Annotated in this window: 202 protein-coding genes, 1 pseudogene, 2 riboswitches and 1 other annotated feature (2 of these 206 cut by a window edge); of the genes and pseudogenes, 157 read left to right on the top strand and 46 right to left on the bottom strand. The window is 55.5% G+C overall.

From position 1 onward, the window contains the following. The 17 genes from KI379_RS20620 to KI379_RS20540 form a co-directional block, all read left to right on the top strand. Positions 1-555: the 3' portion of a DUF5044 domain-containing protein gene (locus KI379_RS20620; protein WP_212984552.1), read on the top strand. Its footprint begins 30 nt before the window's first position; the window shows 555 of its 585 coding nt (coding positions 31-585); the start codon falls outside the window, past its left edge; the stop codon is at positions 553-555. A 210-nt stretch (positions 556-765) separates the two neighbouring features. Beyond that, the gene (locus KI379_RS20615; RefSeq protein ID WP_212984551.1) at positions 766-2,931 is read left to right on the top strand and encodes a HelD family protein; all 2,166 of its coding nucleotides are present in this window, start codon (positions 766-768) and stop codon (positions 2,929-2,931) included. A 169-nt stretch (positions 2,932-3,100) separates the two neighbouring features. After that, complete coding sequence (locus KI379_RS20610) at positions 3,101-4,036, top strand: SDR family oxidoreductase (protein ID WP_212984550.1); 936 nt, start codon at positions 3,101-3,103, stop codon at positions 4,034-4,036. Positions 4,037-4,074: 38 nt separating this feature from the next. Continuing rightward, positions 4,075-4,668, top strand: coding sequence for a TetR/AcrR family transcriptional regulator (locus KI379_RS20605; RefSeq protein ID WP_076177007.1), 594 nt, complete (start codon positions 4,075-4,077; stop codon positions 4,666-4,668). Between the two features lie 357 nt (positions 4,669-5,025). Then, on the top strand, positions 5,026-5,340 hold the full coding sequence (locus KI379_RS20600) for a CD3324 family protein (RefSeq protein WP_089548337.1): 315 nt from the start codon (positions 5,026-5,028) through the stop codon (positions 5,338-5,340). Positions 5,341-6,074: 734 nt separating this feature from the next. Continuing rightward, positions 6,075-7,613 carry a PucR family transcriptional regulator gene (locus tag KI379_RS20595; RefSeq protein ID WP_212984549.1) on the top strand — a complete coding sequence of 513 codons (1,539 nt, stop codon included), beginning with the start codon at positions 6,075-6,077 and terminating at the stop codon, positions 7,611-7,613. Positions 7,614-7,762: 149 nt separating this feature from the next. After that, the gene (locus tag KI379_RS20590; protein WP_076169626.1) at positions 7,763-8,413 is read left to right on the top strand and encodes an aspartate/glutamate racemase family protein; all 651 of its coding nucleotides are present in this window, start codon (positions 7,763-7,765) and stop codon (positions 8,411-8,413) included. 236 nt (positions 8,414-8,649) lie between these two features. Continuing rightward, positions 8,650-10,260, top strand: a complete 1,611-nt coding sequence (locus tag KI379_RS20585) for an OPT/YSL family transporter (protein WP_076169627.1) — start codon at positions 8,650-8,652, stop codon at positions 10,258-10,260. Positions 10,261-10,272: 12 nt separating this feature from the next. Next, positions 10,273-11,331 carry a DUF917 domain-containing protein gene (locus KI379_RS20580; protein WP_212984548.1) on the top strand — a complete coding sequence of 353 codons (1,059 nt, stop codon included), beginning with the start codon at positions 10,273-10,275 and terminating at the stop codon, positions 11,329-11,331. Positions 11,332-11,403: 72 nt separating this feature from the next. After that, positions 11,404-12,339, top strand: a complete 936-nt coding sequence (locus KI379_RS20575) for a DUF1177 domain-containing protein (protein WP_212984547.1) — start codon at positions 11,404-11,406, stop codon at positions 12,337-12,339. Between the two features lie 163 nt (positions 12,340-12,502). Continuing rightward, positions 12,503-13,174, top strand: a complete 672-nt coding sequence (locus KI379_RS20570) for an AroM family protein (protein ID WP_212984546.1) — start codon at positions 12,503-12,505, stop codon at positions 13,172-13,174. A gap of 44 nt (positions 13,175-13,218) precedes the next feature. After that, positions 13,219-14,169: an aminopeptidase gene (locus KI379_RS20565; RefSeq protein ID WP_212984545.1), complete on the top strand. Its 951-nt coding sequence runs from the start codon at positions 13,219-13,221 to the stop codon at positions 14,167-14,169. A 47-nt stretch (positions 14,170-14,216) separates the two neighbouring features. Further along, a complete protein-coding gene (locus KI379_RS20560) occupies positions 14,217-15,077 on the top strand; it encodes an NADPH-dependent oxidoreductase (protein WP_212984544.1) in 861 nt (286 codons plus the stop codon). 19 nt (positions 15,078-15,096) lie between these two features. Further along, positions 15,097-15,618 carry a nitroreductase family protein gene (locus KI379_RS20555; RefSeq protein WP_212984543.1) on the top strand — a complete coding sequence of 174 codons (522 nt, stop codon included), beginning with the start codon at positions 15,097-15,099 and terminating at the stop codon, positions 15,616-15,618. Beyond that, on the top strand, positions 15,608-15,922 hold the full coding sequence (locus KI379_RS20550) for a DUF6092 family protein (protein ID WP_212984806.1): 315 nt from the start codon (positions 15,608-15,610) through the stop codon (positions 15,920-15,922). Before KI379_RS20555 ends, KI379_RS20550 begins: the two co-directional genes overlap by 11 nt. A gap of 140 nt (positions 15,923-16,062) precedes the next feature. Continuing rightward, positions 16,063-16,626 carry a GNAT family N-acetyltransferase gene (locus KI379_RS20545; RefSeq protein ID WP_212984542.1) on the top strand — a complete coding sequence of 188 codons (564 nt, stop codon included), beginning with the start codon at positions 16,063-16,065 and terminating at the stop codon, positions 16,624-16,626. Positions 16,627-16,748: 122 nt separating this feature from the next. Then, a complete protein-coding gene (locus tag KI379_RS20540) occupies positions 16,749-18,053 on the top strand; it encodes a replication-associated recombination protein A (RefSeq protein ID WP_212984541.1) in 1,305 nt (434 codons plus the stop codon). Between the two features lie 156 nt (positions 18,054-18,209). On the opposite strand, the gene mnmA is transcribed toward KI379_RS20540, so the two are convergent. Next, complete coding sequence (gene mnmA, locus KI379_RS20535; protein WP_326104071.1) at positions 18,210-19,334, bottom strand: tRNA 2-thiouridine(34) synthase MnmA; 1,125 nt, start codon at positions 19,332-19,334, stop codon at positions 18,210-18,212. Between the two features lie 404 nt (positions 19,335-19,738). Here mnmA and cymR point away from each other — a divergent pair, with 404 nt between their 5' ends. After that, positions 19,739-20,158, top strand: coding sequence for a cysteine metabolism transcriptional regulator CymR (cymR, locus tag KI379_RS20530; RefSeq protein WP_076169637.1), 420 nt, complete (start codon positions 19,739-19,741; stop codon positions 20,156-20,158). Positions 20,159-20,321: 163 nt separating this feature from the next. Here cymR and KI379_RS20525 read toward each other — a convergent pair whose 3' ends face one another. Continuing rightward, positions 20,322-20,657, bottom strand: coding sequence for an AMP-dependent synthetase and ligase (locus KI379_RS20525; RefSeq protein ID WP_212984540.1), 336 nt, complete (start codon positions 20,655-20,657; stop codon positions 20,322-20,324). 168 nt (positions 20,658-20,825) lie between these two features. Here KI379_RS20525 and KI379_RS20520 point away from each other — a divergent pair, with 168 nt between their 5' ends. The 11 genes from KI379_RS20520 to KI379_RS20470 all read left to right on the top strand — a co-directional run bounded on the left by KI379_RS20520 (position 20,826) and on the right by KI379_RS20470 (position 30,808). Beyond that, positions 20,826-21,968: a cysteine desulfurase family protein gene (locus tag KI379_RS20520; protein WP_212984539.1), complete on the top strand. Its 1,143-nt coding sequence runs from the start codon at positions 20,826-20,828 to the stop codon at positions 21,966-21,968. Positions 21,969-22,128: 160 nt separating this feature from the next. Further along, complete coding sequence (locus KI379_RS20515; protein WP_076169640.1) at positions 22,129-22,650, top strand: PRC-barrel domain-containing protein; 522 nt, start codon at positions 22,129-22,131, stop codon at positions 22,648-22,650. A 13-nt stretch (positions 22,651-22,663) separates the two neighbouring features. Then, complete coding sequence (locus KI379_RS20510) at positions 22,664-22,870, top strand: hypothetical protein (protein WP_076169641.1); 207 nt, start codon at positions 22,664-22,666, stop codon at positions 22,868-22,870. A 414-nt stretch (positions 22,871-23,284) separates the two neighbouring features. After that, positions 23,285-24,316: an AI-2E family transporter gene (locus KI379_RS20505; RefSeq protein WP_373309599.1), complete on the top strand. Its 1,032-nt coding sequence runs from the start codon at positions 23,285-23,287 to the stop codon at positions 24,314-24,316. A gap of 395 nt (positions 24,317-24,711) precedes the next feature. After that, on the top strand, positions 24,712-27,336 hold the full coding sequence (gene alaS, locus KI379_RS20500; protein WP_076169643.1) for an alanine--tRNA ligase: 2,625 nt from the start codon (positions 24,712-24,714) through the stop codon (positions 27,334-27,336). Positions 27,337-27,539: 203 nt separating this feature from the next. After that, the gene (locus KI379_RS20495; RefSeq protein ID WP_076169644.1) at positions 27,540-27,800 is read left to right on the top strand and encodes an IreB family regulatory phosphoprotein; all 261 of its coding nucleotides are present in this window, start codon (positions 27,540-27,542) and stop codon (positions 27,798-27,800) included. A gap of 9 nt (positions 27,801-27,809) precedes the next feature. Next, positions 27,810-28,226 (top strand): Holliday junction resolvase RuvX, encoded by a 417-nt coding sequence (gene ruvX, locus KI379_RS20490; RefSeq protein ID WP_076169645.1) that lies wholly within the window; start codon positions 27,810-27,812, stop codon positions 28,224-28,226. A gap of 11 nt (positions 28,227-28,237) precedes the next feature. Continuing rightward, positions 28,238-28,549 carry a DUF1292 domain-containing protein gene (locus KI379_RS20485; RefSeq protein ID WP_076169646.1) on the top strand — a complete coding sequence of 104 codons (312 nt, stop codon included), beginning with the start codon at positions 28,238-28,240 and terminating at the stop codon, positions 28,547-28,549. After that, complete coding sequence (locus KI379_RS20480; protein WP_076169647.1) at positions 28,542-28,853, top strand: DUF1292 domain-containing protein; 312 nt, start codon at positions 28,542-28,544, stop codon at positions 28,851-28,853. Before KI379_RS20485 ends, KI379_RS20480 begins: the two co-directional genes overlap by 8 nt. A gap of 111 nt (positions 28,854-28,964) precedes the next feature. After that, positions 28,965-30,032, top strand: coding sequence for an endolytic transglycosylase MltG (gene mltG / locus KI379_RS20475; protein ID WP_212984538.1), 1,068 nt, complete (start codon positions 28,965-28,967; stop codon positions 30,030-30,032). Positions 30,033-30,205: 173 nt separating this feature from the next. Continuing rightward, the gene (locus tag KI379_RS20470) at positions 30,206-30,808 is read left to right on the top strand and encodes a DUF1349 domain-containing protein (RefSeq protein WP_212984537.1); all 603 of its coding nucleotides are present in this window, start codon (positions 30,206-30,208) and stop codon (positions 30,806-30,808) included. A gap of 170 nt (positions 30,809-30,978) precedes the next feature. On the opposite strand, the gene KI379_RS20465 is transcribed toward KI379_RS20470, so the two are convergent. From KI379_RS20465 to KI379_RS20450, 4 genes are all read right to left on the bottom strand, one after another. Further along, complete coding sequence (locus tag KI379_RS20465) at positions 30,979-31,704, bottom strand: HAD family hydrolase (protein ID WP_212984536.1); 726 nt, start codon at positions 31,702-31,704, stop codon at positions 30,979-30,981. 43 nt (positions 31,705-31,747) lie between these two features. Beyond that, entirely contained in the window at positions 31,748-32,785 is a 1,038-nt protein-coding gene (locus tag KI379_RS20460) for a zinc-dependent alcohol dehydrogenase (protein WP_212984535.1), read from the bottom strand. A gap of 56 nt (positions 32,786-32,841) precedes the next feature. Beyond that, complete coding sequence (locus tag KI379_RS20455; protein ID WP_152398548.1) at positions 32,842-34,080, bottom strand: aspartate aminotransferase family protein; 1,239 nt, start codon at positions 34,078-34,080, stop codon at positions 32,842-32,844. Positions 34,081-34,178: 98 nt separating this feature from the next. Next, complete coding sequence (locus KI379_RS20450) at positions 34,179-35,378, bottom strand: MFS transporter (RefSeq protein ID WP_212984534.1); 1,200 nt, start codon at positions 35,376-35,378, stop codon at positions 34,179-34,181. A gap of 456 nt (positions 35,379-35,834) precedes the next feature. Here KI379_RS20450 and KI379_RS20445 point away from each other — a divergent pair, with 456 nt between their 5' ends. After that, positions 35,835-38,009, top strand: coding sequence for a methyl-accepting chemotaxis protein (locus KI379_RS20445; RefSeq protein WP_089548314.1), 2,175 nt, complete (start codon positions 35,835-35,837; stop codon positions 38,007-38,009). 242 nt (positions 38,010-38,251) lie between these two features. Next, complete coding sequence (locus KI379_RS20440; protein ID WP_306433684.1) at positions 38,252-40,030, top strand: peptidoglycan D,D-transpeptidase FtsI family protein; 1,779 nt, start codon at positions 38,252-38,254, stop codon at positions 40,028-40,030. Here KI379_RS20440 and KI379_RS20435 read toward each other — a convergent pair. Beyond that, on the bottom strand, positions 39,996-41,153 hold the full coding sequence (locus KI379_RS20435; protein WP_076169654.1) for an AI-2E family transporter: 1,158 nt from the start codon (positions 41,151-41,153) through the stop codon (positions 39,996-39,998). The genes KI379_RS20440 and KI379_RS20435 overlap by 35 nt on opposite strands. 196 nt (positions 41,154-41,349) lie before the next feature. On the opposite strand from KI379_RS20435, the gene KI379_RS20430 reads away from it, so the two are divergent. Continuing rightward, the gene (locus tag KI379_RS20430) at positions 41,350-42,762 is read left to right on the top strand and encodes a polysaccharide deacetylase family protein (RefSeq protein WP_076169655.1); all 1,413 of its coding nucleotides are present in this window, start codon (positions 41,350-41,352) and stop codon (positions 42,760-42,762) included. Between the two features lie 210 nt (positions 42,763-42,972). Here KI379_RS20430 and ilvD read toward each other — a convergent pair whose 3' ends face one another. Next, positions 42,973-44,658: a dihydroxy-acid dehydratase gene (gene ilvD, locus KI379_RS20425; protein ID WP_212984532.1), complete on the bottom strand. Its 1,686-nt coding sequence runs from the start codon at positions 44,656-44,658 to the stop codon at positions 42,973-42,975. 260 nt (positions 44,659-44,918) lie between these two features. Then, a pseudogene (locus tag KI379_RS20420) lies at positions 44,919-45,164 on the bottom strand (KGG domain-containing protein); the annotation flags it as partial. 372 nt (positions 45,165-45,536) lie between these two features. On the opposite strand from KI379_RS20420, the gene KI379_RS20415 reads away from it, so the two are divergent. The 4 genes from KI379_RS20415 to mgrA all read left to right on the top strand — a co-directional run bounded on the left by KI379_RS20415 (position 45,537) and on the right by mgrA (position 49,377). Beyond that, a complete protein-coding gene (locus tag KI379_RS20415; protein WP_212984531.1) occupies positions 45,537-46,505 on the top strand; it encodes a sugar kinase in 969 nt (322 codons plus the stop codon). A gap of 78 nt (positions 46,506-46,583) precedes the next feature. Next, on the top strand, positions 46,584-47,252 hold the full coding sequence (locus tag KI379_RS20410) for a bifunctional 2-keto-4-hydroxyglutarate aldolase/2-keto-3-deoxy-6-phosphogluconate aldolase (RefSeq protein ID WP_089550331.1): 669 nt from the start codon (positions 46,584-46,586) through the stop codon (positions 47,250-47,252). Between the two features lie 199 nt (positions 47,253-47,451). Continuing rightward, complete coding sequence (locus KI379_RS20405; RefSeq protein ID WP_076169657.1) at positions 47,452-48,195, top strand: NAD-dependent protein deacylase; 744 nt, start codon at positions 47,452-47,454, stop codon at positions 48,193-48,195. A 177-nt stretch (positions 48,196-48,372) separates the two neighbouring features. Further along, positions 48,373-49,377 carry an L-glyceraldehyde 3-phosphate reductase gene (gene mgrA, locus KI379_RS20400; RefSeq protein ID WP_212984530.1) on the top strand — a complete coding sequence of 335 codons (1,005 nt, stop codon included), beginning with the start codon at positions 48,373-48,375 and terminating at the stop codon, positions 49,375-49,377. Between the two features lie 290 nt (positions 49,378-49,667). On the opposite strand, the gene KI379_RS20395 is transcribed toward mgrA, so the two are convergent. Continuing rightward, positions 49,668-50,564, bottom strand: a complete 897-nt coding sequence (locus KI379_RS20395) for an AraC family transcriptional regulator (protein WP_076169659.1) — start codon at positions 50,562-50,564, stop codon at positions 49,668-49,670. 173 nt (positions 50,565-50,737) lie between these two features. Here KI379_RS20395 and KI379_RS20390 point away from each other — a divergent pair, with 173 nt between their 5' ends. The 4 genes from KI379_RS20390 to KI379_RS20375 all read left to right on the top strand — a co-directional run bounded on the left by KI379_RS20390 (position 50,738) and on the right by KI379_RS20375 (position 55,810). Then, on the top strand, positions 50,738-51,916 hold the full coding sequence (locus tag KI379_RS20390) for a galactokinase (protein ID WP_212984529.1): 1,179 nt from the start codon (positions 50,738-50,740) through the stop codon (positions 51,914-51,916). A 1-nt stretch (position 51,917) separates the two neighbouring features. Further along, the gene (gene galE / locus KI379_RS20385; protein WP_089548310.1) at positions 51,918-52,907 is read left to right on the top strand and encodes a UDP-glucose 4-epimerase GalE; all 990 of its coding nucleotides are present in this window, start codon (positions 51,918-51,920) and stop codon (positions 52,905-52,907) included. 12 nt (positions 52,908-52,919) lie between these two features. Next, positions 52,920-54,509, top strand: a complete 1,590-nt coding sequence (locus KI379_RS20380; RefSeq protein WP_212984528.1) for a UDP-glucose--hexose-1-phosphate uridylyltransferase — start codon at positions 52,920-52,922, stop codon at positions 54,507-54,509. 137 nt (positions 54,510-54,646) lie between these two features. After that, positions 54,647-55,810, top strand: coding sequence for an iron-containing alcohol dehydrogenase (locus tag KI379_RS20375; protein WP_212984527.1), 1,164 nt, complete (start codon positions 54,647-54,649; stop codon positions 55,808-55,810). 183 nt (positions 55,811-55,993) lie between these two features. Here KI379_RS20375 and KI379_RS20370 read toward each other — a convergent pair whose 3' ends face one another. The 4 genes from KI379_RS20370 to KI379_RS20355 all read right to left on the bottom strand — a co-directional run bounded on the left by KI379_RS20370 (position 55,994) and on the right by KI379_RS20355 (position 59,683). Next, on the bottom strand, positions 55,994-57,229 hold the full coding sequence (locus KI379_RS20370; RefSeq protein WP_212984526.1) for an MFS transporter: 1,236 nt from the start codon (positions 57,227-57,229) through the stop codon (positions 55,994-55,996). A gap of 100 nt (positions 57,230-57,329) precedes the next feature. After that, positions 57,330-58,085: a helix-turn-helix transcriptional regulator gene (locus KI379_RS20365; RefSeq protein ID WP_244879334.1), complete on the bottom strand. Its 756-nt coding sequence runs from the start codon at positions 58,083-58,085 to the stop codon at positions 57,330-57,332. A gap of 296 nt (positions 58,086-58,381) precedes the next feature. After that, the gene (locus KI379_RS20360; protein ID WP_089548306.1) at positions 58,382-58,573 is read right to left on the bottom strand and encodes a hypothetical protein; all 192 of its coding nucleotides are present in this window, start codon (positions 58,571-58,573) and stop codon (positions 58,382-58,384) included. Between the two features lie 264 nt (positions 58,574-58,837). Next, the gene (locus KI379_RS20355) at positions 58,838-59,683 is read right to left on the bottom strand and encodes an SDR family NAD(P)-dependent oxidoreductase (protein WP_212984525.1); all 846 of its coding nucleotides are present in this window, start codon (positions 59,681-59,683) and stop codon (positions 58,838-58,840) included. A 172-nt stretch (positions 59,684-59,855) separates the two neighbouring features. Here KI379_RS20355 and KI379_RS20350 point away from each other — a divergent pair, with 172 nt between their 5' ends. From KI379_RS20350 to KI379_RS20340, 3 genes are all read left to right on the top strand, one after another. Beyond that, the gene (locus KI379_RS20350; RefSeq protein WP_076170132.1) at positions 59,856-60,275 is read left to right on the top strand and encodes a MerR family transcriptional regulator; all 420 of its coding nucleotides are present in this window, start codon (positions 59,856-59,858) and stop codon (positions 60,273-60,275) included. A gap of 140 nt (positions 60,276-60,415) precedes the next feature. Then, positions 60,416-60,952, top strand: coding sequence for a protease (locus KI379_RS20345; RefSeq protein ID WP_212984524.1), 537 nt, complete (start codon positions 60,416-60,418; stop codon positions 60,950-60,952). Then, positions 60,952-62,487, top strand: coding sequence for a flotillin family protein (locus KI379_RS20340; protein WP_212984523.1), 1,536 nt, complete (start codon positions 60,952-60,954; stop codon positions 62,485-62,487). The genes KI379_RS20345 and KI379_RS20340 overlap by 1 nt, the downstream gene beginning before the upstream one ends. A 187-nt stretch (positions 62,488-62,674) precedes the next feature. Here KI379_RS20340 and KI379_RS20335 read toward each other — a convergent pair whose 3' ends face one another. Together KI379_RS20335 and KI379_RS20330 are read right to left on the bottom strand one after the other, a co-directional pair. Next, positions 62,675-63,442, bottom strand: coding sequence for a sulfite exporter TauE/SafE family protein (locus tag KI379_RS20335; RefSeq protein WP_212984522.1), 768 nt, complete (start codon positions 63,440-63,442; stop codon positions 62,675-62,677). After that, positions 63,439-64,911: a carboxylesterase/lipase family protein gene (locus KI379_RS20330; RefSeq protein ID WP_212984521.1), complete on the bottom strand. Its 1,473-nt coding sequence runs from the start codon at positions 64,909-64,911 to the stop codon at positions 63,439-63,441. The genes KI379_RS20335 and KI379_RS20330 overlap by 4 nt, the downstream gene beginning before the upstream one ends. A gap of 129 nt (positions 64,912-65,040) precedes the next feature. On the opposite strand from KI379_RS20330, the gene KI379_RS20325 reads away from it, so the two are divergent. The 4 genes from KI379_RS20325 to ptsP all read left to right on the top strand — a co-directional run bounded on the left by KI379_RS20325 (position 65,041) and on the right by ptsP (position 69,206). Then, positions 65,041-65,943 (top strand): LysR family transcriptional regulator, encoded by a 903-nt coding sequence (locus tag KI379_RS20325; RefSeq protein WP_212984520.1) that lies wholly within the window; start codon positions 65,041-65,043, stop codon positions 65,941-65,943. Positions 65,944-66,060: 117 nt separating this feature from the next. Continuing rightward, on the top strand, positions 66,061-66,915 hold the full coding sequence (gene glcT, locus KI379_RS20320; protein ID WP_212984519.1) for a glucose PTS transporter transcription antiterminator GlcT: 855 nt from the start codon (positions 66,061-66,063) through the stop codon (positions 66,913-66,915). 313 nt (positions 66,916-67,228) lie between these two features. Beyond that, positions 67,229-67,504, top strand: a complete 276-nt coding sequence (locus tag KI379_RS20315; RefSeq protein ID WP_076169674.1) for an HPr family phosphocarrier protein — start codon at positions 67,229-67,231, stop codon at positions 67,502-67,504. Continuing rightward, the gene (gene ptsP, locus KI379_RS20310) at positions 67,497-69,206 is read left to right on the top strand and encodes a phosphoenolpyruvate--protein phosphotransferase (protein WP_212984518.1); all 1,710 of its coding nucleotides are present in this window, start codon (positions 67,497-67,499) and stop codon (positions 69,204-69,206) included. Before KI379_RS20315 ends, ptsP begins: the two co-directional genes overlap by 8 nt. Positions 69,207-69,489: 283 nt before the next feature. On the opposite strand, the gene gcvPB is transcribed toward ptsP, so the two are convergent. From gcvPB to gcvT, 3 genes are read right to left on the bottom strand one after another with little or no spacing between them, the layout of a single operon-like run. Beyond that, a complete protein-coding gene (gcvPB, locus tag KI379_RS20305) occupies positions 69,490-70,947 on the bottom strand; it encodes an aminomethyl-transferring glycine dehydrogenase subunit GcvPB (protein ID WP_212984517.1) in 1,458 nt (485 codons plus the stop codon). Beyond that, positions 70,944-72,296 (bottom strand): aminomethyl-transferring glycine dehydrogenase subunit GcvPA, encoded by a 1,353-nt coding sequence (gcvPA, locus tag KI379_RS20300; protein ID WP_212984516.1) that lies wholly within the window; start codon positions 72,294-72,296, stop codon positions 70,944-70,946. Before gcvPA ends, gcvPB begins: the two co-directional genes overlap by 4 nt. Positions 72,297-72,353: 57 nt before the next feature. Beyond that, a complete protein-coding gene (gcvT, locus tag KI379_RS20295) occupies positions 72,354-73,460 on the bottom strand; it encodes a glycine cleavage system aminomethyltransferase GcvT (protein WP_212984515.1) in 1,107 nt (368 codons plus the stop codon). A gap of 280 nt (positions 73,461-73,740) precedes the next feature. After that, positions 73,741-73,837, bottom strand: a riboswitch (glycine riboswitch). A gap of 260 nt (positions 73,838-74,097) precedes the next feature. On the opposite strand from gcvT, the gene KI379_RS20290 reads away from it, so the two are divergent. The 7 genes from KI379_RS20290 to KI379_RS20260 all read left to right on the top strand — a co-directional run bounded on the left by KI379_RS20290 (position 74,098) and on the right by KI379_RS20260 (position 81,825). Beyond that, on the top strand, positions 74,098-74,937 hold the full coding sequence (locus KI379_RS20290) for an ROK family protein (RefSeq protein WP_212984514.1): 840 nt from the start codon (positions 74,098-74,100) through the stop codon (positions 74,935-74,937). Between the two features lie 110 nt (positions 74,938-75,047). Continuing rightward, positions 75,048-75,160, top strand: a riboswitch (glycine riboswitch). Between the two features lie 173 nt (positions 75,161-75,333). After that, positions 75,334-76,008 (top strand): L-serine ammonia-lyase, iron-sulfur-dependent subunit beta, encoded by a 675-nt coding sequence (gene sdaAB, locus KI379_RS20285; RefSeq protein ID WP_076169679.1) that lies wholly within the window; start codon positions 75,334-75,336, stop codon positions 76,006-76,008. A 7-nt stretch (positions 76,009-76,015) separates the two neighbouring features. Beyond that, positions 76,016-76,936: an L-serine ammonia-lyase, iron-sulfur-dependent, subunit alpha gene (gene sdaAA / locus KI379_RS20280; protein WP_212984513.1), complete on the top strand. Its 921-nt coding sequence runs from the start codon at positions 76,016-76,018 to the stop codon at positions 76,934-76,936. A gap of 48 nt (positions 76,937-76,984) precedes the next feature. After that, positions 76,985-77,377: a glycine cleavage system protein GcvH gene (gene gcvH, locus KI379_RS20275; RefSeq protein ID WP_076169681.1), complete on the top strand. Its 393-nt coding sequence runs from the start codon at positions 76,985-76,987 to the stop codon at positions 77,375-77,377. 411 nt (positions 77,378-77,788) lie between these two features. Further along, on the top strand, positions 77,789-80,125 hold the full coding sequence (pulA, locus tag KI379_RS20270) for a type I pullulanase (protein ID WP_306433683.1): 2,337 nt from the start codon (positions 77,789-77,791) through the stop codon (positions 80,123-80,125). Positions 80,126-80,442: 317 nt separating this feature from the next. Then, positions 80,443-80,901 carry a cupin domain-containing protein gene (locus tag KI379_RS20265; RefSeq protein WP_145131506.1) on the top strand — a complete coding sequence of 153 codons (459 nt, stop codon included), beginning with the start codon at positions 80,443-80,445 and terminating at the stop codon, positions 80,899-80,901. A gap of 291 nt (positions 80,902-81,192) precedes the next feature. Then, on the top strand, positions 81,193-81,825 hold the full coding sequence (locus KI379_RS20260; protein ID WP_089548292.1) for a 50S ribosomal protein L25: 633 nt from the start codon (positions 81,193-81,195) through the stop codon (positions 81,823-81,825). A gap of 181 nt (positions 81,826-82,006) precedes the next feature. On the opposite strand, the gene abc-f is transcribed toward KI379_RS20260, so the two are convergent. Together abc-f and KI379_RS34245 are read right to left on the bottom strand one after the other, a co-directional pair. Next, on the bottom strand, positions 82,007-83,980 hold the full coding sequence (gene abc-f, locus KI379_RS20255) for a ribosomal protection-like ABC-F family protein (RefSeq protein ID WP_212984512.1): 1,974 nt from the start codon (positions 83,978-83,980) through the stop codon (positions 82,007-82,009). Between the two features lie 90 nt (positions 83,981-84,070). Beyond that, positions 84,071-84,220: an RAxF-45 family protein gene (locus KI379_RS34245; RefSeq protein WP_279628456.1), complete on the bottom strand. Its 150-nt coding sequence runs from the start codon at positions 84,218-84,220 to the stop codon at positions 84,071-84,073. Between the two features lie 271 nt (positions 84,221-84,491). Here KI379_RS34245 and KI379_RS20250 point away from each other — a divergent pair, with 271 nt between their 5' ends. The 4 genes from KI379_RS20250 (at position 84,492) to KI379_RS20235 (ending at position 92,650) form a co-directional block, all read left to right on the top strand. Then, the gene (locus KI379_RS20250; RefSeq protein WP_212984511.1) at positions 84,492-85,565 is read left to right on the top strand and encodes an undecaprenyldiphospho-muramoylpentapeptide beta-N-acetylglucosaminyltransferase; all 1,074 of its coding nucleotides are present in this window, start codon (positions 84,492-84,494) and stop codon (positions 85,563-85,565) included. 144 nt (positions 85,566-85,709) lie between these two features. Then, positions 85,710-89,030 carry a DEAD/DEAH box helicase gene (locus KI379_RS20245; protein ID WP_212984510.1) on the top strand — a complete coding sequence of 1,107 codons (3,321 nt, stop codon included), beginning with the start codon at positions 85,710-85,712 and terminating at the stop codon, positions 89,028-89,030. Between the two features lie 226 nt (positions 89,031-89,256). After that, positions 89,257-90,339: a hypothetical protein gene (locus KI379_RS20240; protein WP_212984509.1), complete on the top strand. Its 1,083-nt coding sequence runs from the start codon at positions 89,257-89,259 to the stop codon at positions 90,337-90,339. A 370-nt stretch (positions 90,340-90,709) separates the two neighbouring features. Then, positions 90,710-92,650: a DUF2207 domain-containing protein gene (locus KI379_RS20235; RefSeq protein WP_212984508.1), complete on the top strand. Its 1,941-nt coding sequence runs from the start codon at positions 90,710-90,712 to the stop codon at positions 92,648-92,650. A gap of 220 nt (positions 92,651-92,870) precedes the next feature. On the opposite strand, the gene trhO is transcribed toward KI379_RS20235, so the two are convergent. After that, positions 92,871-93,773, bottom strand: a complete 903-nt coding sequence (gene trhO / locus KI379_RS20230) for an oxygen-dependent tRNA uridine(34) hydroxylase TrhO (RefSeq protein WP_076169690.1) — start codon at positions 93,771-93,773, stop codon at positions 92,871-92,873. A gap of 472 nt (positions 93,774-94,245) precedes the next feature. Here trhO and KI379_RS20225 point away from each other — a divergent pair, with 472 nt between their 5' ends. After that, positions 94,246-95,946 (top strand): DUF4127 family protein, encoded by a 1,701-nt coding sequence (locus tag KI379_RS20225; RefSeq protein ID WP_212984507.1) that lies wholly within the window; start codon positions 94,246-94,248, stop codon positions 95,944-95,946. 162 nt (positions 95,947-96,108) lie between these two features. Here the strand turns inward: KI379_RS20225 and KI379_RS20220 are convergent, their stop codons facing one another. From KI379_RS20220 to KI379_RS20190, 7 genes are all read right to left on the bottom strand, one after another. Continuing rightward, complete coding sequence (locus KI379_RS20220; RefSeq protein ID WP_212984506.1) at positions 96,109-96,954, bottom strand: carbohydrate ABC transporter permease; 846 nt, start codon at positions 96,952-96,954, stop codon at positions 96,109-96,111. 27 nt (positions 96,955-96,981) lie between these two features. Beyond that, positions 96,982-97,884, bottom strand: a complete 903-nt coding sequence (locus tag KI379_RS20215; protein WP_076169693.1) for a carbohydrate ABC transporter permease — start codon at positions 97,882-97,884, stop codon at positions 96,982-96,984. Positions 97,885-97,977: 93 nt separating this feature from the next. Then, the gene (locus tag KI379_RS20210; protein WP_089548283.1) at positions 97,978-99,360 is read right to left on the bottom strand and encodes an ABC transporter substrate-binding protein; all 1,383 of its coding nucleotides are present in this window, start codon (positions 99,358-99,360) and stop codon (positions 97,978-97,980) included. 243 nt (positions 99,361-99,603) lie between these two features. Beyond that, a complete protein-coding gene (locus KI379_RS20205; protein WP_212984505.1) occupies positions 99,604-100,899 on the bottom strand; it encodes an ABC transporter substrate-binding protein in 1,296 nt (431 codons plus the stop codon). A 29-nt stretch (positions 100,900-100,928) separates the two neighbouring features. After that, a complete protein-coding gene (locus tag KI379_RS20200; RefSeq protein WP_076169695.1) occupies positions 100,929-101,912 on the bottom strand; it encodes a substrate-binding domain-containing protein in 984 nt (327 codons plus the stop codon). A 5-nt stretch (positions 101,913-101,917) separates the two neighbouring features. Beyond that, the gene (locus tag KI379_RS20195) at positions 101,918-103,717 is read right to left on the bottom strand and encodes a cache domain-containing sensor histidine kinase (RefSeq protein WP_212984504.1); all 1,800 of its coding nucleotides are present in this window, start codon (positions 103,715-103,717) and stop codon (positions 101,918-101,920) included. Continuing rightward, positions 103,714-105,330, bottom strand: a complete 1,617-nt coding sequence (locus tag KI379_RS20190; protein WP_212984503.1) for a helix-turn-helix domain-containing protein — start codon at positions 105,328-105,330, stop codon at positions 103,714-103,716. Before KI379_RS20190 ends, KI379_RS20195 begins: the two co-directional genes overlap by 4 nt. A 268-nt stretch (positions 105,331-105,598) precedes the next feature. On the opposite strand from KI379_RS20190, the gene KI379_RS20185 reads away from it, so the two are divergent. Further along, positions 105,599-106,204, top strand: a complete 606-nt coding sequence (locus KI379_RS20185; RefSeq protein WP_076169703.1) for a pentapeptide repeat-containing protein — start codon at positions 105,599-105,601, stop codon at positions 106,202-106,204. A gap of 37 nt (positions 106,205-106,241) precedes the next feature. Here the strand turns inward: KI379_RS20185 and KI379_RS20180 are convergent, their stop codons facing one another. Together KI379_RS20180 and KI379_RS20175 are read right to left on the bottom strand one after the other, a co-directional pair. Beyond that, positions 106,242-106,655 carry a GNAT family N-acetyltransferase gene (locus tag KI379_RS20180; protein ID WP_306433682.1) on the bottom strand — a complete coding sequence of 138 codons (414 nt, stop codon included), beginning with the start codon at positions 106,653-106,655 and terminating at the stop codon, positions 106,242-106,244. Between the two features lie 139 nt (positions 106,656-106,794). After that, positions 106,795-107,544 (bottom strand): SDR family NAD(P)-dependent oxidoreductase, encoded by a 750-nt coding sequence (locus KI379_RS20175; protein ID WP_163879691.1) that lies wholly within the window; start codon positions 107,542-107,544, stop codon positions 106,795-106,797. Positions 107,545-107,914: 370 nt separating this feature from the next. Between KI379_RS20175 and KI379_RS20170 the strand changes: the two genes are divergently transcribed. The 8 genes from KI379_RS20170 (at position 107,915) to KI379_RS20135 (ending at position 116,451) form a co-directional block, all read left to right on the top strand. Continuing rightward, positions 107,915-108,988: a lactonase family protein gene (locus tag KI379_RS20170; RefSeq protein ID WP_212984502.1), complete on the top strand. Its 1,074-nt coding sequence runs from the start codon at positions 107,915-107,917 to the stop codon at positions 108,986-108,988. A gap of 162 nt (positions 108,989-109,150) precedes the next feature. Continuing rightward, positions 109,151-109,468, top strand: coding sequence for a metal-sensitive transcriptional regulator (locus KI379_RS20165; protein WP_089550326.1), 318 nt, complete (start codon positions 109,151-109,153; stop codon positions 109,466-109,468). Between the two features lie 200 nt (positions 109,469-109,668). Further along, positions 109,669-109,869 carry a cation transporter gene (locus tag KI379_RS20160; RefSeq protein WP_076169707.1) on the top strand — a complete coding sequence of 67 codons (201 nt, stop codon included), beginning with the start codon at positions 109,669-109,671 and terminating at the stop codon, positions 109,867-109,869. 28 nt (positions 109,870-109,897) lie between these two features. Next, the gene (locus KI379_RS20155; protein WP_280518766.1) at positions 109,898-112,378 is read left to right on the top strand and encodes a heavy metal translocating P-type ATPase; all 2,481 of its coding nucleotides are present in this window, start codon (positions 109,898-109,900) and stop codon (positions 112,376-112,378) included. Then, on the top strand, positions 112,375-113,268 hold the full coding sequence (locus KI379_RS20150; RefSeq protein ID WP_212984501.1) for a hypothetical protein: 894 nt from the start codon (positions 112,375-112,377) through the stop codon (positions 113,266-113,268). Before KI379_RS20155 ends, KI379_RS20150 begins: the two co-directional genes overlap by 4 nt. A gap of 62 nt (positions 113,269-113,330) precedes the next feature. Further along, on the top strand, positions 113,331-113,987 hold the full coding sequence (locus KI379_RS20145) for a nitrite reductase (protein WP_212984500.1): 657 nt from the start codon (positions 113,331-113,333) through the stop codon (positions 113,985-113,987). Between the two features lie 136 nt (positions 113,988-114,123). Then, entirely contained in the window at positions 114,124-114,825 is a 702-nt protein-coding gene (sigK, locus tag KI379_RS20140; protein ID WP_076169711.1) for an RNA polymerase sporulation sigma factor SigK, read from the top strand. A 393-nt stretch (positions 114,826-115,218) separates the two neighbouring features. Then, positions 115,219-116,451 carry an MFS transporter gene (locus KI379_RS20135; RefSeq protein ID WP_212984499.1) on the top strand — a complete coding sequence of 411 codons (1,233 nt, stop codon included), beginning with the start codon at positions 115,219-115,221 and terminating at the stop codon, positions 116,449-116,451. Between the two features lie 54 nt (positions 116,452-116,505). Here KI379_RS20135 and KI379_RS20130 read toward each other — a convergent pair whose 3' ends face one another. Then, positions 116,506-116,868 carry a winged helix-turn-helix transcriptional regulator gene (locus tag KI379_RS20130; protein WP_076169713.1) on the bottom strand — a complete coding sequence of 121 codons (363 nt, stop codon included), beginning with the start codon at positions 116,866-116,868 and terminating at the stop codon, positions 116,506-116,508. Positions 116,869-117,095: 227 nt separating this feature from the next. Further along, a complete protein-coding gene (locus KI379_RS20125) occupies positions 117,096-118,112 on the bottom strand; it encodes a LacI family DNA-binding transcriptional regulator (protein WP_089548270.1) in 1,017 nt (338 codons plus the stop codon). A gap of 405 nt (positions 118,113-118,517) precedes the next feature. Between KI379_RS20125 and KI379_RS20120 the strand changes: the two genes are divergently transcribed. The 8 genes from KI379_RS20120 (at position 118,518) to KI379_RS20085 (ending at position 127,890) form a co-directional block, all read left to right on the top strand. Next, positions 118,518-119,654: an ABC transporter substrate-binding protein gene (locus KI379_RS20120; RefSeq protein WP_212984498.1), complete on the top strand. Its 1,137-nt coding sequence runs from the start codon at positions 118,518-118,520 to the stop codon at positions 119,652-119,654. 16 nt (positions 119,655-119,670) lie between these two features. Continuing rightward, positions 119,671-120,612, top strand: coding sequence for a carbohydrate ABC transporter permease (locus tag KI379_RS20115; protein WP_076169716.1), 942 nt, complete (start codon positions 119,671-119,673; stop codon positions 120,610-120,612). A 15-nt stretch (positions 120,613-120,627) separates the two neighbouring features. Further along, entirely contained in the window at positions 120,628-121,452 is an 825-nt protein-coding gene (locus tag KI379_RS20110; protein ID WP_212984497.1) for a carbohydrate ABC transporter permease, read from the top strand. 32 nt (positions 121,453-121,484) lie between these two features. Next, positions 121,485-122,786, top strand: a complete 1,302-nt coding sequence (gene melA, locus KI379_RS20105; protein ID WP_212984496.1) for an alpha-galactosidase — start codon at positions 121,485-121,487, stop codon at positions 122,784-122,786. After that, entirely contained in the window at positions 122,783-123,739 is a 957-nt protein-coding gene (locus tag KI379_RS20100) for a carbohydrate kinase family protein (protein WP_076169719.1), read from the top strand. Before melA ends, KI379_RS20100 begins: the two co-directional genes overlap by 4 nt. A 134-nt stretch (positions 123,740-123,873) precedes the next feature. Continuing rightward, positions 123,874-125,412: a right-handed parallel beta-helix repeat-containing protein gene (locus tag KI379_RS20095; protein ID WP_076169720.1), complete on the top strand. Its 1,539-nt coding sequence runs from the start codon at positions 123,874-123,876 to the stop codon at positions 125,410-125,412. A 256-nt stretch (positions 125,413-125,668) separates the two neighbouring features. Further along, entirely contained in the window at positions 125,669-126,640 is a 972-nt protein-coding gene (locus KI379_RS20090) for a D-2-hydroxyacid dehydrogenase (RefSeq protein ID WP_212984495.1), read from the top strand. Positions 126,641-126,753: 113 nt separating this feature from the next. Beyond that, complete coding sequence (locus tag KI379_RS20085; protein ID WP_212984494.1) at positions 126,754-127,890, top strand: glycerate kinase; 1,137 nt, start codon at positions 126,754-126,756, stop codon at positions 127,888-127,890. Positions 127,891-128,109: 219 nt separating this feature from the next. Here KI379_RS20085 and KI379_RS20080 read toward each other — a convergent pair whose 3' ends face one another. Further along, entirely contained in the window at positions 128,110-128,463 is a 354-nt protein-coding gene (locus KI379_RS20080) for a LytTR family transcriptional regulator DNA-binding domain-containing protein (protein ID WP_076169723.1), read from the bottom strand. Positions 128,464-128,685: 222 nt separating this feature from the next. Here KI379_RS20080 and KI379_RS20075 point away from each other — a divergent pair, with 222 nt between their 5' ends. Then, positions 128,686-129,267, top strand: a complete 582-nt coding sequence (locus KI379_RS20075) for an NADPH-dependent FMN reductase (RefSeq protein ID WP_212984493.1) — start codon at positions 128,686-128,688, stop codon at positions 129,265-129,267. Between the two features lie 157 nt (positions 129,268-129,424). Here the strand turns inward: KI379_RS20075 and KI379_RS20070 are convergent, their stop codons facing one another. Beyond that, the gene (locus KI379_RS20070; protein WP_089548262.1) at positions 129,425-130,498 is read right to left on the bottom strand and encodes a M42 family metallopeptidase; all 1,074 of its coding nucleotides are present in this window, start codon (positions 130,496-130,498) and stop codon (positions 129,425-129,427) included. 510 nt (positions 130,499-131,008) lie between these two features. Here KI379_RS20070 and spoVAC point away from each other — a divergent pair. The 30 genes from spoVAC to KI379_RS19920 all read left to right on the top strand — a co-directional run bounded on the left by spoVAC (position 131,009) and on the right by KI379_RS19920 (position 157,107). Then, complete coding sequence (gene spoVAC, locus KI379_RS20065) at positions 131,009-131,512, top strand: stage V sporulation protein AC (protein WP_212984492.1); 504 nt, start codon at positions 131,009-131,011, stop codon at positions 131,510-131,512. Beyond that, the gene (gene spoVAD, locus KI379_RS20060) at positions 131,509-132,531 is read left to right on the top strand and encodes a stage V sporulation protein AD (RefSeq protein ID WP_089548260.1); all 1,023 of its coding nucleotides are present in this window, start codon (positions 131,509-131,511) and stop codon (positions 132,529-132,531) included. Before spoVAC ends, spoVAD begins: the two co-directional genes overlap by 4 nt. 3 nt (positions 132,532-132,534) lie before the next feature. Next, the gene (spoVAE, locus tag KI379_RS20055; protein WP_076169729.1) at positions 132,535-132,885 is read left to right on the top strand and encodes a stage V sporulation protein AE; all 351 of its coding nucleotides are present in this window, start codon (positions 132,535-132,537) and stop codon (positions 132,883-132,885) included. A 285-nt stretch (positions 132,886-133,170) separates the two neighbouring features. Further along, positions 133,171-134,127, top strand: coding sequence for an AAA family ATPase (locus KI379_RS20050; protein WP_076169730.1), 957 nt, complete (start codon positions 133,171-133,173; stop codon positions 134,125-134,127). A gap of 3 nt (positions 134,128-134,130) precedes the next feature. Continuing rightward, positions 134,131-135,375 carry a DUF58 domain-containing protein gene (locus KI379_RS20045; RefSeq protein WP_212984802.1) on the top strand — a complete coding sequence of 415 codons (1,245 nt, stop codon included), beginning with the start codon at positions 134,131-134,133 and terminating at the stop codon, positions 135,373-135,375. Continuing rightward, positions 135,372-137,603: a transglutaminase TgpA family protein gene (locus KI379_RS20040; protein WP_212984491.1), complete on the top strand. Its 2,232-nt coding sequence runs from the start codon at positions 135,372-135,374 to the stop codon at positions 137,601-137,603. The genes KI379_RS20045 and KI379_RS20040 overlap by 4 nt, the downstream gene beginning before the upstream one ends. A 119-nt stretch (positions 137,604-137,722) precedes the next feature. Next, positions 137,723-138,250, top strand: a complete 528-nt coding sequence (locus tag KI379_RS20035; RefSeq protein WP_076169732.1) for a YqeG family HAD IIIA-type phosphatase — start codon at positions 137,723-137,725, stop codon at positions 138,248-138,250. Further along, positions 138,247-139,374 (top strand): ribosome biogenesis GTPase YqeH, encoded by a 1,128-nt coding sequence (gene yqeH / locus KI379_RS20030; protein ID WP_212984490.1) that lies wholly within the window; start codon positions 138,247-138,249, stop codon positions 139,372-139,374. Before KI379_RS20035 ends, yqeH begins: the two co-directional genes overlap by 4 nt. Positions 139,375-139,429: 55 nt before the next feature. Continuing rightward, a complete protein-coding gene (locus tag KI379_RS20025) occupies positions 139,430-140,302 on the top strand; it encodes a shikimate dehydrogenase (RefSeq protein ID WP_212984489.1) in 873 nt (290 codons plus the stop codon). A 42-nt stretch (positions 140,303-140,344) separates the two neighbouring features. After that, complete coding sequence (gene yhbY, locus KI379_RS20020) at positions 140,345-140,635, top strand: ribosome assembly RNA-binding protein YhbY (RefSeq protein ID WP_076169735.1); 291 nt, start codon at positions 140,345-140,347, stop codon at positions 140,633-140,635. Between the two features lie 15 nt (positions 140,636-140,650). Continuing rightward, entirely contained in the window at positions 140,651-141,253 is a 603-nt protein-coding gene (gene nadD, locus KI379_RS20015; RefSeq protein WP_089548256.1) for a nicotinate-nucleotide adenylyltransferase, read from the top strand. Then, on the top strand, positions 141,225-141,803 hold the full coding sequence (gene yqeK, locus KI379_RS20010; RefSeq protein ID WP_076169737.1) for a bis(5'-nucleosyl)-tetraphosphatase (symmetrical) YqeK: 579 nt from the start codon (positions 141,225-141,227) through the stop codon (positions 141,801-141,803). The genes nadD and yqeK overlap by 29 nt, the downstream gene beginning before the upstream one ends. Next, on the top strand, positions 141,800-142,147 hold the full coding sequence (rsfS, locus tag KI379_RS20005; RefSeq protein WP_076169738.1) for a ribosome silencing factor: 348 nt from the start codon (positions 141,800-141,802) through the stop codon (positions 142,145-142,147). Before yqeK ends, rsfS begins: the two co-directional genes overlap by 4 nt. Continuing rightward, on the top strand, positions 142,144-143,064 hold the full coding sequence (locus tag KI379_RS20000; RefSeq protein ID WP_076169739.1) for a CvfB family protein: 921 nt from the start codon (positions 142,144-142,146) through the stop codon (positions 143,062-143,064). The genes rsfS and KI379_RS20000 overlap by 4 nt, the downstream gene beginning before the upstream one ends. 48 nt (positions 143,065-143,112) lie before the next feature. Then, positions 143,113-143,880 (top strand): class I SAM-dependent DNA methyltransferase, encoded by a 768-nt coding sequence (locus tag KI379_RS19995; RefSeq protein ID WP_089548254.1) that lies wholly within the window; start codon positions 143,113-143,115, stop codon positions 143,878-143,880. 181 nt (positions 143,881-144,061) lie between these two features. Continuing rightward, positions 144,062-144,781: a 3-ketoacyl-ACP reductase gene (locus tag KI379_RS19990; protein ID WP_089550323.1), complete on the top strand. Its 720-nt coding sequence runs from the start codon at positions 144,062-144,064 to the stop codon at positions 144,779-144,781. 347 nt (positions 144,782-145,128) lie between these two features. Then, complete coding sequence (locus KI379_RS19985) at positions 145,129-145,977, top strand: PHP domain-containing protein (RefSeq protein WP_089548253.1); 849 nt, start codon at positions 145,129-145,131, stop codon at positions 145,975-145,977. 13 nt (positions 145,978-145,990) lie between these two features. Next, the gene (locus KI379_RS19980; protein ID WP_212984488.1) at positions 145,991-146,632 is read left to right on the top strand and encodes a DapH/DapD/GlmU-related protein; all 642 of its coding nucleotides are present in this window, start codon (positions 145,991-145,993) and stop codon (positions 146,630-146,632) included. 22 nt (positions 146,633-146,654) lie between these two features. Next, positions 146,655-147,356 (top strand): GntR family transcriptional regulator, encoded by a 702-nt coding sequence (locus tag KI379_RS19975; protein WP_145947435.1) that lies wholly within the window; start codon positions 146,655-146,657, stop codon positions 147,354-147,356. Positions 147,357-147,420: 64 nt separating this feature from the next. Continuing rightward, positions 147,421-147,846, top strand: coding sequence for a phosphonate C-P lyase system protein PhnG (gene phnG / locus KI379_RS19970; protein WP_212984487.1), 426 nt, complete (start codon positions 147,421-147,423; stop codon positions 147,844-147,846). Between the two features lie 12 nt (positions 147,847-147,858). Continuing rightward, entirely contained in the window at positions 147,859-148,467 is a 609-nt protein-coding gene (gene phnH / locus KI379_RS19965) for a phosphonate C-P lyase system protein PhnH (RefSeq protein WP_212984486.1), read from the top strand. Continuing rightward, positions 148,455-149,603 carry a carbon-phosphorus lyase complex subunit PhnI gene (locus KI379_RS19960; protein WP_089548250.1) on the top strand — a complete coding sequence of 383 codons (1,149 nt, stop codon included), beginning with the start codon at positions 148,455-148,457 and terminating at the stop codon, positions 149,601-149,603. The genes phnH and KI379_RS19960 overlap by 13 nt, the downstream gene beginning before the upstream one ends. Further along, positions 149,594-150,457: an alpha-D-ribose 1-methylphosphonate 5-phosphate C-P-lyase PhnJ gene (locus tag KI379_RS19955; RefSeq protein WP_212984485.1), complete on the top strand. Its 864-nt coding sequence runs from the start codon at positions 149,594-149,596 to the stop codon at positions 150,455-150,457. Before KI379_RS19960 ends, KI379_RS19955 begins: the two co-directional genes overlap by 10 nt. Then, positions 150,454-151,299 (top strand): ATP-binding cassette domain-containing protein, encoded by an 846-nt coding sequence (locus KI379_RS19950; protein WP_212984484.1) that lies wholly within the window; start codon positions 150,454-150,456, stop codon positions 151,297-151,299. The genes KI379_RS19955 and KI379_RS19950 overlap by 4 nt, the downstream gene beginning before the upstream one ends. Next, positions 151,286-152,572, top strand: coding sequence for a phosphonate metabolism protein PhnM (gene phnM / locus KI379_RS19945; RefSeq protein WP_280518778.1), 1,287 nt, complete (start codon positions 151,286-151,288; stop codon positions 152,570-152,572). Before KI379_RS19950 ends, phnM begins: the two co-directional genes overlap by 14 nt. Continuing rightward, entirely contained in the window at positions 152,520-153,266 is a 747-nt protein-coding gene (locus KI379_RS19940; RefSeq protein ID WP_212984483.1) for a phosphonate C-P lyase system protein PhnL, read from the top strand. The genes phnM and KI379_RS19940 overlap by 53 nt, the downstream gene beginning before the upstream one ends. 298 nt (positions 153,267-153,564) lie before the next feature. Beyond that, positions 153,565-154,623 carry a phosphate/phosphite/phosphonate ABC transporter substrate-binding protein gene (locus KI379_RS19935; RefSeq protein WP_089548245.1) on the top strand — a complete coding sequence of 353 codons (1,059 nt, stop codon included), beginning with the start codon at positions 153,565-153,567 and terminating at the stop codon, positions 154,621-154,623. Between the two features lie 48 nt (positions 154,624-154,671). Next, positions 154,672-155,460 (top strand): phosphonate ABC transporter ATP-binding protein, encoded by a 789-nt coding sequence (gene phnC, locus KI379_RS19930; protein ID WP_212984482.1) that lies wholly within the window; start codon positions 154,672-154,674, stop codon positions 155,458-155,460. Further along, on the top strand, positions 155,432-156,238 hold the full coding sequence (locus KI379_RS19925; RefSeq protein WP_244879388.1) for a PhnE/PtxC family ABC transporter permease: 807 nt from the start codon (positions 155,432-155,434) through the stop codon (positions 156,236-156,238). The genes phnC and KI379_RS19925 overlap by 29 nt, the downstream gene beginning before the upstream one ends. Beyond that, positions 156,235-157,107, top strand: coding sequence for a PhnE/PtxC family ABC transporter permease (locus tag KI379_RS19920; protein ID WP_373309569.1), 873 nt, complete (start codon positions 156,235-156,237; stop codon positions 157,105-157,107). The genes KI379_RS19925 and KI379_RS19920 overlap by 4 nt, the downstream gene beginning before the upstream one ends. Positions 157,108-157,232: 125 nt before the next feature. On the opposite strand, the gene KI379_RS19915 is transcribed toward KI379_RS19920, so the two are convergent. Then, positions 157,233-157,391, bottom strand: a complete 159-nt coding sequence (locus KI379_RS19915; RefSeq protein ID WP_076169753.1) for an asparagine synthase — start codon at positions 157,389-157,391, stop codon at positions 157,233-157,235. A 424-nt stretch (positions 157,392-157,815) separates the two neighbouring features. Between KI379_RS19915 and KI379_RS19910 the strand changes: the two genes are divergently transcribed. Next, complete coding sequence (locus tag KI379_RS19910) at positions 157,816-159,429, top strand: extracellular solute-binding protein (protein ID WP_212984481.1); 1,614 nt, start codon at positions 157,816-157,818, stop codon at positions 159,427-159,429. Between the two features lie 79 nt (positions 159,430-159,508). Here the strand turns inward: KI379_RS19910 and KI379_RS19905 are convergent, their stop codons facing one another. Continuing rightward, on the bottom strand, positions 159,509-160,351 hold the full coding sequence (locus tag KI379_RS19905; protein ID WP_212984480.1) for an NAD-dependent epimerase/dehydratase family protein: 843 nt from the start codon (positions 160,349-160,351) through the stop codon (positions 159,509-159,511). Positions 160,352-160,468: 117 nt separating this feature from the next. Here KI379_RS19905 and KI379_RS19900 point away from each other — a divergent pair, with 117 nt between their 5' ends. Next, positions 160,469-161,305 carry a helix-turn-helix transcriptional regulator gene (locus tag KI379_RS19900; protein WP_212984479.1) on the top strand — a complete coding sequence of 279 codons (837 nt, stop codon included), beginning with the start codon at positions 160,469-160,471 and terminating at the stop codon, positions 161,303-161,305. A 13-nt stretch (positions 161,306-161,318) separates the two neighbouring features. Here KI379_RS19900 and KI379_RS19895 read toward each other — a convergent pair whose 3' ends face one another. From KI379_RS19895 to KI379_RS19885, 3 genes are all read right to left on the bottom strand, one after another. Continuing rightward, on the bottom strand, positions 161,319-162,293 hold the full coding sequence (locus KI379_RS19895; protein ID WP_212984478.1) for a phosphotransferase enzyme family protein: 975 nt from the start codon (positions 162,291-162,293) through the stop codon (positions 161,319-161,321). Between the two features lie 73 nt (positions 162,294-162,366). Continuing rightward, positions 162,367-163,230 (bottom strand): AraC family transcriptional regulator, encoded by an 864-nt coding sequence (locus tag KI379_RS19890; RefSeq protein WP_212984477.1) that lies wholly within the window; start codon positions 163,228-163,230, stop codon positions 162,367-162,369. Between the two features lie 153 nt (positions 163,231-163,383). Beyond that, positions 163,384-165,684 (bottom strand): helix-turn-helix domain-containing protein, encoded by a 2,301-nt coding sequence (locus tag KI379_RS19885; protein WP_212984476.1) that lies wholly within the window; start codon positions 165,682-165,684, stop codon positions 163,384-163,386. 178 nt (positions 165,685-165,862) lie between these two features. Further along, positions 165,863-166,099: a binding site (T-box leader), on the top strand. Positions 166,100-166,209: 110 nt separating this feature from the next. On the opposite strand from KI379_RS19885, the gene leuS reads away from it, so the two are divergent. Continuing rightward, complete coding sequence (gene leuS / locus KI379_RS19880; RefSeq protein ID WP_212984475.1) at positions 166,210-168,654, top strand: leucine--tRNA ligase; 2,445 nt, start codon at positions 166,210-166,212, stop codon at positions 168,652-168,654. On the opposite strand, the gene comER is transcribed toward leuS, so the two are convergent. After that, positions 168,651-169,484, bottom strand: coding sequence for a late competence protein ComER (gene comER, locus KI379_RS19875; RefSeq protein ID WP_212984474.1), 834 nt, complete (start codon positions 169,482-169,484; stop codon positions 168,651-168,653). The genes leuS and comER overlap by 4 nt on opposite strands. A gap of 194 nt (positions 169,485-169,678) precedes the next feature. Between comER and KI379_RS19870 the strand changes: the two genes are divergently transcribed. The 7 genes from KI379_RS19870 to murA all read left to right on the top strand — a co-directional run bounded on the left by KI379_RS19870 (position 169,679) and on the right by murA (position 178,974). Next, complete coding sequence (locus KI379_RS19870; protein WP_244879333.1) at positions 169,679-170,356, top strand: ComEA family DNA-binding protein; 678 nt, start codon at positions 169,679-169,681, stop codon at positions 170,354-170,356. Between the two features lie 107 nt (positions 170,357-170,463). Next, positions 170,464-170,982 (top strand): deoxycytidylate deaminase, encoded by a 519-nt coding sequence (locus tag KI379_RS19865; protein WP_076169763.1) that lies wholly within the window; start codon positions 170,464-170,466, stop codon positions 170,980-170,982. A 198-nt stretch (positions 170,983-171,180) separates the two neighbouring features. Next, the gene (locus KI379_RS19860; protein ID WP_212984473.1) at positions 171,181-173,880 is read left to right on the top strand and encodes a ComEC/Rec2 family competence protein; all 2,700 of its coding nucleotides are present in this window, start codon (positions 171,181-171,183) and stop codon (positions 173,878-173,880) included. Positions 173,881-174,242: 362 nt separating this feature from the next. Then, positions 174,243-174,791, top strand: a complete 549-nt coding sequence (locus KI379_RS19855; protein ID WP_076169765.1) for an RNA polymerase sigma factor — start codon at positions 174,243-174,245, stop codon at positions 174,789-174,791. After that, positions 174,788-176,041, top strand: coding sequence for a zf-HC2 domain-containing protein (locus KI379_RS19850; protein ID WP_212984472.1), 1,254 nt, complete (start codon positions 174,788-174,790; stop codon positions 176,039-176,041). The genes KI379_RS19855 and KI379_RS19850 overlap by 4 nt, the downstream gene beginning before the upstream one ends. A 381-nt stretch (positions 176,042-176,422) precedes the next feature. Continuing rightward, positions 176,423-177,442, top strand: a complete 1,020-nt coding sequence (gene holA / locus KI379_RS19845; protein WP_212984471.1) for a DNA polymerase III subunit delta — start codon at positions 176,423-176,425, stop codon at positions 177,440-177,442. A 236-nt stretch (positions 177,443-177,678) separates the two neighbouring features. Beyond that, positions 177,679-178,974, top strand: a complete 1,296-nt coding sequence (murA, locus tag KI379_RS19840; protein WP_212984470.1) for a UDP-N-acetylglucosamine 1-carboxyvinyltransferase — start codon at positions 177,679-177,681, stop codon at positions 178,972-178,974. 138 nt (positions 178,975-179,112) lie between these two features. Here the strand turns inward: murA and KI379_RS19835 are convergent, their stop codons facing one another. Both KI379_RS19835 and rpsT read right to left on the bottom strand, forming a co-directional pair. After that, positions 179,113-180,327, bottom strand: a complete 1,215-nt coding sequence (locus KI379_RS19835; protein ID WP_212984469.1) for an MFS transporter — start codon at positions 180,325-180,327, stop codon at positions 179,113-179,115. 219 nt (positions 180,328-180,546) lie between these two features. Next, on the bottom strand, positions 180,547-180,819 hold the full coding sequence (gene rpsT / locus KI379_RS19830) for a 30S ribosomal protein S20 (RefSeq protein WP_076169770.1): 273 nt from the start codon (positions 180,817-180,819) through the stop codon (positions 180,547-180,549). A gap of 230 nt (positions 180,820-181,049) precedes the next feature. On the opposite strand from rpsT, the gene gpr reads away from it, so the two are divergent. The 18 genes from gpr to KI379_RS19740 all read left to right on the top strand — a co-directional run bounded on the left by gpr (position 181,050) and on the right by KI379_RS19740 (position 199,725). Continuing rightward, positions 181,050-182,045, top strand: a complete 996-nt coding sequence (gene gpr, locus KI379_RS19825) for a GPR endopeptidase (RefSeq protein WP_076169771.1) — start codon at positions 181,050-181,052, stop codon at positions 182,043-182,045. Positions 182,046-182,177: 132 nt separating this feature from the next. Continuing rightward, positions 182,178-183,560, top strand: a complete 1,383-nt coding sequence (locus KI379_RS19820; RefSeq protein WP_212984468.1) for a stage II sporulation protein P — start codon at positions 182,178-182,180, stop codon at positions 183,558-183,560. Between the two features lie 29 nt (positions 183,561-183,589). After that, positions 183,590-184,000, top strand: a complete 411-nt coding sequence (locus KI379_RS19815; RefSeq protein WP_212984467.1) for a hypothetical protein — start codon at positions 183,590-183,592, stop codon at positions 183,998-184,000. Between the two features lie 81 nt (positions 184,001-184,081). Beyond that, a complete protein-coding gene (gene lepA / locus KI379_RS19810; protein WP_076169773.1) occupies positions 184,082-185,899 on the top strand; it encodes a translation elongation factor 4 in 1,818 nt (605 codons plus the stop codon). A gap of 98 nt (positions 185,900-185,997) precedes the next feature. Then, on the top strand, positions 185,998-187,194 hold the full coding sequence (hemW, locus tag KI379_RS19805) for a radical SAM family heme chaperone HemW (RefSeq protein WP_212984798.1): 1,197 nt from the start codon (positions 185,998-186,000) through the stop codon (positions 187,192-187,194). A gap of 72 nt (positions 187,195-187,266) precedes the next feature. Then, complete coding sequence (locus KI379_RS19800) at positions 187,267-187,734, top strand: N-acetyltransferase (protein ID WP_089548229.1); 468 nt, start codon at positions 187,267-187,269, stop codon at positions 187,732-187,734. Positions 187,735-187,840: 106 nt separating this feature from the next. Next, positions 187,841-188,875, top strand: coding sequence for a heat-inducible transcriptional repressor HrcA (gene hrcA, locus KI379_RS19795; RefSeq protein ID WP_076169775.1), 1,035 nt, complete (start codon positions 187,841-187,843; stop codon positions 188,873-188,875). Positions 188,876-188,889: 14 nt separating this feature from the next. After that, positions 188,890-190,443, top strand: a complete 1,554-nt coding sequence (locus tag KI379_RS19790) for a TCP-1/cpn60 chaperonin family protein (RefSeq protein WP_212984466.1) — start codon at positions 188,890-188,892, stop codon at positions 190,441-190,443. Between the two features lie 65 nt (positions 190,444-190,508). Next, the gene (grpE, locus tag KI379_RS19785; RefSeq protein WP_212984465.1) at positions 190,509-191,132 is read left to right on the top strand and encodes a nucleotide exchange factor GrpE; all 624 of its coding nucleotides are present in this window, start codon (positions 190,509-190,511) and stop codon (positions 191,130-191,132) included. A gap of 66 nt (positions 191,133-191,198) precedes the next feature. Further along, complete coding sequence (gene dnaK / locus KI379_RS19780) at positions 191,199-193,052, top strand: molecular chaperone DnaK (protein WP_076169778.1); 1,854 nt, start codon at positions 191,199-191,201, stop codon at positions 193,050-193,052. A 112-nt stretch (positions 193,053-193,164) separates the two neighbouring features. Then, positions 193,165-194,283 carry a molecular chaperone DnaJ gene (gene dnaJ / locus KI379_RS19775; RefSeq protein ID WP_076169779.1) on the top strand — a complete coding sequence of 373 codons (1,119 nt, stop codon included), beginning with the start codon at positions 193,165-193,167 and terminating at the stop codon, positions 194,281-194,283. Between the two features lie 231 nt (positions 194,284-194,514). Next, positions 194,515-194,883 carry a hypothetical protein gene (locus tag KI379_RS19770; protein ID WP_212984464.1) on the top strand — a complete coding sequence of 123 codons (369 nt, stop codon included), beginning with the start codon at positions 194,515-194,517 and terminating at the stop codon, positions 194,881-194,883. A 67-nt stretch (positions 194,884-194,950) separates the two neighbouring features. After that, the gene (locus tag KI379_RS19765; RefSeq protein ID WP_076169781.1) at positions 194,951-195,148 is read left to right on the top strand and encodes a YfhD family protein; all 198 of its coding nucleotides are present in this window, start codon (positions 194,951-194,953) and stop codon (positions 195,146-195,148) included. A gap of 137 nt (positions 195,149-195,285) precedes the next feature. Next, the gene (gene prmA, locus KI379_RS19760) at positions 195,286-196,260 is read left to right on the top strand and encodes a 50S ribosomal protein L11 methyltransferase (RefSeq protein WP_076169782.1); all 975 of its coding nucleotides are present in this window, start codon (positions 195,286-195,288) and stop codon (positions 196,258-196,260) included. Beyond that, the gene (locus tag KI379_RS19755) at positions 196,260-196,949 is read left to right on the top strand and encodes a site-2 protease family protein (RefSeq protein WP_076169783.1); all 690 of its coding nucleotides are present in this window, start codon (positions 196,260-196,262) and stop codon (positions 196,947-196,949) included. The genes prmA and KI379_RS19755 overlap by 1 nt, the downstream gene beginning before the upstream one ends. A gap of 117 nt (positions 196,950-197,066) precedes the next feature. Next, positions 197,067-197,831, top strand: a complete 765-nt coding sequence (locus KI379_RS19750; protein WP_089548225.1) for a 16S rRNA (uracil(1498)-N(3))-methyltransferase — start codon at positions 197,067-197,069, stop codon at positions 197,829-197,831. A 2-nt stretch (positions 197,832-197,833) separates the two neighbouring features. Then, positions 197,834-199,174 (top strand): tRNA (N(6)-L-threonylcarbamoyladenosine(37)-C(2))-methylthiotransferase MtaB, encoded by a 1,341-nt coding sequence (gene mtaB / locus KI379_RS19745; RefSeq protein ID WP_212984463.1) that lies wholly within the window; start codon positions 197,834-197,836, stop codon positions 199,172-199,174. Between the two features lie 122 nt (positions 199,175-199,296). After that, on the top strand, positions 199,297-199,725 hold the full coding sequence (locus KI379_RS19740) for an NUDIX hydrolase (RefSeq protein ID WP_076169786.1): 429 nt from the start codon (positions 199,297-199,299) through the stop codon (positions 199,723-199,725). 64 nt (positions 199,726-199,789) lie between these two features. Here the strand turns inward: KI379_RS19740 and KI379_RS19735 are convergent, their stop codons facing one another. Beyond that, on the bottom strand, positions 199,790-200,761 hold the full coding sequence (locus KI379_RS19735; RefSeq protein WP_212984462.1) for a Na/Pi cotransporter family protein: 972 nt from the start codon (positions 200,759-200,761) through the stop codon (positions 199,790-199,792). 148 nt (positions 200,762-200,909) lie between these two features. On the opposite strand from KI379_RS19735, the gene KI379_RS19730 reads away from it, so the two are divergent. Together KI379_RS19730 and KI379_RS19725 are read left to right on the top strand one after the other, a co-directional pair. Next, positions 200,910-202,280: a class I SAM-dependent rRNA methyltransferase gene (locus tag KI379_RS19730; protein ID WP_212984461.1), complete on the top strand. Its 1,371-nt coding sequence runs from the start codon at positions 200,910-200,912 to the stop codon at positions 202,278-202,280. A gap of 167 nt (positions 202,281-202,447) precedes the next feature. Beyond that, a complete protein-coding gene (locus KI379_RS19725; RefSeq protein ID WP_212984460.1) occupies positions 202,448-203,572 on the top strand; it encodes a hypothetical protein in 1,125 nt (374 codons plus the stop codon). A 192-nt stretch (positions 203,573-203,764) separates the two neighbouring features. Here the strand turns inward: KI379_RS19725 and KI379_RS19720 are convergent, their stop codons facing one another. Together KI379_RS19720 and KI379_RS19715 are read right to left on the bottom strand one after the other, a co-directional pair. Beyond that, the gene (locus KI379_RS19720) at positions 203,765-204,085 is read right to left on the bottom strand and encodes a MazG nucleotide pyrophosphohydrolase domain-containing protein (RefSeq protein ID WP_116229490.1); all 321 of its coding nucleotides are present in this window, start codon (positions 204,083-204,085) and stop codon (positions 203,765-203,767) included. A 192-nt stretch (positions 204,086-204,277) separates the two neighbouring features. Then, on the bottom strand, positions 204,278-205,369 hold the full coding sequence (locus KI379_RS19715; RefSeq protein ID WP_306433680.1) for a hypothetical protein: 1,092 nt from the start codon (positions 205,367-205,369) through the stop codon (positions 204,278-204,280). A gap of 271 nt (positions 205,370-205,640) precedes the next feature. On the opposite strand from KI379_RS19715, the gene KI379_RS19710 reads away from it, so the two are divergent. The 20 genes from KI379_RS19710 to KI379_RS19615 all read left to right on the top strand — a co-directional run. After that, the gene (locus KI379_RS19710) at positions 205,641-206,066 is read left to right on the top strand and encodes an SRPBCC family protein (protein ID WP_145131668.1); all 426 of its coding nucleotides are present in this window, start codon (positions 205,641-205,643) and stop codon (positions 206,064-206,066) included. A gap of 2 nt (positions 206,067-206,068) precedes the next feature. Next, complete coding sequence (locus tag KI379_RS19705; protein WP_163879577.1) at positions 206,069-206,446, top strand: ArsR/SmtB family transcription factor; 378 nt, start codon at positions 206,069-206,071, stop codon at positions 206,444-206,446. 302 nt (positions 206,447-206,748) lie between these two features. Continuing rightward, positions 206,749-210,279 carry a helicase-exonuclease AddAB subunit AddB gene (gene addB, locus KI379_RS19700; protein WP_212984459.1) on the top strand — a complete coding sequence of 1,177 codons (3,531 nt, stop codon included), beginning with the start codon at positions 206,749-206,751 and terminating at the stop codon, positions 210,277-210,279. Further along, positions 210,260-214,330 carry a helicase-exonuclease AddAB subunit AddA gene (gene addA, locus KI379_RS19695; RefSeq protein ID WP_212984458.1) on the top strand — a complete coding sequence of 1,357 codons (4,071 nt, stop codon included), beginning with the start codon at positions 210,260-210,262 and terminating at the stop codon, positions 214,328-214,330. The genes addB and addA overlap by 20 nt, the downstream gene beginning before the upstream one ends. Positions 214,331-214,636: 306 nt before the next feature. Further along, positions 214,637-215,809, top strand: a complete 1,173-nt coding sequence (locus KI379_RS19690) for an exonuclease SbcCD subunit D (RefSeq protein ID WP_076169795.1) — start codon at positions 214,637-214,639, stop codon at positions 215,807-215,809. A 1-nt stretch (position 215,810) separates the two neighbouring features. Further along, entirely contained in the window at positions 215,811-219,263 is a 3,453-nt protein-coding gene (locus KI379_RS19685) for an AAA family ATPase (protein ID WP_212984457.1), read from the top strand. A 100-nt stretch (positions 219,264-219,363) separates the two neighbouring features. Then, the gene (locus KI379_RS19680) at positions 219,364-219,891 is read left to right on the top strand and encodes a hypothetical protein (protein ID WP_212984811.1); all 528 of its coding nucleotides are present in this window, start codon (positions 219,364-219,366) and stop codon (positions 219,889-219,891) included. Positions 219,892-220,078: 187 nt separating this feature from the next. Continuing rightward, positions 220,079-220,438 (top strand): histidine triad nucleotide-binding protein, encoded by a 360-nt coding sequence (locus KI379_RS19675; protein ID WP_076169798.1) that lies wholly within the window; start codon positions 220,079-220,081, stop codon positions 220,436-220,438. Positions 220,439-220,576: 138 nt separating this feature from the next. Continuing rightward, positions 220,577-220,750, top strand: coding sequence for a 30S ribosomal protein S21 (gene rpsU, locus KI379_RS19670; RefSeq protein ID WP_005547957.1), 174 nt, complete (start codon positions 220,577-220,579; stop codon positions 220,748-220,750). Positions 220,751-220,766: 16 nt separating this feature from the next. Next, on the top strand, positions 220,767-221,210 hold the full coding sequence (locus KI379_RS19665; protein ID WP_076169799.1) for a GatB/YqeY domain-containing protein: 444 nt from the start codon (positions 220,767-220,769) through the stop codon (positions 221,208-221,210). Between the two features lie 163 nt (positions 221,211-221,373). Further along, a complete protein-coding gene (locus tag KI379_RS19660; RefSeq protein WP_444544276.1) occupies positions 221,374-222,687 on the top strand; it encodes an NfeD family protein in 1,314 nt (437 codons plus the stop codon). Positions 222,688-222,783: 96 nt separating this feature from the next. Continuing rightward, entirely contained in the window at positions 222,784-223,791 is a 1,008-nt protein-coding gene (floA, locus tag KI379_RS19655) for a flotillin-like protein FloA (protein ID WP_076169800.1), read from the top strand. A 13-nt stretch (positions 223,792-223,804) separates the two neighbouring features. Then, entirely contained in the window at positions 223,805-224,437 is a 633-nt protein-coding gene (locus KI379_RS19650; RefSeq protein ID WP_212984456.1) for a hypothetical protein, read from the top strand. A 239-nt stretch (positions 224,438-224,676) separates the two neighbouring features. After that, positions 224,677-224,970, top strand: coding sequence for a sporulation protein YqfC (yqfC, locus tag KI379_RS19645; protein ID WP_076169802.1), 294 nt, complete (start codon positions 224,677-224,679; stop codon positions 224,968-224,970). Beyond that, a complete protein-coding gene (yqfD, locus tag KI379_RS19640) occupies positions 224,967-226,163 on the top strand; it encodes a sporulation protein YqfD (RefSeq protein WP_076169803.1) in 1,197 nt (398 codons plus the stop codon). Before yqfC ends, yqfD begins: the two co-directional genes overlap by 4 nt. 60 nt (positions 226,164-226,223) lie before the next feature. After that, positions 226,224-227,141 (top strand): PhoH family protein, encoded by a 918-nt coding sequence (locus tag KI379_RS19635; protein WP_373309598.1) that lies wholly within the window; start codon positions 226,224-226,226, stop codon positions 227,139-227,141. A gap of 14 nt (positions 227,142-227,155) precedes the next feature. Next, positions 227,156-229,411: an HD family phosphohydrolase gene (locus KI379_RS19630; RefSeq protein WP_076169805.1), complete on the top strand. Its 2,256-nt coding sequence runs from the start codon at positions 227,156-227,158 to the stop codon at positions 229,409-229,411. A 3-nt stretch (positions 229,412-229,414) separates the two neighbouring features. Next, the gene (gene ybeY, locus KI379_RS19625) at positions 229,415-229,912 is read left to right on the top strand and encodes an rRNA maturation RNase YbeY (RefSeq protein ID WP_076169806.1); all 498 of its coding nucleotides are present in this window, start codon (positions 229,415-229,417) and stop codon (positions 229,910-229,912) included. After that, complete coding sequence (locus tag KI379_RS19620) at positions 229,912-230,286, top strand: diacylglycerol kinase family protein (protein ID WP_076169807.1); 375 nt, start codon at positions 229,912-229,914, stop codon at positions 230,284-230,286. The genes ybeY and KI379_RS19620 overlap by 1 nt, the downstream gene beginning before the upstream one ends. After that, positions 230,282-230,686: the 5' portion of a cytidine deaminase gene (locus tag KI379_RS19615; protein ID WP_373309597.1), read on the top strand. The gene runs 39 nt beyond the window's last position; 405 of the gene's 444 nt are visible here — the first part of the coding sequence; it begins with the start codon at positions 230,282-230,284; its stop codon lies beyond the right edge, outside the window. Before KI379_RS19620 ends, KI379_RS19615 begins: the two co-directional genes overlap by 5 nt.

The raw sequence follows: 230,686 nt of genomic DNA, 5'->3' as shown, positions 1-230,686 counted from the left end.
GAATGGTGCGCGGTCCTGATTTTGTTCATCATCCTGCTGTGGGTATCCGGATTGGATCGCGGCAGCTTTTCGGCGCAGGGCGCCCATGAGCTTTCCGAGCGAAGCTATCATTACGGGCCGTCCAAGGTCATGAGGAAGGTTCAAGTGGATCAGGATACGGTGGTGTTCCTGGGCACCTACAAGCAGTGGTTTTCTGCCGATACGGTTACCTGGAGCCATTTTAAATGGCATCCCAGCGGAGGTGTCGCCGGTGTGCCCAAAAATCCGGAAAAACCGCTGGCCTACAGCTGGGATATGAAGAGCACCGGATCGGATGGCGGGCTGGCCAAATTTTACGGTTATGTCAACGATCCCGACATCGTTACCGTGGAACTGGATGTGGTGATAGAGGACCGCGGCAGCAATACGACGACGTCGGGATCGGAGCGGCAGCGCATATCGGATGACCGCATGTTCCTGTTCGTGTGGAAAACGGAGGGACGGGATTTCTCATGGCAATCCATCAAAGGACTGGACCGGGAGGGAAAGGTCAGGTACGAGCATAAGCTGCAGTAACGCCGCAAAAGTCGCAGCACGGGGAACATAGGCCGTCTTTATTCCTTTCTCCGGTCCCCGGGAATCTGAAATCCCTATGGTAAAATGCCTCCGGGTTGTGATATACTGAATATCCTTTTTAAGCGCGGCTTATGGATAAACCTTAAGCATTGGCTTACAAGAGCAGGAGCGGTTAACCCGCTCCTTAATACTTTTAGGAGGTAACTGAAAGTGGAGACCGATTTTCAAAGTGCCTATCAAGAGGAAGAGAGTAGGCTGAATGCGACGATCGCTGAGATCGACCGCCAGCTTGAGAGGCTGGGCGGCATTCCGGTATACACCGGGCATGATTTTACGGAGCAGGTGCTGGAAGCGGGTCGGGAAGAGAAGCGCCAGGCCCTGGCCAAAAGCTTGCAGGAGCCTTATTTCGGCAGGCTGGACTTCCAGGAAGGAAGCGGGGAGCGCAAGCCGCTCTACATTGGTAAAATCGGCGTAGACCAAGCGGAGGTCGGCGACCACCCGATGGTCATTGACTGGCGGGCGCCGGTGGCCAGCCTGTTCTATTCGTTTACGGGCGGGGAAGAAACGGCTTCGTACGAAGCGCCTGAGGGTATCATCGAAGGGCTGGTGTATTTGAAGCGGAACGTGGTGATCCGCAAGCAGATTTTGGAGAGGGTGGCCGATACATACAACCGCGAGAGCGACCAGCCCGCCGTGTCCGACGAGTTTCTCGTATACCGGCTGGGCGAGAACAAGGACAATCGCCTGCGGGACATCGTGTCGACGATCCAGGCGGAGCAGGACCGGATCATCCGGGCCGCGCGGAACACGGCGCTCATCATCCAGGGGGTGGCGGGAAGCGGTAAAACAACCGTGGCGCTGCACCGCCTGGCTTTTCTGCTGTACCAGTACAAGGACCAGGTGTCGGCGGACAAAATGATCATTTTTGCCCCGAACCACATGTTCCTGGATTACATCTCCGACGTGCTGCCTGAGCTCGGGGTCGGGGATATTCAGCAGAGTACGTTTGCGGACTGGGCACTCCAGCTGCTGGGACTTGACCTTCCGCTGGCCGATAACGAAGAAACGCTGCGGTATTGGTTCGAGACGCCGGGGGGCATGCCGGAAATCACCGATAACGTGCCGGGACGGTTCAAGGGGTCGATTGGATTCATGCAGATGATCCGTGACTGCTTGTCGTCTATGGAATCGAGTTCAGTGCCTCCCGGCGATTTTATGCCGTGGGAAGGGGCAACCTTGACTAGAGAGACGATTCTGCATTGGTTCAATGAGGAATATAAGCCGTACCCGCTGGCGAAGCGAAAAGAAAGGGTCATGGCCAGAATCCACCGCTGGATCGAAATGGAGCTGAAAAAGTCGCCTTCGGCGGCAGCGCTCAAGGACCGGAAGAAGAAGGCGGCGCAGCGTGAAAAGTCGTATGCGAACAAATGGCCGAAATACGAGCCGCTGCTGCTGTACAAGCAGATGTTCAAAGCCGTCAAAACGGCCGGCGGCTGGCCGGAGGAAGCGCTGAGCGGCATCCCTGCCGCGGTGCTGAAATCTACCCAGTCCGACTTGAAAAAGGACATCATCCGGGAAGAGGATCTTCCGGCTCTCCTTTATATGCACTACCTGCTGAACGACATTACGGGGGAACAGCGTTTTGACCATATCGTCATCGACGAAGCGCAGGATTTCTCCCCGTTTCAGGTGGCGGTGCTGGACTTGTTCGTGCGGGGACACTCCTTCACGATTCTGGGCGACTTGTCGCAAGGGATCCACGCCTACCGCGGCGTCCACCGCTGGGAGGAGATGAGCTCGCTGTTTGCTCCGGAGAACACCGCCTACTTTGCCCTGACGCGAAGCTACCGCTCGACGATGGAGATTATCGAATTCGCCAACGGCATCCTGGAAAATGGCGTAAAGAGCGATCTGCTCGCCGTACCCGTTTTCCGCAGCGGCAATCCGGTGCGCATTCTTCCGTATCATACGGGAGAAGCGGGGAGGGTCCGCTCCCTTCAGGAAGGGCTGCAGCAGCTGGCCGGCGGCGATTACCGGACCGTAGCCATTCTAACGCGGACGCTGGCCGACGCCGCCCGGCTGCATGAGCAGCTGGCCCCAGGGATACCCGACCTGCATTTGATAGACGGCGGCAAAAAGGCGTATGAAGGCGGTTTATCGGTTCTGCCCGTGTATTTGTCCAAAGGTTTGGAATTCGACGCCGTCATCGTGGCCGATGCGGATCTTGCCCATTACGGCGATCAGGCTTGGGATGCCAAGCTGATGTACGTCGGCTGTACGCGCGCGCTGCACGAGCTCTGGATCATGCATGAGGATGCGGTGCCGCAATATTTGAACAACCCGCAGGAGGATATCGTCACAAGCGGGTGGAAATAGCATCGAACTTAAGACCGTTCCTTTCACAAGGGACGGTCCTTTTTTTTGTGATAACCGTTGCAGCCCAGTTTTTCAAAATACGATTGACAGTTCCTGGGAGGGGAGATATACTGAAGACAAATGAATGAATGGTTCATTCATGAAAATAAGCAAAGGCGGTCGATCGAATATGAACAATACAGTACGGTTCAACAATAGCCGGACGCTTGAAGGTAAATATATCGTGATCACGGGAGCGACCAGCGGCATTGGTTACGCGGCGGCAAAGGCATTGGTACTGAAAGGGGCGAAGCTGGGCATCGTGGCCCGCAGCCGCAGTAAAGCTGCGGAATTGTCGGCAGAGCTGGGTAAGATGACAAACGGGGAAGCCCAGGTAGACTGCTTCATTGCGGATATGTCATCCCAGCAGGATATCCGCCGCGCAGCGGCAGAAATATTGAACCGCGTTCCCCGGATCGACCGCCTGATCAACAACGCGGGAACGATGTTTGTTAAGAAGAAGCTGTCCGAGGACGGCCTGGAAATGACCTGGGCGGTGAACCATCTGGGCCCGTTTCTCCTGACCAGCCTGCTGCTGGATCGGCTGAAAGCGAGCGGCGATGCCCGGATTATTACGACCTCCTCCCACGGCCACAAAATGGCGAAAAGAGGCATAGATTTCACCGATATGAACGGTGACCGCCTGTACAGCGGACCAAAGGCGCTTCTCGGAGGCGCGAATCTCCGCTATGGCCAGAGCAAGCTGGCGAACATTTTGTTCACCGCCGAGCTGGCCAGACGGCTCAAAGGTACGGGAGTTACGGCTCACTGTTTTGATCCCGGTCTGGTGGCGACCAACTTCAACCAGGATAACGGAGGGCTGGCCCGGCTGACGATGGCCTGCATGAAGCCTTTTTCCCGAACGCCTGAACAAGGGGCGCAGACGCTCGTATGGCTCGCAGAATCACCGGAGCTTCTGCTGAAGAGCGGCGGTTATTACGCGGACATGAAGCTGCAGACGCCTTCCGATGCTGCGCGGGATGAAGCCGGCGCGAGCCGTCTATGGCAGGTGAGTGAAGAGCAGACCGGACTCCTTGCCGGACCGGGCTTACGACGGATACAATAAAAGCAGGGATGACGACTGATAAAAAGGAGGTCGCCGACGTGGCACCGCTGAACGAGCAGCAGTTGGAACAAATTCATGATGAACGCAGGGAACAGATCAAGAAGGCGGCGCTGAAGGTGTTCGCCCGGCACGGAATCAACGGAACGAAAATGAGCATGATTGCCGCCGAAGCTGGAATCAGCCAAGGGCTGTCTTACCGCTACTTCAGCTCCAAGGAAGAGCTGTTTACCGAACTCGTGCAGGAGGCGATGGAGGAGGCGCAGCACTCGATGAAGGAGCTGGGGCGTATGCCGGGAAGCCCTGCCGAGCAAATCCGCGTCCTGACGGAGGCTATGCTGGAGGGTGATAATAAGGATGCCTTTCTGCTGATCCACCAGGCTCAAACCTCGAGCGATGTTCCGGAGCGGGCGAAGGAAATGATCGGGCGGTATTCGCCGGAGGATACGATTGAGCAGCTGGTCCCGATTCTGGTCAAAGGCCAGGAAGCAGGCGAATTTCGCGAAGGAGACCCCCGCCGGCTGCTGTTTCTCTATCTGTCTGCGCTGACGGGCTTAATGCTGCAGGAGGTACCGGGACAGCCGGATTATTGGCGGAATGAGAGCGGCCTTCTGATGGGAATTCTCCTCCGGTAGCCCGGTACAGCAGCAGTGGTGAGGAATATCCTATCATCATTGAAGAGGTAAAGAATATTTATATCCGTTCTTTCACTTGCTGGAATTCCCAAAATATGAGTTAATAAAGGTGTCGGACGGCCGACGATTCTGTACGAAAGGAGGCTGATGCAATTTGATCACACAATACGAGGTGGTCTTCGCGTAAGCGAAGCCCCGCAGTATCGGGGGGCCGATCGGCTCCCCTTATACCGTTTTATTAAAATATATGGGTACATAATTCGAAAGGAGGCGAAAACAGCATGATCCAAGCATTTAGCGGGTTTGAAACAACCGTCGGAACTGGACATCTGTTGAAGTTTAAGGAGGACGTTTATCGTGAATTACAAAAACGGGAGGGATGTGCTTCCCCCTAGTTTGCTGAAGGAACTTCAGAAACATATTGAGGGCGAGCTGATTTACATCCCGAAGAGAAGCAACGAACGCGTCGGATGGGGTGTAAACAGCGGGACACGGCAAATGATCGAACGCAGAAACGAGGAGATCTTTGCTCTTCATTGCCAAGGTCATTCAATCGAATACTTGAAACAGGCTTTCCACCTGTCTCAGGAGAGCATCCGTAAGGTGATTTTTAAAAAACGGTCGGAACACGCCGAGGATGCCTCGAAACAAAAAGTGTCGGCACGCCAGTAGGCGAACACCTCCCCATCTATGCGTAATATAGATCGGAGGAGAAAAAATATGATGGAACACCACTATGTACAAGAGAAATTGATGGAATACAAGCACGCGGATCTGCACAGACGAAGGAGCCGGTTGCTGCGTGCTACGGAAAAACCTGTGGAAAGCACAGTACAGCTGTATGCCGGTTGGAACAGTCCATGGCCAGGTATGCTCTCGCGTTTGTTCCGCTCCAAAATACGGCAGCAGTAAAGAGTGCGCGCAGCGTTAAACCTCTTTTTCATATGCTCGAAATGGCTCAGCAGGCGGGCCGTTTCTAAAGAAACCGTTCGGATGCTGAACGGTTTTTTGCTGTTTAAGATTATAGAATTTATAAAATTCAGCGAAGCTGAACCATTCTATAATCGCAAGAAAAACTTCAGCTAAACGCGGTCTGTCTTCTTTGGAAGTACGTCGATAGACGTTTTTCTTAAGATTATAGAATTTTATAAATTTCAGCGAAGCTGAACCATTCTATAATCGCAAGAAAAACTTCAGCTAAACGCGGTCTGTCTTCTTTGAAAGTACTTCGATAGACGGTTTTCTTATGCCCGGAAGTCCGCCTCCTTCCTTCTTTTGGCTGCGGTTACAAAGCAATAGCATCGGGGCTAAGCAGTAAGGTACAATGAAGAGGGGGCATATTCAAGCGGTTACGAAAGCAAAAGGACATGCTGCACCCAGATATCCGTGAACCGCGAGGTGATGCAATGAGTCCGAAAGGTTTGACGGTCAGGGAAATGCTGAAGCTGCCGGTGATGGAGCATGCGCAGCTGATCAGCGGGGAACGTGGTCTTGACCGTATCGTACAATATATAGATATTTGGGAGGTTCCCGATATCGGAAATTGGCTGCGGGAAGGCGAGATGGTGCTGACGACAGGCTATTCGACCCGGAACGACCCGTCGCTGCTGGTCGAAATGATCGAACAGCTCGCCAAAGTGAACGGGGCGGGGGTGGCCATTAAGCCGGAACGCTTTATTCCCCATATCCCGCAGGAAATGATCGATAAAAGCAACCAATACGATATTCCGATCATTCAGCTTCCTATCGGGATGGCTTACATCGACATAACATATCATGTTATGGATCAAATTTTAAACCGACAGGCCGTGCTGCTGAGGCGGGCCGAAGAGGTCAATAAGGCGCTGACCCGGCTGGTATTGAACAATAAAGGCATTCAAGTCGTCGCTGACAACGTCTCGGAGTTGATTGATTCGCCGATATGGATCATCGGTAAGGCCGGAGAGGTGCTGGCGTCGTCGCCGGAAGGGTACCCTTACCGGTCTTCGGGGAAGCATCATCAGTGGGAGGTTAGCGTCGACAACAAAATGCTGGGTAAATTTGTGGTGGAGAAGCGGGAGCTGAATGAGCTGGATCTCATGCTGATTGAGCAGGCAAGGCTCGTTTTCTCGCTTGAGCTGATGAGGAACAAAATCGCCAAGGACACGGAAAACCGGCTGCGGGGCACGTTTTTCGAGGAGCTGATTTTGAACACGGTGTCCGATGAGCGGGTGACGGCCTCCAGGGGACGGCAGCTCGGTCTTTCGCCCGAATGGCTGTGGGAAGTGGCTGTCGTCGAGGCGGACGAGCCTTTTTACAATGAGGACAGTACGGTCGTCACGAATATTCAGGCGTTCATACGTAAGGAGTCTGCCGCGCGGAAAGTCCGGTCCCAGCTCCAAATCCATGGGGGAAGGATCGTGCTGTTTCTGCCCTCCGCCAAGCCTGCGGGACAGGACCGACGGATCGTGGACAAGGATGTGACGCTTCCATGGTGCGATGCCCTTTCCGGGCAGCTGAGCTCTTGGGAAGGAGTGCGGATGGGCATCGGCCGTCCGGGCTCCCTGGTCGAGGCACACCGAAGCTATGGCGAAGCCCGAACGGCGGTGTCAATCGGATACCGGCTGAACCAGGAGCGCCGGATGTTCACCTACACGGAAGTGGAGATGATCCATCTGCTGCAAGAATCGACCGACCCTGCCCGCCTGAACCGGTTCGTTGAGGAAAAGGTAGGCGTGCTCGCTGAACATGACAGGACCCACGGCACAAATTACGTCAGGACGTTATATCATTATATGGCGACAGGCGGCAGCCTGAACGAAACGTCGTTGCGGATGTTTATTCACCGCAATTCGGTAAATTACCGGATGGACCGGATTAAATCGATTCTTGATCTGGATTTGAACAATCCAAGGTGCCGTTTCGAATTGTACTTATGTACGACATTTTATTTATTAAATCATTAGCGGATCAAAGCGACCCTTTGTGCCATGAGCACAAAGGGTCGCTTTCAGTTTTGGTGGATGAGTACATTGTTCCATCGGGGTGAAAGGCATAAAATCTAATGTAATATATTTTAACATCAATAGTTTAAAGGAACGAAGGGGTGATCGACTTGATAGGATTAATTCGTGTATTTACGGCGAAAGATAATGAAGTGCTGCAGGCGCACGGAAACATGATTCAAGAGCAATTTGAAGTCCCTGTCATGAGCAGAAGCATACCTGATCAACCGCTGGGCATTTACGATGATGCGTCGGAGGAAGCAGCCCTTCCGAAAATCGTAGAGCTTGGCATCCAGATGGAGCAGGAAGGCTGCCGCCTGCTGATTGTCAGCTGCGCCGCCGATCCGGGTGTCCGGGAATTGCGCAGCCGTGTGTCGATCCCCGTCATCGGGGCCGGAAGCTCGGCTGCTTTGGTCGCTCTCTCGCTCGGCGAGCCCGTCGGATTAATGGGGATCACCGAAGGGATTCCGCCGGTCATGAAAGTATTGCTGGATGAGCTGATCGTAGGATACTCCCGGCCTGAAGGCGTGACCAATACGACGGATCTGATGACGGAAGCGGGACGGCAGAAGGCGCTGGAAGGAGCACGGTCCCTGGTGGAGAAGGGAGCAAAAGCGATTGTATTCGCTTGCACCGGTTTCTCTACTATTCATTTTGCCGATGTGATCCGGAAAGAGCTGCAGGTTCCCGTCGTTGATATCGTCGAAGCGGAAGGCTTGATGGCCGCCAACTATTATAAGCAGATTATTTCCGCTTCCTGATCGCTCGAATTTGCCAGTACTGTATTACCCTGATGCGAGGCGGTGAAATCTCCCTTCTCATAAGGATTGGGAAGAAGATACTTTTCCTTAACCTCTGAGTGGGCATCCAGGCCCAGCAACACCGCTTGTGGCATGGCATAAAACATATCCTTCAAATGCGGCCTGCAATATAGATTGAACTATAGAAATGAATATTAAAGTGCCAAGTGAAATTCATATATATTGGAGGCGTTATCATGAGCGAAGTAAAACACGAAGCAGAACAAGCAGGCGGCAAAGAGAAGCACCCCAGCATTTTTGAGCCCTTTGGCTTGATACTCAACATCGTTACCGCCATCCTGGGTGCCATCGTCGGGATACAAATCGTTACCACGCTTGGTGTTACGCCGAATACGGCTATTATCGGAGCGCTCGTGGCGATGCTGATCGCGAGGATTCCGATTGCGGTCTTTAAAAAATACAAGTCGGTACACCGGCAAAATATGGTGCAGACTTCGATATCCTCGGCCACGTTCGGGGCGGCCAACAGTTTGTTTATTCCGATCGGCATTCCGTTCGTGATGGGGGAAACGAAGCTGATCGTTCCGATGCTGATCGGTGCAGCGCTGGCCATGTTCGTGGATGCGGCGCTGCTGTACAAGCTGTTCGACTCGAAGCTGTTCCCCGCGTCAGGGACATGGGCTCCGGGCGTAGCGACAGCCGAATCGATCATAGCCGGCGATAAGGGCGGCAAGCGCGCCGGACTGCTCGGCGTCGGTACGGTACTCGGACTCATCGGTTCCTATTTCCACATTTCGATGTCGGCCTTCGGCGTCGCCTTTATCGGCAACATCTGGGCGCTCAGCATGTTCGGCATCGGCCTTCTGATCCGGCAGTATTCCATTCCGTGGTTCAACATTAACGTGGAGGCTCTCTATATCGCCCATGGCGTCATGATCGGCGCAGGGATCGTCGCCCTCGTTCAAGCCGCGATTCTGATTTTCAAGCGGCCGAAAAAATCGGAACGGGAAGCTGACGATTCGAAGTATACCCGTACGGAGGGTGAAGCGAGACGCTCCCTGGGACTGGGCTTTGTCGCTTACCTGATCATCGCACTTATTATCGCCATCATCGGCGGCCTGATGACGAAGATGTCGCTCGGCATGCTGATCGGCTTCCTGTTCTTTGCGGCCTTTGCCGCGTTTGTGCACGAAATTATCGTCGGCATCGCGGCGATGCATTCCGGCTGGTTCCCGGCCTTTGCCGTCGCGTTCATTACGCTTTTGTTCGGCATGCTGATCGGCTTTCCACCGGTGGCGCTGGCCCTTTTGGCCGGATTCAGTGCCGCTACCGGCCCAGCGTTTGCGGACATGGGATACGACCTGAAGACAGGCTACATTCTGCGCGGCAACGGGGAAGACCCCGAATTTGAAAAGCGGGGCAGAAAGCAGCAGTACATGACAGGCATGATCGCCTTCGGCGTAGCCGTTATCGTTGTTGCCCTGACGTATAATTCGTACTTCTCGCAAAAGCTCGTTCCGCCGATCGATACGGTTTACGTATCGACGATTCAAGCGGGAACCTCGGGCGACGTGGCAATGAAGCTGCTGCTTTGGGCCATTCCTGGCGCCATTCTGCAGCTCATCGGCGGCGCCAAGCGCCAGATCGGCGTCATGTTCGCGACAGGCCTCCTTATTGCGACACCGAACGCCTGCTGGGCGGTCCTTGCGGGTCTCTTGATCCGGATCGTTGTCCTGAAAGTGAAGGGGAAGGAAGCCGAAACGCCAATGAGTATCCTGGCGGCCGGTTTTATCGCAGGGGACGCGCTGTACAGCTTCTTTAACTCGATATTCAAAATCAGAAAGTAGGTGCATACACCAATGGCACGTATACCTTTGGATGAAAGCATGATGGAGAGCGCCGTTTATGGCGGCGCAGTATTGGGCGGCGGCGGTGGCGGCTGGATCGAGGAAGGCCTGCAAATCGGCCGGCTCGCACTCGAACTGGGACAGCCGGAGCTGCGTACCATCGACGAATTCGCCGACAACGACACGCTCGTGACCGTATCGCTGGTCGGTGCACCGGGGGCAAAGGATAAGTACCTGAAGCCCATTCACTACTCCAAAGCGCTGGACATGCTGGCCGGCTTGCTCGGCAAGCCGATCTCGGCCATTCACACCAACGAGAACGGGGCTGGCACAACGGTCAACGGATGGCTGCAGTCGGTCATTACCGGAATTCCGCTGGTCGACTTCGCCTGCAACGGCAGAGCGCATCCGACAGGCACGATGGGTGCCCTGAATCTGACGGAGGTGGAAGATTACGTGTCCCACCAAACGGCCATCGGCGGTAAAGGTGACAACTATCTGGAGTTCAGCGTCTCCGGCTCCCTTGGCAAAGCGGCGTCGATGATCCGCAAGGCGTCGGTTGAAGCGGGCGGCCTGGTCGCAGTGGCGAGAAATCCGGTGACCGCAGCTTATGCGAAGCAGAACGGCGCTCCGGGAGCCATCTCGCAGGCGATCGAAGTCGGCCGGGCGCTGCTCGGCGCCAAAGGCGAAGCAGCTATCGAAGCAGTTGTCGCCAAGCTCGGCGGCCGGATCGTGGCGGCCGGAGAAGTGACGGATTTTCAGATCGAGACGACCGGCGGATTCGATGTCGGGACCGTGCAGATCGACGGGCTCGAAATGACGTTCTGGAATGAATACATGACGCTGGAAAAGGACGGGGAACGCTTCGCGACATTCCCGGACCTGATCATGACCCTGGACGCCAAGACGGCCAGACCGGTCGTGACCGCCGCTTTGGAGAAGGGGCAGCAGCTCGCCGTGATCGTCGTGCCGAAGGAGAAGCTGCTCCTCAGCACCACGATGCGCAACAAGAAGCTGATGCTGCCGGTGGAAGACATTATCAAGAAGCCGGTTCTGGATTATTTGTTCTAAATCGTTACGGATGGTTCGAAAGTTACAGAGAGAACACCCGCACAACAGACAGAAGATGGAGGTATCGGTCATATGACACTCAAGCAAACGATGATTTCGCTGGATGCGATGGATGATGGCTATGTAACGGGAGAGAAGGTTAAAGCGCTGTTCGCCGGCTATGCGGAGATCTCCGTCGAAGTACAGACAGTAACCGGCGAAAAGGGAAGCACCGATTTTATTAAAATCGTCATCCCGGGAACCGAGGGCAAGTCCAAGGGCGGTTCTGTTCCGACCCTCGGCATCGTTGGACGCCTTGGCGGCATCGGCGCCCGTCCAAGCCGGATCGGACTCGTCTCCGACGCTGACGGGGCAGTAGCGGCGGTTGCTTCCGCGCTTAAGCTCGCGGATATGCAGGTCAAGGGTGACCGCCTCAAAGGCGACGTCATCGTGACGACGCATATTTGTCCGGACGCCCCGACCCGTCCGCATGAGCCGGTAGATTTTATGGATTCGCCGGTTGATATCGGTGCGATGAACGCTCACGAGGTGCTGCCGGAAATGGACGCGGTCCTCTCAATCGACACGACGAAGGGCAACCGGGTCATCAACCATAAAGGCTTCGCCATTTCGCCGACCGTCAAGGAAGGTTACATTTTGCGGGTGAGCGAGGACCTGCTGCGCATTATGGAAATGACGACGGGACTGCTGCCGGTGACGTTCCCGATCACGATGCAGGACATTACACCTTATGGCAACGACTTGTACCACATCAACTCGATCCTGCAGCCTGCCGTGGCCACCTCGGCACCGGTCGTCGGGGTAGCCGTAACGGCCCAGTCGGTCGTGCCGGGATGCGGCACGGGGGCGAGCCACGAGATCGACATCGCCGCCGCGGTCCGCTTTGCGGTGGAAGTCGCCAAAGAGGTCACGAACGGAACCTGCGCGTTTTATAATCCGGATGAATATGACCGGATCGTCAAGCTGTACGGTTCGATGAAGGTGCTGCAGACGGCGGGGAATGCCTGAGACAGCACGGAAGAGGGAAGAGGCCAAACGGCCGTCTTCCCTTTTTCAGCAGGGAGATCCCCGTTTGGGTACGATTTAATCATGACGTAACCAGGGGATCACGAACAATGTGTAGTGGGGAAGCTTCATTCGATATCGATCATGGTGAAGGAGGATCAGCGGTATGACGAAACTGGGGGTAATTACGATCGGGCAGGCGCCGCGGAAGGACGTTACGCCGATTCTGGAGGAGCATTTACCAAGCCGGGTGGACATCGTTCAGGCCGGCGTGCTGGACGGAATGACCAGGGAAGAAATCGACGCAAAGCTGAAGCCGGAGGAAGGCGACCATACGCTCACCTCGCGGTTAACGACAGGGCAGTCGGTCGTCATGGGAAGAAGCAAGATGCAGCCGCTGCTTCAGCAGAAAATTTATGCGATGGAAGAGCAGGGCATCCGGCAGATTTTGCTGCTGTGCACAGGCGTATTTCCGGGACTCGCCACCCAATCTTCCTATTTGATCGAACCGGATCATATCATTCCCCCGGCGGTGAAGGCGATGGTCGGCCCAAGACGTTTGGGCGTCATCGTTCCGCTGGAGGAGCAGAAGGACAGCATGAACTCGAAGTTTGAGCTTCATGGACTGCATCCGGTGTTTGCCGTTGCTTCGCCGTACATTGTTGAGGAAGGGAATTTCGAAGCCGCCGCACGCGCGCTGAAGGATCAGACGGATCTGATCCTGCTGGACTGCATGGGATATACGGAGGAAGCGCGCCGTATCGTGGCCGAAGCCTCCGGCTTGCCGGTCATTCTGTCGAATGCTATTATGGCTAAAATCGTATCGGAAATGATTTGAGCCGGTCGAGCCCTATTTTTTATAAGGAAGGAAGCTGTTTCGCAATGAATGAAAAGATCGTTGAAATCAGTATGAACACGTTGGCCGATTGCCTTGGCTTGAAATCCGGAGAGACTTTTCTGGTCGTTACCGATGAGAGCCGGAAGGAGCTTGCCGAAGCGCTGCATGAAGCCGGAAAGCGTCTCGGAGCCGAGTCGATGCTGGCTGTCATGACAGAACGTGCGAAGTCGGGGGAGGAGCCGCCTGAGGCGATTGCGGCCGCAATGACCAAAGCGCAGGTCGTGGTATGCATTACGAAGCACTCGCTGACGCATACGCAGGCCCGCAAGCAGGCGGCAGCCGCCGGAGCGCGTCTGGCTACCATGCCGGGCATCACCGAGGACATGTTCCTGGAAGGAGCTATTGCCGCCGATTATACGCAGGTCAAAGCGCTGACCGAAAAAGTGACGGATATGCTGACAGGCGCCCAAACGGTGCGCATCGAGAAGGACGGCCGTTCGCTGGAGTTTTCCATCCAGGGGCGGGACGGGGTGCCCAGCACGGGCATGTATCTGGAGCCGGGGCAATCCGGAAACCTGCCTTCGGGTGAAGCCTATATTGCACCGGTCGAAGGAACGGCCGAAGGTCAAATCGTCGTAGACGGCTCCATTGCCGGCATCGGCAAGCTGTCGGGCCCGATCGTGCTGACCGTGGAAAAGGGACGCCTGACCGCGGCCGAAGGCGGACCGGAGGGAGAGAAGCTGCTGCAGATGCTCGGCGATGGGGACGGCCGTCTGCTTGGCGAGTTCGGCATCGGCACAAACGAGAAGGCCCGGATCACCGGCGTCGTGCTGGAAGACGAGAAGGTGTATGGCACGATCCACGTAGCCTTCGGCAGCAACAACACGTTCGGCGGCGTCGTCGCCGCAGGCGTGCATATCGATTGCGTCGTCGGCAAGCCGGATGTGTATCTGGACGGCCGTCAAATTATGAACAATGGGGAATTGAACGGCTGAACGCTATGATGTTCTAGTTGAATGCCTATTGCTTGAGGGGGAGAGACATGGGACGGAACATGATACGAAACCGCTTCGAGCTGGAGGGAAGCGTGACGGACGAAACGCACCTGAACGGGACGATCCAGGTTCTGACCAGCCATGAGTCCGTCCGGGGCTTTACGCCGGAGGAGGTGCCGCCGGCCGCGCTCGAAGCGATCCTGACGTCCGCCAGAAGCGCACCTACTTCCTCCAACCTGCAGGCTTACAGCATCATCGTTGTCCGGGACGCGGACCGGAAATCGCGAATTTCGGCACTGTCCGGCCACCAGGGTTTTATCCAGGAAGCGCCGGTGATGCTGGTTTTCTGCGCGGACATTCATCGACTGAAATATGTAACGCAGCGGCAGGGCTACGACTTTAAGGCGGACACGCTTGAAATGTTCCTGCTGTCTTCCGTCGATGCCGCACTGGCGATGCAGAACGCCCTGGTCGCTGCCGAAGCGCTCGGTTATGGCGCCGTCCCGGTCGGGTCTGTCCGCAACCATCCGGAGGAGCTGGCGCTTGAGCTTGGCCTTCCCGAGGGGATGTTTGCCGTCGTCGGCCTTGCGGTCGGTCGGGAGCGTGAAGGGGTGCGCAGAGGGGTGAAGCCCCGTCTGCCGCGGAGCGTTACGGTTCATGAAGAACGGTATTCGGCCGCCGCATTGGACAAAGGGCTGAAGGCGTACGATGAGCAAATGATATCACGCCGATCGTATGACGGCCGCCGGGTCTCGATTGCCGGCGAACCGGAGAAGGAAGGATCGGATTATGGCTGGTGTGAGCACACGGCCAGACGCTGCACGCGACCGGAGACGATCGCGGCATCGGCAAGCTTAAGAGAGAATTTACGGGAAGTTTTGATGCGGAGAGGATTTTCCTTGCGTTAGGCGAGAGGGGGATAACACCATGGATGTACTGGAAACCATCAAGGCAAGGCGCAGCGCGCGTTCTTTTACCGACCAGCAGCTTGAGCCGCATATCGTGGAGGCGATCGAGGAAGCCATTCTTCACAGCCCGTCGGCAAGCAATGCGCAGGAATCGCATTTTGTGATCGTTCAGGACGAGGTGCGGATCCGGCATATCAAGCGGTTTGCGCAGGGGCTGTCGGGGCAGCCGGCAGCGGTGGTCGTCCTCTGCAGCAATCATCAGGAGGCGCTGGCACGGGGCGGAGCAGACAGTGCCGACACGCTGCGGTTCATTAATTTGGGGGTCGCCGCTTCCGCGATCATGCTCACCGCTCAATCGCTCGGCGCGTCCAGCTGTCCGGTCCGGTCGTTTCACGCACCGTCCATTGCGGCCATTACCGGTTTGCCGGAGGAAGTGAAGCCCGAGCTGCTGATCAGCCTCGGCTACGCCGACAAGCCGCCGCGTCCGAAAACGTCCAAGCCGCCGAAGGAGATGATTTCATTTGAACGCTATGGAAACTAACCTGGGCGCAGGGGATATGCGGGAGCGAATGCTGGATTTTGCGGCCTATGTGCTGACCAGCGCCCGCGCCCTCTACCGTGAGCCCCAGTCCTACGGCCCGATGCGGCTCGCGGATACGCTGGAGAAGGGGCTGGAGCTGCTGCAAGCCGCCGGAATCCGGGACGAGACGGTGGAGCAAGCCATGGCTGCTGTCCGCGAATCCCGGCCGGTGGCGATGACGGACCCTGAAGGCTTTGCCGAAGCCTTGGACCGGGCGATCGCCGTGTTGGTTCAAGCGACGCTTGAAGTGGAGCCCGAAGCTTAGCAGCTCGCCGCAATGACGAGAGCCATTGTTAATATTACACCGCAGTCCGGCTGGCCGGCTCTGCGGTGTTTTTCGTCATGCGGGCCATTATAATAAAGGCATAACCATCCATTTTCTACAAAGAAGGAGAACAACGAACGATGCAGCATCAGGTGACGGAACATTGGGACGAAGCGATGTGGCAGCAGGCGGAGCCGATTTATGAGGAGGCTTTTCCGGAGCATGGGCGGAAAACGATAGCGATCATCATGCGCATGTTTGAAAGGGGACTGTGTGCACTGCATGTCTGGAGCGAAGGCCAAACCGCAGCGGCCATGGCCCTGACGGGAACGGATGCCAAGGAAAACCTGCTGGTCATCGATTATATTGCGGTACGGGGAAGTTTAAGGGGACAAGGGGCCGGACTTGCCTGCCTACGGGATTTGCGTGAATGGGCCGGCAGAAGAGGCTTCAGAGGCATCGTCATCGAAGCGGAAGCCGATCCGTCGGAAGAAAACACCGGCAGAATCGCCTTTTGGAAAAAGGCCGGTTTTACGCCGACGGCCTACGTGCATTCGTACATTTGGGTGCCTGAAACGTACCGGGCGATGTACCTCAGCCTTGATCCCGAGCATCCCGTCGAATCGCATGACGGCGGCGAGGAGCTGTTTCAGTCGATCCTGCGCTTTCACGAAAAGGCCTACCGCCGTCCGAGCAAATCATGAGCGCACCTCCTGTTCGCCCGGAAACAGATGGGAATGAACTCTCCCGGCCGGGTATGGTATGATAGAAGAACAGCTTTGGTCCGCAGGGACAAGCATTTTAGACTTTCAAGGACGTGAATCGAATGGACTTATTCTCTTTCCAGCAGGACGCGAATCCGGGCGCACGGCTCTTGGCCGACCGGATGCGGCCGACCACGCTGGATGAATATATCGGGCAGGAGCATATCGTGGGTCCAGGCAAGCTGCTTCGCCGGGCGATCGAAGCCGACCAGGTATCCTCCATCCTCCTGTACGGGCCTCCGGGATGCGGCAAGACGACGCTCGCCCATATTATTTCGCAGCATACGCAGGCGGACTTCGTCCGGCTGAACGCGGTAGACGCTTCCGTCAAGGATGTCCGCGAGGTGATTGACCAGGCCCAGACCAATAAATCGATGTACGGAACGAAAACGATCCTCTTTCTGGACGAGGTGCACCGTTTTAACAGCTCGCGCCAGGACGCGCTGCTGCCTGCGGTGGAGAAGGGGACGATTATTTTTATCGGAGCGACGACGGAGAACCCGTTCCATTATGTGAACGGCGCCTTGATGAGCCGCTCGACGCTGTTCCAGCTTCATCCGCTTACTAAGGAGCATTCCATGCTGGCGATGAAGCGGGCGCTGCAGGATCCGGACAAAGGGCTCGGCTTTATGAAGTTGAAGGTCGATGAGGAAGCTCTCGATCATATTGCGACGATGGCGAACGGGGATATCCGGCGCGCGCTGAATGCGCTGGAATTGGCGGCATTGACGACGCCTCCTGAGGCGGACGGATCCGTCCATATCACGCTCGAAGTGGCGGAGGAGTCCATCCGCCGGCCGATCGTGCGTGCGGACGAGTCGACCCAGTATGACGTGCTTTCGGCGTTTCATAAGAGCATCCGCGGCTCAAGCGATGCCGCGCTGTTCTGGTTCCTCTACGCGGTGGAGAAGCTGGGCATGGACCCGATGGTGTTCATCCGCCGGCTGATTGCCGCCAGCAGCGAGGATATCGGACTGGCCAACCCACAGGCGATGGTTCAGGCCGTCAGCGCGCTGGACGCTTACCGGAACAACGGCTGGCCGGAGGCGAAGCTGAACATTGCGCAGGCGATCCTGTTTGCAGTGGAGAGCCCGAAATCCAACAGGGTCTATACGGCGATTTCGAATGCGATGTCCGCTATGGACGAGATCAAATCCGCGGAAGTGCCGCTTCACTTGCGGGATACGCACTATAAGGGCGCCGTCAAGCTGGGCCATGAAGGGTACAAGTACCCGCATAATTATCCCGGCCATTATGTGAAGCAGGACTACCTGCCGAAGGAAATCGCCGGCCGGGTATTCTATGAAGCGTCGGAGCAGGGCAACGAGGCAAAAATCCGGCATAACCAGCAGCTTCGGAAGGATTAGTCTTAGACTGCAGGTGCCTGGGAACATCCTTCGATTGGGGATTAGTTTTGCAATGACAGCAGGATAATAATGCTGGCGGGGAGAATCTTTAAGGACGGCATGCAAAAAAAACGCCGGCCCTCGAAAGAGCCGGCGGTTTGCACATATGCTTTGCGTTTAGATGGCAGCTTCGTATTGAACTTTTTCCACCTTGTCGATCGTTCCACCGCCCAGGCACACATCGTCCTGGTAGAACACGACGGCTTGGCCGGGTGTAATGGCCTTTTGCTTCTCGGCAAACGCAACGTGGACGCTGCCGTCCGGCAGCCATTCCAGTGTAACCTTCTGGTCGGGCTGACGGTAGCGGAACTTGGCGGTACATTGGAAGGGCTCTTTGGGCACGGCCCCTTGTCCCGCGATCCAGTTCACGCCTGAAGCGATGAGTCCGGTAGAGTACAGGCTGGGATGCTGATCCCCCTGCACGACGTACAAAATGTTCTTCTCCAAATCCTTGTCGGCGACGAACCATGGTTCACCAGAGCCGGAACCGCCGATACCAAGGCCTTGGCGCTGTCCGAGCGTGTAGTACATGAGGCCGTCATGGCGGCCTTTGACTTCGCCGGTGGCGATATCGACCATTTGGCCGGATTGGGCAGGCAGGTATTGGCTCAGGAACTCTTTGAAATTGCGTTCTCCGATAAAGCATACCCCGGTGCTGTCCTTTTTCTTGGCGGTGTAGAGCCCGGCTTCCTCCGCAATTCGGCGGACCTCAGGCTTAGGCAGATGTCCGATCGGGAACATCGCCTTCGACAGCTGCTGCTGATTGAGCGCGTTCAGGAAGTAGGTCTGATCCTTGTTGCTGTCCACGCCGCGCAGCAGCGTATAGACGCCGTCCTGCTCGACAACGCGGGCATAATGGCCGGTGGCTACATATTGGGCGCCCAGATTCAGCGCTTTCGTCAGAAATTCGCCGAATTTAATCTCGCGGTTGCACATGACATCGGGATTTGGTGTGCGGCCCAACTTATATTCATCGAGAAAATAGGAAAATACTTTATCGTAATATTCCTTTTCGAAGTTCACCGTGTAATAAGGAATGCCGATCTGCTCGCAGACGCGGCGGACGTCCTCGGCGTCGTCTTCCGCGGTGCAGTTGCCGAATTCATCGGTGTCATCCCAGTTTTTCATAAAAATGCCGATGACGTCGTAGCCCTGCTGCTTCAGAAGCAGCGCGGTGACGGATGAGTCGACACCGCCGGACATTCCGACGACGACACGTATATTTTGATTATCTGTAGACAAAAGTCATCACCATTTTCATATGAGATTGTGCCCATAGCCTCTATTTTAACACATTTGTCCACAGATCACACCACATAGGTTGTCCACCGGACGCGAACATTTCTTTGTTTTGTCATTGTTTTTTAAACCAAAACGGAGCCGAATATGTTAACATAGGCTAGGGAAATGATCGGAATACGCAGATATGGAAAAGCTTACATAAGCTGTATTCTCTTGGATTAACTCACCGACATGCTGAACCAAAGCCATTGATAACGATACATGAGGAAGAGCTAAATAGATGCAACTCAAGTTTCGAAATTTGAACCCCCTGTTGTCATAGGCTTATCCAAGCCCATCAACATGAAGATTTTGAGTTCATTCTATATAGATACCATGAATTTTACTTGAGAGAGGTGCCACCTTTGAAAATATCGACAAAAGGCCGTTACGGCTTGACAATCATGATGGAGCTTGCCGCCAAATACGGCGAAGGGCCGACATCCCTGAAGAGCATTGCCGAGAAAAACCAACTTTCCGAGCACTATCTGGAGCAGCTGATCGCTCCGCTCCGGAACGCCGGACTCGTTAAGAGCATCCGCGGGGCTTACGGCGGTTACATCTTATCGCGTGAAGCTTCCGAGATTACAGCCGGTGATGTCATTCGCGTGCTCGAGGGGCCGATTTCGCCGGTCGATTTTACAGAAGAGGATGATCCGGCCAAACGTAATCTTTGGCTGCGGATCCGTGACGGAATCGCCAACGTGCTGGATTCGACGACGCTTGCCGACCTGATTTCCTACCAGGAGAAAGAGACGTCCGAGAACTATATGTTCTACATCTAGACTACAAGCTGCAGCCACTCGCCCCTTGCGAGTGGCATTCGGCTTTGCAAACGGCGTACCTTCCAGGTGTACCTTCTGTTGGGATAGTCAACTTCCAAAGTTTTGTAAGTAAATGTTTTCCAAATTAAAAACAGACCCGCTTCGGCGAGTCTGTTTCCGGTTGTTACTGTTGACGGAACTGGTTGTTGAACCCCGTTTGGAAGCCTTGCGGCTGCTGCGTTTCCATATATCCCGATACCGGCTGGGAAACGGAGCTCACCATTTGCTGGGCCAGGCTGGAGATTTGCTGCAGCTGTTGAATGGCGCGCTGGTGGCCTTGAAGGGCGGATTGAATCATTTGCGACGTTTGCTGCTCACGCTGAGCGAGCTGCTCCAGCTGCATCGCATTTTGCTGCTCCTGCTTCAGCATTTGCTGGTAAGTCATAGAAGCTTGTTGGGTTTGCTGCGTCAGCTGATGAATGATTTGGTTGATTTGCTGGGATTGGGAATACGGGTTCATGTCATGACCTCCATATCGGGATTGGATTACCGACATATTATGACTACCCGGAAACCGTTCTATCCGAGCCAAACCCTGTATGAACAGGCTCCAAATTCCTGACTTGAATACAACAATTTCACTGGACATCATAAGCGAAATACTACACAAGACCAAGGTGGTGTAATCATGAAATCAATCTATTTGGACCATGCGGCTTCCACTCCGGTACATCCGGAAGTGGCGGAAGAAATGATGCGCGTCATGACCGGACAATACGGTAACGCCTCCAGCGTTCACGCATTCGGCCGTGCGGCCAAGCGCACCGTCAGCGGGGCAAGGGACCGGATCGCCAAGTTTCTCGGCTGCCTGCCCGATGAGATCGTCTTTACCGCCGGGGGAACGGAAAGCGACAACCTCGCTTTATTCGGCGCAGCCTCCATGCGCAGGTCTAAGGGGAACCACATCATTACGTCGTCCATCGAGCATCATGCTGTGCTTCACGCCTGCGAAGAGCTGGAAAAGGAAGGATTCCGTGTCACTTACCTGCCGGTAGACCACACCGGACGGGTTCGGCCCGAGGATCTGGAGGCGGCATTGTCGGAGGATACGATTCTGATCAGCATCATGTATGCGAACAACGAGGTAGGAACGATTCAGCCGATTGAAGAAATCGGGAGAATCGCCCGAAGCAGAGACATTCTTTTTCATGTGGACGCCGTTCAGGCTCTTGGAGCGCTGCCCATCAACTGCCATGAGCTTCCGGTCGACATGATGAGCTTTTCCGCGCACAAAATCAACGGACCTCAAGGTGTAGGAGCGCTGTACGTCCGCAAAGGACTGGTCATCGCACCGCGCCTTCACGGCGGACTCCAAGAGAAAAAGCGGCGCGCCGGAACAGAAAATATGGCCGGAATCGCCGGCTTCGGCAAAGCCGTGGAGATTGCTTCCCGCCAGATGGAGCAGCGAAGAAAGCATGATCTTCGTTTGCGCCGGGCCTTGATCAGCACGCTGGAGCAGAAGATCGGCAGGGACGCTTTTGTAATCAACGGCCACCAAGAGGAATGCCTTCCCCACATCGTGAACATCAGCTTCCCGCAGACAGATACGGAGACGCTTCTGATGAATCTCGACATGGAGGGCATCGCCGCGGCCAGCGGTTCGGCATGCACTTCAGGCTCGCTGGAGCTGTCCCATGTGCTGGAGGCCATGCAGTTGCCTCAAAATGTTTTGCGTTCGGCGATTCGATTCAGCTTTGGTTTGGGTAATACTACTGAAGATATGGAGTACACAGCCCAAAAAATTGAAACCATTCTGCGTCGTCTTACGTAAGAAAGGTAGGGATTCTCCATGGATGGAGAGGGAGGGATGAGTGCTCCATACCGTTCGCGAGACAAATCGACCTGAGCGTGCCGCATTGGATTGACTGACTTCGGTGGTAACGTGAAGGGGTTCGTTTCAATTTTGAAGAGGGTAAGGTGGGATCCTGGCCATGAAATTCCAAGAGATGATCGGACTTGCCGTATTTGATGTGGAAGAAGGCAAGGAGATCGGCAAAATATACGATATTATCATCACCGAAGATTGGAAAATTCAAGGCCTTGAGCTGGAAGGCAAAGGGTTGTTCTCCAACACAGCGAAGACGGTGTCCTGGGAGGACGTCGTTGCTTATGGCGAAGATGCTGTGATGATTCGTAATAAACAGGCTGTTCGCAAGACGGATGCCGACGACATACAATACACCTATCTTTTGGGTAAAAATAAATTAAAGGATCTGGACGTACTTACTGAGGACGGTACGATGCTCGGTAAAGTGACGGACGTTTATTTTGACCAGGAAATGGGAAATACAATATTAGGTCTCGAAATAAGCGACGGATTTGTTTCGGATTTGATTGAAGGGCGGAAATGGCTGCCTTGCACCACGGAAATGTCCATAGGGGAGAATGCGGTCATGGTTCCGCCTATGAGCGAACAGCGTTTGGAAAAAGCCATTAATTCTGTTAACGGATAGGTGATCAATGAATATGAGATGTCCTAACTGCAATTCCAAAGATATAGGAAAAATCGGTTCCCACCAATTTTACTGCTGGGGCTGCTTTATCGAACTGACGGTGAACGGGGAGAAAATGTCCGTATACCAGGTAGAAGAGGACGGTACGCTCAGCTCGCTGGACGATTTGTTCTTTGAGGAGATTCCTCAGGATTTTCCTCATCTGCACGCTTCCTCTTAAACAATATGCATGTACCGGTCAGAACATTTCCGCAGACCTTCGGGTCCTAACGAATATTTTTCTGATTTATGCTGCGTAATGGAGCCGCCCCTTCCGCTAATTGTGGTTTGTCTTCACTTGGCTACGGCCCGCAAGGGGGATTCACCCGGCAGCTTCAATCCTATTATTGGTTACATAGCACCCACAGCGGAAGTACCATACACGGTCTTATTGCCGTCATCTTGGAAACCCGTACCCGTTTTTGCCTGCACGGCAGAATCAGGTATCCGGGTTTCTTTGCGTTTTACTCATAGTTCTCCTCCCGTGGCCGCCAATAGGTTAAATTCGAATTTCGGGACATATACTAACTTGACAGCACGTCCGGAAGGAGGAGACAAGGTGGATAAACTGACGGCCAATAAATGGTTCCGGGGGATGATTTGGGTCCTGCTTGGTCTGATTATTCTGTATTTCGTTTGGCTGCTGCGGCCGATGTTCATGAATATCTATCAATTTCTGAAAGCGATCCTAGCCCCCTTTGTCGTGGCGATGATCATTTCCTATGTGCTCAATCCGGTCGTATGCATGCTGGCCGCGCGGAAAATGCCGAGGGGAATCGCCGTGCTGCTCATTTACGCCGTCTTTCTGACCTGCCTTGCGGTGATTCTGATCAATCTGATCCCGATGCTGATCGAGCAGATGGAGGAACTGAATGAGCATTTGCCGGAGATGACGATGCATGCCCAGAACATCATGAACAACCTGGATAATCGGGGGGTTCCGGTGGGAATCAAGGAGGGGGTGGATCAGTGGCTGCTGCAGTGGGAGGACCGGCTGGCCAAAGGCATCTCCAATTTCATGGACCATATCGGCAGTACCATTAACATCGTGCTGAACATTTTCATCATCCCGTTTTTGATTTTCTACATATTAAAGGACTTCGACGTTTTTGAGCGGGCGGTCGTATCGCTGCTGCCGCGCACCCGGCGCAAGGCTTCCGTCAGATTGCTGAAGGAGATCGATGAGGCGCTCGGGAATTATGTCCGCGGGCAGTTCCTGGTGTGTCTCATCGTCGGCATTCTGGCCTATATCGGATATATGATCGTCGGCATGCCGTATGCCCTGCTGATGGCGAGCATCGTTGCGGTATTCAACATCGTGCCCTACCTGGGCCCGTTCCTGGGCGCGGCGCCTGCGGTGGTCATGGCTTCGACGATATCTTGGAAAATGGTGCTGATGGTCATCATCGTGAACTGGCTGTGCCAGCTCCTGGAGAGCAATATCGTATCGCCCCAGGTCGTGGGGAAGAAGCTGCATCTTCACCCGATGCTGATTATTTTTGCCCTTCTGGTCGGCGGGGAGATCGCAGGGATCGTCGGACTCATTTTGGCAGTGCCTTTATTCGCGGTGCTCAAGGTCATCATCCAGCACTTCTTTGCCTATTACGTCAAGCGGAAGACGACGTAGAGCGGTTTGACAAGCGTCCGCGCTATCGGATATAATTCAGACAATACTACGCAAAAATGGACAAAACGGCGATGAAATGAAGTACGGCAGTTCCTCCTTGTTCAGAGAAGGGCTCCTTCACGGTAAGCGTGACGGCTGCAAGAGCCCCCAAGCGATACTGTCCGGAAAGCTGATTTCGGAGTGTGACAAATTCACCGGCTGGCCCCGTTAACGGCCTTAACAAGGCGATCGCCTGATCATTCAAGCTGGCAGCCGGCGTATGGCGCCCGGCAGTCGTTCAGGCGGTAACCAGGGTGGTACCGCGAATTCATTCGTCCCTGATCTGATCAGGGGCGTTTTTTACGTTTATCCGTCCATTTGCATGCAATTTACGAGAGAGCTGGAGGCTGTTTACTATGAAAGCAAGTGAAATTCGTTCCAAATGGCTTGAATTTTTCGCAAGCAAGGGACACCAGATCGAGCCGAGCGCTTCGCTCGTGCCGCATAACGATCCTTCCCTGCTGTGGATCAATGCGGGTATGGCCCCGCTGAAGCCGTATTTTGACGGACGCATCAGTCCCGAAAATCCCCGGCTCACGAACTCGCAGAAGTGTATTCGTACCAACGATATCGAAAATGTAGGCAAGACCCGCCGGCACCACACCTTCTTTGAAATGCTCGGCAACTTCTCCATCGGCGACTATTTCAAGGAAGAGGCCATTACATGGGCATGGGAATTTCTGACCAGCAAGGAATGGATCGGATTCGATCCGGAGCGTCTGTCGGTCACGGTATATCCGGAGGACGAAGAAGCCTTTAAGCTCTGGAACGAAAAGATTGGCCTGCCGGCCGAGCGGATCGTGAAGCTGGAGGATAACTTCTGGGACATCGGCGAAGGCCCTTGCGGTCCTTGTACGGAAATTTTCTATGACCGCGGCGAAGCCTATGGCGACCTGTCCGATCCGGAAATGTACCCGGGCGGGGAGAACGAACGCTTCCTGGAAGTGTGGAACCTCGTTTTCTCGCAGTTCAACCACAACAAGGACGGCTCCTACACGCCTCTTCCCAACAAGAACATCGATACCGGAGCGGGCCTGGAACGCTTTGCATCCATTTTGCAAAACGTCGACTCCAACTTCGATACCGACCTGTTCCAGCCGATCATTCAAAAAACGGCAGAGCTGGCCGGCGTTAAATACAATGCCAGCGTAGAGGGCGACGTCGCGCTGAAGGTCATTGCCGACCATGTGCGTACCGTTACGTTTGCGGTGGCCGACGGCGTGCTTCCGTCAAATGAAGGACGCGGCTACATCATCCGCCGTTTGCTGCGCCGCGCCGTACGTTACGGCAAAGTGCTGGGTCTTGACCGTCCGTTCCTGTACAGCCTGGTGGAAACCGTCGGCGACATTATGGGCGTATATTACCCGAACGTGGTGGAGAAACGCGAATTCATCGAGAAGGTGATCTCCACGGAGGAAGAACGTTTCCATGAGACGCTGTCCGACGGCCTGGCGATCCTCGAGGAAATCAGCAAGCAGGCGCTGGAGCAGGGCACGAAGCAGATTGGCGGCAGCGACGCATTCAAGCTGTACGATACGTACGGTTTCCCGTTCGACCTGACGGAAGACTATGCGGCTGAGCATGGGCTGACCGTTGACCGCGAAGGATTTGACGCAGCGATGCAGGAGCAGCGCGACCGCGCGCGTGCAGCCCGTCAGGAGAGCGGCGGCATGAAGGTTCAGGGCGGCGTCCTGTCCGATTATACGGTTAAAAGTGAATTTGTTGGATATAATGACACCGTAACCGAGTCGAAAATTGTGGCAATCATTGTCGATGACGCCATGGTGGACATCGCCGGGGAAGGACAGAGCGCCCAGGTGGTGCTTGACGTCACTCCGTTCTATGCGGAGAGCGGCGGCCAGGTCAGCGACCAGGGTCTGCTGCGCGGCGGATCGGTGACGGCCAGAGTGGAAGGCCTCTTCAAGGCGCCGCACGGACAGCATGTGCACCAGGTGACGGTGGAAGCCGGGGAGCTCAAGGTCGGCGAGACCGTCAAGGCAGAGGTCGATCATGACAAACGCAGAGACATCGAGAAGAACCATACGGCGACCCACCTCCTTCATAAAGCGCTGAAGGAAGTACTCGGCACCCACGTCAATCAGGCCGGATCGCTCGTTGAGCCGCAGCGCCTGCGCTTCGACTTCTCGCATTTCGGCAGCATTACGCCGGAAGAACTGGCGGATATCGAACGCCGCGTGAATGAACAAATTTGGAAGGGCACTAATGTAACAATTGAATATAAATCGCTCGACGAAGCCAAAGCAATGGGCGCCATGGCGCTGTTTGGCGAGAAGTACGGCAGCATCGTCCGCGTCGTGCAGGTCGGCGATTACAGCTTGGAGCTGTGCGGCGGATGCCACGTGAACAACACGTCCGAGATCGGAATCTTCAAGCTGGTCAGCGAAAGCGGCATCGGCTCGGGGGTACGCCGGATCGAGGCGGTAACCGGCCGCTTGGCATACGAATTCCTGGAAGGCCAGCTGTCGCTGCTGAAGCAGTCCGCAGAGCTTCTTAAATCGAATCTGCACGACGTGCCGAGACGGATTGAAGCGCTGCACGGCCAACTGAAAGAGCTGGGACGCGAGAACGAGTCGCTTCAGAGCAAGCTGAGCACGATCGAGGCCGGCCAGCTCACCGAACAGGTGAAGCAGGTGAACGGAAGAGAGCTGCTCGCTGTCCGCGTCAATGCGGGAAGCATGGACGCCCTGCGCTCGATTGCCGACGAACTGAAGGGCAAGCTCCCGAATGCCGTGCTGGTTCTCGGCGCAGCGATGGACGAGAAGGTGAACTTCGTCGTTTCCGTTCCGCAGGAGCTCGTGAAGTCAGGGCTTCATGCAGGCAAGCTGGTGAAGGAGATCGCGGCAGTCTGCGGCGGCGGTGGCGGCGGACGTCCCGATATGGCCCAGGCTGGCGGCAAGGACGCCAGCAAGCTGGAAGACGCTTTGAAGCTGGCAGAGCAATTGGTTGGATCTGGAATTTAGGCATATCATCTTTGCCTTCTGCATCCAATACATTGTAAAGACTCCGGCGGCTACCCGGAACTTTGTAAAATTTTTGTTTTTTATTTCCGTGGAATTTCCTTCGGCGCGGCCCGGTATGGTATGATAGAAAAAGTAGGAAACCTTAAAGATTCAATTCGTCAAAACATGCATGGACATGTTTTTGAAGAAGCGAGGTGTCACAAATGGATTCCATGGATAAGACAGTCAAGTTTAACGTGAAGGGTGATGAGAAGGAGGCCTCCGCGAAGGATATCCTTCTGACGGTATACGACGCGCTGGTGGAGAAGGATTATAACCCGATCAACCAGATCGTCGGCTACCTGATATCCGGAGACCCCGCTTATATACCGCGCCAGAACAACGCGAGAAGCCTGGTTCGAAAAAAAGAGCGTGATGAGTTGATTGAAGAGCTGGTCCGGTTCTATCTAGCCAATCACCGATAGGAGAGCTTTATGAGAATTATGGGACTCGATTACGGGGACCGCAAAATCGGGGTGGCCGTGAGCGATATGTTCGGCTGGACCGCCCAGGGGCTTGAAGTGGTCGAACGCCGCCGCGACGGGGCGGAAATGCAGCGAATTGCGGATCTGGTCCGCGAGCAGGAAGTGGAAGAAATCGTGGTTGGCCTCCCGAAGAACATGAACGGCAGCATTGGTCCGCGCGGCGAAATCTGCATTGCGTTTGCAGATCAGCTGAGAGACATGCTGAACTTGCCGGTTCATCTGTGGGATGAGCGGTTGACGACGGTATCCGCCGAAAGGACGCTGCTTGAAGCGGATGTCAGCCGGAAGAAACGCAGGCAGGTCGTGGATAAAATGGCTGCCAGCTTGATTTTGCAAAACTATTTGGACTCTAAGAGTAAAAGGTGAGGGTGATACAAATGGCTAATGACCGTAATCGTATGGAAGAAGAAGAACCGGAAATTATTTATATTCCCGATGACGAAGGCAATGAAGAGGAGTTTGAAGTCATCATGAAATTCGAGGTCGACGGCTCGGACTCCAAGTATATGATGGTCGTTCCGCTTGACTCCGAGGATGATGACTCCGACGAGGTCTATGCCTTCCGCTATGAGGAGGACGGAGACGATCTGAAGCTGTATATGATCGAGGACGACGAAGAGTGGGAAATCGTCGAGGAAACGTTCAATACGCTGGTTGCCGAACTTGATGGAGGGAATGAACATGAATGATTTCTCTGCAGATCAGGCCGTATGGACTTCCAAGCTGAAGGAAGCCTTTGGTCCAACTGTGGAACTGGAAGATGAGAACGGAGCGACTTCCGTCTATGATCTTACAGCTGAGTTTGAAATCAACGGTCAGAGCTATGCTGTGCTCCAAAAGCCAGGAGATCAAAGCGGAGAATTCGATATCCTGAAAGTGGTCTCCTCGCCTGAAGGAACTCTTGGGCTTGTCACCATAGATGATGACGATGAATGGGAAAATATCAGCGAGCTGTACGATGAAATGACCTTTCCTGAGGACAGCGAAGATTAATCGGGCACAAGGTTTGATCAAGTACCAAAATTGATAACTCCGGAGTCCCCGCAAAGACAGCGGAATGCGTGAAACGGAGCATTGCGCTGCTTTGTGGGGATTTTTTTGGTTATGGAGGGTTGGATCGGTTTGAAAGCTGCCAAAAAGGCTCTGGTAGTGCTGGTGATCGTCTTGGTGATCATTGCCGGCGGGGCCTATTACGTCTGGAACGGCATGCAGCCGGTGAAGGCTTCGCAGAATGCCGTCAAGTTCACCATTGAGCAGGGGATGGGAACTTCGCGAATTGCCGGGGTTCTTAAGCAAAGTGGACTCATTAAAAACGATATGTTCTTTAAAATCTACTTGAAATGGAAAAACCAGGGCTCCCGTTTTCAGGCGGGAACCTATGAGGCGAAGCCGGGGGTAACCTACGACCAGCTGATTGCCAAGCTGAACAGCGGCGAAGTGGTAAAGGCGGAGATGATCCGCATTACGATTCCGGAAGGCTATACGCTGGAGCAGATCGCAAAGACGGTGGGAGAAGCAAGCCAGAGTGATCCGGCCGCGTTCGTAAAGCTGGCGGATACCGGCGGTCAGACGGACGTACCGGCCTTTAAGGAGATCCCCGCGGATACTTCGTTAAAGCATAAGGCGGAGGGGTACCTATTCCCGGACACGTACGAATTTAAAAAAGGAACCGGGCAGGAAGAGATCCTGACCCGAATGCTGGAGCAAATGCAGAGCAAGCTGGATCAGATCCCTGATCTGGATCAGAAGCTGAAAGCTCATGGCCTTACATTGCACGAGATGCTGACGGTGGCTTCGCTCGTCGAACGGGAGGTCGTCGTCGACAAGGAGCGTCCGCTTGTTGCGGGTGTCATCTACAACCGTCTGCACAAGGAGATGAAGCTGGAAATCGATGCTACGGTGCAGTACGCTTTGAAGGAGCCGAAGGAACGGCTGCTGTATAAGGACCTGAAGGTGGACAGTCCATATAACACGTATTTGCATCCGGGGCTCCCGCCAGGACCGATCTGCAGTCCGAGCATCGCTTCGATCGAAGCCGCATTATCACCGGAAGCCTCCGATTACTTGTATTACGTGACCAAGAAGGACGGCTCGCATGAGCATTTATTTGCGAAGACGTACCAGGAGCATTTGAACAATATCAAGAAAAGCAACAGCAATGCAAAGCAGTAGCTGCAGGGCAATGATCGACTAAAGTCCGTTTGCCGCTGCGAGCACCAAAGCACCTCAGACTCTGCCGGAGACACGCGCTTCCGCCGGGTCCGGGGTGCTTTTTAAGTACTGTGGATTCGTCATGGAAATCGTTCAAAATGATAAAATTCGTTTGGGGAGAGGGTGGCATGAAGATGACTAGACAAGTGATACCGTGGGCTAGCGGCCGCTGGTCGACGGAACCGGCTGCTTATGAAGAGAAGGACGGGGAGCTGATCGTTGAAGCGTGCCAGGGCAGTGACTATTGGCAAACGACCATGTACGGTTTTGAACGGGACAACGGCCACTCGCTTCTGCTGCCATGGGATCGGGAAGAGGCGGTAGAGGTAACCTTTCGTTTGACCGCCTTCGATCATTTGTATGATCAGGCAGGGCTGATGTTATGGAGCCATGGGCAGCAGTGGATCAAAGCTGGAATCGAGATGAATGACGGCGTCCCTCATCTCGGAGCGGTTGTGACCCACGGCTATTCGGATTGGTCGCTTGCGCCCGTCCCGGAGTGGATGGAGAAGATCGTGACGATCCGGGCGTCCCGTCTGAAAGATGCGGTTATTATCAGAGCCCGGACGGAAGGGGAAGACTGGAGAACCGTCCGCGTATGCCGGCTTACTCCGGATGAATGGCAAGCGGGACCGTATTTGTGCGCGCCGACGAGTGCTGGGCTCAAAGTTGCTTTTACCCGATGGGCAACGGCCCAGCCGGATGCGGATGTGCATGAACAGCCGCCGGAGTTGTAAGGACGGCCATGCCTGACGGCTGAGCATGCCCTTCGATGGAACAGGTCGACTTCATGGACGAAAAAGGCTGCAGACTCTTGTCCGAACCCGGACGGAGGCTGCAGCCTTTTGATGGTTGATTTCAAATCGGTTGTATCTTGAATCCGGGCCGTATCAAACAGCCGCCAGCGTTATGCCTGCAAATCCAAAGGGACTGGAGCGAGCGGTTCGATGGACAGCATGTCCTTGATCGCTTCCATTTCAAGGTAGCTGGTGATGACATGGTCCGCCTGTGACAAATCCTGCCGGCCGGATCCGGGGTTAAAGTATCCGATGCAGCGCATGCCTGCGCTCTTTGCAGCCTTGACCCCATTGCGAGAGTCCTCGATGACCAGGCATGATGAGGGCTCGGCTCCCAGCAGCTTGGCCGCCTGCAGAAAAATATCGGGTGCCGGTTTGCCGGAGTTCACTTCTTCCCCGGAAAGACGCACGCTGAAAAAGGCTCCAAGTCCGGTACGTTCCATGATGAGCCGGATCAGGGACGGAGGCGAGGAAGAAGCTACCGCAAGCGGCACCTGACGGCTGCGCAGCCAATCCAGCCAAGGCGTTACGTGGGGAATCGGCTGCAGTTCGGGGTGTGCAGCCATGATGTCCAGCACGTTGTTCTGATGATAGGCGAGCACTTCTTCCAGCGGGAAGGAGAGCTTATGCTTCTCCAGCACCTGCCTCCACATGGACTCCAGCGTTACTCCCACGTAGCCGTGATGCTCCTCCTCCGTTACGGGAGCGCCGAAGTGGGCGAAAGAGCTGCGCTCAATCTCAAAATAGATCGGTTCGCTGTTTACGAGCACGCCGTCCATATCAAAAATAACGGCCTTTACCGGCGGGGCCTGCCATTCCAGATTCTGCAATGTCATAAGCTTAACGCTCCTTTGTCGTTATTTTTCGGGATCAACGGCTTCAGACCGATTGCAGAATGACCTTGATCGCCTGGGACGAAGGGCTCAGCGAACGCCCGTCCAGATCACAGCCCAGGGCTTGGAAGGCTTCCCGGTATCGGGCCAAGGGATAGGTGTGGGTTATGATTTTTTGCGCGGGAATAATTTGGCGCTCGATCATGTAATGGGCGGTGGAAAAGGTGCCCAGGGAATCGATCGAGCCGATGATTTTGAGGCTCCGGTCGACGACCTCTTTGGGATTAAAGGTGCTGACGCCGTCTCTTAAGCCGACAAGCATGAGGTAACCGCCGTTTGCCAGGCTTGGAAGCACCTGCGTTCCGACCACGCCGGTCGTATCGACGATAAGATCCACTTGGCCGCCGCCGGATGAAGCCTCTGCTGCGGCCGTTTCGAACGAATCGTAAGTTCTCCAGCGTTCCGGGGCGATACTCCCGGCGATGGCGAGCCTTTCTTTGGAGATGTCCACAATGCTTCCCGTTACGCCTTTGGAGGCCAGGGCATAGCTGTACAGAATGCCGATGGGCCCGGCGCCGAGAACGACCGTACGAAAATTCGGCAGGAGCCGGATTTGGTTGATTCCTGTCAGGATGCAGCTTAGCGGCTCCGTTAGGGTGGCCTCCTCGTAGCTGACATGATCTTTTAATGGATATAAAAAGCGGTCTTCGGTGACGTAATAATCGGTAAAGGTTCCGTTGGCGCTGACCCCGGTTTCCGTCACAGACTTATGGATGCAGTGATTTTGCCGGCCGGTTCGGCACATCTCACAGTGCCCGCAGTAATAAGTCGGGTCGATTACGACCCGGTCGCCTGGCTTCAGCGTGGTGACTCCCCTGCCGACGCTAACGACATCTCCTGCCGATTCGTGGCCCAGGATGACGGAAGATACCGCATGATATTTGCCGCTCACAATGCCCAGATCGGTTCCGCACACGCCGGTGGCGCGAATGCGGACGAGAACCTGATGTTCCTCAGTAATGGACGGCTCCGGCCGTTCCTCAAGCGTTACGTCCCATGCCGATTTGTATACCAATGCCTGCATCACGTATTACCTCCTTGGATATGGATATTTGACTTTTGCGAACATTAGCAGACCTGTTAACCGACGCTGGCCAGAACCGCGTCCAGTCTTTCCACGATCGTTACGATCTCATCCGTCGTTACGGTCAGGGACGGTCTGACCTTGACCACGTTTCCGAATCCGTATCTGGATCCGCGGAGGATCAGATGCTGATCGGCAAAGGCGCGATCGATGACCGCGTTGGTCTTGGCGACATCCGGTGCCCCGTCCTCGTCCACGATTTCCAAACCCCACATCAGCCCGACTCCGCGTGCTTCGCCGATGCAGTCGTATTTGGTCTCAAGCTCATGCAGCAGGTCGCCGAGTATTTCGCCTTTCAGTTTGACTTCATCCAAAAATCCAGGCTCGGATACGACCTCCAGGGTGGACTTGGCCGCTGTAACGGATATCAGATTGCTGCCCGAGGTGAAGGAATGCTCGTGCTTCTCCAGCACGTCCAGGCGGGATTGCATCAGTACGGCCGCCACCGGAACGCCGATACCGCCCAAGCCTTTGGCAAGGGTGATCATGTCCGGCTGAATGTCGAACCGTTCGCTGGCGAACATGTAACCGGTCCGCCCGATTCCGGTCTGAACCTCGTCGGCGATCAGAAGCAGCCCGTGTTCGTCGCAAAGCTTGCGCAGCAGCTTGAAATATCCTTCAGGTGGGACGATATTCCCTCCGTTGCCGAGGATCGGCTCGATGATGATGCAGGCCACCGACCCGGAGCTTGCGTATTCGAGGTGGTCATGGATCGATTCGATGCATTGAAAACCGCAGTTCGGGCGGGAGGCGTTAAAGGGACAGCGGTAGCAGTAAGGAGCGGGAACGTGTACGCTGTTCGCGGCGGTCGAGTTGGGGAAGTGCTTGCGCCGGAAGGCGTTGCCGGAGATGGCGGTGGCAAACTGGGTTTGGCCGTGATGGGACAGAAACAAGCTGACGATGTCGGTGGCCTGCGTATATTTTTGCGCAATCTTGGTCGCGCATTCGTTGGCCGTGGAGCCGGTAATATCCCGCATCCAGCCGGTATCGATCCCATTCGGGGCGTGCTCGGTCAATTGGTCCAGCACTTCGTTCACATACGGCTCGGTAAAAGTGGAGGACATGTGAGTCAGGCGTCCCACCTGCTCCTGAACCTTTTCGACGACATGCGGATGGTTGTAGCCGAGCGATAGATTGAACGTTCCGGACACGCCGTCCAAATACTCCGTGCCTGCATCATCGACCAACGTAATCCCTTTTCCAAACTTGAAACGGTTTGTGGTTAAGGTTTGCATCCGTCTTCCCTCCAAAGGTTAATTTTAATTTCGGTAATACGTTGTTATAAGAATATTACTTTTCCTTATGGACATCGGATTTCCCAAAAAGGGGGCCATCATCCTTCATTGCCGTGCCCCAGAAGGCTGCCTCCCAGCTTATGTTTCCTGGACTGCTGCTGCTTGGTCAGGATCAGGGACGCCAGCAGGATCAAGCTGAATCCGGCAAGGATCCAGACAGCCATTCCGGCCGACCATTGATCCATCGACCAGCCGATCAGATACTGCAGCACCGCGCCGCCGATCCCGCCGGATGCGATCAGGATGCTGGTGGTAGTCTCCGTCATTCCCGGAATGAGCACGTTGGCATACACGAGGGCGATGGAAAACAGCCCGGACATCGAGACGCCGATTCCAAAGACGAGCAGGTAGGCCGTCCATTCGTTTGCCCATAGAGCGAACCCGATCGTAAAGGCGAAGGTAGCCGCCGTGCTCCAGACCAAAAACGGGATATACCTTACCGTTTCCGCGATTCTACCCACGAACAGCCGCCCGATGACCATAGCAATCCACAGGATAGTGACGCCAAGGGAAGCGAGTGAATCTTTAACGTGCACCTTCTCGATCAGAATGGATGGCAGAAAATTCATCAGCCCCAGCTCAAGACCCATATATACAAAGAAAAAGATGATGAATATACCCAGCAGCCCGGCGTATCTACCCCGGTAGCGGCTTTTCTCCGGAGAACCAGCGGTTACCGCCTTGTCCAGCCGTGCGGAGCTCTCTGCCGGCATGGCCAGCCACAGGATCAACAGCATCAGCGATACCAGGGCAACCGTAAAAAAGGTGAGGAACCAGGCGTCCATCGTAAGAAACAGGCTGACCGCCGCGGGAATAAGGAGCGCGCCCAGACCGAAGTAAACATCGAGCTTGGTCATGGCGACCGCTTTCTGTTCTTCGGCAAATTCAATCGTAAACGCTCCGATCGAAGACTCAATGATGCCGGAACCGAAACCGACGAGCAGGGTCATCAGAATGATCCAGGTCCAGGACGGAAGGCTTCCCATGACAATGCAGGCTGCGGTGATGCAGGCCAAGGAAACAGCAAGCATCCGCTTTCGGCCGAGCTGGGCCGCCATGAAAGGCGAAGCCGTAACTCCGGCGAGAAAACCGAGAAACTGCAGGAAGAGCAGCGTTCCGCCGTCACCGTAATCCTTATGGTAATGGTCCAGGAGGACAGGAAGCATAGCGCCGAGCACCACGCTGGTGATTCCGATCAGCAGGTAAAATCCGCAGCTTAAGGCAAACAACCTCCGCAAGAATTCACGCTCCTTTGTCGATATTTTGGGAGATCTCCAAATCTATCAGCTGATGTAATACAATTTATACCATATTAGCCATAAAATAAATATGTTATTTTGTAAAATAATATTTTAAATGTAAAAAATATGTAATTAGAAGGAGAACGCAGCATCCGCATGGTTCCTTTCTCATACGAAAGAGAAAGAAGAGGCTTGACTGTTTTCGTCGAATAATAAGGTCTTCCGCCTCTGGCAGCCTCTGTTTCATCATCTTTAATGGGCATTCCAATGCATAGTTCAATAGAATTATAAGGTTTAGGAAAAAAGTTATAAAAAAATTGCCAAAAAAGCAAAGGTTCGAGATGGAAAATGTCGAAGAATAAAGTAGGCATTCGTTTTTTAAACTTACATACGACGTAATGCAAGAAATTGAAACGGCGGTGAGTGAGAGTGGGATGGATTCGAAAGAAAGATATGGGGGAAGAAAAACAGAAACAGAATAGCTCCAGCTCAAAGGAGCGAAGCGGCAGCAAGCGGAAGGCTTCAGCAGCATCAGGAGGGCCGGGAGATCCGAAAAAGCCGTCACGGTTCGCCAGCCTGCCGGGCATCAGCGGGGCACAGCTGCAAAATTTAAACCCGTTCAAGTCGGTGGGCGTGAAGCTGTTCCTGATTTTTTTCGTGGCGATAGCGGCGATCGTGCTGACCCTGGGTCTAACATCCTATAGCAAAGCCAAAAGCACCATCAAGAACAATACGGCGCTGGCGAACAGCCAGACGATCCAGCAAACTCAGGAAAAATTGGATATCATTCTGAAGCAGTATGAAGATATGGCGATGCAGATGTTTTTTGATCCGGAAATGCAGAGCGTCATCGACGAGCTGGCACGGAACCGGCAGGATGAATACCAGAATTTCGTGCTTACGGATCAGATCAATAAAAAATTGTCAAACCAGCTGAACAGCAACTCTTCGATCAAAGCGATTTATCTGGTTCCGCCCGAAGAGTCGCAGCGGATCATCTCTTCCGGTTCAGGCGGCCTGGACATCAATACGATCCGCGAAGTCGACTGGTTTAAAAATGCGAAGAAAACAAATCAGACATCATGGGTTCCTTCTTCAAAGGGTAAGGATGGAAGCGTTTCCTTCGAGCTGGTCCGCTCGCTGCAGAGCTTGTCCCGCGGCGGAGCCTACGTCATTATCGTGGAGCTTAAGACCGACGTCATCGAAAACCAGCTCAACGGAATCAGCCTGGGTGACGGAAGCAAGCTGCAGGTTGGCGACGCGAACGGTCAAGTCGTTGCCTCTACCGTGAACAGTGAAGCAGGAACCAAAGCCACACTTTCGTTCATGCAGGGACAGACAGAACCGGCCAAGACCCTGGAAACGCAGGATAACGAAGGGAATGAAATCCTTGCCGTATACAACACCCTCGAGACGACAGGTTGGAGGCTGGTCGGAACCGTTCCGGTCGAAATGCTGGTCAAGGACGCTAAGGGAATTCTGGTTTTGACCATGGGAATGGCCGTTGGAGCGATCGTGGTCGCCATCCTGATCGGGTTCTGGATGGCCCGCATGATCGCAACTCCGCTCAGCAAGCTGAAGGATCTGATGTTGGAGGGAGCCAAGGGCAACCTGAACGTGCGGACGCAGCATAAGTCCAAGGATGAAATCGGTCAGCTGGGACAGGCTTTCAATCTGATGGTGGATCAAATTACGAAGCTTGTTCAGCAGACAAATACGACGGCCCAGCTCGTGCTTGAAACGGCGGGCGAGCTGACCGATGCTTCCAAGAAGACGGCGATCTCGGCCAAAGAAATTGCCATTGCGACCGAGGAAATCGCCAACGGGGCAAGCAGTCTGGCTACCGAGGCGGAGCGCGGAAACGAGATGACCGAGCATATGGCCAAGCAGATGGGATTGGTGATCACGGCCAATGAGGAAATGGGCAGCGCCGCGCGGCATGTTGAACAATCCAGCCAGTACGGAACCAAACAGCTGAACGAGCTGCTGGACAAGACGCATCAAACGGAAGAAATGACGCGTGAGCTGATGCACAAGGTGGATGCCTTGAAGCAGACGGCAAGCTCTGTCAACAAAGTGCTGGTCGTGCTGCAAAATATTACGAAGCAGACGAATATTCTGTCCCTGAACGCAACGATCGAAGCGGCGCGTGCCGGGGCGGCCGGACGAGGCTTCATGGTCGTGGCAGACGAAATTCGCCAGCTTGCGGACCAGTCCAGACAATCGATTGACATGGTAGGGCAGATCACCGGTCAAATTATGTCCGAGATGAATGAAACGGTCGAAGCGCTGTCGGACGCTTATCCGCTGTTCCAGCACCAAATGACTGCGGTGAAGGAAACGAACGAAATTTTCGTATCGGTTCAGGAACAGATGGGCGATTTCACGCAGCGGCTGCAATCCGTAACCGAGTCGATATCGGCGCTGCATGATTCGCACAGCGTTCTTTCGGAAGGCATGAGCAACGTCAGCGCGGTCGCAGAGGAATCCTCGGCGACCTCCGAAGAAGTCGCCTCGCTCAGCAATGAGCAGCAAAGCGTGGGCGATCATCTCGTTGAGCTCTCCGCCAAGCTGGAAAATGTATCGATACAGCTGAAGGAATCGCTGTCCCGGTTTACGCTGAACTAAAGGAAGCTTAAGGAAGCATAATAAGGAACATGTTCAAAACTAAGCTTTATTCACAATGCAGCAACCTTGGCAGTGTAGTGCCAACCCAATAAACAGTTTTCACAGTGAGCCAACGTGTCCTCCGCTCGGGGATGCGTTGGCTTTCTGATTCTCTCCGGGAAATGGGCTGGTCTAAGCTTGGCGGGTTGGACATGCCTGCTGAAGGATATACTGAGTGGAAAAGGCATAAAGAGGGGTTCTTCTTGAGCGTAAAACATAAGCAGCGCATTTTCTATGTGCTGGTCATCCTTTCGTTTATGATGACGGTACTCATATTGAGGTTAGCCTACATCCAGCTCGTTATGAGGGTGTCGGAGCTGCCTGGAAGCCGGTTTACGATGCAGGAAATGTCGGTGCTGCAGCGGGAGCGCGGCGTGGTTTTGGACTCCGGGCGGGGCAAGTTTTATGACAGAAACGGCGAGCCCTTAACAGGGAAGACGGTTTCCGCCGCCGTGCTGTTCCCGGTTTCCGGTTCCATCCGGCAAGAGGCGAAGGACAAACTGAATGCAGTCACCCGGGTCCTGAAGACGGATCAGGCCGCCTTCCTGAAGGTATGGGATCACTTGAGCGTCCCTCTCGTGTGGCCGGACTCCCGCAAGAGCGATCCGCTGGCGTTGAAGGACAGCGAAGCGAAACAGGTAAGGACGGCCGGAATCAGCGGCATCGAAGTGCTGCCGTATACTAAGCGGTATGAGGATGCTTCCAGCGGGATGCAGTGGATCGGCTATTTAACGGAGCAGCCCGGACAGAAGCATCTGATCCACACGGGGTATGCCTTCCAGGAAGGGGCGGCCGGGCTGGAAAAGACGCTGGAGCCGCTCCTGCGCGGGATGGGTCCGACGACCGCCTATTATACCGTCGATGGAAGCGATCAGCCCATTCCGGGTACGGGCATCCGGATTAAAGGACCAGGTAACGCCTATTATCCGCTCAAATTCCGCACCACGGTGGATCTGGAGCTGCAGCGGCAGATCGAGCAGCTGGCCAAGGAATCGGGGATGAAGGAGGGAGCCGTTGTCCTCCTTGATGCACAGACGGCCGATGTGGTGGCCATGGTATCGCTGCCGTTCTACAATCCCTTGGACGTCCATCCGCAGCAAAGGGCATGGAATAACCGCGCTTTGCAGGCAGCCGTGCCTGGTTCCATATTCAAAACGGTCATCGCGGCAGCGGCGCTGGAGGCAGGCGTCACTACTCCGGGTGAAACCTTTACGTGCACCGGCGCATACGGTAAATATGGACTTTCCTGCCCCAAAGAGCATGGCGTGATTACCCTCGCTGAGGCTTATGCCGAATCGTGCAACGCCGTGTTTGCCGAACTGGCGGAGCGGCTGACAGCGGGCGAAATCGAAGCGGCCGCTCATAAGCTGGGCCTGGCCAGAACGGTGGGCTGGGAGGAAAAGGACATCCTTGGCCTGCCTCTTCTGCGCCCGTTCGATCATGAGGACAGCGGAAAAATCTTTGCCGATCCGGATAAGGCCGACAGGGACGGGGGGATCCGCGCACAGACCGGCATCGGTCAGCGCGATGTACAGGTGACCCCGCTGCAGGCCGCCAACATGATCGTGACGCTTCTTCAGCAGGGACAAGTCCACGCGCCACGAATTCTGGAGAGCGTCTCGTATGCGAACGGCCAGCTGATGAAAGAGCTGAAGCCCCATTTGGCCCCATCGTCCCTTGGTACCGTCCAGCCGGCAACTGCGGATTTGATTACCGGTTGGATGGAGAAGGTGGTCACCGAAGGAACGGGTCAGTCGATCCGCGGCGCGGCATGGCCGCTTGCCGGCAAATCGGGAACGGCCCAGGTGACCATAAACGGGCAGCCGCGTAATCATCAGTGGTTCATCGGGTACGGACCCGTGAACCAACCGAAATACGCGGCTGCAGTACTGTATCAAAATATGTCGACGTCCTCCTGGAACCAGGCGACGGTGCTGTTCGGACGCATTATGAACCTGCTTGCGGCTCATCCGGCGGCGTAGCATCCGGCGTGCGGGTGGTCATATCAAACGGCGACACGTCGAACTCTTCCTTCGGAAGGCGGATCCAGCTCTGCAAATATCCCTGCTGGAGCAGTTCCTTGATCAGGATCAGCAGCACGGGAGAGAGGATCAGTCCGGCGATGCCAAAGATCGACAGGGAGATGATCATGAACGAGAGCATCAGGAATGCCGACGACACGCCGATCGAATTGCCTGTAATCCGCGGTTCGAGCAGCTGGCGGGTGAGAAGCACCACGACGAGCAGGACGGAAAGGCCGATCGCCAGACTGAGATTGCCGACAATAAACAAATAAATGATCCATGGGATCAGGATAACCGGAACCCCGACGAGCGGCAGAATATCAAATACGGCACAAACCAAGGCTAGTGCAAGCTCGTTGCCTGTGCGCAGAATCAACAGCCCGGCATATACGAGCACGAGGGTGATGAGCACCATGATCAGCTGGGCCTTGATGTAGGAGCCGATGGCTTTCAGGACATATGTCTTTAGAAATGTATAGGCGTTCTTCAGCGTCTTCGGCGACTTGTCCCGCATCACTTTTCTCCAGCTGCCGATTTCGGTGCTGAGGAAAAACGCCAGGATGATCGCGATGCCGAAGTTGCCCATAAAGGACGAGAACGAACTGAACAGTCCGACCATATATTTAAAGAAAGCGGTTGCCCACCCGCTGGCATAATCCGTTAACGTTGTAAAATACTCGTTCATTTTTGCAGTGACATTTGGCGGCAGGGCTGCGATTTTTTCCTGAAGAAATTGCGTCAGCTTGGTAAATTCCGTTTGAATCATATGCGTGTATTTGGGCAAATTATCTTGGACCTGGGCGAACTGGGAAACGACGATCAGTCCGACTCCGAACAAGATCCCCAGAATCACCAGAATAAACACCAGTACGGAAATGGCGGAAGCGAACGGTTTGGGCATGCCCCTCTTGTGTAAAAACTTGGCCAGCGGTTCGATCATAAAGAAAACGACGAAGGATAAAAATACGGGCGCGGCGATTTGGTACAGCTTGCTGAATATGTACATGACGAGGAAAACGGTAAGTACGATGAACCCGATATCCACAAAGGTTCGCCAGTATTTTTTGTACAGTGGAAGCATCGCGGGCGGATCTCTCCTTTTCACAACAGATTATTTTTCATTGTACACGATTTATAAAAAAACGCCTATTTCTTCAGTCACTGTGATAAAATAAGAGGTAGCGATTTTTATAGGGTGCCTATGAAAATTAAAGTTATCAAATAACACATGCCTTTCGGCAAGTCAAAGTCAATACAGAGAAAAGTGGGGATATGACATGCAGACTTTGCTGCTTTGGTTATTTTACATCTCATCGTTTTACGCGTTTATTCCCGGCTTGATCACCCGGATATTCGGTTTCCGCGTATTTCGCAGAGGGATCACGGAGCATGAATACGCGCTGACCTTCGATGACGGTCCCGATTCGGTGTACACTCCGAAATTGCTGGACCTGCTGAAAAGATACAACGCCAAGGCCACCTTCTTCGTCGTCGGCTCGCACGCGGAGCAGCATCCCGAAATCGTCAAGCGAATCTATGACGAAGGCCATCTGATCGGCATTCATAATTATGTCCATAAATCGAACTGGCTCATGCGGCCGGGAACGGTCAAGAAACAGATTATGAAGACCGACAAGGTTATTCATACGATTACCGGGGAGCGCAGTTCTTATTACCGTCCGCCTTGGGGAATCGTGAACCTGTTCGATTTTGCCAAGCGGAGCCAGTTCAAGATCGTCCTGTGGTCGTCCATGTTCGGCGACTGGCGGGAACGCATCGGCGCGGACCGGCTGACCGAGCGGATGCTGAACAAGCTTCAGCCCGGAGAAGTGATGCTGCTGCATGATTGCGGCCTCACGGCCGGAGCTAACCCGGACGCGCCGCAGCAGATGCTGATCGCTTTGGAGCGGGTGCTGGAGGAAGCGGAGCGCCGCGGAATGAAAGCCATCCGGATCGACGAGATGATCGAAGCGAAGGAGAAAGCGCCGGAGCGAAAGCTGCCGCGGCTGAAACGGGCTTCGGTCAAAGTTTGGCTGCTGTGGGAAACGCTGTTTCATGCGATGTTCCGGTTGAAATCAATCCGGCCTTATGATCCGTTCATCCATTACCGGCTGCGCACCTATAAGGGACAAACGGTGGAGATGAATGACGGCGCAACGCTGTCCAAGGGAGATAAAGTGATCGAGCTGCACTTCGATAACGAGAAGCTGTTCCGGCTCGGTGTCCGGTCCAGATCGATGGTGCACCTGGCCATCCAGATGATCCGCGCCACCGAAGATCAGTTCCCGGAACTTGCCCGGATCATCCTGAGCGACCCTGAACTGCAGCAGGCGAAGGCCATATACGGAATCACGATGATTAACCGGGGGCCAAAGAACTTCGGCTTCAAAATCGTCGATTTGAAAGACGGCTTATTCGCTAGATCGACGACGATGTATTTGAAGTTCCTGCTGCGGATCATTAATCCGTCCGGACAGGAACGGCTGAAGGACCATGCGGAACAGATGGTTCCGAAACTGCTGGTCATGTCTGTTGCTCAGCTAATCGAGCGGTTTTCCGAGAGCGGATCTCACCGCCGGCAGCAAGTGAAGGAGCCGTCCGATCCGCAAGAGGAGAAGAAGGGCGAGCTGCTTGACCTGAATCTGGTTGCTTCGTCGCAGGGTATCGGCAGCACGCCGCCTGCTATGTAAATCAAACAGCACTTATACGAAAATATGGATCGGGGCTGTCCCGGCTGTGGTAAAGACCGCAGCTGGAGACAGCCCTTTTGATGTTGAACCGGAAACCGAATGAAGCAGCCTTACTATTTAAAGTCTTATGCTTTATATAAAAAAGGTGCTTCATAAGTCGGAGTGACTTATGAAGCACCTCGGATGCATCTCACTTCGATGCAGAGTAGATTAGATTTTCATGACGCCGCCTTGGCTGGCGTTGGTGACGAGCTTGGAGTAACGGGCGAGATAGCCTGTTTTCACCTTCGGCTCGAAGCCTTTCCAATGGGTGCGGCGCTCGGCCAGCATTTCGTCGCTGACAAGAAGCTCGATTTTACGGTTGTTCAGGTCGAGCTCGATGATGTCTCCGTCTTCGACGAAGGCGATCGGACCGCCCTCAGCTGCTTCCGGAGAGATGTGGCCGATACTGATCCCGCGGGATGCGCCGGAGAAGCGTCCGTCCGTGATCAGGCCGACTTTGGCTCCAAGGCCCATGCCGACGATTTGGGACGTAGGCGCCAGCATTTCCGGCATGCCTGGGCCGCCTTTAGGTCCTTCGTAACGAATAACGACGACGTGGCCTTCTTTAACCTTGCCGTTTGCGATGCCTTCCAGCGCCTCTTCCTGGGAGTCGAAGCAGATGGCAGGACCTTTATGATAGCCGCCGACGGATGGATCCACGGCGCCGACTTTGATGATGGATCCTTCCGGAGCCAGGTTGCCGTAGAGGACCGCCAGGCCTCCACGCTCGGAGTATGGCTGGTCGATCGGATGGATGACGTTCTTGTCCTGGATTTCGCAGCCGGTTACGTTCTCGGCCAGCGTCTTGCCGGTAACCGTCATGCAGTCGCCGTACAATGCGCCCGGCTTCTTGAGCAGCTCGTTCAGCACGGCGCTTACGCCGCCTGCGGTATGAACGTCTTCGATGAAGTAATCCGAAGCCGGTGCGAGCTTGGAGATATGCGGCACGCGGTTGGCGACTTCATTGATCCGCTCCAGCGGATAATCGATGCCGGCTTCCTGAGCGAGAGCCAGGGTGTGAAGCACGGTGTTTGTGGAGCCGCCCATGGCCATGTCGAGCGCAAAGGCGTTGTCGATGGATTCCCTGGTCACGATGTCACGCGGCTTCAGGTCCATCTTCACGAGTTCCATCAGCTGGCGTGCAGATTGCTTGACGAACTCTCTGCGTTCTTCGGCTACCGCCAGAATCGTGCCGTTGCCCGGCATTGCCAGTCCAAGGGCTTCCGCCAGACAGTTCATGGAGTTCGCGGTGAACATGCCCGAACAGGAACCGCAGGTAGGACAGCCGTATTGTTCAAGCTCCAGCAGATCGTCGTCGCTGATTTTTCCGACTTGGTGGGCACCGACGCCTTCGAATACGGATGTCAGGGACAGGCGGCGTCCTTTGCTGTCTACGCCGGCCTTCATCGGACCGCCGCTGACGAAGATCGTAGGGATGTTGACGCGCAGCGCGCCCATCAGCATACCCGGCGTAATTTTGTCACAGTTCGGAATGCAGACCATGCCGTCGAACCAGTGTGCAGAGACGACGGTTTCGAGCGAGTCGGCGATGATTTCGCGGCTCGGCAGGGAATAACGCATGCCGATGTGCCCCATGGCGATGCCGTCATCGACGCCGATCGTGTTGAATTCAAACGGAACGCCTCCGGCTTCGCGGATGGCCTCCTTGACCAATTTGCCGAATTCCTGAAGGTGGACGTGGCCGGGAACGATGTCGATGTATGAGTTGCACACGGCGATAAACGGCTTGCCGAAATCCTCCTCTTTCACGCCCGCCGCGCGGAGCAAGCTGCGGTGAGGCGCGCGGTCAAAGCCCTTCTTGATCATGTCAGAGCGCATTTTATTAGCTGCCATGATGTCTTTTTCCCCCTAACTGTAAGTATCGCGCTTTAGCGCGGTTAACTATGAAAGTGCCCGTATAAAACGAAACGGTTTTAAATGAGTCTATCACAAAATGAAAGCTTTTTCTAGCAATGGTTCGAAAGATTCGGGGAACTTTAGGCCCAGGCAGGTGAACAGGAAAAGGCACCTTCCATTCGCTGGGAATGAAGGTGCCTTTTGGCTTATGTCAATCCATCACTCGTTGTTGGCTGATGGTCAGGCAGGGATTAGTTTTTGCCGCCCTTGCGGCCGATTTCTTTGTAGAACTCCTTGTCATGAGACTCGGAAGTGGCTTCGCCGCCTTTTTGGCCGATCTCCTGATAGAATTCACGGTCGTGGTTTTTGGAAGTGGCTTCGCCGCCTTTGCGACCGATTTCCTGATAAAATTCCTTGTCATGATTTTTGGCCGTTGCTTCCCCGCCCATACGACCTGCTTCTTCTCTGCTCATTTTACCGTTATTATCGTTGTTACGTGCCATTTCAAATCACTCCTTGGAAAGTATTTTTGATGGATATAGATTGAACTAAAGTGTACCTCCGGACCCGAAGTCCGTGCCCGCCTTCCGAAGAAAGCGCGGATGACGTTAGCCTTAGTTCACTCTATATTAGTTGCGCGCATCCTTTACTTACCACAGCCCTACTGGAGTGAAACAATTAAATTATGAAATAATTGGTAAATAACTTGCTTGGATACAGCCACGTCGGAAGGAGGCATATCAGATCAGCCCTAGCGGATAAGCCCGTGGAGAGGAGGAGAGAAATACGGCTCCGCTTCTATTGTTACATATTGACAACCCTTCTTCCTCCGCTGACAATAGGGACAGACCAAGTAACGGAAAGGGGAAGAAAACATGCAGGATAGTAACCTACCTGGATCACCCGAGCTTGTCACGTTCGGAGAAAGCATGGGGCTGTTCACGGCGCAGGATTCCCGCGGCCTGGAGTATGCTTCCACCTTACATAAATCCTTTGGCGGAGCGGAGAGCAATGTGGCCATCGGCGTCGCCCGTCTGGGTCTCACGTCAGGCTGGTTCGGGGCGATCGGAAAGGATCCTCTCGGGGATATGATTTACAAGTCGATCCGCGGCGAAGGCGTAGACGTGTCGCAAACGGTCCGCGGTATTGACGCGCCAACAGGCATGATGATCCGTGAAAATACGGCGGGCCGCACATCGGTGTACTATTACCGGAAAGGCTCCGCGGCAAGCCGGATGCAGCCGGATCAGCTGAATGTTTCCTATATTGCCGGGGCCAAAATGCTGCACGTGACCGGCATTACGGCGGGGATCAGCCCGTCCGGACTGGCCTGCGTCGAAGCGGCTATAGACATCGCCGCGGCAGCCGGCGTCAAAATCAGCTTTGACCCCAATCTCCGCCTGAAGCTGTGGAGCCTGGAAGAGGCGCGGGGCGTGCTGCTGCGTCTGGCCGAAAAGGCGGATTACTTTTTACCGGGCCTCGACGAGCTGAAGCTGCTGTACGATACGGACGATGACGCGGCGATTTTTGCAAGCCTTTCCAAACTGAAAGCCGTATCGATCGTCAAAGGCGGTCCCGACCTGACTTATGTGCTCGAGCAGGGGAACGTAACGGAGGTTCCGTACTTCAAGGCCGATAATGTACTGGATACCGTCGGAGCGGGTGACGGCTTCTGTGCCGGCTTTATCGCCGGGCTATTGAAGGGCGAAAGCGCCGTGGAAGCGACCCGTCTGGGGAATCTAACCGGATCTATGGTTATTCAGGCCGTGGGTGATTGGGAAGCGCTTCCGACTTGGGAGCAGGTCGAGGCGAAGCTCGGCAACAAGGCTCATATTGAGAGATAAAGCGAATGTTTGCAGGGTACTTTGGAAATAGACATCTTTCAGGCTTTTCCATATAATGAACACAAAGGAGCGGTCATTGTGAAAAAAATCCAGCTTTTGCAAAAAATTATCGATAACGGCGTCGTTGCCGTTCTGCGCGGAGATTCGGCCGATCAGGTGTTTGACATGGCTGAGGCGGCGATTGCCGGCGGAATCAAGGTCATCGAGGTTACGCTGACCGTGCCGGGAGCGCTGCATGCGATCGAGAAGCTCAGCCGGATGTACAGCTGGGAGACGAGCGACCCGGACAAATTCGCCATTATCGGAGCGGGAACGGTGCTGGAGCCTCAGACGGCGCGCGCTTCCATCATGGCCGGAGCCCAGTTTGTCGTCGGTCCTTCGCTGAATCCCGACACGGTTAAGCTGTGCAATTTGTACCGGGTGCCGATTCTGCCGGGCGTCATGACGATCGCCGAAGTGCAGCAGGCACTCGAGCTCGGGGTCGACATCGTGAAGCTGTTCCCTGGCAGCCTGTACGATCCGTCCATCATCAAGACGATGAAGGGGCCTCTGCCTCAAGCAGACTTTATGCCGACAGGCGGCGTATCGCTGTCCAATCTCGGCGACTGGATCAAAGGCGGAGCGGTGGCTGTGGGCATCGGCTCGGACCTGACCAACGAAGCTGTGAAGACTGGGGATTTAAGCCATGTCCGCACGAAAGCGGAGCAGTACATGGAGGCTTACCGCAAGGCAAAGTCGGAGCTGTAAGCCGGCCGGAATGTTATGAGCGGAATCATTGTATCATAAGTAAAACCCAAGTATTTTGAATCAAACCCGATCGTAACGGGTACTACACCATACAGCCTGCCGTCCCGCATGTGGAGGCGGGCTGGTCCCTTATTCCATATGAAGCGAGAAGCCGCGGATCGGATCAAAAGGACCAACACTTGTGGAGGTGCACCATATCGTGCAGAACATAGATACGCTTGCCTCTTGGATTGAACAAAGCGGCAATATCGTTTTTTTCGGTGGAGCGGGAACGTCGACGGAAAGCGGCATTCCCGACTTCCGTTCCGCCGCCGGGCTGTATCAGACCGAACAGCATCTGCCATACCCGCCGGAGCAAATGCTGAGCCGGTCCTTTTTTATGAAGCTTCCCGAGGTGTTCTTTGATTTTTACCGCAGCAAAATGCTGCATCCCGATGCGGCTCCGAACGGCTGCCACCGGATGCTGGCCAAACTGGAGCAAGCCGGCAAGCTGAAGGCTGTCGTGACCCAGAACATCGACGGATTGCATCAGAAGGCGGGAAGCAAAGAGGTGCTGGAGCTGCACGGTTCGGTTCACCGCAACTACTGCATGGGCTGCGGGGCGTTTTACGACCTGGAGCACATCATGGCGACGAACAAGCTCGTTCCGCGCTGCCCAAGCTGCAGCGGGATCATCAAACCTGACGTCGTCCTGTACGAGGAGCCGCTGGACCAGCAGGTGCTCTTTGGTGCGGTGGAAGCGATCTCCCAAGCGGATCTGCTCATCATCGGCGGCACCTCCCTGACGGTTCAGCCGGCAGCGGACCTGGTGTCCTATTTTCAAGGAAGCCGCACCGTCCTCCTGAATATGGACCCCACTCCATATGACCGCAAAGCGGATCTGTTGATTGCGGATAAAATCGGCGAAGTCATGGAGCAGGTGGAGCGGAAACTGGGTATTTAATGGGTGGCAGATGTTCATAGCGCGGTAAGCGTGGTAACAGCTTAGTCCATCCCTTTAACAGGAAGGATATCAGCCGGGACCTCCAGCCCGTGTAATCGGTTTCTTGTCAAATGCCTTGCCGAGGATTTATGATGGTTCTAGTAGTCTATTAACCGTGAGAGAGAAGGGCGGATATCAATGGCATATACACCAAGCGAATCACGTTATGAAGAGATGACTTATAACCGCTGTGGCCGTTCGGGACTGAAGCTCCCGGCCATATCGCTGGGACTCTGGCATAATTTTGGCGGAATCAATACGTACGAAAATGCGCGGAACATGATCACCCGCTCGTTTGATTTAGGAATTACCCACTTCGATCTGGCGAACAACTACGGTCCTCCACCAGGCTCGGCGGAAGAAACGTTTGGCCGGATTCTGGCCCAAGACCTGAAGAGCCACCGGGATGAATTGATTATCTCGTCCAAAGCCGGGTATTACATGTGGCCCGGTCCTTACGGGGAGTGGGGATCACGCAAGTATCTCGTCTCCAGCCTGGATCAAAGCTTAAAGCGGATGGGCCTCAATTATGTCGACATTTTTTATTCGCACCGCTTTGACCCGGATACTCCACTGGAAGAAACGATGATGGCGCTTGACCATATTGTGCGTTCCGGTAAAGCGCTGTACATCGGCATTTCGAATTATTCGGCGGAGCAGACGGCGGAAGCGGCCGCGATCCTGAAGCAGCTGGGAACGCCGCTCTTGATCCACCAGCCAAGCTATTCCATGCTGAACCGCTGGATCGAGAACGGCCTGCAGGACGTGCTGGATGAGCAGGGGATCGGCACGATTGCCTTTACCCCGCTGGCTCAAGGGCTGCTGACGAACAAATACCTGAACGGCATTCCGGAAGATTCGCGTGCCGCGAGCCCGTCGGTCTTCCTGAACGAGAGCAACATTACGCCGGATGTGCTTCGCAAAATTCGGGCGCTGAACCAGCTTGCGGCCGCTCGCGGCCAAAGCCTGGCCCAGCTGGCGCTGGCCTGGGTGCTGCGCGGAGGGCGCGTGACTTCAGCCCTGATCGGAGCCAGCCGCGTCAGCCAGATCGAAGACAACGTGGCTGCACTGAAGAATCAGGAATTCAGCAAGGAAGAGCTGGACCGGATCGAGGCGATTTTGAAAACGGAAAGCGAATCCTGATCCTGTGTATATCCTGCGGATCGATGAGAGGCAAATTCCGGTGACGGAAACTTAAGTCCATATTAGCGACCATCCTCGATTAACCCGTTAACACGGATAACTCGATTGCGGTTGACCTTGGGCGTATATCAGGTGTATGACCGGCCTGGACTAAACTTACGCACATCTTAGGTGCAATAACTCTCTTGTCTGGCCCTTAGGCGGAATAACCCGCTTGTCATGGGCCTAACACACAATAACCCGCTTGTCTGCCAGAGGGCAGGGCATGCGGGTTATTGTGTGCCTGGCGCTTAGGATCCGCGCTGCGAGTCCGGCCGGGCGGAAGCGACGAGGTCCGGAGCCGTTACGACGGCGCGGTACGCCGTCGGGGACTGCCCGCACAGCCGCTTGAATTGGCGGGAAAAATACAGGGCGTCCGTCAGCCCGACGGAGGCGGCCACCTGCTCGATCGACAGCTCCGGCCGTTCGCGCAGCAGCTGGCGCGACTTATCGATGCGGAGCTTAAGCAAATAGGTCACCGGCGAGCATCCGGTTTCTTTCTTGAAAATCCGCGAAAGATAAGCCCGGTTATAGCCGAGGCTGTCGCACATTTGCTCAATGGAGACCGGATGGGCGTACTGTGCCGACATGTAGTGGATCATCTGCTTGACGGTCCGCTGCACCTGCGATTCCGTTCCCGTCAGCCGGGAATGGCTGGACAGGATATTCTGCGCTTCCGAGAAGATCAGGTACAGATAGCCGAGCGACGCCAGATCGGCGCTTTCCTGCTTCGTATAGAACGCTTCCTGCATCCGTTCAATAGAGCCGGGGATCATGGTGTCCCCGTCGGTAAAAAGCACCGGATGCAGCGGGTCGAAGCCGGCGTTCACCAGGAGACCCTGCGCCTCTCTGCCGGAGAAGGCGGTCCAGCGGTAGCGCCAAGGCTCGCCGGCGTCGGAGGCGTAGCTGACCAGCTGGCCGGGATGAATGAGAAAGCAGCTCCCTTGTCCGAGCTCATAGGTGCGCTGCTCGGTTCGAAACGTCCCTTTTCCCTCTTCTACATAATGAAGCAGATAGTAATCATAAATTTTTGGCCCGACGGCATGCACAGGCCTGGTCTGGCTCTCTCCCGCAAACAGCACGTGCAGCGGGCCGTCGTCATGATAGACGGGGTTTGAAGCAACGGAGTAGGTCTCCTGCGGAATCATGGATTCATCGATCCTTTCACCAACATCAAAATAAATGCGATCCTTCTTACACCATTATATTCTCCAAGGTCACATAAATCCATATCCAGTCAACATAATTGCATTAACGCGGACAGGAAGTCCTTTTATAATGAAAGAGCAGAACCATAAGGAAAGGATGGGTGCATATCCCTATGACATCGGAAACTTTATTACAGCAATTCATGACGAAATACGGTGACAGCAGCGAGGGAGTACGTGTGTTTCATGCTCCGGGCCGGGTTAACCTGATCGGGGAGCATATCGATTATAACGGAGGTTACGTCCTTCCCGCAGCGCTGGAGTTCGGCACGACGCTGCTCATTCGGGAGCGCGGGGACGATGTGATTCAGCTGGCCTCCACAAATTTGCCTTATGAATACAAACTAGCCGTCAAGGAAATCGGCAGCAACAAAACGGGCGAGTGGGTGGACTATGCCGTCGGCGTCATGGTCGAGAACGCGAATATCGGCTGTCCGGTTACGAAAGGCTATGACATCCTCTATCACGGCGATATTCCGAACGGCGCTGGATTGTCTTCTTCCGCCTCGATCGAAGTGGTCACTTCGTATGCGTTGCAGTCGATGGAAGGGTGCAGTACGGATACGGTGCAGATTGCGCTCCTGTCGCAAAAGGCCGAAAACCAGTACGTCGGCGTCAACTGCGGTATCATGGACCAGTTTGCCGTCGCGAACGGAAAGAAGGACCACGCGATCCTGCTCATGTGCGACACGCTGGAATACAAGCATGTTCCGTTCCAGACCGGGGTCTACAAGTTGGTTATCAGCAATACGAACAAGCGCAGAGGCCTGGTGGATTCGGCTTACAACGAACGCCGCTCGCAGTGCGAAACCGCCTTGGCCCAGCTTCAGGCAAAGATGCCTTCGCTTCAGTATTTGGCCGGCCTGACGCCCGATCAGTTCGAATCGCTGAAGGATGCTATCGCCGATGAGACGGTCGTAAGACGTGCCCGGCACGTGGTCGAAGAAAACCAGCGCGTGCTGGATTCCGTGGAAGCGTTGAAGCAGAACGATTTGCATACCTTCGGACAGCTGATGAACGCTTCGCACGCATCGCTGCGTGACCTGTACGAGGTCAGCTGCGATGAGCTGGACGTTATGGTCGAAGAAGCGCAGCGGATCGAAGGCACGCTGGGCTCGCGGATGACCGGAGCTGGCTTTGGCGGCTGCACCGTGTCGCTCGTGCATGAAGATGCGGTGGAACGGTTCATTCAGCAGGTCGGCGAAGCGTATCAGGCGAGAACGGGCCTCAAGGCCGATTTCTATGTGTGCAGCGCAGGCGACGGAGTCAAAGAACTGAAGGGGGATCACTAACATGGCTATTCTCGTAACGGGTGGAGCAGGATATATCGGGTCACATACGGTAGCGGCTCTTCTGGAGCGCGGCGAGGAAGTAGTCGTGCTGGACAATTTGCAAACGGGGCACCGCGGGGCGCTGCTCGGCGGCAAGCTGTACGAAGGAGATTTGCGGGACAAGGAGCTGCTGGCGAAGCTGTTCGCCGAAAACGAGATCGACGCGGTGATCCATTTCGCGGCGAATTCCCTCGTGGGCGAAAGTATGCAGAAGCCGGTGAAGTATTATGATAACAACGTCTACGGCACGCTCTGCCTGCTGGAAGCGATGGACGCGGCGAACGTGCGCCGGATCGTCTTTTCCTCCACAGCGGCGACTTACGGTGAACCTGAACGCGTGCCGATTGTCGAGAGCGACCGTACGCAGCCGACGAACGTGTACGGGGAGACCAAATTGATGATGGAGCGTATGATGTCCTGGTTCGACCAGGTGCTCGGCATCAAATACGTAGCCTTGCGTTATTTCAATGCGGCAGGGGCCCATGACAGCGGCAAAATCGGCGAGGACCACCGTCCCGAAAGCCATCTCATTCCGCTGGTGCTGCAAACCGCGCTGAAGCAGCGCGAGAGCATCGCCGTCTTCGGCGACGACTACCCGACGGCAGACGGATCCTGCGTCAGAGACTACATCCACGTGAGCGACCTGGCGGACGCGCACTTGCGGGCGGTCGATTATTTGCGCAAGGGCGAGGCCAGCAACGTGTTTAACCTGGGGATCGGGGAAGGCTTCTCCGTGAAGGAAGTCATTGAGACGGCCAAGAAAGTCACTGGGCTGGACATTCCGGTCGTCGTGCAGGCCCGCCGAGCCGGCGATCCCGCTGTGCTCGTTGCATCTTCTGAAAAAGCCCGCACCGTGCTCGGATGGAACCCTTCGCGCACCAAGCTGGAGGACATTATCGAGAGCGCCTGGAGCTGGCATCAAAGCCATCCTGACGGATACGGCAAAGAATAAGGGGGAAGCGCATTGAATTCACAAACCGACACCACGAATCCCTTGAAAGAGCAAGCCTTGCAGGCGATCGACCGCCTCGTGCGTTTCGCCATGGATCACCGGCTCATTCAGGCTGAAGACGCCGACTACAGCCGCAACCTGCTGCTGGATATGTTCGGCGCAAGCGAGCCTTCGCTGAGCGAAGCTGTGCCGGAGGCCGCGGACAGCCCGCAGCCGATGATCGACACGCTGCTGGATTACGCATTTGAGATCGGACTGATGCCGGAAAACACCGACACCTACCGCGACCTGCTCGACGCCAAAATCATGGGCCTGCTCATGGCGCGGCCTTCGGAAGTGATTGCGGAGTTTGAGCGCACGGCACGAGAACAGGGAATCGAAGCGGCAACCGACCGGTTTTACCGGCTGTCGATCGATTCGAACTACATCCGGATGGACCGGGTCAGCAAAAACGTATACTGGACGTACCCGTCGGAATACGGCGACATCGAAATGACCATCAACTTGTCCAAGCCGGAGAAAAGTCCGAAGGAAATCGCTATGGCAAAGCTGCTGCCGCCGCCGGTCTACCCCAAATGCCAGCTGTGCCGTGAGAACGTCGGTTATGCCGGCCGGGTCAACCATCCCGCACGCCAAAACCTGCGGATCATTCCGCTTGAGATGAACAACGAAAACTGGTTCTTCCAGTATTCGCCTTACGTGTACTACAACGAGCACTGTATCGTGTTCCACCATGATCACGTGCCGATGAAGCTGACGAAGGACAGCCTGCGTCGCCTGCTCGCTTTTGTAGACGTCTTCCCGCATTATTTTATCGGCTCGAATGCCGATCTGCCGATCGTGGGCGGGTCCATTCTAACCCACGACCACTTCCAGGGCGGGCGCCATACGTTCCCGATCCAGAACGCGCCGAAGGAAGCATCCTTCGCTCACCCGCAGTTCCCGGGCGTGACGGCCAGCATCGTCAAATGGCCGATGTCTGTGCTGCGGCTTGCGTCGGCGGACAGTGCCGTCCTGCTGGAATGCGCCGATTCCATCTACGAAGCCTGGAAGCAGTACAGCGATCCGGAAGCCGAGATTTATGCTTTTACAGAAGAAGGCGGGCAGCGGGTGCCGCATAACACGGTGACCCCGATCGTCCATCGGACGCCGGACGGGGCTTACGAAATGGACTTGGTTCTGCGCAACAACCGGACCAGCGAGGAGCATCCGGCGGGGATTTTCCACCCGCATGCCGAAATGCACCATATCAAGAAGGAAAACATCGGCCTCATTGAGGTGATGGGCCTGGCGATTCTGCCGGGACGGCTGAAGGAAGAGCTGGATCAGGTCGCGGATATTCTGTCCGGAAACCGCGGGCTGTATGAAGCGCTGCTTCAGGACGACAACCATCCGCTCCAAGTCCACAAACCGTGGATCACCCGCCTGGTGGAAGAACAGGGCATGGAGCGGGACAAAGCTGCCGCCGAAGAATGGGTCCGCGAGGAGGTTGGACGCATTTTCGTGGAGATTTTGGGCCACGCCGGCGTCTACAAACGGACGGAGGCCGGGCAGCAGGCGTTCCGCCGCTTCCTTGCTGCGATGGGTTATACCGAGGCGTAATTTCTTATATCCGGGGGATGCGCCCCCTTCCTTACAAACCGCTTATTCCCTGCACGGGAAGGGCGGTTTGTTTCTTCTGCGGCCGGAGGGTTATAATATTTAGGGCAACTCATTACATCATGGAGGCGAATCCGACAATGAAAGCATTTGAATTTCATAACCCGACCAAGCTGATTTTCGGCCAAGGTCAGCTGGATAAATTAAAAACCGAAGTTCCGAAATACGGGAAAAAGGTGCTGCTGGTATACGGCGGCGGAAGCATCAAGCGCTCCGGCCTGTACGACAACGTGCTTGCGCTGCTCAAGGAAATCGGCGCCGAGGTGACCGAACTGGCAGGCGTAGAGCCGAATCCGCGCTTATCAACTGTACATAAAGGGGTGGACCTGTGCCGGACAAAAGGCATTGAGCTGATTCTTGCGGTAGGCGGCGGCAGCGTCCTGGACTGCTCCAAGGCGATTGCGGTCGGCTCCAAATACGACGGCGATATGTGGGACTTTGTGGAACGCAAAGCCGCTCCGCAGGCTGCCCTTCCGCTCGGCACGGTGCTGACGATGGCGGCGACAGGCTCGGAAATGAACGGAGGCTCGGTCATTACGAACGAGCAAACGAAAGAAAAGATGGGCTGGGGCAGCCCGTTTGCCTTCCCGGCATTTTCCATCCTGGATCCGGTGAACACGTATTCCCTGCCGAAAGACCAAACCGTTTACGGCATGGTAGACATGATGTCCCACGTGCTGGAGCATTACTTCCACCAGGAGACCAACACGCCGGTTCAGGACGGATTCTGCGAAACGGTCCTTCGTACCGTCATCGAAACCGCGCCGAAGCTGATTAACGATCTGGAAAACTACGAGTACCGTTCTACGATCATGTACTGCGGCACGATGGCGCTGAACGGTGTGCTGAACATGGGCATGTCCGGCGACTGGGCGACCCACAACATCGAACACGCCGTATCGGCCGTGTATGACATTCCGCACGGCGGGGGTCTGGCCATCCTGTTCCCGAACTGGATGAAATATAACCTGAGCGTGGATCCAGGCCGCTTCAAGCGCCTTGCCGTCAACGTGTTTAACGTGGATCCGGCCGGCAAGAGCGACGAGCAGGTCGGGGAAGAGGGCATCCAGGCGCTTCGCGATTTCTGGAGCTCTATCGGTGCGCCGGCCCGCCTTGCCGATTACGACATCGACGACAGCCAGATCGAAGTGATGGCTGAGAAGTCGGTCCGCTTCGGTCCGTTTGGCAACTTCCGTAAGTTGAACAAGGAAGACGTCATCGAAATTTACAAAATGTCGCTGTAAGGCGATAAGCGTTCTGTCAGCGACCGGAGAGCTGGAATATTCTTCCCTTCTCCGCCAATATAGCCAAGGGGCTTCCCATAAGGTCGATCCGACCCGGGAAAGCCCCTTTTTTCCATTCCACATCTTTTCCGTGTCGAGGGTTCGGGTTGATGTTGACCACCCCTAGGTCGCTGAATTCACGGCTTACTTTATACCTCCTGATCCGGCTTGGATCTCTCGGCCTTCCATAGGGTCGGCCTCATGATGGCCCAGTCTCTTTCGGGAGCGTGCCAGCATCACTAAGCCCAGGAGGGCTGTCAGAACGGCAATCATGACCATAGGGCTGTATCGGTTGACCTGATAGAGAGTAGTGCTTGCAATAGGGGCGATAATGGCGGAAATCCCCTGCATGGCTGCAACCATGCCGGCAACGCCACCTTGCTGTCCATGACTTACCGACAGAGAAGCGCCTGCCATAAATCCGGTCATCATAAGCCCAGCTCCTAAACCAAACACCAAAAACGCCAAATAGAAAAAGGGAAGCTGAATGGCAAAAAGGAATAGGAGCATGCTTGCGACGAGAATCAAAGATCCGAGCAGGATCATCGCCCGTGGTCCCCATTTCAGCCATTTGGACTGAACGACTTGTGAGATGAGCATAGCCAGGCCCGTAAACATGAGCCCGAAGGAAACGACCCCTGCCAACCGGTCAGACGGGAGACCGAGCTGATCCTGCAAATAAAAACCACCGACGACTTGAACCGTGACGAGCCCGATCATTGTCACCAACGCTGCAAGTAAATAGAGCCGTAAACCGGGGTGGAACGGACTGACTTTGACGGCCCCACCCCGAAGCGCCGGTTTCGTTGCAGGCATTAGCAGCAGAGTGACGACACAGGCGACAGCTGCCATCGTAATGCCAAAATATAAAGGCCACAATAAACCAATGATGGTGAAGATGCCGGCAACGGCCGGCCCCAGAACAAGCCCAAGCCCATTCGCAGCGCTGATGATCGCCATACCGCTTCCTCTATTTTTCCCCTCAGTCACATCGCCGATATAAGCCTGTGAGGAGGACAGGATGGCCGGAATGAAGAAACCGACCAGGCTGCGGGCACCAATCATAAGAGACAGCAGCAGCCCGCCGCTAAGCCAGTGTTGGAGACCGGCATAAAACACGGTCGTCAACAATAAAGTACTGATGCACATGCCGATAAACCCGATCAGTATAACCAGTTTCCGTCCTTTCGCGTCACTGATATTCCCCCATACCGGAGCCATGACGGCCATCATGACCGATCCGCTGGAAATCAGGATTCCGGAGTAAATTTCCTTGAGCCCTAATTCCCGTATTAGTGAGGGTGTGATTGGAGCAAGAAGCATAAGCCCTAACATCGCTACAAAAACGCTGAAAAAGACGCTTCCCTTTATTTTATTCATTCGCTGCACTCCTTTTCTCAAATGGATCATTTGAGTAGGAGTATAAGCAAAGCGGGCTGTGTGTTCTCCCTCGTTACGGATGGAACTGCGGTCAAACGGATTAAAATTGTTTTTTTACCTCGGAAGGCTTCATGCCGTATCTCCGAAAAAACTGCTCGGAAAATGCGCTAACGTTGCTGTACCCTACGGTCATCGCAGCCTTGGTCACATTGGCGGCCCGGTTTCGCAAAAGGCTCATCGCATGGTCGAGGCGGATCTGTCTTACATATTCGAACACGGTCAAGCCGAAGCATGCCTTGAATCCCATCTTCAGTTTAAAGTCGTTTAACTCGACCATCTTTGCCAATGCCAACAGCGAAGGAGGGTCTGCCATACACGATTCAAGGATTTGCTTTGCCTGGTGCAATTTTTGGACATCCCCTTTAGACAAACCGCTCGGAATAGGCGTCACAACAAATAGTTGATGCATATGCCGGTTCAGCAGCTCCAGTGCAACTGCTTCCATCATTAGCGGGGATCTGTCGGCATTTTTTAAATCCGAGATTAATTGCTCTATCAATATCATGCTTCTCGCATCGGGTTCAACATCAAAAGACCGGAATGTTTGCCCTTGCAGGAGCCGGTTAAAATCCAAATGGTTGTTTGGCGACGCTGCCGAGGGACTAGCCGCATAATCGAATAGAGCTACCGGGATAGCCAGTGATAATGAAGTATACGGCTCTTCAGCCGATGGATAAAACTGGGCTTGAAAGTCCTGAACGAAGGCAAGTGTACCCCGCCCGACCGGAGTTTCGTGTTCCCGGCCCGATACCACCACCTGCCGTTGACCGGACAGAGTGAACTGAAGTTCAACCATACGCCCTTTTGAGGCAAAACGAAAAGGATACGGCTTGTGATAGTGAACCTCATGGTATACGATTTCGATCCCGCTGTAAGTCGTGACCTTGTATGCTATGCCGGTGCCGACTTCGGGTCGAAGCTTATAAGAGATTCCGTTGTTTTGGCCGAATAAGGTTTCACCGAAATATCGCTGACAAATGGAAGTCAACGGTTCCACAATCATCACCTCTGACGACGATTATACCGGACGTTTGATTGCGTTTCGAGGGGATCATTCGAATCACGCAATCAGACAGGAATGAACGAGAGCTCTCAATGGTTCACCGGGCGGCTTCGCCGCACCCAATAATGAAGCCGGACCAACCAAATCGTCTTCATCATTCCCTTCAGTGCCAGAAGAACGGCCATCATCTTCAGCCAAAGGATGACGTCCGGCTGATAAATTTCTGCAATATGCCAAACCGGCACGACCTGAGTCATGCTCAATATGAGCACAATAAACAAACCTGCGAATTCCAGAACGATGTTGGCTATCACTCTGAAAGATTTTGCGGACGAGGCGGAAGGGTCAGGTCTCCATGGTCCAAGGCAGGTCCTGGCGGTTCGAGCGAATGTGTATAATAACCACGCACTGAGTATGATTATAATTCCGTTAACAAGCAGATATTTCTGCGTAATGCTTAGAAATGATCCACCTATCGGCTGCCCATTCAGGATGCTGATGACCCCGGTTGCGATGTGGGTCGTCGTGTTATTCCCGTCTCATAATCATTGTGCCCGTGCGGCATACTCGTTTTTGTAAATGCCCTGAACAAGTTCCAGCACTGGTCTGCCGGCTTCGGCATACTTCAACTCCGTGGGCTCGTTGTTCGACAGATATACCCCATTCAGCATCTTGTGCTTGCCGAAAGCCGCTTCATATAGAAGCGAAGCGCCCTTTGAAGGAGGACTCATGACCAGCTTCATCGCTATTTTTATATACCAGGGCAGCCCGGAATTTTTTCCTTTCCGCATCGTATTGTTACCCCCGGGGTCGGCGCTGCGGATCGTCAAGCCTTCGGTGGCTGCCAAGGGGGCGATTTCGCGGGTCCACAGTGACAACGCCAGCTTCGTAGAGGCGTAAGGGCCGAACAGCTTCTTGAACGTCCGTGGAGATGCGAGCTCTGCAGGCTCGAAGCGGCGGACCATTTTCATCGTCGAGGACGAGGTGTTAATGATCGTTTTGAAGGAACCTTGCTTTACCAAATCTTTCAGCTCCATGAAGATGATATAGGGAACTACGGTTTGCAGTTCGAAGTGCATCTCACGTCCCTGCTTGGAATACACAAGCTCAGGGAAGCTGCCCCCGGCATTGTTAAACAGTATGTCGATTTTGTCCTCCTTGCTCTTGATCTCGTCCAGCGTGCGCTGTAAGGCGGAGAAATCGGCGAGATCGGCTTTATATGGTCGAAGCTGCCGGTTGGCGAGAGCTTTCTGGATTAAGGCGTCGTCGCTGGGGAAAGCGGAACGAACCAAGGCAAGGACAGTCCAGCCTTCACCCAGCAGTCTGCGGGTCAGCTCCAGGCCGATGCCGTTGTTTGCCCCTGTAATCAGTGCAATTGAGTTGGTTTTCATATGTGCCTCCTAGCAGATGAATAGGTTTTTGTATTTGCGGTAAAGCCACTCTACAACTTGTAGTCGGCTACAAGTCAATCCCTATTTTCGAAAAACCTACCGGACTTGACCTGGAGTCAGCTCCAAGTTGTATGATGGTATGAACAGACCAGAAACGAAAGGGAAGAAAGCCATGACTGATGCATATACGATCAAAGAAGCCGCGGAGCATACCGGCATCCCCGAAGAAACGATTCGCTATTACGAACGGATCGGGATTCTGCCGCGCGCAGAGCGCAAACCAAACCGCCACCGGGTGTACCGGCCAAAGGATTTGGAGACGATGAAGCTGGTCACCTGCCTGAAGAAGACGGGTATGCCGCTGGAGGAGATGAAGCCGTTTTTGAAACTGTCGGTCGGCGATGACATCAGCGAGTATCCGGAGCTGCACGGTTTGATTTTGGAGCACCGGGCAAAAATCAGGGAACAGATGGACTCTCTTCAGCAGATCCTGGATTTCATTGATTCTCAGGTGATTGGAACAGCGCCTGAAGCGGAGTGTGGTTTGGCTGACCAGCCGAAACGATTCGGCTTCCTGAGCTTGAAACCGTGAGCCAGCCGGAAGGAAAAGGAGGATTTTGGCGGAAAATTCCCGGAATCTTAACGAAAAAGGAAAATTTTGAAACAATTTAGGCACTTCTAACGTATACCCTAATATAGACAGTCAGGAATACGCGCAGGGGGGAACGGTGGATGGAAACGCTTTATTGGAGCTGCCTGGCAGGCGGAGTTATTTTTGCGGTGGTCAGCGTGGTGCTCGGCGATATTTTGAGCCATGCGCTGGATGGGTTTCTCGATTTTTTGTCCGTTGACGTGCTGAAGCCGATGGTGATTGCGACGGCGGTGACCGTATTCGGTGGCGCAGGGATTCTGCTGCTGCGTTACACCAATTTGCACCAGGGCTTAAGCGCACTCATTGCTGGAATCGGCGCCGTTGCTATGGCGGGTGTCGTCTATGTGGCGTATGTCAGGCCGATGGAGAACAGCGAAAATTCCACGGGATATTCCATCCGCGAGCTCGAAGGCCGCATCGGTGAAGTGACGATTCCCATTCCGCCGGAAGGGTTCGGTGAGGTGATGGTGAGGCTGGGGGCAGGCAACACGCTGCACATCGCCTCCAGTCTGGAGCGCCTTCCGCTGCCCGCCGGAACCCGCGTCGTCGTCGTGGATGTGCTGGACGGCGTCCTGCGCGTGACCGGACTTGATGAGAGAAAAGGAGATGTGGTTTGATGACAGTGCCTGAATACCTGGTAATACCGCTGATCGTCATAGGGGTAATCGTCGTGCTAGGCTTGGCTTTCTGGGCCCGTTACAAAACGGTGGGACCGGATGAAGCCATGATCGTGACGGGATCGTTTCTGGGAAGCAAAAACATATCGGAGGATGAATCCGGGCGCAAAATCAAAATCGTTCGGGGCGGAGGGGCTTTTATTCTGCCCGTCTTCCAGCAGTCGGAATTCATATCGCTGCTCTCCCACAAGCTGGATGTGTCTACGCCGGAGGTATACACGGAGCAGGGCGTGCCTGTCATCGCTGACGGCGTGGCCATCATCAAAGTAGGCGGCTCGATTGAGGACGTCGCGACCGCAGCCGAGCAGTTCATTGGCAAGCCGATCGAAGCCCTGAAGGGCGAGGCGCAGGAAGTGCTGGAAGGGCATCTGCGGGCCATTCTCGGTTCGATGACCGTGGAAGAGGTGTACCGGAACCGCGACAAGTTTGCCCAGGAGGTTCAGGGTGTAGCGGCGAGAGATTTGAAAAAAATGGGCCTGCAGATCGTCTCCTTTACGATCAAGGACGTACGCGACAAGCAGGGGTACCTCGATGCGCTCGGCAAGCCGCGGATCGCAGCGGTGAAACGGGACGCGGAGATCGCCGAGGCGGAAGCGATGCGCGATGCGCGGATCCAGAAGGCGAACGCCGAGGAACAGGGGCAGAAGGCCGAGCTGCTGCGCGATACGAATATCGCCGAAGCGACGAAGGCGAAGGAATTGAAGGTAGCTTCCTTTAAGAAGGAACAGGACACTGCCAAGGCGGAAGCCGACCAGGCGTACCACATCCAGGAAGCCCGCGCCAAGCAGACGATGGTAGAGGAGCAGATGAAGGTAGAGCTCGTTCGCAAGGAGCGGGAGATCGACCTGCAGGAGAAGGAAATTCTGGTGCGGCAGAAGCAGTATGATGCCGAAGTGAAGAAAAAAGCGGACGCCGACCGGTATGCAGTCGAAGTCGCGGCCGAAGCAGACAAGGCGAGAAAAATGTTGGAGGCCGAGGCGCTGCAGTACTCCATCGAAACCCAGGCGAAGGCATCGGCCGAGCAAAAGCGGCTGGACGGCCAGGCCATTGCCGATGCAGAACGTGCCAAAGGTACCGCCGAGGCGGAAGTCATCCGCCTGCGTGGTCTTGCGGAAGCCGATGCGAAAGAGAAGCTGGCTGAAGCCTTCCAGAAGTTCGGCGAAGCGGCCATCCTCGATATTATCGTGAAAATGCTGCCGGACCTGGCGGGCAAAATCGCCGAGCCGATCGCTTCCATCGACAAGCTGACGGTGGTGGACACCGGCAAGGGAGAGGGCGCGGCACGCGTGAGCAATTACGTTACGGAGTTGATGTCGACGGCTCCGGAAATGCTCAAGAACGTGTCTGGCATCGACGTGGAGAGCCTCATCCAAGGCTTGACGGGACGGAAAACGCCTCCGGCTGCATCCGCGGCGCCTGCGGCCGTGCAGCAGGATTTGGTTACCCTGGAAGCGGGGGCAACGAAGGAATCATAGAACTCTACGCGGGATAACCGGCGCTTCGCGAGCCGAATGATCGGCATGCGAAGCAGACGACGGGGATCCCGATCCTCGATCAAACAGTAAAAGAAAGATAGTTTAAACGGCGGCTCGCTTTGGGTGTTTTTCCAAAGAGAAGCCGCCGTTTTTTATTTGAGGGATTTATCATAAGCATGGATTTACATTACAGCAGCAGTATCGCCGCACCCATCATCGGGGTGATGACCATGCATGTTTTCAGCCAACGGGCGGGAACACGCTTCGTAAACTTCGCCCCGATGTAAGAGCCGACCATCGTTCCGCACACCACCGCAATGAGCAGCCGGAAATCCAGGTACCCGATCGTAAAATAGCCTGCTCCGCCAGCCAGCGCGATCGGAATGATGACCATCATCGTCGTTCCTGCCGCATAGCGCATCGGCATGCCAAGCAGCAGCATGAGCCCCAGCTGGATGAACGGCGTGGAACCGATGCCGAACAGGCCGGACAGCATGCCGGTAACGACGCCGATCAGCAGCGCGAATGACCAATACCGCAGTCCCTTGGCGGCAGGCGGAGCCTGGTTCACGGACGCACCCGGCCGACGCGAAACGACAGCCATCCGCAGCCACAAGGCGAGTCCCGAGGCGAACAGCATGCCGGAAGTCATCCAGCCCAGTTTATCCTCCGGAATGAGCGTTGACCAGCTGGAGCTGACCCACGCCCCCGCTGCTCCGGCCAAACCGACGACAGCGCCTGACTTCAGGAGCATATTTCCTTCGCGGTAATGGCTGACCGAACCGGAAAGGGACGAGAAGAACATCGCCGCCAGCGCGGTTCCCAGCGCAATATGAATCGGATATCCGAACACAACGGTCAAGATCGAGATGATAAAACCGGAGCCGCCCGCTCCTACGAAGCCCAGGAGCAGACCGAGCAGAATCATAACGGCAGAGATATCGATCAGCTTCATCGGTCCACCCTCCACACCTGATGGGGAACGCCGATTCCAGCCGGTTCCGGCAGGTCATCAGCAACGCGGCTGGCTGTGTCCAGCACCATGATGGCTGGTTTTGTCCCATAGACCGGCCATGCAGGCAGCGCATCGATATTGGGATCCCCGCTTCGTATGAACGCGACCCAGGCTTCCCGCATACTTCTTGCGAGCGGGTATTGCTCGGCAGGTACTGCGTACGGGTCGCCGGCTGCAAGGACAGCTGGAGCCTGCGCTTCCGGATCCCAATGAATAAGGCTGCCCTCATAGCCGTGCGTCGCTCCGAGAGCGCCGCCAGCGCGAAGCAGGTACATCCATACCGGCGTTCCTGAGGAAGCGAGGGCCTGTGCAAACTGCACAGCTCCAATCGTGTACAGATGCTCGGTTAACGTTGTACACCATGCGTCGGCTGGGGACATCCCCTCGGCATAATGCTGATAGGCATCCCATACGGCGGGAGCATGGCTTCCAAAAAATCTGTCGAGCGGTTCCATGCCAGGGGAGTGGAGCATGGAATCGTCCCGGATGAAGATCGACGCTTCGTTTTCGTTCGTGCCGATCAGGAGCGGCGGCAGGCCGGAACTTGCGGCAATTCCGGCCAAAGGGTCCAAGGGAATGACCCGGCCGTCTGCCACCGGGCCGAACATGTGCAGGCTGCGCGACGTATCCGATCCGACGGCGGACTGCGCTGCGATGAGCTGCTCGAACGGAAGCTCCAGCAGTTGGCTTGGATCTGCACCGGACAAGCCCAGCTCCTCGAGAATCCGGAGGGTGGTGACGTTGGCGGTGCGCCGATCCCGGATTGCTTGGGTGGCGCCGCTCTGTGCCACGGCCCGGTGGAATAACCCGCGTGCCGCTTCCGTGGCATAAAGCGAAGCGGTGCACTTGGCACCGGCGGAATTCCCGATCACAGTCACGCGGGCCGGATCACCGCCAAAAGCGGAAATGTTACGCTGAACCCACTGCAGCGCGGCCGCAATATCGAGCAGACCGTTGTTTCCCGAGGCTGCATATTCCTCGCCCAGCACCTCGCCCAAGTAGAGGAAGCCTAACGCGCCAAGGCGGTAATTGACCGATACGTAGACGATGCCATCCTCCGCCGCATGCCGCAAACCGTCGCAGTCCGCGCCGGTGCCCGATACGAATCCGCCGCCATGAATATACACCAATACGGGCATCGATTCTTTTTCGCATCCCCGGGTCCACACGTTCAAATACAAACAATCTTCGGACTGTATACGCGCAGCCCCTACTGAAGGATCGGTTTGCTGGGGGGCGAGCGGACCGAAGTGATCGCATTTTCTTACGCCGGGCCATGGTTGCGGAGGCGCCGGGGGCTGGAATCTCCGTTTGCCCGTCGGCGGCGCTGCATAGGGAATGCCCCGAAATACATAGGCCCCTTGTAAAGGTACTCCTGAAACTTTGCCTGATGCGGTTTGTACGATCAAGGTGCTCGACTCCTATTCCTGTTGATTTGTGAACTATTATAACTTGTTTATGCCATGAACTATAATATATATTGAATTATATTTATCATAACTTAAAGGTTATTATCGAGATCGAAAGAGGGATATGGAATGGAACTGCTGCAGCTAAAATATTTTCAGGTTGCCGCCCGGATGCAGCATATGACCCAGGCGGCCCGCAGCCTGCATATTTCGCAGCCGGCGCTCAGCAAAATGATCGCCTCGCTGGAAGCCGAGCTGGGTACGAAGCTGTTTGAGCGGGAGCCCAAAAGCATACGGCTGAACGAGCACGGCAAGTTATTTTTGCGCCAGGTGGATATCGCCCTGCAGGCCCTTGAGGACGGCAAGCTGCAGCTGCAGGACCTCGGCGGCTCTGCTTCTCCCGCCGTCTCGCTCGACGTCCGCGTTTCTTCGCATTTACTGCCGGATCTGCTGGCCGATTTCCGCAAAGAATGCCCGGCCGCCGAGTTCCATTTGCTGCAGCATTCGACGTTCGAAGGGGCGGCGAGCTTCGATCTTTGCCTTTCCGACGGGGCCGAACTGCCGCCGGGAACAACGTCGCTTACTTTGCTGGAAGAGGAAATTTTCGTTGCGGTTCCCGCGGACCATCCGCTCGCTGACCGGACGCAAATCGGCTTGAAGGAGCTGAGGGAGGAGAGCTTCATCTCGCTGCCCCCGGGCAAATCGCTGCGCGAAACGACGGATGCTTTTTGCCGCCTAGCCGGTTTTGCTCCGCGTATCCGGTTTGAGAGCGACGACCCGGCCATGGTTCGCGGTTTGATCCGGGCGGGTCAAGGCGTTGCGTTTCTGCCGGCTATTACTTGGGGCGGCTCAACCGGGCCGGACGTCGTTCTGCTGCGGCTCGAAGAAAGCTGGTGCAAACGCTCGATTGCCTTGTCCTGGCCGCAGGAACGGTATTTGACGCATACCGCTGCGCTATTTCGCGATTTTGCCGTAAACTATTTTGCCAGGCTGGCTGCATCGCATCATCAAGATGGTGGACAAGGCGATTAAAACAGGGAATGCACGGTTTCATGTCCGCCCGGTTTGACGAATCGGCCGATTTCTGATATTTTTTCTGTCTGTCAGAGATGATAAACTTATCAGGCGTCAGCAAACGAGGTGCATAGTGTGAGCAGTCTGCAAGTGAGCAAGGTGTTAAACAACAATGTCATCATTGCCGAGCATCCCCAGCACGGCGAGGTGGTGGTCATCGGCAAAGGGATCGGCTTTAATCGGAAGACCGGGCAGGCCATTCCGCTGGCTGAGGTAGAGAAGATGTTTATTTTGACCAAGCCGGAGGAGCAGGAGCAGTACAAGCAGCTGCTGCCCCAGGTCGACGAGAAACTGATTGAAGCGGTCAACGAAATATTGCTGCATGCCGACCAGAGCAGCTCAGGGGCCTTGAACGAGCATGTCCATATCGCCCTGACGGATCACATCGCATTTGCGATCAAGCGCATGCAGCAGGGCATTCATATCCATAATCCCTTTTTGTACGAGACCAAAGAAATGTACCCCGAGGAGTTTCGAATGGCGGAATTCGCCGTCCGGCTGATTCATCAGAAGCTTGGCGTGGATCTGGGTGAAGAGGAAGCCGGATTTATCGCCCTGCATATCCACGGCGCGTTGACCAATCAGCATATTTCCGAAGTGCGCAAGCATTCCGAGCTGATCAGCGATCTGGTCCACATCGTGGAGACGGAGATGGACTTTCGGGTCCCGCGGGATTCGCTGGACTACTCGCGCCTGATTACGCACCTCCGCTTTGCTTTGGAGCGAATCCGCAGAGGCGAGACCGTAGAGGAAACGGACACGCTCGACGCCTTGATGCAGCGGGAATATCCGGATACGTACCTGCTCGGTCAAAAGCTGACCGGAGTGATGGAGGAACGGCTAGGCCGGCCCGTATATCCGGCGGAAGTAGGATATCTGACGATCCATCTCCAGCGTCTGGTTCACAAAAAGCAGGGGCGCGTGGATTGATCGCCTGCGGGTGTGGCGCCTTTGATTGTGTATGGTCCCGCCGCTTTCACTTTGGAAGAAGCGCAGGTACCTTTTTCGAATATCAAGCGCTTGCAACTTGGCGGGATGGGTGCTACAATACTGACTGTAATGAACCTAATTGAACATGCATACGTGTTACTGATACGATCAGGCATGAGTAAACCTGTAGATCTTGGTTGTTTTCCCCATTACTGGGGCAATCTAACGCTTAGCGGTAGAGACCAGGATCCCGAGCGGATACTCATGCCTTTTTTGTATTTACAAAATCTCAACAGAAAGCAGGATGATCCTCATGCAGCAAACGTTTAAAATTATCGATGAAGACGGAATCCATGCGCGTCCGGCGACGGCGCTTGTCAATACAGCTACCAAATTCAAGGATACGGAATGTTTTGCCGAATCCGGCGGGAAGAAGGTCACTTTAAAATCGATTTTGGGCGTTCTGTCTCTGGATCTGGAGCAGGGCGACATCATTTCGCTGATCGCGGAAGGCGGCGATGAGCGCGCAGCGCTGGAAGCGCTTGAGCAGGTTATGGTTGGCGAGGGGCTGGGCGAGATTCATGAATAAGATCAAGGGAATCGCGGCATCGGCGGGAATTGCGATCGCCCGCGCATTCATCTTGGAGCATCCGGATTACGCGGTAAGCCGCAAGCAGGCGGATGACGTTCAGTCCGAGCTTGCGAAGCTGGATGATGCGCTGGCCAAGTCGCGGGTGGAGCTTGAGGCCATCAAGGAGCGGACGCTGGCGGAATTGGGCGAGAAAAAAGCGGAAATTTTCGAGTCGCATCTGCTTATTTTAAGCGATCCGGAGCTTATTGACCCGGTTAAGGACAAAATCCGGAGCGAATCGGTCAATGCGGAATATGCCCTGGATGAGACGGCAGCGCAGTTCATCCGGATGTTCGAAAATATGAAAAGCGCTTATCTCCAGGAACGCGCCGCGGATATGCGGGACGTGACCAAGCGCATTCTGAAGCATCTGCTCGGCCTTCAATACGTGAGCCCGTCGGAGATCGATGAGGAAGTGATTGTGATCGCCGAGGACCTGACTCCATCGGACACGGCCGGCTTAAACCGCAAGTTCGTGAAAGGCTTTACGACGAATATCGGCGGTCGAACGTCGCACTCGGCCATCATGGCCCGTTCGCTCGAAATTCCGGCAGTGGTCGGCACGAAAAGCGTTCTAAGCTCCGTGCAGAGCGGTGAGCTGGTGATCGTGGACGGAATTGAAGGCGATGTCATCATCCATCCGACCGAAGAGGTGATCGCCGAGTACACGGCAAAGCAGCAGGCCTATGCGAAGCAGATGGAGGAGTGGAAGCAGCTCCGTACGGAACCGACCGTCTCGAAGGACGGTGTTCATGTGGAGCTGGCGGCCAACATCGGTACGCCAAACGACGTGGCGGGCGTTCTTGGCAACGGCGGCGAAGCGGTCGGATTGTACCGGACCGAATTCCTCTACATGGGCCGCGACAAGCTGCCTTCGGAGAATGTGCAGTACAACGCCTACAAGACCGTGCTGGAGCAGATGGAAGGCAAGCCGGTGGTCGTGCGCACGCTGGACATCGGCGGCGACAAGGAGCTGCCTTACATGGACCTGCCGAAGGAGATGAATCCGTTTCTCGGATTCCGCGCGATTCGCCTCTGCCTGGATCGGCAGGACATCTTCCGGATCCAGCTGCGGGCTCTGCTGCGGGCCAGCGTGCACGGCAACCTTCGCATCATGTTCCCGATGATCGCCACGCTTGCCGAGTTCCGGGCAGCCAAGGCCGTTCTTCTGGAAGAGAAGGACAAGCTGGCGGCGGAAGGCATCGCCGTCGCAGACGACATCCAGATCGGAATCATGGTCGAAATTCCGTCGACAGCCGTCCTGGCGGACGTATTCGCCAAGGAAGTGGATTTCTTCAGCATCGGCACCAATGACCTGATCCAGTACACGATGGCGGCCGACCGGATGAACGAACAGGTATCGTACCTGTATCAGCCCTATAATCCGGCGATCCTTCGTCTGGTCAAAATGGTCATCGATGCCGCGCACCGTGAGGGCAAATGGGTCGGCATGTGCGGTGAAATGGCCGGGGACGCCTTGGCCATCCCGATTCTGCTCGGCCTCGGGCTTGACGAGTTCAGCATGAGCGCCTCGTCCATTCTTCCGGCGCGCAGTCAGATCTCCAAGCTGTCCCGGGCGGACATGGAGCGGCTCGCCGAACAGGCGCTGCAGCTCGGCACGGCGGAGGAAGTGACGCAGCTGGTGCAGAGCCTTCAGTAGCGGATGGTTCTGCTGGTGACCAGCGGGGATTTAGAAAGGCATCAAGATTGATAACCCTTAGTTATCAACCTGAGCTTAGCTAAGTTTTGTTACGCATAACGCATATCTTTATCCGAGCTTGGCCGGTATTCTACGGAATGCCGGCCTTTTTTTATGTAGGTATGTCTCCGGTTTACAGAAAAATATATAAAAAAAGAACACCCTGAAAAGGGTGCTCCTGGGTATTCTCTCCAATATCTGAATTCGCATTAAGTCCGAATTGTATCGAATCCAAATCCGAAAATCAGCTGCAGGCGCAGTTCAGCACAGGCTTGCGTGCCGCGGTCGTTTCATCCAGCCGCGTCACCGGTGTGTCGTACGGCGCGTTCAGCAGCAACTCCGGCTGCTCCTCCGCTTCCTTCGCGATGCGGATCATCGTATCGATAAAGGCGTCGAGCGTGTCCTTGCTCTCCGTTTCGGTCGGCTCGATCATAATGCACTCCTCCACGTTCAGCGGGAAGTAAATGGTCGGCGGGTGATAGCCGAAATCCAGCAGGCGTTTCGCCACGTCCAGCGTCCGGATGCCGTACTGCTTGAGCGGGGAGCCTGACATGACGAATTCGTGCTTGCAGACGCCCGGATACGGAATGTCGAAGTATGGCGCGAGCCGGCTCATCATATAGTTAGCGTTCAGCACGGCGCACTCCGATACGCGGCGCAGACCTTCCGGGCCGTAGCTGCGGATGTAGGTGTAAGCGCGGACGAGAATGCCGAAGTTGCCGTAGTACGCCTTGACCCGCCCGATGGACTGGTCGCTGCCGCCTTCGAGCGTATATTTACCGTCAGCCGTTTTCGACACGAGCGGGCGGGGCAGGAACGGAATCAGGCGGCTCTTTACGCCGACCGGACCGGCTCCCGGACCGCCGCCGCCGTGCGGCGTGCTCATCGTTTTATGCAAATTCAGGTGCACGACGTCAAAGCCCATGTCTCCCGGGCGGGTGATGCCCATGATCGCGTTGGAGTTGGCTCCGTCGTAGTACAGCAGGCCCCCTGCCTCGTGGACGATGGCGGCAATTTCCTGGATCTGCTCCTCGAACAGGCCGAGCGTGTTCGGATTGGTGAGCATCAGCGCCGCGGTGTCGCTGCCGACGGCGGCACGCAGGGCGTCAAGGTCGACGAGGCCCTTGTCGGTCGACGGGATCGTGATCGTCTTCAGCCCCGCGACGGTGGCGCTGGCCGGATTGGTGCCGTGCGAGGAATCCGGCACGATGACCTTGTCGCGCTGCTCGCCGCGGCTTTCATGGTAGGCGCGGATCATCATGAGACCGGTCCATTCGCCATGCGCGCCGGCGGCCGGCTGCAGGGTCACGGCGTCCATGCCGGTCAGACCGGCCAAATCGTCCTGCAGGCGGTATAGCAGCTCAAGCGCGCCCTGAATGCTGTCCTCCGGCTGATACGGATGGATTTTGGCAAAGCCCGGATAACGGGCGACATCTTCGTTTACTTTCGGATTATATTTCATCGTGCAGGAGCCGAGTGGATAGAAGCCGTTGTCCACACCGAAATTGCGGCGGGACAGCTCGGTATAGTGACGGATGACGTCCACTTCATACACTTCAGGCAGCGCGGCCGGCTCCGACCGCAGCATCGAGCTTGGGATCAGCTCTTCGGTTTCCTCAACAGGGACGTCAAACTCCGGTAAAGAGTAGGCAATCCGTCCGGGATGGCTCAACTCGAAAATCAACGCTTTTTCCTGAATCATATGCAGCCCTCCAGCGCTTGAGCGAATTGGTCGATCTGTTCTTTGGTGCGGCGTTCCGTGACGGCAATCAGCATATGTCCTTCCAGTTCGGAATAAGCTCTGCCGAGGTCGTAGCCGCCGAGGATGCCTTTCCGCAGCAGCTTCGCATTGACTTCGGCCACGCGGGTTCCTTCCGGCAGCTTAATGACAAACTCGTTAAAATACGGGGACGTGAACGGCATGCTTACCCCTGAAATGCTGCCCAGCCGGCGTGCGGCGTAATGGCTCTTCTGCAGATTCAGCTGGCCGACCTCGATCATGCCCTGCTTGCCCATGACCGACAGGTACACGGATGCGCAGAGGGCGAGCAGCGCCTGGTTGGAGCAGATGTTGGACGTCGCTTTCTCGCGGCGGATATGCTGCTCGCGGGCCTGCAGCGTCAGAACGAAGCCGCGCTTGCCGTTCCGGTCGACCGTCTGGCCTACGATCCGTCCGGGCATGCGGCGCATATGGTCCTGCGACACGGCAAAGAATCCGCAGGTTGGCCCGCCCAAGGAAGATGAGATGCCGAGCGGCTGCGCGTCGCCGACGACGATGTCGGCTCCGAGCTTGCCCGGCGCTTCGAGAATGCCGAGGGAGATCGGGTTGGTGCTGACGACCATCAGCCCTTTGCTGGCATGGATGAGGTCGCCGATGGCGGCCAAATCCTCGATCGCTCCGAAGAAGTTCGGGCTCTGCACGAGTACGGCGGCCGTTTGGTCGGACACGGCTTCAGCCAGCTCGGCCAGGTTGGTGACGCCGTTTGCGGAAGGGACCTCCACGACGTCGAGACCGAGCCCTTTGGCATACGTGCGGACAACCTGACGGGCTTCCGGATGCACCGTGCTGGACACGAGCAGCTGCTTGCGCTTTGTGGCGGCGCTGGCCAGGGAGCCGGCTTCAGCGAGGGCGGTGGCCCCGTCATACATACTCGCATTGGCGACGGCCATGCCGGTCAGCTCGCAAATGTAAGACTGAAACTCGAAGATCGCCTGCAGCTCGCCTTGGCTGATTTCCGGCTGATACGGCGTGTAGGCCGTGTAAAATTCGGAACGGGACACGACATGGTTGATGACCGAAGGGATGTGGTGATCATAAATTCCCGCGCCCAGAAAGCTGGCATATTGGTCCGTATTGGCATTTTTCGCGGCAAGCTCCGACAGGTGCGTCGTCAGCGCGTATTCATTCAGTCCCGGGGATACGGGCAGGTCCCCTTTGAAACGGATTTCTTCAGGAATGTCCTTGAACAGGTCCTTCAGAGAGGAGACGCCGATCGTATCCAGCATTTCCTGCTGGTCCTGTTCGGTCATAGGCAGATAACGGTGTTTCAAGTGGAGTCAGCTCCTTTAGATTAGGTTGAAAATCGTATCATGCTGTTAGCCTGCTATTTATTTGCGCTCGCGTCTGTAGAAAGGGGTGCTTACGACCTTGGCTTTGAGCCGCTTGCCCCGGACGTCGACTTCTACTTCGGTTCCAAGGGTGGAATAGCCGCTTTGCACGAGCGCGAGACCGAGATTACGCTTCAGCGTCGGGGACTGGGTTCCCGTCGTCACTTCGCCGATCTGCTCATCTCCCGCATATACGGGATAATGGGAGCGGGGGATGCCCCGGTCGATCATTTCGATGCCGACCAGTTTGCGCGGCACGCCGGCGTCTTTCTGCTGCTGCAGGGCCGCCTTGCCGATAAAATCGGCCGATTTGCCCAGCTTGACGAAGAAGCCGATGCCGCCTTCGAGCGGGGAGATGTCCTTGGACAGCTCCTGTCCGTACAGCGGCAGCTTCGCTTCGAAGCGAAGCGTGTCGCGGGCGCCGAGCCCTGCCGGAATCAGGCCCGCGCTTTCGCCTTGCTCGAGCAATCCGCTCCAGACCGCAGGAGCATCCTGTGCGGCAAGGTAGATCTCAAAGCCGTCTTCCCCCGTATAACCGGTGCGGGAAATCAACGTACTAGCTCCGAACAGCTTCACATTTTGGATAAAATGAAACGGGGAAAGCTGCCCCAGATCGGCATCGACGAGCGGCTGCAGCACCGCTTCAGCTTTCGGCCCCTGTAGAGCCAGCAGTGCAGTTCCATCGGACTCGTTCACCATGTTCACGCCGTCCGGCCGGTGCTCCTGAAGCCAGGCCCAATCCTTGTCGATATTGGAGGCGTTCACAACCAGCATGTAGGACTCCACGCCCAGCTTGTAGACGAGCAGGTCGTCGACAACGCCCCCGTCCGGATAGCACAAAGCGCTGTACTGCGCCTGACCCGGTTCGAGAACCGATACGTCATTGACGGTCACGAGCTGGAGAAAATCCTCCGATCCCGGGCCGTCCACCTTGAATTCGCCCATGTGGGAAACGTCGAAGAGCCCGGCGGCCTCGCGGACCGCCTCATGCTCTTTGTGGATGCCGCTGAACTGGACGGGAAGCTCCCAGCCGCCAAAATCGATGCAGCGGACGCCGGGAACCTGTGCATAGAGCGGAAAAAGCGGTGTTCTTTTCAATTCGGACATGAGTCACCTCGGTTTTCACGTGTTACCACGGATTGTTTAGGCTTTTCATCATAAAAGTTCTTTCAAGCAGCACAAAAAGGACAGGGCGAAAGAATAAGCATGCGTGCTCGCATACTTTCTTTCAAGCTCTGTCCTTGGTACCTGAGAGTTACCTTACGGATGCCGGTGAATGGAGCGGCCCGGGGACTTCACAGGCGAAATTCGGGCTCCACATCAACCCCGGGCAACAAGCAAGTTTCCCCTTGGGTGATTCTTACGTTCAGAATTCTCTCCAGAGATGCGTCCGGTAATCGTCCTTTTGCCTGAGAGATTCACCCGGGTCCGGGCTTACTCCTTCGGCGTTACTGCTCGGCAGTAATCTCTCCCATTACCATCATCCGCTATACGATTGTTTGTTCACGACATCATAAAGCTCGAATCAAATGTTCGAGTTCGTTCTATATATTATTAATACTCAAAGTACAAACCGGTGTCAACAACATTATCATAATGCCTATTTACGAATATTACAATCAATTTATGTTCATAATGTTCGATTTTAGGTATTTTGGTCCAAGCGGCACTCCGGGGGAGACTGTATCGTCCCAGAGCTGTCTGCCGAAGGTGAAGCGAATTAGAATAATTGGGAGGAGCCGTGATGATGAAGAACGTAGTAGGCGTCGATATGGGATGTACGAAAATGCTGATGGTTGCCGAGGTAGATGGGCAGCTTGTCGAGGGGAAGGTCCCTACCGGGCTGGATTGTTCGCTGGAATATCTGGCGGGGGAGATTGACCGTTTTATAGCAGGGCTCCCGTATGAGCCGGAGGGGCTGGGAATCGCGCTTCCGGGACTCGTAGAGGGAGACCGCCGCCTGCAGTTTTCCGATATCCGCGCGCTGTGCGGGGTGACGGCTGACGATTTTGCCAAAGGGCGCTTTCGCTGCCGTCTGATCAATGACGTGAAAGCGGCGACAGTTGCCGAGGCGGCCAATTATCCGGAAAAGGATACGGTCGCGGTGATGATGGCCGGCTCGGGGCTGGCGCTCGGGGTCTACTCCAAACAGCGGATGTATACCGGTGCAGGCGGGTTTGCCGGGGAGCTGGGCTACACCGTTATTGCGACTGAAGCCGGGCCGCGCAAGGTGGACGAATTGGCAGGCGGCATCGGAATTCTCGCTAGGGCGGGCTGCGATATCGACGCCTTCCTCGCCAAGATCCGGGATGGAGACGGCGATTCGTTGGCCTTGCTGGAACGTGCCGGCTTTTACTGCGGGCTGGCCATCACCAACGTGCTGCATCTGTTTAACCCGGACGTTCTGGTTATTGGCGGCAGCACCTCCACTTACCCGGGATACATGGACACCGCTTTGCGGACGGCCGAGAAGCATACGCTGCCGGACATGTTCCAAGCTTGCTCCTTCGCATCCCCGAAAGACGGCAAGCGGATCGCGGCGCTCGGAGCGATGCAATTTTTGCGCACGGGAATGGAGTTTTAGACGAGGCCGCATATGTTATATTGACACCCGTATTCGCTCTGCTTTATTCTTAGTTCAGAGTTTAGAAAAGTAGAGCGGATGCTTGCAAAGTAATTGAATATTCAGCGGATGAACGCGCGCGGGAGAGACCGCCCATCGTTTAAGGGCGGCACCGAAGGAGCAAGCTGCAGGTAGGCACATGCAGGCAGCTAATCTCTCAGGTACAAGGAACCGCCGCGGGACGCGGCTCTGGAGAGAGCTATTCGGCCACCCAAGGGGAACGCGGCGCACGATGCCGCACAAACTCTCAGGTACAAGGGACAGAGAAAAGGTGCTGACGCCTTTTTTGCTGTCCTTTTTTCTGTCTAATTCATCGCAAAGCGCGTCGAAAATAGCTAACGGGGAGCGTAGAACGAAGTGAGATTTAAAAATGTGTTTTCCATCATCGGTCCCTCCATGGTGGGGCCTTCCAGCTCGCACACCGCTGGAGCGGTACGCATCGGCAGAGTGGCGCGTCAGCTGCTGGGCAGCCAGCCGGAGACGGCCAAGATGACGCTGTTCGGTTCTTTTGCAGAGACGTATTGGGGACATGGAACCGATTTGGCGCTGACCGCCGGGCTGATGGATTATGAAACGGATGATCAGCGGATTCCGCAGGCGGACGTGCTGGCCGAAGAAGCCGGCATGACCCTGGAGTGGGTTCAGGGCCGGGGCAACGGACCGCATCCGAACTCGGTCAAAATCCAGCTGACCGGGGGCGGCCGGACCGCTGAAATCGTAGCCGCCTCGATTGGCGGCGGGACGATCGCGGTATATTCGCTGAACGGTTTTGACGTCCAGATCACGGGCGAATACCCGACCCTGGCGGTGAAGCATTCCGACAGCCAGGGCGTTCTGGCCAACATGACCGCGCTGCTCAGCCGGGACGGATATAATATCGGATATATGGATGTGGACCGCAAGGGACGCAGCGGGGATGCGATGACCGTGTTCGAGCTGGATTCCGCTCCGGAGGAGACCACGATTCAGGCCATCCGCAAGCTTCCCCACATTAAGGAAGTAACGATGATCGATTTGACCAAAAGGAGCTAACCATCATATGAGATTCGAGACCCTCGAACAGCTGGCGGACATTTGCAGCCAGGAGAACAAGACGATTGCCGAGGTTATGCTTGAGGATCAGGCGCGCGAAACGGGCGTCTCCCGCGAGGAAGTATTCCGGCAAATGGCCGAATATTACGGTGTGATGAAGGAAGCGGTGCGCCAGGGGCTCACCGGCAATACCAAGTCGCGGAGCGGACTCACCGGCGGCGATGCCAAAAAGGTGTCCGATTATATGCAGCAGGGCGAAACATCGCTTGGCGGCCCTGCGGCCGAGGCGATGGCCTACGCGCTGGCGGTGTCGGAAGTGAACGCCTCGATGGGACGCATTATCGCGACGCCGACAGCGGGCTCATGCGGAATCATCCCCGGCGTATTCGTCAGCGCCCAGGAACGCTTCGGCTGGGAAGACGAACATTTGGTCAAGGGCTTGTTCTGTGCCGGCGCCATAGGTTATGTTATAGCCAACAACGCCTCGATCTCGGGGGCGGAAGGCGGCTGCCAGGCAGAAGTCGGTTCGGCGATCGGCATGGCCGCGGGTGCGATGGTCGAGCTGCGCGGCGGCACGCCCCAGCAGGCCGTTCATGCTGTTGGCCTGGCGCTGAAGAACTGCCTCGGCCTGATCTGCGATCCGGTCGCCGGGCTGGTGGAGATTCCCTGCATCGTCCGGAACGGGCTGGGGGCCGTCACCGCCCTGGCGGCTTCGGACATGGCTCTTGCCGGCGTTGGCAGCGTTATCCCGGCCGATGAAGTGATCGGCGTCATGCTGGAGGTCGGAAGCGCCATGCCGGCCAAGCACCGCGAGACCGGGAAGGGCGGACTCGCCCAGACGCCAACTGGCCGCAAGCTGACCAAGGAACTGGTGGAACAGCGGCGCAGAAAGGCCAAAGAAGCTAAAGCGCCTGCCAAGGAAGATTAACCTATTAACGGCAGCCCCAAAATTGAAATCAAAGGAGACGCGAAATCGATGAGCAATGTGAAGGAGAACCGTTGGTACAGCAAGGATCATGAATGGGTGGAAAAGGCAGGCGGATCTGTGGTCCGCATCGGGATCAGCGACTTCGCCCAGCACCAGCTGGGGGACATCGTGTTTGTGGAGCTGCCGGAAGCCGGCGCCGACGTCGCGGCCGAAGAGAGCATCGGAACGATCGAGTCGGTCAAAACCGTGTCGGATCTGTTCAGTCCGGTGAGCGGCAAAGTGACCAAAATCAACGATGCGCTGGAAAGCGAGCCGGAGCTCGTCAACAGCGAGCCGTACGACGGAGGCTGGATGATCGAGGTAGAGGTTGAAGGAGATTTGGACGAGCAGCTGCAATCGCTGCTGACGGCAGAGCAGTATGAGCAATTTTTGAACGAATAATAACGATATCGAGACAGGGGCTGGGGCACATCGTGCCGCAGCCTTTTTGATTTTATACCACGATTTTATACGAGGGCCCATTATCCCGGCACAGCTTATTGCACCTGCAGCGCGGGTTATTTATGACCAGGGTTCGGTTTGTCGATAACAAGAACAAGAGGAGGGTACATACGCCGCTAAATGGAAGCTGCCCTGGATCTATTATTCTATGATTTGAAAGAACCGTGCAACTATGGGGTAAATGCTAGCGTACAAGCATATAATGATTTAACCATGCAGTCACAGCTGTCCCGTAAATTTGGGCAGGGAAAAGCTTATAGAACCCCTTACAAATGGCAAGAAAGTAACATAGGATGTAGTGAAAGCGATTTTTTGAGGCATTTATTCAGGTAAACCATGGTGGTGAGATGAATGATGATGAATAACGTGGAAATATATGAAGGCGGCGACCTGGGATGTCATTATACGCATCTTGAAAGTATATTCAAAGTTTGGGCGCCGACGGCGGCGAAGGTAACCCTCGCCTTGTATGACGATGCCGGAACTTATGACGGCGGAGCGCTTACCGATCACGCCGGAGGGTTCGAAATCGGCATGAGACGCGGGGAAGGCGGCGTATGGTCACTTCATTTTAGAGGCGATTTGGCCGGAAAATATTATATGTACAAGGTGGAGCACCCGGACGGACGGGAAGTTTATGCGGCCGATCCTTACGCCCGGGCGGTCAGTGCCAACGGGCAGCGGACGGCGATCGTCGACGTGAAGGCCGCAAGCCCGGAGGGCTGGGAAGAGGAAGAAACTCCCGGTCTTCTGGGGGTGGAAGACTCGGTACTCTATGAACTGCATGTCAGGGATTTTTCGATCAGCCCGGATTCCGGGCTCCAGTATAAAGGCAAGTTCAAAGCGTTTACGGAGACAGGCGTGCGGGACGCAGCCGGCAGCCGGCTCGGCATCGATCATTTGGCCGAACTCGGCGTGACACATGTCCATCTGCTGCCGATTTTTGATTATGCGACGGTGAACGAGCTGACGGTCGATGATCCGGACTCGGCAGAACCGAAATTCAACTGGGGTTATGATCCCCAGCATTACAACGTGCCGGAAGGCTCCTACGCGACCGACCCGTCAAGCCCCGAAGTCCGGATCCGGGAATGCAAGGAGATGATCATGGCGCTGCACCGCAAAGGAATCCGGGTCGTGATGGATGTGGTGTACAATCATACCTACTCTGCGGGGGACGGCCTGTTTGAGAAGGTTGTGCCGGGTTATTTTTACCGGACCGATGCGTCAGGGCGGTTCAGCAACGGCTCCGGCGTTGGGAACGAGCTGGCAACCGAGCGCCCGATGGTCCGCAAATACATCAAGGATTCCCTGCACTATTGGGCGGAAGAATACCATATCGACGGTTTCCGTTTTGACCTGATGGGTCTGATCGACACGGACACGATCGCGCAGATCACTGAGGAGCTCCGCCGCGAGCATCCGGGACTGCTGATTTACGGGGAGCCTTGGACAGGCGGTGAAACGCCGCTGAAGCAGCAAACCTTGAAAGGATCCCAAAGGGGTAAAGGCTTTGCCGTTTTCAACGACAATTTCCGGGGGGCCATCAAGGGAGACAGCGACGGTGCGGGAAAGGGCTTTGCCACGGGGCAGCCCGGCAAGGAAGCGGCGGTATTGGCCGGCATTCAGGGGGCAATCGACGATTTTACCGGATCACCTACGGAGACGATCAACTATGTGACGGTTCACGACAACCTTAACCTGTGGGATAAAGTACTGATTACGCAGGGACTGGGAGGTGATCTGATCCGGGGTATCGATAACGGCCAACTTGCCGGAGGGGGAAGCCTCGAAGAAGCTGTCGCAGCCACCGATCCTTACCGGAGCATCGACCAGGACCGGCTGCTGGAGAACGAAAGCGTCCGGAGAGCACTGCTGGCCAACGGCATCGTGCTGACTTCTCAGGGCATTCCGCTCATTCATGCGGGTGACGAGATGCTCCGCAGCAAATTCGGCGACCACAACAGCTACCGGAGCGGGGATGCGATTAACGCCATCCGCTGGAGCAACAAGTCCCGGTTCCTGCCGGTATTCGAGTATTACCAGGGACTGATCGCGCTGCGCCGCGCCCACCGGGCGTTCCGTATGACGGACAAGGAGCAGATCAAACGGAGCATGGAGGTCATGCGCTGCGACGGCAATGTCGTCGCTTACCGGCTGAAGGATCATGCCAACGGCGATACGTGGAAAAATATCATCGTCATCTACAACGCAAACGTTCGGGAGGCGCAGGTCGACATTCCGTTTTCCATTACCGGCTGGAAGGTGGCCGTCAAAAACCTTCAGGCCCGGAACGGGGCGCTGGAGATGATCGTCGACGAAACGGTGAGCGTCCCAGGCCTGTCGGTCATGGTTCTGTATGAGGAAGAAGGCGGCCGTCCGCGCCCGCTCAAGACGGTGGAGCTGCATTATGAGCGCCAGGACCGCAAATATGACGGCTGGAACTTATGGGTATGGGGCAGCGGCATGCGGGAACGCCGGGTCGATTTTGACCGGATGGAGGACGGACGCGCTGTGGCGACGATATATGTCCCGCTGAACGTGCAGGAAATCGGATATATCGTGCGGCTTAACGAGTGGGAGGCGAAGGACTGCGACCAGGACCGGTTTATCAAGCTCGGATGGCATCACAGCAAGCTGAAGGTGCTTGTCCGGAGCGGATCGGACGACTGGAAGAAGATCAGCTGAGGCCCGGGTGCCGGGAGGAGTGCGGCCGGCTGTGTAAGGGGGCTGGCTGGAGCGTACGGCAACCTGGGGATGGAGCAGCTTAACAGGTTGGAAGGTTTGGCCGCATTAGAAGCTTGCAAGCTGAGAAGTTTAGAAGCCTAGAAGCCTAGAAGCCTAGAAGCCTAGAAGCTTGGGGCGACGGTATGACGGAAATATGGAGCTTTCTTTTCTGTAACCGGAATAGGGATGCATGCATTTTACAAAAACGGGTGATTCCTATAAAGTAAAGTGAGATTCCCTTGGATAGGGTGATATATAACAGAGAAAGAAGGCTTACGATGACCGAGAAACTGCTGTCGCCTCTGGTGAAAACCTTTGACATGCTGCCCCATCCCGAGGGCGGGTGGTACAAGGAGTTATGGAAGGCGTCCTTTGAAATCCCGAAAGACGTGCTGGATCCCAAGTATTCGGGTTCGCGCCCTTCGGCGACTTCGATTTATTTCCTGCTGCATCCGGAGGAATCCTCCGCGTGGCACCGCGTTTATTCTGATGAATTGTGGCTGTGGCATTCCGGCAGTCCGCTCGAGCTGCTGCTCGGAGGCGATGGGGAACAGCCGGGCGGGGAGACCAAAATCATTTTGGGAATGGACGTTGATAAAGGCCAGGTGCCGCAGGCGCTCGTTCCGGCCAATGTCTGGCAGGCGGCCAAGCCGCTAGGCGACGAGCCGGTTTTCGTCTCCTGCGTCGTTTCCCCAGGCTTTCATTTTGACGATTTTACGATGATATCCGGAAAATAAAACCTTCGGCAGCGGCATGTGCCGTTCGCCGGGCCAGCCTAAATCCCGCACGGTTGCAATGACCGATGCGGGATTTTTTGTGATATTGGAAAGGACCGCTGTTAGACGTTTTTATTTAGATATACTGCTCCTTCCTTCAGTGTACTCCAGGCTAAGCGGTGTACTCCGCTTGCCTCAAAAGCAGCCGGCTGTTTTGCGCTGCAAGGTTTTGATTTCGCCCAAAATGGGTAATACATAGATATGCCTGTGTACTGCAGGGGACAGATTAAATATCAGAGGAGGTTGTAAAAGATGACATCTCATTCTCTTACAGCAGAACGAAGAACCGACACGAAGCATTCGAGCCTGCGCAGCTTGAGACAAAGCGGACGCATTCCGGCGGTGGTCTACGGGACACAGACCGAGAGCATGCCGGTCAGCGTCGATGCGAAGGAGCTGGCCAAAGTTGCCAGAACAGGCCGGTCCGAAGTGTTCAAGCTGAAGGTGGAAGGCTCGTCGGATCTGGACGTGATCATCAAGGATTATCAGCGCAAAGCCGGTGAGTGGATGCATGTGGACTTCATGCACATCTCCGCCAACAAGCCGATCAAGGTTCGCGTTCCGATCGACTTCCAAGGTACGGCTGCCGGCACCAAGGTGGGCGGCGTGCTTCAGCATCAGGAGACCGAGCTTGAAGTCGAGGCGCTTCCTGCAAATCTGCCATCCGCGATCACCGTGGACGTATCGAATATGGAAATCGGCGACAAGCTGGTAGCCGGAGACATCCAGCTGCCATCCGGCGTAACGCTCGTAGCCTCACCGGAAGAGCTGGTTGCTTCCGTAACGGCATCCCGCATGGCGACGGAGGCCCAGGCTGCGGACGAATCCGTGGCAGCGGAGGGAGAAGAAGCGGCGGAAACCGCTGCAGAAGACAACAACGAATAAAACGTCATATCATATACATGCTTGTACAGGAAAACCCCTGGTCGTTCACGACCAGGGGTTTTCTTTGCATGAGGCATGTGTGAGATGCACTGCCCGTATACCCACTTGGCGAAGTGGGTGTACGTATGCTTGTGCACTGCGAATCGCCTTTGTACGTTTCGCCCGCATAAGCATCACCTGCTTACGCGTCCTGCAGCTCCAGCCACTGCCCATACGCCGCATCCAGCTGTGCCTGCAGCTGCTCCCGCTCCGCATGAAGCTGCTGCAGGCGCCCCAGATCCGAGGCGGCGCCTTCCTCCAGCATGTCGGCGTCGATCTGCCCCAGACGGGCCTCAAGCTCCTTGATCGACTGCTCGAGTGAAATGGAAGCAGAGGCGTCGCTTTTCCGGGAACGCCGCTCGCCGGTATCGGGGCGCGCAGCAGCCGGCTTGGATACCGGCTCCTTGCCCTGGCTGCCGGCTTCCGCGCCCTTTGAGCCAGCGGCCTCTGCCTTCCACGCCTGCGCCGCCGTTTCGGCTTCGCTCAGCTTGCGGATTTCCTGTTGGTAATCCTCGAAGTTACCGATGAAGGAACGGACCTGCCCGTGATCCAGGCTCCAAATTCTGGCCGCCAGCCTGTTGATAAAATACCGGTCGTGGGATACGCCGAAGATGGTGCCGGGGAACTCCTCGAGCGCCTCCTCCAGCGCTTCCCTGGCGTCAATGTCCAAATGGTTCGTCGGTTCGTCCAGAATCAGCAAATTCGGCTTCTGCTCCATCAGGATGGCGAAGCGCAGCCGCGTCCACTCCCCGCCGGAGAGGCTGCGGATGTCTTTGAATACATCGGCGCCGTAGAACAGGAATCGCGCCAGCCGGCCGCGGGCTTCACCTTCCTCGATGCCGGCCTGCTCCCGGTAGTACTGAAGCACGTTCTGCTTGACGGTTTCCGGCGTTTCCTCCTGCGCAAGGTAACCGATGCTGACGCGCGAGCCGACGGCCACGCTCCCCTCGGTCGGTTCGAGCTCGCCCAGGGCCAGCTTGATCAGCGTACTCTTGCCGCTTCCGTTGCCGCCGAGCAGCATGACAGTTTCCCCGTACCGGAGCGTTTCGTTTACGCCTTTGAACAAGGTGCGCGTGCCGTACGATTTGCCCAGCTCCTCGAACACGAGCACCTGCTTGCCGGAGCGGTCTTCCTGCTGCAGCGACAAATCCATCGTCTTTCGTTCAAGCACCGGCCGCTTCAGCTTGACCATACGGTCGAGCGCTTTCTGCATGGAGGCGGCACGGCGGTGGAACCCGGCGTTCGGCGGGTTGGACCGGTTGCCCCACTCGATCAGCTGTTTGATGCTTTCCTGCATCTTTTTGATTTTTTTCTGCTGCTCCTGGTAATCGGCAAACTGCTGCAGGAGCCGCGCTTCCTTTTCCTTCTGATAACCGCTGTAGTCGGTGTGGTAGGTAAAGGCTTCTCCGTCTTCAATCTCAACCACCTTGGTCACGAGCTTGTCGAGAAAGTAACGGTCATGCGATATCGTAAGCACGGTGCCGCGGTATTCCTTCAGGAACTGCTCCAGCCATTCGATCGCCGCCATGTCCAAATGGTTGGTCGGTTCGTCCAGCAGCAGCACATCAGGCTGCTCAAGCAGCAGGGAGGCGAGCCCGATTTTGGTCTTCTCTCCCCCGGAGAGGGAGGCGAAGGGGCGGGTGTACTGGCCCGCGGGGATGCCAAGGCCGCCGGCGATGCGGTCAATGGTCGCTTCCATTTCATAACCGCCGGCTGCTTCAAAGCGTTCCTGCAGCCTGCCGTATTCGGCGAGCCACTGCTCCGGCTCTTTGGCGCCGGAAGCGGAGGGGCCGGACATCAGCGCCTCCAGCTCGCGCATCCGCCGCTGCCATTCAAGCGGCGCCGTAAAAGCGCGCAGCAGGATGTCATACACCGTTTCGCCGTCTCCGGCTTGGGGAATTTGGGCGAGGAAGCCAAGCTTGGCGCCCCGCGAAATGGAGATTTCGCCTTGATCCGGCTTGTCTCCGCCGTTCAGCAAGTGGAGCATCGTCGTTTTTCCGCAGCCGTTGCGGCCGATCAGGGCCACTTTTTCCCCTTCGCGGATTTCAAAGGATACATCAGACAGAACGAGCTGGGCACCATGGTATTTTTGTATGTTTTTGCATTGAATCATCATTGTATTTTCCTCCATAGATGCCGCATCTACAGAAAAAAACCGCAGGGAAATGTCCCTGCGGCTTGAACGTTCAACGCTTATCCGTTGAAGTTAAGGTAGGAGCGGCATTTCGCAATTTTGTAAAACAACCGGATTGTTAAAAATGGACAGACGGATCCCGTTAACGGGAACTCTGTAAAAAATGCCGGACAAAATCATCGGCAGTTGATTGATCCGGTCGTTTCCAAAATTGCGTACCACTTCTACCTCACCTCCCTGTTAAAAAAGTTAGCTTTATTGTATCCACAACGAGTGCTAAAAGCAAGCAATGGATGAAACATTTTATGAAAATGGCCATATCACCCGGATCAGAACCCTCAGCAGGCTTTGGATGTGTGGTCCCAATTCGGCTTCGGGCTGTCGAAGGGGTGTCGGTGTGTACGGCTGATTTGTAAAAGCGGGACGGGCATTTATCTCCAGACCGGCATTATAATACAATAAGATGCAGTGGCTGAAACGAGTGGAGGGCCTCATGAAGAAAAAAATAATGTTTACCGGCGGAGGGTCCGCCGGACATGTCACGGTCAACCTGGCGCTGATCCCGCTGTTCCGGCAGGAAGGTTGGGCGGTGGAATACATAGGCTCGGTCAATGGGATCGAGCGGGAGCTGGTGTCGCCGCTGCCGGACGTGGCGTATTTTCCGATATCGACAGGGAAGCTGCGCCGGTATTTAGACTGGCAAAACGCCAAGGATCCGTTCCGAATCGCCAAGGGCGTCTATCAGGCGTACCGTCTCATCCGCCGCCGGAAACCGGATATTGTATTTTCCAAAGGCGGGTTCGTATCGGTGCCCGTCGTCATCGGTGCCTGGCTGAACCGGGTGCCAGTTATCATTCACGAGTCGGACATCACGCCGGGGCTGGCCAACCGGATTGCCATCCCGATGGCTGAAGCGGTGTGCACGACGTTTCCGGAAGCGGCTGCGCATATCGGCAAGGGCAAGGGCCGCCATGTCGGCGCCGTCATCCGGAATGAGCTGAAACAGGGCAGCGCTGCCGCCGGACGGAAGCTGTGCGGGTTCACCCCGCAGAGGCCCGTTCTGCTGGTAATGGGCGGCAGTCTTGGCGCGCAGAGCATTAACCGGGCGGTACGCCAGGCGCTGCCAGAGCTGACGGAAGCTTTTCAAGTCGTGCACTTATGCGGGAAAGGGCAGCTTGATCCGGCGCTGACGGTTCCCGGCTATTGTCAATTCGAATACATTCGCGATGAACTGCCGGATGTGCTGGCGATGTCGGACTTGGTGATCACCCGTGCCGGCTCCAATTCGATCTTTGAGTTCCTTTCCTTGCGCAAGCCGATGCTTCTCATCCCATTGACCCGGCAGCAAAGCCGGGGCGATCAGATTCTCAATGCGCGTTCTTTCGAAAAAGCGGGTTATGCCGAAGTGCTGGAAGAGGAAGGTCTGACTCCGCAAACGCTGCTCGAGCGGATCGGGGTTTTGCATGCCCATCGGGATGCCTATGTATCGGCCATGGCGAGCGGCCAAAAGACGGACGCGCTTGCGGAAGTATTCAAGCTGATCAAAGAAACCGCAAAAAGCCGTTAAAGGTCGTCTGCGCCAAGAAAAGGAACCTTATTTTACCTGTACGGATAGAGAACAAGAGTTCCTAATTTTTCGCTTTCCTGAGCCGAACTATGGTATATTGAGTACACGAGATTTTAGGACAGGAGACCGGAAAGGACGGAAGACATGCTGGCTTTTACTTCGCAAAGAATCAGATCATTATGCGGTGCATCCGCCTTTAAACGGGGTGAGGAATACTGCGCCTACGGTCAGGTCATGATCGTGGAACGCGATGACGATAACCGTTACATTGAAGCGGTAGTGCAGGACGAGGATATATACCGGGTGGAGGTCGATATCGACGGAGCGGATTTCAGCGCAACCTGCCACTGTGCGGGCTTCGGCGGATATTATCCTTACTGCAAGCATATCGCCGGCGTCTTGATCTATCTGCTGGAAGAAGAAAAGGGAGGGGCGGACCGGCTGCAGCCGCGGGGGGAGGTCGTCCCGATTCCGACGCCCGCGGTTTCCTCCAGGGACGTGCGGCTCACCAGCGGACTGATCGAGCTGTTTGAGCAGATGGCGGACAGCGAACGGCTGAAGACCGGCCAGAAAGCGGCGAGCGTGCTTAAGGAAACGCTGGCTGTGGAATGGACCTGCAAAGTGACGGACGAGTATCAGCCGGAACCGAAGTTAAGGATCGAGATGAAGGTCGGACCGAACCGGCTGTACGTCGTGCAAAATATCAGGCAGTTTCTGCTTCACATCGAGGAAGGAAGAAGCCTGCCCTTTACCAAGCTGTTCACTTACAGCCCGAAGCAGCACACGTTCCGGCCCGAGGACTGGGCGGTCATCGACATGCTGATCCGGATTTGCGGCAGCGAGTTCGCGTATGATGAAGCAGGACGATCCATTCCCGGCTTCGCAGCCTCGGGCAGCCAGCGGATGCTGACGATCCCGCCGCTGGGCTGGAACGAGCTGCTGCCTTTGCTGGTCAAGGCCGGGGCCGCGATGGAACGCGAGTATGCTTCGCCTCAGCCGATTCAGCTGGGTGAAGGCCAGATCCCGCTGTCGTTCCATGTGGGCAGCATCGATAGCGGCGACGCCTATCATCTGGAAATCAACGGGCTGAAGCGGGTCGTCGTGATGACCGCGTACGGCTGCGCAGCTGTTGACGGCACGATATACCGGCTGGCGGTGCGCGACCTGCTCCTGCTGTCAGAGATGAAAACCTTGATATACCGCTATGACCATAAGCGGATTAACATATCACCGCACCAGATGGACGCACTGATGGAGAAGGTGGTTCCCGGCTTGCGGCGCATCGGGAAGGTCGGCATGGACGCCAGCGTCCGGGATCAGCTGGTGCAGCCGGACCTCGTGGCCAAGCTGTATTTGGACCGGGACGAAACCGAGCTGACCGCAAGGCTGGAATTCGTGTACGACGGGATTGTGATCGACGCATTTGCCGATACGGATGCCCGGAAAGACGGCGACTTTATTCTGGTCCGGGATACGGACAAGGAGCGGCGGATGATCGAGGCGTTGAAAGGAACGGACTTTGTGCAGAACGGACACGAAATGGTGCTGGACCTGTCGGAAGAAGACAGCGTATACGACGTCCTGTATCATTTGCTGCCCAAGCTGGAGAAATGGGTCCAAGTATACGCCACTCCCGCTGTCAAGCAGCTGATGCACAATCCGAACAAGCCTCCGAAAATCAAGGCGGACACGGACCATACGACCAACTGGCTCGAGATCAACTTTGAGCTGGACCATGTGAGCGACAAAGAAATCCGCAAGCTGCTGCTGAGCGTGATTGAGAAGCGGAAGTATTACCGTCTTCCCGGCGGTGCGTATGTGTCCCTGGAAAAGGAAGCCTTCCAAACCTTCGGAGAGCTGTATGACGAGCTCGGGATGAAAAAAGGCGATATTACCGGCAGCCGTATCCATCTTCCTCTGGTCAAGGGTCTGCAGCTCCGTGACAAGGAAGGCCGGGCTTATGGGGTCCAGATGGGGAAATCGCTGCGGCAGCTGATTGATCATATGACGCATCCCGAGCAGATGGACTTCAATGTGCCCGAGGAGCTTGCCTCCGTGCTCCGGGATTACCAGCGGGACGGCTTCCAGTGGCTGAAGACGCTTGGCCATTACCGGTTCGGCGGGATTCTGGCCGACGACATGGGGCTGGGCAAAACGCTGCAAAGCATTGCCTACATTGTGTCCGAACGCAGGGAGAAGGAAGGCGGGCACCTTCCGGTCCTGATCGTATCCCCCGCATCGCTCGTATATAACTGGGAGAGCGAGTTCCAGAAATTCGCTCCGTCCGTTCAGGTTCATGTGGCCCTTGGCGCACGGAAGGAGCGCAGCGATTCCCTGCTTCGCATAGCGGCTGCGGGCGCAGAAACCGAATCTCCTGACAGCCTTGCTGCGCAGCAGGCGGACGTCATTATTACCTCTTATCCGTCCCTGCGCAAGGATATCCGTCTGTACCGGGAGATGGGCTTCAGCACCCTGTTTCTTGACGAAGCCCAGATGATCAAAAATTACGCGACGCAGACCGCCCAAGCGGTGCGGGAAATCCATGCGGAGCGGCGGTTTGCGCTGACGGGCACGCCGATCGAAAACGCGGTGGATGAGCTGTGGTCGATTTTCGAGGCGGTATTCCCGGGTCTTTTTACGGGTCAGAAAGCTTTCCGCGGCCTGACCCGCGGCCAGATCTCTCGGATTGTGCAGCCGTTCATTTTACGCCGGTTAAGGGCTGATGTGCTGGACGAGCTGCCGGAACGGATCGAGACGGTTCAGCGCTCGGAGCTCAGCCTTGAGCAGAAGAAGCTGTACGCAACTTACCTCGAGGAATTCAAAGAAGAGACGATCCGTGACCTGGAGATGGAGGGGTTCCAGAAGAGCCGGATGAAAATATTGGCCGGCATCACGAGGCTTCGTCAGCTGTGCTGCCATCCCTCGCTGTTTGTGGACGGGTACGAAGGTCCGGCCGGCAAGCTCTCCCAGCTGCTGGACGTGGTCGACGAATGCCTCAGCAGCGGGCGGCGGATCCTGATCTTTTCCCAGTTTACGAGCATGCTCCGGATCATCCGCAGCGAGCTGGGTCAGCGGGGGATTCCGGTCTTTTATCTGGACGGGCAGACTCCGGCCAAGGAGAGGGTAGACACGTGCTCGCGGTTTAACCAGGGAGAGAACGACGTATTCCTGATCTCGCTCAAAGCGGGCGGGACAGGGCTGAACTTGACCGGAGCGGACACGGTCATCCTGTACGATTTGTGGTGGAATCCGGCGGTGGAAGAGCAGGCCGCGGGACGCGCCCACCGGATGGGGCAGAAAAACGTGGTCCAGGTTATTCGCCTGGTGACGAAGGGCACCGTGGAGGAAAAGATGCTGGAGCTGCAGCAGCGGAAGAAGGATTTGATCCGCGAAGTGATGGAGTCGGCGGATGACGCGGTCACGACCTTGACTGAGCAGGAAATCCGCGAGCTGCTTGCCTTATAGAGAGTCATTTTTATTCATGGAAGTACCATGAACCGGACCTGGGAGGGGCCGGTTTTTTATCTTGTCCAGATGCGAGAATCGGCTGAGCTCCTTTTGATCCCGATAAATTTTCATGAAAAAGATGCAGGAATATGAACGGCAATGGCGAAATTTACCTCTATGATTTAGTATAAATGACCTATTACTTGTGATCCATTCACGGACTTGGGAATGAGGAGAAGAATGTATGCGAAATCGATACAATTACGGTATCCTAACCAATTCAGGGCCTCATCTGTACAGCATGGATACAGGGGGAAGCCGCGAACAGGGCGCAGATTCGACGCCTGTCAGCGGATATATGCCTCGTGACGAACATGCGGCTGCGTCAGCGGCAGCTGGCTCTATAGCCTCTCTTTTTTCGACCACACCGACATACAGCAGCGCTTATATTAAGCGCCGTGAACTTATAAACCGGCAGCAGGGGCAGACCGCCTGGAACGAGGCGGAAAAATTAGCGTTTGAGGCCGATTGGTATGACAATCAGCTGGAGTGGATTGCGACGATCGATCAAACTTACGGGGAGCCGGTATTCTGGGATGTTCTTGCCGCCATGGCTCCTCCGTTCCCGAGAGGGGAACAGGGACCGAAAGAGAAGCTGGCTGAGGGGAATTTGGCTGCGTTCCAGCCGACCCGTATCCAGAAGCTCCTCAAGCAGGACGCCATGATCCGGGAGGAGCTCGAAAGGCAGGTTCAGCTGGCCCGGGAAGAGGATCGTAAAGACTATCTGGCATGGAAAGCAGCCAACGATTTTGCACACGACATCCTGGACGGCAACCGTACCGCCTATTTGCGGGTTCTGGAAGAGATGGCCCCACTGCAGGAATTGACGATGCTGGGGAGCGGCCTCGAGTTCAGCGTCCGAAGCAGCTCCGAGGTGGAAGTGGAACTGGATGTCAATTCCCAGCAGGTGATCCCGCGCGAGGCGAAAGTCCGCACCGAAGCAGGGGTAGTTTCGCCTGAACTGTCCGTCCCCGAACGCAATGACCTGGAGCTGAAATACATCTGCGGCTCCGTCCTCCGGATTGCAGGCGAGCTGTTTGCCCTGCTTCCGCTGGAGTCGGTCGTCGTGCAGGCGAGGGACACTAAACTGAATGGAAAGACCGGGCAGGAGGAGTACATTACGGTGCTGTCGATCCGCATCGAGCGGAAATTTTTTGTCGGCTATCATGCAGGACGTGAACGCTGCCTGGAAGCACTGATGCACTGCGCTCACCGGATGGAGTACGATCCCGGTACCGGTTTTGAAGCGGTTGACGACCTTCTGTAATCAGCATGTTCATTTACTGTAGGCTGCCTTTGGGTGACTGACCTTTTGTGTCGGTTGATCATCCGGGGCAGTCTTTTTTAGGTTATAACGCATAAAATGAGCAATCTGTCCTCCAATGAACACATACCGAAAGACGCTGACAGTATGCGACGGAAGACGTATATTCCAACAATAAATGGCGAAAAAACTCATATTTTGGTACCATATGCACTTGTTTTCCACTAGGGGGCATTTGTTAATATAATAGCAAACGTCTATGGCAGCCGCTGTAACCCGGAGAATACAGCTCTTTGAATGACAGGGAAGCGGCATTTTGAATCTGTGCATAGTCAGTAGAGAGAGCAAGAAGTATGGAGATGGGAGTGAGCGCATGAGGAGATGGTGGCTACTGCTGGGCAGCCTAGTTCTGGTCCTTGGGATAACCGGCTGCGGAGACAAGAAGAGCTACTCAATGGACCGCGTGGAATCCAGGGCTTACCTCGGGCCGGATGGAGACTTGTATGTCGAAGAACTGTTTACGTATACCTTTAAGGGCAGTTTTAACGGAATGACGCGTGCGATTGATCGGGCAGACCAGAAGGGGGTTGAATTTTTTGAAGCCTATGTACCCCCGGAACATCCGAAGCTAGGCAGTTTCTCCTACGAAAACTTGCAGCGGCTGGATGTCCAATGGGACGACGACGATGATACGTATTACATATACGATGCCGCGCAGAACGAAACGAAACAGGTTTATTACCGCTACCGGATTGACCATGCGGCAGTCAGGTATGGCGAAACGGGCAAGCTGGAATGGAGCTTCTTCAAAAATAACCAAGAGGATCTTCACCAGGTGTCCGTCGACTTGTTTATGCCCGGCGATTATAAGGACGGAGACGTTCATGCCTTTTTGCATGACCGTTCGGGCGGGAAGATTACAAGCGAAGGGCCGCCGGCGGTTCACTATGAAACCGATGATTTGAAGAGTGACGGCACGGCGCATATGGTGGTCTATTTTCCACCGGATCAGCTATCCCAAATGACGGCTTCCGAGGAACAGGTTTCTTTGCAAAAGCAGCTGTCTGCCGAGCAGAAATACCAGGAACGGCTTGCCGCCCGTGACGATCGAATGAACGCCATCCGTCCGGTTATGCAAGTCGGCATGGCTGTTTTCATTGTAGGTGCGCTGCTGTACGCTTTGTCGTGGAGAAAAATTTCGGCCTGGCTGCGGCGCGGGGATGTCACCCGGCAGGACATCGATGAAGCGGATCCGCTGCTTCTCATGTATATGCTGCGCAAAGGCCGGTTAAAAAGGGAAGACTTCATGGCCGGATTGTTATCGCTGCGCCAGAAGGGTTACGTGACCGTGAAGCAGGTCCCGGCTTCCAAACGCTTCCAGGAAGAGCCGACGGCTCCCGAATTCACGCTGCAGTTCACCTTTACGGGCAGGATGGACCAGCTCAACCCGGCGGAGAAGCATCTTGTCGGCTGGCTGTTCGAAGAAATCAACGGCAGTCTGATCTTCAAGCTGGATTCCTTGGCGGGACCAACGTTTAAGGAGCGGCAGAGCGCAAGGATCGTCAAGCAGTACCGTGCAAAGTCGGTTAAGCATGCCGACCGGCTGATGAAGTGGATCAGGCTGCTGTCGCGTACCCAGCCTTATTCGGGGCAGGTCCGGCCTAATCCGCTGCTCAAGCTGTTCATTCCGCTGACGGCCGCGGTGAATTACGGCCTGCTGCTGTATCTGCTGTACACCGACGCGGCGTCCACGCTCATGATCGTGCTAACCGCCGTGCTGCTTGGTGCCGGAGGGGTATGGGCGTCCATCCGTTTCCGGAATAAGCTGTGGATCTTCCTGTTTCTGCTCGCATGCTTTATTATGGGTTCCCAAATCGTGCATGATATTTCGGGCAACTATCTGATCCTGACGGTATGTTCCGCTCTGTTTGTATGGAGCATTCCCGTTCATGTTCTGTCCTGGGAGACGCATCGCTATCGGTATGCACTCAAGGCACTTCGGAGTACGCTCGGAAAAGGAGAGATGTCCTACGCAGGCGAACCGCTGGAAACAGAACAGGCCGCGGAATATGCCGCCCTGCTTGGGACCGTTCCGCGGTATATTAAACACCGTAAGCAGACCGGAATGTCAGGCGCCGCCTTGGCCGCAGCCGTGCCCGCACTATTCAGCGTGGAAATTATGGAATCCTTGAATTATACGCAAAATCACCTGCTCCTGAAGCCGATGGGCGTCGGAGGAAGCAGCAGCAGTTCCTCGTCCAGCTTCAGTGACGGCGGGGGAGGAGGCGGAGGCGGGGGAACCGGCGCGTTCTAGGATACGCCAAATCGTCAATTGCACCGCCCAAGGAATAACGATAACGAATGAGATGACCACGTAAATCCGCAGCAGCCCGTTCCCTGGCATTCGAGGGACGGGCTGTTTTTATGCCTGGAGGATGGAAGAAAGCGGCTTTCCGCCCGCCACGTATTAACAAAAAAACGGCAAGCTCCTCTCAGAGAGAGAAACTGCCGTTTATTTGGATAGGTGGACCCGATCAGTTGGTCTTGGCCGCCATGATGACGTCCCGGCACTCGTCGGAGCAGAAGGACTGATGGATCTCTTCGCACTCTTCGCAGCAAACATGCTGTTTGTTGCAGGTCGGGTTGGCGCAGTTGATATAGCGGTCATGCGTTTTGCCGCAGTGGATGCACTTGGCGATCACGACGTCCTCTTCCGTACGGTTGATCGGCACCGAAATGCGCTCGTCAAAGACGTAGCATTTGCCGTCCCACAAATGTCCTTTGACTTTAGGGTCCTTGCCGTATGTTACGATGCCGCCCTCAAGCTGGGCAACATCCTGAAAGCCTTCTTTGATCATGAAGCCGGTCAGCTTCTCGCAGCGGATGCCGCCAGTGCAGTAGGTCAAAATTTTCTTGTCCTTAAACTGGCTCATATTGTTGCGAATCCATTCCGGAAATTCGCGGAACGACTCGACATCCGGACGGATGGCGCCGCGGAAATGTCCGATTTCGTATTCATAGCTGTTGCGGCCGTCCAGGACGATGACGTCATCCTGCTGAAGCAGCTCATGGAACTCTTCCGGAGACAGACGCTTCCCGCCGATGACGTTGGGATCAAGCGGCTCCTCGTAACGGAACGTGACGAGCTCTTTCTTGTGGCGGACAAACATTTTCTTGAACGCATGGCCTTCCGACTCATCGATCTTGAAGACGATATCAGAGAACAGCGGATTCGCTTTCAGGTCGTTCATATACTTCTCGGTCTGTTCCACGGTGCCGGATAGCGTGCCGTTGATGCCTTCAGAGGCGATCAGGATGCGGCCTTTGACGCCCAGATCTTTGCAGTACTGCAGATGCTCCGCAGTGAACTGCTCAGGATCAGGGATGTTGACGAATTTATAATATAACAAAATACGGTATTCTTGCTTCGTTGTCATTGCTTCTTCACCTGTTCTTGTAAATTTACCTTATATATTGTAGATGAACAGGGCATACATAGTCAACTTGAAAGTATAGTAAGTGAAGGGAGGATTCCTAATAGCTTAGCTGAAAGACGCCATTTCGATGCGGTCTATAGATGAGAATGAATCCGAGAAATACTGGAAAATGCTCCGTCTGCTTGCGCAAATTTAGAGGGCGGCTATCCTTCTCATTGGAGGAATAAAAAACCAAATATTATATTGCGTATCGTAACGGTATATGATATTATAGGTTCACGGATCCGAATCAGCCGAAGATGGAAGGTGCCTCCCCTTAAAGAACGACGCGGCAGCGTCGGATATCCGGAAGTCCGATGCAGCTGTCCATGGAGTAAGCTTTCCTTCGGCATGATAAGCCATCTTGAGTTTAACCGTATTCAGCAGCGCCGCGTAATAGGACAAATCAAGCATGCAAAGGAGATGTTCTCTTATGAAAAAAGTGCTTTATGTGCCGCTGGACGACCGTCCTGCCAATTTGGATGATGTGATCGTGCAGGGGAGATCCGCAGGGATCCAGCTGATAGTCCCCGACCGCGAGGATATTGCCAATCGCCTCGATTCCAAGGCCGTGGCCGAAGGCGGCCAGCTGGTGAGCACCTCATCGCCGACGTACGGAAAGACGCGGAATATCCGCCGTTTTATCAGGGAACACGCCGCTCAGGCAGACGGATTTATCATTTCGACCGATATGCTGGCCTACGGCGGGTTAATCGGCAGCAGACGGCTTCGTTCAAGCGCGGGCGGCGCCTACCCTGATTACGACCCCGAGACCACCAAACTGCTGGACGTCGTTCGGGAAGTGAAGCGGGCCTACCCGCATAAGCCGGTCTATGTGCTGGATACGATCATGCGGCTGGCGACCACCGTGTTTGTGGAAGGCCTGACCCAGGCTGCATACGATGAAGCCAGAGCCTTTGCCCAGCAGCCGCGGGCGGTCGCAACTACGTTCGAGGGCATTTTGGAAGGGTATGACACGAAGCCCGACGGCACTTCGTTTGGAGAGCCAACCCTTTTTGACAAAGAGCAGTACTATAATGCCAGAAGGCATAAATTCAAGACCAACCGATATATCATTGAAAGGCTCGTCCGTGAGGGATACGTGGATTTTCTCGCAGTGGGGGTGGATGACTCCTACACCCAAGGGGTACAGGCTAACGAGATTGCTTACCTGGAAGCCTTTGTGAATGAGCATTTGGGCGGCACCGGCGGCCAGAATCCGGACAAAGCGATTATTCTCCCCGATGCCGATGCGCTGGGATACTCGCTGCTGGGCCGGATGGCGAAGGAGCTTCACCGGTACAGCTCCCGTCCGAAATACGGCGTCAAATATTTTGGGCCGGACGGGTCGACCATCGTCAATCCTTACGAGTATATGAGCGTGCACGATAATATCCGGCATCATGTGGATATCGTCGGCGGGGAGTTCGTTGACATGGCAGCCTATGATATCGAAATCGTGGCGGTGACCAGTGCCAGCGAGATCGGCGCCGCCGTGAGCCGGATGGAAGAGAACAGCGCCGGCCGGATCCCGACGCTGGTGATTGATTTTGTCGGGGGAGGCGCCGCTGATGCGACCGTAACCGAAGCGCTGCTCGACAGCGTGTCCACCGGACAGCTTCTGGGATACAGCGCGTGGAACACGGCCGGCAACAAAATCGGTATGGCCCTCGGCATGGCCCAGGCCCGATTCGTATACCTTGGCACGGAGAATCGGCCGCCGGCGCTGCAGGAGGCAGTGAATGCACACGGATCGCTGCTGTTCAAGCGATTCCTCAAGGACTACTACTATAAGAAGATCACGATTGCCGAAATTCGGACATACTCGCGGGCGCACACCCTATACTCCAACGTACCGTATGCGGACCAAAACATTCGCCTGTTTAACTCGCCGGAAGACTATAAGGTTCTGGTCGAGATGCTTCGCGAACGCATGCAGGCGAACACGGAGGCGCTGGCTGCCAGAAAGGCATTCGAGCTCGGCGTGTCGCAGAACGTTTGGCGGATCAAGCCGTCCGGATGGTCATATGCGACGTATGCTTGCGCGACTCTGGACTACGACAATCCGGCATTCATTTGGGAGCGGGCGTTTGAGATTACGCTGGGGCCGGAAGTGACGCTGAAAGAGTGCTAGGGCGGGAAACGACTGGCGGCTCGTGGGGGCTGCAGGCATCCGGTGCCAGCGCGAGCACGGATACAACCGCATAGCTTGCTGACGTGCAGAACAAAAACAAAGCCCGGGGATTCCGGGCTTTTTTCTGTACGGCTGTGAGCGATGTCACCCGGCAGCCCGGGATCACTTGATGGCCCCGGCCGTTATTCCGCTGGCGATCTGCCGCTGGAAGAACATGTACATCATCAGGACGGGGACGATGGTGATGAGCAGACCGGCGAAAAGGGGGCCCCATTCGGTACGGTACTGCATCTGGGCCTGCATCATTGCGATGCCGACGGGGAGGGTATAGTGCTTCGGGTCGTTGACCAGAATCGTGCCGATAATGTATTCGTTCCAGATGTTCAGGACGTTGACGATACCCACTGTAATAAGCCCCGGCTGCGAGAGCGGCAGCATCACCCGGAAGAAGATGCCGAAGTAGGACGCTCCGTCCATGGCGGCGGCTTCTTCCAGCTCTTTGGGGAGGCTTTTGAAAAATCCGACGAGCACGAAAATGCCAAACGCAATCAGCGTAGAGGCATACACCAGGATCAGCCCTAAAGAAGAATTCGTCAGATGCATGGAGTTCATCAGGAAAAAGAGCGGGATGAGCGCCAGGCTGAACGGGATCATCATGGAGGCAATGTAAAGCAGGAACAGCGCCGTGCTTCCCCGGAACGGGTAGCGGGCCAGAACGTAGGCGGTAGTGGCCGACAGCAGCAGCCCGAGCAGCGTGGAACCGATCGTCACCACGACGGAGTTCAGGAAGTAATCACCGAAGCTGAACTCCCGCCACACGTAGCTGAAGTTGCTCCACAACAGCGGAAAGTCCGGCAGGGACCAGGGCATTTTGCGGAAAAATTGGTCGTTGTTTTTCAGCGAGTCCAGCAGGGTCCACAGCAGCGGATAAATCACCGATATGCCCCACATGATCAGGATGGCGTAAAACACGATTTTGACCATCGGATTGGAAAGGCCTGATTTCATTATTTGTTCCTCCTGTGCCTAGAAAAATCAGCTGATTTCGATCGTTTCCTGGCGCATGAGCCGCTGCAGGATGATCGTCGTGATCATCGATAAGACCAGAATCAGCACGCCAATGGCCGCACCATAGCCAAAGTGGTACTGCGTGAAGGCCATTTGATACAAGTAGGACCCCATGACCTGGGTGGTGTTGTCCGGCCCGCCGTTCGTCATAATCATCACGATGACAAAAGAGCCGTTGAGCGTGGTCATCATAATGTTGAGGATGGACACCTTCATCTGTTCCCAGATCAGCGGCAGCGTGATATGGCGGAATTGGTGCCACTGGCCAGCGCCTTCAAGGCTTGAGGCCTCGTAGTAGGATTCCGGTATCCCCTGGATCGCGGCGATCAGGAGAATCATATAAAAGCCGATGCCGGCCCAGATGGCGGGCGGAAGCAGCATCCAGATCGTGTGGCTGGTGAAGCCGAGCCACGTAATGTCCACTTTGTCTTTGGTGAACAAGGACAGGAAGGAGTTCAGAAAGCCGATTTGCGGATTATAGATAAAATTCCAGAGGACGCCGATGACGACGACGGAAATGACGTTCGGAATGAAAAAAATCGAGCGAAAAAAATTGGCGAGCCGAAATTTGAAGCGGGTCAGAGCGACCGCAAAAAACGTCGCCAGAATCATGATGCCGATAATTTTGCCCGCGACGAGAAAATAGTCGTTGCCCATCCCGATCCAGATGATGGGGTCGTGAAGCATCTCCTTGAAATTGTCCAGGCCGATAAACGTTTTATTGTCCGAGGAGCCGGACCAGTCATACAGCGAGTAATACATCGCCTGCAGTACGGGGTATACCGTAAACACGCAGAAGAACAGGAACGTGGGAATGATGAAGGTTGCGATAAACAGGTTGCGCTGCCAGGCGTTCGTCCCCAATTTCATCTTCGTTCTCCCTGCCTTTCACCTAAAATGTACGGAGGATAACAGAGAGCGTTCATCCCCGTCATCCTCCGCGTTTCCTGCCGGTCTATCGCATTATTTCTTCACTTTCTTGGCGACGTCCACGACGCGCTGTACCCACTCTTCCGGCGTGATTTTGCCGATGGTTAGGGCATCCGTGGCATCCTGCATCGCCTTATCCACGTCGGCGTTAAAGGTAATGGACGGAACGACGACGGTGTTGGAATCGGTTAAATACCGCGCTGCATCTTTAACATGGCTTGGCGCGCTGGAGCTGCTGATGTCGCCTTTGATGTTGGACGGAGCGCCGCTCAGCTCGGCCCACTGCGAAGCCTGGGCTTCGGAGAAGATGAACTGCAGGAATGCTTTGGCCGCTTCCTTGTTTTTGGCGTTCTTGGCGATCGCCACGTTGGCGGTGGAAGTGTTGGCGACGACTTTGCCGCCTGAATCCTGCGTCACCGATGGAATGAAGCCGAAGGAGAATCCGCCCGGGACGTCCTTGGCCATTTCGTTTGGCAGCCAGAGGCCGTTCGGGATGAAGGCGTCTTTGTGCTGCAGGAACAGCATTTGCGAATCCGTGTGGTTGATCTGGATGGAGGCTTTGTCGATAAAGCCTTTGTCGCGAAGCTCGACGATTTTGTTCAGTGCGGTCAGCACGGCGGGCTGCTGGAAGGCTTCCACTTTGGAATCGGCCATGTCCTGCAGAATGGAAATATCGTTGTTGTTGGCGGATACGATCGCCGGGTACAAAATCGCACCGTTGATGTAGTACGGATATTTGCCGGTATGGATAAACGGAGTCACGCCCGCCGCTTTGATTTTGTCGCTGACGGCCAAGAAGGACTGCCAGTCTTTGGGCTCTTCCCAGCCTTTTTCCTGGAAGAGGGCTTTGTCCCAGAACACGCCCCAGGAGTTCAAAACGAGCGGGATGTCGTAGACCTTGCCGTCAAACAGCTGCGGCGGCTGTGCCAAAATATCGCTGATTTTGGTGCCGTCGATGTTCGTGGCGTCCTTCATCCAATCCGTCAGGTCCTCCAGCTGGCCATCCTCCACCATTTGGCGGTCGTTCAGGTTCGGGCCGTCAATATACACGAAGTCCGGCGGATTGCCGCCGACCCAGCGGGGCTTCATCTGGTCGTTGATTTTAGGCCCGCCGCTTTCTTTAACGTTCAAATCGGGGTTGGCCGCTTTAAAGTCGGCGATGACCTTTTTCCACCACTTGTCGCCGTAGCCGCCGACGAAGTACTGGATTTCAAAGTCTCCGGTCAGTTTTTTGGTGCTGTCATCGGTCGTCGTGTTCGAGCTGGAATCGGTGTTGGTCGTTGTGGCGGTTGTTGAGGAGGACGCGTCTTCGGTTTTCGTCGAAGTGGACGAGTCCTTGGAGCCGCATCCGGCCAGCGGGGCGACGATCATCAAAGCCGCAAGGCTGAGTGCCGCCAAATGTCTCTTGAACATCATAAAAGCTAACCCTCCTTAAGTGATTGTGCAACGCCATAGTGGTTGTCTATCTTGGATTACAGCGCCTAAAACCATCATAAGGATTCGGGGGGAGAGGCTCTATTGAATATCTTCCATGAATTCTTTGTTATTTTCTGTTCGTGGGGAAAAAAGGAGGATAATCTTCTACTTGGGATGAGGCAGGAAAATGTGAGGTTGTGGAGCGGCCCCGTGCAGTGCTGCTGGGCCGCTGCCGCTTTCCCCTTACTCCGTTCCATGGACCTCCTTCTGCACCTTCTCGGCGTAACGCTGCAGCTCGTCCAGCGCCTCCTTCGGCGAGACGTGGTCGTGCAGGACCGCGTCGCCCATTTTCCGTGCGGTATCCATGATCGACTGCCATTCCGGCTGCTGGATCGGATAAAAGCTGGATTTCCGCAGCTCCGCCAGACGCTGCTTCACCATAGGATCCGCTGCTGACAGCTTGGCTCCGGCCTCCTCCATCACGGGCAGGAAGCCTTCCTGCGCGATGATTTCCTCATACACCGGGCTGGAATACAGATAATCCAGGAACGCGGAGAGCGCCTCCTTGTTGGTATGGTCTGTTTTGAACGAGACCAGGTTATCATGCACGCCGAACAGGAGCGGCTTGCGGCCGTCCTTGACGGGAATAGGGCCAGTGCCCCACTTCAGATTCGGGAACTCCCTCGGCATGACGGTGCCGAAATAATTGCCTGAAATCATCATCCCCAGTTTCCCGTCCCCGACGATGCGCTGCTTCTCGTCCCGGGTGGTGACGGTCGGCTCGGGATCGGTTAATCCTTCGTCGTACAGGTCCTTCAGAAAGGCCAGGCCCTCGACGTTTTCCGGCGAATTGATCGTCCATTTCCCGTCACGGAACCACCCGCCGCCTGCCCCCAGGAAGAAATAAGAGAGATAGGCCTGGATTTCGTTATCGCTCAAATCGACGCCGAAGCCGTGGGCCTTGCCGGTGTTTTTGATTTTGAGGGCATCCTTTTTCAGCTCCGACCAGGTGGCCGGTGCTTCGGATATGCCAGCCGCCTCGAAAAGGTCCCGATTGTAATACATATTCCGGGTGGACGAAACGTACGGAATGGCATACTGCTTGCCGTCCCATTGGTCGAGCTTCATCAGGTCCGGATAAAATTTCCGCTTCAGCTCTGGCGAAATGATCTCGTCCATGTCGTTCAGGAGGCCGTCCTTCGCAAAATGTGTGTACACGTTCGTGTTCAGCAGGTCCGGCGGCTGATTTTTACTGATCATCGTAGTATAGATGCCGTCGAGGATGTCCCAGTTGGCCACCTGCAAATTGATGACGATCGACGGGTTCTTCAGCATGAAGTCCTGCACCAGGCTTTCGAGCAGGGGCCGTGTCTCCGAGCTGTACTCGGAGGCGACAAAATTGATGAGCGCAGTCTGCTCCTCCGGCGGCTTCATCACCGGTTTGGCATCTTGCGGGCCGGAGCAGGAGAGAAGGAGCGCCGGAATGCCCAGCAGGCAGAGGGAGATCCCGGCAAGCCGGGTCAGAAAACGGGAAGTCATCGGCTCTCGCACCTTTCGATGGTTATTGTTTATTTATCGATAAATGGAAAGAGGAGTTTCTGATTTTCCGGGGAATACATGTTGGCCTTGGTGACGACGATCGAATTGGTGTAGGTTTCCGGCTTGACCTTTTTGCCGTTGATGAGGTCGAGCACGGTCTGTACGCCCAAATATCCGATGTTAAAAGGCTGCTGCACGACGGTCGCGTTCAGGGTGCCTTCCTCGAGCAGCCGGATTTCGCTGGCGGACGTGTCGAAGCCGATCAGCTGGACAAGCCCGGTCCGATGGGCTTCCTTGACCGCTTTGGCGGCGCCGAGGGCTGCGGATTCGTTCAGCGCGATGATGGCGTTCATGTCGCGGTGGTCCCGGATCAGCGTCTTGGCGATCAGGTACGAACGCTCCTCGGAATCGGAGCAGTAAAACGTGCCATAGATCGCCGAGGACGAGGCCTCAAGCGCTTGGCGGATGCCCTTTTCCCGCTCGGCCGATACGCCTGACGTCACGAAATCGCTGATGATCACTGCCCTTAGCGAACCGCCGGTCTGCTCCAGCGCCACTTTGCCGGCCTGGACGCCGGCAGTGACATGATCGTTCGACACGAAGGCCGGCGGCGATTTCAGGCTGAGGGGCGTATCGATAATGACGAGTGGGATGTCCTCATCCTGGATGTTCTTGAGCTCGTCCATAATGCGGTCGTCGTTGATCGGGGCGACGACGACGGCCTGCGGCTTCTGCTTGAGGACGCCCTTCAGCAGCTGGAGCTGCGACTCGGCGTCCGTCTCCTGCAGCGGGCCGGTGATGCTGATGCTGGCCCCGGCCTCCTTGGCGGCCGCTTCGGCCCCGGCGCTCACCGTCTGCCAGAATTCGGAGCGGATGTTGTGCTCCTTGAGAATCACCGTCACGCTTCGCTCCTGAGGGGGCGTCGGAATAAACAGCTTGAAGTACAGGATGATGTAGACGCAGGATATGACAAAAATGATGGCCAACAGCAGCGTGGCACGTTGTATGCGCATGGGTGTTACTCCTTCATTTTGGGGATGGTGATGGTGACGCAGGTCCCTTCTTCCAGCTCGCTGCGGATTTGGATCCCGTACGTATCGCCGAAGTACAGCTTCACGCGCTCGTTGACGTTGGCAATCCCGATGCCGCTGGATTTCGTCCGGCCGGCCGTCCTGTCCTCCGGCGGGTTCCAGATGCGCCCGATTTGCTCCTCCGTCATGCCCAGCCCGTCGTCTTCCACTTCAAATTGGATCATCTGGCCCAGGTCGCGGGCCCGGATGACGATTTTCCCCGGTTCGGGCTTGTTGCGGATGCCGTGATAAATGGCGTTTTCCACAAAGGGCTGCAGCAAAATTTTGAGCGTCATGAAACCTCTGATTTCCTCCGGCACGTCAATGTCGTATTCCAGCTGCTCGTTGTACCTCATCTTCTGTATAAGCAGATAGTTGGTGATATGCTCAACCTCCACCTTGATCGGCACCAGCTCCTTGTCCTTTGTAATGCTGGCGCGGAACAGTTTGGCCAAAGCCGAGGTCATCAGGACGACTTCCTCGTGCTTCTTTTGCTCGCCCATCCATACGATCGAATCGAGCGTGTTGTACAGGAAGTGCGGATTGATCTGCGATTGGAGCAGCATCAGCTCGCTTTTTCGTTTGTTCTCCTGGTTGTGGATGATTTCCTGCATCAGGTTCTTGATCTGGGCAAGCATCAAATTAAACGACCGTCCGAGCTGGCCGATTTCGTTCGGCTGGTCGATCTTCGTGCGGATATTGAAGTTGCCGCGCTCGACCTTTTTCATATCCCGCTGCAGTATGCGGATCGGCTTGGACATGCGGTATGACAGCACGAGCGACAGCAGCAGGGAGAAGAGGATGCCCATGATGGCGTACAGCAGGATAGACCTGCGGATCGTGCCTTCGTTCGCGATCAGGTCGTCCGCATAGGCCACCCCGACGATTTTCCAGCCGAAGTTCGTGTCATGCACCGAATAGATGCGCTTGCCCTTGTCGTCGTTGATCGTGAAGGAGGTACCGCTCTTGGCACCGGTGACCTTGGCGATCTGCTCCGTGCGCAGGTTGCTGTATATCAGCTGCTGCTGCGGGTGGTAAATGATGTTCCCGTTCTGGTCGACGATGAATACGTAGCCCTTTTTGCCCAGGTTAATTTTGCTGCAAATATCGTTGATGATGCTCAGGTTCAGGTCCACGAGAAAAATACCCTCACCCCGGATCCCGTCCGTGCTCTTCAATTCGCGGCTGAGGGAGACGACCCACCGGTATTCGTTCTGGATGACGTTCTGCACGTGAGGTGGCGAAATGACGGATTGTCCGCCCTTGCTCTTCGCTTCCTTGTACCAGGACTGGTCCTCCAGCTTGGTGTTCGGGTTGAGCAGGGTAATCCGGCGGTCGGACACGTAATGGCCGTTGTATCCGAACACCATGATGGCTGAGATATCTTTGCGCGAGTACAGGATGGCCTGGAACAGGTCGGAGATGCGCTTTTCGTACGGCCGCCGGTCGCTTGTGCTGATAAACGTGTTGTTGGAGATGTAATACTTGACGTCTTTGTTGGTCATGGCCAAGAGGCTGATATTTTCCATGTTGTCGATGTAAGACTGGATGTTGGAGTTGACCTGCGTGATGATTTCCTGGACGTAGCTCTCCGAATTGGTCTCCATCGCGGCGACCGACAGGTTGTAGCTGTTCAGGCTGATGACCAGGACGGTAATCAGGATGAGGCAGGAGAAGGTGAAAAAGATGCTCGACTGAATGCTTTTAAACGGCAAAAAAGGAAGGAGGGAGGCGCGCTGTCTGGTCATGGCTGCGAGCTCTCCTTGGCTTGCCTGTCGCGGAATTCCCGCGGCGTCATGCCCGCATGCTTCTTGAACAGGATGCTGAAATAGTTCGGGTCGTTGTAGCCGACCTGACCGGCGATTTCGTAAAATTTGAGTCCGGTGTGTGCCAGCAGCTCCTTGGCTTTGTCCATTCGGGTCCGGGTCAGGTACTCGACGAAGGTTTCGCCTGTATGCTGCTTGAAGACGAGGCTGAAGTAGCTGGTGCTCATCAGGACGTGGCGGCACAGGTGCTGCAGCGAGATATCTTCATCGGCATAATGCGTCTCGATGTAGTCGACGGCCTTGCGGATCTGCATACGGGTCAAATGATGGCGGTTTTCGGCAACGGCGTTCATGACGGAGGTGACCGTCTCCGTGAGCCAGGCTTCGATCTCGTCGAGCGTTTTGTATTTGTAGACGTCGGTCAGCAGGATCGAGCGCGATTCGTGCAAGCCCAGCTCCTGAATGGTGTTCATGAGGGAAAGGATGACCTTTTGGATGTGAAAAATGCACGAATCCATCGGTTCCATGCCCTGTTTCAGGTCGCAGACGAATTCCCGGATCAGCTGGCGGATTTCCTCCAGGGAGCCGGTCTTGACGGCGGAAGCCAATTGGCGGTCCCAATCCGCACGGAGCGTCCCGGCGAGGGCGGGCCGGCCCTCCATGTCCAGCAGGCTGATCACCCGGTTTTTGCCGAGCAGAAAGCGGTAATCCAGCGCGGAAAGGGCGCTTGTGTACGATGCGGGAAGCTGCTGCGCTGCCTGTACTGCTTGTCCGACGCCGATGGTAACGGTGAATTTTAAATATTTATGAATGTAGAAGCGTGCTTCTTCGGCCACCCGGAACGCCTTTTCGTACACATCGGTATCCTCGGCGCCGTCCGAGACGACCAGCGCGATGCGCTCCTCGCGTGTGCGGAACAGCAGCAGGTCCTCGCGGAGGGCGATTTCCTCGAACACGTTGTAAGCGGCATAGCGTAGAATTTCCGTGTCCTGCCCGCTCTCGCTCTGCAGGGAACGGGAGCCGAAATCGTCGATATCAGCCACCATGGCCAGGCACGGCGAAGCCAGCGGTGTCAGGCCGAAATAGCGGAAGCGCTCCTGTGCTTCCTCGGCTTTCATCCCGGTAACGACGAGACGCTCCAGGAAGCGCTCCTTTAGAAGCGGCAGGCTCTGCTTTAGCTGGCTGTAGAGCCGGCTGAAATCCTCGCGCCTGCGGGTCTCTTCGTCCATCTCGGCCTTGACCTTCAGAAGCAGCTCGCGGATTTCCTGGGCAGTAATCGGTTTCAAAATAAAATCGGAAACCTTGAGGCGAATGGCCTGCTGCGCGTATTCGAACTCGTCGTAACCGGTCAGGATGATCATTTTGATATGCGGATATTTGGAGCCAGCGGCGGCCGTCAGCGCAAGACCGTCCATAAACGGCATGGAGATGTCCGAAATGATAAGATCCGGCATGTTCAGATCGATCGCCTCCAGCGCCTCGCGGCCGTTGGCGTAATCGCCGATCAGCTCGAAGCCGAGCTCCTGCCAGCCGATCGTTCGCTTCAGCCCGTCGCGGACAACCGCTTCATCGTCGACGATGAATACTTTGTACATGGTATGCCCCCTGTCTTTTGTTCGATGCCGTAAGGCTTCCGGACCCAGGGTCCTTGTTCACAAAAGCGTAATAATGCTGGAATAATTATACTGTAAAAGCGGATTTGTGGATATGGGGAATGTGCGAGTCAAAGATGGAACGTCAGGAAGAACTGCCTATAACGCCGACTCGGAAAGCGATTGAGAAAGGAACATATGTTTGATAGGATAGAAAATAAGCTGTCTAAACAAACTTAAGGGTTATCGAATAAAACTGGGAGATGAGCGGATGTATCAGTACATAGATGAGGAATACGTAAAGGTGGATTTTGGCCAAGCCGATCTGAAGGAAGGGGAACTGAAGGGATGCACCTTCCATCAGTGCAGCTTTCGCGGAGCCGCGCTGGATGAGGTCTGGACGACCGGCTGCCGGTTTATCGAATGCGACTTTGGGGGAGCGACGCTGAACGCTTCTGTCCATGCCCGGTCGGCGTTTACAAACTGCCGCTTTGCGGGAGCCAATCTGTTCGTAAGCAAGTTTGAGGATTGCAAAATGACGGGCAGCGACTTCTCCGGCGCATCGCTGGACGGCATCACAATCCAGGGCGGGGACTGGTCGTACACGAACCTGCGGCACGCCAATCTCGTCAAGCAGCAGCTGCGGGGCATCCGTTTTGTAGAGGCGGACTTGTCGGAATGCAATCTGCAAAAAGCGGATCTCCGTGAGGCGGATTTGAGCGGCGTCCGGCTGGCGAAGGCCGCGTTGAACGGTGCGGATCTCCGGGGCGCGAAGCTGGACCGCTTTGATTTCCGGTCGATCGACCTCACCGGGGTGCGGATCGACCTGGAGCAGGCGGTCGGCGTAGCCCGGGCCTACGGCGCCAAGGTGGACTAAGGACTTCACCGAGACTGCCGCCGATGGCCGCTCCGCCTTAGAACCGCCTGTACATGCCGACCGATGCCGGTGCCGTCTCCTCGAAGCCGAACTGCCGGTACAGCCGGTCGGCCGGCACATCGGCGATCAGGCTGACATAGGCGGTGGGCGGAGCGTTATGGTCCAGGTAGCCGGTGATTTCGGCCATGATCCGCTTGCCCAGGCCCTGGCCTTGATGATCGGGATCAACGGCGATGTCCACGACGTGGTATATGCAGCCGCCGTCCCCGATGACTCGGCCCATGCCGATCAGTTTCCCTTCCAGGCGGAGGGTCGCGATGAAGAGGGAGCCCTGAAGTCCCCTGCGGGAAGCTTCGATGTCCTTGGGGCTGAGGCCGGCCTTTACCCGCAGCTTGTTGTACTCCTCTGCTTCCGGGACATCGTGTCCTAGCTGAATGTGTGAATTCATCATTTCACTCCTTTGCTCCCAAGTATATCTGAAGCTATGAAAGGCGTCACGGCTCAACAGGCAAGCACGACCTGCTTGCAACGCGATGCTCGCAGCCGCCAAGCCACGCAGCGGGATGTTGCTTCCCCATCAAGCTTGAACGCTACCGCAGCATCATGGTGCCGCCGTCAACCATAATGGTTTGCCCGGTAATAAATTTGGCGTCCCTGCTTAGCAGGAAGCAGACGACCCGGCCGACGTCATGCTCGCAGTCGCCAAGCCGCCGCAAAGGGATGTTGTTGACCATTTTCTCGTAAGCTTCGGGCATCTTCTCTTTCCATTCCAGCACGCCTTCGGAAGCTGCAATCGGGCAGACGATGTTGACATTGATCTGATCCGGCCCCCATTCCTTGGCCGCCACGCGGGAAATGCCGCGCAGGGCTTCCTTGGCGGCTGCGTAGGAGGTTTGCGTGGGCATGCCTTCGAGCGCCGCTCCCGACGCAAAGTTCACGATCGAGCCCTGCGTTTCTTTTAAATAGGGGTAGCTCCATTTCATCAGATGAAAAGCGGGCAGAAAGCCTGTATGCAGCGCCAGTCTGAGCTCTTCTTCAGTCGTATCCAGAAAGGGCACGTTCCTGGAAGCCTGCGCGCAGTTCACCAATCCGTGGAGCGTTTTGAACTTTCCGATAACCTGCTTAAAGCCTTGAGCGACCTCATCTTTATCGAGCAGGTTGACTTTCACAAACATGCATTCCGCTCTTTCGCTAACCTCCTTCTCCGTGATGCGTCCCTTTTCTTCGCTGCTGTCGAAAAAGGCGACCCTGGCGCCCTCTTTGGCGAGAGCCATAACGACCCCCCTGCCGATGCCCGCCGCGCCCCCATTGACGAGAATCGTATGATCCGCTAATTTCATAGGTTTGATCAGCCTCCTGATGTTGGGTTTGTTTGCGTTCGATTGCTCTATCCGAAGCGCCGTAATGATTTTTACATCCGGCTGTGATCCCAGATATTCCTTATGTTTAAGGATGATGTCGCCCGTACCATAATGACTGTAAGACGATTGAACAGATCCGCCAGTGATGCAGCAATTCCCGTTACACGCATCCGCCAATAACACCGACCGTATTACTATGTTCCTTCCCGAGGATAATTACACCATGGACCCGATGATCCGTCCCTTTCCCTTATGGATGGGTGAAAAAGAAGGCTGAGCCCCTTTTGCCGTATTCCACTAACAATGATACAATCATTTATACAAACACAAAGAGAGAGGCGAAGTGATCATGACAGCAAACGATCGCATGCTGGTGTTCGTCGGTTCATATGCCGAAGCGGCATCCGACGGAATCTACGTATACGAATTGAATGAAGGGAAAGGCGAGCTGACGCTGCTCGACAAGGTGGACGGCAACAAAAATCCGACGTTCCTGAACGTGGATCAGGCGGGAAACCTGCTGTACGCGATCAGCGAAACGGCAGACGAAGACGGAACGAAGACGAGCGACGCCGCAGCTTATACGATCGATCCGGAAACAGGCAAGCTGACCGAAGCCAGCCGGGCGTACGCACTGAACGGTCCGGCATGCCACATTCAGCGGAGCGCAAACAACAAATATTTGACGCTGACCAGCTATCATAAAGGCACGATCAGCCTGGTGGAGCTTGCCGCCGGCGGCAAGGTGGGAAGCGTGCTGGATATCCAGCAGCATGTCGGACAAGGCGACTACAGCGGAGTGGCTCCGCATCTGCATTCCTCGTTTTACAGCCCGGATCAGCGCTTTTTGCTCGCGTGCGACCTTGGTCTGGATCTCATCCGTACATACCGGATCGACGAAGCCGAAGGCAAGCTCGTGCCCGTGAGCGACACCCGGGTGGAGAAAGGCGCCGGACCGCGCCATCTGACTTTCCATCCGAACGGAAAATTCGCGTATGTCATCAATGAATTGAATTCGACGGTAACGGCCTTTCAATACGATGAGGAACACGGAACGCTCGAGACGCTGGAAACCGTGCCGACGCTGCCTGCCGAGTGGACGGGGGCTAACGGCTGTGCGGAAATTACGATTTCTGCCGACGGCCGGTTCCTGTACGGCTCAAACCGTGGTCACGACAGCATTGTCGTCTATGCGGTCGATCCGGAATCCGGCAAGCTGACAACGGTGCAGCACGTGTCGACGGAAGGCCAGCACCCGCGCCATTTTTCCATCGTTCCCGGCGGTAAGCATGTGATCGCAGCCAATCGGGATACGAATAACCTGACGCTCTTCACCGTAGACCAGGATACCGGCAAATTAACGTATACAGGCCATTCGGTCGAAGTGTCCAAACCGGTCTGCGTGTGGGCTGTCCGCTTCTAAAACCATATTCCCCTGAAGGTCCGGCGGGCTTTCGATGCCCGGCTGATCAAGGATTTTTACGATACAGGACACCGGATGCACGATCCGGACTCATCAATCGGGGAAACGGATGGTACAATAGAGATAGCCAGTAAGAAAGGATGGATGCGTGTGGAAGAGACCATGGAAGAATCCGTCAAGCACGAGTCTTGCGGAACAGGCGAACGGAAGAGCCACCATTCCCCCAAAACGAAAAACAACCTGATCAGCCGCTTGAACCGGATCGAGGGGCAGATCCGCGGCATTAAAGGCTTAATCGAAAAGGATACGTACTGCGACGACGTGCTGAACCAGATTTCGTCGGTCCAATCCGCTTTGAACGGGGTCAGCAAGCTTCTGCTCGAGCATCATATGAAGAGCTGCCTGATCGAACGCATTCAGGACGGGGAGAATGAAGTGATCGACGAGCTGCTAATAACGATTAATAAATTGATGAAATAATCGATACGGCTCGGAGATCAAAGGATTCGAAAGAATCCTTTTTTTGTAGGCAAAAATATAGATTAGGGGGGTATAGTAAAATAATGGTTGACTAATTATAGGGTAGGGGGGTATACTTCATTACAAGGAGATGGTGATCGATGATTCGGGCTCATGCCAATACCATCTTCCAACTAAAACGATCCGAGGAGAGATGATATATGAACCAAGTTACATTACAGGTTAACGGCATGTCCTGCATGCACTGCGTCAATTCCATCGAAGGTTCGATGAAGGCGCTGGGTGCGGACGCCAAGGTCAACTTGGCCGACGGGACAGTCACGGTAGCGTATGACAGCGGGAAGCTGTCGCTTCAATCCATTAAGGAAGCCATTGAAGATCAAGGCTATGAGGTCGCCTAACGAATAAAAGAAACGGGGTGTCGTTGCAATGGAAACTTACGGTAGGGAGCAGGAGCAGCTGAATCAGCAGGAGCAAGCGTCTTTGCAGATCACAGGCATGACTTGTGCCGCATGTGCCAACCGGATTGAGAAGGGGCTGAAAAAGCTGGATGGCGTGTCTGAGGCCAACGTGAATTTTGCGATGGAGCGCGCCACGGTTACGTATGATCCGAAACGGACCAGCATGGATCATATGGAGGAAGCCGTCAAGAAGCTGGGGTACGATACGGCCAAAGAAGTGGTCGATCTGGATATTACCGGGATGTACTGCGCGGCCTGTGCGGTCAAAATTGAAAAAACGCTCAACAAGATGCCTGGGGTAAAGAGCGCCAACGTCAATTTTGCGATGGAGACGGCCAGAGTGGAATTTAACCCGCTGGAAGTCAACGCGGGCGACATGGAGAAGCGGATCGACAAGCTGGGATACAAGGCGACTCCCAAGCGGGAACAGACCGCTGATCCGGCAGAGCAGCGCAGCCGGGTAATCACGCAGCAGAAGCGCAAGCTGCTGATCTCCGCTCTCCTGTCTCTGCCGCTGCTGTGGTCCATGGTCAGCCACTTCTCCTTCCTGTCCTGGATCTGGATGCCGGAGTTGTTCATGAACCCGTGGTTCCAGCTCGCACTCGCCACCCCGGTACAGTTTTATATCGGAAGGCAGTTCTATAAAGGGGCGTTCAACGCCCTCCGCAACAAAAGCGCCAATATGGACGTTCTGGTCAGCCTGGGCACATCGGCCGCTTACTTTTACAGCCTGTTTCTAACCATCGAGTGGGCTGCCGGAGGCGGAAGCCTTCATCACGGCCCGGAAATGTATTATGAAACAAGCGCCGTGCTGATTACGCTGGTCATTATGGGTAAGCTGTTCGAGCTGCTCGCGAAAGGACGGACGTCCGAAGCGATCAAAACGCTGATGGGGCTGCAGGCGAAGAATGCCGTCGTTATCAGAAACGGCGAAGAGCTCACCGTTCCGGTCGAAGAGGTTCTGGCCAGGGACATCGTCCTTGTAAAGCCGGGCGAAAAAATTCCGGTGGACGGACTCGTGCTCGAAGGGGCGTCGGCCGTCAACGAATCGATGCTGACCGGCGAGAGCATACCGGTTGAGAAAAAGGCCGGCGATTCCGTATTCGGAGCGACCGTCAACAAAAACGGGCGGCTGAAAATTCAGGCGACGAAGGTCGGCCGGGAAACGGCCCTTGCGCAAATTATCAAAGTGGTGGAGGAAGCGCAGGGCTCGAAGGCGCCGATCCAGCGGGTAGCCGACGTCATCTCCGGCATCTTCGTCCCGATCGTGGTCGGCATTGCCCTCCTGACGTTCGTCGTCTGGTACTTCTGGGTTGCCCCGTACGACTTTGCCAGTGCGCTGGAGAAGGCGATTGCGGTTCTGGTTATCGCCTGCCCGTGTGCCCTCGGACTCGCGACACCGACGTCGATCATGGCCGGGTCGGGCCGCGCCGCCGAGCTGGGCGTCCTGTTTAAGGGCGGCGAGTATCTGGAGTCGACGCACCGTATCAATACGGTCATCCTGGACAAAACGGGCACGGTCACGAAAGGGAAGCCGGAGCTGACCGATGTGCTCACTGCATCAATGGATGAGCGCGAGTTTCTGCGGCTGGCCGGCTCGGCGGAGAAGCCTTCGGAGCATCCGCTCGCTGAGGCCATCGTAGACGGCATCAAGGCCCGCGGCATTGCGCTTACCGAAGCCGGGGAATTCGAGGCGATCCCGGGTTACGGCATCCGGGCCGTCGTGGACGGCCGTGAGGTGCTCGCCGGAACCCGCAAGCTGATGGAGAAGCATGGCATCCTTGCCCGGGATGCCGAGAGCAGCATGACGAAGCTGGAGGAAGAGGGCAAAACGGCGATGCTCGTCGCAGTAGACGGCCGGTACACCGGACTGATCGCCGTTGCGGATACGATCAAGGAAAGCTCCAAGGCGGCGGTCGGCCGGTTGAAAGGCTTAGGCATTCAAGTGGTCATGATCACCGGGGACAATGAACGCACCGCCCAAGCGATCGCCCGGCAGGCGGGCATTGACGAGGTGCTTGCGGAGGTTCTGCCGGAAGGGAAAGCCGCCGAAGTCAAAAAGCTGCAGTCACTTGGCAAAAAAGTGGCCATGGTCGGCGACGGCATCAACGATGCACCGGCCTTGGCGCAAGCCGATATCGGCATGGCCATCGGAACAGGGACGGACGTCGCCATGGAAGCGGCGGATGTGACGCTGATGCGAGGTGATTTGAACAGCATTGCCGATTCCATCGAAATGAGCCGGAAAACGATGCGCAATATCCGCCAAAACCTGTTCTGGGCGCTTGGCTACAACACGCTGGGCATTCCGGTCGCGGCCCTCGGACTGCTCGCTCCCTGGATTGCAGGGGCAGCGATGGCGCTGAGCTCGGTCTCGGTTGTCCTGAACGCACTCAGACTGCAGCGGATGAAACTGCAGATGAACCCGAAAGGAGAGCGGGCTGCATGAAACGTTCATTGGGACTCGCCGCACTGCTCGGACTCGCGGTGCTGACCGCCTGCGAGTCCGAAACAAAAGCGATAAAAGGAGATGGAGAACAAATGAACATGTCACATGATCATCACACGGCCCATGGGCCGGCAAAGACGAACGGCGCAGAGGCCAGTACGCATAACCACGGCGGCGGCCAAACAGGAGAGCTTCAGGAAAAGGACGTGAACGTAAGTTGGACGTACGCAGATGGCCAAGCGCCGGAAGCCGGCGTGGATACGAAGATCACCATGGCATTTACGCATGACGGCAAGGCGATTGAATCCTTCGAAACGACGCATGAACAAAAAGAGCATCTCATTATCGTCAGCAAAGATCTGTCATACTTTCACCATATTCATCCGGAGTACCAGGGAGGAGGCGTGTTTGAAGTGAACAACCGCTTCCCCGCAGGCGGAGATTACAAGCTGATCGCCGACTTTGTTCCGGAAGGCGGAGGCGCGATGAATAAATCGGCGTGGCTTCAGGTGAAGGGTGCACCGCTGCCGGCTGCTCCCGTTAAGCCGGACGGGGAGCGGGTCAAAACGGTGGACGGACTGCGGGTGACGCTGGATTTTGACCGGCTTGCGGCAGGGCAGGAGCTGATGCTCACGTACACGATCGAGGATGCCGAGACCGGCGCACCGGTCACCGACCTGCAGCCGTACCTGGGCGCCGTCGGACACGTGGTCATTCTGTCCGAGGATGCGGAGCAGTACCTGCACGTCCACCCGATGGATGAAAAAGGCTCCGGGCCAAAGGCCGAGTTTATGACGACCTTTCCGCACGCCGGCATCTATAAAATATGGGGGCAGTTCCAGCGCGACGGACGCGTCATTACCGTTCCCTTCGTCGTGAACGTGCCGTAATCTGCTGCCGGCTGTCACCAGGTACCAGGTATATTCATCGAAGCGATAAGGAGTGAGGAAGGTTGGGTCAGCGCAAATTTGCGGTTACCCCCGGCTTCGGGGTCGGGGGAACCGTGTTCTCCCCGAAACAGCTTGCAGCGATCGGCGGCATGGCCGACAGAGTCGTCAACGTGGAAATGACCGGCTTCAAACAGCTGTACGTGACGGCAGAAGAAGAACGTCTCGCAGAGGTTCAGGAGGAACTCAGGGCCGCCGGGCTTCAGATTCACCCGGCGGGTTTTGTGACCAAGAGTCTGATCGCCTGCCAATTTTGCCGCGGAGCGGAAGAGGCCGGCTTGGATGTGGCGAGAGCTCTGGATCTGGCGATCGCGGGCATAGCGGTACCGAGTCCGCTGAGGATCGGGTACGCCGGCTGCGCACTCGGAACGAGCGAACCGCTGCTGAAGGATATCGCCGTTGTCAAGATGAAAGACAGCTACGATCTCTATGTCGGAGGTGAGCCGAAAGGGATCAAGGCCGAATTGGCCAAGCTGCTCTTGACGGGGCTTCAGGCGGAACAGCTGATTCCGGCCGTCACTCGGCTCATTGCCCAGTTTCAGGAGCATGGAAAAAGGAAGGAGTCCTACCGCCGTTTTGTCCAGCGGTTTACCCTCGAGAAGCTGCGCGAAGCCGCAGAGGACGCCGCCGGGGACATATCCTCGCAAGCAATGCAGGCCTAAAACGGCAGGATTTTCTTTTATACGTACAGGCACAGATGGGCCTTCGCCCACATAGAATGAACAGACCGCAGCCTAACAGCAGGAAGCAGCAGCCATGTTTTCGCGGTGCCCAGTCATTCAGCAGGAGGTGTCATCTTTGCCCGGACTTTTCAGCTTTATCGCCCTTTTCATTAAAGAATTAACGCTGCTGGTATCGTACGTCAAAAACAACGCCTTTCCGCAGCCGCTGACAGAGAAAGAGGAAAGTAAGTACCTTCAATTGATGGCGGAAGGAGACGCCCACGCCCGTAATATGCTGATCGAGCATAATCTGCGGCTGGTGGCGCACATTGTGAAAAAATTCGATAATACCGGCGAGGATCTGGAGGATCTGATCTCGATCGGTACCATCGGGCTCATCAAAGCTATTGAGAGCTTTCAGGCAAATAAAGGCACGAAGCTGGCCACGTTCGCAGCCCGCTGCATCGAAAATGAGATCCTGATGCATTTGCGTTCCTTGAAGAAAACGAGGAAGGACGTTTCCCTGCACGATCCGATCGGAACGGATAAAGAGGGAAATGAAATCACGTTGATTGATATTTTGGGCAGTGAGGCGGACGACGTGGCCGACATGGTCCAGCTCAAGATCGAGAAGAGCAAAATTTACCGGAACCTGGACATTCTCGATGAGCGCGAGCAGGAGGTCATCAAAGGCCGCTTCGGCCTGGAGCACGGCGGAGAAGAGCGGACACAGCGCGAAATCGCCAGGGAGCTCGGCATCAGCCGCAGCTACGTGTCGCGGATCGAGAAGCGTGCCCTGATGAAGCTGTACCATGAATTTTATAAATCCAAGCAATAGCTTGCAGCGCAGGAAACACCGATGCTTTTGTCTAATTGACATAGGAAACAGTGAGTTTGAGTAGATAAAGTAATGATTGATAGTCCGAAGGTTCGTGGCGTTTAACGTCACGGGCCTTTTTCTTTTTCTCGCCGATGGTCTTTGATGACTCCCATAATCCAGTATCAAAAAGTATCCTACCTTACAAAAATGATCGGACCATACAAAAAAGTGCGTACTATTCAGGCGTAGAGGAACTTGATAATCTTACATATAGAACGATCGATCCAGATTTCGCCGAGCGGTACGGTCGTTAAAATCACAGGTGAGGTGCGAAGGTATGCAGAAATATTAGCTTACTTTGAAAGATAAGAACGGCACTGTCCATAGAGATAGAGTAGGAGGGGATTTATATTGACTAGACAACATAAGCTTCTGACTTTGAATTTATTTTTATTGACTTTTGTCCTGGGAACCAGTGAATTTGTGATGGTCGGGTTGTTAACCGAAGTGGCCACGGACATGAAGATCGCCATATCGATCGCAGGCTCCTTGGTGTCGGCCTTTGCCCTGTCTTTTGCCATCGGTACCCCGGTCTTCACGGCGTTATTCAGCCGATTCTCCAAGCGCCCGCTCATCCTTGCTCTGATCGGCGTATTTATTATCGGGAATATGATCACGGCGATATCCGGATCCTATGGTTTGCTTCTGTTTTCCAGAGTGATCACCGCCGTGGTTACTGGCGTCCTGATTGCACTTGCGATGGCTGTGGCCAGCGAAACGCTGCCACCGGAAAAGAGAGGGCCTGTGATCTCTATCATCTTTACGGGTTTCACTGTGGCCAGCGTTCTTGGCGTCCCCCTTGGCACATTCATCGGGCAATGGGGCGGGTGGCATATGTCTTATTGGTTTACGACGCTATTGGGGATTGTTTCACTGATAGCAAGCTCTGCAACGATCCCGAGGGGACTGAAGGGGGCGCGGAGTTCACTCAAAAACCAACTTCGATTATTTACCTATCCCAGAATTGTACTTGCTTTCTTTATTCCTGCATTTAGCATTGCGGCAACTTACAGCGTCTATACGTATTTAGCCCCTATGCTGCAGGATGTGCTTTTTGTGCCGGCACGGTATATTAGCCTAGTCTTTTTGCTTTATGGTATCGTGTCCATCTTTAGCACTTTAATCGGGGGGAAGCTGGCTGCCGGTGGCGGGATGGGAAAAATTCGCTATATCTTCCTGGCTCAGGCTGTCATTCTCGCGTCGCTTTATGTATCTTCCGGCTCGCTTGCCGGGGGGCTCGTCAGCATCTCATTGATCGCCCTCGCTGTGTACCTTATGAACTCGACGATGCAGCTGTATTTCATGGATTGGGCCGATCGGCACGTTCCCGAGGCCAAAGATTTGGCTTCCTCCTTAACTTCCGTATCCATCAATGTCGGGATCGCGATGGGATCCGCTTTGGGAGGTTTCGTCACGAAGAGTATGGAGCTCATTGATCTTTCCTGGTCCGGGGGAATGATGGCTGTTTTAGCATCTTTATTGGCTTGGATCACCTATCGTTTAGATCGGGGAGCCCGCAGCGTATCCAGAGAGAAGAATGGGCTGCGCACCAATACGAAGGAAGTTCGTGATCACGGAATTTAAGAAGAAGAGGTACCCGCCCAGGGTACCTCTGTTTTCCACATTCGAAGCGGCTGTTTAGGCATGCTTTGGGCTGGTATAGGATACTTCATCGGGATAACTTTCGATATAGGCAGTGCCAAAATCGCATAACATCGTGAGCATGGGAGCAAATTGTTCGCCCAGCTTGGACAAGCCGTATTCCACTTTTGGTGGCGAAACCGGGTAAACCTTGCGAATAATGAGTCCGTCGTTTTCCAGCATCCGCAGCTGCATCGTGAGCATGCGTTGGGTCGCTTCGGGAAGCAGCCGCTGCAGCTGATTAAACCGTACCGGACCATTGGCTAATTCGTTTAATATGGATATCTTCCATTTACCGCTAACTAAGCTTAGTATAATTTCCGAGGTACAGCGATATGTTTTGTCTCTAAAGGTTATCATCTGTCGACACATCCCCTACAGAAGAATAGAAAAAACATGGGTTTTCCAGTTCAGTCAAATTATAGATCAGTCATTCCATATATTATGTTGAACCATGCCCCTTGTCAAGAACTTCTGGATCGACTAGTACATAATTAATGAAGGAGGCCCCAGCATTCGAAAAAAGGCCTCTCTTACCGTTTGAAGTTCATTCTTCAGAGCGGAAAGAGGGGCCTTTTGTTCTGCGACTACACCTGCCAAATGCTGGACTGGCGGAAGATCGGTTCATACGGCAGCACGATTTTGACCGGCAGCGGAAAGGGATCCCCGGTGATCTGCAGGATCGTTCGCGCGGCCATGACGCCGATCTCAAACGTCGGAATATGAATGGTGGAGAGCGGAGGAACGGTATAGCGTGACGGTTCGTTGTCGTCGAAGCCGACGACGGCGAAGTCCTGGGGCATGCGGTAGCCTTTCTCGGAAATGGCCCGCATGGCGGCCATCGCCATGATGTCACTGGCCGCGAAGACCGCCGTCGGGAGCTTACCCTGATGCTCCTCCAAAAAGGTCAGCATGAGTCGGTAGGCCCGATCGGGCTCCCATTCGGCATTCAGCACATACTCCGGCTGAACCGGTAAGCCGGCCTGCTCCAGAGCCTGCTTGTACCCCCGGTACCTTTTCTCCCGGTCGAATTGGCCGGACAAGCCCGTACCTCCGATAAACATAATCTCGCGGTGGCCCTGTCCGGTCAAATGCTTGACGGCAATCGACGCCGCTTCGACGCGGTCGTACGAAATGGTCGGGATGCTCGGGTCGGAAACGTCGATTCCGACGACATGCGGAACGTGTTTTTTGAGATAGCTGTATAATTTGGGCTCAATGCCCTCGATCACGATTAAACCGTCGATTGAATCTTTGCCGGAGATTTGCTGCAAAATTTCATTTTTTTGCAAATCTTCTTGCGTGTAGGTAAAAGCGATCTGGTATCCGTGACGGGCCAGTTCCTTCTCAATCCCTTCAAAAATAACCGAAAAATAGGGATGGTAGCGCCGTCCCTGCATGGTGGATACGACGCATCCGATTTTTTTGACTGCGGCCTGGTCCTGGGGCGGCACCTTCGCCATGTATCCGAGCTCCTGCGCCGCGTCCCAGATCTTCCTCTTGGTCCCGCTGCTTGAGGAGCGATTCGAATCGTCGGCCAGTACGCGGGAAACGGTCGATATGGAGACGCCGACGCGTTCGGCAATATCTTTTAATGTGGGCATGTCATGACCTGCCTTTAATGTCAGATGAGGATTCTGCAAAACCTGTCGTTTGGATTGCTTACTCTATATGTTAAGTAAAATAAAATCACAGGTCAACTGAAAAACGGTGATAATGTTTTGCAAATTATAATAAAATTATTGCAAAATAGTTGCAAAAATTGATTGACTAACTTTTTCATCAGAGGTATGATTTTCATGAGATTGAGGTGATATAAGCAAAAAAATAAAGGGAAAGGGGTTATGTCATTGCGATATTTCAAAAGTTTCTCTGTTTTTGCTCTAATTTGCATGTTATTTTTGCTGATTGGTTGCGCAAAGAATGATGGCTCTGATGCTTCCGCTACCTCTGCCGGTTCAACAGGCAAAACCAAACTTGTGTTTTGGAGTCATCAGGAAGATGCCATTATGAACGCTTATAAAGCGCTGATCGCCAAGTATCAATCTTTGCATCCCGACATTGAGATCGACTACCAGACTTTCCCTTACGACGTGTACAATCAGAAGCTCAAGGCATCCTTCTCCGCCAAAAATCCGCCCGATATCGCAGAAATGTTCGGTACCTGGGTACCGGAATATTCGAAAAACGGGGCGCTTGTGGAGATCCCGGAGGCCGAGCAGCTGCGGAAGGAGTATTACGAAGCCCCGCTCGGAGGGTACACGTTGAACGACAAGCTGTATGGACTGCCGCTCGAATTTAACATCGAGAACGGCGGAATGCTGATTCACCCGAAAATGCTGAAGGATCAGGGCATAGCGAGCCCTCCGGCCACATGGGACGAACTGGTTGAAGACGCCAAGAAACTGACGGTGCGGGACGCAAACGGCATCAAGGTGAAGGGATTCGATTTCGTCTCCAGCGACAATATTACCTTCACGTTCCTTTCCTTGATTCTGCAGCAAAACGGCAAGTATTGGGGCGATAACGACCATGTGGACTTTCAAACCCCTGAAGCACAAAAGGCGATGACCGCCTTAACCTCTTTGATCGCCACCGATAAAGTGGCGGACCTCACCACGTTTGGCGGTGAACTTGACACCTCAGACTACTTCTTTCAAGGCAGCTCGGCAATGACCTACCGGGGTCCATGGACGATTGCTGCAGGGCTGAATACATACAAGGTGAAAGACTTTGAGTATGTGCCCGTTCCTTCCTTTACGGCAAATCCGCCTTCATATGCGGCCGAATCAGGCTGGGGGCTCGTAGCTTCCCAGAAGGGCAAGCATCAGGAAGCGGCCGTCGATTTTATCAAATTCATGTCATCCGACGATAATCTGCTCGAGTGGAACCAGGGAACGTTTACGGTTCCGGCCAAAAAAGCGGTGGCGCAAAATCCCGTTTACGTCAAAGCGAATCCTTATATGAAAACATCGCTGGATATTTTGGAGCTGGGTCAGTGGATCGGGCCCATTGCCGACCGGGACTTTTTCTTTAAAACGATCAATGATCATTTCCAATTGATGGCGACCGGCCAGGAATCGGTGGAAAGCGGTCTGCAGCAGATTGAAAAAACCATCAACGACAGTCAGGATCAACATAAATGATCGGAGTGGTGTTTCCATGAAGCATGATGCTGCAGCAAGCAGCAGTCCAGGGATCGTCCCCGGTACCCCGAACCGCAGAGGGGAGAAAGGAAGGGGCCGCTGGTTCATCTATTTATCGCTGGCGCCGATCCTGCTGCTATTTGGTGTATTCGCTTTCATTCCTATTGGATGGAGCTTGGGACTTTCGGTATTTAAGTATAATCCGCTCAGCGCAAGCGCGCTGTTCGTCGGGGCGGACAATTATATCCGCATGCTGGGCGATTCCATTTTTATCAAGTCGCTGTGGGTCACCTTTAAGTTCGTCGTCATTGCCGTTGCGGTCAACATCCTTATCACCTTGATGTTTGCCGTCGCGATCCAGCGGATCCGTACGGGGTGGCTGCGGAACCTGATGCGAACCGTCTTTTTTCTGCCGACGATCGCGCCGCTGGCGGGAACGGCGATCGTATGGAGCACGATGTTCAATTACAATCACGGGCTGTTTAATATCGTGCTGACCCAGCTCCACATGGCTCCCGTGCAGTGGCTGAGCGATCCTCATTATGCGCTGTACTCGGTAATTCTGATGACGCTGTGGGCTGATATCGGGTATAACATCGTGCTCTTTATCGCCGGTCTGGATTCCATTCCGGATATGTATTATGAAGCGGCCATTCTGGACGGAGCGAGCCGCTGGCATTCGTTCTGGCATGTGACGCTGCCGCTGCTCCGGCGCACGATGCTGTTTGTTTCGGTGACGACGGTCGTCTCCTATTTCCAGGCTTTCGCCCAGTTCCAGATCATGACCAAGGGTGAGCCGTTTAACGAGACCCGGGTGCTGGCGCTCCATATTTATGAGCAGGCGTTCTCCAATTCCAACATGGGATATGCGTCCGCGATGGCCACGGTGTTTCTGATCATTATTTTAGTGGTGACCCTGCTGCAGCTGAAGTTGGGGCGCACCGAGTGGGAGTACTGACAAGGGGGACTTTCGATGCACCGGAGGAATAGATGGTTCGACGGCATCGTCATGCTCGTGCTGATCGCAGCCGGATGCCTGATGCTGCTGCCGTATTTGTGGATGGTTTTGTCTTCTTTAAAAAGCAACATGGAAATCGTGTCCGGCTCGCATGCGCTTCTGCCGCAGCATCCCAGCCTGGAGGGGTACCGGACCGTCCTTGAAGACGCACCGTTCGGAAGGTGGTTTTTGAACAGCGCGATGACGTCGGTTGTCATTACGGCCGCGACGTTATTTACGAGCGCCCTGGCGGGATACATTTTCGCCAAGCATCAATTCAAGGGGCAGAGGCTGCTGTTCATCCTGATCTTGGCAACGATGATGATTCCGTTTCAGGTGGTCATGATTCCGACGTATCTGATTACGGCCAAACTGGGGCTGGTCAATCATTTGCTGGCGATTATCCTGCCCAATCTGGTCAGCTCCTACGGAGTGTTTCTGGCGAAGCAGTTCATCGAGGACATTCCCCAGGATCTGCTCGATGCCGCAAGGATCGACGGGGCGGGCGAGCTGCGGCTGATGGTCCGGATCATTGCGCCTCTGATTCTGCCGATGCTGTCGGCGCTTGGTATTTTTACGTTTATGAATGCATGGAACAACTATTTATGGCCGCTCATTATTTTGAACGACGAGAGCAAAATGACCGTGCCGCTCGCCCTTGTTTATTTTAACGGAACCCATATGGTCAACTATAACGTCGTCATGTCGGCGGCTGTGCTCATCACCCTGCCGGTCATTGTGGTGTTCCTGATTTTCCAGAAGCAGTTTATTAAAGGACTTACGATGACAGGCATGAAATAAAAAGAGAAGAGACCATGAGGAGGAGAAACTGCATGACTAAAATATCGATTATCGGCGCAGGCAGCGCCTTTACGCAGGACATCGCTACGGACATTTTACTGATTGAAGGCATTGAGGGCGGTACGATCGCTTTGGTGGATATCGACGCGGAGCGGCTGAAGATCGCCCGCAAGCTGGTCGAGAAAATCATTGAGCTGTCCGGCAAGCGATGGAACGTTATCGCTTCGACCGATCGCAGGGAGGTCATCGGGGGCTCGCAGTTCGTCATCAACCAAATCGAAGTGGGCGGGCTGCAAACGGTCCGCTATGAGTACGAGATTCCTCTGAAATACGGGGTCAATCAATGCATCGGCGATACGCTGGGGCCGGGCGGACTGTTTAAAACGCTGCGCACGCTTCCGAGCTGGATGGACATCATCCGCGATGTGGAGGATTTGTGCCCGGATTCGACCATTCTGAACTATACGAATCCGATGTCGGCGGTGACCCTGCTGACGTCGCGGGTGACCTCCATTCCGGTCGTCGGCCTGTGCCATTCCATCCAGAATACGTCCCGGCAGTTAGCCAAATACGCCGGCGTACCTTACGAAGACATGCAGTGGAGGGCCGGAGGAATCAACCATATGTCCTGGTTTGTGGAGTTGACCCACGAGGGAAAAGATCTGTATCCTGTGCTTCGGGACAAGATCCAGAATCCCGACCTGCTGAAAAAGGACCCTGTGCGCTTTGACGCCATGAAGTACCTGGGCGCTTTTGTCTCGGAGTCCAGCGGGCACTTTTCAGAGTACATTCCGTACTACCGCAAACGGCAGTCCTTAATCGACAAGCACTGCAGCACCGGGTATAATGGCGCGACAGGCTACTATGCGGATAACTGGCCGATCTGGCGCAAGGAAAACGACGAAAGAATCGTCAAGCAGCTGGAAGGCTCGCTCCCGATCGAGCTTGCGCCAAGCAATGAATACGCGGCTATCATTATTGAAGCGATGCTGAAAAATGAACCGAAGGTGATTTACGGAAACGTGCCGAACGAAGGGCTGATTCACAATCTTCCCGGGGACGGGATCGTCGAAGTAGCCTGCATGGTCGACCGTAATGGCGTCAATCCATGCCGTTTCGGCAGCCTGCCTGAGCATCTGGCCGCGCTGTGCCGGTCCAACATGGCGTTCTTTGACCTGGCCGTCGGCGCTGTGCTGAATAACGACAAGGAAATGGCCCGCCATGCTCTGATGGTCGACCCGCTGTCCGCCGCTGTCTGTTCGCTGGATGAGATCAGCGGCATGTTCGAGGAGCTGTATGAAGCGGAGCGCGACTTCATACCGGTGCTGAAATGATGAGAGGGGACAAGAATAAACCGATTGTCGTTGTGGCCGGCGAGCTGAACGTGGATATCATTATTTCAGGAACGGACGTGATCCCGGAATGGAACCGGGAGAAAATCGTCGACGGTTTTGACGTCGTTCTCGGCTCCTCATCGGCGATTACCGCGAGCGCGCTGTCCAGCCTCGGCCTGGACGTGCGGTTCGTCAGCGTGGTGGGGGCGGATGACTTCGGCCGCTTCTGCCTGGGCGAGCTGCAGCGGCTGGGGGTGAACACCGATCATGTAGCGGTGCTGCCGGAGATCACAACGGGGGTTACCCTCTCGTTTACGACGCCTTCCGACCGCGGTTTGATCACGTATCCCGGAAGTATTCCGCTGTTGACGCCCGGCTATATTCCCGATGCTTTGATTCAGGAGGCGGATCATTTGCATTTTGGCTCCTACTATTTGCAGGACGGCATGCGGCCGCATTGGAAAGAGCTGTTCGGGAAGGCGCAGGACTTAGGGGTGAGCACATCTTTTGATACCGGATGGGATGTCCGTGGCCGGTGGGATGCTGCCGGGATCCGCGCACTGCTGGCCGTTACAGATTTGTTTATCCCCAGCGAGGAGGAGGCGCTGCATATTTTTGAGCGGGACAGCGTAGAAACGGTATTCGGCCAATTGGCGGCCGTTCCCGGTCTGATCGCCGTCAAACAAGGCTCAAAGGGTGCATCGCTCCGGTCTCCTGATGGTTCTGTCGTGTCGGCGCCCCCTTATCCGGTTACCCCCGCAGACACGACAGGAGCGGGGGATTGCTTCAATGCCGGCTTGATTTGCGGTTTCCTCCAAGGCTTGACCGGCAGAGAGCTGCTTGAGTACGCCAATGCCTGCGGCGCGTTATCCACGCTGGGCGTGGGGGGGACCGGCCATTTGCCGACAGCAGCGGCGGTATCGGCCCTGCAGGGAAGGCGGCAGCTCCAGTAAGCGCCTCGGCGGTGGAAGCTCAGGCAAAGGTTCATGAGAGTCCGGGCAAAGGGGGTGATCGACACATTACATAGCAAGTCTAAATCGGATTTTTTCATTTCAGTTCAAACTTTAATCATGGGAGTTGATATTTCGTGAAATTCGGTAAAACACTGATTGCAGGTATCAGTCTGGCTGTATTGGGGCTTGGCATCGGGTATGCGGCGTCGCAGACCGTCGAGGCTTCGGGCGCCGAGTACTACGTTGCTGTTAACGGAAGCGATTCGAATGCGGGTACGAGCGCCGCACCGTGGGCAACGCTGCAGCATGCAGCGGACACGGCCGGGCCGGGGAGCACGGTCTATGTCCGGGGCGGGGTGTATAACCAAAAGCTGAAGGTCACCAAATCCGGTTCCGCGGATCAAGGGCCGATCACCTTTGCCAATTACAGCGGCGAGACGCCGGTTATTGACGGTACGGGACTTTCCGTAAGCGGAACGGAAGGCATCGTTGACCTTGCCGACGTCAACTATGTGACCATTCAAGGTTTCGAAATTCGCAATTATACGACGACTGCTAACAACGTCATGCCCGTTGGGATTTATGTTCACGGCGCAGGCGGCAACATTACCCTGTCCAAAAACAAGATCCATGATATCAAAAACACGTCGACTCCTGCCGGCACCGACCTGCTGGGCCGGGATGCGCACGGCATCGCCGTGTACGGAACCAAGGCGCCGGAATCCATTCATGACGTGACAATCGACGGCAATGAGCTGTACAATCTGGTGCTGGGGTCCAGCGAAACGCTCGTTCTTAACGGAAATGTGGATACTTTTGCCGTGACGAACAATATCATTCACGACAACGACAACATCGGTATCGACGTGATCGGATTCGAAGGGAAGTCGCCGAACTCCGCCTACGACCAGGCACGAAACGGAATCATCAGCGGCAATAAAGTGTACAATATCACCTCCAATAACAATCCTTCCTACGGCAAAAAGCTTCCGAACAACAGCAATTCGGCGGACGGCATTTATGTCGATGGAGGTAAGGACAGCATTATCGAGCGAAACTACAGCTATAACAACGATATCGGGGTGGAAATCGCCTCCGAGCATGCCGGCAAGGCGACCAGCAACATTACGATCCGCAGCAACTTCATTTACAACAACCGTTTGACGGGTATCGCCATGGGCGGATACGACACAGATCGCGGCTCGACGGTAGGCTGCCACATCGTCAACAATACGCTGTACAAAAATGACACCATTGGCGACGGCAGCGGTCAGCTCTACGTGCAGTATGACACCCAGAACAACGTCATCCGTAACAACATTTTTGTGGCCAGTTCTACCGATGTGCTCATTTATAATGAATACACGAAAAATTCCGGCAACGTCGTGGATTACAATCTGTACTTCGCTCCCGGCGGAAGTTCGGATGCCAGCTGGACCTGGAAAAACAAAGAATACACCGGCTTTGCCGCTTATAAAAATGGAACGGGCAATGATGCCCATTCCGTCTTCGCCGATCCACTCCTTGTGAACGCCGCTGCCGGCGATTTACATCTGAAGGCAGGGTCTCCTGCCATTGATAAGGGCTTGACGAATTCGGACATCGGGTCGCTCGATATCGACGGGCAGCCCCGCGTTCAAGGGGCAAGCGTCAATATTGGCGCGGACGAATAACGTTCCTTCATCGTCACCGCTTGCCTAATTAGCAGCCTCCTTTCGCGGGGGGCTGCTTTTATTTTATGAGGAAAAGTCTAGTTCTCAGCAAAGGTTTCGCATCTGGATCTTAAAATGATTTCCCGCTTGGCGGGACTGTTGTCGAAACGGACTTGTTCACCCGGTACTGCCTGAATGGTATAGTAGATGTAACTATCCTGCTGCTAGCTGAAGAGGCGGGAATCTATTACACTTTCAGGAACAGGAGTTGACTGTAATGAACATCGTCGTGCTGGACGGACATACGCTGAACCCGGGGGATTTAAGCTGGGACGAGCTGGGAAAGCTCGGTTCTGTGTCGGTCTATGACCGTACTCCTGCCGGGCTGATACAGGAGCGGATCGGGCTCGCCGAGATCGTGCTGACGAATAAAACCCCGCTGACGCGGGAGGTGCTGGAGGCGGCAGAGAACCTCCGCTACGTCGGCGTGCTTGCGACCGGCTACAATGTAGTTGACATTGAAGCCGCTGCTGCGCGCGGGATTACGGTGACGAATGTGCCGGCATACGGAACCGAGTCTGTCGCGCAGTTTGTGTTCGCGCTGCTGCTTGAGCTCTGCCACCAGATCGGGCGGCATGGAGACAGCGTACGCTCGGGAGATTGGGCGAAGGCGGTGGATTTCTCCTATGCGCTGACTCCGCAAATCGAGCTCTGGGGGAAGACGATGGGGATCGTCGGTTATGGCCGGATCGGCCGCCAGGTCGCGCGGCTGGCGGAGGCTTTCGGCATGCGCGTACTGGTATCCGGCAGACCGGGGAAGGCGGGCGGGAACGAAGACAGCGGCGTCCGGCGTGTCCCTCTCGAGCAGCTGCTGGCCGAGTCGGACGTGGTGAGCCTGCATTGTCCGCTGACGGCGGAAACCGACGGGCTCATCAACCGCGAACGCCTGGCGCTGATGAAGTCTTCGGCCTTCCTGATCAATACCGCCCGCGGCGGGCTGCTGCAGGAGCAGGATGTGGCCGATGCGCTGAACGAAGGCCGGCTTGCGGGCGCGGCACTTGACGTGCTTGCGGCAGAGCCTCCCGCCGCAGACCATCCGCTTGTGCATGCCCCGCGCTGCATCATCACCCCGCATATGGCATGGGCGGCGGTGGAAGCGCGGGAGCGGCTGATGAGAATCGCTGCGGGCAACGTCGCCGCGTTCCTGGAAGGCCGGCCGGTGAACACGGTTGGGCCGCATTCCCGCTGAGACTGACGTACTGCCGGAAAGCGTGAAGGCTCTTTTGATTGTGTGGGGAGAATCCGTGCATGGGAGGCATAAACATAATGCAAGGGAAGATTGTAAAAGGAGGGTTTAGCCGAATGAAAATCGTGATCGCTCCGGATTCGTTCAAAGGCAGCATCCGTGCCGCCGACGCGGCGGCCGCCATTGACAGGGGCATAAGACGCGCACTGCCTGGCGCGGAAACGGTGCTTGTTCCCATGGCGGACGGCGGAGAGGGGACGCTGGACAGCTTGACCCGCTTTGGCGGTACCAAGGTCAACGTGCAGGTGTCCGATCCGCTGGGAAGGCCGGTCGACGCCGAGTACGGCCTCATCCACGGAGGGTCCACCTGCGTGGTGGAGCTGGCCAGCGCGTCCGGGCTTGAGCTGATCGCCGCTGAGGAGCGGGACCCGCTGCATACGACGACGTACGGAACCGGCGAAGTGATCCGCCGCGCGCTCGATGCGGGCTGCCGCCAATTTATTATGGCGATCGGCGGCAGCGCCACGAACGACGGAGGCGCCGGCATCCTGCAGGCGCTGGGCGTGCGGCTGCTGGATGAGGACGGGCAGCCGGTCGGACGCGGGGGCTTGGAGCTGCAGCGCGTGGCGGCGATCGACATGGGCGGAATGGATGCACGGCTTGCCGAATCCACCTTCGTGATCGCTTCCGATGTGCAGAACCCGCTGCTCGGCCCTTACGGCGCGTCCCATGTGTATGGCCCGCAGAAGGGCGCAACGCCGGAGATGGTTGCGGTGCTGGAGCAGGGGATGCGCGTCTGGGCGGACCGCATCCTGGAGGCGACGGGCCTGCGCGTGCATGACCTGCCAGGAGCGGGCGCAGCCGGCGGCGTTGGAGCGGCGCTGCTCGCTTTTTTCAAAGCCGGGATGAGGAGCGGCATCGATCTCGTGATCGAGCATTCGGGATTCATGGCGCACTTGGAAGGCGCGGACCTCGTTATCACGGGCGAAGGCCGGATGGATGCGCAGACCGCATCCGGCAAGACGCCGATGGGCGTCGCCCGGGAAGCGCGGCGGCACGGGGTTCCGGTCATCGCCCTGGCCGGATCGGTGGGGCCGGGGATCGATCCGCTGTATGATGCGGGAATCCTCAGCGTGCACAGCATCGTGAACGGACCGATGGCACTGGAGGAAGCGATGGCCCAGGCCGGAGAGCTGCTGGAGATGTCGGCCGAGCAGGTGATCCGGACTTTTGCCGGAATTGTCCGCGGGTAGAATTATGCCGTCAACGAATCGTCTTTTTAAATGGCAATCATAAAGACTATCGACGTACATGCCAAGAAGCCAGACCGCGTTTAGCGGAAAATTTTTTTGCGAGATCAGGATGTTTAGCCCAGAAAGTTTATACTTTCGGATATAAAAAAAGCGGCAGTGTCCGGAAAGCCCGGCCAACTGCTGCTTTTTTCTGTGATGACCCCTTGATTCTGGTTTGTGTTATTTCTTCAGCGTCATATCCGTCAGCGGGCTGGACATCCGTTTCTTAATCTGCTCCAAAATGCGTTTGGAAACGGAAATGGTGCGGGGGTAAGCAAAATCATCGCGGAAGTGAAGGACGTTGCCTTCAAAGGAAGTAATTTTATTCACGTTGACATGGATGTTGGATGCGGCTCGGACAAAATTGGGCTGCGAGATCAAAGCGGAGATTTCCTGGCTGGTTAACCGTTTCTTGATAATATAGTTTCTGCCGTGGAAAATAACCTGTCCCTGACCGCCGACCTTAAAGAAAAACGCGTCCGTCACCGGATCAAATTGATGATATTCCTGCAGCACCTTGTCGGATGAAGTCATCTTACCAAAGCCCCCTTTTAGAAGATGATAAAGTGTTAGCGCTTTCATTCTACCACACTTTTTCGTCCTGCATAAGAGTAAATTTGTGAATTTTATGATTTTTTTTGTGAACTTGGACAAAAGCGCTCGCGGTATTGACCAAATTTTCCATTACGGCCACAATGGTCATAGACGGCTGTGATAAGCGCGGCCGCCCGCCAATGTCAAACCGAGAAAGGACGAATGCCTTTGAATTCAAGTCCTATAAAGATCACGGCGATTTCCGGAAGCCTCCGGAGACAATCGTCCAATACGAGCCTGATTCACGCCCTCTTTCCGCTGGCGCCGGAGACGATGGAGATTTCGATATTTGAAGGCATCGGAGACCTGCCCCATTTTAACCCGGATATGGATGGAGACGACCCGGCCCCTTCGGTGGCACGGCTTCGTGACACGATCCGTCAGGCAGACGGCGTGATCATCAGCACCCCCGAATATGCCCATGGCGTGCCCGGCGTGCTGAAGAATGCGCTCGACTGGCTGGTATCGTCCGGAGAATTCGTCTACAAGCCCGTCGCTGTCGTCAGCGGATCGCCGATGGAAACCGGTGGAGAGAAGGCGCATGAATCCCTTCAGATGACCCTTAGGATGATGACGGCTGACCTGGTGGAGGGCGGGTCTTTCACGGTACCTTTCCTCAATCAGAAGCTTCGGGGCGGAGAGATTAAGGATGAGGAGCTGAACGAGAGGCTGAAGGGTATGCTCGGGAAGCTGGAAGAGGCTGTACAAGAGGCAGCTGCAAATGGCATGAACGGGTTCAGGTAAGTTAGATAACGGGATTTCCTAATACAAAAGCCTGCGCGCTCCAACTCTGAGTTTTGGAGCGCGCAGGCTTCTTTGTGTTGCCGTGTCGGAACTTCGGACGGGGAAGCATGCTGTTTAGCAAGCAATGAGCTTTCGCCGCCGGAGGGAGAGCCGTGCTTCAGGCATTTTCGATAATGGTGTTCAGCGTCGTGCGGTCGAGGCCTTTGACCAGCTTGGTCAGCAGCTCCTTGGCTGCATCGTAATCGTCGGTATGGATAATCGACGAAGACGTATGAATGTAGCGGGCACAAATGCCGATGACGGTAGACGGCACACCGATTCCGCTCAAATGCACCTGCCCGGCGTCCGTGCCGCCAGGGGATACGAAATACTGATACTTAATGTTGTGGGTATCCGCCGTATCCTGCACATATTCCACGAGTCCGCGGTGGGTGATCATCGTCGGGTCGAATATGCGCAGCAGCGCTCCCTGTCCGATATGGCCAAAGGCACTCTTGTCGCCGGTCATATCGTTGGCTGCGCTCGCATCCAGCGCGAAGAAAATATCCGGCTGGATGAGGTTGGCCGACGTGCGCGCGCCGCGCAGTCCCAGCTCTTCCTGAACCGTTGCGCCGCAGTACAGCGTATTCGGCAGCTTCTCCTGGTGGAGCGCCTCCAGCAGCTCGATTGCAAGGCCGACCCCGTAGCGGTTGTCCCAGGCTTTGGCCATGATTTTCTTCGGATTGGCCAGCGGCGTAAATTCGCAGACCGGCAGCACCTGAAGCCCTGGACGGATGCCGAAGGATTCGGCTTCCTCGCGGTTATCCGCACCGATGTCGATGTACATGGCTTTGATGTCCACCGGTTTGCTGCGCTGCGATTCGTCCAGCAGGTGGGTCGGCGTCGATCCGACGACCCCGAATACCGGACCGTTTGGCGTGATGATCTGCAGCCGCTGGGAGAGCACGGCTTGGCTCCACCAGCCGCCGAGCGGCTGAAAGCGCACCATTCCGGCTTCGGTAATGCCGGTGACCAGGAAACCGACCTCGTCAAAATGGCCGGCCACCATGACTTTCGGGCCGTTCTCATCCCCGCGGAGGACGCCGAACAGACTGCCGAGGCGATCCTGTACGAACTCGTTCGTGAACGGGTTCACCGCCTCCTTGAAATATGCGCGCAGGTCTTTTTCAAATCCGGAAGCCGCGGGGAATTCCGTCAGCTTTCGGAACATATCTTTCGTTTTTTGATCCATCGAACTTTATCTCCTTTATCATGAATGTGGTTATGTATATAGATTGAACCAAAGTTAACGCCGAACTTCCTGTGATTACGGCCTTAAGAGGCCTATAATATTCATTTCTTTAGTTCATTCTATGCAGTTGGCTGCACTCCTTAGTATGAACCCACTTGATCCGAATGTCCACGCCCGGCGGGCAGAAGCACAAATGGCGAACCTGATGAATAGGATATTCTGGACGGATGCCCTGAAGTCAGCCGGAAGGAGCCTGGTTATGGAACCGATATACATGGATCGCCGCCAAGAAAACATCCTGATCCTCGTATTGTTGATTTTGCTGGTCATTGTGCTTCTCTTCTTATTATAATCCGCCTGCTATGGATAGCCCTCATTAAACAGCCGCCAGGTTTCAAATATTAGCGCCCGGCTGCCTGGCGCTGTTTGCTGCCCGCCTACGCATAACATACATAACTCTCCTGCAAATGACAAATAATGAAAAGGAATGATGAATAGGAGGTGCCTGTAATGCCTGCCAATACGAAGAACAGGGGAACCGGATTCAAGATCGATTCCTTGACGCCCGAGGAATATAAATCCATCAGTAAAAAGCATTCTCCTTCGCGCAGCACATTCAAAAACTGCGTAAGTGCTTTTGTGGTCGGCGGCTTGATCTGTCTGATCGGACAAGCGATTCAGCGGGTGTTCATGAGCTGGTTTGACATGACGGTCAAAGAAGCGGGCAATCCGACCGTTGCGGTGCTCATTATTATATCGGTCATCCTGACCAGCTTTGGCGTGTACGATAAAATCGCCCAATGGGCCGGAGCGGGAACGGCGGTACCGGTTACGGGCTTCGCCAACTCCATGTGCTCGGCGGCGCTTGAGCATAAAGCAGAAGGCTATGTCCTTGGCGTCGGGGCCAACATGTTCAAGCTCGCCGGCTCCGTGATCGTGTTCGGAACCGTCGCCGCCTTCGTCGTGGGACTCGTCTACGCCATCTTCGGCATCCAGGGAGTGCATCAGCCATGAAGCTGACCGGCCAGACCTGGGAGTTTGACACCAGGCCCGTTCTGATCGGAAGCGCCGCCGTCGTCGGTCCTGATGAGGGACAAGGTCCGCTGTCTCCCGATTTCGATTATGTGTACGACAATCTCGAAATCAATGAGAAAACATGGGAGAAAGCGGAGCGGAGGCTGCTGGAGCAGGCCGCCCAGCTTGCCGTCATCAAGTCGGGACTGGACAAGGAACAGATCCAGTTCTATGTAGGCGGGGATCTGATGAACCAGATCATCAGCAGCACGTTCTCCGCCCGCAAGCTTGGCGTGCCATACCTGGGCGTGTTCGGGGCCTGCTCGACATCCATGGAAAGTCTGGCGATTTCCGCCCTGATGGTCGACACAGGGGCCGCGGAACGGGTGATGGCCGGAACGGGCAGCCATAACTGCACGGCTGAAAAGCAGTTCCGGTATCCGACCGAATACGGCTCGCAGAAGCCGCCGACCGCCCAATACACGGTCACCGGGGCGGGCTGCGGCGTTATCGCCAAAGGCGGGCAGGGCCAAACCGGCCCGAGAATCGCCCGGGCGACCATCGGCAGGATCATGGACCTTGGGGTCAAAGATCCGTTCAATATGGGCGCCGCGATGGCGCCGGCCGCTGCCGATACGATCGCCGCGCATTTCCGGGATACGGGGCTGTCTCCCGATTATTATGACTTGATTGTGACCGGCGATCTGGCTTCGGTCGGTCTGCCGATTGCGAAGGAGCTGCTGGAGAAGGAAGGCTACCAGATGGACGAGACGAAATTCGGCGATTGCGGGCTTATGATTTATAACCGTGAGAAGCAGAAGGCCGTCCTGGCCGGAGGAAGCGGCTGCGGCTGCTCGGCGGCGGTGACCTACGGCCATTTGGTCAAACGGATGTTACAACGCGAATTACATAAAGTGCTGGTCGTGGCGACCGGCTCGCTGCACTCCCCCTTGTCGGTTCAGCAGGGAGAGAGCATTCCGTGCATCGCCCACGCCGTAGCGCTGGAAATGGAGGATTAACCAATGCAGTTTTTATGGGCGTTTATTATCGGCGGTCTGATTTGTGTCATCGGCCAGCTCATGATGGACTTGTTCAAGATGACGCCGGCGCATACGATGAGCACGCTGGTGGTGGCGGGAGCGGTGGCTGACGGTCTCGGCTGGTACGATCCCCTCGTCAAATTTGCCGGTGCCGGCGCTTCCGTTCCCATCACCAGCTTCGGCAGCTCGCTTGTTCACGGAGCGCTGTCGGAGCTACAGAGGGACGGCTGGATCGGGGTTGTGACAGGCATCTTTGAGGTCACCAGCGCGGGGATATCGGCGGCGATTATCTTTTCGTTTATCGCCGCGCTGTTCGTCCGTCCCCGCGGGTAATTCCACCAATCCGCCGTTTGCATTTCCTTGCTTGAACTGAAAATGGGTTGCCTGAATAAACACCCCGGAATTGTGTATTCCGGGGTGTTTTGCCGTTCATTTCGGCGGGTATGTGGGGGTATACGACGATTTTAGGAAATGTGCCCAATATACTTTCTGTTCTTCCTTCATGTACAATGTAAAATATATACTTATATGTATCCAGCTATTTTACGATGTTATCGATTTACCAGTGAACGCATCTGCGAGCATGTTCATTGATTACGAATTCTAGGAGGAACTGATATGCCCGTACGCAGCGAATTTCTTCACATTATTGCCGCAGTAAGATCCAATCTCGAATCTTGCATATTGGGAAAATCATTTGAAATACAGCTCCTTCTAACTGCTCTGCTGGCCGAAGGGCATGTTTTGATCGAAGATGTACCCGGAACGGGGAAGACGCAGCTCATCAAGGCGCTCGCCCGGTCCATGAGCGGCGATTACCGGCGTGTCCAGTGCAACCCGGACATTCTGCCGAGCGATATTACCGGCGTTTCCGTATTTCATCCGCGCGAGGAGCGGTTCTACTTCCGTCCGGGTCCGGTGATGACCAACATTCTGCTGGCTGACGAAATAAACCGGGCCACGACGAAGACCCAGTCGGCCCTGCTTGAGGTCATGGAAGAGCGCAACGTGACGGTGGACGGCGAAACGTATGAGCTTCCCCGTCCGTTCATGCTGTGCGCCACCCAGAACCCGATCGACTTTGAAGGCACTTACATGCTGCCCGAAGCGCAGCTTGACCGTTTTATGATGAAGATCAGCCTCGGCTACCCCGACGCGGCCACGGAAAAAAGCCTGCTGTACCAGCACAAGCAGGGCCAGCCGGTCGACCGGCTGACTCCGGTGACCAACATGGAACAGATCGCGGAGATGCAGCATGAAATCCGCAGCATTTATATCGACGAGGCGGTGACGGACTATCTGCTGAGCATCGTCCGCCGTACCCGGGAGCATGCCTCCGTGCTGCTCGGAGCCAGCCCGCGCGCTTCCCTGTCGTTTCTGAACGCGGTCAAGGCGTTTGCATTCCTGCAGCAGCGGGAGTACGTCCTTCCGGACGATATTAAGACGCTCGCTCCTTATGTTCTCGCCCACCGCATCATCCTTCGCCCGGAGTCCCGGCTGGACAACGTCAGTCCGGAATCCGTGCTGAAAAACATCCTTCAGCAGGTGCATGTGCCTGTAGCGATGGAGCGATAAATGATGACAAGGCTGTTAACCGGTATCCGATCCGGACTCAAAACCCCGAGGTATTGGGCAGTACTGCTCGTATGGGTCGCCAGCCTGTTCTATGTTCTGTTTCAGGGGGGCAAGACGTCCCTGATGCTGTTTGTCATGATCAGCGTCATCGTGCTGTATTTGATCGTGCTTGGCATCAGCGGCGTCCGGCTGACGCGGGGAACGCGCCAGCTGTCCACCGAAAGGGGACAAGGCACCGTGCTTCACGCCGGCGAGCAGATCAAGGTCAGGCTCCATTTTTCGATTCCGGGATTTCTGCCGATGCCCTACATCATCATTCGTGAAGTCATGAAGCGGCATAACGGAGATTCCTGGTCGTTTGAGGAAAGCGTCATTCCCAATTACAGAGGCAGCGGTACCCTGATGTTCCAGACGCCGCCGCTGGAGCGGGGAAGATACTATTTTACCGAAACGGAATGTGTCAGCGAGGATATTTTCGGTTTTATCGAGCATAAAGGCCGTTTTCATGTGCCCGGCCAGTTTCGCGTGATGCCCCGGACCGTGTTTATCCCCACCTGGAAGCTGTTCGACCGGAATTCCCCGCTTGCGGGGCCGCAAACCGCCTCGGCAGCTTCACGCAAAGAAACGACCCAGATTAACGGCGTCCGCGATTATGTGTACGGGGACCGGATTTCCCGGATTCACTGGAACGCTACGGCGAAGACCGGACAGTGGAAATCCAAGGAATTCGAGTACGATTCCGTTCCGAAAACGATGCTTCTGCTGGACGCCACGAAGGCTCACTACGGCTCCGACGCGCAGTTTGAGCTGGCTGTTTCCACAGCGGCTTCCCTGCTCGAGTATGGCGGGCGCGGGAGAATGAACATGGGCCTCGCTACCCTCGGCGACACATTCAAATTGTTTCCGCCAAGCAGCGTGCAGGGAGACCGCCAGCGGATGATGCATCATCTGGTGGACCTGTCTGCCGACGGTTACGGTAAGCTGCTCCCGAAGCTGGAGCAGAACGCACGGTTTCTTCCGGCGGGGGCCTTCCTCGTTTTCATTTCACCGGCCAGCGGCCAGCAGGTGCTCGACATTCTGCGCTGGGCTGAAACCCGGGGTATGAGCTCTTCGCACATTCGGATCAGCTCCGGGCGAGAAAAAGGCGTAGAAGGCTGGGGAGCGATGCTCGCTTCCCGCGGAACTTTTGCGTGCAGCATTCAAACGCTGAGTGAGCTGCCGGCCGCATTAGGGGGTGGAAGGGTTTGATCAACTGGCTGTATTCGCTGCGCACTTCGTTTTTCCGCACCTTATCCCTGGTGTGGTTGTGGATTATGGCGCTCCAGTGGATTTACTTTATGAACAACATTTGGTACAGCGAGACGACAGCCATCGTCATCATCAGCGTGACGGTCATCACGGCGATCGAAATTTTGCTGCCAATCAAAAGCATTTACCGGTACGCGCTGGAAGGCATCGCCGTGCTGTACATCATTCACCGGGAGATGATCGCGTACTGGATTTACTTTCCGGCAGGAAGTCTGCCGAACCGGATCCAGCAGTTTACGGGCAACGCGCTGCCGTACCTCGGTTTTGCCGTAGGCGCTTGGATTCTGCTGCTGCTCAGCGCCAAGCTGGTCAACAATCAGCGCAGAATCCTCGTGTTCACAGGCATGCTGATCGTGGCGTTCTCCATACTGGATTCCTTCACCGTGTACGATTTATGGAAGGAAGTCGCCTGGACGGTGTTTGCGGCGCTCGGCTGGCTGGTCAGCGAGCATTTCCGCCGCTTCCAGCAGAAATACCCGCATGGCTGGCGCTATCTTCGGCAGTACCCGCTAAAAATGCTGCTGAACGTGGCGGTCATTTTTTCGCTCGTGTTTGCCGTCGGTGTCAACATGCCGGAAGTGCCGCCGTCCTTGACCGATCCCTATACGGCTTGGGTCGTCCAAGGCGAGACGGCTGCCACGGCCGGCGTTGACGGGGATCCGGCCGAATCAGTGCTGCGGACTTCCTCGGGATACAGCCGAAACGACACCAAGCTCGGCGGCGGGTTCAACTTTGACTACACGCCGGTGATGGAAATCAGCTCGGACCAGCGAAGCTATTGGCGCGGGGAGACCCGCAGGCTGTATACCGGCAGCGGCTGGGGAGACGAGCGCAATTCCGGCAGGGAGACCGATGAGGTGACGGCGGATACGAAGCTTTCCGGAGATGGACCAACCGCCGGCGATTCGATGACGGTAAAACAGACGGTTACGATGCTGAGCGACAATCAGTACCCCGTTTTGTTCGGTGCGTATAACCTGTTCAAAGTAGAGCTTATCGATGACGGGAAAAATACAGGCAGCCTCCGCTGGAACAGTTCCCAGTCGGAGCTTCGCTGGACCGCCGAGTCAAAGCGGGACCGTTATCCGAAAACCTACACGGTGGTGTCCGAGGTTCCGGTCGTTTCGGAGGATGAAATCCGCCAGAAGTCGTTCGCCGACCTGTACAGCTCCCAAGGGACCGAGGATGCCTATCTGCAGGTGCCGAACAATTTTCCTAAGCGGGCCCGCGACCTTGCGGAAGAAGTGACGGCTTCCGGAGCAACGCCGTATGAAAAGATCGGTCTGCTTCAAAACTATTTAACAACGAATTACACATATACAAACGATCCCGACTTATCCAAAAAGGTCAGCGACGATTTCGTGGACAGCTTCCTGTTTGAGATCAAGGAAGGATACTGCGATTATTTCTCGACTTCGATGGTGATGATGGCCCGTTCCCTCGGCATCCCGGCGCGGTGGGTCAAAGGGTACGCTCCCGGCCAGGTGCAGGGAAGCAGCGCCGACGTGCAGGTTCAAGGCGTACAGGGCACCTCGGACTCCGGCGTGTATACGGTGACCAATGCCGATGCGCATTCGTGGGCCGAGGTCTATTTCGGGCCGTACGGCTGGATTCCGGTGGAAGCGACCCCCGGCTTCAGCATGCCGCTGCTCACGCATGACACCCAGGCGCAAGATCCGGCAGAGCCGGAGAAACAGCCGGAAGTGGAGGAGGACCAGCCTGAGCAGGCGCCGCAACAGACAGCGCAAGGCCAGGATCGCGGACCCGTGGTGCAAATCGTATACGGCGCTTCCCTCCTCATCCTCGCAGCATTTGCAGTGTATGTGTTGTGGCGGAATCGGCTCCAGCTCCGCTTTGGATGGCTCCAGCTTCGTACGGGACAGAAGCTGTCTCCCGACCAGAAGGTCATTGTCATGACCGAACGGTGGATCAAGGAGCTGCGCCGAAGAGGACTCAAACGCGGCGCGGACGAAACGCTCCGGGAGTCGGTCAGCCGCTGGGAAGGACGGTCCCCGGCGCTCGGATCCTTCCTGGAGCCACTGCTGCAGCTGTTCGAGAAGGCGCGCTACAGCCCTTCATCGGTGTCGGAATCGGAATGGAGAAGCGTCCATGCCCATGCGAAGGAATTGAAAGCTGCGATGAAAAAGATACCGAAGAATGCAGCGTGATGGACTTTTTAGAAGGCGCCCTCCGGGCGTTTTCTTTTTTGTTTCGCCCGAACATAAGTTTTTTACTAACTACGCAGATTATGGTATAGTTTGTCCTATGAAACTGAGGTGACATCAATTTGTTTGAAATGCTTATCCCGAAAATGAAGGTAAAAACGGTGTTTGATCTGGATTTGGAGCGGCTGTACTCGCAGGGATTCCGTGGAATCATCACGGATCTGGACAATACGCTGGTCGGTGCCAAGGCTCCCTTGGCCACCCCCGAGCTGATCGCCTGGTTCGAAAAGGTGAAAAAGGCGGGGTTTCAGCTTGTCATCGTGTCCAATAACCAAATGGCGAGGGTATCGACTTTTGCCACCCCGCTGGATATCCGGTTTGTCCATGAAGCCCGCAAGCCGTCGAACGCGCCTTTCCGGAAAGCCATGCAGATGATGGGCCTGAAGAGCGAGGAGACGATCGTGGTCGGCGACCAGATGCTGACCGATGTGTATGGCGGTAACCGGCTCGGCCTGTTTACCGTGCTGGTGCTCCCGATATCCATTCAGGATGAAGGCTGGGGTACGCGCATGAACCGGCGTCTGGAGAAAATTGCGCTCGCACGATTGCGGAAAAAGGGATTATGGCTGGAGGAGGAACACCAACAATGAAAGACCCGATAGACGGCAGTCAAGCCGTAAAATGCAGCGGCTGCGGGATTGCCATCCAAACGGAACAGCCCGAGCTTCCGGGGTATACCCCGGAGAAAGCGATGGACCGGGATCCGGTCATCTGCCAGCGCTGCTTCCGGATTAAAAACTACAACGAGGCTTCTTCCGTTGCCGTCGACCAGGATGAATTCCTGCGTCTGCTCAGCCAAATCGGCGGGAAGAACGCGCTCGTTATTCATATTGTTGACCTGTTCGATTTTGAAGGAAGCCTCATTTCAGGCTTGCAGCGGTTTGTCGGCAACAATCCGGTCATTCTCGCCGTGAACAAAATCGACCTTCTGCCCAAAGTGACGAACTGGAACAAGGTGCGTAACTGGGTGCAGAAACAATGCAAGGAGCACGGCCTCAAGACGGAGGAAATCATCCTCTGCAGCGCTAAGAAAAACCAGGGCTTCGACCGCCTGCTGGACACGGTTGCCTCGTATCGCGGGGACCGCGACGTCTATGTGGTGGGGGCGACCAATGTCGGCAAATCGACGCTGATCAACCGGCTGATCCGGGATTACAGCGATTTGGAGCAGGAGCTGACCGTATCGCGTTATCCGGGAACGACCCTGGATATGGTCAACATTCCGCTCGACGACGGCCGCTTTATTATCGACACGCCGGGGATCGTATACCCTTGGCGCTACAGTGAGCTTGTCACTCGTGAGGACCTGGGCGCCGTCATGCCGGACAACCCGTTGAAGCCGGCCGTGTACCAGCTGAACGAAGGACAGACGCTGTTTTTCGGAGCCATGGCACGGTTTGACTTTATTCAGGGCGAGCGCCAGTCGTTTACCTGCTTTGTCGGCAGCCGCGTAGGCATACACCGCACCAAGCTGGAGCGTGCCGATGAGCTGTACGCGGAGCATGCCGGAGAATTGCTGTCCCCGCCGAACCGGGAGAACATCGGGAAGCTGCCGGAATGGACAAGGCATGAATTCCGCATCAAGCGCGGTATGCGCATGGATCTGTTCGTCTCCGGATTGGGCTGGGTTAAAGTGAACAGCGATCAGGGAGCCCTGTGCGCTATTCATGCGCCGCGGGGAGTCAAGGTGCTGGCAAGACCTTCTTTAATCTGACGCTGCCTTTGAACGTTGCAAGAGCTGACAGGTGAGAGCAGGGAAAGGGGAAACCATGAATTTGGCTAAACCGGAGTTACTGAAACATACAGGGGAGCTGCTGCTGGGCGTCATCGGGGATCCGATCGCCCATTCCAAATCGCCCGTGATGCATAAGGCGGCGCTGGCCGCACTCGGCATCCCGGGCGCCTATGTTCCGATGCGCGTATCGCGGGAGCAGGTCGGAACGGCGCTGGAAGGCATCAAGGCGCTTGGCTTTCGGGGAATCAACGTCACGATTCCGCACAAGCTGGAGGTTATTCCGTTCCTGAACGAGCTGGACGAAACGGCCTTGAAGATCGGAGCCGTCAACACGATCGTGAATGACGGAGGCTACCTCACGGGGTATAATACAGACGGTATAGGTTATGTCCGTTCCCTGAAGGAAGAAGCGATTGCCGAGCTGAAAGGCAAAAGCATTCTGGTGCTCGGAGCCGGAGGTGCCGCTCGCGGTATCGTATACGCCCTGACGCTGGAGCATCCGGACCGGATTTATGTCGCCAACCGGACGGCCGATAAAGCCGAGGCGCTGGCGGCTGAATGGAAAGCGCTGGCGGACATTCGCGGGATGGCCATGGACGGCATTCCGGCCATTCTAGGCGAAGTAGATGTAATCATTAATACGACATCGGTCGGCATGCATCCGCATACGGACGGAACACCGCTAGATTCCGAGCGGATTCCTCCGGGAATCGTGGTCAGCGACCTGATCTATAATCCGCTGAAGACCCGGCTGCTCGCTGACAGCGAGAAGAAGGGATGCGTCATTCACAGCGGTCTCGGGATGTTTGTGAATCAGGGAGCCTTTGCCTTGGAGTATTGGACCGGACTGCCCGCCCCGGTAGAGGCGATGCACAGCGCGGTTCTGGCCAGTATGAAGGAATCATGATTATTGAATTGTACATTGAAGATTAAGGAGTTTTGACATTTTATGTTAACAGGTAAGCAAAAACGCTATCTCCGGTCCCAGGCGCATCATTTGGACCCGATTTTTCAAGTCGGCAAGGGCGGAACGAACGACCAGTTAATCCGTCATATCGTCGAGGCCATTGAGAAGAGGGAGCTGATGAAGGTCAGCATTCTCAACAACTGCTTGGAAGACAAGCACGAAATCGCCGAGGAATTGGCCGAAAAATCGGGCTCTGAACTGGTGCAGGTGATCGGCAGCACGATTATTTTATATAAAGAATCCAAAGATCATAAGCAGATTGAATTGCCATAAGCGGGAGGGATCAGCATGAAGGTAGGTATCATGGGAGGTACCTTTGATCCGATCCACATCGGACATCTGCTCGCTGCCGAGGCGGCCCGGGACACGTTCGGACTGGACGAGGTTTGGTTTATGCCCAGTCATATTCCGCCCCATAAGGAACAGGCGGGAGCTACCGGCGAACAGCGTCTCGGCATGGTCGCTGAAGCGATTGCGGACCATCCCTGCTTTCGGACCCTCGATATCGAAATCAGAAGAGGCGGGGTTTCTTATACGATCGACACGGTCAAGGAAATCCGCAGCTCGTTTGACAACATCGAATTTCATTTCATCATCGGGGCCGATATGGTCAATTATTTGCCGAAGTGGGAGGGCATCGAGGAACTGGTGGAGCTGATGAGCTTTATCGGTGTCGGGCGTCCGGGCTCTACGCTGAACTTGGACGCGCTCCCCGCTTATTTGAAGGGAAAAATTCTACTGGCCGACATGCCCCAGGTGGACATCTCGTCGACCGAAATCCGGGAAAGACTGGCCACCGGACACTCCATTCGTTATATGGTGACAGACAGTGTCTACGACTATATCAGAAGGAGGGGAATGTATGGCATTCAGCCGCGAAGAACTGATTAAAGCCGTGTCCGGACAAATGCCGGCCATGCGCTGGAAGCACACAGAAGGCGTGATGCAATCCGCAGTCATGCTTGCGGAGCGTTACGGAGCGGACCCTGTTAAGGCCGAAACGGCGGCGATTCTGCACGACGTGGCCAAATACTGGCCCGTGAAGCAAATGGAAGCGATCATTAAGGAAAACGATCTGTCCAAGGATCTGCTGTTTTACGATAAACCGCTCTGGCATGCCGAAGTAGGTGCGTTTGTAGCGGAACGGGATTACGGGATTACCGATCCTGAAATTTTGGATGCGATCCGGTATCATACCTCCGGCCGCATCGGCATGACCCTGCTGGACAAGGTCGTGTGCCTGGCGGATTACATCGAACCGGGAAGGGATTTTCCGGGCGTGAATAATATCCGGGAACTGGCCAACCATAGCCTTGAAGAGGGATTGATCGCCGGACTGGACTCCACGATCAGCCTGCTCATCTCCCGCCGTCAGATCATTTACCCGCTGACCGTATTTGCCCGCAATGATCTTATTAAACAGTTGGAGGCGAATGTATGACCTTGAAACCTGAAGAATTGTTAAACCTGGCCGTGGCTGCCGCTGAAGATAAAAAGGCCATGAACGTCGTGGCGCTCGACCTGCGGGGGATTTCCCTCATTTCCGATTATTTCGTCATCTGTCACGGGAATTCGGATACCCAGGTCCAATCCATCGCGACCGAAATCCGCAAGCGCGTGCATGAAGCAGGCCTCGAAATCCGCGGTGTGGAAGGAATGGATTCCGCACGCTGGGTGCTGATGGACCTGGGCGACGTGATCGTGCACATTTTCCACCGGGATGAACGGGATTATTACAACATCGAACGCTTGTGGTCGGATGCCAAGGTCGTGGAAACGGTATGAGTCCGATTGCAGGAACGATTCAAACCTATGAGGTGATGCGCGAAGTATCGCCTTACGGCTATTTTCTCGATGCTGGCGGACAAGATGTTCTGCTCCATTACACGGAGCTGACCCGGAAGATCGAGCCGGGAGATCGCGTGGAAGTGTTTATTTTTTACGATACGGAAGACAGGCTGGCGGCAACGATGAAAAAGCCGTATTTGACCTTGGGCGAGATGGCGAAGCTGGTTGTGGCGGACGTGCATCCAAGACTGGGATGCTTTCTCGAGATGGGGCTAGGCCGTCAGCTGCTGCTGCCGATCCGCGAGCTGCCCGAACTGAGAGAGCTTCATCCACGGGTCGGGGACTCGGTGTTCGTCATTATGGAGCATGACAAGCAGGGACGGCTGCGGGCGAAGCTGGCCGGCGAACAGGAGCTGTCGCAGCATACGTTCCAGGCGCCGCAGTCCTGGGTAAACCAGTGGTTCACCGCCACGGTGTACCGCCCGCTGCAGATGGGAACGTTTGTAATCGTGGACGGGGGAGTGCTCGGCTTCGGCGCCATCGGCATGATCCACTCCTCGGAGCGAACCCGCATGCTGCGTCTGGGCGAAGAGCTGCAGGTGCGGGTCAGCCACATTCGTGAGGACGGACGCGTCAACCTATCCATGGCGCAGCGCAAGGAAGTTGGCCGGGATTTGGATGCCGACCGCCTGCTGGAGTTCCTGAAGGAACGTCCGAACGGAGGCATGCCGTATTCGGATGCAACGCCTCCGGACATTATCAAGCAGCGCTTCGGCATCAGCAAGTCGGCATTCAAGCGCGCACTCGGCAAATTGATGAAGGAAGGTCTTATCACGCAGAAGGAGAACTGGACTTATCTGGTTCAGCCGGAAAGTTCCAAACCGGAAACGGGCGGGAACGCCGATCCGTCCTAACAGGGCTGGGAGGATTTTCGGAACGTTAACAGAAAGTGCGGTGTCATCATGTCCTCTTACAGAAAATTTGCATATGTTTACGATGAACTGATGGAAGATATGCCGTATCCCGATTGGCTCAGGTTTGCACGACAGGCCTGGGAAAAATACGGCATGCCGAAAAGTGTGGTAGAACTGGGATGCGGCACGGGCAGCATCACGATTCCGCTTGTGAACTCGGGGTTCGAAGTGACAGGGATCGACCTGTCGGCGGACATGCTGTCCGTAGCAAGGCGGAAGATGGAGAAGACGCCGCAGGGCAGCCGGCTGTTCCGGGAGGGCTCCATCCGCTGGGTGCAGCAGGATATGCGTGCCTGGGAGCTGCCCGAGCCCGTCGATGCGGTCATTTCATTTTGCGACTGCATCAGTTACCTGCTGGAAGAGGCCGATATCGTCGCTACCTTTAGACAGACCTACAATGGGCTGAAGGAAAAGGGGATCTTCGTGTTTGACGTGCATCATCCGAATACGATCATCCGCTATGACGAGGAGCAGCCGTTTGTATGGGACGACAAGTCGGTTTCGTACATCTGGACCTGCGACCTGGACGCGCCGCGGTGCGAAATCGAGCATCATTTGAGCATCTTTGCGAAGGAAGAAGACAGCGATTTGTACCGCCGCTTTGAAGAAGTGCACGTGCAGCGGGGCTATGATCCGAAATGGATGAAGAGCGAACTGCTCAAGGCCGGATTCCGGGACGTGCAGACGTATGCCGACTTTGAGTGGGTGGAAGCGGACGACGAGGCGCAGCGGCTGTTTTTCGTCGCGGTCAAATAGGCTGAGAATATCATGTCCTTGCAAAGCATCTGGTCTATATTGGAGAGGATGCTTTGCGGGATTTTGCCTCGGAACGAAGGTTCCGGGGCTATTTGCGGCTAATAGTATAATGGGAGATGCCTACATGGAGGCATCGTCTTCAACAAATTCAAACAGAAACGGAGAGAACATGATGAGTTTGATGGATCTACAAGGAAAAACGGCGGTCATTACCGGAGCGGGCAAAGGAATCGGCTTGGCGATTGCTGAGCTGCTGGCCAAAGAAGGCGTAAATCTGGGCCTCATTTCCCGCACCGCCTCCGATTTGGATGCGCTGAAGGCTTCGCTGGCCGGTGAACACGGCATCCGTGTTGCGACCGCAGCGGCGGACGTATCAAAGCGGGAGGAAGCGGAAAGCGCGGTGAGTGCGCTGAAGGCAGAGCTCGGCACGATCGATATTTTGATTAATAACGCGGGCATCGCTTCGTTCGGGACCGTACTCGAAATGGATCCGGCCCAGTGGGAACAAATCATTCAGGTAAACCTGATGGGTACATATTACATGTCCCGGGCCGTCCTGCCGGATATGGTGGGGCAAAACAGCGGCAGCATCATTAACATCTCCTCCACAGCCGGGGAAAAAGGCTTTGCCACGGGCTCCGCATACTGCGCGTCCAAATTTGCGGTCATGGGGCTGACAGAATCGCTGCTTCAGGAAGTGCGCAAGAACAACATCCGCGTCGTTGCGCTGACGCCATCCACCGTCAATACGGCGCTGGCCCGCGACAACAATCTGAAGGTCGGCGATGAGGACCGCATGATGCAGCCGGAAGACGTGGCCGAGCTGGCGCTCGCCACGCTGAAGCTGCCGCAGCGCGTATTTGTGAAATCGGCCGGCATCTGGACGACCAACCCGCAATAACAACATTGTACGGACTGTAAGCCTGTCTCTTATGGATCGGAAGCAGATCTGCCAAGAGGCAGGCTTTTTTTGGCAGGAACCGATTTCGATGTACCGCAAAGTACCTGAATATTAATATTGCAGCATAGTCCCACCAATGTGGGGCTTTTTTTGTGCGAAAAAGCTGGAGACGAGGCAAAATTTACGGTTACGGCGTTTATTTTTACAGAAGCTTTACCGTGCCTTAACCCTTGCAACTTGGCACCAAGTTAGACTGTCACTACAGACAGCCGAAGCGATGCAGCGGGCGTGAATCATCGGTTGTGGCGTCGGTTGTCTGCTTATCCAAGATAAGGTGGTGCTGAGCGATCAAGACGGAACTGCATTGTCATACGACCATTTCGGACGGTTCGTATTCATTTGAGGAATTGGCCGAGGCGGCATTGAATGAGAACATTGGCGTGCTGGCGGTCACAAACCACGATACGACAAAGGGACTTGTCGCCATGCTGGAACGGGGAAGAGACCTTGGCCTTGAAGTGATCCCGGGGATCGAAATATCCGCCTATGACATGGAAAGAGGCAGGAGGGTACATATCCTGGGCTATTTCATCGAGCCGGGGCATCCGGCTCTGGAGCAGCTATGTAGCCCGATGATCGCTAAGCGGCATGAAGCTTCCCGTGTGATGGTTGAACGGCTGATTGAGGCGGGGTACGGCATCACCTGGGACCAGGTTCTGCGGTATGCGGATGGGGGAACCGGCGTATACAAGCAGCACATTATGCACGCACTGATTGACAATGGCTATGCCAAATCTATATACGGTGAGCTGTACAAAAAGCTGTTTTCCCGCGGGGGGAACGGTGAGGAGCCCGGCATGGCTTACGTCCGGCTGGACTACCTTCACGCCCGTGACGCCATCGAGGCCGTCATTCAGGCTGGCGGGGTGCCGGTTCTGGCCCATCCTGGCCAATACGGCAACTTTGAATATGTCCGCGAGCTGGTGGGCATGGGACTTCAGGGTATTGAAGTGTGGCATTCGCTGCATGGTGCCGATGATGAGGAGCGGGCCATGGAGATTGCGCGCCGTTACGATCTCGTCATGACCGGAGGATCCGACTTTCACGGGTTCTATGGGGAGAAGGAGGTTCGGCTGGGAAGCAAAGATCCGGGCATTTCCTGTGTCGAAGAGCTCAAGAAGCGCAGACCGAAGTAAAGGGGGAACATTCATGGAAAAGCATTCGATTCATCGCCCTGCGGAAAATAAACGGCTGAGCCCGGATCCTGATATCCACGAAAGCGCGCATATTCTTCACAGCACGTTCGGATCCTGGACCTCCGTCGGTCCAGGCAATCAAATTATCGAATCCGATATCGGGGATTACACCTACACCATGGACGACGTGACGATCAACTACACGGAAGTCGGCAAATATACTTCGATTGCCTCGCATGTATGCATCAACCCGGTGGATCATCCCATGGAGCGGGTTACGCAGCATCATATGACTTACCGGAGAAGGGATTACGGTTTTGCCGGCACCGATGACGAGGCGATTTTCAACCGGAGGCGGGGCAACCGGGTAACGATCGGGCACGATGTCTGGATCGGTCACGGCGCGATCATCATGAAGGGGGTCCATATCGGCACCGGAGCGGTGATCGGATCCGGAGCTATCGTCACCAAAGACGTCGAACCGTATGCCATCGTCGTCGGCGTCACCGCGAAACCGGTCCGAAAGAGATTTTCGGAGGATGTCGTCACGAAGCTCCTGCAGATCGCCTGGTGGGATTGGCCGCGGGAGGTCATCCAGGAGCGGTTCGAGGAACTGAACGATACGGCTTCCTTTATCCGGAAGTACGGGGTTTAAAAGAGGAGGGTGAGCATAAGGGATGCATGACGAAATGGAGATCATGGATAAGCTCATAGCCGATATGGAGGCAGGCATCTATGAGCCGGATGACAAGCTGCCGTCGGAGAACGATTTGGCCAGGCTGTTCAAAGTGCCCCGTATGACTGCCCGGAAAGCTTACGAGAAGCTGCAGGACCTGGGGTATGTGTACTCCAGGCAGGGAAAGGGCAGCTTTGTTCGCGACCAGCATCAGCGCATCCCGCTCCTCTTTTCGGGCAACGAAAGCTTCAGCCGGAAGATGATCCACATGGGGTATGATTATCAGTCACGCAACATTTTTTGCGATCCCATCGAGTATAACCACAAAGTATATAAAGCGCTTGAAGCACAGCCGGAAGAGCGGGTGTTCCGGATCGGCAGGCTCCGTCTCATCGACAACCGTCCGATTGCGATTCACGCGTCGTATGTGGCGGAGTCGATGTTTCCGGACATCGGACGGACAGGCAGGGACATTACCTCGATGTTTGATTTCTACCGGGGAAAAGGGTATACGGGGTTCGAGTCGATGAAGACGCTGCTCAGCGTAACTTATCCCGGCAGGAAAGAAAGGGAGCTGCTCGCCTGCACCAGCCTCATTCCACTGCTTGTCGTGGAGACCGGCTGTCTGGACAGCCAGACGAACAAGCCGCTGGAATATACGAGAATTATGTACCGGAGCGACTACTTTACGTACGAGCTCTAAAAGTGCGTGTTCAAAAGCGGATTTTTATAACAACCTCTAAAAGATGCAGGGAGGCCGGGAAGGGATGAAACGAAGACAAAGGACTGAAATTCTGGTTGAAGGCTCCAGGGAACTCGCCGCCCGTATGGCGCAGGCTATTGCCGACCGTTATGAAGTGAAGCTGGTCGAGCAGCCAAGCCAGGGACTGGTCATGGTCAAAGTGAGAGAGACCGCCAAGCGTAGCTTGTTCTATCTGGGGGAAGTGCTGGTGAGCGAATGCAAGGTGCAGGTCGAAGGCAGCATGGGCATCGGCGTGGTCAAAGGGCATGACCATGAGCTGGCCTATCAGCTCGCCCTCATCGACGCGGCGTATCAGGCCGGATTGCAGGAGACCAGGGCATGGGATCAGATGCTGCTGGACGAAGAAGCCCGGATCGCTGCTGCGCGCAGCCAGGCTTTCGCCGAGATCGCCAAAACGAAGGTCGATTTTGAAACGATGGATGTGGATTAGGGGGAGAGAGCGATGAACTTCGACGCAGTTCATGATATACAGCGCGCCTACCGCAAAGTGGTGGATTCCATGTCGAGACCCGGCTTGATTTCGGATCTGACAGCTGAAGCGGCCAAGGCCGACGCACAGTGGGGAGGGCTACCCGTCACCTGGGTGCTCGCATTGATGCTGCTGGATACGGAGGTTACGTTCTGCATCTGCTCGCAGCGGGAAGCGGAGCTTACGCGGCTCCTGAACCAGCTGACCTTCGCCGTCCGGACGGAGCCGGAGAAAGCGGATTACATTTTTGTCCTGCATGATGCCAAGGAAGGGGAGTTGCTGAAGGCTCTACAGAGCGCCAAAGTCGGTACGCTGGCCGATCCGCATGCCTCTGCCACTGTGATCGTGGAGTCGGGGGAGCTGTCCGGAGACTTTGAGCTGAGCCTCAAAGGGCCGGGCATCGAGGGTGAAAGCTTTGTCCGGATTCCGCTGGCTCCCGGTTGGCTGGAGGCGCGGGCGGAGAAAAACGCGGAATATCCCCTGGGAATTGACATGCTGGTCGTCGACAAAAGCAACAAGCTGCTGTGCCTGCCCCGGACGACGCAAATCGAGGAGAGGGAGGTGCTTCTATGGGATATGTAGCGGTAAAAGGCGGAACGCTTGCGATCGAGGAATCCTTGAAGCGGATCAAATTCGAACGGATTAAGCAGGGGAAGGTACTGGACGTCACCCGCATTGAAGGCGGGATGAGAGGGCTGATCGATCAGATCATGTCGGAGAGCAGTCTGTACGACGAAACGCTGGCGGCGCTGGCGATCAAGCAGGCGGAAGGAAGCCCGGAGGAAGCGGTGTTTCTGCTGAGGGCCTACCGCTCTACGCTTCCCCGGAAGCATTATTCTCGAGCGGTGCACACCCGCGAGATGAGGGTTGAGCGGCGGATCTCCGCCAGCTTCAAGGACATCCCGGGCGGGCAAATTCTCGGCGCTTCGGTCGATTACAGCCACCGGCTCCTGGACTTTGACCTGATGCATGAAACGGATGGGGATGCCGCCCGGTGGCTGGAGGCGTTTGCGGGTGAGCTCGGAAGCTTGCCGGAGGCCGGCCGCCCGCCAGAGCTGATGAAGGTCATGGACTATTTGATCGAGCAGGGACTCATGGCCTGTCCCGTGGACGATCATACCGAACCGGATGACGTGACGCGCCGAAGCATCACGTTTCCGGCCAGCCGCAGCCAGAAGCTGCAGGTGCTTACCCGGGGCCAGACCGGGACGGTTACCTCGCTCGCTTACGCGGTCATCCGCGGATACGGCGTATCGCATCCCACTGTCGGCGAGCTGCGGGTCGGGCGAGTTCCGGTATGCATCGATGATCCACTCGGATCCAGTGCAGATGCTGAGGACAGCTATTATATCGGGGAAATCAAGGTAACGGAGGCGGAAATGCTCATGTCTGCCTCGGTGGTGAAGGAGCAGGGCGGGAAGGAATTGTCCTTTGAGATCGGCTACGGGCTCTGTTACGGGCAAAACGAGACCAAGGCGATTGCCATGGGCATTTTGGATCACAGCCTGGAGCAGGGAGACAGCCGCTTTCCGACCCAGGATCAGGAGTTTGTGCTGTACCATATCGATTCCGTGGAATCCACCGGTTTCATGTCCCACTTGAAGCTGCCGCATTACGTCACGTTCCAGTCCAAAATGAACGACGTGCGGAAAACGAAGACGACTGCGACGACGCCTGAGGCGGACGAAACAGAGGAGGTGGAGGAGCTGTGCAAATAAACTACAATTTCGCGTTTTTCGACGAGGGCTCCAAAAGGGAAATCCGCAGAGCGACGCTGAAGGCGATCGCCATTCCGGGGTATCAGGTTCCTTTTGCCTCCAGGGAAATGCCGATTGCCAGGGGATGGGGAACCGGCGGACTGCAGCTCACCCTATCATTGGTTGGTCGAGACGATATAGTCAAGGTAATTGACCAGGGCTCCGATGAGTCCGTCAATGCTGTGAGCATCAAGAAGCTGGTCCGGAACACGACGGATATCCGTACGACGGATGAGACGGCGCAGGCGACGCTGATTCAATCCAGGCACCGCGTTCCGGAAATTCCGCTTCGGGCGGGTCAAATTTTGGTGCTGCAGGTGCCCATGCCGGAACCGCTGCGGATGTATGAACCGCGGGAAGCCGAGACGAAGAAGCTGCACGCCGAAAAAGAATACAGCGGTGCCTGGCTCATGCTGTTCGAGCAAATTATAAATTACGGCAGCATGACGACCGGCGCCGACCACCCGGTGATGGTCCATGACCGGTATGTGATGGCACCGAGCCCGATCCCCAAATTCGACAATGCCAAGCTGAATGCTTCCGAAGCGCTCATTCTGCTCGGGGCCGGACGGGAAAAGAAGATCTACGCGGTGCCGCCTTACACCAGGGTCGTATCTCTTGATTTTGAGGACTACCCGTTTGAAACGGAGTCTTTTGAAGACCGGTCCTGCAGGCTATGCGGAGCTACCGGCGTGTTCATGGATGAACTGTACGATGATGCCAGCGGCACGACTTATTTTCAATGTAATGATACGAGCTACTGTTTGGAGCGGATGAATGAACAATTGTGGCGGGAAGGTGCTGAGAGCCGATGATCCAGACGGAACAACCGATGATTTCCGTAAAACATTTAAACCAGCAGTTTGGGCCCGGCTGTCCGCACTGCATGAATCCGGGCAGCCGGAAGCTTCACAAAAACTTTTGCACCGTCTGCCATACCGTGTATTCCTGCCAAGACGTTTCGTTTGACCTTTATCCGGGAGAAATCATCGGGGTGGTGGGGGAAAGCGGCAGCGGAAAATCCACCATGATGAGATGCCTCTATTTTGACCAGGAGGCGACGAGCGGCGAAGTCTATCTCCAGGCTTACAAAGACGGTTCTCGAAACCTGTTTGCAGAGTCGACGCAGCAGAAGCGTTATATCCGGAATCACCTTATGGGAAAAGTGTACCAGAACCCGATGCTTGGTCTGCGGATGGATTTCACGTCCATCGGCAACATCGCGGAGAAAATGATCGCTGCGGGCAGCCGCCGCGTCTCCGAGATGGAAGATCGGGGCATGGAGCTGCTGGAAAAAGTCCATATTCCGATTCACCGGATCAAGGAAGCGCCTAAGCATTTTTCCGGGGGGATGCAGCAGCGGGTCCAGATTGCCAAAGCGTTGTCGAACCGTCCCCCGGTGCTGCTGCTCGATGAAGTGACCACCGGCCTCGACCTGTCCGTTCAGGCCAGCGTTCTGGATCTGATCAAGGCGCTGCAAAGGGAGCTTGGCATCAGCATCGTGCTTGTCTCCCATGACCTCGGCGTGGTCCGGATGCTCGCCGACCGGACGCTGGTCATGCTCGACGGGAAAGTCGTGGAGGAGGGCTTGACCGATCAAATATTGGAAGACCCGCAGGAAGCTTATACCCAGCAGCTGGTCCATTCCCTGCTCTAGCTTATTTTCGAAGGAGGAGTCGCCTTTGTATCTCATTACGAACGCACGCATCATTACGGAGGAAGGGGTTCTGAGCGGATACGACCTGCTTATTCAGGGAGACCGCATCGGCAGAATCGCCCCGCATGGCGTCATTGCTGTGGATACGCAAACGGAGGTCTTGGACGCCGCAGGCGGGTATCTGTCCCCGGGGTTCATCGATATTCATTCCGATTACATTGAGCATATGGCTGCCCCGAGGCCGACATCGCTGATGGATTTTCGACTGAGCCTCAGGGAAACGGAAAAAGAGCTGATCACGCACGGCATTACGACGATGTTTCATTCCTTGTCCATTTTCAGGGGGTCGGAGTACAAATACCGCCCGATCCGCGAGCCGGAAAACGTGCGCAAGCTGCTGGAGCTGATCGAGGAATCGCATACGAGCCAGCATTTGGTACGCCATCGTTTCCACGCAAGGTTTGAAATCGATAACCTGCTGGAGGTAGACAATCTCAGAAACTACATTGCCGAAAAGAAGGTTCACCTCGTTTCGTTCATGGATCATACTCCCGGCCAAGGACAATACAGGGATCTGGAGATTTACAAGGCCACCGTGAAAGGCTATGACGATATGACCGACGAGGGGATCGACGAGTTGATCCGGAAGCACCAGAGCAAGGAGAAAATGACCATCGAAAGCATCCGCGAAATTGCCGGACTGGCGCGGGAAGCCGGAATCGCGGTCGCTTCACATGATGACGACTCTCTCGATAAGCTGGAGCTCGTCCAGGGCTTCGGCGCAACGATCAGCGAGTTTCCGATTACGCTGGAGATTGCCCGGCGGGCTAAACAGCAGGGCATGTACACCGTGGCCGGTGCGCCGAACGTCATCCTTGGCGGCTCGCACAGCGGGAACTTGTCCGCAGCTGAGGCGATTCAGGAGAAGAGCATCGACATTTTGTGCAGCGATTATTATCCGGCGGCACTGCTTCACGCGGTATTTTACCTCGTGGACCGCTGCGGGCAGGAACTGGCCGACATGTTCCGCCTGGTGACGCTTCATCCCGCGCGGGCCGTCAATCTGGATCATGAAATCGGCTCGGTGCGCGAGGGGAAAAAAGCGGATCTGATCCTGATCGAGAAGATCGACGGGGATTTCCCGGTCATTACGGCCGTATTTGTGGACGGGAAGCTCATTCAGAGAACCCATTACAGGGATCATGAAGGGGGTAAAGGGATTGAACAGTCTGCTCACGATCGAACACTTGTCCAAAACGTTCACTCTGTATAACCTGGATCAGCAGATCGAGGCCGCCGCAGACGTCAGCCTGCATGTGAACGAAGGCGAATTTATCGGTATTACGGGCAAAAGCGGGAGCGGGAAGTCGACCGTCCTCCGCTGTATTTACCGGACCTATCTCCCCCAGAAAGGGACCATCCGGTACCATTCGGCAGCGTATGGAGAAATCGATCTGGCCACCGCGCCGGACCGGGTGATGATCGACCTGCGGAAGCGGGAGATTGGCTACGTATCGCAGTTTCTGAACGTCATGCCGCGGACGACAGCCCGGGAGCTGGTCACGCAGGCTCTGCTGGAAATGGGCAAGGATCCCCATCAGGCTGCCCGGGAGACAGAGCGCATGCTCGATCATTTTGAGCTGGATGCCAAGCTCCGCGACAGCTATCCCGCCACGTTCTCCGGGGGGGAGAAGCTTCGCCTCAACATCGCCAGAGCAATGGTGAAGCGGCCCCGACTGCTCCTTCTTGACGAGCCTACCGCCAGTCTGGACCATGCCTCCAAGGTCAAGGTGAAAACGCTGATCGAGCAGCTGATGCACGAGGGAACGACGATGCTCGGGATCTTTCACGACCTGGAATTTATGGAGGGTCTGTGCAGCCGCCAATACCACATGCAGGACGGCCGGTTTCATGAAGGCGGCAGGCCGGAAGCGGCAGGTCGTTTCTTAAGAGATCAGAAAGTATAAGTTTCGGAGCCTTGGTTTCCTGATCTCGCAAGGAAAAATTACCTTTAAACGCGGTCTGTCTTCTTTGAAGGTACGTCGATTGACGTTTTTCTTATAATATCAGAAAGTATAAACTCCAGAGCCATGGCTTCCTGATATTGCAAGAAAAATTACCTTTAAACGCGGTCTGTCTTCTTTGAAGGTACGTCGATTGACGTTTTTCTTACACAAACATGTCCCCCCGTTAATCTTCTGCTGACCGTTCATATTCATCATGAAATTGTATCCCATTATCCAAGGAAAAAGGGGCGCTGAAACCATGAAAAGATCGATTTCACTTCTCTTGATGCTGATACTGGCCGTGACCGTTGCCGGATGTTCTTCAGGGGCGGCTTCATTAGGCCTGAACGTTGGCGGTTCGAAGGACAAAAATACCCTGACGATCGTGTGGTATCCGAACGAATCCGCAGCGGATTTGAAGGATGCACGCGACGAGGTCGGAAAGATCGTGGAGCAGGCTACAGGCAAAAAAGTGGAGCATAAGATGACGACCGATTACAACATCGCCATCGAGGCGATTGCAAGCGGAAGCGCAGACCTGGCCTATATGGGCCCTCAGGGTTATGTGGAAGCAAGAAACAAGACCGAGGACGTGAAGCCGCTGTTCACCAACAGCGGGGAATCGGGCACGCTGGACGACGCCGTATATTATTCCTGGCTGAACGTCAGAAAAGGCGACGAAGGCGAGTTTAAAAGCGGGGACGGTTTTACCCTCGACCCTCTTCCCGGGAAAAAGTTCTCCTTTGTATCGAACAGCTCGACTTCGGGATTCAAGGTGCCGTCTGCAGGCATCATCAGCTATTTTGGAAAGATGGACAAGTACAAGGATTTGAAGGAAGACGATTTGATGCAGGGCGGCAAAGATAAATTTTTTAGCGACGTTCTGTTTGGCGGCTCCCACCAGGGTTCGGCGGTGAATCTCCTGACGGGTAAGGCGGACGTTGCTGCTTTTTGCGATACTTGCGTATCCAATTACGTGGAACTGGCGGACGGAACGGCCAATAAACCCGGGGCTGTCTATAAAGTAAAGGATGGCGCTGCTGAACCTTTCAATACGCTCTCCGGAAAAGAGTTTGTGGTGATTTCCGTGACACCGGTCCTCAATTCCCCGTTTGTGGCGAACACGAAAACGGTGAGCGAGGATGAGCAGAAGAAGATTACCGAGGCGTTTACTTCCGATGACGTGACGCATAATCCGAAGATTTTCCTGCCCAAAGATTCCAAAGACAGTGGGCTGTTCAAGCAAAAAAGCGGGAATGAACGGTTCCTACCGGTCGACGACGCCTGGTTCGAACCGATCCGCGAGCTGTCCAAATAACCGGCAGCCGGCATATGAACTCCATACCAAACCGCCTGGAGGTGTACGATGACTGCGTTATTGGAATTCAAGCATGTGTCCAAGCAGTATGGATCTGAAACACGGGCATTAACGGATGTAAGCTTTTCGGTGAGGAGTGGGGAATTTGTATCGATCATCGGCCCCTCGGGGGCCGGGAAATCGACACTGCTCCGGTGTATCAACCGCATGATCGATGCCAGCAGCGGAGAAATATGCATCGAAGGCAAAAATGTGCTGGAATTTCGCAAGAAAGAGCTGAAGCGGATGCGGACGAGCATCGGTATGATTTTTCAGCACTACAATCTGGTAGACCGGCTGAGCGTGATGGAAAATGTCCTGCACGGCAGGCTCGGCTACAAATCCACGCTTGCCGGCATGCTGGGGCTGTACCGTGAAGAGGAGAAGCAGCAGGCGTACCAAATTCTCGGTATTCTCGGCCTGGAAGAGCAGGTCTACAAGCGCTGCGACCAGCTCAGCGGGGGACAGAAGCAGCGGGTCGGCATCGCCAGGGCGCTGATCCAGGGGCCCAAAATGCTGCTCTGCGATGAGCCGATCGCTTCCCTGGACCCGAATGCATCCAAAGTGATCATGGATCATTTAAGGCACATCTCCACGAATTTGGGCATCACTGTGATCGTCAATCTGCACCAGGTGGAGACGGCCCTGAAATATTCCGATCGCATCATCGGGGTCAATCAAGGGAAAATCGTCTATAACGGAACGCCGGGACAGATGACATCCGAAGAACTCCAGAGAATTTACGGAAGCGAGAGGAGAGAGCCGCGTGCTGATCAAGGCGAGACGCAAGCAGGTTGATTACTTCACGGCCAAACGAAGGCATGCGTATTTGTTTTGGGGGCTGCTCCTGCTTGTAACCTATGCTGCAGCCGTACTGACCCAGTATGATTTCGTCCAGGGGCTGAGCTCCATCCCGGGCGCATTGGTATGGGGCGTCACCCATTTTTATCCCAATGCCGAATCTCTGGCCAAGTTTCCCGACGTTCTCCGCACGCTCGTCGAAACGCTGCTGATGTCCATCGCCGCTTCAACCGTCGCTTCGGTGTTTGCGCTCGTGTTCGCCCTTCTGGGCTCCCAGACGATCGGCGTTCACGCGGGGATTAAGCTGGTCAGCCGTTCGATCGCGACCATATTCAGGAATATTGATGTCACCGCGTGGTCGGTGATCCTTCTGTTTTCATTCGGGCAAAACGTAATGACCGGTTATTTCGCCTTGTTCTTCGGCTCGTTCGGGTTTTTGACCCGGGCCTTCCTGGAGTCCATCGATGAGACGGGAGGCCATTCGGCGGAAGCGCTGCGGGCAACCGGGGCCGGATATATCTCCGTCATCTGCCAATCCGTCATCCCGGCGGCGCTGCCCCAGCTCATCAGCTGGATCCTGTTCATGATCGAAACGAACATCCGAAACGCGACGCTGATCGGCATTCTGACCGGCACTGGCGTTGGGTTCCTGTTCAATCTGTACTATAAAAATCTCGATTACAACGCAGCCAGCCTGATTGTACTCGTGATTGTGATCTCCATATTGGTCATCGAATTCACCTCGAATTATATCCGAAAGGTGATGATCGGATGAGCACCGAGGCCGTCGACAAGATGATTGCCGCCGAGCTCCATCTCCGTCCGGACCGAAGACTTCCGGGCATCCCGCTAAAGAAGCCTTTTAGCAAGACCAACTTAACGATCAGGCTGACCCTCATTGGGCTAAGCCTGCTGACCGTGCTCGCCTTCGTGAGCTTTGATTACAAAGGGATCCAGGTCTTTCAAGGCATCTACGCCACGCTGCTGAACCTGAAGACGATGTTTCTGCAGCCCCGTTTACACCATTTCACCTTTGCCGCGGCTTTGTTCGAAGTGCTGATTACGCTGGGGCTTGCTTTTCTTGCTACCTTGTTCGGAGCGGTTATTGCGCTGTTTCTCGGCCTGTTCTCGGCCCGCAATTTGTCATCGCCGCTCGCGTCCGCCGTCATTAAAGGCCTGGTCGCGTTCATCCGCGCGGTGCCTACGGTCATGTGGGTGCTGATTTTTGCCGTCGCAGCAGGACTTGGCAGCGTCGCCGCCGTCATCGGTATGACCTTTCACTCCATCGGTTATTTGATCAAAGCTTACTCGGAAGCCTTTGAGGAGATGGACAAGGGCACGATCGAAGCGCTGAAGGCCAGCGGTGCGAACTGGTGGCAAATCGTGTTCCAAGCCGTCATTCCGTCCTCCTTGTCCTATTTGATGTCCTGGACGCTGCTCCGGTTCGAAATCAACTTCTCCGTGGCGGTTGCCATGGGAGCGGCCGCGGGGGCAGGGGGGATCGGCTACGATATGTATATGGCCAGCGGCTTTTACTTTGATCTGCAGGAAATCGGAGCGATCACCTACTTTATTCTGGGTTTTGCCATTCTGCTCGAAATCGCCGCAAACCGTGCAAAGCGGAAGCTGATGCAGGGAAAATAACAGGCAGCCGCAGGGCGTGCATCTCCATTGGGATCGCCTGCACAAATAAAGAACCTTGGACAGGGAATGTCCAAGGTTCTTTGTGTCCGAAGCGCGTAACGCTTGCGGACAGTCCTCCAAACGGATTACCGGTGTTCGATCAGATCGATCGCACCCAGTACGATGTGGGCCAGACCGAATCCGACAATCCCCGTGGCGGCAAGCTTATACTTGCTGCCCAGCAGTGCGGCGCCGGAAGCGGTAACTACAGTTCCAAGAACGGCAGGAATCATTCCTTCACGCATGACGACACTCCTTTGGCTGTTGGTTTGGATAGACAAAGGTTATTTTTGTTTACCGTCCGGCGAATTATTCACCGCCAGCTAACATGGTGGGGGCAGAATTCAGGCCGATATGTAGATTTTCCCAATGGCATATTTGACATACTTGCTATACAATGGCTTAGCACTGCTATTTTCCGCATCCCTGTTAAACATTGGAGTTTGTATACATATTCAACATATCAAAAATAACATATTTACGCGAAACCGGCCTGTTACTACACTTTTTGTAAACGCTAACAAACAAAGCGCAGCAGCAGCCGATACCATCCTTCACCCAGAGCTGCGGAGAAAAAGCGTGGAGTAGGCTTTAGTCCGAATTCAAGGGGGGAAACTCCGAAGGGCCAACGTAAAGCCGCGCACAACAATGAACAGGAGGAATCATCTGATGAGAAAACGTTTAAAGCCTTGGGCCATCGTACTGTGCCTGTCCATGGTCGTCTCGCTGCTGGCCGCATGCGGTTCCGGCTCGAAAGATAGCGGGGACGGCGGTCAAGCCTCCGGCTCGGCGGATAGTGTACACAAGGAGGGCTTCCCGATCGTCGACAAGCCGATTACGCTGTCGGTATTTGCGCCTGACGTGGGCAGCGCCAAGTGGGATACGATGCAGGTATTTAAAGACATGGAGAAAATGACGAACATCAAGCTCACATTCCAGACGGTTCCGGTCGACAGCTTCGAGACCAAGAAAAATCTGATTTTTGCGAGCGGCGACCTGCCGGATATTTTCTACGCTTCGGCTTTGACGCCGGCTGAGCAGGTGACGTACGGAAGTCAGGGAACGCTGATTCCGCTGGAAAAGCTGATTGATGAATATGCGCCGAACATCAAGAAGCTGCTGGACGAAAATCCGGACGTGCGGAAGTCGATCACGACCCCCGACGGTCATATTTACGCCCTGCCTTACGTAGATAAAGGCGCGGTATGGTACAAGAGCCCGCTGTACTATAACGGCAGCTTCCTCAAGAAGCTTGGCGTAACCAAGCTTCCGGAAACGCCGGACGAGCTGTACGATTACCTGAAACGGGTCAAGACCGAGGATCCGAACGGCAACGGCAAGGCGGATGAAATTCCGCTCACGTCGACCAAGCTGAAGGATATCCGTGTGCAGATGCTGGGCTTCTGGGGCATCTATGACGAGGTGTATTATGCCGACAAGCAGGGGAAAGTTCACTACACACCGCAGGAGGAAGGGTTCAAAGAGTATCTGACCTTCTTGAACCGGCTGTGGAAGGACGATCTGCTTGACCATGAAACGTTCTCCCAGACCGACGACCAGAAGAAGGCCAAGGGCAAAAACAATCAGGTGGCCTTGTTCAACGACTGGCTGCCGTACTTTATGCTGGGCGGTGAGCCGAACACCGACAACCCGTTTATGGAGCCCCTGAAAACGGGCTTCCCGGACTCGCCGGTGGTGGCCAAGAATTCAGGAATTTCGAAGAACGGAACGTTTGCCATTTCGAGCACCAACCCTGCTCCGGAGGCAACGATGCGCTGGGTGGACTACCAGTACAGCTATGAAGGTTCTACGCTGTTCAACCAAGGGCCGGAAGGCGTGCTGTGGAAATACAAAGACGAGGCAAACCACGTCAAAGAATGGCTTCCGGTACCGGATGGAGGCGACCGCGAAAACTACCGCGGCAAGCTGACTCCGAACTACGGCATCACGACGCCGGGCGTCAGCCTTCCGGAAGTGAGCAAGGGACTGCGTTCCGACATCGACGAGTGGGTCGAAAAGGAGAACCAGGAGAAAATTTTGCCGTATGCCAAAGTGCCGTATCCGAACGTATTCCTGACGGAAGAGGAACAAACCGAGGTGACTTCGCTGCTGTCGGACCTGAACAACTACGTCGAGCAGATGGAAGCCAAGTTTGTGACCGGGCAGGAGCCGCTGTCGAACTGGGACAAGTATAAAGCCCAGGTGAAGAAAATGGGCGGAGACCGCATCGTGGAAATCTATCAGGCAGCCTACGACCGTTGGGACGGTCAGGAATCCAAGTAGATCAGCCAGTGAACTATGCAACGCATAAAAAAGAAAGGTCGCCGATATGGCGGCCTTTCTTTGATAAATGGGGACTGATCTATATTGCACCTGCATCCCTTGCCGAATAGAATGACGGGTAAATTGGTCGATAGTGTAATTCATCTCTTATACGCGTTGTATCGACGACCATGTCCCATGGATCAAAATCCTGCTGCAGCGCTTCGCACGATATATCGCTATGATAAAGCTGAAGCAGCTCCGAAACCGAGATCGGGGCATCGTCGCCAACATTGTAGATTTGGCCATCGATACCTGGTGTGGAAGCTGCGAGCATCAGGGCTTGACTTACATCCGCATGGTGCGCCATAGAGAATCGTTTGGCTGGATTCCAATTACGCAATATCGGCAGAAATTCTGCGATATGGGGATCGCGATCACCATAGACAAATGGAAGCCGTAGAATTCGTACGCCTAATCCCTGTTCGCGATGAAGCCGCAGCAGTGCCGCTTCGGCTTCAACTTTGGATTGAGGATAAGGAAAGGCAGGCCTAGGCTCGTCATCTTCACGGTTGGGTCTCGAATGCTGCCCGGAACCGTACACATGATTGGTGCTGGAAAAAACAAACCTTGGCACTTCCGCCATGAGTGCAGCGCGAGCTAGAGCTATGCTGCCATCGATGTTTGAAATTCTGGTGGTATGTTCGTCTACACCACGGAACTGTGCTGCCAAATGAACCACTGCATCCGTGCCCCGGAGAGCATCAACATAACTGTCCGGCTGCAAAAGATCGCCTTCTACAACGTCAGCCCCTTGCCGCTGAAGCCAATCCGCCTTGGCAACGTCCCTAACCAGCAATTTAACGTGATGACCGCGCTGTAACATACGCGGAACAAAACGGCTTCCTACTTTACCCGTGGCTCCTGTTACGAAAAGGTTCATTTTCATATCCTCCTAAGTTTTTTAAACGGTATATCGGCAGTATAATAGAATGAGCCAGCAGCTACCTTCCTGCGTTTATCGTACGATTGAAAGTGTCAGGATAAGGAGGAGTTAATCATGGAAGGGACTTCTTCCGGAATGTCATTAGGCGAATTTTTGCGTTCGCGGCGAGAACGTCTTACACCAGAAGATGTCGGGTTAATATCCTATGGAAGACGACGGACCTCGGGCCTTCGAAGGGAAGAAGTTGCCCAGCTAGCCCATATTGGAACGTCGTGGTATACCTCATTGGAACAAGGCAGAAGTGTCAATCCATCAGAGGACGTACTTAACAACATCGCCAAAGCGCTGCGTTTGACGGAGGATGAACGCCACCATCTCCATCTTCTTGCAAGACCGGTGCAACAGGAAAAGGTAGAAGATCAGCAATTAAATATTGGTTTGGAACGGGTAATAAGGGCGCTTGACCCTAATCCGGCATTCGTAATCGGAAGATACTGGGATTTATTGCTGTGGAACAAAGCAGCTGAGATCGTTTTTCGAATCCCGCCGCTTTCAAATCATATGCATCTGAGACCCAATTGGATGAGACATCTCTTAATGGATGCCAAGCTCGGATCGGACATACAGGACTGGGAATCCAGAGTCCAGGTCTTGATTGCACACTTTCGTGCAGATTACGCGCATTTTCCTAATGATACGAGGTTTAAAGAGCTTATTGAGGAATTTATGCAGAACAGCCCGTTGTTTCGCGAGCTCTGGCCGCTGCATGACGTTCAGGCCGTAACGGATCGCCACAAACAAAGGTACGACCCTCGAATCGGAGAGATGGAGTTTGAACATGTGACCTTGCAATCGTCAGCCAATCCGGACGTGAAGATTATGATTTATACAGCTTCAGCGGATACGGCTGCGCGTCTGCAACGTATAATGAGCAATCTGGAGAATGGATAAGTCTATTGGCGTTTCATTCCCAACATGGCGTGCCTGTAAATAAAAAACCTTCCCCATTTACATACCTGCCAAATTCGCGAGAAGCACACTTTTTTGCATGCGTCGGTAATCCCTGGTTCGATTCAGGCATACCAAGAGCGTTCCTCATCCCGATTAGCCCTAGCGAAATAAATAATGCTTCGATTTGGGCCACATACTCATTGGGCAGCGGAAAGTGCTTTCCGTACCAATCGATGTACTGCTGTCTGGCAGTGGGATGAATAAAGGTACATGTGATGGCCAGGTCAGTGAGAAAAGGACCGAATCCGCACGCGCCAAAGTCAATGGGATGGGCAGCCCCGTCTGCAAACACGATATTGGGAGGAACGATATCGCCGTGCAATACACCCCAAGTCATCTTGTTTTTAGGGAGTGTGTCCAGCAAAGCCATCGCTTTTTCCCCGGCGGCTTCAAGAATCTGAACATCATGTGCATCTAATAACCCTTCCCGCACCTGCGGCTTGATCAGATCCAGCGCATTCTGTATGCGTTCACGATGAACCGTTGGACGGATAAAAGACGAAGGGGGCTGCCATATACTGGCATGCTGATGCAAAGCTGCCGTCATTTCAGCGGTGGACTTCAATTCCTGATCGCTGGTAAAGTATTGTTTTTGCTCGCCTTCCACCCAACTGAGCATCGTACAACTTATATCGTCCACTTGTGTAACATAAGAACCCAGCCGATTGCGTTTTGGCACAGGGAGGGTGAGATGGGTATCACGGTTAAGCGCATCCAGCCATACCAGCTCAGATTCCAGTACATCCCGGCGCGTCCACATGGTTTCAAGCGTACTGATTTTAGATTTGTGAACACGCAGGCTGTACATCAGCCCATGGTGAGCTTCAATTTTGAAAACCGCGGCACCGCTTTGTGCTACGGGCGACACGGAAACAGCATTTATATCGTACTGGGCAAGCGCATGCTGCGCGATGATTGCAAGATCCATTCGATTCACACCTCCTAAAGGAAATAGCCCCTAACACCGGGGGATTGATATAATACTGCGCTCTAGAGCTGAACTACAGCTTAACGACAGGAATCCAAACCTCCATTTCGTACATGTTGTTACCGCGATCGTAAGTCATTTCAAATTCGGGACCGTTTGCAGCTTCGTAATGAGAGCTTGGAAACCACTCGCCCCAGATCCGCCTCCACAATCCATGAATGTCATTCTGTCCACTCGGATTGATTCCGGTTGAAAAAATCGCATAAGACTGAGGGGGAATTTGAAGCTTTTCAAATCCTTCAGGCAAGCCGCTTTGGGGTAAAAAGTAACCGATCATGTACGAAAGTTGTTCTCCTTGCTTGTTGTATAAAACCGCATGGAGCTGGCCGTGTTCGCCTAAACCTGCGGCAGCGCGGATTCGTTTGACGGTTCCATCAAAAATACACTTTTGCCAAAACGCGGGTATTTCGATAAACGGATTCTCGCCGTCGGCATGGATCACAGTCGAAACACCGAACATTTCAAAGGCAGGTTTTCCTTCCATTCTGTAGTTCATCTCGACATCTCCGCGAATTGAAATGTGAAAGGATAAGCGAGGATAAGCCTTAAGGGACACACCGTTGTCGCGAGCAGCCTTTGGCATGACTCCGTGCATTTTTTTGAACGCCCTGGAAAACGCCTCGGGTGATTCGTAACCATACTTCAGTGCAATATCGATCACCTTTACGCCACCGGATTGCAGTTCAAAAGCGGCAAGGGTAAGCCGTCTGCGCCGAATATACTCGGACAGCGAAACGTTTGTGATGAACGAAAACATGCGTTGAAAATGGTAAGCCGAGCAGCAGGCCGTTCCGGCCACTTGGTCATAGTCGATCTCTTCCGACAGATGCGTTTCGATGTATTCCAACGCATGATTCATGCGTTTCAGCCAATCCATACAGATCATCCCTTCAACATTAATTATACGGAGTACCGAAAATAAAGCCTTGCATTCCATGCACAGAAATATCAGGTATTCCGCCTTGCTTTACCCCATACGCTGCACTTCCTAAAAGAAAAACGAACAGCTGAACAAATCAGCTGTTCGTTGTCAGTCCTGGAGCATTTCGCCGAGCAACACGCCGTCCGGATGGTTCAGCTTGCGGAATTGTCCCGGCGTGTAGCCGGTTTCCTTTTTAAACTTACGGATAAAATTCGGGGTGTCGGCATACCCGACCCGGCCTATGATTTCCTTGAGCGGTTCCTGGGTCGTCATGAGCAGCCGCTTGACCTCCTCCATCCTTTTCTGCCAGATGTACTGGGTAAAGTTCAGTCCCACATTTTCCTTAAACGTCCGGCTGAAATGCGAAGGAGAAATTTCAAACAGATCCGCCAGGCTCTCCAGGCTCAGGCTGTGATCCATAAAGTGCTGGTCAATATAGCCGAGCATCTGGTCCTTGAGCGAGCTCTCCTTATGCTTCGTCTCCTGCTGCACCTGCGTGCAAATATGGGAGGCCAGCTTCCTGAGCTGCCCCTCGAATTCATCCAGGGACTGAAAAGCGCTGCTGGTCGGAATCTCCTGCGTAATATGGTGGATACCAAGCTCCGATGCGGTCTTGAGCATCGTATTGAGAATGTCAAAGCAGATGCAGCGGGAGAGCAGCGGTGACGGGCTGCCCTCTTTCAGGCTCGTCATCGCTTCGCCGATCATGTGGGCAGAGACGTCATGGCTGCCCTGTTTCAAGCTTTGGGACAGCTTCAGCAGCACGTTTTTCGGAATCCAGAAGGCTTCCTCGCTCGCCGGCGCCAGTTTTTCAAAAAACGTAATACCGCCCTTCTCCGACGGAGTATGGAATTCCAGCGCCGAGCAGGCTTCGATAAACGACTGATTAAGCTGTCCCGCCTGTGAATATCCGGTGCCGACCCCCATGATGGGGTTAAGGTCGAACGCCTCCAGGATATTGCTGCGGACGGCATCGACGATCCGGCTCATATGGATGAAGCTCTCCATCGCCGGGTGCGGGTCAAAGCAGACGATGAGGGCCATCTGGTCCCGGCGCGGGAGCTCCACGCTGTAAGCCGATGCCCGGAGCCCGGGGATGTCCACTTCGGCTAGGAGGGAAGCGAGCGTCTGCCAATCCTGGTAATCCTGGGAAGGGTCAGCAAGCTCGCCTCGTTCCATGGCGATGACAAAAAACTGCGAACGGTCAAACCGAATATTAAAGGCTTCCAGCAGATCCGGCTCGAGCTCCCGGTCTTCTCCCTGCTGGAGCAGTCTCAGCAGAAGATGGTTCCGGGCGTACGGTTCCTGCAGATCGGCACGGGAGCTGTATTCCTGCAGCGCGGAGCGGATATGCTCCAGTTCATTGCCCGGAAGGAGCGCATCTCCTGTTCCCCGGTCGTTTCTGGACTTGGAATTGGCGAAATCGACCAGGGCTGAAATCGGGTGATATTGTCTGCGGGCCAGAAGCAGGGCGATGCCGATGCCTGCCAGCACCACGATGCTGAACAGCATGATGATAAAGCTGCGGATGTGCAGCACGCTGCTGAAAAACTGATCGCTTGGCATCAGCGTCACATACGTCCAGCCGTTCATGTCCGATTTGGTGGACACGACGGAATGCGCTTTTCCGCCCAGCTCCACGCTGTGAATGCCCGGATCGAGGGAAAACAGATGTCCCGTGTCCAGGCCGTTGATCGTTTCACCGTGATTGTTGGCGGCCAGCACCTGTCCGTGATTGTCAAAAATGTACGCAAGCCCCTTGTAGCTGCCCAGAATGGAATCGATCAGACCCGTGAGCTCCGACTCATCGATCAAATACATGACCGTTGCGTGGGGATTCGGGCTGTTCGGCGTAATCGGCACCAGGTAGGCAAGCAGCGACTGCTGCCTGTAAGTGCCCCGGATCACCCGGTCCGCCGGACGCATGGTGGGAAAAGACACGTCGTTCAAATCGCCCATCAGGCTGTCTTTGGACCAATTCTGGAATATGTACTTCTCGCTGAACACGTCCAGGCTGCTAAGCCCCTGCGAGGAGTAAATCCGGTCGTCATGATGAAAATATAAAAATACATCTCCGATAATGGAGCTGGTTGACTTATATTGATCCAGAGCGTCGATCGCCTCCCGGGAATAGAACGGATCATGAACCCGGTAAGAGATCAGGCGGTCGTCATAGGCGATCCTTGAGGCGATGTCGCCGAGCTCCTTCATCCGGCCGTCGACGATGCTTTCCGCCTGCGTCAGCTGGTTCAGATGGCTTTGCTCGATTTCCTCCCGGAGGTTGCCCGCGGCGCTTTGGTAGATGAAGACGGTTACAAAAACGAGAGGAAGCAGCAAAATAAACAGATAAGACCATATATATTTCAAAAACAGCTTCGATTTCAAGTACCTTCTGAGGTTACGCTTCAAACTTTCCGCCTCCCTTTGGTTTAATCATAACAAAAAATTCCCTATCGGACATGGAATAATTCCGGCTGGCGGGGTTTTCGGCGGGAAAAGCGGGGCTTGTCCGCCAGGCTGGATACGTTGACTCGATGGATTTTTTTATATATAATATGTTTCAATGTTTCAACCATGAAAAACTGTAAATGAAGCGATGATAAGGGGTATTAGTTCCAGGGATGTCATACAGAGAGCCGGCGGTGGGTGCAAGCCGGTTGACGATTTGGGATGAACTCGCCTTTGAGCTATGATGTGAAGCGCGTGCGAAAGCGCGTCAAGGATCATCGATTCACCCGCGTTAAGGGTGCAAAGGGAGCGGGGATAAAGCATGTCCTCCGCTAACTAGGGTGGTACCACGGGAATCAAACCTCTCGTCCCTAGCGATGATACGCTATGGATGAGAGGTTTTTTTGTTGCAAACATGAAAGACGAGCGCCGTGCCGTACCGTAATAACGGGCGGGCAGCGGGCGCATTTTAGGAGGCAAATGAGCATGAGTAACCAAGAGCAGGTTCAAGGCCAGGGCTACCAGCACAAGGTGATTGAACCGAAATGGCAGAAGTATTGGGATGAGCATCACACATTCAAGACGACAGAGGATCCTGAAAAGCCGAAATTTTACGCGCTGGATATGTTTCCTTACCCGTCCGGAGCCGGACTTCATGTCGGCCACCCGGAAGGGTACACGGCGACGGACATCGTCTCCCGCTTCAAACGGATGAAGGGCTATAACGTGCTGCATCCGATGGGTTGGGACGCATTCGGCCTGCCGGCGGAGCAGCATGCGATGGATAAGGGCGAGCACCCTCGGGAAATCACGATCAAGAACATTAACACGTTCCGGCGTCAGATCAAGTCGCTCGGCTTCTCTTATGACTGGGATCGCGAGATCAGCACAACCGATCCGGAATATTATAAATGGACGCAGTGGATTTTCATCCAGCTGTACAAACGCGGCCTCGCCTATGTTGCCGAAGTGCCCGTGAACTGGTGTGAAGCCCTCGGGACCGTACTGGCCAACGAGGAAGTCATCGACGGGAAGAGCGAGCGCGGCGGCCATCCGGTCGTCCGCAAGCCGATGCGCCAATGGATTTTGAAGATTACCGAGTATGCCGACCGGCTGCTGGAAGATCTGGATGACCTGGATTGGAGCGAAAGCCTGAAGGATATGCAGCGCAACTGGATCGGAAGATCGAAGGGCGCTGAAGTGCAGTTCGAAATCGAAGGGCATGACGCCAAGCTGACGGTATTTACGACCCGTCCCGACACGCTGTTTGGCGCTACTTATTGCGTGCTCGCTCCGGAACAGGAGCTGGTAGAGCGCATTACGACGCCTGAACAGAAGGATGCGGTGAAGGCCTACCAGGAGCAGGCAGCCCGCAAGAGCGATCTGGAGCGCACCGATTTGGCCAAAGACAAAACCGGTGTGTTTACCGGAGCCTATGCCGTCAATCCGGTGAGCGGCGAGAAGCTGCCGATCTGGATTGCGGATTACGTGCTGGCAGGTTACGGAACCGGAGCCATTATGGCGGTGCCTGGGCATGATTCCCGTGACTGGGAATTCGCCAAGAAATTCGGCTTGAACATCGTGGAAGTGGTCAAAGGCGGAAACGTGCAGGAGGAAGCTTATACCGGGGATGGGGAGCATGTGAACTCGGGTCCGCTGAACGGACTGCACACCGAAGAAGCCATCGCTGCAATGATCGCGTGGCTTGAGGAGAACGGCAAAGGCCAGGGCAAGGTAACCTACCGCCTGCGTGACTGGCTGTTCAGCCGCCAGCGCTATTGGGGCGAGCCGATTCCGATTCTGCATCTGGAGGACGGCACGATGAAGACCGTTCCGGAGGACCAGCTTCCGCTGCTGCTGCCGGATGTGGATCAAATCAAGCCGTCGGGTACAGGGGAGTCGCCGCTGGCCAACGTCACCGACTGGGTGGAGACGATCGATCCCGAGACGGGCATGAAAGCCCGCCGCGAGACCAATACGATGCCGCAATGGGCCGGCAGCTGCTGGTATTACCTGCGCTACATCGATCCGCATAATGCGGATGAGCTGTGCTCGATGGAGAAGCAGGAGGCATGGCTGCCTGTCGATCTGTACATCGGCGGAGCCGAGCATGCGGTGCTTCACCTGCTGTATGCCCGTTTCTGGCATAAATTCCTGTACGACCTCGGTGTCGTCACGACCAAAGAACCGTTCCAGAAGCTGATCAACCAAGGCATGATTCTGGGAACGAACAATGAGAAAATGAGCAAATCGCGCGGCAACGTCATTAATCCGGACGAAATCGTCGAGCAGTTCGGTGCCGACACGCTGCGCGTGTACGAAATGTTTATGGGGCCTCTGGAAGCGACCAAGCCTTGGAACGAGAACGGCGTGGAAGGCGCGCACCGCTTCCTCTCCCGCGTGTGGCGCCTGATCGTCAGCGAGGACGGCAGCCTCAGCAGCAAAATTACGGACGGCGATGGCAGCGATGAATTCAAGCGGACATGGCATAAAACGATTAAGAAAGTGACCGACGACCTGGAGAATCTGCGCTTCAACACCGCGATCAGCCAGCTGATGATTTTTATCAACGAAGCCTACAAAGCGGATGCGCTGCCGCGTCTGGCGATCGAGAACTTCGTGCAGATGCTGTCGCCGCTCGCTCCGCACATCGCGGAAGAGCTTTGGGAGCGTCTGGGCCATCAGGAGAGCATCACTTACGTACCGTGGCCGTCCTATGACGAATCCTGGACTGTGGAATCGGAAGTCGAAATCGTCATTCAGGTCAATGGCAAAATCGTTCAGCGGGCGATGATCGCCAAAGATATGAGCCAGGAAGCCATGCAGGAACACGCCATGTCGCTGCAGAACGTGCAGCAGGCCATTGACGGGAAAACCGTACGTAAAGTCATTGCGGTACCCGGCAAGCTTGTGAACATCGTCGCGAACTAATCGGCACCGGGGCCGCCGAACTGGGCGTCACACTTTTCCAGATCTTCTTTGTATTTGCCGTGGGTTGTGGCGATCAGACGGTGAAAGACGCCGGTTAAGCTGCTGTCCAGCAGGGCAAGCGCCTCGGCGGTAATGCCGCCGGGAACGGTTACCCGCTTCTGCAGCTCAAGGGGCGTAAAGCCTCCCTGCGTCAGCAGTTTACCCGTACCGAGCAGCATTTCCCCGGCGATCCACGTCAGTTCGCCGCGGTCCATGCCGGTCGTTTCTACGGCGGCGTTGATCCACTGATCCAGAAAAAAGCTTAAAAAGGCAGGCCCGCAGCTGGATAAATCCGATGTGATCCTGACAAAGGATTCATCGATGAGGATGGGCTTGCTGATGGGAGACAGGAGATGCTCGAAGAGCTGCCTGTCTTCCTCTTTTATCCGGCTGCCATACATACATAGACAGACGCCGCTTTGAACGCGGTGGGCCACGCTCGGAATGATCTTGGCCACCTTACAGCACAAAGCCGACTCCAGGTGATGGATCTGCACCGGACTCGTGATGGATATCACCATTTGATCGGGCCGAAGCGTGCTACCGATTTCATCCAGAATCGCTTTAAATTGAAGCGGCTTCACGCACAAAAAGATCAGATCGCTGTTGTGCGCGGTTTCCGCGTTGCTGGTGCATACATGCAGACCGGGGTGTCGCTGCTGGAGCCGGATAACCTTCTCGGGGGTACGGTTGCTGGCATAAACCTGGTTTGGAGCGAGCGAACCCGAATCAATCAGGGCCTCAAGCAGCAGGCTGCCCATGCTGCCGGTTCCGATAAATCCTACCTTCATATAGGTTCCCTCCTTTCGTGCTTCGCAGTAACGACATGATCGTTCCCATTAGTGTATGCGCTATAACTTGGCCACCATGACGGCTAATTCCGCATTATAGAGTTATAAATTTTCAGTGTATGTTATTCTGTACTTCATCTATGGACCGACAGCGAGTCATTTCAAGTCATTTCATAGAATCGGGGTGTCATGTTGTGAAAAGAATATCGGCAGTCGTCAGCATCGTTTGTGCCGTGCTGGGAAGCGGGGCCATTCTGCTGTCTGGAGTTCATACAAGCAGCGGCATGGAGCAGTGGCAGCCGCTCAACGGCAGGGTTGAAAGCGTGCTGAACGAAAAAGCGGGCGGTTCGGCAGGCGATTTGCCTAAAGGCGCCGCGGCAGCGGATGACAAACAAAAGCAGGAGCAAGGTTCTAAGCAGGACGCCAACCCGGCTGCCAAACAGGACGCCGTACCCTCGGGATCCGCGCAGGCGAATGAAAGCCGAAATACGGCAGATAAAGCGCAGAGTTCGGGGGATGAAGCGGCGGCGGGCCAAGCTGCAAACGGAAGCACTCATTCTGACGCTGGACTTGCGGCGAATGCCGCTTCGGGGCCGGCAGGAACTTCGTCCGAGCAGCCATCGGCTGGTGGTTCGGCTGACGCGGTGTCCGGTTCGCAGACAGATGCCGGAGGGCAGGGCAAAAAGGTCAACGTCAATACCGCAGGACTAACGGAGTTGACCGATCTTCCGGGGATCGGTGAGGCCAAGGCCAAAGCCATTCTGGAATACCGCAATCAGCACGGGCCGTTCAAATCGGTTGCGGATTTGGACAAGGTCAAAGGCATCGGGCCCAAAATGCTGGAAAAAATGAAGCCGTACATACAGCTGTAGGTGATCCGTTAGACGCTAAATGCGTTGTCTCTCATGCAGGTATATCGGTAAACGTTTTTCTTGTGATACAATATGTACACATTCTACGGAAATCAGGTGATGGATTCATGACGGTTGATACCCGAAAAGACTGGGACACTTACTTTATGGATATTGCATACATGGTATCGACGCGTTCCCGCTGTTCCCGGCGCCATGTCGGAGCCGTGCTCGTTCAGGGGAAGAAGCTGCTGGGCACCGCGTATAACGGAGCGCCGATGGGCGTGCCGGACTGCTCGGAAGCGGGTTGCATGATCGCTGAGGAGTACGAGCTTGTGGACGTGGACGGAAAGCAGGAAATGGTGAAAAAGCAGCGCTGCGTCCGGACGATTCATGCCGAGCAAAACCTGCTGCTGTTCACCGACCGTATCGACCGGGAAGGCAGCTCCGTCTATGTTACGGACGAGCCCTGCTGGACCTGCGCCAACATGCTGGCGAACAGCGGCGTGACCGAGATCGTGTATCACCGCCCGTATCCTAAGGATACGGAGAAGGTGACGGAAATGATGCGGCAGAAGGGCATTACCTTCCGCCGGCTGCCCGTCTATGAGCCGCCACGGGAAACGGTGATGACGGTGGCGGATTAAAAATTGGCGGTAAGACTGAACATACGGTTACACAGGAATATTCGGAAATATGGAATAAATCATCAATAGGGGAAGGACCTCTGTCCGCAGCACGGCTGCCGGCAGGGGTCCTTTTTTGGTTTTTGTAAAAGAAGGCGCAGGCGAAGTGCGCATGAGAAACCGTCGGAAGCCTATATGCAAAGAAGGGAAGTGTGTGATATGAAACAAAGACCGCTGATCGTATTCACGGTAAGCTGGATCGCCGGCAGCAGCGCAGCGTATGCCTGCTCGGGTTCAAGGCTGCTTCTTCTGATCGCAGGCGTATCGCTGCTGCTGGCAGCGCTCGGTATGTACCGGAGAGACTTCCTCCGGACCGTGATCATCATCTGGTGTGCCTTAGCGGCGTCGGGAGCGTATTGGGAGCTGAAGGAAGCCGAAAATATATCCAAGCTCCCCGAAGCCCTTCAGGCGGCTGATGCTGCCCAAATGGACGGAGCCAGTGTCCGAATGACAGGCATGATCGCCTCGGCCGTCGAAGTCGACGGGGACCGAGCCGATTTTGTGATGAGCGTACGGCAAGTGGTACCTATCGGCGGGACCGCAGCCAGCGGCAAACCCAACTCACGCGATGCCGGAACGAGTACGGGCAGCGAGCGTACGGTGTCCGAAAAGGTCATGGTGCAGGTCAAGCTAAAGAGCCGGCAGGAGCAGGAAGCAGCCCGCCAATGGCAGCGGGGGGACCGGGTCCGGATTTCCGGCAGCCTCGCGCAGCCGCAGAGCGCACGGAACTTCGGCGGCTTCGATTACCGTCAGTACCTGGTGACCCAGAAAATTCACTGGTTGTTTAAAGCGGCCGGTGCCTCCAATGTTCAGGCTTCACCTCCGTCCGGCTTTGGCATGACCCTTCTTCTGCGCTGGAACGATCAGGCGAGGAATAGCCTGAGCGGAATGATCGACCGGATTTTCCAGGACCCCCATGCTGGTTATATGAAGGGGCTGATCATCGGGCTTCAAGACGACCTGGATCCCGAAACCTACGCAGAATTCTCCCAACTGGGCCTGACCCATATTTTGGCGATCTCGGGTATGCACGTCGCCGTGTACGTGGGCTGTTTGCTCTATATCTTTTCCCTGCTGCGCCTCTCCCGTGAAAAATCGCTGCTGCTTGTCATGCTGCTCGTGCCCCTGTACGTTCTTCTATCCGGTGTCAGTCCGTCCGTCGTGCGGGCGGGGATTATGAGTATGATCGGGCTGTATGCAGCCCGAAAGGGGATGCTGAAGGACGGATTGAACATCCTCAGCGCGGCGGCGCTGCTCATGCTGCTCTGGAATCCATATTATCTGCTGAGCGTAAGCTTCCAGTTGTCGTTTCTCGTGACGGCAGGCCTGATGGTCTATGTTCCTTTGATACATCCGCAGCTGTCCTTTCTGCCGTCCAAAATCGCCGGTGCGGTCGGCGTTACCCTCATTGCCCAACTCGTGTCTTTTCCGCTGACGATCTATTACTTCAATCAGTTCTCTTTACTATCGTTTGCGGCCAATTTTGTGCTCGTTCCCTTCATTACCTTTCTCGTTCTCCCTGTGGGGACGGCAGCGCTGCTCATCGGCTCGCTATGGCTGCCCGGGGGCAAGATGCTGGCGGCGGCAGTCGAGTGGCTGGACGATCTGTCTTTCTGGCTGGTGAAATGGATGAACGGGTATCCGCAGTTCGTGACGATCTGGAAGTCACCTTCGCCGGTTTGGATCGCTTCCTATTTTATAGCGCTGTATGGGCTGCTCTATTTCGGAAAAGGGTGGTCGCTCAGCCGGCGGCAGATGGCAGTGGAGCCGGACGCGACCGTGCCGCTGGGTGTGCCCCCTACAGCCCGCCGCCCGGAAGCGGCTTTGCCGTCCAGGACGAAAACCCGGCTTGCCGCAGGAGCGCTTGGGGGACTATGCATACTCATCGTTCTTCTGTACGCGGGATACCAGCCGGAGCACTTCCGCGGGGCTGGAGCGGTGCAGGTGCTGGACGTGGGGCAGGGTGACAGCATTTTGATCACGACTCCGCAAGGAAAGCACCTTCTGGTCGACGGGGGCGGAACCGTCAGCTTCCGCAAGGCGGAGGACGGGTGGAAGGAGCGGAAGCAGCCGTTTGAGGTCGGCGCCAAGGTTCTCGTTCCATTATTAAAGAAGCGGGGAATCCATAGGCTGGACGCGGTCATCGTAACGCACGGGGATCAGGATCACGCCGGAGGCATGCAGGCGGTGCTGGAACAGATTCCGGTCGGGGCGTTTTTATTCAATGGGACGATGGCCGGTACGGCTGCCTTTGATCGGCTGATGGCTGCCGCCGTAGACAAGGATATTCCGATTTATGCCATTCACCAAGGAATGAACTATGCCCCGGACGGCCGGACACAGCTGGTTTTTCTCGGCCCGGTCCTGTCGCAGACCGATCAGGAGGCGCTGCCGGTCGTCAAGGACCAGAACCATGACTCGGTCGTGTTCCTGCTCGAAATGAACGGGGGACGCTTCCTGTTCACCGGAGATATGGACAAGGCGTCCGAGCAGCAGATTCTTGAGACACTGGGCTCTGGCCGGTTTGGTGACGCGGTGGCGGATATTGGGCAAGCCGTAGATGAGCCGGCGCTGCAAACCGCAGGCGAGCTGCTGGAAGCACCCGTGGATGTGATCAAAATCGCGCACCACGGCAGCAAGACAGCCAGTTCGGCGGAATGGCTGAGCCGGTGGAAGCCCGCCGCAGCCGTTATTTCGGCCGGCGTGAACAATCTGTACGGGCATCCGCATGCCGATGTGCTGCAGCGGATTTCCGAGGAAGGAGCGGCCGTTTACAGGACCGATCTGCAGGGGGAAATCCAATTTTCGGTAAAATCCGGGAAAATCCGTGTCAGAACCAAGCTGATAACAAAATCGTAATGATTTGTCTATGAAAAACGCTTAGAATGATGAAGTTGGCCGCAGAATCTTCAGGTGACTCCGCCTCTGGAATTTGGTATTCTTAATTGTGGTTTTCATCAGCAGATGAAGTAAAACGGTGGTGTCACCCTTGACGTACATACCTTCCGGATTTTTACGGGAAGCAGATTTAACAAAACGATTACGGGTGGATCGAAGCAGAAGAAAAAACCGCTTTCGGTTGAAGGTTATACCCGGTTTTATTAGGAATGGCAAGCACTCCCGGGGCCTGCCTTTTCAGCAACTTTAAAAATGTGGTTACAAATTGCAACAATTTGCTGGTCTTACACGTCTGTAAGATTGCAGGGAGAGGGGGATCCTTTGTGGTAGAGCAGGGACTCATCAGAGCCGCTCAATCGGGCGATCGCGACGCTCTAATCACCCTATTAAGAGAAATTGAACAACATGTTTACAGGACAGCTTTTTATATTCTGAATAATGAGCAGGATGCGCTCGACGCTTCCCAGGAAGCATTGATTCGGATTTATACCAAAATCGATTCCTATGAAGAGAAGGCACAGTTTAAAACGTGGATACAGCGGATCGTCACGAACATCTGTATCGACAAGTTCCGGCGGACGAAGCCTACGGTTTCGATCGACGAACATGAGCTCGTTTTTCAGGACAAACAGAATGTTGAGAAAGAGGTTTTATCCTCTTATTTGGCCCAGGACATCCAGGAGGCCATCAATCAACTGCCGGATCATCACCGGACTGTGATCGTCCTTAGATATTTGCAGGATTTCTCCTACAATGAAATCGCTGACTGTCTCAACCTGCCGCTGAATACGGTGAAATCCTATTTATTCAGGGCCAGACAGCAGCTGCAGAACATGCTCCAAGAGCATCAGAAAGGTGGTGTATCAGGATGAAGTGTCCAGAGGTGGTGGAGTGGATGCACCGTTACTTGGATTACGACTTGGACGAAGAGGAAACCGTCAAGCTCTATGAACATTTGAAGACATGCCCTGAGTGTGCGGATACCTTTCGGCTGCTGAAATCGTTGTCCAGAGACCTCGAAGATTTGCCAAAAGTAACGCCTAAGTTCAGTCTCGTCGATGCCATCATGCCTCAGCTGGATGCGATCGATCAGGCGCGCCACGAGAAGAGCGCATCGCTCGAAGAAATGCCGGCACCTGCCGAAATGGTACCTGTTCCGTCCCGTCCGGCCCGCAAGGGCAAGTTCTGGAATACGGTAGCTGGACGTACAGCGCTCGGAGGCGCTGCGGCTGTAGTCATTCTTGGGGTGGCGGTGCTGAATTATAATCCGAAGCAACTATCTACGGCGGAAGAGCCGCCTGTTAATACGGCAGCCTCCAAGGAGGCAAGCGGCATGGACGCGGCGGCGACCTCAGGCGCAGAACAATCCAAGAGCAATGTTGTCGAACAAAAAACGGGTTCTTCCGAGCCCGCACAGGATCCTTCAGAAGAGAAAATGCCGGCATCATCGGATCCTTCGCAGCTCAGCGAGAGCCAAGACGCCGGCAGCGACGCTGCAGCGAGCGACAAGGCGGCCGGTCAAGAAGCCCAGACCTATGCGCAGCAGCAGGACTCGTCCAACACTCCGGTCCAGGATCCGGAGACCAGCCGGAAAGCGGACATAGGCAGCCAGGACAATGCCGGCAAAGCCGGGTCCACCGAGTCGGCTGACAATAGCACCGGCAACCAAGAAGGGGATGGAGGGCAGGCGACGCTAAGCGCTCCATCCGACACGGAGAGCCCGCCTCCGAAAGGGGATGAGGTTCAGAAGGACATCGTTCCTCCGAATGGAGACGGCGGTCAAGCGGCCGATAGCACTGCCCCTGAGGTTAACGGATCTCAAGAAGGCGACACGTCGGGACAAATGGGCATTATGGCCATCAAACCTAAAGAAGATTCGAACAAGTTCTATTCTCCTGACGGTCAATATGCGGCCTCTGTCGAAAACAAAAAGCTGGTCATCTTCAGCGTAACTTCGGACGGAAGCTCCAAGCAGGTAAGTTCCCTTGATCTGCCGGGAACGTGGGTATCGGGCGTGTGGTCTGCCGACAGCACCGTGTTTACGTACCAGACCACGGATGCCAGCGGCTCGACGGTAAGCCAGACGTATCAGGTGGGCAAACAGGACGGCTCCACACCGTAAGCGCCTGATGACAAAGCATAAAAAAATGTGCTGCTCATGATGCACACATGATAGAGATATGGAATAGGTTATATTACGCAGGATCCAAAACGTCGTATGACCACCGGCGGTTAAGTTTCTAGAGCTTTTCACGCCGGTGTTTATAATAGATGTGCTGGAACATAGGGACCTTATGCGAACCGCAGGGGTCCTTTTGTTGTTGCGCGTTCACCCACCGTAATTCGGCCTGACGGGGGAGGCCTGTTTTTCTTCCCCGCCGTTTTTGGTAAAATGGATGTAGCGCTTTTTTTGGCCGGATGGACGGGGCATCGGAATGATGTACCTTGCGGAACGGGATTAACAGATATCAATGGGCATGGATAGAGAGAAGGGGGAGCAACAATGGATGTAAAGGCGGCGGTGAAAGCGATCAGACAGGGTGATGTATCGCCGGTCTACCTCCTGTACGGAACCGAGAAATACCAGATGAATGAATTTACCTCACTGATGGAGGACCAGCTGCTGCAGAAGGAGGAGCGGGATTTTGCGATCGTACACTATGATCTGGCCGACACCCCGATCCAGGAAGTCGTGGAAGAGGCCGAGATGATTCCTTTTATGGTGCAGCGAAAGCTTATTTTCGTTCGGGATGCAGCCGTATTTACCGCAGGAAAGGATTCAGGCAAAGTCGAACACCGCATGGAATCGCTGCTTGAGTACATAGGCAATCCGGCGGAATACAGCGTGCTGATCTTCCTGGTGAACAACGAGAAGCTGGACGAGCGCAAAAAGGTCGTTAAGGCCGTTAAAAGCGCCGGCACGGTGCTTTCCTTTATGCCGATGGGCAGCGACGAGCTGTTGCGCTGGATCGAGAAGAAGGCCAAGCAGCGCGAATGCAGCTTCGCCCCGGGGGCGGCGGAGATGCTGGTCCGCAACGCGGGCACACAGCTGCAGACACTTGCAGCCGAAGTGGACAAGCTGTGCCTGTATGCTGGCAGCGGCGGCACCGTGACGACGGATATCGTGGACCGGCTGGTGGCGCGGAGCACGGAGCAGAACGTATTTGCCCTCGTTGAGGAGATCGCCAATCTGCGGCTGGATCAGGCGCTGGGCATCTTCTATGAGCTGCTGAAGCAGAAGGAGGAGCCGATCAAAATCGCCGCGCTGATCGCCCGCCAATTCCGCATTATTTTGCAGGTGAAGGACCTCGGCGGCCAAAGCTTTTCGCAGCAGCAAATTGCTTCCCAGCTGGGGCTGCATCCTTATGCGGTCAAGATTGCCGGGGAGCAGGCGCGCAAGTTTCAGCCGAACCAGCTGAAGGCGATCCTCAGCAGGCTCGGAGATCTCGATTACCAGATGAAGACCGGGGCTATTGATAAAGTGCTCGGCCTGGAGCTGTTCCTGCTCAGACTGGCGGGGTAGCGGAACAATTGAATCGATGTGAAGGAGGCACCGTTTTTGCGCTTTGGAGCGTAAGGGCGGTGTTTTTTATTCTATCATTGATTCCATCAGGTCAGAGGGAAAGGAGGCATGTTGCTGTGCCTTAACCGGGGTGCGAGGCTATTTCTCTAATTCAGATTGTCCTCCGGCAAGTGTGCAGCATATTCTACCTTATGATTGTTCCAGACCAAAAACTATATAGAAATGGTGGAGTTCGCATGCGCTGGTTAGAAGTGAAGCAGAGAGGCCCGCTCGACGGGAGCGTGATCATTCCAGGGTCCAAGAATAGTTCCCTCGCCCTCATCGCCGCTGCCGTTCTTGGAGACACACCGACAATACTGGAGGGCATACCGGATATTAACGATATCCGCGCCATTGGAGAAATTGGAAGCCGCATCGGCCTGCAGGTGAGCAAAAATGATGACGGCCATTTTGTTGTGGATTCAACCCGGATTCATTCATCCGTCCTCGATCAGGCGCTGACGTCTTCGTTCCGCGCTTCCTATTATCTGATCGGGGGGCTTCTTAGTAAGTACAAGCGGGTGACGCTCGGTTATCCGGGGGGTGATAATTTCGTGGAGCGGCCCATTGACCAGCATATGAAAATATTCAAGGCGTTCGGGGCGGACGTGACCCTGGAAGAGAAACAGTACACGGTATCGGCGGAAAAGCTCACGGGCACCGACTTTTGCTTCGATCTGCTGACATCCGGCGCAACGATCAATGCGGTGCTGCTCGCTTCGCTGGCGGCCGGAATCACCCATCTGCACAACTGCGCTACGGATCCGGAAGTGGTGGACGTCTGCCAGCTGCTGAACCGGATGGGAGCCGACATCACCGGAGCCGGTACGGGCACGATCCGTATACGCGGCGTGAAGTCTCTGACAGGATGCCGGTATCGGGTGATCCCCGATCGTCTCATTGCGGGGGCGTTTATGATGACGGTGGGCATCACGGGCGGTACGCTGACATTGAAGCAGGTCATTCCCGAGCATGTGCGGTCCATCATGGCCAAGCTGAGCGAAATCGGCATTGAATTTGAAAGCGGGGACGATTACATTATCGCCAGCAGCCAGGGGAATATCAAACCGACGCGGGTACGGACGGGCATGTATCCCGTGTTCAACTCCGACATGCAGCAGCCGATTACGAGCCTGCTCCTGAAGGCACCGGGCTACAGTGCCGTCAGGGAAAAGGTGTACCCGTACCGTTTCAGCCATGTCGCCCAATTAAACCGGCTTGGCGCCGATATCCAGGCGAAGAACGGCTATGCCATCATTAAAGGCGGCAGACCGCTGCACGGCGGCTACGCCCATGCGACCGATGTCCGGGCGGGAACCTGCCTGATCATGGCCGGCCTGCAGTCGGAGCAGGCAACGCGAATCACGGGCATCGAGCATATTGAGCGCGGCTATGAGGACGCGGTGCATTTGTTCGGCCAGGCGGGGATCGGGCTGGTGATCCACGAAGGCGAAACCGCTCCGGACGGCACGGAATATACGACAACGGCGTGAGCGCCGGCCGGCTGCTTAGGGCTGTTTTAGCTTACGTGTTCTTGACGGCAAACAGCCCCCAAACCGGAAGAACGGCAGAGGGGGCTATTTCGATTAGTTTATGACTCGGATCAATCTTATACGAGACACAAAACGGTTCTAGCCGTCAATCGCTTTAGTCGAGGCCTGCTGAGCGGACAAGCTCCCGAAACGCTGGGACCAGTAGGCGAGGCCCATCGTCAGCAGCAGGAATAACCCTGTAATGAGAAACACGGTATGAATGCTGAACACGCCGCTGATCGCGCCGCCCGCAAGCGGTCCCAGCATGCCGCCGAGCTGGTTCGCGGTCTGGTTGAGGCTGAAGGCCCTTCCGCGGAAATCGCTTGGCGTAGACCGGACGACAAGCCCGTTCAGCGCCGGGAATACGGCGCAGAAGAAGCAGCCGTACAGGAAGCGGACGACCGAGAACGCCCAAATGTTATGAAACGGGATCTGAAGCAGCGAACCTATGCCCCCGGCGAACAAGCCGATCATCAGTATTTTCTGGAACCCGACCTTGTCGGCCAGCTTGCCCCAGCGCGGGGCGAAGATGATGCTGGCGATCCCGACGAGCGAGAAGATGAAGCCCGCCAGGATGGACGCATCCGATGCCGAGTGGCCGATCTCCACAATATAGAGGGAGAGCACCGGCTCGATGGTCATGACCGAGAACTGTGTCACCATGGTGAGCACCAGGACAATCATCAACATTTTGTTGACGGCTGCCTGCTTCAGCGTGTTAAACACCGAAAGTTTGCCTTTGCTCGGAACGAATTTTTCCTCTTTGACATAAAAGATAACGAGCAGCGTGGCCAGAAAGCACAGCACGCCCGCACTGCCGAAGGCCAGCCGGTTGTCGAACACCTTGGAGAGCACGCCGCCGAGGAGGGGCCCCATGATGCTTCCCGTAGCCGTGGCCGTGGACATGGTGGACAGCGCGTAGCCCACCCTTTTCTCCGGGGTGTTGGTACCGACAATTGCAATGGCCCCGGGAATAAACCCGGAGAGAAGCCCCTGCAAAATACGCAGGATGAGCAGCTGCACCGGATGCGTGACAAACGCCGTCAGCAAATAAATGATGCACAGCACAAAACCTGCGCGGATGATCATCGGCTTGCGGCCGTATTTGTCGCCGACGGATCCCCAGAACGGAGATGAAAGCGCTCCCGCAAAAAACGCTGCGCTGAACAGCAGACCGGACCACATCTCAATGTTTTGGGTGACACCGATTTCAATCAGAAACAAGGGAAGAAAGGGTACCACCATCGAGAAGCTTGAGGACACGATCAGCGAGCCGAACCATAAAACCCATAGATTTTTCTTCCAGCTTTCCATAGACGTCATCTCCTGTTAAACCTAGTATACAGCACATGGGTTGTCCACTTGCTTCATGAGGCTGCTTCGAACATGGCTGTCCGTGCTATATAAAAGAGCAAAAGGCGCGCCGCTATGGCGTTGTCAGCTCTGTACGCGTTTCGAAAGAAAATTTAAAAGTCCTGATCAGCTTGGGAGCTGCTCAGGACTTTTCCATTTCATCGTATGGATAGCGCTCCCTTAGGCTTGTGCACTGAGAGCGTTAAGTTTTTTCGCCAGGCGGGACTTCTTGCGGCTGGCTGCGTTCTTGTGGATCAGGCCTTTAGTTACGGCTTTGTCCAGTTTTTGGGATGCAGCTTGAACAGCAGCTTTAGCAGCTTCGACTTCATTATTCGTCAGCGCAGAATCGGCAGCCTTCACAGCTGTACGAAGCGCGGATTTTTGGGAAGCATTAAGCGCACGGCGTTTGTCGCTTGTTTTCACGCGTTTAACGGCGGATTTAATGTTTGGCATTGCATTCACCTCCTGTAAGGCATTCGAATAGCTCGAAATGATTCACAACTTAAAATAGTTTAGCATGGGGTACTCTAAAAAGCAATACTATCATCGCGTTCCAAAGGTTTGGATTTTAAGAGGCACATGGATCGGCGTCGTATGAACGGTGTCCGGCGTAAAAAGGTTGTGCATAAACTGGACGCCGCTCCCGCAAACTATCCATAACAAGCCAAAGGAGGCAGATGTATATGGAGTTGGATTTACAGCGCTATTCCGTGCGGACCGACCTGGCGGTCGACGCCAGGGAAATGGCGGGCCATGCCGGACCGATCCCGGGGGTCGATGAAGAGATTACGGAGAAGGACGGCATCAAGATTACCCGCCTTAACGTGCTGAATGAGGCCGGTTCCCAGGCCATCGGCCGCGTCAAAGGGCATTATATTACCTTGGAGGTTCCCGGACTCCGCAACGGGGACACGAAGCTTCAGGAGCAGGTAGCTGAGGCCTTCGCGCGCGAGTTTGAGGATTTCCTGGCGCTGATCGGAATTCAGAAGAAACAGACGGTTCTGATCGTCGGGCTTGGCAACTGGAATGTGACACCCGATTCGCTGGGACCGCTTGTGGTGGAGAACGTCCTCGTCACCCGGCAGTATTTTCAGCTGATGCCGGATCAGGTGGCCCCGGGATACCGGGAAATCAGCGCCATCGCCCCGGGGGTGCTTGGGCTGACGGGGATCGAGTCCAGTGAGATCGTGCAGGGAATCGTGGAACGGACGAAGCCGGATCTGATCATCGCGATCGACGCGCTGGCATCCAAATCGCTGGAGCGCGTCAACACGACGATCCAGATCGCCGACATCGGCATCCATCCCGGCTCTGGCATCGGCAACAAGCGCCGCGGCCTCACCAAGGAAGTGCTTGGCGTTCCGGTCGTTGCCATCGGCGTGCCGACCGTATGCTACGCTTCGACGATTGTGAACAATGTCATGGAAATGATGAAGAATCATTTCGGCCAGGAGACGAACCAGACCCGGCAAATTATGGGGATGCTGGACGATATCAACGAGCAGGAGCGCCTCGCTCTGGTCAAGGAAGTGCTCGAACCGCTCGGCCACGATCTGATCGTCACGCCGAAAGAGATTGACGAATTTATCGAAGATATCGCCAATATTGTCGCGAGCGGTTTGAACGCCGCCCTGCATGACGCGGTAGACCCCGGAAACACGGGAGCCTACACCCACTAGGAGGTGCAGCTCCTCCTCTCTCTTCTATCATAAATGAGGAAGCCCGAATCTATCGGGCTTTCTTTTTTTGGTTCTATCGAATCTCTCCGGCTCATAGAGTTGAAGTATAAGAGATTTCAGGAGGACAACAGAATGAAGAGGAATGGTTTTCAGCTTTGGAATATCGGCAAATGGAGAGCCAGACTGCTGTATTTTCTGTCTATGGGACGTACCTTTGTGCTGCTGGTGGTCGGATCGCTGCTGTTTTTCTTACTTCTGGGATTGGGAGGGATGGCCGAGCAGAAAATCAACGATTCTCCGGTTTCTTCTATGAAAGGATTCGCCGGCTCCGTATCAAGCAATTTCTTCATTGATATGTTAGGCATGGAACTGCCCCACCTGAATAAAGAAAAAGGGAACTCGACTTTCTCCGGGGAAAACATGACGACATTCGTATTCCAGATGCTGACCAGCGTCAACCCTAAGGATCCGAAAAGCCTGCTGGCCCGGGAAATGCCGGGCATGGGGGCGAACGATCCGGTGCTGCTGAGGCATTCGGCAGGGAATGACAACGTCGTTCCTCCCGAAGATTATAATCCGCCTGCGGAAACGGCGGGACAAACGGATACGGCCGGACAAAGCGATAACGCTTCAGCCGATCCCCAGAAGAACGGTGCGGGTCAGGCCGGAACCGATCCCGGAAAGGTCACCGACTCCGGCAAGGGCTCGGACAAGCAGCAGAATGCGTCGTCCGGTCAGGTACCGGACGCCGGCGGCAAGAAAGGTGCCGGAGAAGGAACGCCTTCCAAGGACAATGGAGGTACGGGACAATCTTCGGCGGTGAACTCCAAAAACAAATCGATCCTGATCTATCACTCTCATCCGAGAGAAGCATACAACCCGCTGCTGGGTAAAACCAGCGACAACCCCAGCTCTACGTCTCCGACGCAAAACGTTATGCTGGTCGGAAGCTATGTGGCGAAGAAGCTGGAGCAGCTCGGCATCGGCACCGCCCATTCGGAGCAGGATTACATGACGACGGTGGCCGACTATAACTATAACTTTTCCTATAAATATTCCCGCGAGACGGTGAAGGCTGCGATGAGCCAGAATAGCGGCATGAAATACCTGATCGACATTCACCGGGATTCTCAAGGGCACAGCCGGACGACGAAAGACATTAACGGCAAAAGCTACGCACAGGTCTTCTTCATCATCGGGCACGGCAACAAAAACTGGCGCAAAAACGAAGCCTTCGCCAATTCCATCCATGAACGGCTGGAAAAAACCTATCCCGGATTGTCCCGAGGCATTTGGGGGAAAGATTCCTCCATGGGCAACGGGGAATATAACCAATCGCTGTCGGAGAACAGCATTTTGATCGAGGTCGGCGGGATCGACAGCACCGATGCGGAGCTGAAGCGGACGTCGGAAGTATTGGCACAGACGATCGCGGACGTCTATTACGCGGATCAAAAGGCGGAAAAGGCCAGCACCGATCAAACGGCTCCCGCCAAGAAAGATAATAAAAGCTGAGAAAGCAATGAGCCAAGGGAGGTATGATCATGTCAAAATGGGCTAAAAAAGTGTGCGTGCTTGGAATTTGGGCAGGCATCGGCGTTCTGGTCGGCATGCAGCTGGCCAGTCCGGATGCTCCGGCGCCCGCGCCGCAGGCGCAGACGGCGGCTGCCGCCGTGCAGGCCGGGCCGCAGCAGGGAGCTTCTTCGCAGCAGCAACAACAGCCTTCCCAGCCGCGCCAAAGCTCGAACCGTTTCAAGGCGGCGGACGAGCAGCCGCAGCAGGAACAGGTCGAGGTCCAGGACTGGCATGAGAAGACTCCCGAGCAGCTGCTGGTGGACCAGGGCGGCACGCCGACGGTCGACGTGCTGGCGGATAAGACGGCAGGCCTGCTGCAGGAGCTGTCCCAAAAGGGAATCCGCCTCGTCGTCTCCCTCTTCAGCAACGTGACGGAATAATGCGGCAGGTGGGATTGCTGGCCTTTCCTCCAACTGTTATAATGAATTGATTACACATCAGGCTGTTTTTGGGGGTAAGGCATGACAGACGTACAAGCAAGGCAAAAGAACATTCGAAATTTCTCCATTATCGCCCATATAGACCATGGCAAGTCGACGCTTGCGGACCGTATTCTTGAATATACGGGCGCCCTCACCTCGCGCGAGATGCAGGATCAGGTGCTGGACCAGATGGATCTCGAACGCGAGCGCGGGATTACCATCAAGCTTCAGGCCGTTCACCTGACTTATCGCGCCGATGACGGCGAGGAATATTTGCTGAATCTGATCGATACTCCCGGACACGTCGACTTTACGTATGAAGTTTCCCGAAGCCTGGCCGCCTGCGAAGGCGCGCTGCTGGTGGTGGACGCCGCCCAGGGAATCGAAGCGCAGACGCTGGCCAACGTCTATTTGGCACTGGATAACAACCTGGAGATTCTTCCGGTCATTAACAAAATCGACCTGCCGAGCGCCGATCCGGACCGCGTGAAGCAGGAAATTGAAGACGTTATCGGTCTGGACGCAAGCGATGCCGTTCTCGCCTCGGCGAAGGCCGGCATCGGTATCAAGGAAATTTTGGAGCAGATCGTCCAGCAGGTACCGCCGCCAAACGGTGATCCGGATCAGCCGCTGAAGGCGCTCATTTTTGACTCGCATTATGATCCTTACAAAGGCGTTATCGTGTATGTGCGCGTCATTGACGGCAGCATCAAAGCGGGCTCGAAAATCAAGATGATGGCTACGAACAAGACGTTCGAGGTCATCGAAGTCGGCGCGTTTAAACCGCGGATGACGATCGTGGACGAGCTTAGGGTCGGCGATGTCGGCTTTATCGTAGCGGGCATTAAGCACGTGGGAGATACCCGGGTCGGCGATACGGTCACTGATGCCAAAAATCCGACACCCGAGGCGCTGCCCGGCTACCGCAAAATCAACCCGATGGTATACTGCGGTTTGTACCCGATCGAGACGTCCGATTACAATGACCTGCGCGAGGCGCTGGAGAAGCTGCAGCTGAACGACGCTTCGCTGAGCTTCGAGCCGGAGACGTCGAGCGCGCTCGGCTTCGGCTTCCGCTGCGGCTTCCTCGGGCTGCTTCATATGGAGATTATCCAGGAGCGGATCGAACGCGAATTCAATATCCCGCTCATTACGACGGCGCCGAGCGTTATTTACCGCATTACGCTGACGAACGGCGACACGATCGAAATCGACAACCCGTCCAACTATCCGGAAATCGGGAAAATCGAATACGTCGAGGAGCCGTACGTCAAGGCGGCGATCATCGTGCCTAACGATTATGTGGGCACCATCATGGAGCTGTGCCAGAGCAAACGCGGCGAATTCGTCAATATGGAATACCTGGATACGACCCGGGTTACGATCACGTACGAAATTCCGCTGTCCGAAATCGTGTACGACTTCTTCGATCAGCTGAAGTCCGGCACGAAGGGCTATGCTTCCTTTGATTACGAGCTGTCCGGCTACCGCCGCTCCAACCTCGTGAAGATGGACATCCTGCTGAACGGGGAGCAGGTCGACGCACTCTCCTTCATCGTGCACCGCGACCGCGCATACCACCGTGGACGCGGCATCTGCGAGAAGCTGCGCGAGCTCATTCCGCGGCAAATGTTCGAGGTGCCGATCCAGGCTTCGGTCGGAACGAAGGTCGTCGCCCGCGAGACGGTCAAGGCGATGCGCAAGAACGTCCTCGCCAAGTGTTACGGCGGCGATATTTCGCGGAAGCGGAAGCTTCTCGAGAAGCAGAAGGAAGGCAAGAAGCGCATGAAGCAGGTCGGCAGCGTCGAAGTGCCGCAGGAAGCCTTTATGGCTGTCCTGAAAATCGACGACAACTAGTCAGTTTTTACCAAGCTTATAGAGTACATTGGACCATTCCACGGGAGAGCCGCTGCGGCTTTCCCTTTCTAAATATAAGGAGGGAATTTGCGATGGCGATGTTGAATCCGCAAGGGACGCCAAGAGTTAAGTATCAGGGGAACCGTAAACCCCAAGCGGTTTATCTGCACATTCCCTTTTGCACGAATAAATGCTTTTACTGCGATTTCAATTCCTATGTGCTGAAGAACCAGCCGGTGATGGAATATTTGCAGGGGCTGGAGCGGGAAATGGAACGAACCGTCAAAGAGGTTCCTCCCGGTAAAATAACGAGCATTTTCGTCGGCGGGGGAACCCCGACCGTGCTGAAGCCGGACGAAATGGAGTATTTCCTGAAGACGGTCAAGACGTATTTTCCGGACTGGTCGGAAGATATTGAGTTTTCGATGGAGGCCAACCCGGGGACAACCGACCTCGAAAAGCTGGCTGTGATGAGAGCGGGCGGCGTTAACCGCGTAAGCTTTGGCGTACAGGCGTTTCAGAACGAGCTGCTGAGCGGTATCGGGCGTATCCATGATACGGATGATGTGTACCAGAGCCTGGAGAATGCGCGCAAAGCAGGCTTTGACAATATGTCGATCGACCTGATGTTCGGCCTGCCGAACCAGACGGTGGACATGCTGGCAGAGAGCGTGAGCAAGGCGCTTGCGCTGAATTTGCCGCACTATTCGATCTACAGCCTGAAGGTTGAGGAGAACACGCTTTTCCATACGATGTACCAGAAGAATCAACTGCCGCTGCCCAATGAGGACGACGAGCTGAAGATGTATTTGCTGCTGATGGAGAAAATGAAGGAAGCGGGTTACGAGCAGTACGAAATCAGCAACTTTGCGAAGCCCGGATTCCACAGCCGCCACAATATGGCCTACTGGCTGAACGAAGATTATTACGGCCTTGGCGCGGGTGCCCACGGGTATGTCGGCGGCATGCGGCATATGAATATCAAAGGGGTTAATCCGTATACGGAAGCGACCAAAGAGGGACTGCCGAGAATGGAGAGCTTCGAGGTGCCCCGGGAAGAGGCGATGGAGGATTTCCTCATGGTCGGCCTTCGTGTCTTGAAGGGAGTGTCCCGGACGCATTTCGAAGAGCAGTTCGGCGTATCGATGGAAGACATGTTTGCCAAACCGCTGCATAAAATGCTGAATGCGGGGCTGCTCGAGGAGAAGGGCGACGGGTACCGCCTCAGTGAACGGGGAATCCTGTTCGGCAACGACGTTTTCGGCGAATTTATAGGCTCGCTCACCGCAAAATAACCGCTTGAACTTCTATGCGTGTTGTTGTATATTTATTCATATCATTGACAGCACGTGTGAGGGGGAATGGCGATGCCGGCGGTAGTTATTTGCCGTAAAGCGGTGCCAGAGGACGTAGAACCGCTTTTCGAAATGATCGATGGTTATGCACAGAAGGGGATCATGCTGCCGCGCTCTCGCAAAGTGCTTGAGAAGCAGCTGGACCAGTTTGTCGTGGCCGAGGCGGACGGGAAAGTGATCGGCTGCGGCTCACTCTGCCAGCTGGGCGCAGACCTGGTGGAGATCCGCTCCCTGGGAATTGCGGAAGGGCACAAGGGGATGGGAATCGGCTCCAAACTGGTGAGCAAGCTCACGGAAGAGGCGAGAAGACAAGGCATTCCTAAAATTATGGCCCTGACGTACGAAGTATCGTTTTTTCTGAAAAACGGATTTTCGGTTGTGGAAAAAGAGATTTTTCCCGAGAAGGTTTGGACCGATTGCGTGAACTGCGCCAAGCAGCATGCATGCGATGAAATAGCTGTTCTTAAGATGCTGAACTGACTTGACAATGCTCATGTCAGTTTGGTATTTTTGTATTAACGGTTAGCACTCATCTCTTTAGAGTGCTAACGATGCTCGAAATAAAGGTCACCAAGGGGGGAATGGTATGCTTACCGAACGTCAAAGAATGATACTGAATGCCATTGTGGACGACTATATTCGCTCCGCTGAACCCGTAGGCTCCCGCAGCATTTCGAAACGAGGCGATGTCGGCTACAGTCCGGCGACAATCCGCAACGAAATGGCTGATCTGGAAGAGCTGGGCTTTTTGGAACAGCCCCATACTTCGGCCGGCCGCATTCCATCTCATAAAGGTTACCGGTATTATGTCGATCATCTGGATCCGGCCTATTCGGCGCCTCCGGGGGAAATCCGGCTGCTCCGCAAGTTTTTTGCCGAGAAGCTCAGCGCGATGGAGCAGGTGATCCAGCATGCAGCCATGATACTATCCCATATGACGAATTACACTTCCATCCTGCTTGGACCGGAAGTTTTTCATACTTCACTGCGGCATTTTCAGCTGCTTCCGCTTAACGAGGAAACCGCCGTCGCGATTATCGTGACGAGCACGGGACAGGTGGAGAACAAGACGGTTCAGCTTCCGCCGGATGTGCCGGTCTCCGAGATCGAGAAAGTCGTCAACCTGCTGAACAGCAAGCTGATGAATGTACCTATATATAAGCTGAAGACAAGATTATATACAGAACTCGGCCAGGAGATGGAGCGCCATATTTCCAACTATGAAGAAATCATGAAGGTGCTGGACAACATATTCCTGGACGGTGAGGCCGACCATCAGCGGCTGTATTTGAGCGGAACGACCAACATGCTGACCCAGCCGGAGTTCAAGGATGTCGATAAAGTGAAGACGATCCTGGACCTGCTCGAAGAGACGCCGACGCTTACGAAGATGATGGCGCCCCAGGATGGGGGCGGCATTCAGGTACGGATCGGCACGGAGAACGACCATGAGGCGTTTGCCAACTGCAGCCTGATCACGGCGACTTACTCGCTTGAAGGGGAAGCGCTTGGCACCATCGGCATTTTGGGCCCGACGCGGATGGAATACGCAAGGGTCATGAGCATTTTGAACATATTGTCCAAGGATCTGACGGCCATGCTGTCACACTGGTATAAATAAGGGGGAGAGGACGGATGAGTCAAGGCCAGCAGCCGGTTCGCGAGGGTGAAGAACGCTACGCAGCCCTGCTTAACAACAGCAATGCGGTCCGTGCCATCACCTCTGCGGTGGAAGGGACGCTCGGCCCCAAGGGGCTGGACGTCATGCTGGTCGGCTCCCGCGGGGAAGTCATTATTACCAATGACGGCGTGACGATCCTCGACAAAATGGACGTAACGCATCCCGCCGCCAGATTGCTGATCCAGGTGGCCCGCAGCCAGCAGAAGCAGGTCGGCGACGGAACGACGACGGCAACGGTGCTCGCGGGAGCGCTGGTGCAGGAAGGCGTTGCGCAAATCGTCAGAGGTGTCCCTGCTTCCAAAGTGGTCGCCGGCATGCAGCAGGGCATTCGCATGGCGGTGGAAGCGCTGCGGCGCCGGACCCGGGTTATTGAAGGGCTGGACGATCCGCTGCTTGCCAAGGCGGCTTATGTCGCCGGACGCGAGCGCGAGGATATCGTCCGCCTTGTCATGGAAGCCGCTTCGAAGGTGGGGACCCGGAAGCTGAGGGAACCCGGCTATTTGCTAGCCGATGCGGTTACCGCCCACGAGAAAGGCGATAATGAAGTATATGAAGGCATTCTTTTGAAGCAGAAGCCGCTTCATTCGCATGATAGACCCGTGCTGAAGAGCACGAAGATTCTCGTCCTGCACGACGCGCTCGAGCCAGAGACGCTGGATGAAGAGGTTTTGACGACGGAAGCCGGCTTTGCCCGGTACATGGAGCTGCGCGACCGCTTCAGCAGCGAGCTTCACGTGCTGGCCGACCTCGGGGTGGGGCTTGTTCTGCTGGAACGGGGAATCCATCCCGATGCCGAGCAGTTCTGCATGGACCACGGCATCATGGTGGTGCCGCGCGTGAGCCGCAGCGACCTGCTGCGCGTCAGCGAGATGACAGGGGCGGTGCCCATGCGGCGCACCGCCTTACATAAGGAGCGCGATTCGCTTGCCAAGCTTCTGGGGAATTCCCCCTATGTGGCTTATGACGAAAGGCTGGAACGCGTGCGGGTCAGCAGCGGGGGGCAGGGGCGCGAGCCGTTTGTCACGCTGATCGTCGGGGCGAGCACCGCGGAAGTCGTCGGGGAATCCGCCCGGATTGCCGCGGATGCGGCCTCGGCTGTACAAGCCGCCGTTTCCGGCGGGGTGCTTCCGGGCGGAGGTACGGCCGAGCTGGCCGTCTCCTACGAGCTGGAGCATCAGCGGGAGGCGGTGAAGGGCATGGAAGCCTTCGGCATTGCCGCCGTGGCAGCGGCACTGCGCAAGCCCATGGCACAGATTTTGCTGAACGCCGGCTACAACCCGCTGGAGAAGATGGAAGAGGCGCGTGCCGCCCAGCTTGCGGAAGACTCCGACTCCATGGGCATCGACTGCGATACCGGGCTCGTCATTCGCTATGAGGAGCGGGGGATCGTCGATCCGGCCCTGGTGAAGATTCATGGGCTGGAGGCCGCGGGTGAGGTGGCGGCTGCCGTGCTCCGCATTCATAATGTCATCAAAATGAGAGGCTATGGCGGTCAGGATGAAGATTGAGTTCTTCGGACCGCATGAACCGATGAACAAAAGCATGATCAGTTTACCAAGGAGGTGAAGACATCTTGAACGAAAATCAACCATTTCAAGACAGTGAAAACGAATTGAACCAACAAACCAATGAAGAAGTGAATGAACATACAGCCGAGGCGGAGACTAGCCAAGCTGGTGAGACAGCTTCGGAGGATGCTTCTGAAGGGACGGCTGCGGAGAATGAAGCATTGGACGCTGCTGCTCTGAAGAGCGAAGTGGAGCGTCTGCAGGGGCTGGCTGACGATTATCAGCAGCGTGCCATCCGTACGCAGGCCGACTTCGACAATTTCCGCAAACGGACCCAGAAGGAAAAAGAGGACCTGGCCAAGTATGCATCCACTAAACTCGTGACCGAGCTGCTGCCTGTCGTGGATAATTTCGAACGGGCTCTCGCCGCTGCCGGCGAAGGCAGCGAAATAGAGTCCTTTACGAAAGGCGTAAGCATGATTTTCCGCCAATTGGAAGGCGTGCTTCAAGCGGAAGGGCTGCAGGCTATGGTTACCGTCGGCGAGCCGTTTAATCCGGAATATCATCAAGCCATCATGCAGGTGGAAAGCGATGAATACGAGGAAGGCATCGTCGTTGAGGAAGTGCAAAAAGGCTATATGCTGAAAGACAAAGTGCTTCGTCCAGCCATGGTTAAAGTCAGCATGTAAATCCCTGCTGTTTAACATATAAGTATTGATCCACCATTTCTTATATCCCAGAGGAGGAAACCATACATGAGTAAAGTTATCGGTATTGACCTTGGTACGACTAACTCCTGCGTAGCCGTCATGGAAGGCGGCGAGGCTGTCGTTATCCCGAATCCGGAAGGTGCGCGTACGACCCCTTCGGTTGTCGGCTTCAAGAAAGACGGCGAGCGCATCGTCGGCGAAACGGCAAAGCGCCAGTCCATTACGAACCCTGACCGTACAATTATTTCGATCAAACGCCACATGGGTACAAACCATAAGGAAACGATTGACGGCAAAGAGTTTACGCCTCAAGAAATTTCCGCAATGATTCTGCAAAAGCTGAAATCCGATGCCGAGGCTTATTTGGGCCAACCGGTAACCCAAGCGGTTATTACGGTTCCGGCATACTTTAATGACAGCCAGCGCCAAGCGACCAAAGACGCCGGTAAAATCGCCGGTCTGGAAGTGCTGCGGATCGTCAACGAGCCGACGGCTGCCGCACTCGCTTACGGTCTGGAAAAAGCGGAAGATCAAACGATCCTCGTATACGACCTTGGCGGCGGTACGTTTGACGTTTCGATCCTGGAGCTGGGCGACGGCTTCTTCGAAGTTAAAGCGACGAGCGGGGACAACCACCTCGGCGGCGACGACTTCGACCAAGTGATCATCGATTACCTCGTAAGCGAATTTAAGAAAGACCAAGGCATCGACCTGAGCAAGGACAAAGCGGCAGTTCAACGTCTGAAAGACGCTGCGGAAAAAGCGAAAAAGGAATTGTCCGGCGTTCTGACGACGACGATCTCCCTGCCGTTTATTACGGTGGCGGACGGCGTACCTCAGCACTTGGAGGTTAACCTGACCCGTGCCAAATTCGAAGAGCTGTCTGCCGACCTGGTGGAACGTACTCTTGGACCAACCCGTCAAGCGCTCAGCGATGCGGGCATGAGCTCCAGCGACATCGACAAGATCGTCCTTGTCGGCGGTTCCACGCGGATTCCGGCCGTACAGGAAGCGATCAAGCGTCTGACTGGCAAAGAGCCTCATAAAGGCGTTAACCCGGACGAAGTGGTTGCCCTCGGTGCTGCGGTGCAAGCCGGCGTGCTGACAGGCGACGTGAAAGACGTCGTGCTTCTCGACGTCACTCCGCTCTCCCTCGGTATCGAAACCGCAGGCGGCGTATTTACGAAAATGATCGAGCGCAACACGACGATTCCAACCAGCAAATCGCAAATTTTCTCGACGTATGCGGATAACCAGCCAAGCGTTGAAATCCACGTACTGCAGGGCGAACGCCAAATGGCGGCGGGCAACAAAACGCTCGGACGCTTTATCCTGGGCGACATTCCGCCAGCACCTCGCGGCGTACCGCAAATCGAAGTTACATTCGACATCGACGCCAACGGTATCGTGAACGTATCGGCTACCGATAAAGGAACGAACAAAACGCAGAAGATTACGATTACGTCTTCGAGCGGTCTCAGCGACGACGAAGTGGAACGCATGATGAAGGACGCCGAGGCGCATGCCGAGGAAGACCGTCAGCGTAAAGAACTGATCGAAGCGAAGAACAACGCCGACCAGCTCGTGTACTCCACCGAAAAAACGATTAAGGACCTTGGCGACAAAGTCGACGCTTCCGAAGTCGAAAAAGCCAATGCTGCGAAGGACAAAGTCAAAGCGGCCATCGACTCCGACGACCTGGAGCAGATCAAATCCGCTACCGAAGAGCTGACCGAAATCGTGCAGCAGCTGTCCGTGAAGCTGTATGAGCAGGCTGCTCAAGCACAGCAGGCTCAAGGCGGCGAAGGCAATGCCGACGGCGCAGCAGGCTCCGCGAAGAAGGACAATGTCGTTGACGCGGACTACGAGGTTGTTGACGAGGACAAAAATCAAGGTTAACCTATAGAAAGTTATGTTCAGGAATAGGGAAGTCAAAGCCGGGGCATCCCGCTGCTTTGGCTTTCCTTTTGTCCATGAACCGGAGCATGACTGAAATATTGGGGGTGGAAGAGTGGCTGAAAAGCGTGACTATTATGAAGTCCTGGGCGTCGGCAAGGACGCTTCGGATGATGATATCAAAAAAGCTTACCGGAAGCTGGCCAGGCAGTATCACCCGGACGTGAACAAGGCGGATGACGCCGAGGCCAAGTTCAAAGAGGTCAAGGAAGCCTATGATGTGCTCAGCGACGGGCAGAAGCGCGCGACCTACGACCAGTACGGCCATATCGATCCGAACCAGGGCATGGGCGGAGGATTCTCGGGTGCGGACTTCGGCGGCATCGGCGATATTTTCGACATGTTCTTCGGAGGCGGGGGACGCCGTGACCCGAATGCGCCGCAGCGGGGGAACGACCTGCAGTATACGATGACGATCGAGTTCAAGGAAGCGGTATTCGGCAAGGAATCGGATATTACCATTCCTAGAACCGAAAACTGTGACACTTGCCACGGCTCGGGAGCCAAACCGGGAACGAAACCGCAAACCTGTTCCGTCTGCCACGGCAGCGGGCAGCAGGAAGTCGTTCAGAACACCCCGTTCGGCCGGATGGTCAACCGTCGTACTTGCTCCAACTGTAACGGTACGGGTCAAATCATCAAGGACAAATGTACGACCTGCCACGGCAGCGGCAAAGTGAAAAAGCAGCGCAAAATTCACGTGCGCATTCCTGCGGGCGTGGACGACGGCGCCCAGCTGCGCATGACCGGCGAAGGGGAAGGCGGTCTGCGGGGCGGCCCGTCGGGCGACTTGTACATCGTCATCCGCGTGAAGCCTCACGACTTCTTTGAGCGGGAAGGTGACGATATTTACTGCGAGGTTCCGCTCACGTTTGCCCAGGCGGCGCTTGGCGACGAGATCGAGATCCCGACGCTGACCGAGAAGGTCAAGCTGAAAATTCCGGCCGGTACACAAACGGGTACGTTCTTCCGGCTCAAAGGCAAAGGCGTTCCGCGTTTGCGCGGCATCGGACAGGGCGACCAGCACGTGAAGGTCGTCGTCGTTACGCCTAGCAAGCTCAGTGACGAGCAGAAGGACCTGCTGCGCCAGTTTGCCTCCCTGGACGGCGAGCAGACGCATGAGCAGGAGCAGTCTTTTTTTGACCGCATGAAAAAAGCGTTCCGCGGGGAGTAACCGCGCAATTGCAATATATAGGTAAGACGTCTTCCGACAACCTTCTGGAAGATGGATCGTTTTTAGAAAGTCCGGCCGTGGCGGCCGGGCTTTTTTGCATGCAAACCCATAGACGTTTCCAGTTCCCGGCCCGGTTGTTTCCTGCGCATAAAAGGGACCGCGCTTGCACAGCCTAAAACCGCACGTGAGAAGCCGTAAACGCTTAATCCATATAAAAAGCAGGTGATGCAAGTGTCTGAAAAGAGCATTCTGGCCTATTTTAAAAGTCCGGAAGAAGCCGAGGGTGTAGCCAAAAAGCTGCGCGCCCTGCGGGTGGTAGACCTGTCCATCGACCGCTTCAGCCGGTTTCCGGGGGCTTCGATGTACAGCACCGGCCCATTTACGGGTGGGATGACCAGCCTGACGTCTGTAACCTATGGCACAACATACAGCGATAAGGATGTCTCCATCCTGGCCGCAGCCGATCCGTCCGCAAGCGGGATGAGCGACGGCGGACAGGGAGGGCCGACCGGCCGGGATATCATTCTGAGCGTTGTGGTCGAGGAAGAATCGTTCGAGAAGGCAAGGAGAATCGTCGAGGAAGCCGGCGGCTTCGTCTAGGCGCGAAAGTGGGACCGTAACATTTTCTAAAGGTGAATAGTTCGTTCAAGGAAAGGATGGGAGCTTGATGGCTAGCCGCGATAAAAAAGGCAAAATCATGACCAAGACGGAAAAAATCAAGGAACTGATGTCGATGAAAAACGAGGATGTCGAGTTCTCAGGCGTTCTGGCCGATGCGGACGATGTGGAAGCGCTCCGCCGCAGCGAGGAGGCTGACGAGCGTCAGCTCCGCAAAATGGATACCGGCTGGACGGATGAAGATTAAGAATGCATAAAACCGTGGGGAAGCGCGATGCGGACCTGCGGTTTTTTTGTTAGCGGGGAGCCCTAAATTTTGTACTCGGCCGCCGATGTATAGTACAATGGTACTTATGCATAGGTCGAGGAGGAATTTAACGAATTATGTTATGGCATGAATTTACAATACATACTACGGAAGAAGCCGTGGAAATGATTTCAAATTTTTTGCATGAGGCCGGCGCCGGCGGTGTATCCATCGAAGAGTCGGGAACCCTGAACAAGAAACGGGATACGTCGTTCGGGCAATGGTACGAGATGCCTCTCAACGATATTCCGGAAGGACAGGCGGAAATCAAAGGGTATTTTTCCGAGGAGTCCCCTGTGGAACAGATCATTGCCGAGGTTAAGGAACGGATCGGGCAGCTGCATGAGTACGGAATCGACACGGGAGAGCTGCGCTACGAGCTCAAGACAGTGAACGAGGACGACTGGGCTACCGCCTGGAAAGCTTACTTTAAACCGCTGAAGGTATCGGAGCGGCTGACGATCAAGCCGACCTGGGAGGACTACACGCCGGCGAACGAGGCGGAGAAAATCATCGAGCTCGATCCCGGAATGGCGTTCGGCACAGGAACCCATCCGACGACGGCGCTCTGCCTGCGCACGCTGGAGAAGGTCATCCGGGGCGGGGAGGAAGTCATCGACGTCGGAACGGGCTCCGGCATTTTGGCCATTGGGGCCGTCCTGCTCGGCGCGAAGCATGTGCTTGCACTGGACCTTGATCCGGTGGCGGTGTCGAGCGCCAAGGAAAACAGCCAATTGAACGGCATGCTGGATCATCAGATTACGGTCAAGGAAAGCGATCTGCTGTCCCTGTTAAGCGGTGATCAGCGCGAAGATCTGGGCGTTACCCTGCCGGTCCAAGTGATCGTCGCCAACATTTTGGCCGAAATCATTCTACTCTTTATCGACGACGTGTACCGTGCACTCGAGCCGGGAGGCGTCTACATCGCCTCAGGCATTTACAAAAATAAGGAAGACGTCGTTCAGCAGGCGCTGAAGGACTCCGGGTTTGAGATCGAGGACGTTTGCCGTGACGAAGACTGGGTAGCCTTTGTCGCGAGAAAGAGGTCGTAATGGATTTTCTGAACAATATTCTCAGGTTTCCGCTGGAAGAGCTTCCGTTCGTCCTGATCGTGCTGGTGATTGCCTTTACGGTGCATGAATTTTCGCATGCGTATTTTGCCTATAAATTTGGAGATCCTACAGCCAAACTGCTGGGCAGGGTAACGCTGAATCCGGCGGTTCACTTCGATTTTCTCGGCGTCCTGCTGCTGGTGATCGCAGGGTTTGGCTGGGCCAGACCAGTCCCGGTCAACCGCGACAACTTCAAAAATCCCCGCCTCATGGGCGTGGTCGTGTCTGCGGCGGGGCCGCTGAGCAACTTCGTTCTGGGTATCATCGGGGCATTCATTTACGCCCTCCTGATCGCCACGGGGGTGCTGGACGGGATTACGAACGAAAGGCTGCTGTTCGCGATCACGACGTTTTTGCGCTATTTCTGCTTCATGAACTTTTTCCTGTTCTTATTCAACCTGATCCCGCTTCCGCCGCTGGACGGATACCGCATCGTCGAAGATATCGTTCCGCCGCGGGTACGGATGAAGCTGCAGCAGTTTGAGCAGTGGTCCATCTTTATTTTCCTGCTGATTCTGTTCATTCCGGTGCTGCAGATGTATACAATCAGTCCGCTGTATATGTGGGCTAACAGCATCAACTACCAGTTCGTGTTCTCCTTCCTGAAATTGTTCGGCGTGTCGATATAATCGGAGCGGGAACGCGAACGTTCGAGGCCGTATTCGCTTGTTGAATAGGGTCTGGTCATGTGAACCTAAAAGTTGTATGATGAAGTTTGTGATTTTGGAAATAGGATGTTGATAAAGGTGCAGAGATATTTTGTATCACAGGAGCAGTTTAAAGGCGATACCGTCGAGATTACCGGTGAGGATGCACGGCATATCGCCAAGGTTATGCGCAGCAAAGAAGGGGACACCTTTATCGTCAGCGACGGCCGCGAGCGGGAAGCGCTGGTGGAAATCCGGTCGATCGACCAAGGGGTTGTCACCACCGCTGTCGTCGAGATGCTGGCGATGACCCAGGAGCCGCGGGTTAAAGTCACTATTGCCCAGAGCCTCCCTAAAGGAGACAAGATGGAGACGGTGATCCAGAAATGCACCGAGATCGGTGCGGCGGCATTTGTTCCTTTTTTGTCGGAGCGAACCATCGTGCAGTACGATGCCAAGAAGGAAGAGAAGCGCATCGTCCGCTGGAGTAAAATCGCCAAAGAGGCGGCTGAACAGAGCCACCGCAACCGGGTGCCCGAGGTCGGTTATCCGATCCATTGGAAAAACCTGCTGGCTTCGTTTTCGGCGTATGATGCGGTATATTTCTGCTATGAGAAAGAACACGGTCTTCAGCTGCGGGATGCAGTGAAGCCTTGGATAGAGAAGACCGGCGCTGCCGCAGGCCTGCAGGTGCTTCTGATCGTGGGGCCGGAAGGCGGCTTCAGCGAAGAGGAGTGCCGGGCGGCGGAGGAAGCCGGCGCGGTCAGCATCGGCCTGGGACGGAGAATCCTGCGCTGCGAGACGGCGGGTATGGTTGCCCTGGCCTGCATACTTTATGAATCCGGAGAAATGGGGGGAGCTTGAACATGCCATCCGTTGCATTTTATACGTTGGGCTGTAAAGTGAATTTTTACGATACAGAGGCCATTTGGCAGCTGTTTAAAAATGAAGGCTACGAGCAGGTGGATTTCGAACAAAACGCAGACGTTTATTTAATTAATACCTGTACCGTAACCAATACAGGCGATAAGAAGAGCCGGCAGATCATCCGCCGCGCCGTGCGCCAAAATCCGGAAGCGATCGTCGCCGTGACGGGCTGTTATGCGCAGACCTCACCGGCCGAAATTTTGGACATTCCCGGGGTTGACCTCGTCATCGGGAACCAGGATCGGGAGAAAATCATTCCGTACGTGAATCAAATCCGCCAGTCCCGCGAGCCGATCAATGCGGTACGCAACATTATGAAGACGCGCGTATTTGAAGAAATGGACGTTCCTGATTTTGCTGACAGAACCCGGGCGTTTCTGAAAATCCAGGACGGCTGCAACAACTTCTGCACGTTCTGCATCATTCCATGGTCGCGGGGGCTTTCACGCAGCCGGGATCCGAAGAGCATCGTGACTCAGGCGCATCAGCTGGTGGAAGCGGGATACAAGGAAATCGTCCTGACCGGCATCCATACCGGCGGCTACGGCGACGACCTGGACAGCTACCGCCTGTCGGACCTGCTGTGGGATCTCGACAAGGTGGACGGGCTGGAACGCGTACGCATCAGCTCCATCGAGGCTAGCCAAATCGACGAGCGGATGCTCGACGTGCTGAACCGTTCCTCGAAAATGTGCCGCCACCTGCACATTCCGCTGCAAGCGGGGGATGACACGGTGCTTAAGCGGATGCGCCGCAAGTATACGACAGAAGAGTTTTACAACAAAATGCAGCTGATCCGCCAGGCGATGCCGGATGTCGGCATTACGACGGACGTTATCGTCGGGTTCCCGGGCGAAACGGAAGAAATGTACCGGAACGGCTATGAGCTGATGAAGGCGATCGGGTTCTCGGAAATGCACGTCTTCCCGTATTCCCAGCGGAACGGCACGCCGGCCGCGCGGATGACCGACCAGGTGAGCGAGGAAGTGAAGCATGCGCGGGTGCGCGAATTAATCGCGCTGTCCGAGCAGATGCAGCTGGCGTATGCCCAAAAATTCGTCGGCCAGGTGCTGGACGTCATTCCGGAAGGCACTTCCAAAGGAACCCATGGTCCGGGCAAAATGCACGGCTTCAGCGATAACTATCTGCAGCTGATCTTTGACGGTCCGGAAGACCTGCAAGGCAAGCTGTGCCGAGTCAAGCTGACCAAAGCCGGCGTTCACGAGTGCGAAGGCCAGCTGGTGCGAGTGCTGGACGAAAGACCGGGACAAGCGGTTTAATCTGTATATAGCAAGGTCCCTATGCATTGCGGGATCTTGGGCGAATGGCAAGGATTTCATTTCCGGCAGCACCGGAGGTGAAATCCTTGTTTGTACTAGGGCATGAGGAGGAGGAGCGGGTGATGAGGAAGGAAATATCGGCAGGAGGTGTCGTGTTCCGCCGCATCGGCGGCCAGCTGGAGATTCAGCTGATTCTGGACCGCTACGGCAAAATTTCGATGGCCAAAGGCAAAATGGAGCCGGGCGAAACCGTTGAGCAGACCGCGCTGCGCGAAATCGAGGAAGAGACGGGCATTATCGGCAGTATCATTTCCCCCGTGGACATCATTAAATATATGTACAACCATCCGATTCATGGCCAGGTTCAAAAAGAAGTTCATTATTACCTGGTGGAGGCGGTCGGCGGATCGCATCGGCCTCAGGTGGAGGAGATCAGCGGTGTGGCCTGGTATGAGCCGCTGGAGGCATGGCTCCGGCAGGATCAGAACGGGTATGATAATAATGACCGGATCGTGCGGAAAGGGCTGTCCTTGCTCGGCATCGAGGTTTAAGACTTATCTTAGGTCGGCCTGAGGAACTGTCCTCCTACGAAGCGCTTAAGGGTGAGCTATACACTCAGGCGTGTGCGGCTTTTTTCCAGATGGGCAGGTAGCATAGAGGCAGAGCGGCCAGGGAGCTGATCACATTAAACAGCGTCTGCGCGTGGGCGATTTGCGCGCCTTCACTGCCGGTGATGGCCGCTACAGCCCAGTGCAGCTGCGGAATCAAGGGCATGAAGACGAGGGCTCCGCCGACGTTCAGAACCACATGGGTCCAGGCGACGAATCGGCCAGAGGCAGAGCTGCCGATGGAGGCGAGAACCGCGGTCACGCAGGTGCCGACGTTCGCGCCGAGCACGATGGCGATGCCGACGTCGACCGGCAGCGTTCCCGAGGAGGCCAGCGCGATCGCCAGGCCGATGACGGCGGCGCTGCTGTGCATCAGGGCGGTCAGTACCGCGCCGGCGGCAATGCCCCACCATACGCTGTCGGCTGCGCGGTCCAGGAACCAGCCGAACAGGCCGGACTGCTCCAGGGCCGGACCGATCTTCTGCATGACGCGGATGCCCAGCATGACCAGGGCAAAGCCGGCGATGGCCAGCGACAGAAACTGGACGGGCATCATCAGGTGCTGAATGCGGCGGATTCCCGGCGGGGAGCTCTCGCTGAAAATGACGGCGGCCGCCCACACGACCAGGGAGACGGTCAAGAGAGGCAGGGCGATCCGTCCGATCTGCAGGCCGATCAGCTCGGTGGTCAGGCAGGTGCCGATGTTGCTGCCGAGTATAATGCCGAGGGTGCGTTCGTACGTCAGCAGCCCGGCGTTGACCAGGCCCATCGTAATGACGGTGACGGCCGTGCTGCTCTGCAAGACGGCCGTGATGCCGGTGCTGAAGAGGAGCCCCTTCAGCGGCGAAGCGGTAGCCTTTTGCAGGAAGGCGGACAGGAGGGGCCCTGCCCATTTGCCGAGGGCCGCCTCCATCACCTTCATGCCGGCCATAAAAATAACAAACCCGTACACGACGGGAAACACAACAGTTTGAAACACGCGGCAAGTCCTCCTTGGGGTTGTTTATGGAGTCAACCATAGTTACGTATATGTCCAGCCCTGGACAACCATGACTCCAAGAGGGGCTTCAGCCGGGGACTTGCCGGAATCCATATATCATTTTTGAAACGTTGAAGGAGTGAATCGATTGGCATCCGTCGTATTGGAGCGCAGCCGGAAGAAGCGGCTGGAACAGGGGCATCCCTGGATTTACAACAATGAAATTGCCTCGGTGGAGGGCAGCCCGGAGCCGGGCGACCTCGTGAATGTGGTCAATCATCAAGGGCGGTACCTGGCCACAGGCTATTACAATCCGGCCTCGCAAATTACGGTCCGGGTCATCTCGTACCATCCCGTCGAGACGATGGACCGTGCCTTCTTTGCCGAACGCTTCCGCGGCTGCCTTGAGCACCGGGAGCGTTTCCTGAAAGGAGACAATGCATACCGCCTCGTGTATGGGGAAGCGGATTTTCTTCCCGGGCTGATCGTGGACCGCTTCGACGATGTGCTGGTCGTACAGCTGCTGACGCTGGGCATGGACGTGCATCGTACGGACATCGTCGACGCGCTGGTCGAGGTGCTGAGCCCGCAGGGAATCTATGAACGCAGCGACGTTCCCGTGCGCGAGCTGGAAGGGCTTGAGCAGACCAAGGGACCGCTGTACGGGGAATGCCCGCGCCACGTGACCGTGACGGAGAACGGTCTGTTCGTGAAGGTCGACATTGAAGAAGGCCAGAAAACGGGCTATTTCTTCGACCAGCGGGAAAACCGGGCTTCGATCGCTCCGCTGATGACCGGCTGGGGAGGCCGCAGCGGGATTACGCTGCAGGAAGTAGAACAGGACGGAGAGCGCGTCAGCCTTCCGGTGAACAAAAGCGGCAAAGTCGTCACCTTCCCTTATTGGGACGGGGCCACAGTGCTGGAATGCTTTTCGCATACGGGCAGCTTCACGCTGAACGCCTGCAAGTACGGAGCCAAGAAGGTCACCTGCCTCGATATTTCCCAGCATGCGATTGAGAGCGCCAGGGAAAACGTCGTGCTGAACGGCTTTGAGGACCGCGTGGAATTTGTTGTTGCCGACGCCTTCCAATATTTGCGTGATCAGGTCAAAGGTGTGGAAGAACGGCGGCAGCGGGCCGCAGGGAACGAGGAGAAGGTCGATACCTCGAAGAAAATGACCGCAGGGGGCGGCCGGACGTGGGACGTCGTTATTTTGGACCCGCCGGCTTTTGCCAAGACGAAAAGCGCCGTGAAGGGTGCCTGCCGCGGCTATAAGGATATCAACCTGCACGGCATGAAGCTGGTGAACGAGGGAGGATACCTCGTCACGGCCAGCTGCTCGTACCATATGCGCCCGGACCTGTTCCTGGCCACGATCCAGGAAGCGGCAGCCGATGCCGGCAAAATTTTGCGCCTGATCGAATGGCGTGCGGCCGGCAAGGACCACCCGCAAATTCTCGGCGTCGATGAAGGCCACTACCTCAAGTTTGCTGTATTTGAAGTTCGCAGCAGGGCTTAACTTTGATCTTGAAAAACCAAACCTTTCCGTGATGGACGGAAAGGTTTTTTGTTTTCGCAGCGGCAGCTCGTCTGAAAAAGAAGCAAGCGTAACCTTCGGGGGATTGTTAGCGTCTAAGAAGTAAGACGTTCCAAAAAAAGGGATTCAGCATACGACGGGGTGACGTAATGAAAAAAGCAATCATCGCATTAACCTTACTGATGATGTTAACAATAACAGCCTCAGGCTGCACCTCACCAGCTGCCAACCATTCGGAAGGGTGCTGTACAAACCCGGTTAGCCAAACGGCGCCGGGGCAATATCGGGACGCTGCAGGCTTTTCGAATTTAGAACAGAAAGCCATCGGTCCGATCGGGGTGCGGGAGCCGTTCTATGGCGTGCGCCTTCTGAACCGGGACGGAACGACCGTTCAGGAGTGGCCGCTAGATTCCTTAACATCGTATCAACCCGTTTGGGACGATGAGGAGGAGTATGGGCCCGGGATGCTGGTGTACAGCTTGAATGGTAGGCTGCCTTCGATTTTGCAGCAGAACGGTTCGATAAGCGTGCTATCCCAGCCGAAATGGGCGCCGCCTCAGGTGGAGTTTACGAACGATTTTGGGCTGAATGTTCAATATGCGGACCGGCTTGTCCAGAACGAGATCTATGCCATCAACGGCCATTTGAAGCTGTACCGGGTAAATATCCGATCAGGAGCGGCTCAGGAGCTGTACGAGTCCGCCCGCCCGGTCTACGGTATAGCCGCATCACCTGACAACGACCGTGTGGCGCTGCTGGTTGCTTCGGACGACACGTTTGGCCCGGATGCCGACTTGATTGTGCTGGACCGGGACGGGAACCAGCTGCTCCACCGGCCGAGAGCGAGCTATTTGTCACACAGCGACGGATTCCTGTTTATTTATCCTTTAGCCTGGAACGATAACGAGACCGTTACGGTCCCTGTTGACGGATATAAGGAGGGCCGAACCCGTGGCGTTCTTCATATCCGTCTGAACCGGGAGGGGGCGTCCTACGAAACCGATCCTAAGCTGCCGGCCGCGGCCAGGCGAATATTAGCTCAGCACGCAAGGGTTGCAAAGGAAACGGACATCACCAGCTTTACCGCCGCATCCGGGAATCCCTCCGGTTTGTATGCGGTCCAACTGGCCAATCGTGACGTATGGATTGTCGATATTCTGAAAGGGAAGGCGCTCAAAGCCGGCGTCGGCTATCCGCTGCGCTGGACGAAGGATAACCGGCTGTGGCTGGCGGCCAACCGCTCGGAGCTGCCGGCCTATTACAGCGGTATGTAATATGTCATGCGAGGCAAAATGATGATGCATTCGATGATCCGCGTATCATTTATCCAAACCCCGAACGCCAAAATGTTAAAAATCCCTTCTCGCCGGATGCGAAAAGGGATTTTTGAATTTTTTACCCAGGCTATATAAACAGCGTGCTTTTTCAATTCCAAGGCTAAAGCTCTCGCTTTGTCCGGGTTACTGTCATTCCTGCTTATAGCGATGGACCAGCTTGTCCCGGTGGGAAGCAAAAATGTCCTCCAGTCCGATGTCGTATTTGTTCGCGATCACAATCAAATTCCCCAGCACGTCGCCAAGTTCTTCCACAAGCTCCTGCTTATGCTCGTCATACGTACCCACGGCCTCATCCGGCCGGTCCCGGCCGATTTCAAGCGCCCGAATCGCCCGGGCTACTTCGCCGGTCTCCTCCGCCAAAAAGCCGATCCGGATAAAGATATCGAGCTCCGACCAGCCCCGCTGTTCGTAATACTCCTTGACCCACTGCTGAAATGCGTTCACATCCACAGTTTCTGCCTCCTCCTGCAATTCATGTTCTAGTGATAGGCACTTCTATAAGTATAAGGGATGGAGGCAAGAGGTTGGTGTGTTATTCAAAGGCTGGATTGAGGGCAAAAACCATTATTTATATTTTGGTACACATTAAATAGACTGAAAAATCATTGAAAGGAAGGGAAATCCGAATAGGCTGCTAGGAGATCACGTGGAACGGCCGGTAATTTCAGGGTTGGACGCCATGATCGTTTCCGCCGCGCGCCATATCTCCGGCAAAAAGTCGATGACCGCAGCGGCACGCGTGCTGAAGTCCTGGACGGAGTGAAAGCCGAGATCGGCCAGAAATGCTTCCAGACCGGGGGCAAGCTCCTTTTGCACTTTCGGATCGCTGTCTGCGGCGAGAATTTTATGGCAGCGCGCGAAGGTGGCTCCCATCCAAAACACCGCCTCGCGGTGGAGTCCTTGTTCAATTAACGTTATGCTCCCGTCGATGGCGATCGGGCGGGAAACCGGGGAAATATCGCTGCTGAAGAAAAAGGGCGTTTTGGCGGCCGCGGCCGCGGTGTCGAAGGTCCGCTCGAGCGACCTGACATGCTGCATCGCCCGCTCCGGCTCCAAATCGGCACAGCCGAGATGGCGAAGCAGCTCGGGGTACAGCGAGCTCAGGCCGTAATCTTCCAATACGCCGCGGACGGCTGCATAGCGGAGCCGCACCGTCGGGTTTTTCAGGGCGGCGAGCAGCAGCACATGCGTGGTGATGCCCGTAGGGAAGAGCCAGGATGTGAACAAGTCATGCAGCGGCAGGGACAAGTCGAGGCCGAGCAGAGAACGCTTGATTTGCTGCAGGACGTTTTCGCACCGCTGCCTCACCCAGACCTCATCGGCAAAATGCCGGGATACTTCTGAATACAGGCGATGCAAATGGCCATGGGGATCGGAGATGATCGTATTTACCCGGAACGGGCCTGCCAGATGGTGTGAGACGAGCACCTTTTGCACCGAGGACAGCTCGGATAGGGAGATGTAAGAGCCTTCGATCAGGGTATTCCGATATATGAACTTACCCGGTTTTACCGGCGGCTCCGCCAGTTCAGACACGACCATCACGTCGATATCGGAGCTTGGAGACATCGGGGCATCTTCCGGCATTCCGATTGTGGAACCCGTGAAATAAGCGCCCATAAATCCTTTTTCCTTTGAGGCTTGGTGCATCACCCAGTCCGCTGCAGCGGCTCTTGCGGAACCGACCGTCCCGGGCTGATTTTCAGACGAGCTTGAAAAATCCTTGATATCCACCGTATTTCCTCCCTTTGCCTTAAAGTGGGAACGTCCTCATTATAGAATGTCAGGTGAAAAATGGTAGACTGTTTGTTTTTGGAAATATGAGCTATAATAGCAATATAAGGAGCCGAAAGGCTCCTTTTTTCGTTGGATTCCGGCTTATGGGCGGCAGAAGGACAAGGGGTTGACATGAAACCAAAAGGTTTCGTATAATTTATGTGAAACCAAATGGTTTCGCATTCGAATGTAAACCGGGTTGATTGACTGCATATGGAGGTACTTATACATGGAAAACTCAACAAACAATGCTTTGCCTGATATCCGCCACACCGGCGTATTCCAGGCTCCGATCCAGAAAGTGTGGGAGGCAGTGGCGACTCCCGAAGGGCTGTCCGCCTGGTTCATGCCCAATGACATGCAGCCCGTCGTAGGCCACGAATTTCACATTAATGCCGGTCCGTACGGCATGTCGCCGTGCAAGGTGACCGAAGTGGATCCGCCGCACCGGCTGGCGTTCCGCTGGGGCAAGGACTGGACGCTTGTTTTCGAGCTGAAGGAGCTGGACGGCAAAACGGAAGTGACGCTCATCCACTCCGGCTGGAGCGCGGACCAAGTGACCGAGTTCAACCAGCCGCATACGATCGTGCGCGAAACGATGGACCAAGGCTGGGCCGGACTCCACCAGAAGCTGGGCAGATACGTCGAGGCGTAAGCATGACGGCGACTGCGTCCAAGCACGACGTGTTTCAGGCCGTGGCCGACCCGACCCGGCGCCAGCTGCTGAAGCTGCTGTCCGATCAGGAGATGCCCGTAACGGTGCTCAGCAGCCATTTTCCGATGAGCCGGACGGCGGTTTCCAAGCATCTGCGGATTCTGTCGGAGGCAGGGCTGGTGAAGGAGAGGAAGGTCGGCCGCGAGACGAGGTACCGGCTGGACCCGGGGCCTTTGCAGGAGCTCAAGGATTGGTACTCCTATTTTGAACGCTTCTGGGAGAACAAGATGGCAGCCCTGCAGCACTTCGTGGAGTCGGATGGTTCCGAACGCTTCCCTGCTCCGCTGACTCTTGTGGATAAGGAGAAGGAACAAGATTAGCCGGTGATTCAATCGCTCTATACTGAACCATGATCCCTGCATGATGGCCGGAAGGCTGGAAACTAGCATTCGTAAAAATCAAGCGAAACAAGAGACAGCGGTACAAGAGGATCACCTCCTCCTGTACCGCTGTTTGGCATGCCGGGTCACGGCGTTCCTTCGGGTTGAGCGTATCGGATAAATGCAAAAAACGGTAAGTGCCTCCTTTTTACAGTTCCGCAAACATACGTTCTTTTCAAAAAAGGTTGTGTTATACTTATATTTAATAGTTTTCGAGGTTTACATACGAAGGAGGCAACACCATGTCGGTTCATTTTCTGATCGGACGATCCGGAAGCGGCAAGACGACGGCGATCCTAAGCGAGATTACGTCCCGGCTGCAAACAGAGCCTAAGGGCAGCCCGCTGATCCTGCTCGTTCCCGAGCAGGGCTCATTCCAGGCGGAGCACAGCCTGGTATCATCGGGCGCTGTCAAAGGCAGCGTCCGTGCGCAGGTTCTCAGCTTCCGGCGCCTGGCGTACCGGGTGATGCAGGAGACCGGCGGGTCGGCGAGAGTCGGCATCAGCGAAGAAGGCAAAAAAATGCTGCTGTACAAAATCATTCAGCGCCGCAAAGAGGAGCTGAAGCTGTTCGGCGCCTCCGGCGACCAGCTGGGTTTCATAGGCAAGCTGAACGAGCTGTATACCGAGCTCAAGCGGTACTGCGTAGATTCCGCCGTGCTGGAAGAGCATTTGACCCAGCTGACGGAGCAGAAGGCGGCCGCGCCGATCCTGCGCTATAAGCTGGAGGATTTATGGACGGTGTACCGCGACTTTGAACAGGAAATATCACCGCTTTATATAGATGATGAAGATACGCTCGTCACTTTGGCCGAAGGGATTCGCAGCTCGTCTTATGTCAAAGGCGCGGACGTATGGATCGACGGCTTCCACGGGATGACTCCGCAGGAATACGGGGTTGTTCGCGAGCTGATGGCCCATGCGTCATCGGTCACCATTGCGCTCACGCTGGACAAGCCGTACCACGGCAGCATGCAGCCGCATGAGCTGGACCTGTTCCACCCGACTGCCACGACTTACATCAAGCTAAGAGGAATGGCCGACGAGCTGGGCATCGAAACGAACGATTCGATTCTGCCGGCATCGGACCTGCCCAAATTCCGCCTCAGCCCGCGGCTTGCTCATTTAGAGCGCGGTTATGACCGGCGGATTCCCTGGAAGGGGCAGGAGAATGATCAGGTTCAGGAAACCGAAGGGATTTCCCTCTATGCCGCCGAGAATCGGCGCACCGAAGTGGAAGGGGCTTTGAGGGAGATGCTGCGCCTGGCCAGGGAGGAAGGGGCGAGATACCGCGAAATGGCCGTGTTCGTCCGTAATTTGGGCGATTACGAGCATTTGGTGGAGCCCCTGTTCCGGGACTACGGCATTCCGTTCTTTCTCGACCAGAAGCGAAGCGAGCTGCACCATCCGCTGGTGGAGTTTATCCGTTCCGCACTGGATGTCGTGCGCCGGAACTGGCGGCATGAGGACGTATTCCGCTGCATCAAGAGCGACCTGCTGCTTCCGCTGGACGGGTCGCTGGGGCGGGAGGATATGGACGTGCTCGAGAACTATGCCCTCGCCTGCGGAATTCAGGGATACCGCTGGACGGACGGCCGCCCGTGGAAAGCTATTCCGAGCCTGTCCCTGGAGGAAAACGGCGGAGAGCGACGCAGATCCGGAGAGCAGCTTCTCAGCCTGATGGAGCACTGCCGGAGGGTGGTCAGCGAGCCGCTGCTGGCCTTCGGCAAGCGGGTGAAGAAGGCGGGCAGCGCCGAGGAGCTCAGCACAGCGGTCTTCCGTCTGCTCGAGGAAGCCGACATTCCCGAGAAGCTGGACCTGTGGAGCCGCGAAGCGCTGGAGTCCGGGCGCCCGGAGGCGGCGAGGGAACACCGCCAGCTGTGGGATGCGGTCCTGGAGCTGCTGGATCAGATTGTGGAAATGATGGGTACGGAGAAGATGGCCTTCGAGCTGTTTGCCGGCATTCTGGAAACGGGACTGAGCGAACTGAAGCTGGGCCTCGTTCCGCCTGCGCTCGATCAGGTGCTGATCGGCAATATGGACCGGACGCGGACGGGCGGCGTAAAGTACGCGTTTCTGCTCGGCGTCAACGACGGAGTCATCCCGGCTGTGTTTCAGGATGACGGGGTGCTGACCGAACAGGAGCGCTCCCTGCTGTCGCAAACCGGAATGGAGCTGGCGCCTGGCATTTCGCGCAAGCTGCTCGACGAACGGTTCCTGATTTACAACGCCTTGACCTCGGCCAGCCGGCATGTATGGGTCAGCTATCCGGCCGCAGACGATGAGGGCAAGGAGCTGCTGCCGTCTGAAGTAGTGAGGCATGTCCGTAAAATGTTCCCGGGTCTGCCGATTCGCCGCCTGTCGGCGCAGCCATCGGCGGAGCAGCGGGAAGAAGAGCTGCTTGCGTATTTATCCCACCCCCGCCAGAGCCTCAGCCATTTGATCATTCAGCTGCGCAAATGGAAGCAGGGCGCGGAAATTCCGCAGCTGTGGTGGGATGTGTACAACTGGTATATCCGGGAACGGGAATGGAAGGGGCCGCTGGATATGCTGCTGCGGTCGCTGTTTTACCGCAACGATACCCGCCAGCTGGAGCCGCAGACCAGCCGCAGGCTGTACGGTGCCAAAATCCGGACGAGCGTATCCCGCATGGAGCGGTTCGTGGCCTGCCCGTTTTCGCACTTCGCTTCACACGGGCTGAAGCTGCGCGAACGGCAGCTGTACCGCCTGCAGGCGCCGGATATCGGCCAGCTGTTCCACGCGGCGCTGACCCAAATGGCGCTGCGGCTGCAGGAACAGAAACGGAGCTGGGGAAGCCTGACGGCCGAAGAGTGCCGGCGCGAAGCGGAAACAACGGTAGAGCGCCTCGCTCCGATGCTGCAGGGAGAAATTTTGATGAGCAGCAAGCGCTACGGCTACATTTCGCGCAAGCTCAAAAATATCGTCAGCCGCGCCTCCGTCATTCTGGGCGAGCAGGCACGGCGGGGAAGCTTTGAGCCGGTCGGCCTGGAGCTGGATTTTGGCCCGGGTAAACCGCTGCCTCCGCTGACCTTCTCCCTTGAGAACGGAACGGTGATGGAGGTCATCGGGCGAATCGACCGGGTGGATATGGCCCAAGGCGAAAACGGACTGCTGCTGCGTGTAATCGATTATAAGTCCGGACAGAAGGACCTGCGGCTTCATGAGGTGTACTATGGCTTGTCCCTGCAGATGCTGACCTATCTGGACGTGCTGTTGACCTATGCGGAGCACTGGCTGGGCAGCAAGGCGCTGCCGGCGGGAACGCTGTATTTTCACGTGCATGATCCGATCCTGCAGTCGAGCAACGGGCTGACGATGGAGCAGGCGGCGGAAGAGCTGCTCAAACGGTTTAAAATGAAGGGGCTGCTGCTGGCCAACCGCGACGTCATATCCAAAATGGACGCATCTCTGGACAAAGGCCATTCATCCATCCTTCCGGTTGCCGTCAAATCGGACGGAAGCTTCTACAGCTCCGCATCGGTCGCCACGCCGGATCAGTGGGATACGCTGCTGTCTTCCGTCAGGGACAATATCACCCGGATTGGAACGAGAATTACCGAAGGGGACGTGGACATCGAGCCTTACCGCATCCAGCAGGAGACGGCATGCACGTTCTGTCCGTTCAAGCCGGTGTGCCAGTTTGACGAAAATGTCGAGGGCAACCATTACCATATGCTCGGCAAGCCAAATAAATCGCAGGTATGGGAAATGATGTCCAGCCGCCAAGGAGGAGATGCGCATGATCGAAATTGAAAAGCCGGCAGGCAGCATGTGGAGCGACGATCAGTGGAAGGCGATTTCGCTTCACGGCGATCACATTCTGGTCGCGGCGGCGGCAGGCTCAGGGAAAACGGCCGTTCTGGTCGAACGGATCATCCGGAAAATTTTGAATGAGGAGCAGGGCTTCAGCGTGGACCGGCTGCTTGTCGCCACGTTCACTAAGGCGGCTGCGGCCGAGATGCGTGAGCGCATCCGCGACGCGCTGGACCGGCAGCTGGAGAAGGATCCGGAGAATACCCACCTCCGGCGGCAGCTGTCCCTGCTCGGGCGTGCTTCCATCACGACGCTTCACTCCTTCTGTCTTGAAGTGATTCGCAGGTACTATCAGATGATCCCGATCGATCCGGGGTTCCGGATCCTGAACGAGAATGAAGCCGAGCTGATGCGCCAGGAAATCCTGGAGGAGCTGTTCGAGGAGAAATACGGGGAGCAGCCGGAGGAAAGCGATTTTATCGCGCTGGTGGATTGGTTCAGCGGTGAGCGTACGGACGATGCCGTCCACCATTTAGTGCAGAGGCTCTACGATTTCTCACGCAGCCACTCCTGGCCCGATCAGTGGCTGCGGGATATGGCCGAGTCCTTTTTGCTGCCGGATACGGCAAGTCTGGGCGAAAGCCAGTGGGTCAAGAGCATCCTTCAGGATGCGAGGCTGGCGCTTGCCGGGGCCGAAGGACTGCTGGAGCAGGCCCGGCGTCTGACACTGCTGCCCGGAGGACCGGGGCCCTATCTGGATAACCTGAACGCCGATCTGGAGGTAGTCCAGTCGCTCAGGGATGCGCTGGACAACCGTCCGTGGGACGAGCTGTTCGAACGCTTTCAGACAGTTTCGTTCAGCAAGCTGAAGAGCTGCCGCAAGGAGGAGACCGACCCGGCACTGCAGGAGAGGGTCAAGGAGCTGCGGGAAGCGGTCAAGAAAACGGTGCAGGATCTGAAAGGGGCGTTGTTTGGCCGGCCGGCCGATGCCTTTCTGGCCGAGCTGCACCGGGCGGCGCCGCTCATGAAGGAGCTGGCGGAGTTCGTCATTGAGTTCGGCGACCGCTATCTTCATGAAAAGCAGAGAAGAAACGCGGTGGATTTCAGCGATCTGGAGCACTACTGCCTGCAAATTTTGCGCCACCCGGATTCGTTGCCGGGTCAGCCGCTCCCTTCGGACGCAGCCATGGAATATCAGGAACAGTTCGACGAGGTGCTGCTGGACGAGTATCAGGACACCAACAGCGTGCAGGAAGATATCGTCAAGCTGATTTCGCGCGAGCTGCCGGGGAACCGGTTCATGGTCGGCGACGTCAAGCAGAGCATCTACCGCTTCCGTCTGGCGGAGCCTAGCCTGTTCTTGGACAAGTACCGCAGGTATGCTTCCGCCGAGGGCGGCGGCATCCGTATCGACCTTGCCCGTAACTTCCGCAGCCGGCTGGAAGTGGTGCATGCCGTGAACATGGTGTTCCGCCAGCTGATGAATGAGACGGTGGCGGAGATCAGCTACGATGAGCGGGCGGAGCTCGTTTACGGAGCTTCTTATCCGGAAGCCCAGCCTGAAGGGGCTTCAGGGCCGTCTCCGTACGTGCCGGAGCTGGTGCTGATTGACAAGGCCAGAGGCGGGGAGGCGTCTGAGGAAGAGCCTCAGGACAGCGACAACGGAGGTCTGATCCAGGAGAGCGAGGCCGCCGAAATGGAGACGGCTCAGCTTGAGGCCAGAGCGATTGCCAAAAAAATACGCGCTATCTTGGGTGACACATCGCCTAGGCCGATGCAGGTATTCGACAAGGAGACCAAAGCGATGCGGCCTGTCCGTTACGGCGACATGGTCATCCTGCTTCGGTCCGCCTATATTTGGGGGCCGCTGATCATGGAGGAGCTGCGCCAGCTCGGCATCCCTGCCGACGGGGAGCAGAATCAGGGGTATTTCCAGGCGACCGAAGTGGAAATTATGCTGTCCCTGCTCCAGATTATCGATAACCCCCGGCAGGACATTCCGCTTGCAGGCGTGCTGCGCTCGCCGATCGTCGGCCTGACCGAGGAAGATCTGGCACAGGTCCGGTTGTGCGGGAAGGGGACGTTCTATGAGGCCGTCATGGCGGCTGCAGGAGCGACGGTTCCCGCGTCTGCGGAGCCTGGAGATTCAATTTCGATTCCGGACGAAGAAGGGACGCTCCCTGCCTACGCTGAAAGTGCCGCCGCCCTGGAGTGGGCGGAACAAACGGAAGCAGTGGATGAGGAATTCATCCTCTCTCCAGAACTGCAGCGGAAGCTGGCAGGGTTCCTGGCTTCGCTGGAACGCTGGCGAAATATTGCCCGTCAAGGCGGCCTGGGGGATCTGATCTGGCTGCTGTACCGGGAAACGGGATATTTGGATTGGGTAGGCGGCCTTCCCGGAGGAATGCAGCGGCAGGACAATCTGAAGGCGCTGCACGACCGGGCGGTCCAGTTTGAACAGACGACATCTTCCCGCGGACTGTTCCGCTTTTTGACGTTTATTTCCAGACTGCGTGACAACGGATCAGATTTGGGCGGACCAGGCACGGCTGAAAGCCGGGACAACGCAGTGCGGATTATGACAATCCATAAGAGTAAGGGCCTCGAATTTCCGGTCGTGTTTTTGGCAGGCATGTCCAAAATGTTCAACCAGCAGGATTTGAACGCATCGTTCCTGATGCATAAAGAGCTTGGCTTCGGACCGAAATTTGTGGATACCGAGAAGAGGGTCAGCTATCCGACGCTCCCGAACCTGGCCATCCGCCGCCGATCCCAGCTTGAGCTGCTTGCCGAGGAAATGCGTGTGCTCTACGTCGGCCTGACCCGGCCGAAAGAAAAGATGATCTTGATCGGGACGGTGAAGGATCTGGAGAAAAAGGTGTCCTCCTGGGCCCAGGTGCAGAGCCGGCCGGAGCTGATGCTCCCCGATTACCTCTTGGCAAGGGGCAGAAGCTACCTCGACTGGGTCGGGCCTGCGCTGATTCGCCACCCGGCGGCCGCCAAGCTGCGCGAGCTCGGCGGTTTGGAAGGCGAGACGGCCTCCGCGCTGGAGAACGATCCGGCGGATTGGCGCATTTCGATCCTCTCCCCAGAGGATCTCACGCTGGCGGCGCTTGGGGGCTGGGAGGAAGCGGAAGAATCGACGCCGGAGCGCCGGCGCAAGCTGCAATCGCTACTTCGCAGAGAGACGGTACTCCCGGGCAGCGATGTGCCGGATGGAGGTTCTTTTTTGTCACCTGACCAAATATCCGCCCGGCTGAACTGGCAGTATCCGCATGCTGCCGCCAGCCGGCTCTCGGCCAAAACGTCCGTGACCGAAATGAAAAAGCTGCTTGCCTTGCAGGACGGGCCCACCCTGGACTGGGTCGAGGAGACCCGGGTCCGGCGGGAGCACAGTTTGCCTGCCTCCCAGCAGACAAGTACGCTTGCCCTGCGCCGGCCCAAATTTATGGAGCAGAGCCGGCTGAGTTCTACGGAACGGGGAACGGTGTACCATACCGTCATGCAGCACATCCCTCTGGATGCGGGATTGGTAGATTTGCGGGTCGTTGAAGCCACGCTGCAGCGATTGGTCGACCTGTCGATCCTTACAAGCTCGCAGGCGGAGATCGTGGAGCCGGAGCAAATCGCCTCCTTTTTTGACAGCGACATCGGAAAGAGACTGCAGTCGGCGGAGTGGGTGTCGAGGGAAATGCCTTTCAGCTACGGCCTTCCGGCTCATGAGGCGCACCAAGCGCTGCTGGCGACCGAGCGTTTTAACGAAGGGAACATCATACCGATGAAGGCAACGGATGCAGGAACCCGGGCTTCGGACGAAGTGGTGCTCATTCAAGGGATCGTCGACTGCCTGTTCCGTCAGGACGGTAAATATGTCATCGTCGACTATAAAACCGACCGGGTGCTGGAACACCGCGGCGGAATAGCCGCTCTGGCGGAGAGCTATCGGTTACAGCTGGAACTGTACGCCCGGGCGCTGGAAGATATATTAGGTGAGGCGGTCCAGGAGAAATGGCTGTACTTTGTGGATGCCAAGCAGTCCGTCTTGCTGTAGTGGAGTGTTCAGTGCTTTTTGATTTGGTAGTATTTTCGATTGGACAGGTTTTTTCGGTTGATAGGTTTCTTGATCTGATTGTTTTTTAAATGGCAGTTTGATCGTTTTTTAGAATTGATAATTTATAGAGTCGATAGTTTAATAGGATCGATCGTTTAGTAGAATTTGAATGTATTCTTAGACGCGGTCGGGTTTAGGAATGGATCGTTGGCTGAGTGTTTTCATTTTTAGGTGTGACCCATACACGGCATGAATCCGTCTGGGTTCACGGCTTGCGCGAAAGCAAGTTCAGGAGGGAGAAGCAGGATGCGCATACTTCACACGGGTGACTGGCACTTTGGACGGACGCTCGAGGGCCGGAGCCGGATGAAAGAGCAGGAAGATTTCGTTGAGGAACTGGTCCGGATCGTACACGATCAGAAGATTGATCTGGTCATGATGGCCGGGGATGTCTATGATTCGGTCAATCCGCCGGCGGCAGCGGAACAGCTGTTTTATGAGGCGGCGGCCCGGCTGACGGAAGGAGGGACGCCGCTCGTGGTCATTGCGGGCAATCATGATCAGCCCGAGCGGGTTTCGTCGGTAACGCCGCTGGTCGCCCGGCAGGGAATCACGCTGGTCGGGCTTCCCGTGGCCGAAGCCGTCACGGTTCAAGCGGTCCGGACCGGGGAGATCGCCAAGATTGCGGCGCTCCCTTATCCGTCCGAAGCCCGCTTAAATGAGCTGCTCGCCGCCGAAGGCGACGAAGAGGAGCTCCGCCGGGCATACAGCGCCCGCGTAGGCATGCTGATGCGGAAATTGGCGTCAAGCTTTACGCCCGAGACCGTCAATTTGGCCATGAGCCACATTTACGTGCTTGGCGGCGTGGAAAGCGACTCGGAACGGCCGATACAGGTCGGAGGCGCGTATACGGTGGACCCATCGGCGCTTGCGGTTGGGGCGCAGTATACGGCGCTTGGCCACCTGCACCGGCCTCAGGCGGTCAAGGGTGATGGAATGATCCGCTACAGCGGGTCCCCGCTCGCCTACAGCTTTTCCGAGGCCGGTCAAGCGAAGTCCGTTTCCATCATCGATGTGGCCCCGGGGCAGCAGCCCGTAATGGAGGAGGTTTATTTGTCCTGCGGCCGGCCGTTAATCCGGTGGAAAGCAAAGGGTGGACTGGAGGAAGTTCATCGCTGGCTGGATGAAGGCAGGGATGCGAACGGTTTTATCGATCTGGAGATTTCGCTGACCGAAGCGATGTCTCTTGGGGATATTCACAGGCTGCGCAAAAGTCACGAAGGGTTCGTACATATCCGTCCCGTGTATCCCGAGATGGAACAGGTCGAGGTGGAGTACAGCCGGTCGAGCCTGCCGGTGCCGGAGCTCTTCCGGAAGTTCTACCAGCGCCAGACCGGAGGAGCCGAGCCGGATGATGCGCTCGTTGAATTGTTCCTTGCGCTCACTTCGGAAGACGCAGAGGTAAAGGAGGAAGCGTAACATGAAGCCGATCACACTGAAGTTGTCGGGTCTGCAGAGCTATCGCGAAATGCAGCAGATCGATTTTGACGAGCTGTGCCAGATGGGGCTGTTCGGTATTTTTGGACCGACAGGCAGCGGCAAATCGACGCTTCTGGACGCAATGACCCTGGCTCTGTACGGCAAAGTCGAACGTGCGGTGAACGGCACGCAGGGCATCATGAACCATTCGGAAGATGCACTGTACGTCTCCTTTACCTTTGAACTCAGTTCCGCGGACGGACCGAAGCGGTACAGAGTGGAGCGCCGTTTTAAAAGAACCAACGAGCTGTCAGTCAGCAATACGGTTAGCCGGTTTATCGAGGTCACCGCGGAAGGTGAAACGGTTATGGCAGACAAGCTGGCTGAAGTCACCCGCTGCGTGGAAGACAAAATCGGTCTGAAAATGGAAGACTTTACGCGGGCCGTCGTCCTTCCCCAGGGGAAGTTTGCCGAGTTTCTGTCGCTGAAGGGCAGTGAGCGCAGGCAGATGCTGCAGCGCCTGTTCCATTTGGAAAAATACGGCGACCTGCTCGCGCAGAAGCTCAGCCGGCGGGTGAAGGACAACGATGCTGCACTGAAGGAAGTGGAGGCGGAGCAGCAAGGCCTCGGCAGCGCAGGCGCGGAAGCGGTGGACGAAGCGAGGAACAGACTCAAGGAAGCCGCCTTGGAGGCGGAGGCTTCGCGGCTGAAGCTGCGGCAAATGACCGAGGAGGCCGAGAAGGCCGGCAAATTCAGGGAGATGCAGCTGGAGAAGGAGCGGCGCGAACAGGAGCTCCACCGGCTGTCCGCTGAAGAAGAAGCGATTGTCCGGCTTGAACGCCAGCTGGGACAGTCTGCTGCGGCACGGGCGATCATGCCTTTGTATACGCAGTGGACGGACAGCAGGCAGGAATGGGACAAACGCACCCGGGAGGCGGAGCAGCTTCAGACGAAGGCTGAGGCCGCGGATACGGCGGCCCGGGAGGCCGCTGCCGCCGACGATGCGTCGCACCGGGAGCTTGCCGCTGAGGAGCCGAAGCTGCTGCAGCGCCAGGAGCAGCTGGAGCAGGCGGTACTGCTGCAGCGGGAGCGGGACGAGCTGAAGACTGTGCTGCAGCAGCTGGTTGAGCAGCGGTCAAAGACGGCCCATGAAAGCAAGGAACGGACTGAAGCTCTGGCCAAGGAGCAGGAGCTGCTCGCCAAAGGGCTCAAGCGGCAGTCCGAGCTGCAGGAAAGCCTGAAGGGGCTGGAAGTGAAAGCGAAGGACCGTGAACGGCTGCATAAGGCGATGCGGCACGTTCAGCAGCTGGGAGCAAGCGAGCAGCGGCTGCGGAGCACTGAGGATGAATTTAAAGAGCATGGCGAGAAGCGAAGCAGAGCCGAAGCGCTGTTGCAGCAGGCTGCGCAGGAGCGGGAGCAGCATTTGCAGGAGCAGAAGCGGTTCGCGCTCGCGGTTTCGGCCCATATGGAGCAGGTTCTGGGCCATGACAGCCGGATGGAGGCGGCGTTGTCCCGCCTCGACCAGGAAGAGGCGCTGGTCCGTTCTTCCTCCAAAGAGCGGGAGCTCCACGCGCTTTCGCTGGCGCTGGCCGCCGAGCTGCGCCCGGGAGAACCGTGTCCGGTATGCGGTTCATCCCATCATCCGGCACCGGTATCTCCGGATCAGGATGCGCCTGTTGCGGATGACGGTTTGCTGGAACTGCTGCGGCTTCTCCGCCAGCAGCTGCAGGAGCTGCGGCTCAGCGGGCGTCAGCTTGTACATGAGACCCGGAGCTTGCTCGAATCGTACGAGCCCGGGGTCCAGGTGGGGGTAGGGGCTCCCTTCCAGGCCGGTTCTGGCCCGCTGGAAGGCGCAGGCGAAGCGGCCGCTGCCCTCGAGCTGGTCTCGGATCCGGAGCAAGTGGAGTCATTTTCCAGGCCCGCGTGGGAATCCCGGATCCGGAAAATGGAGGAGGACGCCGAAGCGTTGGCATCCTCCACGAGACAGCTTCAGCGCGAGCATGCCGCGCTGAAGGAGCGGGGGGAAGCGCTGAGCGCGCTGCAGGTGAAGCGAACGGCTGAAATCGAGTCGCTTCGGGAAACGTTCACTAAGCTGGGCGACCGATTTGAAACGGAGAAGCGGGAATACCTAAGGCTTCAGGAGGAGTGGCGCCGGGAGCTTCCGGACCTTCAGCCGGAGCAGGCGGACCGTTTGTCCGCGGAAATCCAGCAGAAGGATGCGCAGGCCGAAGAGATCCGCGAGCGGCTGCAGATCAGCATCCCTTTTATCGAGGAGAAAACGGCCTCGGTCCAATCGCTGGAGCGGCAGATCAACGATCTCGACAAGTCGCTCATTCAATGGGATGCCCAGCTGCAGGGCAAGCAGGATTTGCTGGCCGAGAAGGAGCGGCGCCTTCAGGCCTGGGTCGGCAGCGAGTCCGCCGACCGGCTGCTGGAAGGCTGCAAGCAGCGCCTGCTCTCCCTTCGGGAAGCTGCGGCGCGCTCCAAAGAGAAGCGCCAGGCAGCCGAGCAGCTTAAGCATGAAGCAGCCAAAGCGGCGGCGATGGCAGCCCAGGCGGCGGAATCCGCGGAGGAGCACTGCCGAAAAGCGCAGGCCCGCTGGGACGAGCAGTTGGCGGCTTCTCCGTTCGCCACGTCGGAGGAAGTGGCAGACGCCTGCATGCCGCCTGAGGAAGAAGTGCACAGCGCGGAGCGGGTTCGGCTGCACCGCGAACGGGAGCAGGAGATCAAGGTGCAGCTCCGCCATCTGGCAGAGCAGCTGGACGGCCGCGGCGTGACCGAAGAAGAGTGGCAGCGGATCTCCGCGGAGCTGGCTGCCTGCCGGGAGCGCGATGAGACGGCGCTTCAGCAGCGGGCAAGGGCGGAGCGGGACCTGGACGACGTGGAGAAGCGCCATGTCCGCTGGTCGCAGCTGGAACTGATCCGCAAGCAGCGGCAGCAGGAAGCCGAGAAGCTCTCCAAGCTGCAGTCCTGTCTCCGGGGCAATGCCTTCGTCGAATACATTGCCGAGGAGCAGCTGATGCAGGTCAGCCAGGCTGCTTCACAGCGTCTGCGATTCTTGACCAAGCAGCGCTATGCGCTGGAGGTCGATTCCGGGGGAGGCTTCCTGATTCGGGACGACGCCAACGGAGGGGTGCGCCGTCCGGTGTCCACCCTGTCCGGAGGCGAGACCTTCTTGACCTCCCTGTCCCTTGCGCTGGCCCTGTCTGCGCAAATTCAGCTCCGGGGCCAATATCCTTTGCAGTTTTTCTTCCTTGACGAAGGATTCGGGACGCTGGATCCCGAGCTGCTCGATACGGTAATCACTTCTTTGGAGAAGCTGCATAACGATCATTTGTCGGTCGGCATCATCAGCCATGTGCCCGAGCTGCGGGCCCGTCTTCCGCGCAAGCTGATCGTGATGCCTGCCGAGCAGGCCGGAGGCGGCTCGCGGATCGTTCCTGAAACGCTGTAGGCCATCATCCATAATTTTTTGAAAAAGACAGTAGCCATTCGCCCAGCCTTGAATACGATGTTGATGTAAATCTTCTGAAATTGGGAGGCTGTGAAGGGCAATGGAAAAGTTTGAGGCCATAGAGTTATGCAAAAAACATATGTACCGCTATGTCCGCGCGACAATGGCGGACGGAAGCGTACATGACGGATTTGTGGAAAGTGTTGATGAGGAGAAGCTGTATCTGGCAGTACCGGTCGGCCATGAAAACGTGTCGCCTGCACATGTGTCGCCGAATGCGAACGTAGCTCCGACGTATGTGTCGCCTGCACATGTGTCGCCGAATGCAAACGTAGCTCCGACGTATGTGTCGCCTGCTAACGTGTCACCAAACGTGGCTCCGGCTCATGTAGCTCCGGCTCATGTAGCTCCGGCCAACTTGGCGCCAGCGGTCATGCCGGTCCATCATGGCTGCTACCACCCTTGCGGAGGTTTCCCGGGATATGACTACCGAGCATTTTTCCCAGGGTTCTATCCTCCGTTTGGATACGGCTACGGCTTTGGGTACCCGTTCTACGGACGCCGCTTTAACCGTTTGATTCTGCCTCTGGCCGGATTGACGGCGCTGTCGCTGCTGCCATTTTTTTAATATCTGATATAACGTACGAACCTGAAGAGGGATACCGGGAGAACCGGTGTCCCTCTTCTTTTGGTTTCGTCGCGCGCCAGCTGAACTATTTCTTAGCCGGATACATCGGGGACATTGGACGGGTCATTTTATATCCGGTATGATAAGAAAAGAAAATCTCTTACATATTAAAGGAGGCAACAATCCGATGGATTGCCTGTTTTGCAAAATCGTTGAAGGGAGCATCCCTTCCCAGAAAGTCTTTGAAAACGAACGGATCCTGGTATTTCGTGACATTCAGCCGGCCGCGCCGGTTCACGTGCTGATCATCCCGAAAAAACATATCGCCTCAATGAACGAGGTTCAGGAGGAGGATCTCCCGCTGATCGCCGAAATGCATCAGGTGGCCCAGCAGGTCGCCAAGGATCTGGGCGTCAATGAGTCGGGATACCGGCTCATCAACAATTGCGGACCGGATAGCGGACAAGCGGTCCATCATATCCACTATCACCTGCTCGGAGGGGCCAAACTGGGCGCCCTGACCGGAATTTCCGACTCTCACGCATAAGCTTGTACCCCGGCAAATCCGGCCTTTGGTGAAAAAATAGGCCCTGAGGTTGACACCCTATTTCTCTTTCACCTATAATTAAGTTTGATGAACCGTGTTATTGCTCTTGGACGGTCTGGTCGGAGGGAGGGAAAACTGGTGTCTGAAACTAAAGTTCGCAAAAACGAGACTATTGATGCTGCACTTCGCCGCTTTAAGCGCTCCATCGCTAAGGATGGCGTATTGGCTGAGGTGAAGAAACGTAAGCATTATGAAAAGCCAAGCGTAAAGCGCAAGAAAAAGTCCGAGGCTGCTCGTAAGAGAAAGTTTTAGGAGGATTTGAACTAGCATGAATCTTAGCGAACGATTGAACGAAGATATGAAGCAGGCGATGAAGAGTAAAGACAAGTTCAAACTCTCCACGATTCGAATGGTTCGTTCGACGATCAAGAATCTTGAAATAGATTTGAAAAGAACTTTGGATGACAACGAAGTGCTTGATATCCTCAGTCGTGAAATCAAACAGCGCAAAGATGCCCTCCAAGAATTTCAAAAAGCAGACCGCGAGGACCTTGCGGAACATGCAAAAGCAGAAATCGAGATTATCGGTCAGTATCTTCCCGCACAGCTTTCCGAAGAAGAAATTAAAGTTATTGTACAGCAGACCATCCAGGAAACCGGTGCTTCTTCGAAAGCCGACATGGGGAAAGTGATGAGCGCGCTCATGCCGAAGGTAAAGGGACGCTCAGACGGCAAACTTGTGAACCAAGTGGTTCAACAATTTCTGCAATAAACATAAGTGAAACACCCCTGATTTCAGGGGTGTTTTTTCATTTTCTGAAACGATTCCCTTCTATGATGCGTAATAACTACCATATGATGGACATTATAACGGGAATGTGGAAAGGAGGGGTAAGGTGAATTTGGCCAAAAAGGGGCTTAAGTCTCTCGTAATGATGCTGATGCTCATATTTTTGGTTGCCGGCAGCTGGCTTCCCGGGCGGGCATCCGCCGAAACCGGTGAGAAGAGCGGCCCGGTCTATATCATACCGGTAGACCAGGAAATTGAGACGGGGCTTGAGAAGTTCATGCGCCGCGGTTTTAACGAAGCGGCCAAGATGAATGCCGGGCTCGTTGTGCTCGAGATCAACACGCCGGGCGGGCTTGTCGATACCGCCGACAAAATCGGGCAGATGATCCGTGACAGCAAGATCCCTACGCTTGCTTACATTCAAGGCAATGCCGCTTCGGCCGGCAGCTATATCGCGCTGAATGCCGATAAAATCGCCATGAAGCCAGGCAGCATGATCGGTGCCGCCGCCATGGTGGACCGTACGGGAAAACGCGTGGATGATGCCAAGCTGGTCGCGTACTGGAAGTCGAAAATGAGCGCAGCGGCTGAGTCCAGCGGACGGGACAGCAAAATCGCCGAGGGTATGGCGGATATCAACATGGTCGTCGACATGCCGGCGATCGGTGAGAAGAAAGAGAAAGGCGATATTATCGCCTTGTCGAGCGAACAGGCTTTGAAGGTCGGATATGCCGATCATATCGCATCAACGCCTGAAGAAGCGATTCAATGGATGGGGTACTCGACGGATGACGTTTTCCGGGTCGAGCATACCGGTGCGGAGAAGGTGGCAGCCTTTCTGACACATCCAACCGTAATGATCATTTTGCTGTTCCTGGGGATCGCCGGTGTCGTCATCGAGCTGATGATTCCTGGCTTTGGCGTTCCGGGGATCGTAGGCGTAGTTGCCTTTGTACTGTATTTCTTCGGTAACTATGTGGCGGGCTTCGCAGGATCCGAGACGTGGCTGCTCTTTATTATCGGGCTCATTCTTATGATTCTAGAAATGTTTGTCCCGAGCTTCGGCATCCTAGGTATTCTGGGTGCAGTCAGCCTGATTGCGGGCGTTGTCCGGGCAGCTTACGATACGACGCACGCCTTGTTCTCGCTCGGGATCGCATTTGCGGCGGCCGTCGTGGTCGTGGTGATCGTCGCGATCATATTTAAGGAGAAGGGCATCTGGAACCGCTTCATCCTGAAAGAATCGCTGACCAAGGAGCAGGGCTTCGTTCCGACCGATGCGAAGGAGGATTTGCTTGGAAAATCAGGCGTTAGCGTGACGCCGCTCCGTCCGTCCGGTACCGTTGACGTGGAAGGCGAGCGGATCGACGTCGTAACGGATGGAGAGTTTGTTGCGGCGGGCACACCGGTCAAGGTCGTTCGCGTCGAAGGTGCGAGAATTGTCGTAAAGCCGGAATAATGCTGGCTTTTTAGCGAGATTCGTGTAACATGTTGTAAAGAACCTGGAAAGAATGTCACATGAAACCAATTGATTACCTGGAGGTTGATAGGCAGTATGGATGGAACTTCTCTTATCACGGTATTACTGATTGCGGTTGTCATCATTATTGTGCTCAGCGTATTTTTCAGCTTTTTCCCGGTCATGCTCTGGATCTCGGCCTTGGCGTCCGGCGTCCGGATCGGAATTATTACGCTGGTGGCCATGAGACTGCGGCGCGTCACGCCGAGCCGGATCGTCAATCCGCTCATCAAGGCGACGAAGGCGGGGCTGGGTCTTAACATCAATCAGCTGGAAAGTCACTATTTGGCCGGTGGTAACGTGGACCGGGTAGTTAACGCCCTCATTGCGGCCCAGCGCGCCAACATTCCGCTCGAATTTACGCGCGCCGCCGCCATCGACCTGGCTGGCCGCGACGTACTGCAGGCCGTTCAGATGAGCGTCAACCCGAGAGTCATTGAGACTCCGGTCGTAGCCGCCGTTGCGAAGAACGGGATTGAAGTGAAGGTTAAGGCCCGGGTTACGGTCCGTGCCAATATCGACCGTCTCGTCGGCGGTGCGGGTGAAGAAACGATTATTGCCCGCGTAGGCGAAGGGATCGTAACGACCGTCGGCTCCAGTGACATGCACAAGGACGTGCTGGAGAACCCGGACTCCATTTCCCGGACCGTATTGGCCAAGGGTCTGGATGCGGGAACCGCTTTTGAAATTCTGTCGATCGATATCGCCGACGTGGATGTAGGCAAGAACATCGGGGCTTACCTGCAGACCGAGCAGGCCGAAGCCGATAAGCGGATCGCCCAGGCGAAAGCCGAGGAACGCCGCGCGATGGCGGTAGCTCAAGAACAGGAAATGAAGGCTCGCGTCGTCGAGATGAGAGCGCGGGTTGTGGAATCCGAATCCGAAGTGCCGCTCGCCATGGCGGAAGCCCTTCGCTCAGGAAAGATTGGCGTCATGGATTACATGAACCTGAAGAACATTGAAGCCGATACCCAAATGCGCGGCTCGCTGGGCAAAATGGGGGATAGCGGAGATGGCGGCGGCAGTCCGAAAAATAACAAGTAGGGAATGAGCATCCATGTGGATCATTGAACACTTTTACTGGATCCTGATCATTGGATTTGCGGTCATCTCTGCGCTGAGCAAAAGAGGAAACAAATCGAAGCAGAGGCAGCAGCCCCGAGGCATGCCCACGTTCGGGGGAGAAGGCCGCCCGTATCAACGACGGGACGAAGCGGACGATTACGATGAGGACGAGGATGAGGAATACGATGAGGAATACGATGAGGGCCGTCCAGATCCGGCATACGGCTCCCGGCCACGGCCCCAGGAACCTGCCGGCAGAAGGAGCTCTCCGTTCGGATCGTATGATTCGTCAGCCCCTGAACCGCCTGTATATTCCCAAGACTACCGTCCGGCTCCGGACTATGATACCGGCGAAGGAGTATCCTCGATGTGGGCGGAGGAGAAGCCGTCCCCGGTACAGGCTACGCTGGAGGATCGAACCCGTACCATGCAGCAGGAGATCAACAGGGTGAACGCTTCTCTGGACAAAATATCGACGCAAATGGATATGGGGGCTGACAGGGCGGCTGACCGTGAGGCAGCTGTCCCGGTATCCCCTTTGGCCGAGCAGGCCAGACAAGGGATCATCTGGGCTGAAATTCTCGGCCCGCCCCGCTCAAAACGCCCGTTGAATCCGCGAAAATAACGATAATTTAGAAGTGAGGCCTCTTTCGGCCCGGGAAGATCATGATATCTTTTCGGGCAGCGGAAGAGGCTTTTCATTTTGGATCGCACAGCCTGTCCGCTGTGATCTAACGCCGAGAGGCGTTTTTTTTCGTGCTGCGCAAGGCGTGTGATCTTATGGCTTGAACTTCCCTGAAAAGCTTCATAAACCGGGCTTTGCGCGCATAAGGTGTAGAGTACAGGAAGGGGGAAGACCTTCGTATGGCCGGGATCAGCCGCAGGCTGCGGAAGTGGACGAACGAAATGCTGGATGTTCCGCAGGACGTTTTGTTCGATCTGCCGCGCATCACTATGGTGGGAAACAAAGAACTCTATATCGAAAATCATCGGGGCGTCCGGCATTTTTCACCCGATAAAATGGTCCTTTCCCTGTCCCAGGGACTGCTCGAGATCGAAGGCTCCGGGCTTATGATCCGGTCGATTCTGCCGGAAGAAGTGATGATCGAAGGATCGGTAACGAACATTAAATATACAGGGACGGAGGAGAGTCCATGAAAATCCCGACGTTAACCCGGGTTCGCGGCTGCGTGCGGATTGCTGTCCGGGGGGAGCATGTGGAGTATTTCATCAATGCATTGGCGGAGAACGGTGTACCGGTATGGGACATCGAGCCCAAAAACGGAAATTTGGCAGAGATGAAGGTGCTGCTGAGGGATTTTCATGCTCTTCGTCCCTTGTTGAAACGGACAGGCTGCCGGGTGCATGTACAGGGCCGGATCGGTTTGCCCTTTACGCTGGTCAAGCTGTATAAGCGCAAGTTTTTTATGGTGGGCATCGTGCTGTTTTTCGTTCTGCTCTTCCTGCTGTCGTCGATGGTGTGGAACGTCAGGGTAACCGGCAATGAAAAGATCGCAACCGAAGACGTGCTCGAAGCGGCGAAGAAGGAGGGGGTCCGCCCGTTCCAGTGGATTTTTCGCTTAGATTCGCCGGACAAGCTGTCGCGTGAGCTGAGCATCCGGCTTCCGGGCACGTCCTGGATCGGGGTGGAGCGCAAAGGCACCACCATTACGATCCAGATCGTGGAGGCGGCCGAACCGCCGAAGCAGCCGCTGACCGACCCGCGCCATCTGGTCAGCCGGACGGACGCGGTCGTCACAAGCATCTATGCGGAGCAGGGGCGGCCGCTCGTCGAGAAGAACTCCCGTGTGAAAAAGGGACAGGTGCTCATATCGGGCATTCTTGGCGTTGACGGTGGAAACACCGAGGTCGTCGTGGCCAAAGGGGAGGTCAAAGGGCTGGTTTGGCACGAATACAGTCTTACGGTTCCGCTGGTCCAGAAGCATAAAGTGTATACCGGGGAAAGAAAGACCAAGTCTTATTTTGTGATCGGTGACCGCGCGGTGCAGCTGTGGGGCTACGGAAAGGATCCGTACAAGGCTTCCGAAACGCTAACGGAGCATGATCCTCTGACCTGGCGCTCCTTCAAGCTCCCCGTCGGATGGATGACGGAAAAAGTCATGGAAGTGCGGGAAAGCCAAGAAACGCTGACCGTCGAAGAGGCCAAAAAACAGGGATTGGACGGAGCCGTGCGGGATATTTTGGCGAAATATGGGACGGATTCGCAGATCATCAGCCAAAAAATTTTGCATGAGAAGAAAGAGAATGGTAAAGTTTATATGAAAGTGCTTTTCGAGGTGGAAGAGAAGATTGCCGAAGAGCTTCCCATAGTTCACAACCAAGGAGAATGAGGCTATTTGTCAGAAAAAAATCACAGCGCACAAATCTTACTTCAAAGTGCAAGCGAAGGGATGTCCATTTTCGGACCGCAAGACACCTTTCTGAAGATGATCGAAGCGGAGATTCCCGCCCAGATCGTGTCGAGGGAAGCGGAAATTACCGTCCGCGGCAGCGACCGCGACGTGCAGGTGCTGACCGAGCTGTTTGAGGTGCTTCTCCAGCTTGTCCGCAACGGTTACATTCTGACCGAACGCGACGTATCCTATGCGATCGATTTGGCGAAGGACTTCCGGGCGGATCAGCTGCTCGACCTGTTCAAGGGTGAAATCACGACCACGTTCCGGGGCAAACCGATCCGGGTCAAGACGATCGGCCAGAAGCACTACGTCACCACGATCCGCAAGCGTGACATTGTATTCGGCATCGGGCCTGCGGGAACAGGCAAGACCTATCTAGCGGTTGTTTTGGCGGTTGCGGCCTTGAAGGAGGGCTCCGTCAAGCGGATCGTGCTGACGCGTCCGGCTGTCGAAGCGGGGGAAAGCCTGGGCTTTCTGCCGGGTGACCTTCAGGAGAAAGTAGACCCGTATTTGCGTCCGCTGTACGATGCGCTCTATGACGTTATGGGACCTGAACAGACTGCAAAGTCGCTGGAACGGGGATTGATTGAGATCGCTCCGCTCGCCTATATGCGGGGACGGACGCTGGATGATTCTTTTATCATATTGGACGAGGCCCAGAACACGACACCTGAACAAATGAAAATGTTTCTTACCCGTCTTGGGTTCGGCTCGAAGATGGTCATCACGGGCGACGTAACCCAGATTGACCTGCCGAGAGGCAAGAAGTCCGGGCTGGTTGAAGCCAAGTCGATCTTGAGCGGCATTGAAGAGATCGGGTTTGTGCAGTTCGCCGAGCAGGATGTCGTGCGTCACTCCCTAGTGCAGAAAATCATTGTTGCTTACGACAAAGCTGCAGAAAACCAAGATTAGAGGGGATTATCTTTATGACTTCGAAAGAAGCGTCATCAGGCAAATCTTTCTCAACTAAAAATATCGGATGGAAACATAGCGCGGCAACCCGCTATGTTCTCTTTTTATGTCTGGCCATTCTGTTCTACGTGAGCCTGGCGCCGGATCTGCTTCCGGAAAAATACAATATTCAGGTCGGCACACACAGCGAGAAGGAAATTACGGCGCCGATGCAGATTCCGAACAACAAAGCGACCCTGAAGGCGCAGGAGGAAGCTGCCGAACGCGTGCAGCCGATTTATACCATCGTTCCGATCCGGAACGACAGCCTGATCGCCTCGCTGCTTGACCGGATCGACAAGCTCAATCAGGACGACCAGGTTTCCCGGGAGGACAAGGTGGCGATCTACCGTCAGGAGATTCCGCAGAGAGCCCAGGACTTTGTGCAGAACTACGTCAATAATACGCGGAGTTCGGGCACCTATTCCGAAGCGCTGCTGAACGAAATGCTGAGGGTGACCAACCAGCAGGTCTATAAAATTCCGGAAGAGACCTTCATCAAAATTCCGCGTCTGACCTCTGCCGATATTACCGAGATGAAGCCGGTGGCGCGCGAAATCGTATCGCGGCTGACAAACGACCAGATCGTGGACGCCCAGACCGCAAGGGCCAAGGTGGCCGAGCTGGTCAGCACGAGCTCTCTGAGCCAGCGCACCGCGCGCGAGGTAGTGCAGGAGCTGTCGAAGATCGCGATTACGGCCAACAAGTTCTATGACGAAGAGGCGACGAAGGAAGCCAAAGTTCAGGCCCGGGAAAATACCCCTACGGTATATATCAAGCAGGGCGGCGTGCTTGTCGCCAAAGGCGAGCTGATTACGGAAGAGCTGTACAACCTGCTGGATGATAACGGCCTGCTCAAAAATGACGTCAACTATTGGCCGCAGTTTGGGCTGCTGCTTTTGTCTCTTCTGCTGGCCTTAGGACTCATGATGTTTATCCGCCAGCTTAACGGGGGCAAGTTTGGGTATAACAATTCCCAGCTGCTGATGCTTGTTCTTATTTTTATTATTACGATCGTTTCCATGCATGTCGCCGGCATTTTGCAGAGCAGCGAGCGCCCCTATCTGGGCTATTTGGCGCCGGTTGCCATCGGCTCGATGCTGGTCACGCTGCTGCTGGACATGTCGCTCGCGTTTTTCTGCGCCATGATCTTCAGTATTCTGTCCAGCGTCATCCTGAATGTGCATCAGGGGCAAATGTTTGATTTTAAGTTCGGCTTGTTCTCGCTGATCGTATCCTACGTGGCGATTTTTACGATCCATAAGGCAAGCCAGCGGTCGACCCTGCTGAAGGGCGGGATCATGGTTTGCTTGTTCGGCTCGTTGACTGTATTTTTGATTAACCTGATCGACAATGACGACTGGCAGCAAATGTCGACGCTGTACGCGCTGGGGTTTGCCTTTGCAGGCGGACTGCTGACTGCGATTCTGGTCATCGGCCTCATGCCGTTTTTTGAGGTCACGTTCGGCATTCTGTCAGCCCTGAAGCTGGTGGAGCTGTCGAATCCGAACCACCCGCTCCTGCGTAAGCTGCTTACCGAAACGCCGGGAACGTACCACCACAGCGTCATGGTTGGCAATTTGTCGGAGGCGGCGGCCGAAGCGATCGGCGCCAATGGGCTGCTGTGCCGGGTCGGATCGTATTACCATGATATTGGGAAGACGAAACGGCCAAGCTATTTTATAGAAAACCAGAACAATATGGAGAACCCCCACGACTCGATCGATCCGAAGCTGAGCAAGTCGATCATTATTGCGCATGCGAGGGACGGGGTCGAAATGCTCAAGGATTATAAGCTGCCGAAGCCGATTCGCGATATCGCCGAACAGCACCATGGCACCACCTTCCTGCATTTCTTCTACCACAAGGCGCTTCGTCTGGCGGAGGAGCAGGGCAAAGAGCCGGATTTCACGGAAGAGGATTTCCGTTACCCTGGTCCGAAGGCTCAATCCAAAGAGTCGGCCGTCATCGGTATCGCGGACAGCGTCGAAGCTGCCGTGCGGTCTCTCCGTAATCCGACCGTCACTCAGGTGGAATCGGTGATCGAGAAAATCATCAAGAGCCGGCTGGACGATCACCAGTTTAACGAGTGCGATCTGACGATGAAGGAATTGGATATTATCGCAAAGACGCTGAAAGAAAGCGTCATGGGGATTTTCCACTCCCGGATCGAGTATCCGGAAGAAATCAAGAAAACGAAGATGGATGAAGAGAATAGAAGGAGCGGTTGAAAGATGGGTCTGCATCTGGCTTGGAACAATGAACAAAATGAGCATCCGGTCAGCGAGGAGCTGATTGCCACGCTGGAGGTCATCCTGCAGAAGGCGGGAGAAGCGGAAGGCGTGGAGGACGGCGAAGTGGCGCTCACATTCGTCGACGATAAGCAGATTCATGAACTGAACCTCGAGTACCGCGGCATCGACCGTCCGACGGACGTCTTGTCCTTCGCAATGAACGAGAGCCTGGACGAAGAGCTGGACATCGTGTATGAGCTGGAAGAGGACGAGGAGCTGCACGATATGCCGGAGGTGCTCGGCGACATCATTATCTCCCTCGACCGGGCCAAGGCGCAAAGTGAAGAATACGGGCACTCCGTGGAGCGTGAAATCGGCTTCCTGTTCGTTCACGGATTTCTGCACTTGCTCGGGTACGATCATCAGGATGCGGAAAGCGAAGCGGAGATGATGGGCAAACAGGAGGCTGTCCTGGCCCAGGTGGGGTTGACCCGGTAATGGCCAAGCGCTCCTTCCTTGCTTCATTCAGTTATGCCGCGGAAGGAATCGGATACGCATTGAAAACCCAGCGGAACATGCGGTTTCATGCCGTGGCGGCGGTTGTGGTCATTGCCGCTGCCGCCCTGCTGCAGCTGACGTGGCAGAGGTGGCTGTTCCTGCTCGTCGCGATCACGATGGTGATGGCCGCCGAGCTGCTGAACACCGCCGTCGAGGTCGTTGTGGATATGGTTTCACCGGAGCCGCATCCTATGGCGAAGGCGGCGAAAGATACCGCAGCCGGCGCCGTGCTGCTGACGGCCATCTTTGCCGTCGTCGTCGCCATTATTGTGTTCTATCAGCCTGTCGCAGCATGGCTGGGAAGTCAACATTAGAAGTTACAGGAGGAATCATACTATGGACACAGCTCAATTAATGCAAGAAGCGATCAAGGCACGGACCAAGGCCTACACCCCTTATTCCCACTTCGGCGTAGGAGCGGCCCTGCTGGACGCCGAGGGCCATATCCATCACGGCTGCAACGTGGAGAACGCGGCGTACGGGCCGACCAACTGTGCGGAACGGACCGCGCTGTTTCGCGCTGTCGCAGACGGACATCAGCCGGGCAGCTTCCAGGCGATTGCCGTTGTTGGAGATACCGAAGGTCCGATCTCGCCGTGCGGCGTGTGCCGCCAGGTCCTGGTGGAGCTGTGTGCTCCCGACATGAAAGTCATCATGGGCAATCTGAAGGGGGACATCCAGGAAACCACGGTGCGGGATCTGCTGCCGGGTGCG

This window comes from Paenibacillus cineris (assembly GCF_018333335.1).
GTDB lineage: Bacteria > Bacillota > Bacilli > Paenibacillales > Paenibacillaceae > Paenibacillus_AQ > Paenibacillus_AQ favisporus.
This window is presented reverse-complemented; position numbering and strand designations above follow the sequence as displayed.

Bases quoted from the DNA above. Each gene is read 5' to 3' on its own strand.
- KI379_RS20610 (WP_212984550.1), top strand. From the start codon at position 3,101: ATGAACAATACAGTACGGTTCAACAATAGCCGGACGCTTGAAGGTAAA.
- KI379_RS20595 (WP_212984549.1), top strand. From the start codon at position 6,075: ATGAGTCCGAAAGGTTTGACGGTCAGGGAAATGCTGAAGCTGCCGGTG.
- KI379_RS20585 (WP_076169627.1), top strand. From the start codon at position 8,650: ATGAGCGAAGTAAAACACGAAGCAGAACAAGCAGGCGGCAAAGAGAAG.
- KI379_RS20580 (WP_212984548.1), top strand. From the start codon at position 10,273: ATGGCACGTATACCTTTGGATGAAAGCATGATGGAGAGCGCCGTTTAT.
- KI379_RS20575 (WP_212984547.1), top strand. From the start codon at position 11,404: ATGACACTCAAGCAAACGATGATTTCGCTGGATGCGATGGATGATGGC.
- KI379_RS20570 (WP_212984546.1), top strand. From the start codon at position 12,503: ATGACGAAACTGGGGGTAATTACGATCGGGCAGGCGCCGCGGAAGGAC.
- KI379_RS20565 (WP_212984545.1), top strand. From the start codon at position 13,219: ATGAATGAAAAGATCGTTGAAATCAGTATGAACACGTTGGCCGATTGC.
- KI379_RS20560 (WP_212984544.1), top strand. From the start codon at position 14,217: ATGGGACGGAACATGATACGAAACCGCTTCGAGCTGGAGGGAAGCGTG.
- KI379_RS20555 (WP_212984543.1), top strand. From the start codon at position 15,097: ATGGATGTACTGGAAACCATCAAGGCAAGGCGCAGCGCGCGTTCTTTT.
- KI379_RS20550 (WP_212984806.1), top strand. From the start codon at position 15,608: ATGGAAACTAACCTGGGCGCAGGGGATATGCGGGAGCGAATGCTGGAT.
- KI379_RS20545 (WP_212984542.1), top strand. From the start codon at position 16,063: ATGCAGCATCAGGTGACGGAACATTGGGACGAAGCGATGTGGCAGCAG.
- KI379_RS20540 (WP_212984541.1), top strand. From the start codon at position 16,749: ATGGACTTATTCTCTTTCCAGCAGGACGCGAATCCGGGCGCACGGCTC.
- KI379_RS20525 (WP_212984540.1), bottom strand. From the start codon at position 20,657: ATGAACCCGTATTCCCAATCCCAGCAAATCAACCAAATCATTCATCAG.
- KI379_RS20520 (WP_212984539.1), top strand. From the start codon at position 20,826: ATGAAATCAATCTATTTGGACCATGCGGCTTCCACTCCGGTACATCCG.
- KI379_RS20515 (WP_076169640.1), top strand. From the start codon at position 22,129: ATGAAATTCCAAGAGATGATCGGACTTGCCGTATTTGATGTGGAAGAA.
- KI379_RS20510 (WP_076169641.1), top strand. From the start codon at position 22,664: ATGAGATGTCCTAACTGCAATTCCAAAGATATAGGAAAAATCGGTTCC.
- KI379_RS20505 (WP_373309599.1), top strand. From the start codon at position 23,285: ATGATTTGGGTCCTGCTTGGTCTGATTATTCTGTATTTCGTTTGGCTG.
- alaS (WP_076169643.1), top strand. From the start codon at position 24,712: ATGAAAGCAAGTGAAATTCGTTCCAAATGGCTTGAATTTTTCGCAAGC.
- KI379_RS20495 (WP_076169644.1), top strand. From the start codon at position 27,540: ATGGATTCCATGGATAAGACAGTCAAGTTTAACGTGAAGGGTGATGAG.
- ruvX (WP_076169645.1), top strand. From the start codon at position 27,810: ATGAGAATTATGGGACTCGATTACGGGGACCGCAAAATCGGGGTGGCC.
- KI379_RS20485 (WP_076169646.1), top strand. From the start codon at position 28,238: ATGGCTAATGACCGTAATCGTATGGAAGAAGAAGAACCGGAAATTATT.
- KI379_RS20480 (WP_076169647.1), top strand. From the start codon at position 28,542: ATGAATGATTTCTCTGCAGATCAGGCCGTATGGACTTCCAAGCTGAAG.
- mltG (WP_212984538.1), top strand. From the start codon at position 28,965: ATGGAGGGTTGGATCGGTTTGAAAGCTGCCAAAAAGGCTCTGGTAGTG.
- KI379_RS20470 (WP_212984537.1), top strand. From the start codon at position 30,206: ATGACTAGACAAGTGATACCGTGGGCTAGCGGCCGCTGGTCGACGGAA.
- KI379_RS20465 (WP_212984536.1), bottom strand. From the start codon at position 31,704: ATGACATTGCAGAATCTGGAATGGCAGGCCCCGCCGGTAAAGGCCGTT.
- KI379_RS20460 (WP_212984535.1), bottom strand. From the start codon at position 32,785: ATGCAGGCATTGGTATACAAATCGGCATGGGACGTAACGCTTGAGGAA.
- KI379_RS20455 (WP_152398548.1), bottom strand. From the start codon at position 34,080: ATGCAAACCTTAACCACAAACCGTTTCAAGTTTGGAAAAGGGATTACG.
- KI379_RS20445 (WP_089548314.1), top strand. From the start codon at position 35,835: ATGGGGGAAGAAAAACAGAAACAGAATAGCTCCAGCTCAAAGGAGCGA.
- KI379_RS20435 (WP_076169654.1), bottom strand. From the start codon at position 41,153: ATGCTTCCACTGTACAAAAAATACTGGCGAACCTTTGTGGATATCGGG.
- KI379_RS20430 (WP_076169655.1), top strand. From the start codon at position 41,350: ATGCAGACTTTGCTGCTTTGGTTATTTTACATCTCATCGTTTTACGCG.
- ilvD (WP_212984532.1), bottom strand. From the start codon at position 44,658: ATGGCAGCTAATAAAATGCGCTCTGACATGATCAAGAAGGGCTTTGAC.
- KI379_RS20415 (WP_212984531.1), top strand. From the start codon at position 45,537: ATGCAGGATAGTAACCTACCTGGATCACCCGAGCTTGTCACGTTCGGA.
- mgrA (WP_212984530.1), top strand. From the start codon at position 48,373: ATGGCATATACACCAAGCGAATCACGTTATGAAGAGATGACTTATAAC.
- KI379_RS20395 (WP_076169659.1), bottom strand. From the start codon at position 50,564: ATGATTCCGCAGGAGACCTACTCCGTTGCTTCAAACCCCGTCTATCAT.
- KI379_RS20390 (WP_212984529.1), top strand. From the start codon at position 50,738: ATGACATCGGAAACTTTATTACAGCAATTCATGACGAAATACGGTGAC.
- galE (WP_089548310.1), top strand. From the start codon at position 51,918: ATGGCTATTCTCGTAACGGGTGGAGCAGGATATATCGGGTCACATACG.
- KI379_RS20375 (WP_212984527.1), top strand. From the start codon at position 54,647: ATGAAAGCATTTGAATTTCATAACCCGACCAAGCTGATTTTCGGCCAA.
- KI379_RS20370 (WP_212984526.1), bottom strand. From the start codon at position 57,229: ATGAATAAAATAAAGGGAAGCGTCTTTTTCAGCGTTTTTGTAGCGATG.
- KI379_RS20365 (WP_244879334.1), bottom strand. From the start codon at position 58,085: ATGGTTGAACTTCAGTTCACTCTGTCCGGTCAACGGCAGGTGGTGGTA.
- KI379_RS20355 (WP_212984525.1), bottom strand. From the start codon at position 59,683: ATGAAAACCAACTCAATTGCACTGATTACAGGGGCAAACAACGGCATC.
- KI379_RS20350 (WP_076170132.1), top strand. From the start codon at position 59,856: ATGACTGATGCATATACGATCAAAGAAGCCGCGGAGCATACCGGCATC.
- KI379_RS20345 (WP_212984524.1), top strand. From the start codon at position 60,416: ATGGAAACGCTTTATTGGAGCTGCCTGGCAGGCGGAGTTATTTTTGCG.
- KI379_RS20340 (WP_212984523.1), top strand. From the start codon at position 60,952: ATGACAGTGCCTGAATACCTGGTAATACCGCTGATCGTCATAGGGGTA.
- KI379_RS20335 (WP_212984522.1), bottom strand. From the start codon at position 63,442: ATGAAGCTGATCGATATCTCTGCCGTTATGATTCTGCTCGGTCTGCTC.
- KI379_RS20325 (WP_212984520.1), top strand. From the start codon at position 65,041: ATGGAACTGCTGCAGCTAAAATATTTTCAGGTTGCCGCCCGGATGCAG.
- KI379_RS20315 (WP_076169674.1), top strand. From the start codon at position 67,229: ATGCAGCAAACGTTTAAAATTATCGATGAAGACGGAATCCATGCGCGT.
- ptsP (WP_212984518.1), top strand. From the start codon at position 67,497: ATGAATAAGATCAAGGGAATCGCGGCATCGGCGGGAATTGCGATCGCC.
- gcvPB (WP_212984517.1), bottom strand. From the start codon at position 70,947: ATGATTCAGGAAAAAGCGTTGATTTTCGAGTTGAGCCATCCCGGACGG.
- gcvT (WP_212984515.1), bottom strand. From the start codon at position 73,460: ATGTCCGAATTGAAAAGAACACCGCTTTTTCCGCTCTATGCACAGGTT.
- KI379_RS20290 (WP_212984514.1), top strand. From the start codon at position 74,098: ATGATGAAGAACGTAGTAGGCGTCGATATGGGATGTACGAAAATGCTG.
- sdaAA (WP_212984513.1), top strand. From the start codon at position 76,016: ATGAGATTCGAGACCCTCGAACAGCTGGCGGACATTTGCAGCCAGGAG.
- gcvH (WP_076169681.1), top strand. From the start codon at position 76,985: ATGAGCAATGTGAAGGAGAACCGTTGGTACAGCAAGGATCATGAATGG.
- pulA (WP_306433683.1), top strand. From the start codon at position 77,789: ATGATGATGAATAACGTGGAAATATATGAAGGCGGCGACCTGGGATGT.
- KI379_RS20265 (WP_145131506.1), top strand. From the start codon at position 80,443: ATGACCGAGAAACTGCTGTCGCCTCTGGTGAAAACCTTTGACATGCTG.
- KI379_RS20260 (WP_089548292.1), top strand. From the start codon at position 81,193: ATGACATCTCATTCTCTTACAGCAGAACGAAGAACCGACACGAAGCAT.
- abc-f (WP_212984512.1), bottom strand. From the start codon at position 83,980: ATGATGATTCAATGCAAAAACATACAAAAATACCATGGTGCCCAGCTC.
- KI379_RS20250 (WP_212984511.1), top strand. From the start codon at position 84,492: ATGAAGAAAAAAATAATGTTTACCGGCGGAGGGTCCGCCGGACATGTC.
- KI379_RS20245 (WP_212984510.1), top strand. From the start codon at position 85,710: ATGCTGGCTTTTACTTCGCAAAGAATCAGATCATTATGCGGTGCATCC.
- KI379_RS20240 (WP_212984509.1), top strand. From the start codon at position 89,257: ATGCGAAATCGATACAATTACGGTATCCTAACCAATTCAGGGCCTCAT.
- KI379_RS20235 (WP_212984508.1), top strand. From the start codon at position 90,710: ATGAGGAGATGGTGGCTACTGCTGGGCAGCCTAGTTCTGGTCCTTGGG.
- trhO (WP_076169690.1), bottom strand. From the start codon at position 93,773: ATGACAACGAAGCAAGAATACCGTATTTTGTTATATTATAAATTCGTC.
- KI379_RS20225 (WP_212984507.1), top strand. From the start codon at position 94,246: ATGAAAAAAGTGCTTTATGTGCCGCTGGACGACCGTCCTGCCAATTTG.
- KI379_RS20220 (WP_212984506.1), bottom strand. From the start codon at position 96,954: ATGAAATCAGGCCTTTCCAATCCGATGGTCAAAATCGTGTTTTACGCC.
- KI379_RS20215 (WP_076169693.1), bottom strand. From the start codon at position 97,884: ATGAAATTGGGGACGAACGCCTGGCAGCGCAACCTGTTTATCGCAACC.
- KI379_RS20210 (WP_089548283.1), bottom strand. From the start codon at position 99,360: ATGATGTTCAAGAGACATTTGGCGGCACTCAGCCTTGCGGCTTTGATG.
- KI379_RS20205 (WP_212984505.1), bottom strand. From the start codon at position 100,899: ATGACTTCCCGTTTTCTGACCCGGCTTGCCGGGATCTCCCTCTGCCTG.
- KI379_RS20200 (WP_076169695.1), bottom strand. From the start codon at position 101,912: ATGCGCATACAACGTGCCACGCTGCTGTTGGCCATCATTTTTGTCATA.
- KI379_RS20195 (WP_212984504.1), bottom strand. From the start codon at position 103,717: ATGACCAGACAGCGCGCCTCCCTCCTTCCTTTTTTGCCGTTTAAAAGC.
- KI379_RS20190 (WP_212984503.1), bottom strand. From the start codon at position 105,330: ATGTACAAAGTATTCATCGTCGACGATGAAGCGGTTGTCCGCGACGGG.
- KI379_RS20185 (WP_076169703.1), top strand. From the start codon at position 105,599: ATGTATCAGTACATAGATGAGGAATACGTAAAGGTGGATTTTGGCCAA.
- KI379_RS20180 (WP_306433682.1), bottom strand. From the start codon at position 106,655: ATGATGAATTCACACATTCAGCTAGGACACGATGTCCCGGAAGCAGAG.
- KI379_RS20175 (WP_163879691.1), bottom strand. From the start codon at position 107,544: ATGAAATTAGCGGATCATACGATTCTCGTCAATGGGGGCGCGGCGGGC.
- KI379_RS20170 (WP_212984502.1), top strand. From the start codon at position 107,915: ATGACAGCAAACGATCGCATGCTGGTGTTCGTCGGTTCATATGCCGAA.
- KI379_RS20165 (WP_089550326.1), top strand. From the start codon at position 109,151: ATGGAAGAATCCGTCAAGCACGAGTCTTGCGGAACAGGCGAACGGAAG.
- KI379_RS20160 (WP_076169707.1), top strand. From the start codon at position 109,669: ATGAACCAAGTTACATTACAGGTTAACGGCATGTCCTGCATGCACTGC.
- KI379_RS20155 (WP_280518766.1), top strand. From the start codon at position 109,898: ATGGAAACTTACGGTAGGGAGCAGGAGCAGCTGAATCAGCAGGAGCAA.
- KI379_RS20150 (WP_212984501.1), top strand. From the start codon at position 112,375: ATGAAACGTTCATTGGGACTCGCCGCACTGCTCGGACTCGCGGTGCTG.
- KI379_RS20130 (WP_076169713.1), bottom strand. From the start codon at position 116,868: ATGATAACCTTTAGAGACAAAACATATCGCTGTACCTCGGAAATTATA.
- KI379_RS20125 (WP_089548270.1), bottom strand. From the start codon at position 118,112: ATGCCCACATTAAAAGATATTGCCGAACGCGTCGGCGTCTCCATATCG.
- KI379_RS20120 (WP_212984498.1), top strand. From the start codon at position 118,518: ATGAACGCTTATAAAGCGCTGATCGCCAAGTATCAATCTTTGCATCCC.
- KI379_RS20115 (WP_076169716.1), top strand. From the start codon at position 119,671: ATGAAGCATGATGCTGCAGCAAGCAGCAGTCCAGGGATCGTCCCCGGT.
- KI379_RS20110 (WP_212984497.1), top strand. From the start codon at position 120,628: ATGCACCGGAGGAATAGATGGTTCGACGGCATCGTCATGCTCGTGCTG.
- melA (WP_212984496.1), top strand. From the start codon at position 121,485: ATGACTAAAATATCGATTATCGGCGCAGGCAGCGCCTTTACGCAGGAC.
- KI379_RS20100 (WP_076169719.1), top strand. From the start codon at position 122,783: ATGATGAGAGGGGACAAGAATAAACCGATTGTCGTTGTGGCCGGCGAG.
- KI379_RS20090 (WP_212984495.1), top strand. From the start codon at position 125,669: ATGAACATCGTCGTGCTGGACGGACATACGCTGAACCCGGGGGATTTA.
- KI379_RS20085 (WP_212984494.1), top strand. From the start codon at position 126,754: ATGAAAATCGTGATCGCTCCGGATTCGTTCAAAGGCAGCATCCGTGCC.
- KI379_RS20080 (WP_076169723.1), bottom strand. From the start codon at position 128,463: ATGACTTCATCCGACAAGGTGCTGCAGGAATATCATCAATTTGATCCG.
- KI379_RS20075 (WP_212984493.1), top strand. From the start codon at position 128,686: ATGCCTTTGAATTCAAGTCCTATAAAGATCACGGCGATTTCCGGAAGC.
- KI379_RS20070 (WP_089548262.1), bottom strand. From the start codon at position 130,498: ATGGATCAAAAAACGAAAGATATGTTCCGAAAGCTGACGGAATTCCCC.
- spoVAC (WP_212984492.1), top strand. From the start codon at position 131,009: ATGCCTGCCAATACGAAGAACAGGGGAACCGGATTCAAGATCGATTCC.
- spoVAD (WP_089548260.1), top strand. From the start codon at position 131,509: ATGAAGCTGACCGGCCAGACCTGGGAGTTTGACACCAGGCCCGTTCTG.
- spoVAE (WP_076169729.1), top strand. From the start codon at position 132,535: ATGCAGTTTTTATGGGCGTTTATTATCGGCGGTCTGATTTGTGTCATC.
- KI379_RS20050 (WP_076169730.1), top strand. From the start codon at position 133,171: ATGCCCGTACGCAGCGAATTTCTTCACATTATTGCCGCAGTAAGATCC.
- KI379_RS20045 (WP_212984802.1), top strand. From the start codon at position 134,131: ATGACAAGGCTGTTAACCGGTATCCGATCCGGACTCAAAACCCCGAGG.
- yqeH (WP_212984490.1), top strand. From the start codon at position 138,247: ATGAAAGACCCGATAGACGGCAGTCAAGCCGTAAAATGCAGCGGCTGC.
- KI379_RS20025 (WP_212984489.1), top strand. From the start codon at position 139,430: ATGAATTTGGCTAAACCGGAGTTACTGAAACATACAGGGGAGCTGCTG.
- yhbY (WP_076169735.1), top strand. From the start codon at position 140,345: ATGTTAACAGGTAAGCAAAAACGCTATCTCCGGTCCCAGGCGCATCAT.
- nadD (WP_089548256.1), top strand. From the start codon at position 140,651: ATGAAGGTAGGTATCATGGGAGGTACCTTTGATCCGATCCACATCGGA.
- yqeK (WP_076169737.1), top strand. From the start codon at position 141,225: ATGGCATTCAGCCGCGAAGAACTGATTAAAGCCGTGTCCGGACAAATG.
- rsfS (WP_076169738.1), top strand. From the start codon at position 141,800: ATGACCTTGAAACCTGAAGAATTGTTAAACCTGGCCGTGGCTGCCGCT.
- KI379_RS20000 (WP_076169739.1), top strand. From the start codon at position 142,144: ATGAGTCCGATTGCAGGAACGATTCAAACCTATGAGGTGATGCGCGAA.
- KI379_RS19995 (WP_089548254.1), top strand. From the start codon at position 143,113: ATGTCCTCTTACAGAAAATTTGCATATGTTTACGATGAACTGATGGAA.
- KI379_RS19990 (WP_089550323.1), top strand. From the start codon at position 144,062: ATGGATCTACAAGGAAAAACGGCGGTCATTACCGGAGCGGGCAAAGGA.
- KI379_RS19980 (WP_212984488.1), top strand. From the start codon at position 145,991: ATGGAAAAGCATTCGATTCATCGCCCTGCGGAAAATAAACGGCTGAGC.
- KI379_RS19975 (WP_145947435.1), top strand. From the start codon at position 146,655: ATGCATGACGAAATGGAGATCATGGATAAGCTCATAGCCGATATGGAG.
- phnG (WP_212984487.1), top strand. From the start codon at position 147,421: ATGAAACGAAGACAAAGGACTGAAATTCTGGTTGAAGGCTCCAGGGAA.
- phnH (WP_212984486.1), top strand. From the start codon at position 147,859: ATGAACTTCGACGCAGTTCATGATATACAGCGCGCCTACCGCAAAGTG.
- KI379_RS19960 (WP_089548250.1), top strand. From the start codon at position 148,455: ATGGGATATGTAGCGGTAAAAGGCGGAACGCTTGCGATCGAGGAATCC.
- KI379_RS19950 (WP_212984484.1), top strand. From the start codon at position 150,454: ATGATCCAGACGGAACAACCGATGATTTCCGTAAAACATTTAAACCAG.
- KI379_RS19935 (WP_089548245.1), top strand. From the start codon at position 153,565: ATGAAAAGATCGATTTCACTTCTCTTGATGCTGATACTGGCCGTGACC.
- phnC (WP_212984482.1), top strand. From the start codon at position 154,672: ATGACTGCGTTATTGGAATTCAAGCATGTGTCCAAGCAGTATGGATCT.
- KI379_RS19920 (WP_373309569.1), top strand. From the start codon at position 156,235: ATGAGCACCGAGGCCGTCGACAAGATGATTGCCGCCGAGCTCCATCTC.
- KI379_RS19915 (WP_076169753.1), bottom strand. From the start codon at position 157,391: ATGCGTGAAGGAATGATTCCTGCCGTTCTTGGAACTGTAGTTACCGCT.
- KI379_RS19910 (WP_212984481.1), top strand. From the start codon at position 157,816: ATGAGAAAACGTTTAAAGCCTTGGGCCATCGTACTGTGCCTGTCCATG.
- KI379_RS19905 (WP_212984480.1), bottom strand. From the start codon at position 160,351: ATGAACCTTTTCGTAACAGGAGCCACGGGTAAAGTAGGAAGCCGTTTT.
- KI379_RS19900 (WP_212984479.1), top strand. From the start codon at position 160,469: ATGGAAGGGACTTCTTCCGGAATGTCATTAGGCGAATTTTTGCGTTCG.
- KI379_RS19895 (WP_212984478.1), bottom strand. From the start codon at position 162,293: ATGGATCTTGCAATCATCGCGCAGCATGCGCTTGCCCAGTACGATATA.
- KI379_RS19890 (WP_212984477.1), bottom strand. From the start codon at position 163,230: ATGGATTGGCTGAAACGCATGAATCATGCGTTGGAATACATCGAAACG.
- leuS (WP_212984475.1), top strand. From the start codon at position 166,210: ATGAGTAACCAAGAGCAGGTTCAAGGCCAGGGCTACCAGCACAAGGTG.
- comER (WP_212984474.1), bottom strand. From the start codon at position 169,484: ATGAAGGTAGGATTTATCGGAACCGGCAGCATGGGCAGCCTGCTGCTT.
- KI379_RS19865 (WP_076169763.1), top strand. From the start codon at position 170,464: ATGACGGTTGATACCCGAAAAGACTGGGACACTTACTTTATGGATATT.
- KI379_RS19860 (WP_212984473.1), top strand. From the start codon at position 171,181: ATGAAACAAAGACCGCTGATCGTATTCACGGTAAGCTGGATCGCCGGC.
- KI379_RS19850 (WP_212984472.1), top strand. From the start codon at position 174,788: ATGAAGTGTCCAGAGGTGGTGGAGTGGATGCACCGTTACTTGGATTAC.
- holA (WP_212984471.1), top strand. From the start codon at position 176,423: ATGGATGTAAAGGCGGCGGTGAAAGCGATCAGACAGGGTGATGTATCG.
- murA (WP_212984470.1), top strand. From the start codon at position 177,679: ATGCGCTGGTTAGAAGTGAAGCAGAGAGGCCCGCTCGACGGGAGCGTG.
- KI379_RS19835 (WP_212984469.1), bottom strand. From the start codon at position 180,327: ATGGAAAGCTGGAAGAAAAATCTATGGGTTTTATGGTTCGGCTCGCTG.
- rpsT (WP_076169770.1), bottom strand. From the start codon at position 180,819: ATGCCAAACATTAAATCCGCCGTTAAACGCGTGAAAACAAGCGACAAA.
- gpr (WP_076169771.1), top strand. From the start codon at position 181,050: ATGGAGTTGGATTTACAGCGCTATTCCGTGCGGACCGACCTGGCGGTC.
- KI379_RS19820 (WP_212984468.1), top strand. From the start codon at position 182,178: ATGAAGAGGAATGGTTTTCAGCTTTGGAATATCGGCAAATGGAGAGCC.
- KI379_RS19815 (WP_212984467.1), top strand. From the start codon at position 183,590: ATGTCAAAATGGGCTAAAAAAGTGTGCGTGCTTGGAATTTGGGCAGGC.
- lepA (WP_076169773.1), top strand. From the start codon at position 184,082: ATGACAGACGTACAAGCAAGGCAAAAGAACATTCGAAATTTCTCCATT.
- hemW (WP_212984798.1), top strand. From the start codon at position 185,998: ATGTTGAATCCGCAAGGGACGCCAAGAGTTAAGTATCAGGGGAACCGT.
- KI379_RS19800 (WP_089548229.1), top strand. From the start codon at position 187,267: ATGCCGGCGGTAGTTATTTGCCGTAAAGCGGTGCCAGAGGACGTAGAA.
- hrcA (WP_076169775.1), top strand. From the start codon at position 187,841: ATGCTTACCGAACGTCAAAGAATGATACTGAATGCCATTGTGGACGAC.
- KI379_RS19790 (WP_212984466.1), top strand. From the start codon at position 188,890: ATGAGTCAAGGCCAGCAGCCGGTTCGCGAGGGTGAAGAACGCTACGCA.
- dnaK (WP_076169778.1), top strand. From the start codon at position 191,199: ATGAGTAAAGTTATCGGTATTGACCTTGGTACGACTAACTCCTGCGTA.
- KI379_RS19765 (WP_076169781.1), top strand. From the start codon at position 194,951: ATGGCTAGCCGCGATAAAAAAGGCAAAATCATGACCAAGACGGAAAAA.
- prmA (WP_076169782.1), top strand. From the start codon at position 195,286: ATGTTATGGCATGAATTTACAATACATACTACGGAAGAAGCCGTGGAA.
- KI379_RS19755 (WP_076169783.1), top strand. From the start codon at position 196,260: ATGGATTTTCTGAACAATATTCTCAGGTTTCCGCTGGAAGAGCTTCCG.
- mtaB (WP_212984463.1), top strand. From the start codon at position 197,834: ATGCCATCCGTTGCATTTTATACGTTGGGCTGTAAAGTGAATTTTTAC.
- KI379_RS19740 (WP_076169786.1), top strand. From the start codon at position 199,297: ATGAGGAAGGAAATATCGGCAGGAGGTGTCGTGTTCCGCCGCATCGGC.
- KI379_RS19725 (WP_212984460.1), top strand. From the start codon at position 202,448: ATGAAAAAAGCAATCATCGCATTAACCTTACTGATGATGTTAACAATA.
- KI379_RS19710 (WP_145131668.1), top strand. From the start codon at position 205,641: ATGGAAAACTCAACAAACAATGCTTTGCCTGATATCCGCCACACCGGC.
- KI379_RS19705 (WP_163879577.1), top strand. From the start codon at position 206,069: ATGACGGCGACTGCGTCCAAGCACGACGTGTTTCAGGCCGTGGCCGAC.
- addB (WP_212984459.1), top strand. From the start codon at position 206,749: ATGTCGGTTCATTTTCTGATCGGACGATCCGGAAGCGGCAAGACGACG.
- addA (WP_212984458.1), top strand. From the start codon at position 210,260: ATGCGCATGATCGAAATTGAAAAGCCGGCAGGCAGCATGTGGAGCGAC.
- KI379_RS19690 (WP_076169795.1), top strand. From the start codon at position 214,637: ATGCGCATACTTCACACGGGTGACTGGCACTTTGGACGGACGCTCGAG.
- KI379_RS19685 (WP_212984457.1), top strand. From the start codon at position 215,811: ATGAAGCCGATCACACTGAAGTTGTCGGGTCTGCAGAGCTATCGCGAA.
- KI379_RS19680 (WP_212984811.1), top strand. From the start codon at position 219,364: ATGGAAAAGTTTGAGGCCATAGAGTTATGCAAAAAACATATGTACCGC.
- KI379_RS19675 (WP_076169798.1), top strand. From the start codon at position 220,079: ATGGATTGCCTGTTTTGCAAAATCGTTGAAGGGAGCATCCCTTCCCAG.
- KI379_RS19665 (WP_076169799.1), top strand. From the start codon at position 220,767: ATGAATCTTAGCGAACGATTGAACGAAGATATGAAGCAGGCGATGAAG.
- KI379_RS19660 (WP_444544276.1), top strand. From the start codon at position 221,374: ATGCTGATGCTCATATTTTTGGTTGCCGGCAGCTGGCTTCCCGGGCGG.
- floA (WP_076169800.1), top strand. From the start codon at position 222,784: ATGGATGGAACTTCTCTTATCACGGTATTACTGATTGCGGTTGTCATC.
- KI379_RS19650 (WP_212984456.1), top strand. From the start codon at position 223,805: ATGTGGATCATTGAACACTTTTACTGGATCCTGATCATTGGATTTGCG.
- yqfC (WP_076169802.1), top strand. From the start codon at position 224,677: ATGGCCGGGATCAGCCGCAGGCTGCGGAAGTGGACGAACGAAATGCTG.
- yqfD (WP_076169803.1), top strand. From the start codon at position 224,967: ATGAAAATCCCGACGTTAACCCGGGTTCGCGGCTGCGTGCGGATTGCT.
- KI379_RS19635 (WP_373309598.1), top strand. From the start codon at position 226,224: ATGTCCATTTTCGGACCGCAAGACACCTTTCTGAAGATGATCGAAGCG.
- KI379_RS19630 (WP_076169805.1), top strand. From the start codon at position 227,156: ATGACTTCGAAAGAAGCGTCATCAGGCAAATCTTTCTCAACTAAAAAT.
- ybeY (WP_076169806.1), top strand. From the start codon at position 229,415: ATGGGTCTGCATCTGGCTTGGAACAATGAACAAAATGAGCATCCGGTC.
- KI379_RS19620 (WP_076169807.1), top strand. From the start codon at position 229,912: ATGGCCAAGCGCTCCTTCCTTGCTTCATTCAGTTATGCCGCGGAAGGA.